Origin of the sequence: Klebsiella sp. HN106, from assembly GCF_051209435.1 — a bacterium.
In the GTDB taxonomy this organism is placed as follows: domain Bacteria; phylum Pseudomonadota; class Gammaproteobacteria; order Enterobacterales; family Enterobacteriaceae; genus Klebsiella; species Klebsiella oxytoca.
Window position 1 is genome coordinate 685,207 of sequence record NZ_JBLURD010000001.1, and the last position, 230,686, is coordinate 915,892.

Sequence of the window (230,686 nt, forward strand, 5' to 3'; positions counted from 1 at the left end):
ACGGTATTGTCGAAAGCCTGTATCGCCGCCGGAATGGCATTTGACGGGACTCAGGCCCACTCTGCGCTTTACGATACCGAACAAACGGCGCAGCTATTCTGCGAAATCGTCAACCGCTGGAAGCGTCTTGGCGGCTGGCCCTTACCTGTGGCCGAAGAATAAATGAAAAAAAAGCGACTTCACGGGAAGTCGCTTTTTTATTTAAAGCAAAATTACTCTGCTTTCGGCTCGTCAGTTTTGGACTTAGCGGCCGTTTCTTTGATCAGCTGCTGCAGTTCGCCGCGCTGATACATTTCAATCACGATGTCACAGCCGCCGACCAGCTCACCGTCTACCCACAGCTGCGGGAAGGTTGGCCAGTTAGCGTATTTAGGCAGCTCCGCGCGGATGTCCGGGTTTTGCAGGATATCGACGTAGGCAAAACGTTCGCCACAGGCAGAGAGCGCCTGAACGGCCTGAGCGGAGAAACCGCAGCTTGGCAGCTTCGGAGACCCTTTCATATACAGCAGGATCGGGTTTTCAGCGATTTGACGTTGGATTTTTTCTAAAGTCGTGCTCATTGTCGTGCTTCCTTAAACTTCTCTACGGCAGTAATTTGTCATTGTAGCGCCCTGAACGCAGGACCGATAATAACATTTTTTTCACTTGCTACATTTTATCTTCTGTAGGCAAAAGTTGCCTCAAAAATATCATTTTATTGCTATACGCAGCAACGCATTGCGCGTTTTTCATGCGGCGAGCCCGCCGGGAGACGCATTTTTTTGCAAATGTTAACCAAACGAGACTTTAGATACAAAAGAGTATTAACTTTCCACGATTTTATGCTTTAGAATCGATGCGTTTTGTCATTCATCGTCAGGCATAGGTATATGTCTGTAATTTAATCAGGGGATTGCTCAGTGGCGCGTCTTAACAAAATCGCGATTTCGCTCTGTGCATTACTTTTCACATCTATTTCACTTACGCCGCTGGCGCATGCTTCCGGGCATACGCACGCTTCGGCCACGCCCAAAGCGCATCCGGCTAAAGGCACTACCGCAGAGCGTAAGAAAAAAGCAGCCAGTTCCAAAAGCAAAACCACCGCCAAAACCTCCAGCAAAAAAACACCGACCGCCAGCCGCAGCAAAACAACCGCTTCACGCCAGACCGCCAGCGCCACCAAAAAATGCGTCCTGCGCAAGGGCTACAAAAAGCTGTGCGCCAGCTCGACAAGGTCGATTGCGGAAAGCAAGCTGGCCGCGGCGAGCCTGCAGAAAAAGTGCGTGGCGCGTAAAGGCTATAAAACCCGCTGCAAACCCATTGCCGACGAGCCGCAGCTGACTATCGCCGATGCGCATAAAGCGCGGGTACAAAAAGCGCAAAGCACCGCGATGTCAAAGTTGATGGATCAGATTGGCAAACCTTATCGCTGGGGCGGGACCTCTCCGCGCACCGGATTTGATTGCAGTGGTCTGGTCTATTACGCCTATAAAGACCTGGTTAAAATTCATATTCCGCGCACTGCCAATGAGATGTATCACCTGCGCGACGCTCGTCCAGTGGATCGCGGCGAGCTGCAAAGCGGGGATCTCGTCTTCTTCCGCACCCGCGGGCGCGGGACGGCAGATCACGTCGGGGTATACGTCGGCAACGGCAAGTTTATCCAGTCTCCGCGCACCGGTCGCGATATACAGATTACCTCTTTAAGCGACGATTACTGGGTACGCCACTACGTCGGCGCGCGTCGCGTTATGACGCCGAAAACCATTCGCTAAATGTGCCTTGTCGCTGCGGCGACAGGGTAACTCTCTCTTTTGCCACATCTTTTAATTTGCTACTATTACCTTGCGCAATACAGGGTTATTGCGCGCACCAGACCCAGAATAATTGCAGCAGCATCACAGAACGCCCTGCCGTTTTGAACCGCGCTTGCGCAGGCCTCAAAGGGGCGAGGCATAAGCCGAGTCTTGCGGCAGCTCAGCGCATCCCGGGAGCGAACAACAGTACATGACCGGGGTAAGTGCAGGCAGTTAATACAGATGCCGCTGGGATTATGAAGGGTATAACGATAAAAAGGAGAGTAGCAATGTCGTTCGAATTACCTGCATTACCATATGCAAAAGACGCCCTGGCGCCGCACATTTCAGCGGAAACCCTGGAATACCACTACGGTAAGCACCACCAGGCCTATGTGACTAACCTTAACAACCTGATCAAAGGCACCGCGTTTGAAGGCAAAACCCTGGAAGAGATCGTGCGTTCTTCCGATGGCGGCGTCTTCAACAACGCCGCGCAGGTCTGGAACCACACCTTCTACTGGAACTGCCTGGCACCAAACGCCGGTGGCGAACCGGAAGGCGAACTGGCGGCGGCTATCGCTAAATCCTTCGGCAGCTTCGCGGATTTCAAGGCCAAATTCACCGACGCGGCGGCAAAAAATTTCGGCGCAGGCTGGACCTGGCTGGTGAAAAATGCCGACGGTAGCCTGGCCATCGTCTCTACCAGCAACGCCGGTACGCCGCTGACCAGCGACGCTACCCCGCTGCTGACCGTGGATGTCTGGGAACATGCGTATTACATCGACTACCGTAACGCCCGTCCGAACTATCTGGAACACTTCTGGGCGCTGGTAAACTGGAAGTTTGTTGCCGCTAATCTGGCAGCATAAAAGCCAACCGCAGAAGCATTGCTGCTTCTGCGGTTATTATTTCACTTCACGTGAACTTAATGGTTAGCAAACGCCTCTTCCGGTTGCGCCCGCCCGCTGAACAGCACCAGCAGTAGCGCTACGCCCGCGATAATCGCTCCCATCACCGGTACGAACGCATATCCCAGGCCGCCGGATATAACCGCGCCGCCCGCCGCCGCGCCCAGCGCGTTACCAAGATTGAAGGCCCCGATATTAACCGATGAAGACAGCCCCGGCGCCTCATGAGCGACGCGCATCACGCGCATCTGCAAAGGCGGTACCACCGCAAACGTCGCCGCCCCCCAGACAACCATACTTATCGCCGCTCCCACCTGCGACTGAGCCAGCAGCGGGATCGCCAGCATAATGACCATCAGCAGCAGAAGAAAGCCCTTCAGCGTTGCGGTAACGGAACGGTCGGCAAACTTACCGCCGAGATAGTTACCCAGCGAGAAACCGACGCCAATCAGCACCAGCATGGCGGTCACAAACAGCGGTGAAGCGTGGGTGATGGTATGCAGAACCGGGGAGATATAGGTATAAAGCGTGAACATCGCCCCGGCGCCCAACACGGTGGTCAATAGCGCCGACAGCACCTGCGGACGCATCAGCACCGCAAGTTCCTGCTTCACGTCCGGACGTTCGCCGGCGCTGCCCTTCGGTAGCGACAGCCACAGGCCGATCATCGCTACAACGCCCAGCCCCGCCGTTGCCAGAAACGACATTCGCCAGCCGATAGTTTCGCCCAGCCAGGTTGCCGCAGGAACGCCGCCGATATTGGCGATCGTCAGCCCCATAAACATCGTTGCTACCGCGCTGGCCTGCTTATGTTTAGGCACCACGCTCGCCGCCACCACCGAGCCGAGACCGAAGAAGGCGCCGTGGTTGAGGCTGGTAATAATGCGCGACAGCAGCAGCGTAGTGTAATCCGGGGCAATTGAAGAGAGCACATTACCGAGGGTAAAAATGGCCATCAGAAAGATTAGCGCATTTCTGCGCGCGCGGTGGGAGAGCAGCAGGGTCATTAACGGCGCACCGACCATCACGCCGATGGCATAAGCGCTAATGAGCATTCCCGCCGCCGGAATGGACACATCCACGCCTTTAGCAATAACCGGTAATAGTCCCATCGGGGAGAACTCGGTCGTGCCGATACCAAAGGCGCCGATCGCCAGTGCGAGCAGGGGAAAGTTGATTTTCATGCAGGAACTCCATCAGGCCGCCTTCAGCGACGGCATCTTATTCAGAAGTCAAAAGCATGACATCAATCACAGAAAAACAAAAGTAAACGAAATGGCAAAAGATTTTTGCGAAATTGATAATAATAGGCGGGGGGGTAAAGGGAGAGCGGCCCCTCCCTCTCAGTAAAGAATTAGTGCAGTACTGCAGTCAAACCTGCGGCAACAATCAAACCCAGAACAATAATCGTTGTCGTCAGCGAAAACTTTAAATTTGTATCCATCAATTTTTCCCCCTGATTATCCCCACATGAAAAGTGAGCTTGCTCATTTTTACACAGAATAGCGTAAAAATCTTCCGAGATTTAGAGTGATGCACATTTTTGCTCTTCCCCTTTGCCCCAAGATCGGACAAAATCCCACGCTAATTTGAAAGCGTATCGGCCATTGACCCCTTCCTGTCGTTCTGTGTCGTTTTCCCGACGTGATGCCATGATCCATTTTGGCGCCAGGGTGTGTACAGGCAATCGTTTACGTACCGATAAACAGACGATCAGGTCAAGGTCTGGAGTGAGAAGTAATGGCAACTATTAAAGATGTAGCGAAACGCGCAAACGTTTCCACTACAACAGTATCACATGTAATTAACAAAACCCGATTCGTAGCGGAAGAGACGCGCAATGCGGTATGGGCGGCCATTAAGGAGCTGCATTACTCCCCCAGCGCCGTTGCTCGCAGCCTGAAGGTCAATCACACCAAGTCTATTGGTCTGCTGGCGACCAGCAGCGAAGCGGCTTATTTCGCCGAGATTATCGAAGCAGTCGAGAAAAACTGCTTCCAGAAGGGCTATACCCTTATCCTCGGCAACGCCTGGAACGACCCGGAGAAACAGCGCGCCTATCTGTCAATGATGGCGCAGAAGCGCGTTGATGGCCTGCTGGTGATGTGCTCCGAGTATCCGGAATCAGTTTTAAGCATGCTGGAAGAGTATCGCCACATCCCGATGGTGGTCATGGACTGGGGCGAGGCAAAAGCCGACTTTACTGATTCGGTCGTCGATAACGCCTTCGAAGGCGGCTATATTGCCGGACGCTACCTGGTTGAACGCGGCCACCGCGATATCGGCGTGATCCCAGGCCCACTGGAGCGTAACACCGGTGCGGGCCGGCTGGCAGGCTTTATGAAAGCCATGGAAGAAGCGCAGATCGGCGTTCCGGAAAACTGGATTGTCCAGGGCGATTTTGAACCGGAGTCCGGCTATCGCGCCATGCAGCAAATTCTCAACCAGCATCCTCGCCCGACGGCTATTTTCTGCGGCGGCGATATTATGGCCATGGGCGCCATCTGCGCGGCGGATGAAATGGGGCTGCGCGTGCCGCAGGATATTTCGCTGATCGGTTATGATAACGTGCGCAACGCCCGCTACTTCAGCCCGGCGCTGACCACCATCCATCAGCCTAAAGACTCTCTGGGCGAAGCGGCCTTTAATATGCTGCTGGATCGCATCGTCAATAAGCGCGAAGTCTCGCAGTCGATTGAAGTCCATCCGCGTCTGGTCGAGCGCCGCTCTGTGGCCGACGGCCCGTTTGTCGATTACCGCCGTTAACCTTTCCTGCGGCGTCGGTTATTCCGGCGCCCGCAGCCACTCCCGATTCAGCGTTTCGCTATCGCCAAGATAATCCAGCAGCCATAACAGGGCCGGAGAGGCATCGCTTTGCTGCCACGTCAGACAGCAGGCAGCATCCGGGAATGGGTTCTCCAGCTCCAGCGCCGTCCATTCACCGCTATCGAGCCACGGCTTTGCTAAATGCCCGGGCACCATCCCGACGCACAGCCCCGCGGAGAGACAGGTTTCAGAGGCATCCCAGTCCGGCACAACCACCCTCTTCTGGTTATCGAGCAGCCAGGTGGTCCGCTTCGGCAGCGAGCGTGAAGTATCCTCTCTGACCAGCGATGGCCAGTTGCGCAGGACGTCATCGCTTAAAGGTCCCGTCATTTTGGCCAGCGGATGGTGGCTTGCGACGACGCAGTCCCAGCTCAGCATTCCCATATCACGAAAGGCGTAGCGGCCCCCGACCGGAATTGAGCGCGTTGCGCCGATCGCCAGCTCCACGCGACCGTCGGCCAGCGCATCCCAGACGCCGTTGAACACCTCCTGAAAAACAATCAGCTCAACGTCATCAAAGTGACGATAGAAATCAACGATCATCTGCCGCATACGCGTTGGCTTAACGATATTATCCACCGCGATAGAGAGCTGTCCGCGCCAGCCGTTGGCTATCTGCTGACACTGCTGGCGGGTGATCTGCATTTTTTTGATAACAGATCGCCCTTCCTGCAAAAACCAAACGCCGGCAGGGGTTAGCTCGACATCCCGATGGCGGCGTTCAAATAGCGGCACCGCCAGCCACTCTTCCAGCTGACGCACGGTATAGCTGACGGCCGAAGGGACGCGGTGCAATTCCTGCGCAGCGGCGCTAAAGCTGCCGTTGCGGGCGACAGCATCGACAACTTCAAGCGAGTATTCAGACCACATTTTCTGCCTGCAAAATTTTTGAATTCACCTGACAAATATTAGCGTTTCACAAGCCTGAATGCACTCCCTACACTCTGCGCCATCGTACCTGCATCACTAAAAAGAGAATGATATGCAACAACCTGGGAAAGGATTTTTAGTCTGGCTGGCCGGACTCAGCGTTCTGGGCTTTCTGGCCACCGATATGTACCTGCCGGCTTTTGCGGCCATGCAGCAAGATCTGCATACCTCAGCGGCGTCGATCAGCGCCAGCCTGAGTCTGTTTCTCGCGGGCTTTGCGCTGGGCCAGCTTTTCTGGGGGCCCATCTCCGATCGTTACGGCCGTAAACCGGTGCTGTTGAGCGGACTGGCCATCTTTGCCATCGGCTGTCTGGGCATGCTTTGGGTCCGCGATGCTACGCTGATGCTGGCGCTGCGTTTTATCCAGGCTCTGGGGGTTTGCGCCGCCGCGGTGACCTGGCAGGCTATGGTGACCGATTATTATCCTGCTCAAAAAACCAACCGCATTTTCGCCGCCATTATGCCCCTGGTGGGATTATCGCCTGCGCTGGCGCCGCTGCTCGGCAGCTGGTTACTGGTTCATTTTGAATGGCAGGCTATTTTTGCCGTTCTGTTCGCCATTACCCTGCTGTTAATGCTGCCAGCCCTGCGCCTGAAGGCGGCGAAAAAAAGGATCGTCAGCGCCCAGCAGAAGCTTACGTTCCTCGCCCTGCTGCGTTCGCGGGAATATAGCGGCAACGTGCTGATCTATGCCGCCTGTTCCGCCAGCTTCTTTGCCTGGCTGACGGGGTCGCCGTTTATCCTTCACGAGATGGGCTACGGCCCGACCGTTATCGGCCTGAGCTATGTTCCGCAAACCATCGCGTTTCTGGTAGGTGGCTACGGCTGCCGGGCGGCGCTGCAAAAATGGCAGGGCCAGCAAATTCTGCCGTGGCTGCTGGCGATCTTCGCCGTCAGCGTGGCCGCCACCTGGCTGGTTGGCCTGCGGGAAAATGCAACCCTGGTGGGATTAATGATTCCGTTCTGCGCCATGGCAGTGGTGAATGGCGGTATCTATCCTATCGTCGTCGCCCAGGCATTGAAGCCCTTCCCTGAGGCGACAGGCCGCGCCGCGGCGTTGCAAAACACCCTGCAGCTTGGCCTCTGTTTTTTGACCAGCCTGCTGGTCTCCACGCTGATCGCCACTCCGCTGCTAACGACCACCAGCGTGATGCTGGTCTCCATCGTGCTGGCCGGAATCGGCTACCGCATGCAGCATAAGGCCGCGCATCTGGAAACAGAATCGTCACATGCTTAAGGTATTCTGCTGATAGTTGCCAGATCCAGTAGTTAGCTTGCTAAGATATTTTTGTTGAAAGCCTGTTTTTAGCGGCCTATACTGGATCCGGCATCACATAAATAGAAAGATTAGTTGATTTTTAACGGGAGCAGGATGCATCCCGTTTTACCATGGAAGGCCTTTCGGCAAGGGTTATCTCCCTTCCTCTGTTCTACGTCGGATAGCAGCCTTACGGATTATCCGTGAGATTTCTCACAAAGCCAAAAAAGCGTCTACGCTGTTTTAAGGTTCTGATCACTTGGGCGTGATGGAGAAGCTATGAGTTCATCGTGTATAGAAGAAGTAAGTGTACCAAATGATGACTGGTACCGAATCGCAGCTGAATTATTAAGCCGTGCGGGCATTGAAATTAATGGTCCTGCGCCCTCCGATTTGCGGATTAAAAACCCTCATTTTTTTAAACGCGTTTTGCAGGAAGGGTCGCTGGGTTTAGGCGAGAGCTATATGGACGGCTGGTGGGATTGCGAGCGGCTGGATATATTTTTCCATAAAGTATTACGCGCCGGTCTGGAAAATCAGCTTCCCCATCATTTCAAAGATACCCTGCGTATCGCCACTGCACGCTTATTCAATCTGCAAAGTAAAAAACGGTCCTGGATTGTCGGGAAAGAGCATTACGATTTAGGCAACGATCTGTTCAGCCGCATGCTCGATCCCTATATGCAGTATTCCTGCGCTTACTGGAAGGATGCGCATAATCTGGAAGACGCACAGCAGGCAAAATTAGATCTCATCTGCCGTAAACTTCAGCTTGAGCCGGGGATGCGGGTGCTGGATATCGGCTGCGGCTGGGGTGGACTGGCCTACTATATGGCCAAAAATTACCAGGTCAGCGTTGTCGGCGTCACGATTTCAGCTGAGCAGCAAAAAATGGCCCAGCAGCGCTGCGCAGGTCTTGACGTTACTATCCTGCTGCAGGATTACCGCGACCTGCAAGAGAGCTTTGACCGTATCGTCTCAGTCGGCATGTTTGAACATGTCGGGCCGAAAAATTACGCCACCTACTTCGACGTGGTCGACCGGAATTTGAAACCCGAAGGCCGCTTCCTGCTGCATACTATCGGCTCGAAAAAAACCGACCATAACGTCGACCCGTGGATCGATAAATATATCTTCCCTAACGGCTGTTTGCCCTCAGTACGCCAGATTGCCGAAGCCAGCGAGCCGCATTTTGTTATGGAAGACTGGCATAATTTCGGTGCCGACTACGACACCACGCTAATGGCCTGGTATGAGCGCTTTCTGAATAGCTGGCCGGAAATTGCCGACAATTATTCGGAGCGCTTCAAACGCATGTTTAGCTATTACCTGAATGCCTGCGCCGGCGCTTTCCGCGCGCGCGATATTCAGCTCTGGCAGGTGGTTTTTTCTCGCGGTGCCGAACACGGCCTGCGCGTAGCCCGCTAAAAATTCCCCCGCTTCGGCGGGGGAATTTATTATTCGGCCGCGTTTTTCAGGGCCACTGCTGCTTCTTTTGCCGCCAGAACGCGCTCAACGGTATCGATAACGGCCTGAGTCTGCGGATCGATCTCAATATTTACCCGGTCCCCCAGCTTTTTCACGCCAAGGGTGGTGCGCTGCAGCGTTTCCGGGATCAAATGCACGCAAAACCGGGTGGGCGTCACTTCCCCTACCGTGAGGCTAATACCATCGACGCCGATATAGCCTTTATAAAGGATATATTTCATCAGCGTCGGGTCCTGAACCTTAAACCAGATTTGGCGATTATTTTCCGACGTCAGAATTTTAACCACTTCCGCGGTGGTCATAATATGGCCTGACATCAGGTGGCCGCCAATTTCATCGCTGAATTTTGCCGCTCGTTCGACGTTAACGCTGTCGCCCTCGCGCAGCGCGCCCAGATTGGTGATGCGCAAGGTCTCTTTCATCAGGTCAAAACTCACTCGCGCGCCATCGATATCGGTGACGGTTAAACAGCAGCCGTTATGAGCTACCGAAGCCCCAGTTTCGAGCCCCGCAAGCATATGCTCAGGCAGCTCCACGACGTGGGTGCGAAAGTTGGGTTTTTCATCAATGGCCACCACTCTGGCGGTCCCCTGCACAATACCGGTAAACATATTTTGCTCCTGTATGAATTCGTAACGGTATCAAGACCGTTTTAGGCTATGACACGAACAATAACAGGTGGCAAAACAGGTTGCCAGCGCACAACGTGTTGTGCGATTTTTTCACTGGCTAAATGGCTAATCCTCGCTACAATAGTCTGGCAAATCCCTCTGCTTTTTCTTCTTGCTGCCCCTGATGGCGGCTTTTTTAGTCCTCCAATAACAACAATATAAAGGTGTTTACGTGCAGAAGTATTTTATTGAAGCGCGTCAGTTATTAGCACTGGCTATACCCGTTATACTCGCCCAGGTCGCCCAAACCGCCATGGGCTTCGTCGATACCGTGATGGCGGGCGGCTATAGCGCCACCGATATGGCGGCCGTCGCCATCGGTACCTCCATCTGGCTGCCGGCAATCCTCTTCGGCCACGGCCTGCTGCTGGCCCTGACGCCCGTTATTGCTCAACTGAATGGTTCCGGCCGTCGCGACCGCATCGCCCACCAGGTACGCCAGGGGTTCTGGCTGGCGGGCTTCGTCTCGATCCTGGTCATGGTGGTACTGTGGAACGCTGGCTACATCATCAGCTCCATGCATAACATCGACCCGGCGATGGCGGAGAAGGCGGTCGGCTACCTGCGGGCGCTGCTGTGGGGCGCGCCCGGCTATCTGTTCTTCCAGGTAGCGCGTAACCAGTGTGAAGGCCTGGCAAAAACCAAGCCGGGCATGGTAATGGGGTTTATCGGTCTGCTGGTCAACATTCCGGTGAACTACATCTTTATCTACGGTCACTTTGGCATGCCTGAGCTCGGCGGGATCGGCTGCGGCGTGGCGACGGCTTCGGTGTACTGGGTGATGTTTTTCTGCATGCTCTCCTGGGTTCGCCGCGCGCGTTCGATGCGCGATATTCATAACGCTGAGCGCTTCAGCAAACCGGATTTCGTCGTTATCCAGCGTCTGGTGCAGCTGGGCCTGCCGATTGCGCTGGCGCTGTTTTTCGAAGTGACCCTGTTTGCCGTAGTTGCGCTGCTGGTCTCACCGCTGGGCATTGTCGACGTGGCCGGGCACCAGATTGCCCTAAACTTCAGCTCGCTGATGTTCGTATTACCGCTCTCCCTGGCGGCGGCGGTGACCATTCGCGTCGGTTTCCGTCTCGGGCAAGGCTCGACGCTGGAGGCGCAAACGTCGGCCAGAACCGGCGTCGGGGTTGGAGTGTGTATGGCCGTGATTACGGCGGTTTTCACCATTCTGATGCGTGAGCAAATCGCCCTGTTGTATAACGATAATCCTGAGGTTGTCGCGCTGGCGTCCCAGCTGATGCTGCTCGCGGCGATCTACCAGATCTCTGACTCCATACAGGTGATCGGCAGCGGCATCCTGCGCGGTTATAAAGATACGCGTTCCATCTTCTTTATTACCTTTACCGCCTACTGGGTTCTGGGGCTGCCGAGCGGCTATCTGCTGGCTCTGACCGATATCGTGGTGCCGCGCATGGGTCCCGCTGGCTTCTGGTGCGGATTTATCATTGGCCTCACCTCCGCTGCCGTAATGATGATGCTGCGCATGCGTTTCCTGCAGCGTCAGCCTTCCAGCGTCATATTGCAGCGCGCCGCGCGCTAATCTCTGGCGGCAATTTATCGATACCTGACGGCGCTGATTCAGCGCCGTTTTCGTCTCTTGATGAGCAAATCCTCTTTCGCATCAGTAAAATATAACCAATATGGATAAAACTTCTGCGATCGCGAGAAATCTGGAAGAAAAGTGACGTTTGCCTCTTGCCACAACCCCTCCCTGCCGCTAATATGCGTCCCCGTTGCCACTGCAACAATGCGTTCATAGCTCAGTTGGTTAGAGCACCACCTTGACATGGTGGGGGTCGTTGGTTCGAGTCCAATTGAACGCACCATAATGCGTTTATAGCTCAGTTGGTTAGAGCACCACCTTGACATGGTGGGGGTCGTTGGTTCGAGTCCAATTAAACGCACCATAATGCGTCCGTAGCTCAGTTGGTTAGAGCACCACCTTGACATGGTGGGGGTCGGTGGTTCGAGTCCACTCGGACGCACCATTTCACAGCCTCGTGATCTGGTGCCTTATTTCTCTCCCGCATTGAATTATCCTAAAATGACCTTCAGCATTGGCAAAACGCTATTTTCTGATTTTTCCCGGTTGTGTTCTTAATATCTTTCACGATTCCGACAACTTATTTTTAGCGCTTATGTAAAGAGACGTAAAGCCCTGCGTCGCCCGTTTCCCCCCGTATTAACGCAGCGGTCATAAATATATCCTGCAGTAATATAAATGTTTTCGTTAGTTCCTAGCCTGTTATGCTCGCAGCCACTTTAAACAAGCGGAACGGTAGCCACGGCATAATTCAGATTATTTCAAAAAATATCACCGCAAACCGGTTTGACTGTTCAAAAATACCGACTAAATTTAATTGCTGAACGACAACGGATACGTAATTAAATCGTATCTACCTGACATAAACTCACAGAGGTATGAAAATATGGCAGAACATCGTGGTGGTTCCGGTAATTTCGCTGAAGACCGTGATAAAGCATCTGAAGCTGGACGTAAAGGCGGTCAGCACAGCGGTGGTAATTTTAAAAACGATCCGCAACGTGCATCTGAGGCCGGTAAAAAAGGCGGTCAAAATAGTCATGGTGGCGGACGCAAATCTGACAACTCCTGATTATTAATCGATTCATTCTCTTGTAATTAATAAGAGTATCCTGCGGGTCTGCGGACTCGCAGTTATTCTCTAGCATTAAGGATATTCCCAATGAATATGAAGAGCATAGAAGACGTTTTTATTCATCTGTTATCGGATACTTATAGCGCGGAAAAACAATTAACCCGCGGCCTGGCTAAACTAGCCCGGGCGGCGTCAAGCGAGCAGCTTAGCGCCGCATTCAAAGCGCATCTCGAGGAGACCCAGGGGCAAATTGAACGTATCGATCAAATTGTCGAACAAGAAGCCAATATCAAAATTAAGCGCATGAAATGCGTGGCGATGGAGGGGCTTATAGAAGAAGCTAACGAGGTTATTGAGAGTACTGAGAAAAATGAAGTGCGCGATGCCGCGTTAATTGCCGCTGCGCAAAAAGTTGAACATTATGAAATTGCCAGCTACGGCACTCTCGCCACTTTAGCCCAACAGCTGGGTTATAAAAAAGCGGTTAAGCTTTTAACAGAAACGTTAGAAGAAGAGAAGTCAACCGATCTGAAATTAACTGACCTGGCGGTCGGCAATATTAATAAAGAAGCACAAAATAAATAGCCAGAAAATAACCTGATATTAAGGAGTTCATTATGAATCACGTTGAACACTATCACGACTGGCTACGCGATGCGCATGCAATGGAAAAACAAGCAGAATCCATGCTGGAGTCGATGGCTGGCCGTATCGATAACTACCCCGATTTGCGCAGCAGAATTGAACAGCACGTCACCGAAACCAAGCGCCAAATTACGGTTCTGGAAGAGATTCTGGATCGTAATGATATATCGCGGTCGGTGCTGAAAGATTCAATGAGTAAAATGGCTGCGTTAGGTCAATCTATTGGCGGCATGTTCCCTTCCGATGAAATCGTTAAGGGTTCAATTAGCGGCTATGTTTTCGAACAGTTTGAAATCGCGTGTTATACCTCTCTGCTTGCCGCTGCGAAAAGAGCCGGTGACACCGCGTCTATTCCCGCCATCGAATCCATTCTGGCGGAAGAGCGGGCCATGGCCGACTGGCTGCTGAAACATATCCCGCAAACAACGGAAGAGTTCCTTCTGCGCTCTGACGCAAAAGGCGTTGAAGCTAAAAAATAAGCAATAAGGATAAGAGCCTATGTTCCGACACGTTAAGCAACTTCAGTATACCGTCAGGGTCGCGGAACCTAATCCGGGGCTGGCTAATCTCCTTCTGGAGCAATTCGGCGGCCCTCAGGGCGAACTCGCCGCCGCATGCCGATATTTCACACAGGGCCTGAGCGATGACGATCCGGGTCGCAAGGATATGCTGATGGACATTGCTACCGAAGAGCTGAGCCACCTTGAAATTATCGGCTCGCTGGTAGGTATGCTCAATAAAGGGGCGAAAGGCGCCCTGGCGGAAGGTACGGAAAACGAAGCCGATCTGTACCGCTCGCTTACCGCTAACGGCAACGACAGCCATATTACCTCTTTGTTATATGGCGGAGGCACGCCGCTGACCAATTCCGCCGGCGTGCCCTGGACCGCAGCATACATTGACACCATTGGTGAACCCACCGCGGATTTACGCTCCAACGTGGCCGCCGAGGCGCGCGCTAAAATCATCTATGAGCGCCTGATAAACGTCACCGATGACCCCGGCGTGAAGGATGCGCTGGCCTTTCTGATGACCCGAGAAGCCGCCCATCAGCTCTCTTTTGAGAAGGCGCTTCAATCCATCAGAAACAACTATCCGCCGGGCAAACTACCGCCAATCACTGACTACGCCAGCACCTACTACAATATGTCAGAGGGCGATGACATTCGCGGCAGCTGGAATAGCGATCTGCACTTCGAGTATATTGCGAATCCGCAGCCTGCAGTAGATGGCGGAGATGGCGGTGCCAGCGTTAAGCTAACGGCCGAACAAAAGGCCCTGGTGAAAACCATGGCGAAACGCACCCAATCCGACCCGGAAGGCGATCCTCTCACCGGCGCAGAACTTGGCGCGGGTAAGAAAAAGCCGTAATCAGCAACGATCGGTTGTTAATCACTTCCCCCTGCCTGGTTCGGGGGGTTGTTATGTGATGGGGTTCAGAACATGTTTGAACTCGATGCGTTTAATCTGGCAAGGCTACAGTTCGCATTTACCGTCTCTTTTCATATCCTGTTTCCGGCGATTACCATCGGACTGGCCAGCTATCTGGTGGTGCTGGAGGGGATGTGGCTGCGGACAAAAGATGACGTCTGGCGCTCGTTATATAATTTCTGGCTGAAGATTTTTGCCGTTAATTTCGGCATGGGCGTGGTATCAGGCCTGGTGATGGCCTATCAGTTCGGTACCAACTGGAGCGGTTTCTCTCAGTTTGCCGGGAGTATTACCGGTCCCCTGCTGCTGTATGAAGTCCTCACCGCGTTTTTCCTCGAAGCGGGCTTCCTGGGCGTCATGCTTTTTGGCTGGAACAAAGTCCCCCCAGGACTGCATTTTTTCACCACCTGCATGGTGGCGCTCGGCACGCTAATGTCCACCTTCTGGATCCTCGCCTCCAATAGCTGGATGCAGACGCCGCAGGGCTTTACCATTGAAAACGGTCACGTCATTCCCCAGGACTGGCTGGCGATTATTTTCAACCCATCTTTCCCGTATCGCCTGTTACACATGGCGATCGCCGCTTTTCTCAGCAGTGCGATGTTCGTGGGCGCCTCTGCCGCCTGGCACCTTCTGCGCGGGAACAATACCCCTGCCATACGTAAAATGTTCTCCATGGCGATGTGGATGGCCCTGCTGGTTGCGCCAATTCAGGCCTTCGTTGGCGATATGCACGGCCTCAATACCCTTGAGCATCAGCCGGCAAAAATCGCCGCCATAGAAGGCCACTGGGAGAATAAACACGGCGAGGCTACCCCGCTGCTGTTGTTTGGCATACCGGATATGGAGGAAGAGCGTACCAAATACGGGCTGGAAATTCCGGCGCTTGGCAGCCTGATCCTGACCCATAGCCTGGATAAGCAGGTCCCAGCGCTGAAAGATTTTCCGAAAGAGAATCGGCCAAACTCCCTCATCGTTTTCTGGTCGTTCCGCATCATGGTGGGTATGGGCGTGCTGATGATTGCCCTCGGCGTCTGGAGCCTGTGGCTTCGCTATCAGCAGCGTCTTTTCCACTCTCGCGCCTTCCAGTGGTGCGCCCTGGCGATGGGGCCGGCAGGACTGCTGGCGCTGTTGGCCGGCTGGATCACGACCGAAGCGGGACGTCAGCCCTGGGTCATTTATGGTTTTTTACGGACCCGGGATGCGGTATCGCTGCACAGCACGGCGCAAATGGTCGTCAGCCTGCTGGTCTTTATCGTGGTGTACTGTTCGGTCTTTGGCGTCGGTTATTACTACATTGTCCGGCTTATTAAGAAAGGGCCGCAGCCCGTCAGCGAATTGACATCGTCAACGTCCGGCACGCCGGCTCGCCCCCTTTCTGCCGCAGAAGCCGTGCCTGAAGAGGAGACTCGCTAATGGGCATCGATATTCCCGTCATCTGGTTTGTCATCATTGTATTCGCCACATTGATGTATATCGTTATGGACGGCTTCGATCTTGGCATCGGAATTTTATTCGGCTTTGTACCGAATGCTCATGAACGCGACGTGATGATGAATAGCGTCGCCCCGATGTGGGATGGCAATGAGACATGGCTGGTGCTGGGCGGCGCGGGGCTATTTGGCGCCTTTCCCCTGGCCTACGCCGTTATCACCGATGCGCTGGCTATCCCGCTCACCGCCATGCTCATTGGCCTGATCTTCCGCGGCGTCGCCTTTGAGTTCCGCTTCAAGGCCACCCCCTCGCATCAAAAGTTCTGGGACTACTCTTTTGTCAGCGGCTCCCTGCTGGCGACCTTTAGCCAGGGGATGGTGGTAGGCGCGGTCATCAACGGTTTTGAGGTCGCCGACCGCAGGTTTGCCGGCTCGGCGCTCGACTGGCTGACGCCCTTTAGCCTGTTCTGCGGCTTAGGGCTGGTCGTCGCGTATATGCTGCTTGGTACGACCTGGCTGATTATGAAAAGCGAAGGCGCCCTACAACAGCGCATGCGTGAGCTGACTCGCCACACGCTTCTGGCGCTGATGGCGGTCATCGCCGTTGTGAGCGTCTGGACGCCGCTGGGCTGGCCCTCCGTGGCTGAGCGCTGGTTTACCCTGCCTAATTTCTACTGGTTTGTACCCGTTCCTGTACTGGTCATTGCCTTAAGCCTGTGGATCTGGCGGTTAAGCGCCCATCCTGGTAGCCATGCCCGCCCTTTCCTGCTTACGCTTGGGCTCATTTTTCTTGGCTTTAGTGGTCTGGGTATCAGTCTCTGGCCCAACATCATCCCTCCGCATATTACGCTGTGGGAAGCCTCCGCGCCGCCCGCCAGCCAGCTCTTTATGCTGGTAGGGACCCTGCTTATCATTCCGGTGATTTTGGTTTACACCGCATGGAGCTACTACGTATTCCGCGGCAAAGTTTCCGGCACTGAAGGCTATCACTGAGGTGCGCTATGGCGGACTGGCATACGCGAGCCATCATTTATCAGATTGATTCAGCCCTGTTTTACGATCTCAACGGCGATGGCTGCGGCGATATCGCCGGAATGACGGCGAAGCTGCGCTATATTCGCCGAATGGGCGCGACGGTGATCTGGATAACGCCCTTCTACCTGACGCCTTTTCTGGATGAGGGTTACGATGTCAGCGATCATCTGCAGGTCGATCCGCGCTTTGGACAACTGGCGGATATCATTGCCTTTATCGAGCAGGCCCGTGAACTGGGGATGCAGGTCATTATTGAATTGCTGATTCAACATACCTCTGACGCGCACCCCTGGTTTCAACAAGCGCGCCGCAGTCGACGCTCGCCGTTTCGCGACTATTACCTGTGGTCAGACAACGATGATGATGATACGCCGCCGATGTTCCCCGGCGTCGAAGAGAGCATCTGGTCCTGGGATGCTGAGGCCGGGCAATATTATCGGCATATGTTTTATCGTCATGAACCGGATCTCAACCTGGCCTCGCCAGCGGTCATCAAAGAGGTCGAAAATATCGTCATTTTTTGGCTAAAGCTGGGGGTGTCCGGCTTTCGCCTCGATGCGGCCTCGCATCTGACTAAGCAGGCCGGACGCGGCGAGGAGAAACGCGGGCTGTGGCTTCTCGAACATCTACGCCGCCTGATTGAACGGCACAACCCGCAGGCCATACTGCTCGGCGAAGTCGACGTTGAGGTGGCGGAGTATCGCGACTATTTTGGCGATAATAATCGACTTAATATGGTGCTTAACTTCTGGTTGAACAAAAATTTTTACGTCAGTCTCGCGAGTAAGAACGCCCGTCCGCTGATCGACGCCATCACGAAAACCATCGTGCCGCCCGACGCCTGCTGCTTCGCCAACTGGCTACGTAATCACGATGAACTGGATCTTGAAGGGGTAGGCCGCAAGAAAAAGCAAACCGTGATGGATGCCTTCGCCCCGGATAAGGAGATGAACGTTTACCAGCGCGGTATCCGCCGTCGGCTGGCCCCCATGCTGAACGGCGATCGGCGGCGGCTGGCGCTCTGTCATGCCGTACTCTTTTCGCTCCCCGGCGTACCGATAATGCGCTACGGGGATGAAATTGGGATGGGTGACAATCTGGCCCTGGAAGAGCGCTACGCGGTGCGCACGCCGATGCAATGGGCCGGCTCAGCGGGCGGCGGTTTCTCCGCAGCCGATCCTGCTACTTTTGTCGCTCCATTGATCGATAAGGGGCCGTTTCGCTATCAGAAGGTCAACGTCGCTGATTCGCTGCTGCACCGTCATTCCCTTCTGCATCGCATTATAGATATCGCCAATACGCGGTGCGAGTTTCCGGAAATCGCCGTTGCGCCTTTTCGCATTATCGGCATCGATCGGCAGGCGATTCTGGGGATTTGCTACGATGCCGACCAACGCCGCGTCATCACCTTTCTTAATTTCAGCGACAAGCGCGTGCGCTTCACCGCGAAAGAGATTGCCGAGGGCGTCTGGACGCCCTGCCTGGCCGACAAAACCTATGCTGACGACCTTGTTGCGGGTAAGCGCGTTGAGCTGGAGATTGGCGCCTATGGCTACCGATGGTTCTGGACCAACAGTAGCGCGCTGCGTTAGCGTTTTTTACGCGAGATAAACCATTTTGCCAACAACCATCCCGCCGCTGCCGCGCCGCCGAGCAGCGCTTTTCCCGGCACGCCGGAGGTGATGGCGGCGGCGCGATACTTCGCCTCGGAGGAAAAACGCCCGTGGGTTTTATGCAGTCTGCTGACCGGCTGTTGTAGATAATCCTGCCGGTCAGCGACATTCCTGTGCCGGGTCATTTGCCCTTCCCATGCTTTATTAACCATCAGTCGATCGAGGAAGCCGGGGAAGAGAAATTGCCCAACGATAGACTGGATTGTGCTGCTCCCCACCCAGAGTTCACGCACGGGCCTGCGTGCAACGTTGAATATAGCCTCTGCGGCCACCTCCGGCTGATAGACGGGGGGCACCGGGCGCATCGCCCAGGCAAACTTATTGCGCGCCCACTCAAACTGCGGCGTATTCAGGCCAGGCATCTGTACCATTGAGATACTCACGCCGCTCTTTTCATGCATCAGTTCCGTGCGAACCGCATCGGTAAAGCCCCGAATCGCGGCCTTCGCCCCGCAGTAGGCGGACTGTAGCGGTTTGGAGCGATAGGCCAGCGCGGAACCGACCTGGATAATGATGCCGCGATCGCGGGGCGTCATTAGCTCCAGCGCGGCGCGGGTGCCGTTGACGTAACCAAGATAGGTGACTTCGGTGACCCGCGAAAATTCATCGTGGGTCATCGTCCTGAAAGGCGCCAGCACCGCGCACATGGCGTTATTGACCCACACCTCGATAGCCCCTAATTGCTTTTCGATCTCGCAGGCGGCAGTGTTAATCGCATCCGCATCAGCGACATCGGCCTGAACGACATGCACCCGAACGCCAAACTGCCGCAGCGCCTGCTGCGTCGCTTCAAGGCTTTGACGATCGCGGGCGATAATCCCCACGTCATAGCCTGCCCGCGCAAAGCGAACAGCCGTTGCTTTGCCGACGCCCGCAGTACCGCCGGTGATCGTCATGACCGCCATAGAACCTCCGCCATGAAAGTGTTATTCGCCCTGCCAGCCGGGCAGTTTCTCCATCAGCATCGCCAGCGAGTAGCGTACGGATTTCTCAACGACATCCTGGCAGCCGCCGGAAAACAGCACCTTCTGCGCGTCGATTGCGCCGCGAAAATTCCATGCGAACCAGACGGTTCCCGCAGGCGTCCCGTCCTCGCCGCCGTCCGGCCCAGCGTATCCGCTTATCGCGATGCTGATATCCGCTCCGGAACACTCCAGCGCGCCCGCCGACATCTCTTCCACGGCCTGTCGACTGACGGCGCTATACTTTTCCAGCGTCGAAGCCTTAACGCCGAGAAGTTTTTGCTTCGCACGGTCGCTAAAGGTGATTAAACCAATATCGTAAAACGCAGCCGTATCCTCCTCCGCGCACAGCGCTGCCGCCAGGCTTCCCCCGGTACACGACTCAGCGGTGGTTAAGCGTAAACGACGGTCGGTCAATGCGATGGCGACTTGTTTGGTCAGCTCACCGGTGGTTTTCGCCTGGTTATAAGGATTATTCGCCATAAAGATACCTTCTTAACTTTCAGCAGGAATAATAGAAATATGTCCGTTCCTTTCCAGTATGGCATATTTGATTTTACTTAATTCCGTAATACCCTGATTCTGCCGTGCGGCCACAAGAATATCATCGCAGGAGACATCCACTTTTTTGAGTTTATCAATTAACGGAACGCCGTTTTCGACTAAAATTACCGGGCAGCCATCAAGCGCTGACTCGGCGCCAGCCATATATTTTTTCATTAATCCAAAGAGCATATCCACCACCACCAGCGTGATAATCGTCAGCATGGCGCCGGTAACCGAAAAGTCGTTCCCCAGCAGCGCCTGTTGTGTCGCTTCGCTGATGATAAGTAATAAAATCAGATCAAAGCTGGTCATTTGTAATAGCGCCCGGCGTCCGGCGATTTTAAAAACCACCAGCAAAATTAAATAAATGGCCAGCGCCCGCAACACCATCTCCATCACGTTCTCCTAAGGATAAATAAATTGCCAGAAGCGAATTTCAGGTTCGCTATTAAGCTGTAAAGCGTGGTTCAGCTTGCCGGGAGCGGTGGGCGTAACGTAGAGCCATATGGAAAAATTTTCCATACTTTTCAAATTATTATAAACCAAAAAGAGTCGATCGTCCTTACTGTACATGCTATCTGGCTGGGGCCAGATAGTATTGGTTTCGAGCGATGAAGTAAAATCACCGCCAAGGCTAAAAACATATTTATTGGCGACGCGCGAATGGGCAGTAATTTTTAGTCGGAACTCAGTTTGCAAACGGCCAAAACGCTCATAAACCACGGTTAAATTTTGCTGGGCATTTGTTTTTTCAGCACGGCTCAAATAGCCGGTGGAAAAAATCCCGGCCAGCGCTGCGAAGATGATTAATAATAATATCCCGAGCCCGATCTTACGAGCAGCGCATTCAAAATTAAGAAAAAGTTCACTCTCTTTTATCCCGGGCAGCTTCTCTTTTTCACTGACCATTTTTCACCTCACCGTTGCGCTTATCATCGCGGCGCCAGCTTAAGGAATAGCAATCAGGTTTAATATGTCAAGTTCATCGCGGCAAACCAGGAATATTAGCAAAACAAAATACCGTGCATTATTCATTGCGCCGCTTCTCCCCTCCCCACGCTCAGACCCGAACGGTCTTGCCGACCCGGCGGTCCGCGTCGCGAACTCACCTTCAACGGATACGCAAACCGTAGCACGCGGATAGCGCAGGAAAAATTTATTGTGAGTCAGGTCATGTTTTATAACAAGGCGGTTGACCCGGCCGGTCAGCAAAAATATTTTATGCCCATGTGATATCGATTTCATAACCATCATGGCAACCATAAAAGACGTAGCAGAAAAAGCAGGTCTGTCGGTGACGACGGTCTCCCGCTTCCTGAACAATCATCCTTATATCGCTGAAGATAAAAAGGAAAAAATTCTCGCGGCGATGAAAGAGCTCGATTACGAGCCAAGCACCGTCGCGCAGCAGATGCGCGGCGTGAAAACCCACCGCATTGGCGTACTCATTTCGAGGATCACTAACCCCTTTTTCGCCAGCCTGGTGGACGCTCTCGAAGTCACCGCGCGTAAACACGGCTACTCAGTGCTGATCGTTCAGAACCACAATAGCGCGGGCGAAGAGGAGAACTGTCTCGATCTGCTGAAGAAAAAGATCATCGACGGCCTTATCTTGTGCGCTGTCGAAAGTGATAAGGACGTGATCGAGCAATATCAGAAATATGGTCCGATCCTGCTGTGCAACACCAGCATCGATAACACGACTCTGCCCGTGGTCAGAATGGACGATGAACTGGCGACCTATCGCGCCGTCAGTTGGCTGCTGCATAAAGGGTATAGAAGAATCGCCTACTCTACCGGCGGCGCATTCCAGCAAAAGGGCCACGGTAGCAGAAGGAACCGCGGCTTTATTGCCGCCATGCAGCAGGGGCAGCAGCCGATTGACGAGCGGCTGGTTTTCCGCCACGTACACACCTGGCGCGACGGACAGCGTCTGGCTGAGCAGATCCTACAGATGGCCAAAAGCGAACGTCCCGATGCAATTTTCGCCGGCAGCGATGAAGTCGCCTGCGGCTTAATTTCTGCGCTCTCGGCCAACGGCATCAGCGTTCCCGGCGAACTGGCGGTCATGGGCTTTGATAACCTTCCGGTGGCGGAGATGGTGCATATTCCGCTCACTACCGTTAGCCAACCCATTGAGCAACTGGGCCGCATCTCGGTAGAACGCCTGCTGGCCCTGATCAACAACACGCACTATCGCTATGACGAGGAAGACCTGAAATCGGAACTGGTCATCCGGGCCTCGGCGTAATTTTTTTAACTCAATATGGTATCGATTTCATACTCAGGAGAAACGATGAATCAGTCACAACAAGGGGCATGGTGGAAGGAAGCGGTCATTTATCAGGTGTACCCAAAAAGCTTCTATGACAGCAATAACGATGGCATTGGCGATATCCAGGGGATAATCGCGAAACTGCCGTATCTGAAAACGCTGGGCATCACCATGATTTGGGTCTCGCCGTTCTACCTCTCGCCGGGTGCGGACAACGGCTACGATATCGCCGACTACTATGCAGTGAACCCCGATTTAGGTCAGCTGCAGGATATTGACGACCTGATTAAGCAGGCAGGCGAACTGGGGATTGGGATCATGGTGGATCTGGTGGTTAATCATACCAGCGATGAACACCGCTGGTTCCAGGCCGCGCTGGCGGACCCTGCCTCAAAATACCGTGATTACTACATCTTTAAGCCCGCCGTTGCTGGTGCCGCGCCTAATAACTGGCGTTCGATTTTTGGCGGCAGCGCGTGGGAAAAAGTGGCTGGCGAAGAGTGCTACTATTTGCACGTTTTTCATAAAAAACAGCCCGACCTGAACTGGGAAAACCCGCAGCTGCGCCAGGAAATCTACGCCATGATTAACTGGTGGCTGGATAAAGGCATCGCCGGTTTTCGCATCGATGCAATTACGTTTATTAAAAAAGATCAGGATTACGCCTCCCTGCCCGCCGACGGCGTCGATGGTCTGGCCTCCATTAAAACGAAATCGCGCAACCGTCCGGGAATTGAATGTTTTCTGCACGAGCTGAAAGAACACACCTTCAACCGCCATCGCTGCGTAACGGTAGGCGAAGCGCCCGGTGTGCCTCTGCAGGAGTACGACAGCTATATCGGCCCGGACGGCTATTTCAATATGATCTTCGATTTTCACGCTGCCGATATCGATGTCGAGAACGGCTCGGAGTGGTTTAAGCAGCGCAACTGGCGCGTGGGCGAATTCAAAGAAGCGCTTTTTGCCAGCCAGCGCGCTTTTTGTCAGGCCGGCTGGGGGACGACGTTTATTGAAAACCACGACCAGCCCCGCGCGCTGTCCAAACTCATCCGCGACGCGGATTACCAAAATGACATCGGTGCCAAAGCGCTGGCCGCGATGTACTTCTTTATGGCCGGAACGCCGTTTATTTACCAGGGCCAGGAGCTGGGGATGAAAAATTTCTGCCGGCAGTCAATTGCGGAATTTGACGATATTTCCAGTCTGGATAACTATCACCGCTCCCTGGCGGAAGGTTTCTCTGAACAGCAGGCGTTAGGCTTTATTAATCAGCGCTCCCGGGACAACTCGCGAACGCCCTTCCCGTGGTCGAATAGCGTCAACGGCGGATTTAATCAGGGTGCGCAGCCCTGGCTGGCGTTTTCTTCAACCGACTTTAGCGTCAATGCGCAAAGCCAGATAAACGATGCGCATTCGGTGTTCGCGTTTTACCAGAAGATGATCGCCTTGCGGAATAAGCACTATCCGCAAGCGCTGATTTATGGGTCATTCGCCGCCGTGGAGGACGTTGACGAGCGTATCGTTGCCTACCAGCGCGCAACACACAACGAACGTTTTATCTCTATCACCAACTTAAGCGCGCAGCATCTGCCTTACACGCTCCCGGCAGGAGAGATTGTACTCAATAATTATGCCGACGCCGACGCCACCCTGAAACCTTATCAAACCATTCTCGTTAAGGAATGAGTTAAATATGAACAAATATAAAAATATCGCCGTTGAGATAGTGAATACCATCGGCAAGGAAAACATTGCTTCCGCCACCCACTGCGCCACCCGATTACGTTTGCAGGTAAAAGACCGGCAGAAAATCGATGATGATAAAGTCCGTAATATCAGCGAAGTTAAAGGCGTATTTTTCAATTCCGGTCAGTATCAGATAATCCTCGGTACCGGGATCGTCAATAAGGTTTATCAGGAGTTTGTTAACGAATATCAGGTTGCCGAAGTCAGTAAGGATGAAATGACGAAGCAGAGTTCGGGCCGATTACAGCGGGGAATACGCAACTTATCGGACGTTTTTGTGCCAATTGTCCCGGTTCTCGGGGCGACCGGTCTGTTTCTCGGTCTGAAAGGGGTCATTTTTAATGATACCGTGCAGGCGTGGTTTGGCAGCAGCGTCCATCAGGTTCCGGCGGCCCTGCAAACGCTGACCACGGTACTCTGCGATACCGCTTTCGCCTTCCTGGCGGCGTTTATCTGCTGGTCAGCCTTTAAGAAGTTTGGCGGTACGCCGATTATCGGTTTTTTAATCGGCCTGATGCTGGTTTCCCCGGCGCTGCCGAATGCCTATGACGTGGCGTACGGCAATAGCAGCCCGATTTATGTGTTTGGCGTTATTCCGCTGGTGGGCTATCAGGGGTCAATTTTGACCGCACTCATCACCGGTATTATCGGCGCAAAACTGGAAATCTTTTTCCGCCGGGTGATGCCCAACTCGATGGACCTGATTTTCACGCCGTTTATCGTCATTCTGATTGCTGTGGCCATCGCTTTACTGATTTTAGGTCCGCTGGTACATGGGTTTGAACACTACGCCGTGATGGCTATTCAGCAATTTTTGACGCTGCCTGCGGGTATTGGCGGCCTGTTAATCGGCTTTATCTATCCCATTGCCGTAATGACCGGAATGCATCACATGTTTATTATGATTGAAACCTCGCTGATTGCCGGCACCGGGTTTAATCCACTCATTACGGTTTGCGCGATGTACGGTTTTGCCAACGCCGCCGTATGTCTGGCTATTTCACTGAAGGCGAAAAATATCGCGTTTAAAACCGCCGGAATTTCCGCGACCATTACTCAGCTATTAGGCGTCTCGGAACCGGCTTTATTCGGTATCGTGATGCAATCCGGGCTTCGGGCGATAATGGTGATGCTCACCAGCTCGGCGCTGGGCGGCATGATTCTGTCGCTGCTGTCGATAAAAGCGAACTCATACGGTCTGGCGGTCCTGCTGTCGCCGCTAATGTATCTCTACGATCGCTATCAGTTTGTCACCTATATTACCGTGGGACTCGCGGTGTTTATTTTTGCTTTTATTATTACATTCCTTTTTGTCAAAACCGCTAACAACCGCAAAGAGAGCTGAAAATAATACAACCCGAATATTAATTTAGCCTGCGGATAACTATCCCGTTTATTAGCACAGTCATCTGTGCTCTGCACCCGCACGTCCAGAGCACAGCCACTCTTGTACAGGTATAAATGATGAAAGCCTATATGCTTACGCTCTGTGCGCTGGCTTTGCCAGCATCCGCCGCTGCGGCGGATACCACCCTGAATGAAATTAATGCCCGGCTTGAAAGACTTGAGGCCGAATTAAAGCAGTCGCGCATCCAGTTACAGGATGCGACGCGGAAAATAGATCGCGCGGAAAAAAGAGCGGCCAGCGCCGAACAAAACGAGGCGCGCGCGCAAGAAAGACTGCAGGCCGTTGAGCACAGAACCGACCAGGATCTGGCGTTAATAAAAAACCAGCCGGCGCAGAATGTCGTCGCGCAGGCGAAGCTTCAGGAAATCACCTTCGGCGGCTACGCGCGCAGCGGCATATTAACAAGCAAGGGCACAACCAGTACCGTCGGGCCTTCCCTGACGCCTGCAGGCAGCACCGGGGGGAGCGTCGGTCGCCTTGGCAATGAGTCGGATACCTATGTGACCGCCGATATTAACTACCGGCGAAAATATGATAACAATAGCCAGCTGCGTTATTACATGAAAATCGCCGAGTGGGATAAAACCTATAATACCGACAGTTCCTTTAACGGCCAGATGAACGTCCGTCAGGCTTTTGTCGAAATGAGCGATATGCCCGCGTTTAGCGGCGCGTTTAAACAGGCGACGCTGTGGGCCGGTAAGCGGGAAGATCGGGATAACTTCGATATTCACTGGCTTGATTCCGATATGATGAATTTAATCGGTACCGGCGCCGGTATTTATGATGTGAATTTCTGGGGAGATATCAAAACCAACCTCGCGGTATATGGGCGTAATTTCAACGATATCGATACGATGGACAACGTTGAATATAACAACATGACCGGCGCGGATAACACGTATATTCAAAACTATACCTTCTCGCTTAATCACCGTCTGGCGAACTGGCAGTGGATGCTCAACGGCCTCTACTCGCAGGACAACGACAAACGCATAAACGATGGTCTGGCGTCGGATAAAGCGGCCTCGCAAGGGTTTAACACCATGCTGGCGTACCACGGCGACAGCTTCTACGGCCTGCGCCCCGGCAGTACGAAAACCGCGCTGCTTTATGGCCGCGCGCTGGGAGCTGAAGTTCGCGGCCCGGGCTCCGACGGTTATTTGATTCAACCGGCATGGACCGTGAAGTTCGCCTCTTACGGTATCACATCACTCACCGACAGGCTGAGCTTCGCGCCGCTGATCGTCGCCCAGAGCAGCAATAATCGCTATATCGATTCTGACCATTACGACTGGGTCACCCTGAACGCAAGAATCATTCAGCAAATTAATCAGAATTTCGCCCTGCAATACGAAACCAGCTATCAGTATATGGATATCGCCCCGAAAGGTTTTAACGGCAACAGCGCCGCCAGCGGTAGCTACTACAAGCTGACGTTTGCTCCTACCTTCAAGCTGCAAAACGTCACGGACTTCTTTGAGCGTCCGGAAATCCGCTTTTTTGCCACCTGGATGCGCTGGGATAAATCGCTGGATAACTACTCCTCAACGGACACCTTCGGCAGCGCCGGATACCATAGCGCTGGTACGCTGTTCTTCGGCGCCCAGCTCGAAACCTGGTTCTGAAAACCGCGTCTCGTCGGCTCATCACAAGGGAGAGGCGCGCCAGCGATTGGCCCTCTTCCACATTTTGAACCACAATTATTGTGCCAGATTTCCGTTACCCGGAAATGAACTATCGTGGAGCTTTTCAACTGGCGGAAGGCCACCGATAACAAATGTGATAACAACAACGGCGGGTCAGTCATTATGAAGAAAATTGCCATTATCGGCGCAGGTCCTACCGGGATTTATACCCTGTTCTCATTGCTTAAACAGGGCGAGCCGCTGGACGTGTCAATTTACGAGCAGGCCGAGGAAGCGGGCGTGGGTATGCCCTATAACGATGAAGAGAATTCGCGCATGATGCTGGCCAATATCGCCAGTATTGAAATCCCTCCTGTACAAAGCACCTATCTTGACTGGCTAAAAGCCCAGAGCCCGTCGCGCCTGGCGCGCTATGGCGTAGAGTATGAAACATTGCACGATCGCCAGTTTTTGCCGCGCATCCTGTTGGGCGAATACTTTCGCGACCAGTTTCTTGCGCTGGTCGTAAAGGCCCGGGAACTGGGATTTAACGTCCAGGTCAATGAGTCCTGTCGGGTCAGCGACCTGCAGGCGACCGAAGAAGGAGTGAGGCTGTGGGTGGAGGAGCAGCCCGTCGCCGAAGTGTTTGACCTCGCGGTGCTTGCCACCGGTCATGTCTGGCCGGATGAAGAAGAGTCAACCCGCACCTGGTTTCCCAGTCCGTGGTCTGGGCTGATGGAAGCCACCATTCCGCCCTGCCGGGTGGGAATTATGGGCACCTCGCTAAGCGGAATTGATGCCGCAATGGCCGTCGCCGTCCAGCACGGTCAGTTTATCGGTTCCGACGATGAGGCGCTCACCTTCAGGCTTAACGAAACCAGTCAGGCGCTGCACATCGTGCTGATGTCGCGCTCCGGCATTCTTCCGGAAGCGGATTTTTACTGTCCTATTCCCTGGGAGCCGCTGGAAATCGTCACCGACAGCGCGATGGAAAATGCCATCGCCGCGGGAAGCGACGGCCTGCTTGACCGGGTCTTTGCTTTGCTGGCGCAGGAAATTGCCCTGGCCGACCCCCTGTGGAGCGAAAATATCGCCCTTCACAGCCTTAACGCCGATAGCTTCAGCGAAGCGTGGTTTGCTAAACGCCAGCAGCATAACCCTTTCCACTGGGCGATGGATAACCTTGAAGAAGTTGAGCGTAACAAGCGCGCGCGCTACACGGTCCCCTGGCGCTACGTTATTCTGCGGCTGCATGAAGCCGTTCAGGCGATGGTGCCCCACCTTAATGACCGCGACCGGGAGCGATTCAAAAACGGCCTTGCCCGGGTCTTTATTGACTGCTATGCCGCCATTCCTTCGGAGTCTATCCGCCGACTGCTGGCGCTGCGCGAAGCGGGCGCGATCGGCATTCTCGCCTTAGGGCATGATTATGATATGGCGGTGCAGCAGGAGAAGACGGTGATTACCAGCGGGCAAAATCGCTATACGTTTGACGTGTTTATTGATGCGAGGGGGCAAAAAGCGCTGAAAAATAAAGATCTCCCCTTTCCACATTTGAGGGACCAACTGATGGCGACGGGCGAAGAGATCCCGGAGGTTGGCGACGATTATACGTTAAGAGAGCCGCCCGTAGCGCGCGGGCGTATCGCCTTCGCCGCAATCCCCTGGCTGATGCACGACCAGCCTTTCGTTCAGGGGATTACCGCCTGCGCGGAAATCGGCGCAGCAATAGCCAGGGCGATATCGCAGCCGGCAAGTCGCTCACGCAGACGTTTAGCGCCATTCGATCTTTAAGAAAGAGAACTAGCCGCCCGTTAACGGCGGCTATTTTTAGCGTTTTTCAGGTTGGGGATGCCAGGGATCTTCTTTATGATCTTCGCTGTCGTCTCTTTTACGCGGAACTTCACCCTGCTCGCGCGGATCCTCTTTCGACGGATGACGACCGCGTTTATCCGGGTCGGCTGGATGCTGTACGGACATCAATTCCTCCTGTTTGCAAGGTTATTTCTGGATCCGGTCGACCCGCACCACTGGCGGCGTCATTTTCTTATCGAGACTGCCGTTGATGCTGATCATCTGATCGGGCTTCACTTCCCGGCCATCAAAAACAGCCGCGGGAATAATGACCCCTATGGTGTCGGTTTTATCGCGGAAGCTGTAGCGGTCATCACCCTGCTGCTCGATAAGATTGCCGCGTAATGAGATGGTGGCCCCATCATGCATTTCCATGGCCTGGCGCACGGTCATGATTCGCCCGTCCTCGGTCCCACGATAGCCATCATCAATCTTGTGCGGCGGCGGCGGCGCAGCGTCTTTTTTAAATCCGCCATCATCCGCGGCAAAAACGCCCTGAGCCATCAACGAACAAAAAATAACTGGCAGTAACTTTTTCATCAACAACACCTCCGGTGTATTTTCATCTTGTCTTAATAAGTCTGGGTGCTGATGTTCATTTTCACAAGCTAATGGCTAATGAATCGTCTGAGAAATATATTTCCTGGCTCGACAGGCGGAGAAAATATTACCGCCAGGCCGCAATAAAATGCGCTAAATATACCGTCAGGCTTGCGATAGAATAATCCTAAAATACTAAACGCCTCTACCGCCTCACATTTCGAAAAGTTTCCCGGCAATCAGTAAATTACCGTTCAGAGATGAACGTAAGCGCAAAAATTATAAAAACGAATCCGTTCGATTATTCGTCAATCATCCACGACAGGCTGACCTGGCAACTACGCTTAATCTTTTAACACGAGGAGGTCAGTATGAGCGAGAACGCTAACAATACCGCGAAGTATCCCCGTCCCCCCTTTGTTGACCAGCCGCAATCGCCGCCGGGTCTTGCCGAAGAGATGAAGCCGCAGCCGGATCACGGCGAACTGAGCTACGTCGGTTCCGGTCGGCTGGCAGGTAAGCGCGCGCTGATCACCGGCGGTGATTCCGGCATTGGGCGCGCGGTAGCGATCGCCTTCGCCCGCGAGGGCGCCGACGTGGCGATCAACTATCTGCCGGAAGAGGAGTCCGATGCTGAAACCGTGATTGCCCTGATTGAGGCCGAAGGGCGTAAAGCCGTAGCGATTCCGGGCGATGTGCGCGATGAAGCCTTCTGTGAATCCCTGGTCGAGCAGGCCGCCAGCCAACTCGGCGGACTGGATATTCTGGTCAATAACGCCGGACGCCAGCAATATTGCGAGTCGCTGGAAGAGTTAACCACCGCCGACTTTGACGCCACCTTTAAAACCAACGTTTATGCGGCCTTCTGGATCACCAAAGCCGCCCTGCGTCATCTTAAAGAACACAGCGTAATTATTAACACCTCATCCGTGCAGGCCTTTAAGCCGAGCCCCATCCTGCTGGACTACGCGCAAACCAAAGCCTGCCTGGTGGCATTCACGAAGTCGCTGGCTAAACAGCTGGGGCCGAAAGGTATCCGGGTGAACGCGGTCGCGCCCGGCCCTTACTGGACGGTGCTGCAGTCAAGCGGCGGCCAGCCGGATGAAAAAGTGCGTCAGTTCGGCGCCGATACGCCGCTGGGCCGTCCAGGGCAACCGGTGGAGATCGCGCCGCTGTACGTTACCCTTGCCTCTGATGCCTGCTCCTTCACCTCCGGCCAGGTGTGGTGCTCCGACGGCGGCGACGGCGTGCTGTAACCCGTTGCGGCGGCGGACCTCTCAGCGGCCCGCCGTCGTGCGCAGACAGTCGAGATACTTCTGCGCTGAATCCAGTACGATCTGACGGGCATTTTTGGTGATGTTCTGCCCTTCGAAGGCGCCGTACAGCGCACCGAAGGGCGCATCGCCCAAACGCTCAACGATATTCTCGACGCTGGGGGCCGCCAAAGGCAGCAGATTAGGATAGCTCCACATAAAAGAAACGGCGCGTGCGCCCGGCGTGACCTGGATAATATCTCCCGCCAGCATAATACCTCCCTCTTTTGCCCAGTGCAGAACGGTTCCCCCGGCGAAATGCCCACCCAGGCGCAGCAACCGTACCGACGGAAGGATCTCCAGCGCATCCCCTTCCCATAATGTGATGGCAGGGCTATCGCGCATGATCCATTCGCGATCGCTGGCATGAAGATAAATGCGCGCATCAAAGGCTGCTGCCCAGTCCTGCATCGTGGTGTAGTAGTGAGGATGAGAAATGGCGATCGCTTTTATCCCGCCAAGCGCGGTGATCAGCTTTTTGCTGGCGGCATCAAGATTAGCGATGCAGTCCCACAGAATATTCCCCTGCGGCGTGAGCAGCAGAAAAGCGCGCTGATCGATAGCAAATTTCGGTACCGTCCTGAAACTCAACAGCCGTTCATTATGCTGCTGCCATTTATTCATATGCGTCGCGATCAGATCGTCAGGTTTAATCCAGGCCTGTCCGCTGGCCGGGACGTACTGGCGTTCATCCTCACAGATACGACAATGGTTCAGGGTATTGCCGCGATCGTCGTAAGACGTACCGCAGGTTGCGCACAGCGTAATCATCACATCTCCTTTAGAATCATTCAGGAAGTCGTAATGAGTATGGCAGACGGGAAATTTATGGCAGGAAGGCGGGCTTCGCAGGGCTTCCGTGCCCTGAGAGGAATTTATTCGAAATAGACGTCAGGGTTTTCCGACAGCGAAACGAAGGTTTTGCTGTTTTTATCCAGCGCGCGAATGTCGCCGCTTTCAATATCGTAGAACCAGCCGTGCAGACGCAACGTGCTGTCGCGCAGGCCGACGGCAACGGAGGGGTGGGTTTTAATATTGTTCAGCTGGGCGATGACGTTTTCCTGCACCATACCGTTGACTTTATCGGTCTCGTTAGCCCAGGTTTTCTTCTCCACGACGGCCTTCGCCGCGTCGGAGTAGCGCAGCCAGTGGGACACCGCCGGCATCGGCTCCAGACACTGGCAGGTGGCGATGGCTTTCATCGCGCCGCAGTTAGAGTGGCCGCAGATGACGATATCGGTCACGCCCAGCGCGACGACGGCGTACTCGATTGTCGCGGAAACCCCGCCCGGTTCAGGGCCAAATGAGGGGACGATATTCCCGGCGTTACGGATCACAAACAGCTGACCCGGCTCCTGCTGAGTCACCAGCTCCGGGACCAGACGGCTATCGGAACAGGAGATAAACAGCGCTTTGGGATTCTGGCTGGATGCCAGGCTGCGAAAGAGCTCTTTACGTTGCGGGAAGATCTCTTTCTGGAAGTTGAGGAAGCCCTCAATGATATGTTGCATAGCAGTGTCTCTTTTCTCTGTTTTAATGACGATATGACAAAGATCACATTTAGCCAGTTTATCACTGACGCGCGAAATGGGAATCGTTATTCGAGGATGAGATAAAACATCGTCCCGCAAAGCCTGGTGACAGCGCGGTAAAGATTGTTTATTTTTTGACAGAGAAAACATTGATGAGCCGGAGCCCCATGCGACTTTAGCGCTCAACATCAACCAGGAGCGCTTATGTTCTTATCCAGCCTGATGGCCATTGCCGCGGTTCTCATTATGGGCGTTATCAGCCCCGGTCCAAGCTTTATTTACGTGGCCCGCAACGCCGTTGCGCGCTCGCGGGTGCACGGTCTGGTCACCGCGCTGGGAACCGGCGCGGGCGCGGCTATCTTTTCGATAATGGCCATGATGGGGCTGCAAAAAGTGCTGACGGCGGTGCCGGAAATGTTCATCGGCCTGAAGGTTGCGGGTGGCCTGTATCTGCTGTGGCTGGGTTATAAAATTTACCGCGGCGCGGCGCAGCCGATGGATTTTGCCGCAGGCGGCATGGCGGCGGAACATTCACTATTGAAAACCTTCCGCGATGGCCTTTATACCCAGCTCAGCAACCCGAAAACGGCGCTGGTATTCGCCTCTATCTTTACCGCCCTGCTGCCGGAACGCATCCCGTTGGCCTTTTACTATATCGTGCCGCTGATGAGCTTCCTGATCGACGTCAGCTGGTATTCGCTGGTGGCGCTGGTGCTCTCTTCCGCCCGCCCGCGCAGCGTCTATCTGCGCATGAAGCGTAAGATTGATATCGTCACCGCCACGGTACTGGGCGCGCTCGGCCTGCGCCTGATTGCCACTTCGCTGTCAAAGTAGGCCAACATACCGTTTAAACGGTATAAATACGGATGTCGTGCTCGCTGAACGCGTCGCGATATTCCCGGCTAATATTTTCCTCCACGACCAGTACGTCAATGGCGCTGCTCTCGACCACCACGAAGCGCGCCACCGCCGGGATCTTATCGGAGGTCAGGCCGACAATAATTTCGCTGCACTGTTTAATGACCGCTTTTTTAAATTCGCAGTCGGAATAGTCAAAGCCTGTCAGGCCCGACTCAGGCGCCATGGCGCAGCCGCCGATAAACCCCTGATCGAAAAGCATACCCTGAATCTGCGCCACGGCGGAGGCCCCCACGCAGCCGCCGGTGGCGCGTTGGATCTGCCCGCCAAGCATCACGACGTCATACAGCGGTTTTTTGAGCAATACGGCAGCGATCTCGGGGGAGTTGGTGACCACCGTTAGCGCCAGCTCCGCCGGTAGCGCCTCCGCCATCGCCAGATTGGTGGTGCCGGTATCAATGAATATGCAGCCGCCGGGCTTCACCAGCTTTGCGCATTTCTGCGCGATTCTGCTTTTTGTCGCCGTATTTTTCTCTTTGCGCGCGCTGTAGTCACCGGCCTCAGGCAGGGTCATCACCGCGCCGCCGTAGACCTTTTTGCAGTATCCCTCGCGGCTAAGCTCATGTAAATCACGGCGAATCGTATGCTCGGAGACGTTCAGACGGCTGGCCAGTTCGGCGCAAACCACTCTGCCGTTCTCCTGGAGGATCTGGCAAATAAGCGCTTGTCGTTGTTTAGGAAAAGCAGCATAATCGAGCAAAAAATAACTCCTGAAAAATTGTTCATCGAGCAATAAAGTGCATAATCGTGCATTCGTGCCCTGACTGTCAATACACCCTATACCGAGGTTTACCATGAAAATTGCCCATATCGCCCTTTGGACCCGTCAGCTTGAGCAACAGGCCCGCTTCTGGGTAGCCTTCTTCGACGGTGAGATAAATGAGAAGTACTGCAGTCAGACCAACCCGGGGTTTGAATCCTTTTTTGTCAGGATCGGCGATGATATTGCCATTGAGCTGATGACCAAGCCGGGATTGACTGCGCTGACGGCGGATAATAACCACACCGGCTGGGTGCACCTGGCGATAACCGTTGGCGGCGCGGAGAACGTCGACAGGCTGGCAAAACGCGCCGCTGAGCAGGATATTCTGGTTTCTGCGCCTCGGACCACCGGTGATGGCTATTATGAAGCGGTAATTAAAGACCCCGATGGCAACCTGATTGAAATCGTCGCATAGTGTCAGACATTGATTCAACAGGAGACGCCCGTGGCCAACTATCACGTCATAGACAAACAAAACTGGCCGCGAAAAGATCATTTTGATTTTTATCGCGGTTTTGCCAATCCCAGCTTTAATCTCTGCGTTCCTGTCGAGGCGCAGCGGCTATATGAGTGCGCGAAAGATCGCGGCGTCTCGTTTTTCCAGCTGGCCCTCTTCGCCCTTGTGCGCGCGGCGAACGAGGTGCCGCAGCTTAAACAGCGGCTGTTGGGCGACGATATTATCGAATATGACCAGCTGGCGGTGATGACGCCAGTGATGACCGCCCAGGAAGGTTTCCGCCAGGTCTGGTGCGAGAATGCCGCCGATTTTGCCGCCTTCAGCCAGGCCGCCACGCCAAATATCGAGGCGGCAAAACACACCGCGCCGGCGCCGCTTATCGTCAACGGCGAAAATTTCTTCTGCGCCAGCTGCCTGCCGTGGCTGCATTTCAGCGCCATGACTCACGCTGAGTATTACGTTGGCGCGTCGGTACCCGCCCTCACCTGGGGCAAGCTGAAAAACGGTATTATTCCGGTCGCGGGCAAATTCAATCACGCCTTTGTCGACGGCCTGCACGCCAGCCGTTTTTTTGCCCGCGTCGAAGAAAATTTTGCTCAACCGGAGATCCTCTGGCAGGCGCGATAATTCCCCGCCATCCCTCAACGACACTCGAGCCCCGGTAAGCCGGGGCCGAAACGCCTGCGTGACTCCCGGCCTGTTCACTCTGCCCACTGTTGCAAATCCAACACGCTGATTCATTCTGCGTTGCAATTGCAGCAGTACGAGCCCGTACCAAAAAACTAACTTACTGTTTAATAAACATTAAATAAGAAACGCGTTCTGGCATGTCCTTTGCTTTAACAGTTATATAACCCACTGGAATTATCAGGCATTTACTTAGCTATTTTTAGCATATGCCGTTTGTTAACCATGAGATGTGACTATGCCCGACGAAAAACAGACCCTTCACTATTGCCGCCAGACGCCAAAGGCATACGTTATCCGCAGCGATGACGAAGCCATCGCCATCGCCCATGAAATCGCGGCGGTACTGCAGCCCGGCGCGGCGCAACGCGATCGCAGCGGCAGCGTGCCGCCGGAGATTATCGATACCTACTCCAATAGCGGCCTGTGGGGTATCACCGTCCCGCGGCAATGGGGCGGAGCCGAGGTATCCGCCGCCACGCTGGCCCAGGTGATAGCGATTATTTCCGCCGCCGACCCGTCGCTGGGGCAAATTCCCCAGAACCATTACTGTCTTCTGGAGGATATCCGTCTGCAGGGCAGCGAAGAGCAGCAGGCATTTTTCTTCGCTCAGGTGCTGCAAGGCTATCGCTTTGCCAACGCGCTTTCTGAAACCGGCGGCAAGACGGTACTCGATATCCGCACTCGCCTGGAGGCCAGCGAACGCGGTCTGAGCATCACCGGCCGAAAAGGCTACTGCACCGGTTCGCTCTACGCCCACTGGATCGGCATTCTGGCGCTCGATGCAGAGAATAACGCGCAGCTGGCGTTTGTGCCGCGCGAATCGGCTGGGCTGACGGTCATCGACGACTGGGCCTGCCTCGGCCAGCGTACCACCGCCAGCGGAACGGTCCTGGCGGAGAATCTTGTCGTCGAGCCTTTCCACCTGTTCCCGACCTGGAAATCCTACGCGACGCCAACCCTTGCCGGGCCGTTTGCCCAGCTCACCACCGCCGCTATCGACCTGGGGATTGCCCGCGCGGCGCTTAACGACACGGTGAACTTTGTCAGCCAGTTTGCTCGCCCCTGGATCGATGCCGGCGTTGAGCGGGCCAGCGAAGACCCGCTGACTATCTACCATATTGGCCAGCTTGACAGCCGGCTGGCCGCCGCCGATGCGCTGCTGGAGCGGGCCGGCAAAGTGCTCGATCGCTATAAATACGCACTGAGCGAGGATAACGTTGCTCAGGCGTCTATCGCCGTGGCGCGCGCCAAGGTCTTTACCACCGAAGCGGCGCTGGAAGCCGCCAGCCGCCTGTTTGAGCTTAGCGGCACCCGCTCAACCAGCATCGCCCTCAATCTTGATCGCCACTGGCGCAACGGCCGCGTCCACACCCTGCACGATCCGGTGCGCTGGAAATATCAGCTGCTGGGCAACTGGGTGCTGAACGGCATTCCTCCACAACGCCATGACTGGAACTGAGATGAACGGCGCGCTGGCTTTTTTCGCTGATATCGACTGGGGCGACGTGGCGCAGGCCAGCCTCGATACCTTGACCATGCTGGGCTGGTCGCTGGGCTTTACCGTGCTGATTGGCCTACCGCTGGGAATTGTGCTCTATCTCAGCGGCCAGCCTCGCCTGCTCCATGCTCCGCGCCTCTATCGCCTGCTGTCGCTGGGGGTCAACGTTCTGCGCTCGCTACCCTTCATCATTTTATTGATTGTGATGATCCCGGTGACGACGCTGATTACCGGCACCTCGCTGGGCGTTGAAGGCACCATTCCGCCGCTGGTTGTCGGCTGCGCGCCTTTCTTTGCCCGGCTGGTTGAGACCGCGCTGCGCGAGGTGGAGCACGGTCTGGTGGAGGCCAGCTGGTCGATGGGCGGCAACACCTGGCAGCTAATCTGGCACACCCTGCTGCCGGAGTCGCGCGCCGGGCTTATTGCCGCCGTGACCGTGACCGCGATTTTACTGGTCGATTATACCTCCATGGCGGGGGTCATCGGCGGCGGCGGGCTGGGCGACCTGGCCATCCGCTTTGGCTATCAGCGCTTCCAGACGGACGTGATGGTGATAACCGTTCTGCTGCTGATTGCTCTGGTGCAGATAGTACAGATGAGCGGCGATCGTCTGGTGAAGGCGATGAGCCGCAAATAACAATAGCTTCAGGAATAAGACAATGAAAAAAACAACACTCGCAGCCGGGCTCCTGGCCCTCTTCGCTTTATCCGCCAGCGCCAACGAGACGCTGACCGTGGGCGCGACGCCGGTCCCCCATGCCGAAATTCTCGAGTTCGTGAAGCCCGAGCTGGCGAAACAGGGGGTCGATTTGAAAATTAAAGTCTTCAACGACTTTATCCAGCCCAACCAGCAGCTGGCGGAGAAAAATCTCGACGCCAACTACTACCAGTACCGCCCTTTCCTCGATAACTACAACCAGACCCGCCACACCCATCTGCTGCCGGTGGTCGGCGTGCATATTGAACCGTTTGGCGCTTATTCGAGCAAATATAAAACAATCAAAGAGGTACCGGATGGTGCTACCGTTGCCATCCCGAACGATCCGGTGAATACCGGTCGCGCGCTGGTGATGCTCAGCAATGCCGGGCTGATTACCCTGAAAAACCCGCAGGATCCGCAGTCGGCGACCAAAGATATCACCGCTAATCCGCATCGTTTTAAAATTCGCGAGCTGGAAGGCGCGATGCTGGCGCGGGCGGTGAATCAGGTCGATCTGGCGTTTATCTTCGCCAACTATGCGCTGGAGGCCGGAATTGATACCGACAAGGCGCTGCTGGTGGAAAAAGGCAGCGACCTGTACGTCGAGTATCTGGTGGCGCGTCCTGACAACATCAACGATCCCGGCATTCAGAAGCTGGCGAAAGCCCTGAACTCAGACCGCGTGCGTAGCTTTATTCTCACCCGCTATAAAGGCAAAATTTTGCCCGGTTTTTAATCGCCGGATGTTCATCGGCAGCCTGCGGGCTGCCGCTTAATTTCGTTAACAGAGCCGCTATCGTGACGCAAAAACCCAACGCCACAACGCATATTCAGTTGAGCCAGATAAGTAAAGCCTACCCCAACGGCGTGCAGGCGCTGCGGGATATTAATCTGCAGATCGCTCAGGGAGAAATCTTCGGCATTATTGGCCGCAGCGGCGCCGGAAAATCAACCCTGCTGCGCCTGTTCAACCGCCTGGAAAACGCCGACAGCGGTGAGATTACCATTCACGGCGAACATACTCGGCACTACTCCCGCAGCCAGCTGCGCGACCTGCGCCGGCGGGTCGCGATGATCTTTCAGCACTTTAATTTAATGGCGACCAAAACGGTGGCGCAGAACGTTGAGCTGCCGCTGAAAATGGCCGGGGTACCGCGGGCGGAAAGGCAGAAACGGGTTGCGGAGATCCTGGCGCTTGTCGGCCTCAGCGATCTGCGCGACAGCTGGCCGGCTAAGCTTTCCGGTGGCCAGAAGCAGCGCACCGGTATCGCCCGTGCGCTGGTCACGCAGCCGGAGATCCTGCTGTGTGACGAAGCCACCTCGGCCCTCGACCCGGAAAATACCCTTGCAGTACTAAAACTCCTTAAAGAGATCAACCAGCGCCTTGGTTTGACCATCGTGCTGATCACCCATGAGATGGACGTCATTCGCACCCTCTGCGACCGGGTCGCGGTGCTTGAGCACGGAGAAATTATCGAACAGGGCGAGGTGTGGCGAGTATTTGGTCATCCCGGACATGCTGTCACGCAAAGCCTGCTCGGCACGCTCCATCATGACCGTGCGGAAGAACGACTCTCGCTGAGCGAAAACCAGCAGCTGGTCACGCTGCATTTTGACGGCAGCAGCGGGCAGGAACCGGATTTACAGCGCATCGCCGCGCTGCTGGGCGCCGATGCCCGCCTGTTATACGGCAGCTGCGAGCAGATTCAGGGACGAGTGATTGGCCAGCTGCGGATACGCCTGGCGAAGCCGCTGGCCAATCCTCATTTACAGCAGCATGCCGGCTGGGTGGCTGACCGCTTAACCCTTTCCGGCGATACGGCAGCGGAGAATGCTGGCGTTTAGCGCAAAAGTGGCAGATTAATACTAAATTATTGCTAATGCTAAATTGCTATAAGCCATAGCCTTTCGGTGTTAGACAGGGCGCTAAGCGCCTCTTATCTTTCGTCATGATTTGTAAATACACTACGCAATTCTTTGATGAGGGAGCACTTTTGTCCAGACTACTGCACGGGTTAAAAACCAAACAGACGCGGTTCGCGCTTGCTCTGAAAATCGCGTTGCTCGGCGGCGCGGTGGCATTTTCTTCTGTCGCCATCGCCGACGAGATCTTAAAAGAAGGGATCACCCCGGCCAGCGATGCCAGCCAGATCCCCGCAGCGGCAAAGCTGCGTAAAGATACCGTCGTGGCCGGCATTTCCGAGCCGCAGGGCATTTTTAACCCCTACTTCTTCGTCAACGGCTGGGATGAAAACGTCACCAACGTGATCTTCTCCCGCCTGATCGACTGGGACAGCCACGGCAAACTGGTGCCGGGTCTCGCCGAAAGCTGGACGGTCAGTCCGGACAACAAGGTCTACACCATCAAGCTGCGCCCCAATCTGACCTTTAGCGACGGCTCGCCGCTGACGGCTGACGATGTCGCCTTTACCCTCACCGTGCTGCTGGACCCGAAATACGACGGCGATACCGATATTACGCTCGCCAATATCGCCGGCGGCGCGGAGTACAAAGCGGCGAAAGCCGATAGTGTCAGCGGTCTGAAAGTGCTGGATCCCTTGACGCTCCAGGTGACCACCACCCAGCCGGGCGCGACGACGTTGGCAAAAATTGGCGGTCCGGTACTCTCCAGAGCGTATTACGGCAAAGGCTACCAGCGCGGCAATCTCGATTATCTGCGCACCCTGCACGGCAAACCGCTGGGCAACGGTCCTTACGTTTACGACAAATACATCCCCGGCCAGGAGATTCGTTTCCACGCCAACAGCCATTTTTATCGCGGTACGCCCCCCACTCCGCGCTTTATCTATCGCGTGACCAACCCGGCGACCAACTTTCAGCTCTTCCAGACGGGCGAAACCGACTACGACGCCTTTACCTCGCGTCCTGACGATATCGAACAGCTGAAAATGCTCGGCTTTGCCAACATCAACCTTTACGGCTCCAGCGACTACAGCCAGGTGGAGTTTAACGTCCGCCGCCCGGCGCTGAAGGACGTCAAGGTACGCCAGGCGCTGATTTACGGCCTCGATCGCCAGAAGCTGATTGATGTGGTCTACCAGGGCTACGGTAAAGTAGCGATTGAGCCTATCGCGCCAATCTCCTGGGCCTGGAACGCCGACGGAGTGAACCCGTATCACTATGACCCGGCGCAGGCGAAGAAGCTGCTGGACGATGCCGGCTGGAAACCGGGACCGGACGGTATCCGCGTCAAAGAGGGCAAACGCCTGGAGTTAACCCTGCTGGTGAGTAAGAAAGTGCTTAACGATGCGCTGATCCCTATCGCCAAAGAGAACTGGCAGCAGATTGGCGTCCTGTTAAAACCGCAGGTCGTCGATTTCAACGCCCTGATGGCGCAGCGTAAGTCGGGTAATTACGATCTGGCGTCGTTCAGCACCAGCACCCTTAACGACCCGCATGATGGCGTCTGGGATTTTTACAGCGCGGAAGCGAAAGAGTCCGGCTATAACAATCCGCAGGTCGATAAGCTGATTACCGAAGGTAACTCGGTGCTCGACGTTGAGAAACGCAAGCCTATCTACCACCAGCTGTATCAGGTACTGGCGCAGGACCCGCCGGTTATCCTTCTCGGCTACCGCGAAATTCTCTCGGCGAGCAGCGCCCGGGTCACCGGCTTCAAACCGGATATCTACAACGGCCTGACCGGCAGCCTGCCGGATGTCAAAATCGTTAAGTAAATCCCCAGCCGCCGGGATGTCCGGCGGCTGACGTGAGAATGCCATGAGAAATTTCATCCTGAGACGGCTGCTGCAAACGCTGCCGATGCTGCTGCTGGCTTCATTCATTATCTTTATGCTGTTTGCCAAAACGCCGGGCGATTTTATCGACGGCAATATCACCCTCACCGCCGCCCGCGCCGCCGAACTGAAGGCGATTTACGGTCTGGACCAGCCGTTACTCACCCGCTATATCCATTGGCTTGGCCAGCTGCTGCGCGGCGATCTTGGGTTCTCGCTGCAGTACCAGATTCCGGTCAGCCAGCTGCTTAACCAGTACATCTGGAACTCCTTCCTGCTGGCCAGCGTGGCGCTGGTGTTCTACTGGGGGATTGGTCTGACGGTCGGCGCAATCTCGGCGCTGAAGCCCAACTCGCTGTTCGATCATCTGGTGAGCGTCGCGGTCTTCGCCGCCATGTCGTTCCCGACCTTTTTCCTCTGTCTGCTGCTGATCAAGTGGTTCGCCGTCGACCTGCACTGGCTGCCGGTTGGCGGGATGACCCGTACCGGCAGCGACGACAGCGGCTGGGGCTATGTGCTACAGGTTGCCGCCCATCTGGTGCTGCCGGTGCTGGCGCTGGTGATGCTCCAGGCAGGTAGCCTGACTCGCTATTTTCGCGCCAGCATGCTTGAGGTGGTGAAAATGGATTTTATCCGCACCGCCCGCGCTAAAGGGCTACGCGAACGCACGGTTATCCTGAAGCACGCCTTGCGGAACGCCCTGCTGCCGATCATTACCCTGCTCGGCTTCGAGCTGCCGGGGCTGTTTTCCGGGGCGATCATCACCGAAAAAGTATTTAACTGGCCCGGGGCTGGACATATTCATATTGATTCGCTGGCCGCCCGCGACTACCCGGTGTTAATGGGATTCACCCTGTTTCTGGCGGTGCTCACCATTCTTGGCAATCTGCTTGCCGATGTGCTTTACGCGTGGGTCGACCCGCGCATTCGCGTGAGGTCCTGATGCTCAGTTCCCTGTTCTCTTCCAACCGACGCCTGCGCGACGCGGAAATTCCGGCGCTGGCGCAGGTTACGCCGTCCCCCTGGCGTCAGGCCTGGCAGGCGCTGCGTCACAATCGTCTGGCGATGCTGTGCCTGCTGCTGCTGGTCATCATGGCCCTCTGGTGTACGCTGGGGCCGCAGTGGTCGCCGTGGAAGGACGATGCTACCGACGCGCTGATGATCAACAAGCCACCCGGCGCGCAGCACTGGCTGGGTACCGATTTTCTCGGTCGCGATATTTACACCCGCCTGCTACTGGCCGGACGCATTTCGCTGATCATCGGCCTGCTGACCATGCTGCTGTCGGTCACCCTTGGCTATTTGCTCGGCGCTCTGTCGGGCTACGCCGGCGGCCTGACCGATAAACTCATCATGCGTTTTGCCGATCTGGTGATGACCATCCCCGGCCTGCCGCTGCTGATTGTCGCGGGAGCGATGCTCTCCGAGCTCGATTTCTCGCCGAATTCACGCATCTATATGGTGGTAGTTATGCTGAGCCTGCTGGAGTGGCCGAAGCTTGCCCGGCTGGTACGAGGGCAGTGCCTCTCCCTGCGCGAGCGCGACTTTATGCTGGCGACCCAGGTGCTGGGCTTGTCGGCGCGGCGCCGTCTGTTTGGTCATCTGCTGCCGAATACGGTACCGATTCTGGTGGTGATGGCGACGATGGCGGTGGCTAACGCTATTCTCAGCGAGTCGGCGCTTAGCTACCTCGGGCTTGGCGTTGTGCCGCCGACGCCGTCGTGGGGCAATATGATGGACGCCGCTAACAGCCTGATCGATTTTCAGCGCCGCCCCTGGCTATGGATGCCGCCGGGGATCGCCATTTTTATCACCGTCATTGCCATCAACGTGCTGGGCGATGGTCTGCGCGACGCCATGGACCCCAAAATGAAACAGAGGCTGAAATGAGTCGCGCATTAATTACCTTTAATCAACTTTCGGTCTCTTTTGCCGCCGACAAAGGCCGGGTACGCGCGGTGCAGGAGGTGTCGTTCACTATCCGCGCCGGGCAGACCGTTGGCGTCGTCGGCGAATCCGGCTGCGGTAAGAGCGTTACCGCCATGTCATTAATGGGCCTGCTGCCGCCGCAGGCGGCGCGCATTGACGGTGGGGAGATACTTTTCGAGGATCAGGATCTGCTGCGGCTGAAAAATGCCCATATGGCCGATCTACGCGGCAATCAGCTGGCGATGATTTTTCAGGAACCGATGAGCGCCCTTAATCCGGTACTCACCGTCGGCGAGCAGCTGTGCGAGCCGCTTATTCGCCACCGCGGCGAGTCGCCGAAGCTCGCATGGCAGCACGCTATCCAGCTTCTGGCTGATGTTGGACTGGCGCGCGCGGATAGCCTGATGGCCAGCTATCCACACCAGCTTTCCGGCGGCATGCTGCAGCGGGTGATGATCGCCATGGCGCTGAGCTGCCAGCCGAAGCTGCTGATTGCCGATGAGCCGACGACCGCGCTGGACGTCACCGTGCAGGCGCAGATCCTGCGACTGCTGCGCGACCAGGCGCGAGCCAACCGGATGGCGATGATGCTGATTACTCACGATCTCGGAGTTATCGCGCAGATGGCCGAACACGTGGTGGTGATGTACGCCGGGCGTATCGTTGAGCAAGGTGCGACAGCGACTATTTTGCGTAACCCGCAGCATCCCTATACCCAGGGGCTGATCGCCTCGCGCCCTGTGCCGGGGGAGCGGCGGCGACGCCTCTACTCAATCCCCGGTCAGGTACCGGACCTCGCCGCCCTTCCCGCCGGATGCGCCTTCGCCGAGCGCTGCGCAAAAGCCACCGCGCGCTGCCGACAGAGCATTCCGCCGCTATCGGGGCATAACCGGCAGGCCGCCTGCTTTTACAGTGAACTTTCGGAGTCCGTGGCATGAGTCATGAATACGTGATTGAAGTGGATGGGCTAAAAAAACACTTCCCGCTACGCGATGGGCTATTCGGCCAGCAGACCGGCGTGCTGCGGGCCGTGGATGGCGTGAGCTTTAAGATTCGCCGGGGCACGATTTTTGGCCTGGTAGGCGAATCCGGCAGCGGGAAAACCACCGTTGGTCGCACGCTGCTGGGGCTATACGAGAAGACCGCCGGCAGCGTGAAGTTTCGCGGCCAGGAGCTTGCCGAACTGTCGCCGCAGGCGATGCGCGCGCTGCGGCCTAAAATCCAGCTGGTTTTTCAGGACCCCTACAGTTCATTAAACCCGCGCATACGCATTGGCGTCGCCATCGGCGAGGCGATGCTGGAACACAAGCTCTGTCGCCGGGCGGAGCTGTATGACAAAACCCTTGAGGTGATGCGCATCTGCGGGCTGTCTCCGCAGCATTACAACCGCTTCCCGCACGAATTTTCCGGCGGCCAGCGTCAGCGCATCGGCATTGCCCGTGCGCTGATCTTAAACCCGGATTTTATTATTGCCGATGAACCGATTTCAGCCCTCGATGTGTCGATTCAGGCGCAGATTATCAATCTGTTTTCCGACCTGCGCGACGACCATGGGGTGACGTTTTTGTTTATCTCCCACGATCTGGGGGTAGTAGAGCATCTGTGCGATGACGTAGCGGTAATGTATCTCGGTCAGCTGGTAGAGACCGCCAGCCGCGATGCGCTATTCAGCAGCCCCCTGCATCCCTACACCCGGGCGCTGCTGGCGGCGGTACCGACCCTCGATCCGGACAGCGAGCCGGTCGCGGCGCTACAAGGTGAAATTCCCGACCCGTCCCGGCCCCCTTCCGGCTGTCGTTTTTCCTCGCGCTGCCCGCAGGCCAGCGACCGCTGCCGCCGTGATATTCCGCTTCTAAGGGAGGTTGCCGACGGCCACCTCGTCGCCTGTCACGCGGTTTAGCGCCGGGTAATCTTCAGAGCATAAAAAAACCGCCCACACGCAGGGGCGGTTAGTTGCGTAAGAGCGAACCGGCTGCGGCTACTCTTCCAGCGCGAAGGCAATAATATCATCGCCCACGTCCGGCGAGTGGCTGGCGCCCCCGGCGGAGATCACCACGTACTCTTTACCGCTTTTCGGTGATTTATAGATCAGCGGAGCCGCCACTGCCCCTACCGGCAGACGAGCGCGCCATAGCTCTTTACCGGTAGCGGAATCCAGCGCGCGCAGGTAGTTATCCTGGGTGCCGGCGAAGAAGACCAGTCCGGAAGCCGTGGACGTTGGGCCGCCCAGCGTCGGCATACCCAGCGGGATATGCATGTGCGTTTTCAGCCCCAGCGGACCGGTATCCTCTACCGATCCCATCGGTACCTGCCACATCAGCTGGCGGGTATTGAGGTCGATGGCGCTCATGGTGCCAAACGGCGGCGTATTACAGGGAACGCCCAGCGCCGACTGCAAGATATCAATCCGCACGCCGCCGTATGGCCCGGCAATTTGCGGACGCACGGTCCCCATAAAGCCGGGCACCTCGTCGGTGGAGACTTTGTATTTCGCCATATCCTCTTTGCGCACCAGCGACATTCTCAGCGGCATCCGCATATCGTTGACGAACAGCGTTCCTGTACGCTCATCGATAGTGATACCGCCCCAGTTCATACCGCCCAGCAGGCTCGGCCATTCGATATACGGCTTCTCTGACGGCGGCGTGTACATACCCAGATAAGTCGACGCTTTGAAGTCGATACGGCACATCAGCTGATCGAACGGCGTCACGCCCCACATCGACTTCTCGGTGAGCGGCTCGACGCCCAATTGCGGCATGCCGGTGGAGAACGGCTGGGTGGCGGAGAGATGCTCGCCTTCCGCGCCGTCGTGGGCCACAGGTCGCTCTTCTACGCGAGTCACTGGCTTGCCGGTACGCCGGTCGAGCACGTAAATCTGCCCGGTTTTGGTGGTCTGGATCAGGACCGGAACCTCTTCACCCCGGTCGTTTTTCATATGGAACAGTACCGGCTGCGACGGCAGGTCATAGTCCCAGATATCATGATGCACGGTCTGGAAGACCCACTTCGTCTCCCCGGTGCTGGCATCCACCGCCACCACGGACGAGCCATATTTCTCTTTGGCCGCGTTGCGATCGCCGCCCCAGTAGTCCGGCGGACCGTTACCGGTCGGCAGATAAATCAGATTCAGCTCTTTGTCAAAGCCCGGCACCGTCCAGACGTTCGGCGTTTCGAGAGTGTAGACGCGCCCTTTTACCGGATCGGTCACGTTTTCCGGCTGGCCGACGTCCCACGCCCACACCACTTTGCCGGTACGGACGTCAAACGCGCGCACCACGCCGGAGGGTTCGCCGTGCACGATATCGCGCACCCAGCCGCCGAGCACCGCAATATGCCCCATAATCACCGGCGTTGAGGTCGGATGGTAGCGTTTGCTGTTTTCGGTATTGTCCATACCCTGTTTCAGATCAACGCTACCGTGGTCGCCGAAGTCATCGCACAGCTCGCCGGTTTTGGCGTTCAGGGCGATCAAGCGGGCGTCGACCGTTGACACCAGGATACGCTGCGGACACTGCTGCAGCGACGGGCTGGCCTTCTCCTCTGCGCTCAGAGAATCATCACTCTGCGCATCCCAATAGCCAACCCCGCGGCAGGTGACGTGCTCGGCGGTTTGCGCGTGCGGGTCAAAACGCCAGCGCGCTTTACCGGTATCCGCATCCAGCGCGGTGACCACGTTCAGCGGCGTACAGGAGTACAGCGTATCGCCAATTTGCAGCGGGGTATTTTCATCGACGCCAATTCCGGCGCCGGTAAGCCGCCGGCCGGTATGGTACGTCCAGGCGACTTTCAGGTTTTTGACGTTTTGCGGCGTAATGTCCTCGTACGGCGCAAAACGGGTGCCGGAGGCATCGCGACCGAAGAACGCCCAGTTATCGCTTCTGGCAGCCAGGGTCGGCGTTTTGTCGTCGCTCGCTTTCACCACGCCGTTATGAATACCGCCGTGCGGGTAAAAGGCCGAGACCAGCGTCGCCAGCAGCACGAGGAAAATCGCCGAAGCGCTCCAGTTGGCGTAGCGTACCCGCGTACGCGGCATCGGCAGCGTCGCCGACAGCCACAGCGCCAGCATCAGCATCAGCGCAGGCACCACCAGTCGTGGGATCAGTCCCCAATAGCTGAGCTGCACTTCATACAGCGCCCAGGCAAGGGTCAACAGAAAAGTCAGAATGGCAAAAGGCAGGACATATCGACTGCGGGCGAGATAGCCGACGGCGATAAGCAGATAAGCAATACCGGCGAGCAGATACCAGGCGCTGCCGCCCAGCGAGAGGAGTTTGCCCCCCCAGATGGTGAAAAAGAGCCCAATGCCAAGGCTCAGTAATACAAAGAGTAATCGGTAGGCGGTGAAGAAAATTCCCCTTCCGCTACCTTGTCGTTCGTCCATATTTCATCCCATACGACGTCAGTCGAAAAAACCAAAACATCTTATATAAACAGCGCCTTATCAGACCAATAAGGACACAGACCGCATATCATGTTGGTTGGACGCTCTCAGGCAGAGCGAAGAACGTAAGGAATTATATGTATTTGTAAAAATAATGTAAAACTATCACGCATGAAATGTTTAAAATTTTTTAATTTATAAAACTAATTTATCAGATGAAGCGGTTGTAAGGCTGAACGCGCGGAGTTGAGGCGAGGAAAGATGAAGGGCAAAACGATTGTCGACCCGCAGCCCCCTGCGGGTCGACAATCTTCACTTTATGCTTATCCGGCGTTACGGCAGAGGCAGATGTCGCCTAGCGCGGCGGCAAGATCCAACTGCGCCAGCTCCTTCAGACCTTCACGCTTGATAAACTGGCTACGGTGCTTACTTTTAACCTCTTCCAGGCTTTTCTTAATCTCGGTTGGCGGTAATTTATACCAGCCGCGTCGATGCTTCTCGCCGCCAATTTCCAGCCAAAGCTCAGAATAACGAGTTTTTACTCTGTCGCTTTTAACATGAAAATCACTATCGATAGCATAGATCTCCTTGATATTGAAAAAGGCTAAAAAACCGTACAGCAGAGTGATAATTAAGTTTTTAGGACGGGTGCCGTGAAGCTCTTTCGTCAGCGCCTTCACCTCTTCATTATCGATATCTTTCCCTCCCTGAATACCGCCAATCCAGGCGCGGCCATCGTCAGTGCAGGAAAAACAGATACTGTAGACGCGTTTATCACCAAGGAACATTAACAGCATGAGCTCCCCTTCCTCCTGAAAAGGCGATGCCAGGAGCTTCACATCAATACTGCTACCGTTTTTCAGCGGAATGGCGATAAGCGTACGGCCAAAGTTCGCCATATCATACAGCTGCGGCAAGGCCTCGGGACGAAAGCTTTTTTCTATAAAATTCAAAGCGCCATGAGCGATATCGAGTTTCGCTCTTTTTGACATCTTTTTATTTAAATAGGCTTTAAAGGGTTTATCTTCAAAGTTAACCAGCCCCTCGGTGGCTCCCGTTAATTTCGCGCAAGCATAGCTGGCGCATAATGTCTGATATTCTTTGTATTTCCCTCCGGTTAAAGATATTTCTCTGCATTTACGCAGTACCTTTTTATAGCTGAGTTTAACCTGACAAATAAATTTATTATGTTTCCGCCATTCTTTGACGGCGGCTACTGCGGTTGTCGATACCATTGACCATAATCCATAGATACATCCATAAGCACGGCAATATTAGCATAATCTTTACAAGTCAATGGCCAGTGTGGCGCTCGTTGTCGATTTGTTTAACAAATAGCGTGATAAACATTCAACAATTTGATGGCTAAAAATGAAATATTCGCTCAACTATTGTTTGTCGCCGCCCACGCCTTTTCTCGTCTCGCCTTGCGCAATAAAACATCCGCGCTTACCGCTATGTGCTACCGGGGCTCAGGCCGGGTGCATCCGCCTGCCGTTTTGCCTATACTTGCACACGGTCAACACTGAACTTAAATGGGTAACGCATGGAAATTGATCTCGATAACCTGGTTTTTAGCGGACTGGAAGAAGCGCAAGAGCGCAACGCTGAACGACTTGAAGATGCCGATAAAAAAGCGCAGGCCATTGTGGCCGATGATGACTGCGGCGACGCCTGTAAGATCTAACGACCAAACCGGCTACTCTGCCGGTTTTTTTATCCCGCCAGCGCAGCCCTCGCCATAAAGCCGTTTGCAACGCGCTTTTTAAAGAAAAATTTTCTCCCAAAGCGCTATTTTACAAATTGAACGTGCAACTTTTTTCTCTGCTGAGTGCGGTAATATTTTGATTATCGTTCCTGCGAGCCGCGCCGTTTTCTGGCCCGCAGGCGCAAATCAATGTCGAGGAGAAAGTCATCCCCTCGATGGCCATTTTTCTGCACCGCTCCAGAGGCTCAGTCATGTCACACCGGGAAAATCGTGCTAAATGGAACCTGTTTATTCAGGCATTAAAACAGGAAGTGAAACCCGCATTAGGCTGTACCGAACCGGTATCTGTCGCCCTCGCCTGCGCCGTGGCGGCGCAGCAGCTCTCTGGCGCGATTGTGCGGATCGAAGCTGCGGTCTCGCCGAATCTGATGAAAAATGGTATGGGCGTCACCATCCCGGGTACGGGGATGACCGGCTTGCCTATCGCCGCGGCTCTCGGCGCTATCGCCGGCGACCCGCAGGCGAATCTGGAAGTGCTTAACAAGGCCACCCGTCGGGAAATTGATGCCGCCAGGGCGCTACTTGAGGTTGGCGCCGTGCGCGTGGTGCTACAGGAACCCTGCGACGAGATTCTGTACGTTCGCGCCAAAGTCTACGCGGGCGATCAGCATGCGACGGTCACCATCACCGGCGACCACACCAACGTGGTGGCGATTGAGAAAATGGGTGAGCCTCTGTTTGTTAAGGACGCAAGCGCAAACGCCGCTCCCACCCGCGATCCGCTGGCGCAGGTCGCCCACAGTTCGCTGCGCGAGATCTATGATTTTGTTAGCGAAGCGCCTGCGCAGACGCTGGAATTTATGCTCGAGGCTGGCGCAATGAACAACGCCCTTTCAAAGAAAGGGCTGAGCAAAGAGTGGGGATTGCATATCGGCCCGACGCTAAAGCGCCAGGTCGACAAAGGACTGGTTTCCGATGATATGTTTAACGAGATCCTCTACCGCACCAGCGCCGCGTCGGATGCCCGCATGGGCGGCGCATCGCTGCCGGCGATGACCAACTCCGGCTCCGGCAACCAGGGCATCACCGCCACCATGCCGGTGGTCGTGGCCGCAGAGCGTCTTCACGCCAGCCAGCAGCAGCTGGCCCGCGCGCTGGCGCTATCACATCTGGTCGCCATTTATATTCACTGTCAACTTCCGCGGCTATCGGCCCTCTGCGCCACCACCACCGCCGGAATGGGTGCCGCGGCGGGGATTATCTGGCTGATGAACGGCAGCTTTGACACCATCGCCATGGCGGTTAATAACATGATTGGCGACGTCAGCGGCATCATATGCGATGGCGCTTCCGGTAGTTGCGCAATGAAAGTGTCCACCAGCATCTCTTCCGCCTGGAAAGCGGTTCTGCTGGCGCTGGATAATTCGGTTGTTTCCGGCAACGACGGTATCGTCGATCGCGATGTGGAAAACTCCATTCGTAATCTTTGCGCCATCGCCGGTCGGGCCATGCAGCATACCGACCGACAAATTATCGAAATCATGGCGCACAAGCGTTATTAGGTTTGACGCGGCGCTGGACGAATGGATGCCGGGCGTTGTCCGGCGGTAAAGCGTCCACTGCCCCTCCGCCGCAGCATGTAAAAAAACCACGCCGGCATGCACGCGCGGGCGTGGTTCGATTTTTGGTTAACGTCGTTGTTCAGACGCGAGGATAGTAAGCAAAGAGCGCCGGCGCGCCGCCGGTATGGACAAACATCACCGGCCCGCTGCCGGTGAAACGCGTTGTTTTCACGCCATCGTTCAGGCCCGCTATCGCCTTGCCGGTATAGACCGGATCAAGCATGATCCCCTCCAGACGCGCCAGCAACGCTACCGCCTCCATCCCTGCGGTATTCGGCATGCGTCCCCGCGCTGCCGGAGGACACCACCACGGACTGCACACATCTGCTCGCACTGCTCCGCTATCTCCAGCGCGCACTCAACGTAGCCCAGCGACCCCAGCGCGTTTGAGCCGCCGACGGGAACAATATAGGGTTTAGCCCCTTCTGCCGAAAGCCGCTCGCTGAACTGCTGCAGCTGCGCATCCGAATCGTAAAGCTCTGCAACCATTTCTGACTCGCAGCCCATCAGGCTAAACAGCAGATGGTTGCCGTTGCAGAGATAGTTAGGCTCTGCGGTTTGAATGGGATTCTCCAGCAGCGCTGCGCACTTCAGACCCAAATGCGCGGCTGCCGCCGGCGGTCACCAGCGTATCGCTGGCCTTTACTGATGGCATCTGCCGCCAGAAACTCAAGCTTTCTGAACTTATTACCGCCCATGCCAGGATGCGAAATATCGTCACGTTTTATAGAGATATCGCGCTGCAAATATTCCGACAGCCGCTGCAGATGCTGAACGGGAGTGACGCCACCAACCAGCGCGACGCGCGCTAAGCTGTTGAGATAATGTTTTACCGACATAGCCCTCTCCTTGATATAAAAACGGCGGCTAATAAGCCGCCGTTGAGCCGTCTTTCGCGTGAGTTATCCCTGCCAGGCGATAGCTTCAATTTCTACTTTAACGTCCTTTGGCAGCCGGGCGACCTCTACGCAAGAGCGCGCCGGGAAAGAAGCGTTACGCTGGGTGAAGAACGCCGCGTAGGCATCATTAATGGCAGCGAACTCGTTCAGATCCTTGACGAAGATAGTCATCTTACAAATATTGGCGACCGTCAGGCCGCCGGCCTCAATGATTGCCTGAATATTCTCGAGGCTCTGTCGGGTCTGGCCTTCGGCGCACTCGGGAATAGTGCCCGTTTGCGGATCGATGGGTAGCTGACCAGATGTAAAAATAAAATTTCCGCTGCGCACGCCCTGGATATAGGGGCCAATTGCCTGCGGCGCATTTTCTGTCGCGATAGCCTTAGTCATAGCAAATCCTTTAAGAATATTGGGTTAAAGAGTGAAGCCGACAATTAAATAAACAATGAGCGCCAGCCCGCCCGTCACCAGCGCATAAGGCAGCTGGGTGCGAATATGTTCAATATGGTCACAGTTGGTCGCCATCGATGCCACGATGGCATCACTGGAGATAGGCGAAGTCATATCACCAAAGATTGAGCCGGAAATCGCCGCGCCGATCATAAAGTGCGGATCGATGCCTAAGGACACGCCGAGCTGGACGCCAATTGGAATCATGATGGCGAAGGTTCCCCAGGAGGTACCGGTGGCCAGCGACATCACCGCGGCAATCAGGAAGATAAAGCCGATCGAAAAGCCGGATGGAATAACGCCGGAGGTTATCGAAGCAATATACTGTCCGGTATTCAGTTCCGCCGAAATATGCCCCATCAGGAAGGCCAGAATCATGATTGAGCTGATTTTCACCATACTGGCGTAGCCGATATACAGCTCTTTAAAAAAGTTTTCTACGTTCAGAATACCGCGCAGGCGAAACCAGATAAAAGAGACGACGGTGCCAAACATGACGCCGGAGTAGACCGACATGGAGCCGCTGCCTTTGGAGAATTGTCCCTCGCCGGTGATATATAGCACTACCGGCACCATAAGTACGGTGGAAAGGATTGGAATAAAGAAGTTGAGCAATGAGTTGCAGGCCGGATGATCAATCACCGGGTCCGCTTCCTCTTCGCCATGCTCTTGTTCTATTTCCGTCTGGACCGTTTCAAACTTAACCTCCGCCTTTTTCATCGGCCCCCAGCTACAGCCGGAGAGGATATAAAAAAGCACTGAGGCTAATGAAAACCAGGCCATCGTATTCCAGACCATCGAGCTTGCCAGCACTTCAAATGGCTCGCCGGTCAGGTAGCCTTGCGCAATCTGGACGCCGATAACCCCCATCATCGCCGCTCCCCAGCCGTTGATCATCACCGACGAACAAACGGACACGCAGGAAGTCTGGATAATATAGGACATCTTTTCCGGCGAGACTTTATAGCGCCGGGCAAGGTTTTTCGTTGATGCGCCGGCAATCAGCTGGTTTATCGAACTCTCGATAAAGATTAACGATGTCACCACCATCGCCAGTAGCTGGACCGACTTTTTATTGGTGACGAAATCATTTTTCTCCGAAAGAAACTGCACCAGCTTTCGCACGCCGCCGGTGACCACAATCAGCCGCATAATGCCGCCGATCATCACCATAAAAATAATCGTTCGCGCATTACCGGCGGAGGCAAAGGTTTCAATAATTCCGTTCAGCGTGCCGCCAACGCCCTGGATAATGCTGTGGTGAATCACCGCATAGCCGACAAAAATACCGGTAAGCAGAGAGAGGATCACCTGGCGGGTCAGAATCGCCAGAATAATGGTGACCAGCGGAGTAATTATCGTCCAGATGCCATAATCATGCATGATGGTTATCCTGTTTGAGGTCCATAGCGGCGAAGGCAATATCCAGGTCCTGGAGTAAGTCATCGATATGTTCAATGCCGACGGAGAAGCGCAGCGTCGTGTCATAAACGCCGATCGCTTCCCGCTCCTCTTTTGACATCGAACCGTGGGACATTGAGGCCGAATGGTTAATCATGCTCTCTACCCCGCCCAGCGATTCCGCCAGCACAAAATAGTGCAGACCGCCGATAAAGCGTTTCAGGCTCTGCATGTCTCCCTTCAGGGTCGCGGTCACTACCGCGCCGCCCGAACGCATTTGCTTCTTGCATAGCTGATGCTGAGGGTGCGACGGCAGCCCCGGATAATAGACGCTGGCAATCGCCGGATGGTTTTCCAGATATTCCGCCACGCGCAGGGCATTACTGCACTGACGCTCCATGCGCAAATCCAGCGTTTTCATACCGCGCAGGGCAAGGTAGGCATCAAAGGGCGAGGCAATAGAGCCGATCGTTGTTTTAATAAAATCGAGCCTCGAGGCGAGCGCTTCATTATTGGTAATAACCGCGCCGCCTATTAAATCAGAATGTCCGCCAACATATTTACTGGTGGAGAGCATGACCATGTCCGCCCCCATTTCAAGCGGTTTATGGTTCCAGGCGCTGGCAAAGGTATTATCAACGCAGGTGGTAATGGCGTGTTCTTTAGCAATACGACACACTTTCGCGATATCGACCAGTTCAAGTAATGGATTGGTCGGCGTTTCAATCCAGATTAAGGCGGTGTTTTCCTGAATATTCGCCATCAGGCTCTGCTCATCGTTCAGATCGATATAGGAAATTGTGGCGCCGGTGGTGTGCGTTTTTAATTTCTCAAACAGCCGCCAGGTTCCGCCGTAGACGCCCTTCATCGCAATAATATGTGCGTCTTTGGGCAATAGTTCCATCACGATATTGGTGGCCGCCATTCCCGATGCGGTAGCGGTGGCATATATCCCCCCCTCCAGCTCGGCAAGTGCGGATTCATAAGCTTTACGCGTTGGATTGGAAACCCGGGAATAACAAAAATCGCCGCCTTCATAAAGGTTAGGCTGGATAAAAGAGCTGGCTGTGACAATCGGGGTAAATATAGCGTTGGTTACCGGATCGGATTGGCTTCCAGCATGAACGGCCAGGGTAGCAATATCTTTAGTTCTGGTTTTCATAGGATATACTCAAACTATTATTAGTCATAAATATCGTGAGTTCTTATTTACGTGGTCAGCGAAGTTGGCACGTAAGACTTCCGCCAAAACTCCGTTTAATAGCCAAAAAATAAACGGTCATATAATCATCAACATCGTGATTTGCGTTCTTCGACCACCATTAAAATGTATATTAGGCGCGGAAGAAAATCTTACCTATTTTCCCTCTAATCCGCGAATAATGGAGAAAATTGTTCTCTGCGCGAAAAAATCATCTACCATTAACTTATTGATAAATAAAACATTGATTTTAAATGGTGATGTTAATCACAAAAATATGGGGGAAAACTTACTCTTTAACCGCCTGCGGCCACGAAACGATTTTTCTCATACTGGTGCCAGCGATAGGGCTCCTGAGTTCCCTCATATACGCGCTATGCAGAATGAGTTAGAGCTATTTGCGGCGCAATGCTGTATGGTTGTAAGCCCTTAACTCAGGAAATATCATATGTCAGAACGCAAAGACGCTAAAACTCGCCGTAATTATCTCGTAAAATGTTCCTGCCCTAACTGCTCTCAGGACTCAGAACACAGCTTCAGCCGAGTACAAAAAGGTGCTCAACTCATCTGCCCCTACTGCCATAAATTTTTCCAGTCCTCTGCAAAAACCGCTGCTTAATTATCCCTTGTCAGAAGCCGATTATTGCGCATGATTGCACAATAATCAGCCAGCGCTGATGGCGTTTTTTTGGCAAAGTAAAAGCCCGCAAGCGCGGGTTTTATTTCGATTTGCATAGACTTCCCACTCACTTACTGTATAGTCGTGCCGGTTTTCATATTTAAAAGGTATTTATTTGTTCCAAAAAATGACAGGTATTGTCAAAACATTTGATAATAAAACAGGCAAAGGCCTGATCATCCCCTCCGATGGTCGCAAAGACGTACAGGTTCATATTTCCGCACTATCGCCCGGCGAGCCAACCACAATCAGCCCCGGCATCCGCGTCGAATTTCGTCGAGTCAACGGACTGCGTGGCCCGACCGCCGCCAATGTTTATCTTTCTTAAAACACAGTATAAAACGTCAATAGCTGCTGAATAAGTCACCTCGCCGGTTAAAACATGGCCAGGAAATGCTTCACCGTGCGCGAACGCTCGTAGCGTCGCCAGGCGATAGCAATATCGGTTTTTAGCGGCGCGCCCGCCAAAGGGTGGTAGCTGACGCCAGGTAGCGTGATGCAGGTCATCGACTGCGGCACCAGCGCAAAGCCGAATCCGGCTTCCACCATGCTGAGCGACGACGATATTTGCGATGACTGATAGGCTCGCTGCACGTCAATACCGGCGCGCAGATAGCTGTTGAACACCAGCTCATACAGGCCAGGGGCCACTTCGCGCGGAAAAAGAATCGGCGCCACGTCGGTAAGCTGCTCGAGCGCGAGTTCGTCGCATGACGACAGCGGATGCGAACGCGCCAGCGCGATCACCATCGGCTCCTGATCGATAATACGCAGATTGAAGGCTTTACTGCTTTCACAAGGCAGGCGTACAAAAGCAATATCCAGCTCCGCTTCGCCAAGCGCCCCCATCAGCGTCGCCATATTGCCCTCGATTTGATGCAGCGTTACCGCCGGGTAACGTTGTTGGAACTGCTGCAGCAGGCTAAAGATCTGCGGATGGAAGGCATCAGAACTGGTAATGCCCAGCGCCAGCCGACCGTTCAGTCCGCGGGCGATCCCTTTCGTCTTTTCGAGCGCCGCATCGCTCAGGGCGAGGATCTGGCAGGCATCCTCATAGAACGACTCCCCCGCTTCCGTCAGCTCAACGCCGCGCGTTAAACGGCGGAAAAGCGGCGTGCCAATTTCCCGTTCAAGCCGTTGAATTTGTTGGCTTAAAGGCGGCTGTGAGATACCAAGTTCTTTTGCCGCTTTAGTGAAATGTCGCGCCTCGGCGACGGCGACAAAGTAGCGCAGATAACGAAGTTCCATATCGAAAACGTCTCAAACAAGCATAGATTCTATATTGGAACTGTGAGCTGAATCGCGTCAACATTTATTTAACCTTTCTGATATTCGTTGAACGAGGAAGCGGGTAATGAACCATTCTGCTGAATGCTCTTGTGAAGAGAGCCTGTGTGAAACTCTACGAGGGTTTTCCGCGCAACATCCCGATAGCGTCATCTACCAGACCTCTCTGATGAGCGCGCTGTTGAGCGGCGTTTATGAAGGCAATACCACCATCGCTGATTTACTCACCCACGGCGATTTTGGCCTGGGAACCTTTAATGAACTGGACGGCGAGCTGATCGCGTTTAGCAGCGAGGTATACCAGCTGCGCGCCGACGGCAGCGCCCGTAAAGCCCGAATGGAACAGCGCACGCCGTTTGCGGTGATGACCTGGTTTCAGCCGCAGTATCGTAAAACGTTCGATAAACCGGTGAGCCGCCAGCAGCTGCACGACATTATCGACCAGCAAATACCCTCCGATAATCTCTTCTGCGCCCTGCGCATTAACGGTCATTTTCGTCATGCGCATACCCGCACCGTACCGCGCCAGACCCCGCCCTACCGGGCGATGACCGACGTGCTCGACGACCAGCCGGTGTTCCGCTTCAACCAGCGCGAAGGGGTACTGGTCGGCTTCCGTACCCCGCAGCATATGCAGGGCATTAACGTTGCCGGCTACCACGAACATTTCATCACCGATGACCGTCAGGGCGGCGGTCATCTGCTCGATTATCAGCTCGACCACGGCGTGCTGACCTTTGGCGAAATCCACAAATTGATGATTGACCTTCCTGCCGATAGCGCCTTCCTGCAGGCGGATCTGCACCCGGACAATCTAGATGCCGCCATTCGCTCAGTCGAAAACTAAGGAGATTCTCGTGGATAATCAACATCAACCTCGCCAGTGGGCGCATGGCGCCGACCTGATCGTCAGCCAGCTGGAGGCCCAGGGCATTCGCCAGGTCTTCGGCATTCCGGGGGCAAAAATCGATAAGGTCTTTGATTCGCTACTGGACTCCTCAATTCGCATTATCCCGGTACGCCACGAGGCCAACGCCGCCTTTATGGCCGCTGCGGTTGGCCGCATCACCGGGAAAGCGGGCGTCGCGCTGGTCACTTCCGGCCCCGGCTGCTCCAATCTGATTACCGGTATGGCCACCGCTAACAGCGAAGGCGATCCGGTGGTGGCGCTGGGCGGTGCGGTAAAACGCGCCGACAAGGCCAAACAAGTGCACCAGAGTATGGATACGGTGGCAATGTTCAGCCCGGTAACCAAATACTCGGTGGAAGTCACCGCATCCGATGCGCTGGCGGAGGTCGTGTCTAACGCATTTCGCGCCGCCGAGCAGGGACGGCCGGGAAGCGCCTTCGTCAGTCTGCCGCAGGACGTCGTCGATGAGCCAGTCCACGCCAGGGTGCTGCCCGCCAGCGAAGCCCCGCAGACCGGCGCGGCCCCGGACGACGCCATTGAGCGAGTGGCGAAGATGATTGCCGGGGCAAAAAATCCGGTATTCCTGCTCGGTCTGATGGCCAGCCAGACGGAAAACAGCGCGGCGCTCCGCGAATTGCTGAAAAAAAGCCATATCCCGGTCACCAGTACCTATCAGGCCGCCGGCGCGGTAAATCAGGACCACTTTACGCGCTTTGCCGGACGGGTTGGGCTGTTCAATAACCAGGCCGGGGATCGGCTATTGCATCTCGCCGACCTGGTCATCTGCATTGGCTATAGCCCGGTGGAGTATGAACCGGCGATGTGGAATAACGGTAACGCCACGCTGGTGCATATCGACGTGCTGCCCGCTTACGAAGAACGCAACTATACCCCGGATATCGAGCTGGTCGGCGATATCGCTGCCACGCTGCACAAACTCTCCGGGCGTATTGACCACCAGCTGGTTCTGTCGCCGCAGGCCGCGGAGATTCTTGTTGACCGCCAGCACCAGCGGGAACTGCTCGATCGCCGCGGCGCGCAGCTAAACCAGTTTGCGCTTCATCCGCTGCGCATCGTTCGCGCCATGCAGGATATCGTCAACAGCGACGTAACGCTGACCGTCGATATGGGGAGCTTTCATATCTGGATCGCCCGCTATCTCTACAGCTTCCGCGCTCGTCAGGTCATGATTTCCAACGGTCAACAGACCATGGGGGTGGCGCTGCCGTGGGCGATTGGCGCCTGGCTGGTGAACCCGCAGCGCAAAGTGGTTTCGGTTTCCGGCGACGGCGGTTTCCTGCAATCCAGTATGGAGCTGGAGACCGCCGTACGGCTAAAAGCTAACGTCCTGCATATCATCTGGGTCGATAACGGCTACAACATGGTGGCAATTCAGGAAGAGAAAAAATATCAGCGGCTATCCGGCGTTGAGTTCGGCCCGGTGGATTTTAAAGCCTATGCCGAAGCCTTCGGCGCCAGAGGGTTCGCGGTCGAGAGCGCCGCCGCCCTTGAGCCGACGCTGCGGGCGGCGATGGACGTCGATGGCCCCGCCGTGGTCGCCATCCCCGTCGATTACAGCGACAACCCGCTGCTGATGGGCCAGCTTCATCTCAGTCAACTACTTTGAGTCACTACAGAAGGAATCCAGCAATGAAAAAAGTCGCACTCGTGACCGGCGCAGGCCAGGGTATCGGTAAAGCTATCGCCCTTCGCCTGGTTCAAGATGGCTTTGCCGTGGCCATCGCCGATTATAACGATGCCACCGCACAGGCGGTTGCTGACGAAATTAACCAGCACGGCGGCCAGGCGCTGGCGGTGAAGGTCGATGTCTCGAAACGCGATCAGGTTTTTGCCGCCGTTGAGCAGGCGCGTAAGGGCCTTGGCGGTTTTGACGTGATCGTTAACAACGCCGGGGTCGCGCCCTCTACGCCTATCGAAGAGATTCGCGAGGACGTCATCGATAAAGTCTACAATATCAACGTTAAGGGCGTTATCTGGGGCATTCAGGCCGCGGTAGATGCGTTTAAAAAAGAGGGCCACGGCGGCAAGATCATCAACGCCTGCTCCCAGGCGGGCCACGTGGGTAACCCGGAACTGGCGGTCTACAGTTCAAGCAAGTTTGCCGTGCGCGGCCTGACGCAAACCGCCGCCCGCGATCTGGCGCATCTGGGAATTACCGTTAACGGCTACTGCCCGGGGATCGTCAAAACCCCCATGTGGGCGGAAATTGACCGTCAGGTTTCCGAAGCGGCGGGCAAACCGCTGGGCTACGGAACCCAGGAATTTGCGAAACGCATTACCCTCGGTCGTCTTTCCGAACCGGAAGACGTCGCGGCCTGCGTCTCTTATCTGGCCGGTCCGGACTCCAACTATATGACCGGTCAGTCGCTGCTGATCGATGGCGGTATGGTATTCAGTTAATAATAAATAAGCTCTGACATGGTTTGCCCCGGCCTCAGCGCCGGGGCTTTTTTTCAGCCTTTCGGGAAGATCCACAGATCGTTGACGGGCAAGGTAAGATGGCAACGTTCGGCATCGCGCAGTGCGCTACCGTAGGCGCGAATAGCGAAATCATCGCCTTCGGTGCGAAACAGATACTCCCAGCGGTCGCCGAGATACATACTGGTCAGCAGCGCTAATTCCAGCATGTTCTCTTCAGGCGAGGAGGCTATGCGCAGGCGTTCAACACGAATGACCGCCGTTGCTTCCGCCCCCACGCTGACCCCTTCCCCGGCCATTCCCCACAGTGCCCAGCTGGCGCCCTCAATGCGCGCCCGACCGTTATCCAGATCGGTGACGGTGCCGTGCAGCCGATTATTGCTGCCCATAAACTCGGCGGCAAACAGCGTTCTCGGGCTGCCGTACATCTCCTGCGGCGTTCCCTGCTGCTCGATGACGCCGTTATTGAGCAGCAAAATGCGATCGGAAATCGCCATCGCCTCATTCTGATCGTGGGTCACCATCAGCGCCGACAGACCCAGCTTGACGATCAGTTCGCGCAAAAAGACCCGCGCCTCTTCCCGCAGCTTAGCGTCGAGGTTCGACAGGGGTTCATCCAGCAGAATGACCGGCGGGTTATATACCAGCGCCCGGCCGATGGCCACGCGCTGCTGTTGTCCTCCGGAGAGCTGATGCGGGTGGCGATTGCCAAGATGCCCCAGGCCCAGCTGATCGAGCACGCTCTGCACCCGCTGTTTGATCTCCGCGGCGGCGACCTTACGTAGCCTGAGGGGGTAAGCCACGTTCTCAAATACCGTTTTATGCGGCCACAGGGCGTAGGACTGGAACACCAGACCCAGGTTACGCTCCTCCGCCGGAATTTCACTACGCGGGTTGCCGTCATAAACGCGGGTTTTACCGATAGCGATCGTGCCGCTGGTGGGCTTCTCCAGCCCGGCGACCGCCCGCAGCAGCGTGGTTTTTCCGCTCCCCGATGGGCCGAGCAGCGAGACGACTTCCCCCCGCCTCAGCTCCATAGATACGCCCTTCAGTACCGGGTTATCGCCGTAGGTCAGGTGCAGGTTTTCTACCGATAATTCAATCATGTAATTTCACTCCAAAGCGCAGGGCGATGCCCAGACCCACGACCACCAGCAGGATATTAATAAACGAGAGCGCGGCGACGATATCGATAGCCCCCGCCGCCCACAGCGACACCAGCATCGAACCGATAGTTTCCGTTCCCGGAGAGAGCAGATAAACCCCGGTCGAATATTCGCGCTCGAAGATAAGAAACATCAGCAGCCAGGAGCCAATCAGGCCATAGCGCGACAGCGGCACCGTGACGTGGCGGGTGATCTGCCCGCGCGATGCGCCGGTACTGCGCGCCGCCTCCTCCAGCTCAGGCGCCACCTGCAGCAGCGTCGAGGAGATGAGCCGCAGGCCGTAGGCCATCCAGACCACGGTATAGGCCAGCCAGACGCTGAAAATGGTATTACGCAGCGCGCGCAGCTGAACAATCAGATGGTCGCGCAGCCACTCAGCCACCGGCAGCGCCGAGAGCCAGCCGTTTTTCAGCGACTGATCCAGCCACATCGGCAGAAACAGAAACACCCACAAAAACGCCAGCCCGGCCAGCAGCCCCGGCACCGCACGCGGCACCAGCACGCTGTAGTCGAGAAAGCGCGTGACGTTATCCGGTTTGCGGTGCATCGCGATGCCTACGAACAGATAGCAGACCACCGCCAGCGCGCCGCCGATGACCCCAATCGCCATAGAGTTAACGATGGCGCGCAGCAAATTCGGCTGCTGCCAGATGTTGCGAAACGTCGCCAGCGAGAGTTCATCCCACAGCGGGACGCCAACCCCCCAGTTCGAAATAAAGGCCCGCAGCGCAACGCCGATCAGCGGTACGCCGATGGTAACCGTTAACCAGGCCACCACGACGATACCGGCGACCCAGCGCCATTTCCCCAGCGGCAGCGCCCGGGCCTGCGATGCTTTCCCCTTCATGGTGACAAAGCGGTTGGCGGTACGCATCAGGCGGCGCTGGAGCATCACCAGCGGAATGGTGATGCAGATCAGCACCACCGCCACCGCTGCCATCAGATGATAGGAAGGCGTGCCGAGCTTGTTGGTCAGTTTATAAAGATAGGTGGCCAGCACCATATTGCCTTCCGGGTCCCCCAGCACCAGCATCAGGCCGAAGACTTCCAGGCCGAGAAAAAACAGCAGTACGCAGGCATAGAGTATGGACGGCCGTACCATCGGCAGGCTCACCGAGGTCATGACCTGCAGCGGCGATGCGCCAACCGTTCGCGCCGCTTCTTCCACATCCGAACCGACGCTGCGCAGCGCGGAAGAGATATAGAGATAGGCGTGTGGAACGTGCGTCAGTCCGGCGATCGCCACGATGCTGAACATCGAATAGATATTCCAGGGCACAAAACCGATCAGCTGCTCCGCCCATTGCGAAAAGAAGCCTACCGGTCCCACCGCCACCACGTAACCAAAGGCCAGCACCATCGGCGATACGAAAATCGGCACCAGAATCAGCGGCTCAATAATCCGTCTGCCGGGTAAATCGGTGCGCACCATTAAAAAGGCGAGGATCCCGCCGAGAGGAATGGCGATCGCCACCAGGCCGAAGGCGAGAATAAAGCCAGATTTTAGCGCCAGATAAAAATCCGGATCGGTAAAGATAAATTCGAAGGCCTCAAGGCTAAATGCCTTCGAGCGGGCAAAAAAGGGTGCCGAGAGAAAGCTCTGCACCACGATAAATAGCAGCGGGACATAAATGGCCAGCGCCGTTATCAGGACAACAATTCCGCGCGGCAACCCCTGCCACTTTCGGCGTAAAATATTCATAAGCGATCCCTTTAAACCTGGCGGGTATCATGTGGGCTGCGCATCCTGAAAAGATGCGCAGCGCCGGAGGGTTATTTCGCCGCGGCGGTGCGCCACTGTTTGATAAATTCCAGGCGTTGTTTCGGCTCAAGATACGCCAGCAGCGTTTCATCGACCGGAATGGGCTTCAGCGCGCTGCCGAGCATTTTGGTCATACCGTCGATATCATTTTTACCTTCGATATCATTGCGCAGGGAGGGAATATCGGCCTGGTTCGCCAGGATGCTTTGCCCCTTTTCCGAGAGCACGTAATCAAACCACAGCTTCGCCGCATTCAGATGCTCGGCTTCTGCGGTAATAAACGAGACCCGCGAGAGCACCAGCACATAATCTTTCGGGTACGAGATACCCAGCGAAGGGTCGTTTTTCGCCCGCGCCTCCGCGTATGAACCGAGGATGTTGTAGCCAATCAGGTTTTCCCCGGAGGAGACGCGCTCCATCATCGTCCCGGTGGACGATTGCACGGTCAGCCCGCCTTTCGCCATTCCCGCCAGGTCGTCAAAGTAGTGAGCATCGGCTTTACTGTCCTGAACCGCCAGCATAAAACCCAGGCCCGATTTTTCAATATCGTAGGTAGTGACCTTGCCCTTGAACTTATCAGCCTGACTGGCGATCAGCTTCGCCAGCGCGGTGTGCGAATCAGGAACATCCCCTTGCGGGATCAGGCGCTTATTATAGATAAAGACCACCGGTTCATAGGTGGTGCCGTAGGCTTTTTGCTGCCAGACCGCCCATTTCGGCAGCTTATCTTGTTCCGGGGAGGCATACTGTTCCGCATAATCGGTGGCAAGCTTCAGCGCCGTATCCATTGAAGAGCTCCAGACCACATCGCCGCTTCCGCCGCCCGCTGCCTGCTCGCTGATATAACGGTTGTACAATTCGGTACTGTTCATATCGTTATATTCAACTTTAATGCCGGGATATTGCGCTTCAAAACCTTTAATTAACGGACCTGCGGCCTTAGTATCCGTGGTTGAGTAAATCACCACCTTGCCTTCTTTAATCCCCGCATCCACGACCTTTTGATAATCCGCCGGATAGCCCTGAGGGAGCGCAGCAAAGGCCTGACCGGAGAATATGGCCGTCAGTGAAATCACTAAGCCACTAATTTTCATATACATAAAATCAACCTTTAAGCATCATTTATTAAATGTAAATTTAACATATAGCGTGACGTAAGAACCTTGCAACGCCTGGGAATGTTTTTTTACGGCTTTTGTGACGCTGACGTAATTTAAATGATGGTGATTGAGATTTGGCAAAAGCCTAAAACGTTGAGGTGATGAAATATTAAGAAAAGATTAAGTTTTTCTGTTTTTAAACCTGCCGAATAAGGCATTCTTAAATAAACGAATAAAACTTGTTGGCGCAGGACGCGGTAAATCGCTGACTTCCATATCATGAATGGCAGCGGCTAATAGCCGACGCTACGGAGTCAGTATGTATAAGCGAAAACTCCCGGGTCGCGGCTGACGCCTTATCCGGGCTACGGGACCGCTGACGGTGTGAATCCGTAGCCTGGCTAAGCGCAGCGCGGGCCGGGTGAACGCTAAGCCGGTGCATTTGGCTTCACACCTGTCCCGGAGGCGGTGCTGACGCACCTGTCCGGGCTACCGGCCCGAGAACCTGTAGCCCGGCTAAGCGCAGCACGAGCTGGGGAATTTACCGTTGCGCCAGCTGGCGCAAAACCGTTCGTAGTTCATCGGGCTTACGCATCCCCTGATGCCAGTCCAGCACCCTACCGTCGCCATCAATTAATATTGATGTTGGCGTACCGATAACCTGATAGCGCTCCTGAGTTATTTTCAGCCGATCGCGCAGCACCGGATAGCTAATCCCATGCTTCGCCAGCAGCGGCGCGATATCCACGGTATCCGGATCGGTATTCACCCCCACCACCACCAGCTTATCCGGCCAGCGCTGGCTGAGCGCCTGCAGGGTATCCATCTCCGCCAGACAGCCGCCGCAGCCTGCGGACCAGAAATTAAGATAGACCGCCTTCCCTCGCCAACGATCGAGGCTGACCGGCGACTCCTGTAAATCGAATGCCGCCAGCGCAGGCGCCGTTTCGCCGCGAGCCAGCTTCTCTTCTTTGCAGCCGCTAAGCAGCGCCAGCGTCAGAAACAGCATCACTTCAGGCATGCGCATGATGATTCACCTCCTCGCCGAGATACTTTCCGTGCTGCAAACGCACGATGCGGTCAGCGAATTGACCCAGCGCCGGATTGTGGGTCACCATCACAATGGTTCGCCCCTGGCGGTGTAAATCTGTCAGCAGATCCAGCACCCGCTGCTCGTTCTCTTCGTCAAGGTTACCGGTCGGCTCATCGGCAAAAATAACCGGCGGCTCGTTAACCAGCGCCCGGGCAATGCAGACGCGCTGCTGTTCCCCGCCCGACAGCTGGCTCGGTAAATGGGTCACGCGATGCTCAAGTCCCACCTGAGCCAGCACCGCTCTGGCGGCGCTCTCATCCACCACGCTGTGGTAATGCTGCGCCAGCATGATGTTTTCCAGCGCCGTCAGAAACGGGATGAGATGGAACTGCTGGAAGACGAGGCCAATTTTCTGCGCGCGAAAGCGACGGCGCCCCTCTTCATCCAACGCCGCGGCGTCGGTGCCATCCAGGATCACCTGTCCTTCACTGGCGGTATCCAGACAGGTAAGAATGTTCATCAGGGTCGTTTTGCCGGAACCGGAGGCGCCCATGATGGCAACAAACTCGCCGCGTGCGATGCGCAAATTAATATCCTCCAGCGCCGTAACTTCCCCGAACCGCTTATATAAATGACGCGTTTCAATCGCCATTTGACGCAAAGACGTGACGGTCATGGCGTTACTCTCCTTTCAGCACTTTCGCCGGTTCGACGCTCACCGCGCGCCGCACCGGAACAATGGCCGCCAGCAGGGCGACCAGTAAAGACAGAACCAGGGTCAGCGGCAGCACCGGCAGACGCAGCGAGATGCTGGCGTTAAACACCGTTAGTCCCAGCAGCTGCGCCAGCAGATAGCCCAGCCCCCAGCCGCAGACCACCGCCGCGAGGGTAATAATGCTGGTCTCCAGCAGCATCTGGCGGGTAATATCGCCGTTGCTGGCGCCCAGCGCTTTTTGCAGCGCAAACTCTTTCGCCCGCTCACCGACAATCGCCATCAGGGTGGTGTTAACGCACAGGGACGACAGCGCGAGGATCACCATCGACACCAGCCCCATCAGCCCCTTAATTTTATCCAGCACCTGCCCCTCGGAAGCCGACACTTTGCGCACCGGACGAATCTCAAGGTTCGGGTACTGATGCTGCAGCTGGCTGGCATAGCGCTCCACCTGGCCCAGGTCATTGCTGACGCTAAGCAGCCCGTGACTGATCGCGCCGGGCTTTTGCAGCCAGGACTGCGCCACATCGAGGCTGACGATCAGCATATTGTCGGTCGCGTCCCCCGCCTCTACGATGCCTTTAATCAGCAGCGTCTTACGCCGGCTATGGTCTACCAGCGTCACGCTATCGCCAACATTCAGTGCCAGGCGCTGCGCCAGTTTGACGCCAATCATCGCGTTGCGATCGTCAAAGCTGACGACGATCCAGCTGCCGTTGACCTGCCAGTAAGGCACCAGCTTTTGCAGCGACTCAAACCACACCCCGACCATCACCACTTTCTCCAGCTCAGTACGCGCCGTACCGTACAGCCACGGACTGGCGCCGTGAATCAGGCCCGCCGGCGCGCCATCAAGAATGGCCTGAAGCTCCGGCTGCGGCATGCTGGCGCCGTGGCCCGGACCAATATAAAAATTGGCGCCGAAGGTGCGCAGCTCTTCGCTCATTTTGCTATTGATATCGAACCACACGGCGGAGAGTGCGGTCACGATGGTCGCCCCTACCGCCAGCGCGGCAAACACCACGCTGACCCGCTGCATTCTCAGCCGCAGCGCTCGCCACACCAGCAGCCACAGCATGTCGCGCTTAGCGGCCATATAGCACCTCCACAGGGTAAAGACGAGCGATCCGGCGGGCCGGGAACCAGGTACCGATTAAAGCAATCAGCACCGCTATCACCAGCACGCAGGGCACCACCACCCAGGCAAAATTCAGCGGCGTAGCAAACAGCATCAGGCCAATAGCCTTTGCCAGCCCCCAACCGGCGATACAGCCCAATGCGCCGCCGACCAGGCCGCCCAGCGCCGCCTCAAGGTAAAACAGCAGCAAAATTTGCCACTGGCGGGCGCCCAGCGCTTTCATGAGACCAATCTCTTTGGCGCGCTCCATAATCGTGCTGGTCATCAACGAGGCGATGCCCATCGCCGCCGCAGCCAGCGCGGCCAGAGTCACCACCCCCATCAGCAGCTGAATTTTGTCGATAACCACACCTTCCGAAGCAGCAACCTGCCAGACCGGACGCACCTCGGCGCCGGAAATGGCCTCTTCCAGCTGGTGGGCGATGGACGATACGTAGGCGGTGCAGTACCAGAGATCGTACTCTTCGGCATTCAGCGCCTCGAGATCCTCACGGGCACGGCGCGACAGCTCGTTCTCCGGTACCGTCAGCGCCGAGACGCGGATCGCCTGCACTTTTCCCGGTAGACCGAGCAGCTGCTGCACGACGCTAAGCGGCATCACCAGTTGGTTATCCTCATCGCCGCCGCTGGACAAAATACCGCTCACCTGGACGTTCAGCACCCTATCCGCAACGTTGAGGGCCAGGCGATCGCCGGGCTGCCAGCCGTAGTTTCGCGCCAGCGCGTGACCGACCAGCGTTTGCGGCGTCTCGCCGACCGGCTCCTGCGGCCATGCGCCGGTCACCTGCCAGAAGGGGCTGACCGTCCGCTGTCCGGTCTCGTACCCCTCTTCATCCGGGATACTGACCGGCTGGCTAAAAAAAGTGCCCAGCACGCGAATATCCTGTCCTGCAACGTTTACCTCGCCGCCGAGCATCGGGGCAAAGCCAACGATGTTATTGCGCCAGAAAATATCTTTGATGTTCGGCAGCTCGGATTCATCAAGAAAGTCGTCGCTGGCCAGCGGGTTGCTTTGCTCGCTGAACAGCGCGGGCAGCGCCGCCTGCCCGGCGGGCTCAATTAAAATATTGGCGCCGTAGGATTTCAGCTCGCGGGACATCTTGTCGCCGATATCGATAGAGACCGCCAGCAGCGCCGAGATCAGGCTGGTCGCCAGAAACACGGTCAATACCGCCAGCGCTTTGCGCCGCAGGTTGCGCCCCCACGACTGGTAGATCATTCGCCACAGCATGGTTACTCCTCCTTCACCGCGTCGGGCACAAACTGCTCTGGCGCATTGCGGAAACGGTCATAGTTGGCTTCAGAGGAGAAGAACCAGGTTTTACCGCCATAGCTGTATTTGTAGTCGGCGCGGGTGTTGGTCAGGGTGGAGCCATCCACCGGGTCGGTGACGTTAATCGTCAGGACGGTAGAGAAATAGTTACCTCCGCCGGCCAGCGCCGCGCCGGGTATCGTCAGCTGTTTGTCATCGTTGCGCCAGCCGTCGATCGGCACCGGGTTACAGCCGCCGGGCTTGCCAATCGAGGGGATAAAAATGTGCACACCGCAGGCGACACAAATCACCTGATTGCCTTCCATAACGTAGCCCTGATCGCCGCACAGCAGGCAGGCGTCAAACACCACGCCAAAGCGCAGCTTATCGGGATAGCGGTTAATGATAAAAAAGCGAATCGCTTTGCCGTCGTCCGCCACCCAGACGAAGCGATGCAGTTTGCCATCTCGAACCTGCTCGACCGGAATATGCACCTGGCCGTCGGCGGCCAGCGTAACCGCCTGCGCCTCGGACAAGCGCGGCGGCTGCGAAGCCACCAGATTCCACCATAGCTGGCCGCCGATAATCGCCAGCGCGCAGCAAACGGTGGTCAACCACAAACGGCTGGCTTTACGGCGTTCGGCCAGCGCAAGGCGGCGGGAGATGGGGGCCTCCGCGGCTTTAACCGCCCGATAATAGCGGCGTAGCGCCGGGATCCAGCACAGACACAGCAGCAGCAGTATCGCGGCGGCGGCCCAGTTATACATCGCCGCGTTGTTGGTCACCCTGGCGACAAAGCTCAGCAGCGGTTTCAGCAGCGGTAGCACCTGTAGCTTCATCAACAGCAGCAGCAGGTTACCGCCGAGCGGTAGCCACAGCAGGACCAACAGCAGCAGGGCCAGCGGCCAGTAGAAGCCGCGCATTCTGCGCAGCAGCATGGCGCAGAGCGCGCAGGCAAGGCACAGCAGCGCGAACGCCGCAGCCAGCGCGGTGATATTCAGCAGCAGATCGGTGTTCAGAACGTGCGTGGAGGTCAATCCGCCCAGGTTCGGGTCCAGCGCCCAGTGCCGGGCTGCGCCGAAAGTGAGGAGCCATTGCCACAGATAGCGAACGCGCGGCGAAGACCAGCTGAAGCTCAGTAAAAACAGCAGCGATACGAGGATTTCAGCGCCGACCAGCAGAAGCTCCAGCGTCTGGCTCGGGCGAATATACAACCCGGTCAGTAGTCCGCAGCCCAGCGCGGTAAGCAGCGTCCAGACCAGCGGACGCAGGACGGGAGGCGCGCCGCGCCCCCAGAGTACGGCGGAAAGCAGCGCAATGCAGGAAAAGGCCTGTAGCGTCGTGACGAAAAAATAGCTCATGACTTTAACTCAGTACGGCGGATGAATAACACGCCGCAGGATGACCGCCCGGCCATCCTGCGTGAAAACACTCGCATCTGAGGATGCTGAGACTGATGACAACCCTGCTTTAACGATGGCGTCGCATTTCTGGCGGCTAACGCCTCACTCTGCTTACAAAAAAGTAATATCAGCAAGTTATGCGTTACCACAGGATCGCGAATGCGAAACGGAGATTTGCAGCAGAGCGCGCTTTGTCAACAATCTGAGCCTCCGGAGACGCTTAGTTCAGACCGACATATTTAAACTCATAGCTCACATCAAACGGCTTCCACCAGCGGCCGACGCCGGTTTCGCTATCGGTATGGCGGTGCATCCCGGCTTTCGACGGCGGATCAATGTGGTAGGTGACTTTATAGTTACCCACGCCCATCATCTTGATGTTCGCGCCGTAGTGCGGGCCGTCGCTCGCCACCATCGGCATAAAGGTGCCTTCCTGTTTTTCGCCGGTATCGCTATTGACCAGGGTGTAGGAGATCGTCAGATAAGGGATCCATTCACCTGCGCCAAAACCATTTTTACCGCCTTCTACCGCGTGAATATCCGCTTCCAGATGGATATCCGACTTCGCTGCCGGCAGCCCCATGCCGCGCGGCTCCATATCAATAGGCTGCAGGTAAACCGCGGCGATCTCCATTTCATTCATGGTGACCGGCTCGCCGGCCGGATACTCTTTAAAGGCCAGCGCCGCGGGCGCGGTGAAGATACTGGCCAGGGTGGCGCTGATCATCAGGGTCTTCTTCATGGTCATCTGACTCATCCTCTCGTCTTAAAATGGTTAGCAATGCGTTTTTATGGTTTCAGCGGGTGCCTGACGACGGCGCATGATCCATAGCGCCGCCAGCGCCGCGAGCAGCAATATGCCCTGCGGCAATAGCGTTTCCACATAGGGGTAAATTCCCAGCCAGCTGATTTCCGGTATTCCGGCGATCAGCGTTGGCTGAAATAGTTTGCCCTCCACCAGTTCCAGTACCCCTTTTCCGGCGAAGACAAACGCCATCAGGTACATAAAACCGCCGGTGAACAGGAAGAAGGGTTTGAGCGGTAGCCGGACCACCGAGTAGCGCATGACGAGCCAGGCGATCAGCAGAACGACACAGCCGATAACAAACCCGGCGCCGATGGCAAGATGGCCCGGCAGCCCCTGGGCATCGCCAATCAGGGCGTAATAGAACAGCACCGTTTCGGCCCCCTCGCGGTAGACCGCAAGGAAGCTGGTTAACCACAGTCCCACCAGCGAACCGCGCGACAGCGAATGGGAGAGTTTGCCCTCAAGCCAGGCCTTCCAGTGGCGGGCTTCAACTTTGGACAGTAGCCAGTAGCTCATAAGGAACAGCATCACTACCGCAATCAGCATAGTGATCCCCTCCAGCAGCTCGCGGCTGGCGCCGGATTGAGTAAACAGCAGCTGGAAGATAAACGCCGTCGCCACGCTGGCGACCAGCGCCACCATCACCGACTGGCGGATCAGCGGCAGTTTGTCGTGATGGTTGTTTTTAACCAGATACGCGACGATAGCCGCCACAATCAGCAGCGCTTCCAGCCCTTCGCGCACGATGATCATCAGGCTATAGAGCAGCAGGCTCCACTGGGTCTCTTCGCCTTCGCCAAGCATGGTGACCGCTTTTTGCAGATCCGCCTCAAGGGCGGCGGCTTCCGCGGCCAGCCTCTCCTGCGGCTGTCCGGCCTTCATCAGGCTGACCATACGGGTAAAATGGGCCTCCAGAGAAGTTTTAAAGGCCGCATCGCGAGAACCGATTTTGTTCTCCATCCCGGTGGCTTCAAAGCGGTCGAAATAGATGTCCTGTACGTCGAGGATCGCCTCCTGCCCTTCCCCATTTTGATAGCGCGTTAGCGCGGCGTTGATGCTCTGGTTAATCCCCTGGGCGACGCTTGCCCAGTCCGCGCGGGCGGTCGTTTCATCAGCCAGCGCGGCGTTATCGGCGCCAGAGGGAGCGCCCATCGGCCGATCGTCGCGGGTGGTTGGCAGACCCGGCAGAATGTCTTCCAGATCCTGTAATAGCGTGGTGACCTGATACGACACCTCGTTCAGGCGGTCAGGCTGGGCGGCCAGAGTCAGCAGCGCGCTAAACTGTTGGTTAATGGCGGCCGCTTCCTTCGCCGAGCGATTTTGCCGCACCGAGGTTTCCATTCCGGAGTTTTTAAATCCCTGATACTGCGCCTGCTGCACCTGCTGGCTGGCCTGCGCGTAGTTGCCGGCCTGATACTCCGTTACCGCCTGCGCCAGCCTGTCGTCAAGGGTGCGGAAGCTCTCCTGCCAGTGCTGCGCAATGTCATCGCGCGTAAGCGCGGTATGCTGCTCTTCCGCCACCAGCCGATGCCCGCCGTCCAGCACCGGCTCAACTTCACGCAGCGCCTGCTTCAGCCCGTCGATACGTGCCTGCACCTCGCCGATCGGTTTGCCTTCACCGATCATGCGGCGGATCTCGCCGAAAGTGCTCTCCATCTCGTAGCTCTTACGCGCCGAGATATTGATCCGAATTGGCCCTTCAAGGTTTTCAAACACTTCAAAGTAGGCCATTTGCACTTCGCGCCGCGCGTCGGTATTTTTTTGCTGCTGATAAAGTTCTGCCGTTTTATCAAGACGTTGCTCGATATCTTCGATATAAGGCGCATACTGGGTCTGCGCCATCGCGCACGCGCTGCCAAACAACAGGCTCAACAGCATCAGCAGCAGGAAGGAACGAGGGCCGGTCATGACAAATCCCTTGCGAGTTAATGATAATGATTATCGTTGTCATTTTTACTCGCAATGTACATGACCTGGATCATGAAAATGTCAACCTGTGACAATTTATGTAAAATGTTGCAAAGAAATAATTATTAATAACTATCCGTTATTAGCGCGTGAGTGACGCCTGGCTTGCGCGAAATAGCTGTCGTGAGCGCATAAAAAAACCGGCGCGATCTTCGCGCCGGTTATGGTGCATATTTTGGCTTGTGCGATATTAACGGCGTAATATCTCAGGGTTATGCTGTAGCTGCCGGAGAAAATTACCGTAGCCCTGCTCACCCACCCAATAATTAATACTCTTCTCGACGCCGACGGAGGTTAACGTCGCGCCGCTGATACCATCCACGGTGTAATCATCGTGCTGGCCAGGAGTATTTTGTACGACCTTCAGCGCCGGCTGGCCGTTATTATCGCGTATTTTTTTGCCCGGCCATTGGCGACGCCATTCGGGATCTGTCACGCGCGCGCCCAGCAGCGGCGTCTCATTTTGCTGATAATACAGCAGGTCTTTTACCGTGCGACCATCGGTAGCCAGCGCGATCAAGCCATACATCATCGATTTTGCCCCTTTACCGTAAAAGGGCAGTATAACCTGCTGAATTTCATTATCATTATTGCGAATAAGATAAACCACTGCCCGCGGGCAGCGCTGGCGAATGGGCGTCGGGTTCTGCGCTACTGCCGGTTCACCGCAGCCTTTTTGCCCAGCGGTATCCTCTCCCGGCGCAACAAACTGGCCGCTATCCAGATTAACCTGACGGACGATCACCCGTTTTGCATAGAGCGATTTCAGCGCCTGCGGATCGCGAGGTTCGTTGCCGGTTAAACCCGCCACCTGCAGTACCGCATTTTCTGTCGCCGCATTTTCCGGTACGGCATAATTGTCTTTGGACAGTAAAAACCAGGCGACAACAATTGCAAAAATAAGAATACAAAACACCATCAAAATTAAAACAATAATTTTACCTTTACGCATGCGCTTCATTTTCCCATCGGTTGGCATCCTTAATACAGAGTGCAATCATTTGCCTCTGGCTGTCCAGAGCTGATGATAATTATTATCGTTATCATTAATTCTGCGGAGCGCCAAAGCCGGCGGGATAAATATCCCCGACTGCAGAGAAAAATATCTCCCCCCTATTTTTTATTTCTCCCCTGTTCTCTGGAGATGATCGCCCAGCGTAACGACAGCCGCGCGCAAACCTTGATCTTCGCCGTTGCTCAGCGCAGCATGGAACGGCAAACACACTAAAACAATAATCCGCAACCCACTCACAGGAGAGAATCAGTGCAAACAGGACATCGCTTCCAGGCCACGGATCTGCATCATTTTGTTAAAACCCTTTTCGCCCATATGGGAAGCTCCCCCACCGAAGCGTCGCTTATCGCCGACCATCTGGTTGCCGCCAACCTGGCCGGGCATGACTCCCACGGCGTAGGCATGATCCCGAGCTACGTACGATCCCACGCGCAGGGCTATCTGCAGCTCAACCGCCACGCCAGCGTGATGAAGGACGCGGGTGCGGTTGTCACGCTGGACGGCAACGGCGGCTTCGGCCAGGTCGTGGCCCATGAAGCCATGCAGATCGGTATTGAGAAGGCGAAACAGCACGGTATGGCCGCCGTGGCGCTGCGCAATGCGCATCATATTGGCCGCATCGGCTACTGGGCGGAACAGTGCGCCGCCGCCGGAATGATCTCTATCCATTTCGTAAACGTGGTTGGCAACGTGATGGTCGCCCCGTTCCGCGGCAAAGATAGCCGCTTCGGCACGAACCCGCTGTGCGTGGTTTTTCCGCGCGCCGGCCATCCGCCGCTGCTGCTGGATTACGCCACCAGCGCCATCGCTTTTGGTAAAACCCGCGTTGCCTGGCATAAAGGCGTGCCGGTCCCCGCGGGGTCGCTGATCGACGCTCGCGGCGCCCCCACGACCGACCCGGCGGTGATGCAGACGTCGCCGCTGGGGGCGCTGCTGACCTTTGCCGAACACAAAGGCTACGCGCTGGCGACGCTGTGCGAAATTATCGGCGGCGCGGTATCCGGCGGTAAAACCTCGCATCAGGAGACCCTGCAGGGCAGCGTGGACGCTATCTTCAACTGCATGACCACCATTATTCTCAGCCCGGAAGCGTTCGATGCGCCGGATATGCAGCGCGAGACCGAAGCGTTTATCGACTGGTGTAAACAGTCGCCGCACGAGCCGGACGCGCCGATTCTGGCCCCGGGCGAGTGGGAAGAGGCTAACCGCCAGCAGCGCCTGGCGGAGGGCATTCCGCTGGACGCCGGAAGCTGGCAGGCGATTTGCGCCGCCGCCGAAGAAGTTGGTTTACCCGCCGACACCCTCGCGCGGCTGCGGCAGAAGCTGGCCTGATTTTCCCGCCATGACGCCCGCCCGGGCGTCATGTCATCGTCATTAGTGTCGACATCACTGCCGCCATCTCTTTTTCGAACAAATATTATCTTTATATTCAATGTATTAATTATTGGCACGCGCTGTGCATAACGCTTGCGTCATTTGCCGGTACGCTGGCTTATGGCGCCCTGACACCGGCGGGCCGGGCCCGGTCTGTCCGTTGTTGTTTATTCACTGTTAACAGGTCTGTTACTGATGAAAAAAATCACGAGCGTTTGCCCTTATTGCGGGGCCGGTTGCAAACTTAAGCTGGTCGTCGAAAACAATAAAATTATCCGAGCCGAAGCCGCTGATGGCGTCACCAACCAAAATCAGCTGTGCCTTAAAGGCTATTACGGCTGGGATTTTCTCAACGATACCCAGCTGCTGACGCCGCGTCTGCAGCAGCCGATGATTCGCTATCAAAAAGGCGGCAAATTCACCCCGGTAAGCTGGGATGAAGCTATCCGCTATACGGCGAAAAAACTGCGTGAAATAAAGGAGAAGCATGGCTCGCGCGCCATTATGACGACCGGTTCATCCCGCGGTACCGGCAATGAAACCAACTATGTGATGCAGAAGTTCGCCCGCGGCGTGCTCCACACCAATAACGTCGACTGCTGCGCCCGCGTCTGCCACGGCCCGTCGGTAGCCGGACTTCAGCTGGCGCTGGGTAACGGCGCGATGAGCAACTCGATCAGCGATATCGAAAACTCAAAATGCCTGCTGGTCTTCGGCTATAACTGCGCCGACTCTCACCCTATCGTCGCCCGCCGGGTGATTAAAGCCCGGGAAAACGGCGCGAAAATCATCGTCTGCGACCCGCGCCGTATCGAAACCGCGCGCATCGCCGATCGCCATCTGCAGCTCAACAACGGCAGCAATATGGCGCTGGTCAACGCCTTCGCCCACGTCCTGCTGGAAGAGGATCTCTATAACCACGATTACGTCGACCGTTTTACCGAGGGGCTGGACGCCTATCGCGAAACGGTAAAAGACTATTCACCTGAAGCCGTTGAGGAGATAGTCGGCGTGCCGGCCGCTGAAATTCGCCAGGCGATGCGCATGTTTGCCGCCGCCCCCTCCGCGACCATCATGTGGGGCATGGGCGTCACCCAGTTCGGCCAGGCGGTGGACGTCGTCAGAGGGCTGGCCAGCCTCGCGCTGTTAACCGGTAACCTCGGACGCGCCAACGTCGGCGTAGGCCCGGTGCGCGGGCAAAACAACGTTCAGGGCGCCTGCGATATGGGCGTATTGCCAAATATGTTCCCCGGATACCAGGACGTCACCGACGCCAGCGTTCGCGATAAGTTTGCTAAAGCATGGGGCGTTAACCCGGCGGTCATGGACGACCAGGTCGGCACCCGAATCACCGAAGTGCCGCACAAAGCGCTGGCCGGCGAAATCAAAGCCTACTACATCATGGGGGAAGATCCGCTGCAAACGGAAGCCGATTTGGGCCTGGTGCGCAAAGGGATTGAGGCGCTCGATTTCGTGGTGGTGCAGGATATCTTTATGACCAAAACCGCAGAGATCGCCGATGTGCTGCTGCCCGCCACCTCCTGGGGCGAACACGGCGGCGTCTTCACCTGCGCCGATCGCGGTTTCCAGCGCTTCGAGCAGGCGGTTATCGCCACCGGCAACGTTAAGCGCGACTGGGAAATCATTTGCCTGCTGGCCAGCGAAATGGGCTACCCGATGCATTACGACAATAACCAGCAAATCTGGGACGAAATGCGCGAGCTTTGCCCCCTGTTCTACGGCGTCACTTATGAAAAAATGGGCGATATGAACCACGTTCAGTGGCCGTGTCCGACGCTGGATCACCCCGGTACGCCGTGGCTGTATAAAGATAATCTCTTCGACACGCCGACCGGCAAAGGCCAGCTGTTTGCCGCCCCGTGGCGAGCGCCGGCCGAAACCCCGGATGAAGCCTACCCGCTGGTGCTCTGTACCGTGCGCGAAGTGGGCCACTACTCGTGCCGTTCGATGACCGGTAACTGCGCGGCCCTGCAGTCGCTTGCCGATGAGCCGGGCCGGGTGCAAATCAATCGCGCCGACGCGCAGCGTCTCGGCATCGCCGATCAGCAGCTGGTGTGGGTGAGCTCGCGACGCGGTAAGGTGATTACCCGCGCCGACATTAGCGATCGCATTAACCAGGGCGCGGTGTATATGACCTACCAGTGGTGGGTGGGTGCCTGTAACGAGCTGACGCAGGATAATCTCGATCCGATCTCGAAAACGCCGGAAACCAAATATTGTGCGGTGAAGGTAGAGGCTATTGCGGATCAGCGCTGGGCCGAGCAGTATGCATGGAACAGCTACAGCGAGATGAAAGCCCGCCTGAAAGCGGCCGTGAACGTGTAAAACACCGGAGGGAGAGACGCGCTTCTCCCTCCATATCAAGTTTTGCTCCCGGGGGCGGCGCGCAACGCGCCTTGCCCGGGCTACGGGTTCAGTGCCGTCTGCGGATCGGTAGCCCGGACAGATGCGCAGCATCGCCTCCGGGAAACTCTGCCACTCTGCGCGCGGCTCCCGGGGGCGGCGCGCAACGCGCCTTGCCCGGGCTACGGGTTCAGTGCCGTCTGCGGGCCGGTAGCCCGGACAGATGCGCAGCATCGCCTCCGGGATCGGTCTCTTACGCCAGCAGCGTCTCCACCAGCGTCGTCCACAGCGCCACGCCGTGCGGAATCAGTTCATCGTTAAAATCATAGCCGGCATTATGCAGCGGCTTTGACGCCGTCTCGCCATCGGTGCCGATCCAGAAATAAGCGCCCGGGCAGGCCTCCAGCATGCAGGCAAAATCTTCCGATGCCATGGACGGATTACCGTTCCAGATCACCGCCGACTCGCCCAGAAGCGCACTCGCCACCTCACGAACTTTCTGCGCTTCAGCAGGATGGTTGGTGGTCACCGGATAGCCGGGATACCAGGCGATTTTGCCTTCCACGTCTGATACCTGCGGCTGGGCGGCGACATAGCTCTCGATCAGCCCCCTGACCCGCTCGCGCACCTGGTTGTTCAGGCAGCGAAAGGTGCCGCGCAGCACGACTTTATCCGGCAGCACGTTAATCGCCTCCCCGCCGGAAATCTGGGTAATGCTTACCACCGTGGATTCCTGCGGCGACAGGCGGCGCGACGGAATGGTTTGCAGCGCCATAATCAGCTGCGCCGCGGCGACAATCGGGTCCGCCCCGCGCTCCGGCATCGCCGCATGGCAGCTCTTGCCGGTCAGGGTGATTTCAAACGCATCGAGAGAGGCCATCATCGCTCCGCTGCCGATCGCCACCTGGCCCAGCGGCATACCCGGCCAGTTGTGCAGCGCGTAAATGGCATCCATCGGGAAGCGCGCAAACAGCCCCTCTTCCACCATTTTACGCGCGCCGCCCAGGTTCTCTTCAGCAGGCTGAAAAACAAAGTGCACGGTGCCGCGAAAGCGGCGGGTTTGTGCCAGATGCGCCGCCGTCGCCAGCAGCATCGCGCTGTGACCATCGTGGCCGCAGGCGTGCATCACGCCCGGATTTCGCGATTTATAGCCGACGCCGCTCAGCTCGTTTATCGGCAGCGCATCCATATCGGCCCGCAGGCCAATTACCGGACCCGGGCCGTTCTCCAGCGTCGCGACCACGCCCGTACCCGCCAGCCCGCGATGCACCTGAAGGCCAAATGAAGCGAGCAGTTCAGCCACCCGGCGCGACGTTTCCTGTTCCTGATACCCCAGCTCAGGGCAAGCATGAAAATCACGTCGCCAGCGAATGGCCTCGGCGATCAGTGAAGGGGACACAGCCATGACATACTCCTTTCCTGCACAGCTTCAGCGCTGAACGAGTGTTTTATGCGATTTTTTAGGGCTACGGGTAACCCGCTAGCCTATTGGTTATATCCTTTCGCCCGCTCGCTGACAACTTCCGCCAAACCCAGCGCCAACGCGCCCCTGCGCGGCATCGGCCTGCACTGCGTTTTTTTGTAGTCATATCAACGGTGACATAAGGCGTGCGATTAATTATTATGCAGCTATACTGGCGTTTTGCCGAATAATTCACTCTACAGACCTCCTTAACCGAAAATAAAATGTTCAACCCAGAGCAGAATCGTCTTGCCCCCACGCTGGCGATGATCATGGCGGCTTCATTAGTGGGATTTATCACCGGATACACGGTGCCCTTAATCAGTCTGGAGCTGGCGCAGCAGCAGATTGATACCGTTTACGTCGGCCTGCTGGCCGCGCTTCCGCCAGCGGGGATGATGATCTCCTCCTTCCTCTCACCCGCGCTGTGCCGGCGTTTCGAGATGGGGCTTCTGCTCTCCGTCAGCCTGGTGGCGCTGGCGGCAGCTACGATCGCCTCCTGCCTGTCGTTTGATATGCTTCATCTCCTGCTGCCGCGTCTGGTGACCGGCCTGGCGTCAGGGGTAATTATCGTCATTGGCGAAAGCTGGATCACCGGCGGCGCGGCGGGGAAAAATCGGGCCACCCTGACCGGCATTTATGCCTCCGCCTTTACCGGCTGTCAGCTGGCGGGGCCGCTGCTGATCTCCGCCGGAGAGGCCTGGCAATCCTGGACGCTGCTGCTGGTCGGCGTGGTGACCCTCGCCTGCCTGCTGATGCTGCGCCACCTGCCAACCGGCAGCCGCGAACGGCTGGCGGAACGGGCCAGCTGGCGCAGCCTCGGCGCTTTTTTACCGGTGCTGGCTTCCGGCGTTTTCTGCTTTGCCTTTTTTGATGCCAGCATACTGGCGCTGCTGCCGCTTTACGGTATGGATAAAGGGCTGAATGAAGTGACGGCGGTATTGCTGGTTACGGTAGTACTTACCGGCGATGCCGTATTTCAGGCGCCGCTGGGCTGGATTGCCGACCGCTTCGGCATCCGCCGCGTACATCTGACCTGCGCAATGGTCTTCTGCCTCGCCCTGCTGGCCCTGCCGTTCCTGCTGGCATCGTACATCCAGCTGATTGTCGGCTGCCTGATTCTCGGCGCCGCGGCGGGGGCACTCTATACCCTATCGCTGGTCCGCGCCGGGAAAACCTTCTCCGGGCAGAAGCTGATTATGATCAACGCCCTGCTGGGCTTCTTTTGGTCTGCAGGCAGCGTGGCCGGCCCGGTGGTCAGCGGCTTGTTGATTAGCGTCTCGGGCTATGACGGCCTGCTTATCACGCTGTTTGTCAGCGGCGCGCTGTTCCTGCTGATTCAATGCCTGGGTAAAAACGAAAAAGCGCTACTGGCGGACGAACGTGAGCGCGAAGAAGAGAGGGATGATATTCGCGAGGCGGCGCAGTAACGCTTAAGGGCAGTCACGGTTTGACAGAACGAAAGCGCCCTCATCGCCCGCGTAAGGTCTTCTCCCCGGCAGCGCCGTCGCGCGCCGGGGCCGGGAGTCGTTACAGCACTTTACTTAAAAACGCGGCGGTGCGCGGGTTAGTCGGCGCGCCAAAGATCTGCGCCGGTTTACCCTCTTCCTGAATGATGCCCTGGTCGATAAAGATAACCCGGTCGGCCACTTCACGGGCAAAGCCCATCTCGTGGGTTACGATCACCATGGTCATCCCTTCGCTGGCGAGATTTTTCATCACCTCCAGCACGTCGCCCACCAGCTCAGGATCGAGCGCCGAAGTGGGCTCATCAAACAGCATAATCGATGGCTTCATCGCCAGCGCGCGCGCGATGGCCACGCGCTGCTGCTGGCCGCCGGAAAGGCTGGAGGGCCAGGCGTCGCGCTTATCGCTCAGTCCGACTTTCGCCAACAGCTCTTCCGCCAGATGCGTTGCCTCCGCACGCGCCATGCCGCGCAGGCTCATCGGGGCCATAATCAGGTTTTCCAGCACCGTTTTGTGCGGGAACAGATTGAAGCGCTGAAAAACCATACCAACGCTTTCCCGCATCTTATTCAGGTCGGTCGCGCGATCGTGAGCGGCATAGCCGTTCACCTCGACTTCGCCTTCGCTAACGGTTTCCAGCGCGTTCATGCAGCGCAGGAAGGTGCTTTTCCCGGAACCGGACGGCCCAATGATACAGACTACTTCCTGTGGCTTAATATCGCAGCTGATGCCGCGCAGAACGTGGCTGTCGCCGAAGCGCTTGTGTAAATTATGAATGTGAATCACTTTTGCCAAACCTCTTTTCCAGACGGTTAACCAGCTGCGCCAGCAGGAAAGTAATAACCCAGTACACCAGAGAGATGGTCAGGTAGGGTTCCCAGTAGGTGGCGTAAGCGCCGGAAACGGTGCGCGCGGCGTAGGCCAGGTCCGCCAGACCAATAGCCGACGCCAGCGAGGAGTCCTTGACGATGGCGATGGCGTTGTTGCCCAGCGGCGGCAGTATGCGGCGAAACGCCTGCGGCAGAATCACCTGACGCATGGTTTTCCACCACGGCATTCCCAGCGCGCGGGAAGCTTCCATTTGCCCCTTATCGATCGACTGGATCCCGGCGCGGAAGATCTCCGACACGTAAGCCCCGGCGTTCAGCGTAATCGCCACGATACAGGAGAGAAACGCGCCATAGTTTGAGCGCAGCTCGCGGGCAAAATCGGCGCTCATCATGCCGCTGGTCACCAGCAAACCGTCGCGGGGATTGATAAACAGCGGCACCAGCGCAAAGTGCACCACCATAATTTGCACGAACAGCGGCGTGCCGCGAAACGCGCTGACGTAAAAGCGCACCGGAAACTGCACCAGGTAACGCAGAACGTACTTCCATACCCCATGTTCGGCTTTCGCCATGCGCCCCAGCCCGAGGGTCAGCCCCCACAGGGTGCCGAGGATCACGCAGATAATGGTACATTTAATGGTCATCAGGGCACCGTCCATAAACAGCGGACCGTACTCCTCAATGATCTCCCAACGGAATCCCGTCATAGCCCTTCCCTAAAAAATACGGCTATCGCCAGTGTCGATAGCCGTGATGAAAACAAAAATCGAATTATTGCTGCGCTGGCAGTGTCGGAACGTTCTCGTCGAACCAGGTTTTATAGATTTTGGCGTAAGTGCCGTCAGCGACGATCTTCTGTAAACCGGCGTTTATTTTCGCCTGCAGCTCGCTGTTGCCTTTGGCCACCGCGATGCCGAAATACTGGCGCTCAAATTTGGCATCCGGCACCAGCTTGAACTGCTTCTCGGGGTGCTGCTTAATGTAATATTTCACCACGCCGACGTCGCCGACCGCGGCGCTTACGCCGTCTTCAAACAGCTCCTGCAGCATCAGCGGGGTATTATCAAAACGCTTGATTGACGTGCTGTTCTTACCCAGTACCTCGGAAACCACAATATCGCCGGTGCTGGAGTTCACCACGCCGACTTTCTCATTTTTCAGCGCCTCAAGGGAGGTGACTTTCGAATCCGCCGGCACGACGATGGACTGCTCAGCCGGGAAATAAGGGGCGGAGAAATCCACCATTTGCTTACGCTTATCGGTGATGGTGATCCCGGAAATAATAATGTCGCGATCGCCGGTACTGAGGGTGGCGAAGATCCCTTCCCACGGCGTATTGACCAGTTTGATATCAAAGCCTTCCGCTTTGGCGATCGCTTTAATGATATCGATATCAAAACCTTCCAGCTGTTTTTGGCTGTTCTCAAATTCAAACGGGCGATAGGTGCCGCCGGAGCCCACCACATACGTTTGCTGAGCCGCCTGAGCGGTGCCGATCATTGCTGCCACCAGGCAACATGCTTTCATCCAGTTCTTAACCATGACAACTCCGTTTTATGCATTAATTTTGCATAAAAATACACACAGTCAGCATGGCATGCAACCGGAAACCTTCCCGACGGTAAATTATCTGTCGTTTAGCTTCGTTTACCGCCGGATTTACCAATAGCCCGATGCAATTCATTGATCCGCTTCATCGATTTCACCGTTTTTTGCGGCGCGGTGGAGGCGACCGACAGCACAATCATCTCCAGGCATACCAGCACCGTACCGTGCAGCGGCACCCGACCGTTATCGCCGCCGCGCGGCACCTCAATCACCACCTGCGCCTCCTGGCTAAAGCGGGAATCCACCGCCTGGGTCAGCAAAATCGTCGGTATTCCCAGTCGCCGGGCCTCGCGCAGGGTCGTCATCCCCTCCCGGTGCGGCGACTTTTGCCCCATCATAATCAGCACGTCGCCGCGCTGCAGGCCTATCAGCTGCTCGGCGAGGCTAAACCCGGTGCGGTTCATCACGTACGAAGGCAGACCGATGCGGCTCAGCAGCCGGGCGGTATATTCCGCCAGAATGCCCGAGGCGCCGATCCCGAAAATCCCCACCTGGCGGGCGTCGGTCAGCAGCGCCACCGCCTGGGCCACCGCCGCACGGTTGGCGGGGCGCGACAGCACTTCGCAGGCCCGCTGATGCCCGTCCAGCACGAAATCGATGCTCGAATTGACGTCGCTGGACAAGGCGCTCACCGTGGAGATCATTTTTTCCGACGAGGTCGCCGACGGGCCGAACCAGCGCTCCATGGTCTGCTTCAGCTCCCGCAGGCCGGCGAAGCCGAGCGCCTGGATGGCGCGCACCACCGTGGCGTCCGAGGTATTCGTCGCGGCGGCGATTTCCATAGCCGTGCGCTCCAGCACCGCTTCCCGGTTTTCGTTGATATAGCTCACCACCGCCAGCAAACGCGGCGACAGTTGATGCGCGCGAGCGCGAAAACGCTCACCGAACAGGTCCACCCGTCCCTTCTCTCTTTTAACCACCGTTTTCATTGCAATCCCTCGGGCAAAGGACGACCGGCAATGTGCGACTGCACCTGGGCGACCATCAGCGACAGCGCAGCGTAGGAGTTAGAGATAACCTCCTCGCGCGGCAGCAGAATATAGCGCCCGGTGCGGCAGGCGCGCATAAAGTCGCACCAGCCGGGCATCACGCTCTCCATCGCCTGCAGCTCATCCTGCGGCCTGCCGCCGGTATCGGAACGCCAGGTGGCAAATACGAAATCGGCGTCCAGCGCCGGTAGCTGCTCGGCGCTGACGTCAATACGCTGGCCATCGGGGATGTTGTCGATCAGCGGCGGAAAGCGAAATCCGGCATCGCGCAGCACGCGTCCCAGCGCATGATAGGCGTGATGCACGGTAACCTTGCCGTTGTTGGCCTGAATCACCGAAACCACGATTTTTTGCGTGTCCACAATCGACTTCAGCTGGGCAATCTGCGCCTGATAGCGGCGTTCGAGAATCAATAACCGCGGCTGGGTGCCGGTGAGCTGCGCCAGCTTGCTATAGATGCGCGGCGCGCTGCCCTGCAGGTGGTCGATGCTGACCGTCGGCGCAATCTTCTCCAGCTGCTCCACCGAAACGTGGCGGCTGGGCTCGGTAATAATCAGGTCCGGTTTCGCGGCGGCTACCGCCTCGAGATCGATATCCGCCGTGCCGATAAACCGAATCGCGCTGTTATCAAAATCAACGCCGGTCAGCTGAGCGCTGGCGCGTAAAAAGTGGCTGCCGTCCGGACGCGTCCGGCCATGGCTGGCCACCGGCGGGACGCCAAGCTCAATCAGCGGGATGGTGATATCCAGATCGTGCATCGACACAATGCGCTGCGGATGTCGTGGAACGGTGACCGTGCGACCTAAGTCGTCGGTAAAGGTTTGCGTATCGGCGGCCGAGGCGACGCCCGCCAGCAGCACCAGCAGAGAAACGAACCAACGCATAGCGATCCTTTTTGATTTACAGGGCATCACGACGACGCCAGAGCAGAACGATAAAAAACGGGCAACCGACCAGAGCGATGACGATCCCTGCGGGGATCTGCAGCGGCGCGAACGCCAGTCGGCCAATGGTATCGGTGACTAACACCAGCAGCGCGCCAATTAACGCGCTGCCGCAGAGCAGCGCCACCTGGCCGCCGCGCAGCAGAAAACGCGCCATATGCGGCGCCATCAGGCCAACAAAGCCAAGGCTACCGACGCAGGAGACGCTGGCGGAGGTGAGCAGCACCGGCGCGAAAAAGCGCAACAGGGTGAGCTGCTGCAGACGTACGCCGAGGCCGATGGCCGTGCGGTCGCCGAGCAGCGCCACATCGGCGGCCCTGGCGGTCAAAAAAAGGATCATCGCCCCGGGCAGCGCCCAGCAGAAGGCAACGACCAACAGCGGCCAGGTCGCCGCGTGCAAACTCCCCGCCAGCCAGATCATCGCCGTTTGTACATCGCGCACGTCGGCGGTGGTCATAAAAATACCGACCGCCGCCGCCAGCGTCCACGACACGCCGATGCCAATGAGAATAAAGCGCGGGCGCGAACAATCGCGGGCCAGCGCCAGAACCAGCAGCGCCACCAGCACGCCGCCGAGCATTCCCGCCAGCGGCCGCCAGACCAGGCCCACCGCCGGGAAGAACAGCACCAGCGCCAGGACGACAATGCTGGCCCCCTCCTTCACCCCGATAAGCCCGGGATCCGCCAGACCGTTGCGGGTAATGCTCTGCATCGCCGCGCCGGCCAGACCGAGCATCGCCCCGCACAGCAGCGCCATAAACAGCCTCGGCAGGCGGATATCAAACAGAATAAATCGCTGCTGTTCGCCCACGTTTTCCCCACCCAGCAGCGCATGGAACAGGGTACCGGAGGGCATCGGGAAACTGCCGCGGGTCAGGCCAAACAGCGCCAGCAGCAGGATGACGAGCAGCGCAACAGCGGCGATGTTTAATGCCGCGGGCCGTAGCAGAATGTGCCAGCGGCCGCAGGTCAGCGGCCGAAAGCCGGCGCGACGGACGGCATTTTTCATTTAAAAAACCTCGCGGCGATAACAATAAACACCGGCGCCCCCACCAGCGCGGTCATTGCGCCGGTCGCCAGCTCCTGGGGGGCCGCCAGCGTGCGGGCGGCGATATCCGCCAGCAGCAGCACCAGGGCGCCAACCGGAGCGGCCAGCGGCAGCGCCAGGCGAATATCTTCGCTAATCAGCCGGCGCACCGCGTGGGGGACCACCAGCCCGACAAAGCCGATCGGCCCGGCCACCGCCACCGCGGAGCCGCACAATAGCGCAATGGCGGCCAGCCCCAGCAGGCGGGTCTGAACGATTTTCACCCCCAGCCCCAGCGCGACCTTATCGCCCAGCGCCAGCACGTTCAGACGCGGGGCAATGATCAGCGCGATCGTCAGCCCCGCCAGCGCCGGAAGTAGCGCAGCGCACAGCGTTTGCCAGTTCAGCCCGGCAAGATCGCCCGCCAGCCAGGTACGCATCGCCAGTAGCGTTTGTTCATCGAGGATCAGAATCGCCGCCGTCACCGCCGAGGCAAAGGCCGACAGCGCCACCCCGCACAGGGTAATGCGTAGCGGCGTGACGCCACCGCGACCGGACGACGACAGCAGCATCACGCCGCCAAACAGCAGCGCCGCGCCGCAGGCGGCGGTCAGCGGCCTGGCTAACGCGACGCCGCCGAGGCTGATCCCCAGCGCCGATGTCGCCACCACCGCCAGCGAAGCGCCGGCGTTAAGACCGAGAATATGCGGCTCACCCAGCGGGTTGCGGATCACGGTTTGCAGCAGCAGGCCCGCCACGCCGAGCGCCGCGCCGGTAAGCAGCGCCGCCGCGAGACGTACCAGACGTAAATCAACGATAATTCGGTGGTCAAAATTGCGCGGATCGTAATGGAACAGCGCCTGCAACACCGTTTGCGGGGCAATCCAGCGCGCGCCGAGCCCGAGATGCACCAGCGAGCCGCCCAGCAGCAGCAGGCTCAGCAATACCAGCGCCAGCCGGGGCCGGGATTGTCGGCGCTGAAGCAGCAGCGCGGAGGCGCTCATAAAGCTTTCTCCTCACGAGCGCGGAACGGCATAAAAAAGGGCTTGCCGGTCTGCGGGTTGAGCGACATCTGAACGTCCACGTCAAAGACGTTTTTGATCAGCTCCGGCGTGCAGATTTCCTGTTCATTAATCACCCCGGCGATCTGCCCTTTTTTGAGAAATACCAGCAGGTCGGCGTAGTTCACCGCAAAGTTCAGGTCGTGCAGGACGGTCACCACGGTGCGGCCGTGTTCGCGGGTTAAAGTTTGCAGCAGTTCGAGGATATCGACCTGATAGCGCAGATCGAGCCAGGTAGTGGGTTCATCCAGCAGAATCGTCGCCGTTTGCTGAGCGAGGGCCATTGCGATCCAGCAGCGCTGGCGCTGGCCGCCGGAGAGGCTATCCACCGGTAAATGAGCGAATTCTGCGGTGCCGGTGAGCCGTAGCGCCTCTTCCACCGCCCGTTCATCGGCTTGCGACCATTGCCGCATCAGCCCCTGCCACGGATAGCGCCCGCGCGAAACCAGTTCAAAAACCGTCAGCCCCTCCGGGGTCAGCGGCGATTGCGGCAGAATGCCCAGCCGACGGGAAACTTCCCGGGTCGGCATCTGGTGAATCACCTCGCCGTCCAGACGTACGCAGCCCCCCAGCGGCTTGAGCATCCGGGCGATAGTCGACAGCAGCGTCGATTTACCCGAACCGTTGGCACCGGCCAGAACGGTCATTTTCCCGTGAGGAATGGTGAGATGAATATTGTCGATAATTAACGTCTGGCCATATCCGGCCGACAGGGAATCAAGGACGATTCCCTGCTCTGCAGGCAACACCCGCTGTGGCATAACTCGCTCCCGCGCCGCAACGGCGTGGCGTCGGGCCCGCGCGTTCCGCACTCAAACATAAATAAATCTCATTCTCTTTTGATCATGCGGTGGATGAATGTAGTAGTCAATACCCCATTACCGCGTCTGACTTCACGCTTTATCACCTCCGCGTCAATGACCAGGTAAAAAATTTATTATCAATAAAAACAAGAAAATAAACGCTTACCCTCTCGTCAGTTCGCCGCTAAATGATTGATTATTCATTTCGCCGATTTTTTATCTTACATAACGTTTACTACTACATTTCTTCGTGTTTGAATGATTCTCAATTACATATCTGGCGCGCGGTACGGCGTAAAAAACAGCCAGGTTTATTTTCCAGGGCAATGATTTTATTGGCTTTACCTCACCGCAAAGGCGAGGTTCGTTCACGAGAAACAACAATGACTCCATTAAATGTCCCTTCTTCGGCATTAAAAGGGCGTGCGCTTTTTTCACTGATTTTTTTCACCTCACCGGGATTATTGGCAGCGGTTAATGGCGCCGATACAACAAAAAAAACCGCCGACGAGACCATGACGGTCGTGGCCGACGGCAGCAGGCAAAGCGCCACTAACGGTTATCAGCCGGTCAATACGTCAACCGCTACCCTGACCTCCATGCCGATGCTGGATATTCCTCAGGTCGTCAATACTGTCAGCGAACAGGTGCTGCAGGATCAGCACGCGACGAACCTCGATGAAGCGCTGTATAACGTCGCCAACGTGGTGCAAACCAATACCCTCGGCGGAACCCAGGATGCCTTTACCCGCCGCGGCTTCGGCGCTAACCGCGATGGTTCAATCATGACCAACGGCTTGCGCACCGTACTGCCGCGCAGTTTTACCGCCGCCACCGAACGCGTCGAAGTGCTTAAAGGCCCGGCCTCAACGCTGTACGGTATTCTCGACCCCGGCGGATTAATCAACGTGGTGACCAAACGCCCGGAGCGCACTTTTGGCGGCTCTGTTTCCGCCACCTCCACCAGCTTTGGCGGCGGTACCGGCCGATTTGACGTCACCGGCCCCATTGACGGGACGCCGCTGGCGTATCGGGTGATTGGCGAATATCAGCATGAAGATTACTGGCGTAATTTCGGCAAAGAGAAGAGCAGCTTTATTAACCCCTCTCTGACCTGGTTCGGCGAGCGGGCGACGGTGAACGTGTCATATTCGCACCGTAACTACAGTACTCCCTTCGATCGCGGCACCATCTTCGATCTGAACACCGGTCATGCGGTGAACGTCGACCGTAAAACCCGTTTTGATGAACCGTTTAATATTACCGACGGTTATTCCGATCTCGCGCAGCTGAATGCCGAATACCGTCTCAGCGACGCCTGGACCGCCCGCTTCGACTACAGCTACAGCCAGGATCATTACAACGACGATCAGGCCCGGGTAATGGCCTACGACTCGGCGACCGGCAACCTGACCCGCCGCGTCGATGCCACACACGGTTCAACCCAGAAAATGCACTCTTCGCGAGCGGATTTACAGGGTAACGTGGTTATTGGCGGCTTTTACAACGAGATCCTCACTGGTCTGGCCTATGAGAATTACGATCTGCTGCGCACCGATATGATCCGCTGTAAGAACGTCAAGGGTTTCAATATCTATAATCCGGTCTACGGTACTGTTGGCAAATGCTCCAGCGCTTCGGCATCCGACAGCGACCAGCGCATTCAGCAGGAGAGCTACGCGGGCTACGTTCAGGACGCGCTCTATCTTACCGATAAATGGATTGCCGTTGCCGGAGTGCGCTATCAGTATTACACCCAGTACGCCGGTAAGGGCCGCCCGTTTAACGTCAATACCGACAGCAGCGACCAAAAATGGACGCCGAAAGCGGGCCTGGTTTATAAGCTGACGCCGTCCGTTTCGTTGTTCGGTAACGTAGCGCAGTCGTTTATGCCGCAGTCCTCTATCGCCAGCTATATCGGCAACCTGCCGCCGGAAGAGTCCACGGCGTACGAGCTGGGCGCAAAGTTTGAGCTGTTCAACGGCGTCACCGCCAATATTGCGCTGTTTGATATTGATAAGCGCAACGTTCTCTACACGGAATCCGTGGGTGATGAAACCGTGGCGAAAACCGCCGGTAAGGTGCGCTCTCGCGGCGTCGAAGTCGACGTGGCCGGATCCTTGACCGATAACCTGAGCGTCATCGCCAGCTACGGCTATACCGATGCGAAGGTCACCGACGATCCGGATTACAAAGGCAAACCGCTGCCGAACGTGCCGAAACACACCGGTTCGCTGTTCCTGAGCTATGACATTCATAACGTCTACGACAGCAATACGCTGACGGTGGGCGGCGGCGGTCGCGCGGTGAGCAAACGTTCCGGGACCAACGGCGCGGATTATTATCTGCAGGGCTATGCGGTGGCGGATGTGTTTGCCGCCTATAAGATGAAGCTACAATATCCGGTCACCCTGCAGGTTAACGTGAAGAACCTGTTCGATAAGACCTATTACACCTCCTCCATCGGCACCAATAACCTCGGTAACCAGATCGGCGATCCGCGGGAAGTGCAGTTTACGGTGAAGATGGATTTTTAAGCCTCATCCCTGTCCCGGATCGCGGCGCGCGGCGCCTTATCCGGGCTACCACACCATAGCCCGGGCAAGGCGCGGCCCTACCGCGCCGCTCCCGGGACTACCCGCCGAACGGTCAGAATGAGCACGCCCCCGGTTAGCACGTTGCCTTACCAATCCTCTCCCTGGCCAAGAATACGCAGAATATCCTGACGATGCTGCAGCAGCAGCGGATTGTCGCGATGGCGAGGATACGCCAGCGGCAGCGCAAACTCGGCGATAATCCGCCCCGGCCGAGGCGACATGATTAACACCCGATCGCACAGTAGCAGCGCCTCTTCGATATCGTGAGTGACCAGCAGGCTGGTATAGCCCTGCTGCTGCCACAGGGCGATCAGCTCCCGCTGCATGCTGATGCGGGTAAGCGAATCCAGTTTGCCCAACGGTTCGTCGAGCAGCAGCAGACGCGGTTCATTCAGCAGCGCGCGCGCCAGCGCCGCACGCTGCGCCATCCCGCCGGAAAGCTGGCGCGGCAACGCCTCACTAAACGCCTGCAGACCCATTCGCGCAATCAGCGCGTCGGCCTTTGGCTCAAGCCCCTTTTTCCCCTGCGCCTGCGGCCCCAGCAGCACGTTTTGCCGCACCGTCAGCCACGGATAAAGGGTCGGGTCCTGAAACACCAGTATTCGCTCGGGCCCCGGCCCGCCCATCGCCGCCTCATCAATCTGAATTTGCCCGGCCTGCTGCGGCTCCAGTCCCGCCAGCAGCCGCAGCAGAGTGGATTTACCGCAGCCTGAAGGGCCGAGCAGCGCGACGCTTTCTCCGGGCCGCAACTGCAGGCTGATATTCTCCAGCACCGGCACCGTCCGTTTGCCGAGGGTAAAAGCATGATGCAGATGGCTTATCGACACCGCCGCGCCGGTCGATGCCGCCTGAGAAGTGGCGTTCGCGGTTACCATTGCATCCCTCCCCGCTGCCAGCTCAGCAGCCGGTCGCGCACCATAAACAGCCCGCTAATCAGGCCGGAGCAAAGCAGCGCCATCACCAGCAGCGCCGCGTACATATTGGGATAGGCCGCCCAGCCCTGCGCCCACTGCAGATAAAAGCCGATCCCGGATTTCACGCCGACCATTTCGGCGACAATCAGCACCGAAAACGACGCGCCCAGCCCCATAAACAGGCCGACAAAAACGTTCGGCAAGGCGGCGGGGATCGCCACGCGCAGGATCAGGAAACGCTGGCTGGCGCCCAGGGTACGCGCCACGTCATACCACGCCTTATCGATGCCGATAACCCCGGACCAGGTCAGCACGGTCACCGGGAACCAGGTGCTGAGCGCGATCAGAAACACGCTGGCGCCAAAGCTGGAAGGGAAGATAAACAGGCACAGCGGCAGCAGCGCGGTGGACGGCACCGGCCCCAGCAGACGTAACACCGGATGCACCCAGTAGCCGATCCGCTGGGACCAGCCGATCGCCAGCCCGCTGATAAAACCGCAACTGGTGCCCAGCAGCACCCCGAGCCCGAGCAGCCCCAGCGAATGCAGAAGGCTATCGAGCAGGCGCGGCCAGTCATCGTGCAGCACCTCAATCAGCGCCTGCGGCGGCGCGAAAAACGGCACCGGCAAAAATGCCGTCTTTGCCGTCAGCCCTTCCCACAGCGCAAAGAGCAGCGGCAGCAGCGCCAGCCACTTTCCGGCATGCTGCAGACGCGTCCCCCGCTGCCGCCAGTAGCGGTAGCTCAGCGCCAGCACCAGCAGCCCGCCGCCGAGGGTGAACTGCGCCAGCGCCCACCCTTCGCTAAACGGCCAGCGCCGCCCGGCATCGGGCCAGGCCAGCGTATACAAGCCGCCCAGCAGCCACAGCGCGGCGGCCAGCCAGCCTTCCGTCCACCGCGGCCTGCCGCTTGCCGGGCGCGCCAGCGCCCGTTCAGGCGAAAACGTTGACATAAATGCTCTCCGCAAACTGATGGGGATCGGTTCCCGGTTTAATGACCTGCACCCGCTGAAGATCCACCGCGTACTGGGTCAGCTCTTTAACAAACGCTTCGCCCACCGCGTGATGACCGTGCCCCTGGCCGTGGAGAATGCCGCTGACCTCCGCCTCATTGGTATTCAGCGCATGGGCGAGGAAGGATTGCGCCACGCTCTCCGGGTGCGCGGCGGCATAGCTGTGCGCCTCAAGAATCGCCTGGGTGAGCGCGGCAGCGGCCGGTTTATGATCGCGCGCCAGGCTACCGCTGACCCCCAGTACGCAGCAGCTCAGCCTGGCATAATCGCCGGTCATATTGCTGGCGATAAGCTGATATTTACCGGTTGCCAGCAGACGATAGCTAAAGGGTTCGCTGCCGCTGATGGCGGCGATTTCGCGTTTATCCAGCGCCACGCTGAGCAAATCCGCCGGATAGACTTTCCACTGCACATCGCTTATCGGATCGATACCGTGGCGCTTAAGCAAGATGGCGAAAAAGTTTTTATCCGGCCCGGCCATATCGGTGACGCCGATGGTTTGCCCCTTCAGGCTCTCCAGGCCGCCGAACGGCGAGTTTTTCGCCGTCAGCAGGTTCAGGCAGCCGCCGTGGGTTCCGGCGGTGAGCTTCACGTCGAAGCCCTGCTCCAGCGCCTTCAGCCAGCGCAGCGCCATCCCGACGCCAGCGTCGGCCTTGCCGGTGGCAATCGCCTCCAGCAGCACGTCCGTCGAGTTGCCGAAGTTAACGAACTCCACGTCGAGATTGTATTTACTGAAGATCTTCTGCTGCTCGGCGACGGCGACTGGCGCCAGGCACACCGCGCTTTTGTTAATCGCCAGCTTGATTTTGTACGGCTGCGCCAGGCGCAGGGCCGGGTGTTCCTCACCGCTCGCCATGGCCGCCATATCGTGAGCCCAAAGCGGCAGGGATGCGCCGGCCAGCGCAAGGCTGCCGGTCAAGCGTAAGAAACGACGGCGGGAAAAAGCAGAGGTTATCATGGCGTCGCCTCCGCATGGGCCTGCGCGGCAGGCACGCTAAAGCCGTTATCAAACGTCGGCGTCACGTCCAGCTTCGCGCGGATCAGCCCGTTGGCGAGATAAAAATCCGCCGTCGACTGCTGCTGAGCGACCGTCTTCGCGTTCAGAGGCTGCCACTGCGACTGGCGATTGGCAAACTGCGCGCGGGCGATATCCGCCGGGAAGCGAATAATCTCCCCCAGGGTTTTACCGTAGCTATCGAGATTGACATACGCCCAGCGCTCGGCGCCGGCCAGGCGATTGAGGTAATCCTGCAGCGCCGCGCGCTTCTGCGGGTCCTTCAGGGCATCATCGGTTGCCGCCAGGAAGGTGTTGCCCGGCAGCAACCCTTTGCCGCTGACCAGGATCTGCCCCTCGGCGGTCTTCACCAGCTGCGTGGTGTACGGCTCCCAGGTCGCCCAGGCATCAACCGAACCGTTGAGCAGCGCCACTTTGGCGTCCACCGGACCGAGAAACACCCACTGCACATCCTTTGGCGAAATTCCCGCCTGCTCCAGCGCTTTCAGCGCCACAAAGTGGCCAATCGATCCTTTACCGGTAGCGATGCGTTTGCCTTTTAAATCCGCGGCGCTTTTCAACGCGCTGCCGGGCGAGACCAGCACCGCGGTGCCGGCCGGGTTGCTTTTATCGACGGCGATGGCTTTAACCGGCGCGCCGTTAGCCAGCGCGAACAGCAGCGGCGCATCGCCGATTATCCCCGCATCCACCGCCCCGGCGTTAAGCGCTTCCGCCAGCGGCGCGGCGGCCGGAAACTCGGCCCATTTAATCTCATATGGGAGATTCTGCAGGGCGTTGGCGGCCTCCAGCTGCGAACGCATGCCGCCTTTTTGATCGGCAATTCGCAGGGTGATTCGCTCCTGAGCCGCCGCATAGCCGCTGAGGACCAGCAGTATGATCGCGCCGCCTAAAGCGGTAACATTAAATCTGCGCATGAGAATTATCCTTATTTTTGAAAAGCGTGTTTGCCGGCCGCCAGCCACGCGCTGTCGCTCTGCGGGGTGTGTACCCGTCCGCACAGCACGTTACGATAGTGGCGTTCCAGAGGATTTTGCCGACTCAGGCCATGGTTGCCGGTGAGCTCCAGCGCCAGGTTTACCGCCTGAATGGCGTTGTCGGTAATCGTGACTTTCGCGAGATTCGCCTCAAAGGCGGAAAAGCCCAGCTGCGCGGCCTTTTCCAGCAGACTGCGATTGACCAGTAGCCAGCCGTCAATCTGGCCGACTTTTTCCTGCACCCGCGGCAGGCTGGAAAGCGGTTGCCCAAGGCTCCCCGGGATACGCGTACCCAGCCAGGACACCAGCCAGTCGCGGGCCGCCCGCGCGATGCTGTCGTAAATTGCCGCCAGTAGCGCCGTGTGGCGGTTGGCAAACAGGCGAAACTGTTCAGCATCCGGCGCGGGAGGCGCATCGGCAGCCCATACATCCACCGCGTGATCGGCGGCCACCTGCACGTTGTTGAGCACCACTTCATGGCTGCCGGTTGCCCGCATTCCGCCGTGGTCCCAGCTTTTGACGACGCTAATACCGTCACTTTCGCGCGGCACCAGCCAGGTGCCGACCAGCGGCGGAGCGTCGTCGCTGCGGCCCCAGATGGCCAGCCAGCTCAGCCCCTCAATACCGGTGGTATAAATTTTATGGCCATTAATCTGCCACCCTTCCGCTTCCGCGCGGCGGGTCGCCACGGTTTGCGGCAGGCCGCCGCGCGCCGGGGAGCCCAGTTCCGGCTCCACGCGCAGGCTGTTGATCAATCCTCCCCGCTCGACGGCATCGTGAAAAACCCGTTGGCGCAGCGGCTCGGACCAGTTCTCGTTTTCCGCCAGCCGCAGATGATGCAGGTACTGCATGCAGACGATCAGCGCCGTCGCCGGTTCGCCCCAGGCAATAGCGGCAATCGCCTGCTGGAGCCTGGGAAGATCGGCACCTGCCCCGCCGTACTGCAGCGGTACGGCGAGGCTTAAAAAGCCGCGCTGGCGCAGACGGTCGATATTGTCGCGGGGAAAGTCGCCGCTGGCGTCGAGGCTGGCCGCCTGCTCCGCCATCAGGTGGCGAATCTCCGCGAGCCGTCGCGCCCACTCATCGGTAGCCGGATGTTTCACGATGCGCGCTCCGCCGCGGCGCGCAGGGCCGCTTTTTCGCGGGCGATCGGCAGCAGCGCTTTACCGTACTCCTGGGCATCGTTGAGCGGATCGAATCCGCGGATCAGGAAGTTGCGCACGCCGAGGTCGTAATAATCGAGCAGCGCGTCAGCAACCTGTTCCGGAGTCCCTACCAGCGCGGTAGAGTTGTGGCCGCCGCCCACCAGCTGCGCAATTCCGGTCCACAGACGTTTATCTACCACCTTGCCCTGCGCTGCGGTGGCCCGTAGACGCTGCGCCCCGACGCTGTCAGGCTTGGCTTTGAAGCCGTCCCCGCTCTGCGCCGCCCGTTCGGTGGCGACGTGCAGAATATGCTCGGCTTTTTCCCAGGCCTCAGCTTCGGTCGCGGCGATAATCGGCCGGAACGAGACGCTGAAGTCGATTTCTCGCTGATGTTTCGCCGCCTCGGCCCGCACGCGCTGGATGGTTTCCTCAGTTTGCGCCAGCGACTCGCCCCACAGAGCGAAAACACTGGCGTGCTTGCCGGCCACGGCGATAGCGGCTTCCGACGAGCCGCCGAAGTAGAGAGGGATATGCGGTTTTTGCAGCGGGCGTATCGCCGACCACGCCTGTTCCGCCTGATAAAAATCATTGGCGATATCCACCGGCTGTTCGGCGGTCCATACCTTGCGGACGGTCTCAAGGAAGGCATCGGTACGCGCATAGCGCTGGTCGTGATCGAGATAATCGCCGTCGCGGCGTTGTTCGGCGTCATTGCCGCCGCTGATGATATGCACCGCTAGCCGTCCGCCCAGCAGATGTTCAAGGGTAGCGAACTTACGCGCGGCGAGGGTCGGCGAGACAAAACCGGGACGATGAGCCAACAGGAAGCCGATCTTTTGCGTCGACAGGCCCGCCAGCGCGGTCACCAGGAATCCGTCGGGTTGATCGGACCAGTGGCCTACCAGCAGGCGGTCAAACCCGGCGGCCTCGTGGGTTTGCGCGAAACGCACGATGTAATCGCGGTCAAAAATGGGGCCGACCGGGGCGATGGTTTCCGACGACAGGCGGTGGCCGATCATGCCGAGAAATTGAATGCTCATGCAGAACTCCTTGTAGCAGGATAATGAGTGGGCCGCCGCGGCGGCGCGTTTTCATTACCCTATACACGGGCTCTTAATGAACAAAATGCATTTTTATCATATCTTAATATGCAAGATAAGCATTTATAAAAATTATATATACGTTTCAGCCAGATACGTTTAGCTGCTGAACGACTTTGCCGGCGAAAAAAGTCAGCGGCTGGCTCAGATTAGCCAGATTCTGCGCGTGAACCAGCCACAGATGCACCTCGGGCTGGAAATCCGCCAGCGTCAATATTGTCACCTCATCGCGCCACGGGCTGGCGGCCAGCGCGGCGCGCGGGACCAGGCCAAGCCCCAGCCCTTGCGCCACGAGGCTGATTTGCAGCTGAGCGCCGGCGGTCTCAACATTCAGCGCCAGACGCAGCCCCTGGGACTGCAGCTCGCGAATCAGCCCGGCCCGCAGGCCGCAGCCGTCGGGATTAAGCACCCAGCCTTTTTCCGCGCAGTCGCGCAGCGCCCCGGCGTGAAGACGCCAGCTTTTGGCCGCAATCACCGCAATATCCAGCGGGCACAGCAAGCGCCCGCCGTAGCCCTCAGCAAAGCGTTGCTGTTCCGGCCCCATCGCCAGCACGCCGTCCAGCTCGACGCTTTCAAGGCGCTTTTGCAGCAGCCCGCTCCAGCCGCAGGTCACCTGCGGTCTCAGGGCGGGAAACTGCTGGCGCAGCGCGGTCAGCGCCGGCTGCAGCGCAATTTCCGCCACGCTCTGCGGAACCCCGAGACGCAGGATGCCGTGCGGCTCGGCCTCGGGGTCGAGCAGGCCGTACAGCTTTTTGGTCTCCCGCTTGATGCTCAGGCACTGCTCGTAAACCCGGTGCCCGGCGGCGGTCAGGGTGAGCGGCCGGGTCTGACGCTCCAGCAGCGTCACGTTGAGGGTTTGCTCCAGTCGCTGAAGTCGGCGGGTTATCGCCGATTGGGTAATACCGAGATATTCCGCGGCCTGATTAAGCGAGGAGAACTGCACGGTGGCCAGCAGTGCGTCAATGTCATCGATGCGCATAGCGTCCTTAATGTGATTTTTGCATATTAATATATGCGGAAATTGCATTTTAATTATATTAACGCCTTTGCTAGCGTAAAGACCAGTCCCGACAACAGGAAGCAACCATGACCGCACCGCGAGTGGAAAAATTACGCCAGTTTATTCAGGACCTTGATGCCCTGCATCGCGAATTTGCCGATGAGCCAGCCCTGCTTGACGCTGTGGCTCAGCGCCTGGCCACGCTGGTAAAAAAAGATGACTGGCTGCCGGAAGAGTACACCCTGCCACACCCTCACCACTATCAGCAGTATCTACTGCATGCCGATTCCGGACAGCGATTTTCCATCGTCAGCTTCGTCTGGGGGCCTGGACAATCGACGCCGATTCACGATCATCGGGTGTGGGGCGCCATCGGCATGCTGCGCGGCGCGGAGGAGAATCAGCGCTACCGCCTGGACGAGCGCGGCCAGCCGGTGGTCAGCGGCGTTGCCGAACGCCTCTCCCCTGGTGAAGTAGAAAAAGTCTCTTCCCGCGATGGCGATATTCACCGGGTGAGCAACGCCCTCGCGGATAGCGTCTCGATCAGTATTCACGTTTACGGCGGCAATATCGGCGGCGTCAGGCGCGCGGTTTATACCCCGGAAGGCCTCGTCAAACCTTTTGTCTCCGGTTACTCCAATCGCCACTTGCCCAATATCTGGAATCTCTCAAAGGATAATTAATATGCCCATCTGTTCTTATCGCCCGACCGCTCAGCTGCGCCAGGCGCTGCTTGACGGCGCGGAGCTGGCGCTGATCGATGTTCGCGAAGAGGCCGACTTTGCCCGCAGCCATCCGCTGTTTGCCGCTAATCTGCCGCTCAGCAAACTGGAGCTGGATGTTTTTCGACGCGTGCCGCGCCTGACGACGCCGATTACCGTCTATGACGGCGGCGAAGGTCTGGCGGAGCGGGCCGTCGAGCGTCTGCAGAGCTGGGGTTATCAGGATGTCGCGCTGCTGGAAGGCGGCCTCTCGGGGTGGCAACGCAGCGGCGGGGAGCTGTTTCAGGACGTGAATTCGCCGAGTAAAGCGTTCGGCGAGCTGGTAGAGAGCGAGCGGCATACCCCCTCGCTGAGCGCCGGGGAAGTGAAGGCGCTGCTCGAGGGTCAACAGGAGGTGGTGGTCGTCGACGCGCGCCATTTCGATGAGTATCACACCATGAATATTCCCGGCAGCATCAGCGTGCCCGGCGGGGAGCTGGCGCTGCGCATCGAGGGCCTGATTCCGTCACCGCAGGCGACGGTGATCGTCAACTGCGCGGGGCGCACGCGCAGTATTATCGGCACGCAGTCGCTGCGCAACGCCGGTTTGCCCAATCCGGTCTACGCGCTGCGCAACGGCACCATCGGCTGGACCTTAGCCGGGCTTGACCTTGAGCGCGGCCAGCAGCGCCGCTACGATGCCGATTTTCGCGCCTCAGTCGAACGCGCGACGGCGGTGAGACAGCTGGCGGAGCGCGCCGGCGTCGCCTTTATAGACACCGCAACCCTTCAGCGCTGGCTGCGGCAGCCCGCGCGTACGACTTACCTGTTTGACGTTCGCAGCCCGGAGGAGTACGCCGCAGGCCATCTGCCGCTGAGCGTTAGCGCGCCCGGCGGGCAGCTGGTGCAGGAAACCGACCATTTCGCCAGCGTGCGCGGAGCGCGGATTGTGCTGATTGCCGATGACGCGATACGCGCACCGATAACGGCGTCCTGGCTGGCGCAGATGGGGTGGGAAGTGGCGGTGTTAAATGATGCGCGCCCTGAAGACTTTAGCGAGCGCGGTACCCCCGCGGCCAAAGTACCGCCGGGGCCGCAGGCGGAGGAGATTTCGCCACAGCAGTTAGCGGAACAGCTGCGGGTACCCGGCACCGTGGTGCTGGACTTCACCACCAGCGCCAACTATGTCGCCCGGCATATCCCGGGCGCTTACTGGCTGGTTCGTTCGCAGCTGCGCCAGGCGCTGGAGGTGATACCGCAAGGAGAACGTTACGTTGTCACCTGCGGCAGCAGCCTGCTGGCCCGCTACGCGGTGCCGGAGGTAGCGGCTTTAACCGGTAAACAGGTGCAGCTGCTGAGCGGCGGCACCCTGGCGTGGATTGATGCCGGACTGGCGTTGGAGCATGGCGAGACGCATCTGGCGACGCCGCGCAGCGATCGCTATCAGCGCCCATATGAAGGTACCGATAACTCCCCGGCTGCAATGCAGGCCTACCTCGACTGGGAGTTCGGCCTGGTTGAACAGCTGGCGCGCGATGGTACGCACGGGTTTAAGGTATTGTGATTTCCCCCGCTCGCGCTGCGCTTAGCGGGGCTACGGGCCCCTGTACTCAGCTCCCGGTGGCGGCGCTAAGCGCCTGCCCGGGCTACAGGTTTACCGCCATCTGCCATCCCGTAGCCCGGACAGATGCGCAGCATCGCCTCCGGGAAATTATGCCGCACTGCACTCTGCTCCCGGGGGCGGCGCAAAGCGCCTGCCCGGGCTACGGGTTTACTGCCATCTGCCATCCCGTAGCCCGGACAGATGCGCAGCATCGCCTCCGGGAGATTATGCCGCGCTATATTCTGCTCCCGGGGCGGCGCAAAGCGCCTGCCCGGGCTACAGGTTCACCGCCATCTGCCAGCCCGTAGCCCGGACAGATGCGCAGCATCGCCTCCGGGAAATTATGCCGCGCTGTTCTCTGCTCCCGGGGGCGGCGCAAAGCGCCCGCCCGGGCTACAGGTTCACCGCCATCTGCCATCCCGTAGCCGGGACATAGGCGCAGCATCGCCTCCGGGAAATTATGCCGCGCTGTACTCTGCTCCCGGGGTATAGCTGCGATCAGATCTCCGGCGTATTTTTAAAGCCCATCAGCATCAGCATCGGCTCCTGCTGCGACCCCGCGGGATCGAAATGATAGCGGTTGCCCTGACGGTCTCCGCCGATATACCACGAGATCTCGGTTTTGCCCTCAGCCAGCGCCTTGCGCACCGCTTTATCAACATCGATCGTCCGGTATTCACGCTTTGAATTAAGATACAAAACCCCATCAGAGCTGTAGTTGCAGGACGGACGATGATTCCAGGTCACACTGTTTGCGCTCCAGTCGTTGCTCGCCGGATAGAGGAAAATCTGATCCGCGCCGTTGGTTTCCACTTTTCCACCGTAGATCCGCAACTGATATTTAAACAGCGAAGCGTCCTGACCCTGCGGCAGCGGCGGGATTGGGAATTTCACCAGCGTCATGGTTTCCGGGTTATGCGTGCGCCCGCCGTTTTTCCAGTTATCGCTGACCACCAGATTTTCCGGAGCGGCATGGGTCACCGTCGGCTCGGTGCTGTCCACCAGCGCGTTCTCCTCTACCGTGGAGAAGCCATAAGGCACCGCGCTACCGCAGTCGATCCCCTTATTCATGCAGCGCTCGGTCATATAGTGCGCTGCCTCAACCGTCCAGCCGTTCATGAAATCCGCGTGCGCCGTATAGATGCTGCCCCAGCGCTCTTGACGCTTGTCGCCGTCCATGACCGGATCCATTGAAAGCTGAATTTTTGCCGTATCCAGCGTTTTTATCTGCGGCAGAACGTATGCCACGTTCATGTTTACGGTCGGAATTTTCACCGGGTAATCGCCTGGACAGGCGCCATTGACGTCGTATGTCGCGTTACTGTGGCCGTGCGTCGGTTTCAGGTTGACGCCATCCCAGCAGTTGGGGAACTGGATACCGATATTAAACTGTACCGCATCCCCCGCTTTGCGCAGCCCGCAAATCTGATCGGCCTTATTGGTATAGCCATTGCCGTTGGCGCAGAGAAAGGTAATGCGCGAACTGGGAGCAGAACCGTGATGATCGCCCGCCAGCAGTTCGAGACCGGCCGGGAACGGATGCAGCGGATGCTGTTCGACTTTGCTGGTCTGGTAGTAGGTTTTTTGATAAGCCGGCGCGACCACCTGACCGTCAGGCAGCTTCAGCGATGGCGCCCAGTAGGCGGAGCTGTCGGCTTTGTTATCGCAGGTGGTTTCCGGCTGGTCGCGCAGCGTCTGATAGGTCGACACTGCGTCAGTATGGGTGTTGCCAAAAAAATCATGCCACATAGCCTGATTCGGTTTGCCGAACATCATAATGGCGTCATCGCCCAACGTATGGTGATAAGCGCAGACCACGTGGGCCTGCGGGCCGGCATGAGCAGAAAACGCGCCGGCGGCCAGCAGCGGCGCAAGAGTTAAAGCGAACGGGTTCAATTTCATTTTGCAATCCTCCTTGTTTGAAGGAGTGCAGAGATAGCAAACGCCCGCCGATGTTACACATCATCAAATATCATTTCGCCTCATCGGCCCGCACTATCAGGTTCGCGCATGATCCATGAGTACTGAAATGACTTCGGCGCCGGGAAATGCGTGCGCCGACGAAACGACCCCAGCAGCTGCGGCGTGCAGTAGGTACAGCTCCCCAGCCACTCCATGTTTTCCTCCGGCACCCCCGCGCTGCGCAGCAGGAGATGGGCAAAGGCCCGCAGATCGAACCAGACATTGTCGTCAGCGGTCGCTTGCGCCTGCTCCCCCACTGACGCCGCCTGATAGGGCAGGAAGAGCTGCTCCCGATGGCGCTTTGCCAGCTCGCCTGCGGGCATTGCCAGCAGAGCCTGATAGAAGTCGGCGGTGACTTCGTAGCAGCAGGCGTGAATATGCGGCCCGCTCACCACCACCAGATCTTGCGGGGCGACGTGATAACGCTGAAACAACGCCAGGCTATTTTCAATAATTCCGCTGGCCGCGCCGCGCCAGCCTGCGTGGACGCTACAAATATAGCGCCCATCGCGCGACGCCATCAGCAGCGGCAGACAGTCGGCGGTCACTACCCCTATCTTTTGCCCGCTGACGGCGGTAAACATCGCATCGGCATGGGGTCGCTCCGCCTGCGGCGCCAGATACTCATGCACGATGTTGCTGTGAACCAGTTTAACTGGCGCCATTTCGCTATAGGGAAAGGCGGCGGTTTCATGGACGTCGAGAAAGGCATAGCGGATGCCGGGGATAGTGCTCAGTAAGCGGGAGGTAAAAGACATGATGCCCGGAAGAATCAATGGATGATGATTTAACCTATGCCAAAGTAGAGAGATGCGCAAGGCGAAGGACAGCGCCCCGGCTCGCGCTGCGCTTAGCCGGGCTACAAGCAACAAACTTCTGCGGGCCGGTAGCCCGGACAAGGCGCGGGTTTACCGCGCCGTCCCCGGGAATAAACGGAAATGCTCAGGCCAGCGCGGCGCGCTTTTGTCGGCTCATCAGCCAGAACACCGCCACGCCCGCCAGCAGAATGCCGGGGGCGGACGCCGCCATCACCCCGACGGTGCCGGTGCCCAGCGCCAGCATTTTGCCAGCCAGCAGCGGACCGCTCATCGCGCCGAGACGGCCAATCGCCACCGCCGTTCCCACGCCCGTGGCGCGGATTTCGGTGCGATAGAACAGCGGAGCCAGCGCATACAGCACGCTCTGGCCGCCGGTGGCAAACAGGCCGGCGACAAAGCCGGAGAAGAGCATTGCGGTCAGCGAGGACGCGGTTCCCAGGGCCAGCAGCGACGCCAGCATGCCGATATAAATTAGCAGCGACATCCATAGCGGACTGAGCTTATCCATCAGCGCCCCCAGCAGCAGCGTCCCGCAGGCGGCGCCGAACTGCAGGACAAACATCACCCCCGCCGCCTCGCTGGGGCTGAATCCCTGGCCAACTAACAGCATCGGCAACCAGTTGATCAACATATAGACCACCAGCAGCGTAAAGAAATAGCACAACCACAGGAGCAGAGAAGCGGCGGCGTTGCCCGGCGCAAGGAGCGTGCGTAGCGGCACGCCCTGTGCGCTGCGCCGAAACGCCTGCGATTCCGGCAGCCAGCGCATCAATAACGGCACCATCAGCAGCGGAACGATACCGCCGACCCAGAACACCGTTTGCCAGGCCGCGGCAAGGCCGAAAAAGCCCAACGCCGCCGCCAGCGCCGCGCCGATGGGCACGCCGCAGTACATCAGGCTGACCGCCCTGCCGCGAAAACGAGGACCCGCGGCCTCGGAGGTTAAAGCAATCAGATTCGGCAGCGCCGCGCCAAGCCCGACGCCGGTTAACAGGCGCGCCAGCAGCAGCGTCGGATAATTCCATGCCAGCGCGGTGGCGATTGAGAACAGGCCGAAGAGCAGCACCGAGCCGAGCAGAATTCGCTTGCGGCCGTAGCGATCCGCCAGCATGCCGCCCACCAGCGCGCCGGGCAGCAGGCCGAGGATCCCGGCGCTGAAAATCCAGCCCATCTGCATTTTATCCAGCGCGAACGCCTGCGCCATGCCGACGGCGGCGATGCCCGCCGCCTGGAGATCCAGCCCTTCCATCAGGGCCACCATAAAACAGAGCCCGACGGTTAACATCAGGCGCGAATTGCTTGCAGTCGTTGTTTGGGTCATAGGGTACCTTTGCGATATCCGGACAAGCGGAGCAGGTAAATGGCGGCTGATACGTTGCCAGCCGCGCGTTGCTTTTATTGATGACGATTGAGCAGGTCCAGCGCGACGTCGACGATCATATCCTCCTGACCGCCCACCATCCGCCGTTTGCCCAGTTCGACGAGGATATCCACCGCGCTCAGGCCGTAGCGCTCGGCGGCCACTTCGCTGTGGCGCAGAAAGCTGGAGTAAACCCCGGCATAGCCCAGCGCCAGCGTTTCGCGGTCAACCCGCACCGGGCGATCCTGCAGCGGGCGCACCAGCTCATCGGCGGCGTTCATCAGGGCATACAGATCGGTGCCATGATTCCAGCCGAGCTTATCGGCGGCGGCGATAAACACCTCCAGCGGCGCGTTGCCCGCACCGGCGCCCATCCCCGCCAGGCTGGCGTCGATGCGGTCGCAGCCCTCTTCCACCGCGGCGATGGAGTTGGCGACGCCGAGACTCAGGTTATGGTGCGCGTGCATCCCGGTGGCGGTTTCCGGCTTCAGCACCGATTTGAGGGCGCGGAAACGATCGCGAATATCGCGCATATTCATCGCCCCGCCGGAATCGACAACGTAGATACAGGTCGCGCCGTAGGATTCCATTTTCAGCGCCTGCTGCGCCAACTGCTCCGGAGTGGTCATATGGCTCATCATCAGGAAGCCGACGGTGTCCATGCCCAGCTCGCGGGCGAAGGCGATATGCTGCGCGGAAACATCCGCCTCGGTGCAGTGGGTGGCCACGCGCACCACCCGCGCGCCTGCCTGATACGCATTTTTCAGGTCATGCAGGGTACCGATGCCGGGAAGCAGTAAAGTCGCGATCTTCGCCTGGCTGACCGACTCCGCCGCCGCTTCAATCCACTGCAGGTCGCTGTGCGCGCCGAAGCCGTAGTTAAAGCTGGAACCCTGCAGGCCGTCGCCGTGGGCGACTTCGATTGAATCCACTCCCGCGCTATCCAGCGCCCGGGCAATCTGGCGTACATTGTCGAGTGAGTATTGATGGCGAATCGCGTGCATCCCGTCGCGCAGAGTCACGTCGGAGATATAGAGTTTTTTGCCGTTCATGCTGCTTCTCCCGTCGCGTCATTCATCGCCTGGGCCATTTTTTCCGCCGTCGCCAGCGCCGCCGACGTCATAATATCGAGGTTACCCGCGTAAGCGGGCAGATAGTGCGCCGCCCCTTCGACCTCGAGGTAAACCGCCGTTTTCAGGCCGGAGAAGCGGCCGACGCCCGGCAGATTCACCGGTTTATCTTCCGGGATGACCTCAAACTGCACCTGCTGCTTCAGGCGATATCCCGGCACATAGGCCTGCACCGCCGCCGCCATCTCGGCGATCGACGCGGCAACCGCCTGCTGCGATGCCGCTTCGCTCAGGACATAAACGGTATCGCGCATCATCAGCGGCGGCTCCGCCGGATTCAGCACGATAATCGCTTTGCCTTTCGCCGCGCCGCCCACTTTCTCAATGGCCTGCGAGGTGGTTTCGGTAAATTCATCAATGTTAGCGCGCGTCCCCGGTCCGGCAGATTTGCTGGCAATCGAGGCGACGATCTCCGCATAGTGCACTTTTGCCACTCTGGATACCGCCGCCACCATCGGGATAGTGGCCTGGCCGCCGCAGGTCACCATATTGACGTTACCCTCGGCAAGATTGGCCTCGAGATTGACCACCGGCACGCAGTACGGGCCGATGGCCGCTGGAGTCAGGTCGATCACGCGGATCCCCGGTTTGGCTTCCCGCAACGCGGCGTCGTTTTTCACGTGCGCCCCGGCGCTGGTGGCGTCAAAAACCACATCGATATCGGCGAATTCCGCCATCTGCATCAGCCCGCCAACGCCCTCGTGGGTGGTGGCGACGCCCATACGCCGGGCGCGGGCCAGGCCGTCAGACTCAGGGTCGATGCCGACCATCACCGCCATCTCCAGGTGCTGCCCGTGGCGCAGAATTTTGATCATTAAATCGGTGCCGATATTGCCGGAGCCGATAATGGCGACTTTACGTTTACTCATCACGCTGTTCCTCTTCGGCGACAAAGGTCGCCGCCACTGAACCTAAACCGTCGATATGGGCGATAAAACGATCGCCGGCGGTAATCGCCACCATCGGGCCTAACGCTCCGGTGAGCACGATATCGCCCGCCCGCAGCGGCTCGCCGAGGCTGGCCATTTTGCACGCCAGCCACACCGCCGCGTTCAGCGGATGGCCAAGGCATTCGCTGCCGCGCCCGCTGGAGACCTCTTCCTCGTTACGGGTCATGCGCATCACGCAATGTTTCAGATCCAGCCCATCCGGGCGCCGCGCCGGACTGCCCAAAACGTAAACGCCGCAGGAGGCGTTATCGGCGACCGTATCGACAAAGCCAATCGACCAGTCGCGGATACGGCTGCCGACCACTTCCAGCGCCGGCAGCACCCAGTCGATGGCGGCATACAGCTCATCAAAAGTGGTATCGGCATGCGGCAGATCCTGTTTCAGCACCAGGGCGATTTCGGCTTCCACCTTCGGCTGCAGCACCCGGGAGAACGGCACATCGGCGTTATCGCCGTAGCACATGTCGGCAAACAGGGTGCCGAAGTCCGGCTGGTCAACGCCCAGCTGCTGCTGCACTTTAGGATGGGTCAATCCCACCTTGCGTCCCACCACCCGGCGGCCGTTCGCCACGTGGTGCTGCACGTTCATCCGCTGGATAGCATAGGCCGCTTCGGCGTTGTCGACGCCGAGGAGAGCTCGCAGCGGTTCAATCGCCCGGCCGCGACTTTCCGCCTCACGCAACCGTTGCGCCAGGTGTTCAAGAGATAAAGTTGTCATTCGGCTTCCTCAGGCACGTGCCAGAAAATCGAGCACCAGTTGGTTAAAACTCTCCGCGTGCTCCCACTGCGCCCAGTGGCCGCAGTCGCGATAGATATGCAGTTCGGAACCGTTAATGCCCGCCAGCAGGCGCAGCCCGGCGTCCATCGGCACGAAGCGATCGTTACGCCCCCAGACGATCAGGGTCTGCGCGCGGATTTCGCCGAGACGCGGGCTAAAGTCCGGGAACTGCTTCGGGTTGGCTTCGAGACTTTTGACGAAATTATCCAGATGCTCCCGGCGCGATAGCATGTTGTTGAGACGCGCGTCGAACAGGGCGTCAGTCAGATCGCGGGGATCGAAAACAAAGATGTTCATCATCTTTTTCAGGTTTTCGATGGTCGGTTCGCGATACAGGCCGTTCAGCAGCTTGATGCCTTCCGTCGGCATCGGCGTAAACAGGCTCATGCCGCCGGTTCCGCCGCCCATCAGCACCAGTTTGCCGACGCGCTCCGGCCAGCTGAGGGTAAAGGCCACCGCGCTGTGTCCGCCCATCGAGTTGCCCAGCAAATGCACATTGCTGATATCCAGCTGATCAATGACGCTTTTCAGCACCCGGGCGTTCAGGTCGGAGCGGGAGCCGCGATTGACGATAGCATCGCTTTTCCCCCAACCGGGGCAGTCCAGCAGAATGACCCGATAGCCCGCCTCCACCAGCGGGTCGATATTGCGGCTAAAGTTGGCCCAGCCGGTAGCTCCGGGGCCGGAGCCGTGCAGCATCACCACGGTTTCGTCACCCTGGCCGCAGTCATTAAAATGGATGCGTAATGTTTCTCCGCCCTCTTCCACGTTGAGAAAGCGGCTGGTGGCGGCTTCGGTTTGCGGTTGGTAGCTCATCATATTCTCCCGTTAATTCAGTTCTGCACTGTGGCGCTCAGCGAGCCAAACCCGGCAATCCACTCGGGGATTGGTCGGTAATAGCGACCTTCGCAGCGCCAGCGGCCAAATGCGGATAGCGCGGCAAAGGCGGCCACCCAGGTTTTAATTTCGTGCGTTGATTTCCCGGCCATTGCCGAAAGCTCTTCGTTACTGACGGCGTCCAGCTCCGCCAGCCGCCCCTGCTCCAGCAGGCTCATGAAGCGGGTATCCCAGACCGGATTGAGCGGATAGAGCGAGTGCTGATCCTCGATAAACTGCTTCGCCGCGCTAATCACGCGCTGCTGGCGCAGTTCCCGTTCGTCCGGCGGCAGCTGCCTGCCGCTGCCCAGCAGCCGGTCGCGCATATGGGCATCGGCCTTCGCCAGCTCCGGTACCGGCGGCTGATGCGACAGGCCGCCGGAGCCGAGGATTAATACCCGTTTATTGAGGGTGGTCAGAAAGCGGCCGATGGCTTCGCCCAGCATGCGGGTACGCTGAAAGCCCGGCAGCGGCGACGCCACGCCGTTGATAAACACCGGCAGAACCGGCAACGTATCCAGCCCGCCGAGCAGGAACTCCAGCGGTTGCGCGAAGCCGTGATCCACCTGCATGCAGTAGGAGACCGCCAGATCGATGCCCTCCTTCATCACAGCGTGGGCGCAGGCCTCCGCCAGCGCCGTCGGCACCGGCAGAACGCCGCTGGCGCTGCTGAAATCGCCGATAGAAGTTGCGCCGATGCCTAAACAGAACGGCGGCATCACATCGTAGAAAAAGCCGTTGTAGTGATCGGGGGCAAACAGCACCACCAGCTCCGGATCGAAAGCGGCAATACGCGCCCGCGCGTCGGCAATGGTGCCGTTAACTTCGTCCAGCACCGCCTGTTCCGGGTCAACGTAACCCACCAGCGGCGTATGCGAGAGGCAATGAAGATAAGCGTTCATATCAGGCCACCTGTTCAATCACGGTTGGCGCTTGCGCGGAGGCCACCTGCATCTTGCTCGCCAGCGCGTTGAGCTTTTTGCCGAGGGTTTGCGGGATAGCCACGGTCGCGACGAAGCGATCCGGACGCACCACGGCGATGGCGGTATCGTGCTGCGCGAACCAGTTTTTCAGGCGGTTTTGCGTATCGCCCACGCGGATAACGCCGGGCACGTTGTCCTGATCGCAATGAATCTGTACTTCCGGCACGACCTGAATGAACTGCACCCCGACCGCGCGCCAGCGCGCAATCTGCTCGTCGGTGAGCCCCCACCGGGGATTGCAGCCCCAGGCGATAATGGCGAACCTGGCGCCAATCACCTCATCGAGCAGCGTCACCTGCCCCGTTTCCAGCGTGACCTTCGGCTGGATAAACATTTTGCCAACCGGAGACGTTTTGCCTTCGCCTTCCGCCAGCAGCGCGCCGTCGCGGTACTGCGGCATCGGCTTGAAACGCATTTCAAGGAAGTAGCGTTTGACCGGCGGCAGATAATTCAGCAGCCACGAAATTCCGTCGCGCACCGCGCCGTGCCAGCGTTTCGGCGGCGCCAGGACGTTGCCGGCGGTGACCGACAGGTCGATCATCGCTTTGGCGTGATCGCGCCGCTCCTGCTGGTAGCTGTCCAGCAGCGCCTCTCCGGCTTTGCCGTTCACCACCAGCGCCAGTTTCCAGGCCAGGTTAAAAGCATCGCGCATACCGCTGTTGTAACCCTGTCCCTGCCAGACCGGCATGATGTGCGCCGCGTCGCCCGCCAGCAGCACGCGATCGACGCGAAAGCGTTCGGCGATGCGTGCGTTATGGGTATAGACGCGCTGGCGAATCAGTTCGACGTTATCCGGGTCCGGCAGCACTTTGCTCAATAGCTGGCGCATCTTGTGCGGCTCGCTGAGCTGGGCTTCGGTTTCGCCGGGCATGACCATAAATTCGAAACGCCTGACGCCGTGCGGAAGCGCGGCGGAGACGTACGGGCGCACCGGGTCGCAGCACAGATAGACATGCGGCGTCGCCAGCGGATCGTTGGCAATATCGATAACAATCCATTGATTCGGCGCGGTTTTCCCTTCAAAAGGAATATTCAGCGTGCGGCGAATAAAGCTGGCTCCGCCGTCGCAGGCCACCAGCCAGTCGGCGCGAACGGTTTCCCGCTCGCCGCCGCTGCCTTTAACATTTAACGTGACACCGTCACTATTCTGGCTAAAGGCTTCAACTTCGCGGGAAAACAGGCAGCGCACGTGGGGAAAGCGGCTGAGTCCGTCGTACAGCACGGCATCGACCTGCGGTTGAATAAACGCGTTACGGCGCGACCAGCCAAACTCGTCGGTCATCGGCTGAATATCGGCAAAGCAGCGCCCCTTGGGGGTGAGAAAGCGCATCGCGTGCCACGGCGTGGTATGCGGCAGCACGTTATCTACCAGCCCCACGGCCTGCATCGCCCGCAGCGCCTCATCGTCGATACCGATGGCGCGGGGATAATCGATCAGCGACTCGAGCTTCTCGATCAGCACCACGCTGACGCCCATCTGCCCGAGGTAGTTGGCGATCGTCAGGCCAACCGGGCCGGCGCCGGCAATCGCGACCTGCGCGCTGTGCTGTACGGCGGGCTGGATATCAGGATTGGATGTTGTCATTTTCAAAACCTCACGCTTCGGACAAATTGCCGCCACTGCACTAATGTCAGCGAGGCAATTTGTTAACTAAATGTGAATTTATTTTTATTGTGAGGTCAGTATAGGGTTGGCGATTTACGCTACAATCAAAACATCACCTGATGTGCACCTGGTGCACAAGCTTGTTTAAACTGATTTTTATTGAGGATGCATGAACGAGAATTCGTCGGCGGAATACAAAACGGTACGCGGATTGAGCCGCGGATTATTGTTATTAAATTTGTTAAATAAATTCGACGGAGGCGCGACGGTCAGCACCCTGGCCGAGTTTAGCGGTCTGCATCGTACGACCGTCAGGCGGCTGCTGGAAACGCTGCAGGATGAGGGTTACGTGCGCCGCAGCCGCTCCGATGACAGCTTTCGCCTGACGATTAAAGTGCGTCAGTTAAGTGAGGGATTTCGTGACGAACATTGGATTTCTGCCCTCGCCACGCCGCTGCTTGGCGAGCTGCTGCGCGAGGTTTTATGGCCGACCGATATCACCACCCTGGACGTCGATGCGATGGTGGTGCGCGAAACCACCCACCGCTTCAGCCGCCTCTCCTTCCACCGGGCAATGGTCGGCCGCCGCCTGCCGCTGCTGCTGACCGCCTCCGGGTTAACCTGGCTGGCTTTCGCGCCGGAACACGAACGACGCCCGATCATCGATATGCTGGCTGCCCGCCCGGAAGCGGAGTATCAGCTGGCGCGCGAGCCGGAAAAACTGGCCGCCATTCTCGAACGCACCCGGCAAAACGGCTACGGTGAAAACTTTCGCGGCTGGCAGCAGGAGGAGAAAATCGCCTCCATTGCCGTTCCCGTTCGCCGTCGGCAGCGGGTTATCGGCTGCCTGAACCTGGTCTATATGGCCAAAGCTATGACCATCGACCAGGCGGCGCAAAAGCATCTCGCCTCGCTGCAAAAGGTCGCAAGGCAGATAGAGGAACGGATGTCCGATGAAGAGGTTTTCTATCAGTAGCCCTGTCCATAAGGGGTAAATAGCCCGTTAGCCATTGCGCCCGGCTACGTTGTATATTCTAATATATAACGATTATTCATTTGCTGCCGAGCCTGTTATGTTCAGATACCCGCACGTTTTATTTCTCCTGACGCTGTCAGGCGCCAGCCTGTTCGCCGGTCAGGCCTTTGCCGAGCGCACCCTCACCGACCAGCTGGGCCGTGAAGTCACCCTCCCCGACCGCGTCACCCGCGCCGTGGTGCTCCAGCATCAAACCTTAAACCTGCTGGTGCAACTTAATGCTGCTGATGACGTCGTCGGCGTCTTGAGCAGCTGGAAAAAACAGCTTGGCCCGCAGTTTGCGCGCTTTATGCCGAACATTGAAAAACTGCCGATGCCAGGCGATCTCACCCAGGTCAATATCGAGAGCCTGCTGGCGCTGCATCCGCAGGTAGTCTTCGTTGCCAACTATGCGCCGCAGGCGATGATCCAGCAGATCCAGAGCGCCGGGATCCCGGTGGTGGCGATCTCTCTGCGCCAGGATGCCGCAGGGGAGAAAAACAAAATGAACCCGACAATGGCCAATGAAGAGCAGGCCTACAATGAGGGGCTGAAACAGGGGATCCGCCTGATTGGCGAAGTGGTCGGTCGCCAGGATCAGGCCGAACAGCTGATTGATTACACCTTCAGCGCGCGCAGTCTGGCCAATGCGCCGGTTGCCGATATCCCGGAAAATGAGCGGGTGCGGGTGTATATGGCCAATCCGGATCTCAACACCTACGGTTCGGGCAAATATACCGGCCTGATGATGAAGCACGCCGGAGCGCTGAACGTAGCCGCCGCCAGCGTGAAGGGGGCGCGCCAGGTCTCGCTGGAGCAGGTACTACAGTGGGATCCGCAGGTAATTTTCGTTCAGGACCGCTACCCGGAGGTGGTCAAACAGATACAAAACGACCCGCAGTGGCAGAGCATTGACGCGGTCAAAAACCATCGCGTGTGGCTGATGCCGGAGTACGCCAAGGCCTGGGGCTATCCGATGCCGGAGGCGCTGGCGATTGGCGAGCTGTGGATGGCGAAAAAGCTCTATCCATCACGCTATAACACCATTGATGTCGATGCGAAGGCGCAGGAGTACTATCAGCGTTTCTACCGCGTGAAGTGGTCGCCGGATGCTTAGTCATCGTCATCCGGCTCTGCTGCACTGTACCCTCGCGCTGGTGACGCTCATGATTGCACTCGCCTCTATCTGCCTCGGGCAGTATCCGTTAAGCCTGGCGGAGGTTTTTCGCCAGCTGGCGCATCTTTCCCCCCTCGACGGCGTCGCCGGTCAGGTGGTGTGGTCGGTCAGACTGCCGAGGATCGTGATGGCGCTGCTGGCTGGCGGCGCGCTGGGGCTGTGCGGGGCCACCTTACAAGGGGTGTTCCAGAACCCGCTGGTCGACCCGCATATCATCGGCGTCACCTCCGGCTCCGCTTTCGGCGGGACGCTGGCGATTCTGCTGGGACTCAATGCCGCGCTGATGATGACCTCGACCTTTCTCTTCGGCCTTGCCGCGCTGATGCTGGTCTATCTAATCGCCGCGCTGCAGGGGCGCGAAAGTACCCTGGTACTGATCCTCTCAGGAATTATCCTCAGCGGCTTTTTTGCCGCCCTGGTGAGCCTGATGCAGTATCTTGCCGATACCGAAGAAACGCTGCCGAATATCGTCTTCTGGCTGCTCGGCAGCTTTGCCACCGCCAGTTGGCATAAAGTCCTGCTGATGGCGCTACCGGTAGCCTGCGCCGCGATGGTGCTGTTCAGGCTCCGCTGGCGGATTAACCTGCTGGCGCTGGAGGAAAAAGATGCCCGCGGGCTGGGCGTTTCGGTGACCGCGCTGCGTCGCGGGGTGCTGGTATGCTGCGCGGTGCTGGTCGCCGCTCAGGTGGCGGTCAGCGGCAGCATCGCATGGGTCGGGCTGGTGATCCCGCATCTGGCGCGGCTGCTGACCGGCGCCGATCACCGGCGTCTTCTCCCTATCGCCTTCTGGCTCGGCGGCGGTTTTATGATCGTCGTCGATGACCTTGCCCGCACGCTAACCCAGGCCGAAATTCCCATTGGTATTATCACCGCGCTGCTTGGCGCGCCGCTGTTCACCTGGCTGCTGGTGCAGTCGCGACGCACGGGCGCGCGCTGATGACCCTTTCCCTGAATTTAAGCAACCTGCTCTACGGTTATAGCCGACCGCTATTCGCACCGCTGAACCTGCAGTGCCGCTCCGGTGATATCTGGGCGGTACTTGGCGCCAACGGCCGCGGCAAAAGCTCCCTGCTCGATACCCTGACCGGCGTCCTGGCGCCGCTCGGCGGCCAGTTTACCGGCACCGGCGGTATCGCCATCGTGCCGCAGCATTTTCGTCCAGCCTTTAGCTGGCTGGTACGTGACGTGGTGCTGATGGGGCGGGCGCGCCACGTTAACCTGTTCGCTCAGCCATCGGCGGACGACGAGCGCCAGGTCCAGGAGGCGCTGGCGCAGCTGGGGATCGCGACGCTCGCCGACAAGGTGTTCCGTGCGCTGTCCGGCGGCCAGCAGCAGCTGGTGCTCATCGCCAGGGCGCTGGTGGGAGCCAGCCAGAATATCCTGCTGGATGAACCCTGCTCGGCGCTGGATCTGGCCAATCAGCAGCTGGTGCTGCAGCTGATTAGCGACCTGGCATATCGCCAGAAGCGGACGGTGCTGTTTACCACGCACGATCCCACCCACGCCCTGCAGGTAGCGAACCAGACTTTGCTACTGCTCCCCGACGGTGAATGGCTGGCGGGAGAATCCACCACCGTACTGACGGAAGAGAATCTTCAGCGCGCGTATGGTTTGGCGGTACGCAAAATCTGTCACCCGGGCTCGGCGCTGCCGCTGCTGGCCCCGCAGTTTACGATTCGCCGTTGATGGCTAAAAAGCCGGCGTTTTTCAGAAAACGCTGGCCCTCTCCGCCGAGGATAAAGCGGCACAGACGCTGCGCCCCGGCGCTCTGTTCAATCTGCGTCAGTTGATAATCGCAGCGAACATTCCACGCCGGCGGAATAACCAGCGTGCGCAGATCGCTGCACGCCGCCATCTGCGCGGCGTAATGCGCATAGCCGATGAACAGATCGGTTAAATTTTGCCGAATGAGCCACGCCCCGGCGGTTTCTCCCGCAGGCACCGGCAGCGAGTCTCGGCCGCCTACCAGCGGACGCGCGCGCGCCATGATGGCGGCACCGACGCCGGGACAGCGCTCTTCAATGCGGGAGAAAAGCTGCCAGGTGTAGTCGCCTGAAGGGTCGCAGCCCGGCGTTGAGGTTGCCAGACGCAAGCCCGGGTCGCTGAGCAGCGTCAGCCACTCCCGCGCCTCGGTTTTCGCGTCGCGCCGGACGGTCAGCATCAGCTGATTTCGGGCGAACCAATAGCACTCTCCGGCCAGCCCCGCCTGACGCAGCGCCTGCGGATGATGGCTATTGGCCGAGGCGAACACGGAGCACGGCTCTCCGGCCTCAATGCGCTCGCGCAGCAGACCAGCCGGACCGAAATGGACGTCGACCGGGATGCCGGTCTGTTGCTGAAAGCGCGCCAGCAGCGGAATGAAAGCGCTTTTCAGGCTTCCCGCTGCCAGCAGCTTTAGGGAGGAAGTCATAAGAACCATCGCTATATAGTCATAAATACAGCGCTATAATAACGCAGGTTCAGATCATTTCAGTAGCCAATTTCCGCCAGTTCGCGCAGCTGTTCCGGCGTTGCCACCGGCAGGTTAAAGAAGCGCAGATAGGCCGGGATCATTTCAAACAGCATGTCGGTGCCGCGCTGAATGGGGCAGCCCGCCGCCCGCGCGGCCTGCAGTAGCGGAGTAAATTCCTGGGCCATAACCACTTCGCCAACAAAAGTGCCCGGCGCCAGGCGCTGCGGGTCCAGCGGCAGCGGATCGCCCTCTTTCATCCCCAGCGGCGTAGCGTTGACCACCAGATCGTGCCCCTGCGGGTCGCGCTGCATCAGAGTGATATCCAGCCGAGGATAGTGCTCGAGCAGACGTCCGGCCAGCGCTTCCGCCGTCTGCGGGCGGACGTCGTACAGCGTCAGGGCGCTGACGCCCGCTGCCGCCAACGATGCGGCAATGGCCGAGCCGACGCCGCCGCTGCCCACCACCAGCGCCCGCGCCCCTTGCGTCGCGAACCCTTTGCGCCGGATACCGAGAACAAAGCCTTCTCCGTCAAACATATCACCGCTGAGCGTGCCGTCGGCTTCGGGGCGAATCGCGTTACAGGCGCCCGCAATTGCCGCCGTCGGGCTAAGATGCTGCACCAGCCCGCAGGTGGCGATTTTGTGCGGCATGGTGACCAGCGCGCCAATAATATTGGTCATTTTAAATAGCATCGGGACAAAGGCGGCGTAGTCCTCAGGCTTCACGCCAATCGGCACTACTTTGGCGTCGACCTGTCGATCGGCAAACCACGGGTTATAAATCATCGGCGCTTTAAACTTCGCGGTCGGATAGCCAAGATGCGCTATCAGCCGCGTATTTCCACTAATCACCATTCCTTGCTCCTTTAACAACGACTGCATCACGTTACTGCGAAAGTTCGATACGCTTGACGTCACCCAAAATAAACACATATGCCGCTACGCCCAGCAGCGCAGCACCACCGATATAAACAAGCGCGTAGAAGAAGTTGCCGGAGGCCGCGACGATGAAACCGATGATCAGCGGCGTCAGGATCCCGGCAAGATTAGCGCAGAAGTTAAACAAGCCGCCGGTCAGACCGCCAAGGCCTTTCGGCGCGATATCGGAAATTAACGTCCAGCCCAGGCCCACCATCCCCTGGCCAAAAAAGGCGAACGACATCACCAGAATCACCGCCAGATCGCTGGTCAGCCAGTTGGCGGAGATAATCGTGCTCGCCATCAGCAGACCGGCAATGATCGGCAGTTTACGCCCGAGATTCGCCGAACCGGTGGCCTTCAGCAGCTTATCCGAGACCCAGCCGCCGAACATCACGCCGCCCGCCGCCGCCAGGAACGGCATGATGGCAAAGAAGCCGACCTTAATCCACGGCATATGGCGTTCGGTGGCCAGATAAGTTGGAAACCAGGTCAGGAAGAAGACCAGCACCGTATTACCGGCAAACTGCCCGATGCTGGCGCCGAGAATCTGTCTTTTCGCCAGCAGTTGGCGAATCAACGGCCAGCTAAAGGCGGTATGCTGCTCTGCGCCGGTGGACATTCCGCCGCCGTTGACGATGTGCTCGCGCTCCTGCTGATTGAGGTGTTTATCTTCATGCGGCTCGCGATAGCAGCGCCACCACACCAGCGCGAACATCACGCCGACCGCGCCGACGCTAATAAACAGCGCGCGCCAGCCGAAGCTGCCCATTATCCAGAACAGCAGCGGCGAAAAGCAGGCCAGCCCGAGATATTCGCCGACGGTATAGACCGCCGTCGCCTTCGCCCGCTCCTGCTGCGGGAACCAGGCGCTCACCACCCGACTGTTCACCGGGAAACAGGGCGCTTCGCTGACGCCGAGGCCAAAGCGGCACAACAGCAGACTTTTCAGGCCAACCGCCAGGCCGTGGAACATGGTGAATAGCGACCACAGGGTCAGCGCCAGAAAATAGGTCACTTTGTTGCCGAAGCGGTCAAGGAAGATGCCGCCAGGGATCTGCGCCAGCGCGTAGGTCCAGGCAAAGGCGGAGAACACGATGCCCATCATTGCGGCATCAATACCCAGCTCAGCGGTCAGCTGCGGCGCGGCGATACCCAGCACCGTACGGTCGAGATAGTTGATCATGGTGCCGACGGCCAGCAGCGCAAGAATACCGATACGCCGCCGGGAGGGCCTCACGCCGGACGCGGCCGCCGCCGTCGGGTGATTGTGGCTATAAGAGTTCATAGTCGTTTCCTGTCATAGGGTACAGCCGGATATTGTTATTGTGTTTGCAACGTTGAGTGGTGAACCATCTGCTACATTACTCGGTGTACTGCATTGCTGACAAGCGTACAGCTGCATTTACAGCACCATAAAGTGCGTAACCGTTGCGCCGTTCGGTCAGTTCAAAGAAAAAGCGTCCCACCGCAATCGGTCGGGTGTAGAGGTGAAAGAATTCGCCGCCGCTGCCATCGCGATCGTAAAGAATTTGATGATTCTTCAACAGGTTAACAGGAATACCCTTCCCATAACGGGCCAGCAAATCTTCATAGTAATTCGCCGGAATCGGCAGCGCATTGACGGCAACCTCGGGCACGCTTGCAAGCGTGGAGGATAAATCGCGGCAGGCAAAAGCCGCGTGCTGTAAACCAGCTCCCTGATAACAGGCCACTGAACGGGCAATTTGCGTGGCGCGGCTTTGCGAAATATTCAGCGCAAAGCGGATGTCGCCCTGCGGACTGCGTACCGCCAGGCTGCGCACCAGCCCGTACGGATCGGGTAGCGTTTGTTCATGCTCAAGGATAAAACCGAATACGGTGCGGAAAAAAATGATCCAGTTATCGCGGCTATCCGACTCCATGCCAAGTGCCAGGTGATCGATACCACAATAATCGTCGCGCGGCGTGACGTCCGTGCGCAGATGGAAATCGCGCGTGTAGATGTCGTCGCCCACTTCAATCAGATAAATCAGGCTACCGTCCGGGGCGCAAACCGCCGGGATTGGGCTTTCGTTGGGACCGGCATCGCCCTGCCAGGTGGCATAGCCCAAGGCGCGGGCGCGCTCGACGATTGCCGCACTCTGGCTGACGCGTAGCGCCATAGCGCAGAGAGAGACTCCGTGACGCTGATGAAAATGGTCGGCCCAGCTATGCGGTTGGGCGTTAACCACCACCCGCGCCCCACCGTTGCGCCAGAGGGAGACGCGTTTTGAGCGATGCGTCCCCTCTTCGGCAAAGCCGAGCTGCGCCAGCCTGTCTCCGAGTACTCCCGCCTGCGATGGCGTGGCGGCAAACTCGATAAACTCGAGCCCGGCATAGACCGGTAGTTCAGCCGGTGCAAACAGCGGCGCGCGGCTTTCCGGCAGCCGGTGGCGGACCTGCTCTTCCAGCCACAGCAGCGAGCGATAGCCATCTTTCGCCGTCGCACCGTTGGGAGAAGCCCGGAAGCTGTCGTTAAAAATCTCCAGCGACCAGGGGCCACGATAGCCGCAGCGGATAATCTCGCAGGCAAAATCCACCAGCGGCAGCTGTCCCTGACCGGGGAAGCAGCGGAAGTGGCGGCTCCATTCGAGGATATCCATTTTCATCAGTGGCGCGTCAGCCATCTGTACAAAGGTGATTTTCTCCAGCGGCACGTCCGCCAGCTGCGCCAGCGTGTCACCGCGCGCCAGCACGTGGAAACTGTCGAGCACAATACCCAGCGCCGGGCTATCGACGCGTTTGACCCGCGCCCATGCCTGATGCCAGCGGTTAACGTGGGTGCCCCAGGCCAGCGCCTCGTAGCCGATGGTGATGCCTTCCTGCTCCGCCAGCTCAGCCAGAGCGCGTAAATCGGCCACCTGCAGTTCGACGTCGGCGGAACAGTCCGGCTGAACGTTACTGCACAGCAGCATGGTATCGCAGCCCAGCTCATGCATGAGCGCAAATTTGCGTCTGGCGCGTTCCATATTAGCGGTGAACTGGGCGCGGCTGGCGCCTTCAAAATCACGAAACGGTTGAAAAAGCGTGATTTTTAGCCCTAAATCAGCCGCCAGGTGGCGGATATCGGCCGGCGTACCGGTATAATAGAGCAGATCGTTTTCAAAAATTTCGACGCCCTGATAGCCCGCCGCTGCGATGGCATGGAGCTTTTCGGGTAAGGTACCGGAAATCGAGACGGTGGCGATGGAGCGCAACATAGTGTCCTCGGGTCATGAGCTGACTTAATGACCTGAATATGAATCATTTGGTTCAATTGCGCCATGGCTGGTTGCAAAATTGTGATCAATATGTGTATTTTTTGCATCTCAAGAAAAGGAGCCGTTATGTCTGCCGTTGCTCATGATGAAGCACAATCGCTTAAGGAGCGGATCTTCGCCGCCGCTATTACCGTTTTCGCCGAGCACGGTTTGTCGGGCGCGCGAATGGAGCAAATCGCCACCGAAGCGCAGACCACTAAACGCATGGTGGTCTACTACTTCAAGACCAAAGAGCAGCTTTATCAGGCCGTGCTCCAGCACGTCTACGCGAGGATCCGCGAAACCGAGCAGCAGCTTGGGCTGGAAAACGTGCCGCCGGTTGAGGCGCTGGTGCAGCTGGTAAAGTGGAGCGTGCGCTATCACGCCACGCACGCCGACTATATGCGGGTTATCTGTATGGAAAACATGCAGCGCGGCAAGTGGCTGAAAAGCTCCGGACAGCTGAAACCGCTAAACCGTACCGCTCTGTCGATTCTGGAAGATATTCTGCAGCGCGGCCAGCAGCAAGGCGTGTTTCAGGCGGGTCTGGAGGCGCGCGATGTGCATCGATTGATCAGCAGCTTTAGCTTCTATCAGGTGTCGAACTTTTATACCTTTAGCAGCCTCTATCTGGACGACCCGATGCCGGCCATTGATGATGAAGCGATGGTCGCCCACCACTGCGATATTGCCGTCAAAGCGGTGATACGCTTTGTGATTTCATGAAGCTCAGGGAAACGCGCAGGTCCGGCTAGCTGCCGGAAAGCGCATGGACCACCTTCTCCATCGCTTCCTGCGTCAGCGCTGAGCGCTTGACCTTCGGGTTTGCCAGGGCGGTACGCAGCACGCCGGCGATAACGATATGCTTTGGCTCTTGACCCAGGTCGCGCATCTCAAGCACGACTTTACCGACAACGCGGCACATTTCCTGATACAGCGCCTCATCTTTGGCTGTGTTTCCCATGCTATTTGGCTCTCAAATTTTCATTATCAATCAAATCATTATTGATATATTTCCCGCTTAAATCAAACCAGCGCGATGATTTCGCCTCAGCGACGTATTTTTGCTGGCAAAGTTGTGAATAAATCCGCATTTCCGCCCGCTTTATCTTGTCAGCTGATGAAAAAATGTGTTGCGCATAAGCGTAGGTTTAGTTTGCATTTTGTTAAGTATATAACTATAGAAATGAAACATGGTTTTCATTTTCTTTTTTGGATTGGGCAACGTATAATGCCCGGCAAATTCTTATTGAATGGTTTCAGCGCATTGGATTGCATGACTAAACGCATAACACGTTGCCTCTTTTCATGGGCTGAACCGCCAGCACACATTCTTCTGCACGCTCTTTTGTTGTCACCTATCCTTAGAGCGTGGCATAGCAACTTTCGTAATACAGGTTTAACTCTGCGGCAGTACGCCCACGGAGTCAGATTCCCCATCCCTATCCTTCACAACTTAAAGATTAAACTGTCATGAAAAAGACCAAAATTGTTTGCACCATCGGTCCGAAAACCGAATCCGAAGAGATGTTGACCAAAATGCTGGACGCCGGTATGAACGTTATGCGTCTGAACTTCTCTCACGGTGACTATGCGGAACACGGCCAGCGCATCCAGAACCTGCGCAATGTGATGAGCAAAACGGGCAAGAAAGCAGCAATCCTTCTGGATACCAAAGGTCCGGAAATCCGTACTATTAAGCTGGAAGGCGGTAACGACGTCTCCCTGAAAGCGGGCCAGACTTTCACCTTCACCACCGACAAATCGGTAGTAGGTAATAACGAAATCGTCGCGGTGACCTATGAAGGCTTCACCAGCGACCTGAGCGTCGGCAACACCGTACTGGTCGACGATGGTCTGATCGGTATGGAAGTCACCGCGATCGAAGGTAACAAAGTTGTTTGTAAAGTGCTGAACAACGGCGACCTCGGCGAGAACAAAGGCGTTAACCTGCCGGGCGTATCTATCGCTCTGCCGGCGCTGGCTGAGAAAGACAAACAGGACCTGATCTTCGGTTGCGAGCAGGGCGTGGACTTTGTTGCGGCCTCCTTTATCCGTAAGCGTTCCGACGTCGTGGAAATCCGCGAGCACCTGAAAGCTCACGGCGGCGAGAAGATCCAGATCATCTCTAAAATTGAAAACCAGGAAGGCCTGAACAACTTCGATGAAATCCTCGAAGCTTCTGACGGCATCATGGTTGCGCGTGGCGACCTGGGCGTTGAAATCCCGGTTGAAGAAGTTATCTTCGCGCAGAAAATGATGATCGAAAAATGTATCCGCGCGCGTAAAGTCGTTATTACCGCGACCCAAATGCTGGATTCCATGATCAAAAACCCGCGTCCGACCCGTGCGGAAGCGGGCGACGTGGCCAACGCCATCCTCGACGGCACCGATGCTGTCATGCTCTCAGGCGAATCCGCAAAAGGTAAATATCCGCTGGAAGCGGTCACCATCATGGCGACCATCTGCGAACGTACCGACCGCGTGATGACCAGCCGTCTTGAGTACAACAACGATAACCGTAAGCTGCGCATCACCGAAGCGGTCTGCCGCGGTGCGGTTGAAACGGCAGAAAAACTGGAAGCGCCGCTGATCGTCGTCGCGACCCAGGGCGGTAAATCCGCGCGCGCCGTACGTAAATACTTCCCGGATGCAACCATCCTGGCGCTGACCACCAACGAAACCACCGCGCGTCAGCTGGTGCTGAGCAAAGGCGTGGTAGCGCAGCTGGTTGAAGAGATCGCCTCTACCGACGCTTTCTATCACCTCGGTAAAGAGCTGGCGCTGCAGAGCGGCCTGGCGCGCAAAGGCGACGTGGTTGTTATGGTTTCCGGCGCATTAGTCCCGAGCGGAACCACCAATACCGCTTCCGTGCACGTGCTGTAATAATTTACAGGTTAATTAGTATTTCCTTTAAAAGCGCCTCATTGAGGCGCTTTTTTTTATTCCAGCACTAGCTGCTATTAATAAAAATGCAAATCGGAATTTACTATTTAACGCGAGATTATCTAAGATGAATCCGATGGAAGCGCGCTGTTTTCTCTCGCCTTTTTAAGGTTACCTGATGATTTCGATGCTTCTTTGAGCGAACGATCAAAAATAAGCGTATTAAAGTAAAAAAATATTCTCATCACAAAAAAGTTTGTGTAATACTTGTAACGCTACATGGAGATTAACTCAATCTAGAGGGTATTAATAATGAATCGTACTAAACTGGTACTGGGCGCGGTAATCCTGGGTTCTACTCTGCTGGCTGGTTGCTCCAGCAATGCTAAAATCGATCAGCTGTCTTCTGACGTTCAGACTCTGAACGCTAAAGTTGACCAGCTGAGCAACGACGTGAACGCAATGCGTTCCGACGTTCAGGCTGCTAAAGATGACGCAGCTCGCGCTAACCAGCGTCTGGACAACGCAGCTACTAAATACCGTAAGTAATAGTATCTGTGTAATAAAAATGGCGCACATTGTGCGCCATTTTTTTTGCCTCTCGTTCCCCCGCCTACTGCACCCTTTTTGCTTCGTCTACCGGCGCACTCTGTACGGACAGGCCCGACGTTGAGCTGCTGCCCGCGGATACCACCACCGGATATCCTGCTCGCCGGGTCAGCGCGCGTTTAAGCATGGCCTCATCCACCGCTTTATCGCCGGAGAATTGATGGAACTCCGCAGGAAGCGTATAGGCCATCGTCTGCGGGTTGCTGGTCTCATCCGGCGTCAACGGTCGATGAACTTCAACATAGCGCTTACCGTCCGGCTCCACGGCGAACTTGACCGGCTGATTGATAATCCGCACCGGCGTCCCGCTTTTCACCTGATTGAATAACGCCTGAATATCCGCCGCATTCATGCGCATACAGCCGGAGCTGACGCGTAGTCCGACGCTATCTGGCGCACTGGTGCCATGAATAAGATATTCCCCGTTGCCGTATGCCAGGCGCAGCGCATAACGCCCCAGCGGGTTATTCGGTCCTGCGGGCACGACCGGCGGCAGCTTAATTCCTTTTTCCAGCGAGCGAGCGCGAATGCCTGCCGTCGGCGTCCAGGTCGGGTTCGGAATTTTCTGCCCTATTCGCGTGGTCATCTCCGGGGTCTCCAGCCCCTGCTGACCAATCCCGAGGGGATAAACCTGCACCTGGTTCATTCCCGGCGGGAAGTAGTACAGGCGCAGCTCGGCCAGGTTGACGACGATCCCTTCCCGCGGCACGTCCGGCAGCAGCATCCGGGAGGGAATCAGCACCTGGGTACCCGGTTTAGGCTGCACCGGGGCAATCGTATCGTTCGCTTCGAGGATCAGCATCGCTGCGGTATCGAAACGACGGGCAATCGCCTGCAGGTTGCGGTCATCCTCCTGTACCGTCCAGGACTGGTTCTCACCAATCAAACGACTGTTGGCAGGGGGAAGAGGGTAATCGACGGCCCAGGCTGCATGTGACGCGCTGAGGGCGCTCAGAACGGCTATGGTGATGAGAGAAGCGCGTTTCATACTGAGATTCCTTCTTTCGCTGATAAAACGCCAGGCCTGTTATGCACAACGGGAGGTTCCCCTCCCGTCGCGCATAACAGAATGAAATCTACTGTTTAATTCTAGCTAAGATTTGCCGCCTTCGCGCGGATTGCGCGGATCATCGCTTCCAGTCCTTGCGACCGTGAAGGCGTCAAGTGCTGCGTGAGGGCCATTTTTTCAAACCACGGGCGCACATCAAAAGCGAGGATATCCTTCGCCGTCATCCGATCGTAAAGAATAAACACCACCGCGATAAGCCCTTTCACAATAGCGGCATCGCTATCGCCGCGAAGCGCAATTGCGCCGCTCTGCTCCTGCGTCATCACGATCCATACCTGGCTCTGGCAGCCCTGAATGATGTTCTGCGCGCTATGCTCTTCCGGGCTCAGCGGCGCAAGGCGCTGCCCCAGTTCGATGATATAGAGATATTTCTCTTCCCAGTTCGCGCAACGGCTAAAGTTGCGCAGCAGTTTGTCTTTATCAGGTAACGCCGCCATAGTTGCTTCCTTTAGCTTAACAATTTGTGGATCCGCTGCAGGCCCGCTACCAGCCGGTCCACCTCTTCCGTGGTATTGTACATCGCCAGCGACGCCCGGCACATAGCAGGGACGCCGTAGAACTCCATGAGCGGCATGGCGCAATGGTGCCCGGTACGTACCGCAATGCCGTAGTTATCCAGGAAGCTGCCGACATCGTAGGCATGATGCTTGCCGAGATTAAAGGCAATCACCCCGAGCCGATTTTGCGGACCATAAAGGGTTAAATCCGCCACGCTCTCCAGCGCCTGCAGCGCGTAGCGCATCAGGGTTTGTTCATATTCCGCGATCTGCGTCAGACCCAGCGCGCTGACGTAATCCAGCGCCGCCCCCAGCCCGATGATACCGCCAGTGTTCGGCGTTCCCGCCTCGAAGCGCCACGGCGCTTTTGTCCAGGTCGTGCCTTGCGTCAGGCTGACCGTGGCGATCATCGACCCGCCCCCTTCCCAAGGCGCCATATCCTGCAGGATATCCTGCTTAACGTAGAGCATGCCGATACCGGTGGGGCCGTAAAGCTTATGCGCGGAAAATGCGTAGAAATCACAGTCCAGAGCCTGCACGTCCACCGGATGGTGCATCACCGCCTGCGCGCCGTCCACCAGCACTTTGGCGCCGTGCTGATGGGCTAAAGCCACCAGGGCGGCGACCGGGTTTTCGGTTCCCAGCACGTTAGACACCTGGGTAATAGCCAGCAGCCGGGTGCGCTCATCAAACAGGCCGGGGATGGCATCGAGCTGCAGCGTACCGTCCTGATTCAGCGGGATGACCCGCAGTTCGGCGCCCACCCTGGCGCACAGCATCTGCCACGGCACGATATTGGCGTGATGCTCCATCGCGCTGACGATGATATTGTCCCCTGCGCCGACGTTAGCATTGCCCCAACTGTTCGCTACCAGATTAATGCCTTCCGTGGTACCGCGAACAAACACCAGCTCTTCTGCCGATCGGGCATTCAGGAACGTCGCCCCCTGCTGACGCACCTGCTCCATCCGCGCCGTGGCTTCCGCGCTAAGGGTATGAATGCCGCGGTGTACCGCCGCATAGCCGTGGCGGTAAAACTCCGCCTCAGCGTTGATCACCGCTTCCGGCTTCTGCGCGCTGGCGGCGCTATCAAGGTAGGCCAGCGGCTGACCGTTCACCTCGCGATTAAGCACGGGAAAATCCGCGCGCACGCGTTCCACAGAAAATGTCATGCTTTACCTCCCGGCAAACGCTGGCCAATACGCGCCAGTATCTGCTGCCTGAGCGCCTCATCATCGATCGCTTCCGTGAGCTCCGCGGCAAAGGCGTAAAGAATCATCTGCTGCGCCGCCTGCTGCGTAATGCCGCGCGAACGCAGATAAAACAGCTGTTCATCATCAATGCGCCCGATGGTCGCGCCGTGGCTGCACTTCACGTCATCAGCGTAGATTTCCAGCTGCGGCTTGGTATCCACTTCGGACAGGCGGCCAAGCAGCAAATTATTGTTGGTCATCTGGCCATCGGTTTTAATCGCATGCTGGGCGACGTTGATCAGTCCATTAAACACCGCGCGCCCTTTATCGTTGACGATGGTTTTGTGCAGCTGACGGCTGTTACAGTATCCGACCTTATGATCGAGCCAGGTGCGGCTGTCGCACACTTCGTTGTTAACCGGCATCGCCAGCGAGTTAATCCGCAGGTTGCTGTTTTCACCGTTCAACTGCGTGCTGGTGTGGTGGCGCAGTACCGAGGCGCCGAGCAGAAAACTGCTGCTGAAGGCGGAGGCGTCGCGTCCGAGGGCCAAATCGTTATGGGCAAAGTGGTAGCTTTGCGCATTTTCAAACGCCAGCTTGATATGCTGCAGGTGGGCGTTATCCGCCACGGACATCGTCAGCCTTGCGCCGGTAAAATGGGCAGCGTCGTTGAGGCTCAGATAGTGTTCGATAATAGTCGCCTGCGCGCCGCTCTCCAGCTCCAGATGGTGGCGATAGTGGGCGGTGTTCATTTCATCGCCCGCCAGCCCGCGCGTCATGTGCACGATCAGCAGCGGCTTTTCCGGTCGCTGGTGGCGCCCGACCCGGATATGGGTGACGCTGGTCGCCAGGCTTTCGGTCAAATGCAGAAAAACTTCGGGCTGAACGGCTTCAGGCAGCGGCTGACGGTCGTTATCTACCCGCACCTCAAAGCCGCTGGCGGTCAGGTCGTCGCTCAGGCGTTCGTTAAACTGGCCGTCGACAAAAACCAGACGCCATGCGTCCACCGCCAGCCCCAGCGCGTCGCGTTGGGCCGCCGTCAGCGTCTGCGGTTCCGCAGCGACAAAAGTATGGTTCAGTAACGCATCCAGCGGCGTATATTTCCAGTTTTCATGTTTACGCGTCGGCAGCCCCAGCCGCAGAAGCTGTTGCAAATGCTGATGCGCCTGCGGGCTGCGCTGCTCGCTTTGCGCTTCAAACAGATGGTGCCACTGCTGCAGCGCGTTACTGCTGTTCGGTAAGCCAGCCATAGCCCTGCTCCTCCAGTTGTTTGACCAGAGTAAAATCGCCGGATTTAACAATCCGCCCCTGGTACAGCACGTGGACGTAATCCGGCTTGATATAGTCGAGAATGCGCTGATAGTGGGTGACGATAATAAACGAGCGCTTGCCGTCGCGCAGCGAGTTGACGCCGTCGGAAACAATCTTCAGGGCGTCGATATCCAGCCCGGAGTCCGACTCGTCCAGGATGCACAGCTCCGGTTCCAGCACCGCCATCTGCAGGATATCGTTGCGCTTTTTCTCGCCGCCGGAGAAGCCGACGTTAACCGAGCGGGTCAGCAGATCCTCCGGCATTTTCAGCAGCTTAATTTTGTCCTCCATCAGGTCCTGAAAGTCAAAACGGTCAAGCTGCTCCTGGCCGCGGTAGCTGCGCACGGCGTTCAGCGCGGTTTGCAGGAAAAACTGATTGCTGACGCCGGGAATTTCAACCGGATACTGAAAGGCCATGAAGATGCCCTCGCCGGCGCGATCTTCAGGGGAGAGTTCCAGCAGATCTTTGCCTTTAAACTCCACGCTGCCGCCGGTCACCTCATAGTCTTCACGTCCGGCAAGCGTGGCGGAGAGCGTACTTTTACCGGAACCGTTCGGGCCCATAATGGCATGCACTTCGCCGGGGCGAACGTCCAGATTCAGTCCGCGCAGGATCTCTTTGTCTTCAACGGCGACCTGCAAATTTTTTATACTTAACATCTTATTTCCTTTGTTATCAGCCGACGCTGTGTTCAAGGCTAATCGCCAGTAATTTTTGCGCTTCTACGGCAAACTCCAGCGGCAGCTCTGAGAAGACATCCTTACAGAAACCGTTAACGATCATCGAGATGGCATCATCTTCGCTGATTCCGCGCTGCAGACAGTAGAACAGCTGATCTTCGCCGATACGGGAGGTGGTCGCTTCGTGCTCAAGCTGCGCGCTGTTATTACGGCATTCTACATACGGGAAGGTATGCGCCCCGCTGTCCGGGCCAATCAGCATGGAGTCGCACTGGGTGAAGTTGCGCGCGTTGGTCGCGGTGGGCATGATTTTGACCAGGCCGCGATAGCTGTTCTGGCTGTGGCCGGCTGAAATCCCCTTCGAGATAATCGTCGAACGGGTGTTTTTGCCGATATGGATCATCTTGGTGCCGGTGTCCGCCTGCTGGTGGCCGCTGGTCAGCGCTACCGAGAAGAACTCGCCAATGGAGTTATCGCCGCGCAGAATACAGCTCGGATACTTCCAGGTGATCGCCGAGCCGGTTTCCGACTGGGTCCACGACATTTTGCTGTTCTCGCCTTCGCACAGGGCGCGCTTGGTCACGAAATTAAGGATCCCGCCGGTATTATTGTCGCCGGGGAACCAGTTTTGCACCGTGGAGTACTTCACCTCGGCATCTTTATGAATAATCACCTCCACCACCGCCGCGTGCAGCTGGTAGCTATCGCGTACCGGCGCCGAACAGCCTTCGATATAGCTCACGTAGCTGCCTTCGTCGGCGACCAGTATGGTGCGTTCGAACTGGCCGGTTTTCTCGGCGTTGATGCGGAAATAGGTCGACAGCTCCATCGGGCAGCGCACGCCTTTGGGCACATAGATAAAGGTGCCGTCGGAGGCTACCGCCGCGTTAAGGGCGGCAAAGAAGTTGTCGTTGCCCGGTACTACGGTGCCGAGGTATTTCCTGACCAGTTCAGGGTGATCGTGAATCGCTTCGCCGAAGGAGCAGAAAATAATCCCCTGCTCCGCCAGCTTTTCGCGATAGGTGGTCGCCACGGAAACCGAGTCAAAAATGGCGTCGACGGCCACCTCCCGCCCTTCGCGAACCGGTACGCCGAGAAGGTTAAACGCCTCTTCGACTTCGCTGGTCAGAAACGCACTGGACCCCGTTTGCTGTAGAGCTCCGGGCTCAGAAGCGCAGGCGTCATCGCAGTTGCCGCAGGAGGGCGCTGAGTAATAGCTGTAATCCTGATAATTCAGCTTGTCGTAGTGCGCTTTCAGCCAGTGCGGCTCTTCCATTGCCTGCCAGGCCTTGAAGGCGTTCAGACGAAACTCCAGCATCCATTCTGGTTCATTGCGGCGTGCCGAAATCGCCCGAACCACCTCTTCATTTATGCCTTTCGCCAGCTCATCGGTCTGTAGCTGGGTAAAAAAGCCCTCTTTATAGTTGAGTGGCCCGCCGCTCCAGGTTTTGACATCGTCAGTTGCTTCAGTATTACGAGACATAGTTACTCCGCCTGAACGCCAAAACTTTCGCCGCAGCCGCATTCGTGCTGCGCTTTGGGGTTATGAAATTTAAAAATCTGGTTTAAACCTTCGCGGACGTAGTCGAGCTCGGTGCCATCGATAAACGGCATGGCCTGCAGCGGCGCCCACAGTTTCGCGCCATCGCGCTCAAAAAGCAGATCGTCCTGCTCCGGTTCAGCGATGAGTTCGAGAACGTAGCCAAAGCCGGCGCAGCCGCTGGTTTTAACGCCCAGGCGTAGCCCCTGCTTGTCGGGTTGTTTGCTGACCAGTTCGCGAATATGGGCGGCGGCGGCTGGGGTCATCGCCAGGCCGCGCCAGCTGAAATCTTCGGGATTAAAAGTTCCTGCATGTGAATCCATCGCTCTACCTCATAGGTTGACGCCATCAGGGCATACCCACTATGTTAGTGATAATGATTATCACTTCAACCCATCCGGAGAAGGGGTATTGTCCCCGCTGGCTCATTTCTTGCGCTTTTTATAAGCATAGACCCTGTGCTCGGCGTTTTCAGCCTGCGAATTTCTGTTTTAATATATTGAAAAATAATAAGATATTGACGTTTGGCGCACTTAATTGCAGGCAATGGCAAAGATGTATCGAAAATACCGATTTATAAAATAGGCGCGGGAAAAAGCACTTTTCATCTACTTGCTGGACATTCAATGAGTTACACGCTTCAGGCCGCAACAAGCCAGCGTGCCGGCAGCAAAATCATCTGACAGCACATTGAGATAAAGCCATAGCGACGGATCGCCTGCAACCGATAATGAAAATACCCCACTACCACTGATGATATATTTTCTGGCATATTTATCTTCAATGGATATTTCGCTGATCCTGCAACGAATATAACCAGCGTGATCTTCGGCGTTTAACTCATTGATTTAAGGATTATCATGAATAATGTCATTCTCAGCATCATCGCGAAAATTTCAGCGATGGATGCAGAAAACAAGCAGCTTGCTGCGCAGGTTGAGGCCCAGTCGCTGCTGATAAGCGCATTGATGCTTGCCATTGGCGAGGAAGGAGGGGTCGCGGAGCTGGTTGGGAATGTGACCAAAGCAATTAACTCGGTGCTTGAATCATCGGAAGATATTCTTAAATCCGACGCTGAGCTTCTGCTGACTAAATTTCAGGAGCAAATAGCGCTCACGCAATTGATTAATACCCACGAAGATAAAATTAATCAAGACGCACTCGGCGGCGGAGAGGCAGCCAAAGGCAAACGCGTGGACTAAGCGGAGCCCTGCTCCAGCGAAGTCCTGCCGCCTGTTCGCCGCGTCGGCGTCCACCGTGGCATCGATTGATGCCGCGCTGCGCATAACGAGGCGCGGCGGCCAATAAACGGTATTAATATTTTCTTCACGTGCGTATCCGGCGGGACGATGGCATTTGCCTCCCATTGCCCCTCTGGCTCCCGCGCCGCCTGACGCGCCACCCGACCAATATGCCAAATTGAGACGCTGTTTGCCCCCTCACTAACGCGAATCCATTCATGCAACGAAACCTATTCGTTTTCATTATAAGTGCTGTCATTTCACAGAAATAAAGATTTATTCAGTACCGGCTGGCTCCTGTAGAATGCGCTGCTAAATTTCCTTCATCTTTTCACGCAATGTCGCAACGGCGACCGATCGGGAACCTGTGTTGTACTGAACTATGGATATAGAAACAGATGTCATGTCGATGTGTATGGTCGTCCTGTTAATTATTAGCGTTTTGCTCGATTAACCCCATTTCCCCCTTAAATTTCGTAAGCCTCACCGTCGCGGACAGGCTTTCACATTCGTGAAGAAATAAGGAGATTCATAGGATTCGCCCGCCGTGGGATTGTTTGCCAAAAGCGTTGCCTCTAAGCTTTTATCGACATACTTATGAGGTAACAAAAATGAAAAAAACTATCATTGCGCTCTTCGCCGTCGTTTCGATTACCGTCACCAGCGCGTTCGCCGCCGATGCAGAGAAAGCCGAAACGCCCTCACCGGCGGCTGAGGCGCATAATGCTGGCCATCCCCCCTTCGAGCTGACTCAGGGTTATGGCCCAATGCCTTTCCCTGTGCCGCCGAAAAAACCGGTTATTTTCTCCGCCACCGTAGCCACCGATAATCCGGTCGAAACGATCAATAAACTCACGCCGCTGATTCCAGCCAGCAAAGCTAAACATTATGAAGTGCGCGTTGAAGTCGTGCCGGTCCCCGATATGCCCGCGCTGTAAGCGCGTATCGTGGTAATAGAATGAAAGAGGGGAAATTAAACACTCGGACATTTTAGAGATATTAAAAAGGCTGCCGACAATGGCGGCAGCCTCTGCACTTTATGGCGTTGCTGGTGCGGTTAGCTTCTGATCTTACGGTAGATGAAGAGTACGACCAGCGCACCAATCACCGCGACGACAAAGCTGCCGAAATTAAAACCGTCGACCCGGCCAAAGCCGAAGAAAGTACTAATCCAACCCCCGACAACTGCACCGATGACACCGAGAATTACGGTAACGATAAACCCGCCGCCGTCTTTCCCCGGCATAATCCACTTGGCTAAAATACCGGCAATAAGCCCAAAAATGATCCATGAAATGATACCCATAGCTAACTCCGTCCTCTTGTTACCTTGTAAATTCTGGTATTAAAAATATTAGCATAAATATTAACGATGTTTGATAAATTTATATTTAACATGGATGGGCTTGTCATATCAAACATAATGGTCTACGCGCTAAAGATGTCGCACAAATAAGCGACCAAAGAATATAAAAGGTAGAAGGCTAATAATCCCTGGTGAGCAGCAAAGTTAAGCCAGGACTTTTCTTATAAAGCGTTAACATTGGGCCTGGTTGAATCTCAATACAAATAACAGTGCAAACCGGCAGCTAGCGGATATAGCGTAGGTACGTTCAGCGGTGATGAAGGATGGCAGGTAATAAGTATTAAGGGGGAAATCTTCCCCCTTAATTGACTTAAATTACGGCTGTGGTCAACCGCGACGAACAGCAAAGACGCCCCTGCTCATCAGTAATGTCGATCTGCCACACCTGGTGACGGGAGCCGACGTGCAGCGCCCGGCACACGCCGCGAACCCTCCCGCTGCGCACCGAACGAATATGGTTGGCATTGACCTCCAGACCGACCACCTTCTGTTCGCCTTCGCTGCACAGGTAGCCCGCCACCGAACCTAACGTTTCCGCTAATACTACCGATGCGCCGCCGTGCAGCAGGCCAAACGGCTGATGGGTACGGCTGTCTACCGGCATGGTCGCGGCGATGGTCTCGTCGGTCATGGCCTCGAAGCGTATATCCAGCAGGCCGACCATGTTCCCGTCGCCCATCGCGTTCAACTGCTCCAGCGTGCTGTGACGTTTCCAAATCATCCCATAATCTCCAGTAGCGCCTGCAGCGGATGGCGTACGCCGCTGCCTTCAATACGCTTCACCTGGCTACGGCAGGAGTAGCCGGTGACCAGACAGCGGTTGCGCGGCAGGCGCTGCATCGCCTGCTGCCAGGAGAGCGCGTAGATGGCCAGCGAATTGGCGTGATTCTTCACTTCATGACCGTAGGTCCCGGCCATACCGCAGCAGCCCACGTTAACGTTTTCCAGCTTCGCGCCAAAGCGTGCGAAGATATCCGCCCACTGCCGGGTAGAAGCGGGAAGCGCCGTCACCTCAGTACAGTGACCAAACAGATACCACGACTCGCCGCCTTGATCCTGCGCTGCGGTTTCCGTCAACGCCTGCGGCAACCATTCATGCACCAGCATCACGCGAAAATCGCCGCGCTTGTCGCCCAGCACCTGGTTGTATTCATCGCGATAGCAGAGCACCAGCGCCGGATCGACACCCACCATCGGCATGCCGAGCTGGGCCACGCGGTTAAGGAAGTCGGCAGTTTTCTGCGCGGTGCGCGCGAATCGCGTCAGAAAGCCCTTAATATGCTGCGCCTTGCCGTTGGGAGAGAACGGCAGCAGCACCGGCTGGTATCCCACTTTCTCGATCAGGCGAACAAAGTCGGCAACCACCTGCGCATCGTAATAGCTGGTGAAGGGATCCTGAACCACCAGCACCCTCTTCGCCCTCTGCTCAGGGCTCAGCGCTTCCAGCTGTTCCAGGGTGGTATTCGCCGAACGGTGGCCGACCATCTGCTGCTTCAACGATGGGACGGAAAGCAGCGGAAGATCAACCATACCAATATGCTTTTCCGATAGCTTGCGCATCCACGGCTGATTGATAAAGAAGTTGAAGGTCTTTGGCGCATGCGCCATCAGCGGCGCGTAGGATTCAACCGTCGCCACCAGATGGTCGCGAACCGGGCGCAAATAGCGGCTATGGTAAAGCTGCAGGAAACGCGAACGGAACTCCGGAACGTCGATTTTAATCGGACACTGGGTCGAGCAGGCTTTACAGGCCAGACAGCCGGACATCGCCTCTTTAACCTCATGGGAGAAATCGTACTCGCCTTTACGTGCGTGCCAGCTATTGCGGGTACGCTCCACCAGAGTACGCAGGCTGGCGCGTTTTTCCGGCAGATCTTTTTCCAGCTGATTGGGGTCGATGCCGCGGTCCGCCAGCAGGCGCAGCCATTCACGCACCAGCGTTGCCCGCCCTTTCGGCGAGTGAATACGGTGGTTGCTGACCTTCATCGACGGGCACATCGGGCTTTTGGCATCAAAGTTGAAGCACAGGCCATTGCCGTTACACTCCATCGCGCCGCGCCACGAGCTGCGCACGGCGATGGGGATCTGCCGATCGAATGTCCCGCGCTTGACCGCATCCACCTTCATCATCGGCGCATCAACGCCTTCCGGAGGACAGATTTTACCCGGGTTCAGACGGTTATCCGGGTCAAACGCGGCTTTAATTTTGCGCAGTTCGCCGAACAGCTCTTCGCCGAAGAATGCCGGACTGTATTCAGCGCGAAAACCCTTGCCGTGTTCCCCCCACAGCAGACCGCCGTACTTAGCGGTTAACGCGACCACGTCATCGGAGATCCGCTTCATCAGCATCTCTTGCTGCGGGTCACACATATCCAGCGCCGGCCGCACGTGCAGCACGCCGGCATCGACATGACCAAACATACCGTAGCTCAGCCCGTGGCCGTCGAGCAGCTCACGGAATTCAGCAATATAATCGGCCAGGTGTTCCGGCGGCACGCAGGTATCTTCGGCGAAAGGTATCGGTTTGGCGGCCCCTTTGGCATTCCCCAGCAGCCCAACCGCTTTTTTCCGCATCGCGTAGATGCGCTCGACGCCGTCCAGCTCGTGACAAACCTGCCAGCCGATTACGCCCGCCTCGTTGCGTGCTATCAGTTCATCCAGGCGCTGACACAGGGTCGTCACCTGGCCATCAATCAGTTCGGCGTCATCACCGGCGAACTCGACGATATTCAGCCCCAGCATCTCCTTATCCGCAACGTCGGTAATGAGCTCGCTAACCGAATGCCAGACAATATCCTCCCGCGCCAGATTGAGCACCTTCGAGTCGACCGTTTCGACCGAAAGCGCCTTCGCTTCCACCATAAACGGCGCGTTGCGCAGCGCAGAGTTAAAGGAATCGTACTTAACGTTGACCAGCCGGCGCACTTTCGGCAAACGGGTGATATCCAGCCGCGCTTCGGTAATAAACGCCAGCGTGCCTTCGGAACCGGTCAGGATTCGGGTCAGATCAAATTCGCTCATGTCGTCGTTGAACACGTGGCGCAGATCGTAACCTGTGAGGAAACGGTTAAGTTTCGGGAATTTATCGATAACCAGCTGCCGCTGCGCTTTGCAGCGTTGATATACCGTGCGATAGATTCGCCCGATCGCCGACTGTTCTGCGCCCAGGGTTTCCGCCAGCGCCGCCGGGATTGGCTGAGTGTCAAGAATATCGCCGCCGATCAGCACCGAGCGCACCCCGAGTACGTGATCGGAGGTTTTACCGTAGACCAGCGACCCCTGCCCGGAGGCGTCGGTGTTGATCATCCCGCCAAGCGTGGCGCGGTTGCTGGTCGACAGCTCCGGCGCAAAAAAGTAGCCGTACGGTTTAAGAAACTGATTAAGCTGGTCCTTAATGACCCCCGCCTCCACCCGCACCCACCCTTCTTCGGGGTTGATTTCAATAATGCGGTTCATATAGCGGGACATATCGACAATGATCCCGGCGTTCAGCGCCTGGCCATTCGTACCGGTGCCGCCTCCGCGCGGGGTAAAGATCAGCGTTTTAAAACGCTCTTCCGCCGCCAGTCTTGCCAGCAGAGCCACGTCTGCCGTGGAACGGGGGAATAAAATCGCATCCGGCAACAGCTGATATACACTGTTATCAGTTGCCATCGTTAGCCTGTCGGCGTAGCTGGTGGCGGTATCGCCGGTAAAACCCTGTTGCTCCAGTACCTGCAAAAAATTCAGCACCAGTTGAACGACACCTGGCGCTTGAGAAATCTGTGGGATCATGACGCTCGACCCTGCCTGACTATGTTGTGTTGTAAGTGATTAATCGTTTGCGTGACGCACCCAACTTTTTATCACATTTTTTTCATATGCGCCCGCCAGAATTAAGGGCAAAATCAGGCGCGCGAACTTATTGATATTATTATCAGTACATGGAATTACGCTGCGTCAGCCTTTTGACGCGACTGCAAAGGTAAAATTTCACTATGATTAACCCCAATCAGCCCCGGGATATACCGCAAGTTCTGCTGTCGGTGCTGTTTTTGTCCCTGATTATTATTTCCTGTCTGTGGGTCGTTCAGCCATTTATTCTGTCATTTGCGTGGGCCGGTACGGTGGTCATCGCGACCTGGCCGGTACTTTTGCGCCTGCAGAGCCTGCTTTTCGGCAAACGCTCTCTGGCCGTACTGGTAATGACCCTGCTGCTTTTTTTACTCTTCGTTATTCCTATTGCGCTACTGGTCAATAGTCTGGTGGACAACAGCGTGCCATTAATAAAAGTGGTGACCAGCGGCAACTTTACCCCGCCGGATCTGGCGTGGCTGAATACGGTTCCGCTGATCGGCGATAAGCTGTACACCGGCTGGCATAATTTGCTGGAGATGGGGGGCACGGCGATTATGACTAAAATTCGCCCTTATCTCGGCACCACCACCACCTGGTTTGTTGGTCAGGCGGCGCATATCGGCAAGCTGCTGGTCTACTGCGGTCTTATGCTACTGTTTAGCGCGCTGCTGTACTGGCGTGGTGAACAGGTCGCCTATGGTTTCCGCCACTTCGCTACCCGTCTGGCCGCCAAACGCGGCGACGCGGCGGTGATCCTCGCCGGTCAGGCAATTCGCGCCGTGGCGCTGGGAGTGGTCGTGACGGCCCTGGCCCAGGCGGTGCTCGGCGGTATTGGTCTCGCGGTCAGCGGCGTTCCCTACGCGGCGCTGCTCACCGTGGTGATGATTTTTACCTGTCTTGTCCAGCTGGGGCCTTTACTGGTTCTGGTGCCGTCAATTATCTGGCTCTACTGGAGCGGCGATACCACCTGGGGTACCGTACTGCTGGTGTGGAGCTGCGTAGTGGGCACCATGGACAATTTTATCCGCCCGCTATTGATTCGTATGGGCGCCGACCTGCCGATGATTCTGATCCTTTCCGGCGTTATCGGCGGTCTGGTGGCTTTCGGCATGATTGGCCTGTTTATCGGGCCGGTTCTGCTGGCGGTCTCCTGGCGACTATACGACGCGTGGGTTAACGAAGCGCCGCCGCCGCCGAAAGATCCCGATCTGGTGCTTGAGGAGCTTAGCGAGCTCAATACCCGAGCCTCGCAGGATAAATAAGTCAACGGGCGGGGGAACCCGCCTTTTGCCATTGCGCCTCGACCGCTGTCGGGCACACCGCCCTCAAATATTAAGAAACACTAATATATTCCTCACAACAGTCCGCATTCCTCTGCCCACTAACCACATTTGCTTCGCAGATTCTTTACCTTAATTTAACTATTGAGAGGAATCCGATCGACGCAAAAAGCCTCAGTGCCTAGTATTAGCTCACGGTTATAAATCAATGCCTTGATTTATAAGCATGGAAATCCCCTGAGTGAAACAACGAATTGCTGTGTGTAGTCTTTGCCCATCTCCCACGATGGGCTTTTTTTTGCCCGTACGCTGACGGCTGAAACAAAAAATCCCCGCCATTGCTGACGGGGATTGCGCATTTTGTTTAGCGAAAAACTTACTTATTCAGCTCCGCCAGGCCAAGCCAGGTTTGCACCACGGTATCCGGATTGAGGGAAAGGCTATCGATTCCCTCTTCCATCAGCCAGGCGGCAAAATCTTCATGGTCTGACGGACCCTGCCCGCAGATACCGACGTATTTACCCTGTTTCTTCGCCGCGCGGATAGCCATCGACAGCAGCGCTTTCACCGCGTCGTTACGCTCATCGAACAGCTCGGAGACCACGCCGGAGTCGCGATCCAGACCCAGCGCCAGCTGCGTCATATCGTTGGAACCAATGGAGAAACCGTCGAAGTATTCGAGGAACTGCTCAGCCAGCAGCGCATTCGATGGGATTTCACACATCATAATCAGCTTGAGGCCGTTCTCGCCGCGCTTGAGGCCCTGGCGCGCCAGCTCTTCAACCACCGCTTTTGCCTGCGCGACGGTACGAACAAACGGCACCATGATTTCGACGTTAGTCAGGCCCATATCGTTACGCACGCGTTTTACTGCTTCACACTCCAGCGCGAAGCAGTCACGGAAGCTTTCGGAGACATAGCGGCCAGCCCCGCGGAAGCCCAGCATCGGATTTTCTTCTTCCGGCTCATAACGCTCGCCGCCGACCAGGTTGGCGTATTCGTTAGATTTGAAGTCGGAAAGGCGCACGATGACCCGTTTCGGGAAAAATGCCGCGCCAAGCGTCGAAATACCCTCGGTCAGGCGACCGACGTAAAACTCTCTCGGCGAGTCGTAACCTTTCATCAGCTCGCGGATTTCGTTCTGCAGACCCGGTTCCTGATCGTCAAACTCCAGCAGCGCGCGCGGGTGAACGCCGATCATCCGGTTGATAATAAACTCCAGACGCGCCAGGCCCACGCCTTCGTTCGGCAGGCAGGCAAAGTCGAAAGCCCGGTCCGGGTTACCGACGTTCATCATAATTTTCAGCGGCAGATCCGGCATATCGCCGACGGTGGAACTCTTGACGCTGAAGTCGAGAATTTCGGCATAGACGTAGCCGGTATCGCCCTCGGCGCAGGAGACGGTTACATTCTGGTTTTCCTGGATGCGATCGGTGGCGTTGCCGCAGCCCACTACCGCCGGAATCCCCAGCTCACGCGCGATAATCGCCGCATGACAGGTCCGCCCGCCGCGGTTGGTGACGATCGCCGCCGCTTTTTTCATGATCGGTTCCCAGTCCGGGTCGGTCATGTCGGTCACGAGAACGTCGCCGGGCTCGATACGGTTCATTTCGCTGATATCATGAATGACTTTCACCGGACCCGCGCCGATGCGGTGGCCGATCGCGCGCCCTTCCGAAATAATCTGCCCTTGCGCATGGAGGGTATAACGCTCCATCACCTGGCCGCGCGAACGGACGGTTTCCGGACGCGCCTGGACGATAAACAGCTTACCGGTATGGCCATCTTTCGCCCATTCGATATCCATCGGGCGGTTGTAGTGCTTCTCGATTTGCACTGCCTGCTGGGCCAGCTCCTGCACTTCCGCGTCGGTCAACGAGAAAACGTCGCGCTGCGCCTGCGGCACGTCTTCGATACGCACCTGCTTGCCGTGCTCCTGAGTTGGAGCATAAACCATGCGGATCTTTTTCGACCCCATGGTGCGGCGAACAATCGCCGGCCGTCCCGCTTCCAGCGTCGGTTTATGGACGTAGAACTCATCGGGGTTCACCGCCCCCTGCACCACCATCTCGCCAAGCCCCCAGGCGGAGGTGATAAACACCACCTGATCGAATCCGGATTCGGTATCGATGGAGAACATTACGCCGGATGATGCCAGATCGGAGCGCACCATCCGCTGTACCCCGGCGGATAGAGCCACGCCGCGGTGATCGTAACCCTGATGCACGCGATAGGAAATGGCGCGATCGTTAAACAGCGAAGCAAACACGTGCTTCACCGCGACGAGCACGGCGTCAAAGCCCTGCACGTTAAGGAATGTCTCTTGCTGACCGGCGAAGGAGGCATCCGGCATATCTTCCGCCGTTGCGGAGGAGCGCACGGCAAAGGAGGCCTCAGCGTCATCGGCGGACAGCTGGGTATACGCGTCGCGAATCGCATTTTCCAGTTCGCTCTGGAACGGCGTATCAATGATCCACTGACGGATCTGCGCGCCCGCTTTCGCTAATGCGGAAACGTCGTCAATGTCGGTTTCATCCAGCAGTTCATAGATGCGCTGGTTCACGCCGCTTTGGTCCAAAAACTGATTAAAAGCATCAGCGGTGGTGGCAAACCCGTTCGGTACGGACACACCCATACCTGACAGATTTGTAATCATTTCACCAAGGGAGGCATTTTTGCCCCCAACCCTGTCTACATCATTCATGCCGAGTTGGTTATACCAAAGCACCAGCGGTGACGAGCCATTGTTGGACATCGAGACAATCCTTTTGTGATTTAATACCAGTGATAAATAATTCACGATCGACTACGGGATTTATCCTGACATAATTATGCCGTTGAAAAAAACGGTGAATCGTTCAAGCAAATTATTTTTTCGTTTTTAGGATTCTTTTCCGGATATAGCTAAGCCAATGATTCTTCTAAAATCTGATGAAATTTGATACAAAAGATACGCAGTTGCGAAAAATGAACCAACCTTTTCATTAAAAATAAAAATAGCGTTTCACTTTTTAAATTTGAGACAAAGCCTGGAGTGATATGCTTAAATTTAATATCTGCTTTCAGCTAATTAAACTCTTTATACCGGATGGTCAAAATGGAAAGTGCTGTAGATCGCCACGTATTTTATATTTCCGACGGTACCGCTATTACGGCGGAAGTTCTGGGTCATGCGGTCATGTCGCAATTCCCGGTAGCCACCAGCAGCGTAACCCTGCCGTTTGTCGAAAATATCAGCCGCGCGCGCGCCGTGAAGGAACAAATTGACGCCATCTTCCAGCAGACCGGTATTCGACCGCTGGTGTTCTATTCCATCGTGCTGCCGGAGATCCGCGATATCATCGTGCAAAGCGAAGGCTTTTGTCAGGATATTGTTCAGGCGCTGGTGGCCCCCCTTCAGCAGGAGCTACGCCTGGACCCGACGCCAATCGCTCACCGCACCCACGGCCTGACCCCGGGTAATCTGAACAAATACGACGCGCGTATCGCCGCTATCGACTACACCCTTGCTCATGATGACGGGATTTCGCTGCGCAACCTCGATCAGGCCCAGGTGATCCTCCTCGGCGTTTCGCGCTGCGGGAAAACGCCTACCAGCCTGTACCTGGCGATGCAGTACGGTATCCGCGCCGCCAACTACCCGTTTATCGCCGATGATATGGACAATCTGATTCTGCCGGCATCGCTTAAGCCGCTCCAGCACAAACTATTCGGCTTAACTATCAATCCGGAGCGGCTGGCGGCCATCCGCGAAGAGCGACGGGAAAACAGCCGCTATGCTTCTATGCGCCAGTGCCGGATGGAAGTCACCGAAGTTGAAGCGCTGTATCGCAAAAATAAAATCCCTTGCCTGAACAGTACCAATTACTCCGTTGAAGAGATCGCCACCAAAATCATGGATATTATGGGGCTAAGCCGCAGAATGTACTAACACACTAGTACGATATCAAAAATTTGTTTATGCTATCACCCGTGGCCTATACAGGATCATGCCCTGCTCTTGCAATAAGCAGGGATTGGTTTATCGTGATGCGCATCACTTCCCGGCATTTTCGCCGCGGAAGAAACAGATTTTTGAGACCCCAATGAATAAAACAGACGAATTGCGTACCGCGCGCATTGAAAGCCTGGTAACGCCCGCGGAACTGGCGCAACGGCATCCCGTGTCCCCCGATGTTGCCGCCCACGTTTCTGCTTCGCGCCGCCGAATCGAAAAAATTCTCAACGGTGAAGATCGCCGCCTGCTGGTAGTGATCGGTCCCTGTTCCATTCACGATACTGATGCGGCGATGGAGTATGCGCGCAGACTGCAGGGTATGCGCGAACGCTATCAGCCGCAGCTGGAAATCGTGATGCGCACCTATTTTGAGAAGCCCCGTACGGTGGTTGGCTGGAAGGGGCTGATCTCCGACCCCGACCTGAACGGCAGCTACCGGGTGAATCACGGCCTTGAACTGGCGCGTAGCCTGCTGCTGCAGGTGAACGAGCTCGGCGTCCCCACCGCTACCGAGTTTCTCGATATGGTGACCGGACAGTTTATTGCCGATTTGATTAGCTGGGGCGCTATCGGCGCGCGTACAACCGAGAGCCAAATCCATCGCGAAATGGCCTCTGCGCTCTCATGCCCGGTGGGCTTTAAAAACGGTACCGATGGTAATACCCGTATCGCCGTTGATGCCATCCGCGCTTCCCGCGCCAGCCATATGTTCCTGTCGCCGGATAAGCAGGGCCAGATGACCATCTATCAGACCAGCGGGAATCCGTACGGCCATATTATTATGCGCGGTGGTAAAAAACCGAATTACCACGCTGCCGACATCGCCGCCGCCGGAGAAGCGCTGGCAGAGTTCGACCTGCCGGAACAACTGGTGGTGGATTTTAGCCACGGTAATTGCCAGAAACAGCATCGCCGTCAGCTGGAAGTTTGCGCCGATATATGTCAGCAGATCCGCGCGGGCTCGAACGCAATCGCCGGGATCATGGCCGAAAGCTTCCTTAAGGAAGGTACGCAAAAGGTCGTTGCCGGCCAGCCGCTGACCTGGGGACAATCGATTACCGATCCCTGCTTGAGTTGGGAAGACAGCGAACGGCTGCTGGATGAATTAGCCGCCGCAACCGCCACCCGCCTCTAGTCCCCTTCCCCGTCGCGATCGCGGCGGGGAGATTTTTCTCGCCAATGTCCGGCCGGATACCTGCTAAATCTGGTAAAGCGTTAAATAAAGCTTGCCGTCAAAAACAACATTATTGATAATGATTATCATTGTTGCCTTGATTTTTATTTTTAGTGCTATGACGCGTATGGATAACACTGCCACAGCAGAAAAAACAAAAGACAATGCCCCGTATCCCGTTCCGACGGACAAAGAGATAAGCAGCCGGACATTATTAGGCAGCGAAGGACGGGTAGTGATTGAACATGGCGGTCAGCGCTATCTGCTGCGTCAGACTCATTCGGGCAAGCTGATCCTGACCAAATAATGCTCCCCGCCGGAAGAGGCAGGGAGAATGGTGATTAGCTCGAGCAGCTCACTTCAAGGCGCTTTCCCCAGTCCGGAGGACGCTGGCTATACTCATCCGTGCGATCGACAAAGGGCTGAGAAAGTGCGCTATGCAGACGTTCCAGTTCACGCATATCCCCCTGCTCTGCCTGCTCAATGGCTCGTTGAGCCAGCCAGTTGCGCAGCACGATAGCCGGATTCACGCTGCGCATTTGCGCCTGCCTTTGCGCATCGTCAATCTGTTCATCGCGCAGGCGCGCGCGATAAGCGGCAAACCAGCTATCGAACCTCTCACGATCAATAAATTCGTCGCGCAGCGGCGTGGCGGCGCTCTCCTGCTCGCTAAGGCTTAGCATCCGGAAGGTCCGCGTATAGTCGCTGCCCTCGCGCTCCATCAGAGAAAACAGGCCGTCCAGCAGCTCGTTATCCCCTTTTTGCTGGGTCAATAATCCCAGCTTGTCGCGCATACGCCGGCCATATGCCGTCAGCAGCGCGTGCTGGTAGTCATCCAGCGCGCCGTTCAGCGCTTCCGCGCTGATAAACGGCGAGAGCGCTTGCGCCAGGCGCTGCAGATTCCATAGTCCTACCGCCGGCTGATGATCAAAGCTATAGCGCCCCTGATAGTCGGAATGATTGCAGATAAAGCCAGGCTGAAAATCATCAAGGAAGCCGTACGGGCCGTAATCCATCGTCAGTCCGAGGATCGACATATTATCGGTATTCATCACCCCGTGGGCGAAGCCGACCGTTTGCCAGCTGGCAATCATCTCCGCGGTTCGGGTGACAACATCCCTGAACCACACAATGTATTTATCCGCTTCATTTTGCAGATGAGGCCAGTGGTGGCGAATCACATAATCCGCCAGCAGCTGCACTTTTTGCGGCTCGCGGCGATAGTAAAAGTGCTCAAAATGGCCAAAACGCACGTGGCTTTCCGCCAGGCGCATCAGCATTGCCCCTTGCTCGACGGTTTCGCGGTACACCGGCGTATCGCTGGCGACCATTGCCAGAGCGCGGGTGGTGGGAATGCCCAGCGCATGCATCGCTTCCGAGGCCAGGCCTTCGCGGATCGTTGAGCGCAGCACCGCCCGCCCGTCTCCCATGCGCGAATAGGGTGTCAGCCCGGCGCCCTTCAGGTGCCAGTCAACGCGGCGGCCATCGGCCAACTGCTGTTCGCCGAGCAGAATACCGCGCCCGTCGCCGAGCTGTCCGGCCCACGAGCCGAACTGGTGGCCGCTGTAGACCTGCGCCAGCGGCGACATCCCCGGCAGCAGCGCTTCGCCGCCCCATACGCCAGCGCCCTTGTCCAGGTTAAACAACGACTCGGGAATGCCCAGCTCTTGCGCCAGCGGCGCGTTATGCCAGACAAGGCGCGCGTTCTCCAGCGGCGTGGGGGATAATGCAGTGTAAAAATCCGGCAGTTCATCACGCCAGTGGGTAGTAAAAGACAGGGTCATGTTTCCTCCTGCCTTCAGTGTAGTGCCTTCAACAAATTATTAACACGGGGCGAGTGCGGGGTTATTGCAATAATAAGCCGCACGGGGATTTAGCACGCTTCTGCCATTGCCCGGTAGCGTACCGGGAAGAGACGCGGATCGGCTGGTCTAATTTGGGGGGGATAGCTGAATCGGCAAGCATGGAGCGCTATCTCTCAGCCGCTTTGCCATGATGAGCAGGGAGACAGGGGCTCCCTGCTCATTAGCTAACGTTAGATCCTGCGCGCCTGCCAGAAATTTTTATGCCAGTAGACATTATCCAGCGATGAACGCGTGACGCCCTGGCTGGTGGAAGCATGAATAAACTGGTTATCCGTGTCGTAAATACCGACGTGCAGACCGCTCTCGCCGGATCCGGTTTTAAAGAAGACCAGATCGCCGGGCAGCAGTTCGCTTTTATCGATTTTAGTGCCGATTTCCGCCTGTTCGCGGGTTTCGCGCGGCAGCTGTAACGCAAATTTATCGCGAAACGTCATCAGCACGAACCCCGAGCAATCAACGCCGCGCGGCGACATTCCGCCGTAGCGATACGGCGCTCCCCGCCAGTTCCTTAACTGCTCATTCAGGTTGGCAACGACGGTAATCGAATCAGCCAGCCGCGGATTTGGCGGCGGTGCACGGTGACTGCTACAACCCGCGAGAAATAACGCAACGCACAAAACGAGCCAGAAACGCATCTCAGACGAATCCTCTGTTCCCTATCCGGTTATCGGAATAATTTACCTTGTTTATCAATTCGCTGGCAAGCTGACTGCGTGCTACTGTGACGCAACGAGCATAAGATGACCCGCCACCTCAACCCGCTGAAACTCCATGGCATAGGCAGCGGTTAAATTCTCCTCGCTTAACACCTCCGCGGTGCTGCCGCAGGCGATAGTTTGCCCCTGACAGATAAGCCAGGAGCTGTGGGCGTGCCGGAGAGTATGATTAAGATCGTGGCTGCTCATGACGATGGCAATGCCTGATGCGCAGAGATCGCTAAGCAGTCGATCGAGCGCGGCCTGCTGCGCCACGTCCAGGCTGTTCATCGGTTCATCCAGCAGTAGCAGTTGACCGGACGCGTTAGCCTGACGATGAATCTGCAGTATCACCGCCGCCAGGCGCACGCGCTGCCACTCCCCACCGGAGATGTGATTCACCTGACGTCCAAGCTTATCGCCTAAGCCCAGCTTCTGCGCAATGGCCGTCAGGAGTCCGTTTTGCGCCTCGTTCTGCAGATGCAGCGATAGGTAATGCCAGACCGGCATGGCGAAAGGCGGCATCTGGTGCTGGCTTAAGTAGGCGCGATGACGCGCCAGCTCCTGCGCCGGCCAGTCATTCAGAAGACGTTCATTCAGTCTTACCTGCCCCGGGCCGGTAGAGAGCCCCGCCATACGTGCCAGCAATGTGCTTTTCCCCGCCCCGTTTGGCCCCACCAGATGAATAATCTCTCCCGGTCTGATATCGGCTGAAAACGGCGCCAGCCGTCCAGGCTCTTCGACATCCTGTAGCTGCATCAAAAACGGCATTATTTCGCTAATGCTCCTTTAATAGCGGCCACCAGCTGCGGGTCATCCGGCGTCATATCCGGAGAGAAACGACCGATAACCTGGCCGTCGCGGCCAATCAGGAATTTTTCAAAGTTCCACAGAATGTCGTCGACATACAGCGGCGCGCGGCCTTTACTGGCCATGCGTTCATAGAAACCGCTGCCTGCTGGAGCAACGGCCTGAGGCGCCGCCGCAATCAGCTTTTGATACAACGGCGCGCGATGTTCGCCGTTGACGTCAATTTTGCTGAACATCGGGAAGGTCACGCCGTAAGTCGTACTGCAGAACGTTTTAATCTCCTCTTCGCTGCCCGGCTCCTGCCCCAAAAACTGGTTGCAGGGAAAGCCCAGCACGCTGAAACCTTCGCTTTCTAAATCCTTTTGCAGCGCTTCCAGTTGCTCATACTGCGGCGTCAGGCCGCATTTTGACGCAACGTTAACGATCAACAGCACTTTGCCTGCCCACGGAGCAAGCGTTGTTTTCTCACCATCGATAGTGGTGACATCAGTATTAAGAATATCGTGTTGCATAGCCTTCCCTCAGTGAATAAAACCGGTGACTGCTTCAGGTGATCTCTATCTACTGTAGCGGATTCAGACCAGGGCATTCTACCTGGAATCGCCCTGGAGTGTCTCTTGATGTAACAGGCTGCGCAACATGAATTCATCTCAACACCGGTACAGAGCAATTCAGTGTACAGTGGTGAATGGATGTAATAGCATTTCGTTAATTGTTAATTTGAGAGAGTTTTATTGATGAAAAAGATGTTTAGCACCGTGTTAATTGCGGCCTCCGTCGCGCTGTTATCGGCCTGCTCGCCGGATGAAGATAATAAAGTTAAAGTCGCGATCAATACCGGGCCGGATGAGGCTATCTGGAAAGTCGTAGAACAGGTGGCTAAAGAGAAATACAACCTCGACGTGGAGGTCATCTCTTTTAATGATTACGTCCTGCCGAACGAAGCGTTAAACAATAAAGACGTTGCTGCTAACGCCTTCCAGACGCTGCCTTACCTTGAAGCGCAATCAAAAGAACGCGGCTATAAGTTTGCGATTGTCGGTAAAACCTTCGTCTTCCCGATCGCCGCTTACTCGAAGAAAATCAAAAATATTAGCGAACTGCCTGACGGCGCGACGATCTCCATTTCTAACGAAACCACCACCCTGGGCCGCAGTTTGCTGTTGCTACAGGCGCAGGGCTTGATCAAGCTGAAAGACGGGACAGGCTACCTGCCGACGACGCTGGATATTATTGATAATCCTAAACAGCTGAAGATTGTGGAAGTCGACACGCCGCAGCTGACCCGTACGCTTGACGACCCGAACGTCGCCCTGTCGATTATTAATACCAATTTCTCCGCGCAGGCTGGTCTGTCCGCCGCTCGCGATGGGTTATTTATGGAGGGGCCGGACTCTCCGTACGTCAACGCCATTGTTGCGCGCGAAGATAATAAAGACAGTAAAAAAGTTCAGGAACTGAAAGAGGCCTTCCAGACGCAAGCCGTTGCCGACAAGGCAGCGGAAGTCTATAAAGGCGATGCGATTAAGGGCTGGTAATGGATCGGCCGCATACAGAGGCGGCAACAAGCCAGCCCCTGTCTGTATGGCCGCCCGTTAATGCGGGCGGCCTGATTTAAGCAATAACCAGATAAACACCGGCGCCCCCAGGGTGGCGGTCACTACGCCAATAGGCAGCTCCGCCGCAGATAGCGCCAGCCGCGCGACGATATCCGCCCCCAGCAGCGCGCTGGCGCCCGCCAGCAGACAAGCCGGAAGCAGTACGCGGTGATCGCTCAAACCACATAAACGCAGAATATGCGGGATAACCAGACCGATAAAGCCAATCGCTCCAGCCAGCGCCACGCTGACGCCCACCAGCCAACCGGTCGCGACCACCAGTACCTTTCGCCATAACCACAGCGGAAGCCCCAGTTGACGCGCTGAAACCTCCCCCAGCGCGAGCAAATTAAGCGGCTGCGATTGCAGGCATCCCCAGGCCAGTACCGGCAGCAGCGCCAGCATCAACCACAGCTGCTGCCAGTCTACGCCGCCAAATCCGCCCATCATCCAGTACATCAGCTGGCGGAGATCGAAAGAGGTAGAGAAATAGACTGCCCAGGTCATCAGCGCGCTACAAATAATACCGAGCGCCACACCCGCCAGCAGCAGACGGCTGGTAGACAGATGCCGCCGGGCGAAACGTAGCAAAATAAAGGTTATGACCAGCGCGCCCGCGATTGCACACAGCCCCAGCGCCCAACCAGGAAGCAGTCCTTTTCCCAGCAATACGGCAGCAATCAGGCCGACTCCAGCGCCGTTTGAGACCCCCAGCAGGCCGGGCTCCGCCAGCGGGTTTTCAAACAGCGCCTGCATAATCGCCCCGGAAAGCGCCAGCGCGGCGCCCACCAGCAGAACGGCCAGGGTGCGCGGCAGACGTATCTGCCAGATAAACAGCTCACCTTTGGCGCTAAACCATTCGCCGGGGCCAATCCACTGGTCGCCCGCGCACAGGCTAATGGTCGACGTAGCCAGCAGCAGCAAGGTTAATACGGCAAGCCAGCGCCGGCTGCGGCGCCGTTGAATTTGAGCAAAGGTCAGCATAGATTTCTGCATCGGGGAAAAGGATGTGATTGATTTTACGGTATTCGGCGAAGAAAAGAAAAAAGGCCGCATCGCGGCCTTTTTAGTTAGTTCAGATTATTTGTCTCTGGGTGACGCATTTTCGACGCGGCTTTTTAGCTTCTGGCCAGGTCTGAAAGTCACCACTCGCCGGGCTGTAATAGGGATATCCTCTCCCGTTTTCGGGTTACGGCCCGGGCGTTGGTTTTTATCACGCAAATCGAAGTTGCCGAACCCGGAGAGCTTTACCTGCTCCCCGTTTTCCAGAGCGCGACGGACCTCTTCGAAAAACAACTCTACCAGCTCTTTGGCATCCCGCTTGCTAAGCCCAAGCTTATCAAACAGATATTCTGACATTTCAGCTTTTGTAAGCGCCATAGGTTCAATCCCTCAATGATGCCTGGAATCGCTCTTTCAATGCCTCTACACATTTGGCGACGGTAGCGGCAATCTCCTCTTCTTCGAGTGTACGGCTGGTATCCTGGAGGATAAGGCTGATAGCGAGGCTCTTGAAACCTTCCGCTACGCCCTTGCCGCGGTACACGTCAAATAAGTTTACGCCAACTACCTGATTTACGCCAACTTTCTTACACTCGGCTAAAACATCGGCAGCGGGAACGTTTTCTGCCACAACGACGGCGATGTCGCGACGGTTCGCCGGGAAGCGAGAAACTTCACGCGCCTGAGGCACCACGCGGTCTGCAAGCTTGTTCCACTCCAGTTCAAATACCAGAGTGCGACCGTTCAGATCCAGTTTACGTTCCAGCTCGGGATGAACAACCCCAATAAAACCAATACGTTCACCTTTCAGATAAATCGCTGCCGACTGGCCCGGATGAAGCGCATTATTAGCTTCGATACGGAATTCGATGTCGGACAGCTTACCGGTCAGGTCGAGTACAGACTCAAGATCGCCTTTTACATCATAGAAATCGACGGTCTCTTTTGCCAGGTTCCAGTGTTCTTCATAGCGGTTGCCGCAGATAACGCCAGCCAGCATCAGATCCTGACGAATACCCAGCGGAGCCTGGGTATCAGGCACAAAGCGTAAACCGCTCTCAAAGATGCGTACGCGGTTCTGCTGACGATTCTGGTTGTAGACCACCGTTGCTAACAGACCGGTCCACAAGGAGAGGCGCATCGCCGACATTTCGCTGGAGATCGGGCTCGGCAGAATCAGCGCTTCCTCGCCGGCGTGGATCCACTGCTGTACTTTCGGATCGACAAAGCTATAGGTAATCACTTCCTGGTAGCCTTTGTCATTAAGCAACGTTTTCACGCGCTTAAGCGACAGATCCGCTTCGCGGTGGGTGCCCATAATCAGGCCCGCTTGTACCGGTTCATCAGGAATATTGTTATAGCCATAGACGCGGGCAACCTCTTCGACCAGGTCTTCTTCGATCTCCATGTCGAAACGCCAGCTCGGCGCCACGGCATGCCACTCATCCTGTCCTTCGGTAACTTCACAGCCCAGACGACGCAGAATGTCGCTAACCTGCGTATCTTCAATGTGATGGCCAATCAGACGATCCAGTTTGCTGCGGCGCAGACGGATGGTCGCAGGCTTCGGCAGAGTCGCTTCATTGGTAACGTCAATAATCGGGCCCGCTTCACCGCCGCAAATATCCATCAGCAGGCGGGTAGCACGCTCCATTGCCTGATACTGCAACGCGGAGTCCACGCCGCGCTCGTAGCGGTGCGAAGCGTCGGTATGCAGGCCATGGCGGCGGGCGCGGCCGGTAATGGATAGCGGACTAAAGAACGCGCATTCCAGCAGAACGTTTTGCGTTTCATCGTTTACGCCGGAGTGCTCGCCGCCGAAAATACCGCCCATGGCGAGGGCTTTCTGGTGGTCAGCGATAACCAGAGTATCGCTATCCAGCTTCGCCTCGGAGCCGTCAAGCAGAACCAGCGTTTCACCTTCATGCGCCATACGTACGATGATTCCGCCTTCAATGCGGTCTTTATCGAATGCGTGCATCGGTTGACCGAGCTCAAGCAGAACGTAGTTGGTCACGTCAACCACGGCATCGATGGAGCGAATACCGCAGCGGCGCAGCTTCTCTTTCATCCATAGCGGCGTCGGCGCTTTGACATTGATGCCTTTTACCACACGCCCCAGATAGCGAGGACACGCTTCCGGCGCGTCAACCTGGATTGGCAGAACATCGTCGATGGTGGCGGCAACCGGAGCCATTTCCGGGACATTCAAAGGCGCCTTGTTGAGCACGGCAACATCGCGGGCCACGCCGATAATTCCCAGGCAGTCGGCACGGTTTGGCGTGACGCTGATTTCGATAGTGTTATCGTCAAGCTTCAGGTATTCACGAATATCGGTACCCAGCGGCGCGTCGGCAGGCAGTTCGATAATACCGCTGTGATCGTCGGAAATTCCCAGTTCGGAGAAGGAGCACAGCATGCCTTCCGACGGTTCGCCGCGCAGCTTTGCCGCTTTAATTTTAAAATCGCCCGGCAGAACGGCGCCGATGGTAGCAACAGCAACCTTCAGGCCCTGACGGCAGTTTGGCGCGCCGCAGACGATGTCCAGCAGACGTTCTCCGCCGACGTTAATTTTTGTGACGCGCAGTTTATCGGCATTCGGGTGCTGAGCGCACTCAACCACTTCGCCAACGACAACGCCGTTAAAGCTGCCCGCCACCGGCTCTACGCCGTCAACCTCAAGGCCGGCCATCGTTATCTGATCCGACAGCGCTTCGCTATCGATGGCCGGGTTAACCCACTCGCGTAACCACAGTTCACTGAATTTCATTGTTCTGTCCTGCCCTTATTTAAACTGTTTGAGGAAACGCAGATCGTTTTCGAAGAACGCGCGTAAGTCGGTCACGCCATAGCGCAGCATGGTCAGGCGCTCCATACCCATGCCGAAGGCAAAGCCGGAATAGATTTCCGGATCGATGCCCACGTTACGCAGCACGTTTGGATGCACCATACCGCAGCCGAGCACTTCCAGCCATTTACCGTTTTTACCCATCACGTCAACTTCTGCAGACGGCTCAGTGAACGGGAAATAGGACGGACGAAAACGAATCTGCAGGTCTTCTTCAAAGAAGTTACGCAGGAAATCGTGCAGCGTTCCCTTCAGGTTGGTGAAGCTGATGTTAGTGTCAACGATCAGACCTTCCATCTGATGGAACATCGGGGTATGCGTCTGATCGTAGTCGTTACGATACACGCGGCCGGGGGCAATAATGCGGATTGGCGGCTGCTGATTAGCCATGGTGCGGATCTGTACGCCTGATGTTTGCGTGCGCAGCAGGCGCGTGGCATCAAACCAGAAAGTGTCGTGGTCAGCGCGTGCCGGGTGGTGGCCTGGAATATTCAGCGCATCGAAGTTGTGATAATCATCTTCGATCTCCGGGCCAGTCGCGACGGTAAAACCGAGCTCACCGAAGAAACTTTCAATACGGTCGATGGTACGGGTCACCGGATGCAGGCCACCGTTCTCGATACGACGCCCCGGCAGAGAGACATCAATGGTTTCCGAGGCCAGACGCGCGTTGAGCGCTGCGCTTTCGAGCGCTGACTTGCGCGCGTTAAGCGCCTGCTGGACCTGCTCTTTCGCTTCGTTGATAACCGCACCGGCTGCCGGACGCTCTTCAGCAGGCAGCTCACGCAGGGTCGTCATCTGAAGGGTCAGGAGACCTTTTTTACCCAGGTATTCCACGCGGACGTTGTCCAGCGCAGCAACATCTGATGCCTCGTTAATGGCTGCCTTCGCACTGGCAACCAGCTCTGCGAGATGTGACATGGTTTTCCTCATTATGTCGGTGCAGACACCGGTTATGGTTATTATTTTGCTCTCACTATTTCGAGCCGCAGACGGCGGGCAATCCGCCCGTTGTCAGAATGACCAGGGCCAGCCACTCGTCTGGGGCTTGAAATAGAACAAGCCAGTTCAGATACAAAAAAAGCCTCCACAGTGGGAGGCTTTTTGGCGCTGTTTTCCGTTTCTTCTTTCACGCGCTAGCCTCCTGAGTTCAGGTGCTAAAGTAAAAAAAGAAGCGGAAAATAGCAGCATTCATGCTTGCATTACCTTGTCTGGTAAAAACGTAAGATCGATATTGAAAAGCTTACGCGAATAAAAGTCAATGTATTGATAGTCTTGAAACGAAAAGAGGGAGACAAGCTCCCTCTTTCAACTGGCTTATGCCAGAGCTGCTTTCGCTTTTTCGACCAGCGCGGTGAACGCTAATTTGTCGAATACTGCGATGTCAGCCAGGATCTTACGGTCGATTTCAACAGAGGCTTTTTTCAGGCCGTTGATGAATTTGCTGTAAGAAATACCGTTCTGACGTGCTGCTGCGTTGATACGCGCAATCCACAGTTGACGGAACTGACGCTTTTTCTGACGACGGTCACGATAAGCGTACTGACCAGCTTTGATAACAGCCTGGAAGGCAACGCGGTATACGCGAGAACGCGCACCGTAGTAGCCTTTAGCTTGTTTCAAAATTTTCTTGTGACGTGCACGGGCAACTACACCACGTTTTACGCGAGCCATATGTGCTCTCCTGTATCTATTCTAATTAAAAAGTTAAAAGGGTTAACGACTTATGCGTACGGCAGGCACGCGATGACCAGGCCCAGATCGCCTTTGGAAACCATGGCTTTCGGACGCAGGTGACGTTTACGCTTGGTAGCTTTTTTGGTCAGAATGTGACGCAGGTTAGCGTGCTTGTGCTTAAAACCACCTTTACCGGTTTTTTTGAAGCGCTTAGCAGCACCGCGTACGGTCTTAATTTTTGGCATTTTAATAACTTCCACTTCGCATTGTTAATAAACGAAACATAGGCGAACAACGGCTGTGGAACCCGCAGGCTCCACAGACATTGCTACTTGAAGGCCTTACTGTTTCTTCTTAGGAGCGAGCACCATGATCATCTGGCGGCCTTCGATCTTCGTTGGGAAGGATTCGACTACTGCCAGTTCACTCAGATCGTCACGGACGCGGGTAAGCACTTCCATACCGATCTGTTGGTGGGCCATCTCACGGCCGCGAAAACGCAGCGTGATCTTGGCCTTATCGCCATCTTCCAGAAAGCGAATCAGGCTGCGGAGTTTTACCTGATAATCGCCATCGTCGGTGCCAGGACGGAACTTAATTTCCTTAACCTGGATAACTTTTTGCTTTTTCTTCTGTTCCTTAGAAGACTTGCTCTTTTCATAAAGGAACTTGCCGTAGTCCATGATACGACAAACTGGCGGTTCGGCGTTAGGGCTGATTTCAACTAAATCTACTCCAGCTTCTTCAGCTTTTTCGATTGCTTCTCTCAGACTCACAATACCCAAAGCTTCGCCTTCCAGACCAGTTAAGCGAACTTCCAGGGCGCGAATCTCGCCATTAATACGATTCGGACGTGCCGTTTGAACTCGTTTTCCGCCTTTAATACCTTATTCCTCCAGTTGTTTTAGACTGCGGCTGCGAATCTCTTGTTGCAGCTTCTCGATAACTTCATTTACGTCCAGGCTGCCCAAGTCTTTGCCACGACGGGTACGCACGGCGACTTTGCCGGCTTCTACCTCTTTGTCGCCACAGACCAACATGTAAGGGACACGACGTAAAGTGTGCTCGCGGATTTTAAAGCCTATCTTCTCATTTCTCAAGTCTGCTTTTACGCGAATGCCCGCATTTTGTAGTTTACGCGTCAATTCGTTAACGTATTCAGCCTGAGAATCAGTAATATTCATGACCACAACCTGCACCGGCGCAAGCCAGCTTGGGAAGAAGCCCGCAAACTCTTCGGTCAGGATGCCGATGAAGCGCTCCAGCGAACCAAGAATTGCGCGGTGAATCATTACCGGAACCTGTCGTTCGTTATTTTCACCCACATAAGAGGCGCTTAAACGCTGCGGCAGGGAGAAGTCCAGCTGTACAGTACCGCACTGCCATGCACGATCGAGGCAGTCATACAGGGTAAATTCAATTTTCGGACCGTAGAACGCGCCTTCACCCAGCTGATACTCAAACGGGATGTTGTTCTCTTCCAGCGCAACGGCCAGATCCGCTTCAGCACGATCCCAGGTCTCATCGCTACCGATGCGTTTTTCCGGGCGAGTCGACAGTTTGACGACGATTTTCTCGAAGCCAAAGGTGCTGTACATATCGTAGACCATACGAATACAGGCGTTCACTTCATCGCGAACCTGATCTTCAGTACAGAAGATATGGGCGTCGTCCTGAGTAAAGCCACGTACGCGCATCAGGCCATGCAGCGCGCCTGACGGTTCGTTACGATGGCAGCTACCGAATTCAGCCATACGTAACGGCAGATCGCGGTAGGATTTCAGACCCTGGTTGAAGATCTGTACGTGACCCGGGCAGTTCATCGGCTTGATGCAGTATTCACGGTTCTCAGAAGACGTGGTGAACATCGCATCTTTATAGTTGTCCCAGTGGCCGGTTTTTTCCCACAGCACACGGTCCATCATAAACGGACCTTTAACTTCCTGATACTGGTACTCTTTCAGCTTAGAACGCACAAAAGTTTCCAGTTCGCGGAAGATAGTCCAGCCATCGTTATGCCAGAATACCATACCCGGCGCCTCTTCCTGCATATGATACAGGTCGAGCTGCTTGCCGATTTTACGGTGATCGCGCTTAGCGGCTTCTTCCAGACGCTGCAGATAGGCATTTAAGGCTTTTTTATCTGCCCATGCGGTCCCGTAGATGCGCTGCAGCATTTTATTGTTGCTATCGCCGCGCCAGTAGGCGCCAGCGGTCTTCATCAGTTTGAAGTGATGGCAGAAACGCATATTCGGCACATGCGGTCCACGGCACATATCGACATATTCTTCATGATGATACAAACCGGGTTTGTCATCATGAGCAATGTTTTCATCAAGAATGGAGACTTTATAGCTCTCGCCGCGCTTCACGAAGGTTTCACGCGCTTCGTGCCAGCTGACTTTCTTCTTAATGACGTCGTAGTTTTTCTCGGCGAGCTCGTGCATACGCTTTTCGAGCGCGTCGATATCTTCCTGGGTCAGGGTATGGTCCAGATCGACATCATAGTAAAAACCATTGTCGACAACCGGGCCGATCGCCATTTTGGTATTTGGCCACAGCTGTTTAATTGCGTGCCCTAAAAGGTGCGCACAGGAGTGACGAATAATCTCAAGACCATCTTCATCTTTCGCGGTGATGATAGAGAGCGTCGCGTCGTTTTCAATTAAGTCACAGGCGTCGACCAGCTCGCCGTTGACACGACCCGCAATGGTGGCTTTCGCCAGACCGGGGCCAATATCCAAAGCGACGTCCATCGGGCTCACAGCATGATCAAAATGGCGTTGGCTGCCATCAGGAAGCGTAATTACAGGCATTTCATGTCCTTATTTGCAGTGGTGCCCCACACGAAAGAGCACATACAAAACAATATAATCATAATTATCAACATGTTCCGGCTCAGTTCCCGCTTCACTCTGCGAAAATATGTGCACGCTCGTTCACCGACGCGTACCCACCTGCAGCCGCCTGTTGATAACACCGACGGTTAGTTTACACATCATTACTGCGTGATTAAAGTCACATGAGACTAAATGGTTATTGTTGATGGGAAAAAAAAGGGGGGCGCGACTAACGCAGCGTAATTCTTTCGCAACAAGATGCACAACGCAGGACGGGATGACCCATAAAGGATATTTATGATTTCACATAAATAGTGAATGTTTAACCGAAAACGCGCAAAGCAAAACCGGTACAACATTACCCGGTTTGCTGCTTCACGAAATAATTAAAGGGGGATGTTAAATGGTGATGAAATATCAGGACCATTCCCCGGCAACAAGTTTATGAACATCAAAAGCATCGTTCATTGACTGCCCGGTTGATTGTGAACCCGGCGCAATGTTGGAACCCGCTTCGACATCGGTGGCTTTAGCAATGCCAACTTGCGTATGATCGTTATTACCCGGCTGCGGTGCGGGAGCGGCGGCAAATGCGCCAAAAGACAGCGTGCACAGCATCACGGCCGCGAGTGCGATTTTGCTATTTCTCATGATAGTCATTCTCTTATTTGTTTCAGGTAATAGAACGGAATCGTTATCTCCGCCTGTGTTCCACAGTATAGATCCAGATCACATTTTTGTCCGACCCAATATTTATCTTTTCGTGTCAAATTAACTGCATATTTGTCAGCAAAAAGACAATTATGAGGAAATTATGAAGGCCGGTTCTTTTTATAAAAAACAAAACAAGAGACCAAAAATAATAATGCCACTTTATGCCAAATTTAAAACAAACAGGCCGGAATATCCGGCCTGAAAATATTACATTTTATATCCGAGCGATAGCGTTGTACGACGATCGGTGTGTTCCGGTGCCGAGGATGGCGGTTCCGAGTTCCACGTCAGGTTATAGGCCACTTTGAGCGCAAAATGCGCATTGATCGCCACATTCAATGCACTTTCCGAGTTCAGCGTCGTATCTTCAGCGCCGAATACCGAAACGCCCTGGGTAAATCGGGCGTTATCGGTCATCTGCCAGGCATAAGTGCCGGAAGCGTAGCCCAGCGGCTGGGTATCGTTATCTCCATCGGTATACTCGTCGTAACGCACGCCGGGACCGAATTCGAAACGCAGGCTGTGTACCGGACCGTTCATGATCTGCCGACCATAACCCGCGGTGAACACATCACGCTGCTGATAGCCATTGTAACGATCGGTCAGCCAGCTGGCCTGGCCAAAGATATAGTTCTGATCGGTCAGGTTATACCGGCTACGTCCACCCAACGCGTACTTTTCCGAAGAGCGCTGATCGTTTGACGATGTATTGCTGGCATTTCCCCACAGCGACCATGCGGTCGTATTGCCATACCAGGTCAACGTGGAGTCTGCGGTCATTGAGGAACTTTTCGTATTGCCGGACTGCGCCAGATAGCCGGCGTTAACAGTTCCTTCGAAAGGTTTTTTGGCAGAAGAAGGGTCATCCATGACAGTAAAAACGGAATCATCGGCCATTGCGTATGCAGACGCAAAGAGCCCCCCCGCCAGCATTGCCGCTGCGGGTACTGTCTTCAAAAGCTTCATTTAATTTTAAGTCCGTACAACCTATAAGGAGACCAGGAGGGTCCCGGAAACTTTCGCGAGGATCGCAGATTGCCGCTCCAGGAAAGGGAGTAAATTATAAAAAAGCACGATTAACTTAGCAATCAATTACTCTTTCGTTTTTTGTATAAGACCCTTCTTAAAACAATTTTTATTTCATAAAGATAAAAGCCAGGCCCGGCGAAAATCACTTGCGGCTTTCCCTCACCTCCTTTAAGTGCCATGCTTAAAATCAGAGCAGCTAAATTCGTATTATGGAGGAAACCGGATGACCAAAATCTATACGCTCACGTTAGCCCCCTCGCTCGACAGCGCCACGCAAACCCCGCAAATTTACCCTGAAGGCAAGCTACGCTGTAGCGCCCCCGTATTTGAACCCGGAGGCGGCGGTATTAACGTGGCGCGAGCCATCACGTTTCTTGGCGGCAGCGCCACCGCTATCTTTCCCGTCGGCGGCGCAACGGGTGAACATCTGACCGCGCTGCTGACGGATGAGCATGTTCCCGTCGATACGGTAGAAACCCATGACTGGACGCGACAGAATCTTCACGTTCACGTGAACGCCAGCGGCGAACAGTATCGTTTCGTGATGCCGGGCGCGGCGTTAACCAAAGAAGAGCTTCATCTTCTGGAGCAAAAAGTTCTCGCCATTGCTCCAGGCTCGTTGCTGGTGATTAGCGGAAGCCTGCCGCCGGGCATCAGCGTCGAAAACCTGACGCAGCTGGTCAAAAACGCTCAGCAGCATGGCCTGCGCTGTATTGTTGATAGTTCCGGCGATGCGCTTGCCGCCGCGCTTAATGTCGGCAATATCGAGCTGGTTAAGCCGAACCAGAAAGAGCTCAGCGCGCTGGTACAGCGGGACCTGAGCCAACCGGATGATGTGCGTCTTGCCGCGCAGGAGCTTATTCGGTCAGGCAAAGTCCAGCGCGTTGTCGTCTCTTTGGGCGCACAGGGGGCGCTGGGTGTTGATATAAATGGAAGTGTCCAGGTCGTACCGCCGCCGATGAAAAGCCAGAGCACCGTCGGCGCCGGCGATAGCATGGTCGGCGCCATGACGTTAAGGCTGGCGGAAAATGCCTCACTTGAAGATATGGTTCGCTTTGGGGTGGCGGCGGGTAGCGCGGCAACGATAAATCAGGGCACCCGCCTTTGCTCGCTGGAAAATACGCAAAAAATCTACGACTACCTGCGCGGTTGATTACGCCTCACTCCCTCTGTCTTTACAGGGGGAGTCGCCAAATCAACATGATGGTCTATGCTAAAAAAGCCATGGATAACAATGGGGTGAAAAATGAGTAGCGAAATTACTGCCTGGGTGGTCACGGTTCGTTTTCACGAAGAGACGTTAACGGAAATTAATGAGCTTAGTAATCACCTGACTCGCGCCGGATTTACCCTGGTTTTAAACGATGATGAAGGCAACCCCCACGAGCTGGGAACCAACGTTTTTGGTCTGCTTTCCATGCAGAATGCCGAAGAGGTCAAAGCCTTGAGCGCGGGTTTAGCCGAAACTGCGCTGGGAAGAACCGTCGACGTTACCGTTGCCACATTCAGCGAGTGGTTAAAAGCTCAATAAGTGCGATTGACGCGACAGAAAACGTTCAGTTGTGCGTCAGTTCGAATTTTGCGCCTGGGTTATGCGCTAACCTTATGAAAAGTTGGCAAACATGGGGAGAGACGGCATGTGGCAAGCGATCGGCAAATTATTAAGCGATTTGCATACCGAAGCAGCTGAAATCGAACTGCGCAACGAACTACCCGGCGGCGAGATCCACGCGGCCTGGCATTTACGCTTTGGCGGCCGGGATTACTTCGTAAAGTGCGACGAACGTGAGCTTTTACCCATCTTCACGGCCGAGGCAGACCAGCTTGAGCTACTGTCACGCAGCAAAACCGTGAACGTACCGCAGGTTTTTGCCGTAGGCAGCGACCGGGATTACAGCTTTCTGGTGATGGAATACCTCCCTCCTCGCCCGCTGGATGCGCACAGCGCTTTCCTGTTAGGCCAGCAAATCGCCCATTTACACCAATGGAGCGACCAACCGCAGTTTGGTCTGGATTTTGACAACGATCTTTCCACAACGCCTCAGCCGAACGCCTGGCAACGTCGCTGGTCTACGTTCTTCGCCGAACAACGCATAGGCTGGCAGCTGGAGCTGGCCGCCGAGAAAGGTCTGCATTTTGGCGATATCGATAGTCTTGTCGATACCGTCCAGCAGCGGTTGAGCAATCATCAACCGCAGCCGTCGCTGCTCCACGGCGATTTATGGTCCGGTAACTGCGCGCTCGGGCCTGACGGGCCATACATTTTCGACCCGGCCTGCTACTGGGGCGATCGCGAGTGCGATCTGGCGATGCTGCCGCTGCATCCGGAACAGCCGCCGCAAATCTACGATGGCTATCAATCCGTTTCGCCGCTGCCGTCCGGTTTTCTCGAGCGGCAGCCAATTTACCAGCTCTATACGCTGCTGAATCGGGCTATCCTGTTTGGCGGCCAGCACCTGGTGACGGCGCAAAAAGCGCTTGATGACGTGTTAATGGAAAAGGCCCCGTAAGGGGCCTTGTTTCTGCAGGTTAGTTAATTTGAACGCCTTTCATGCGGAACTGAATAGTCATGGTAATATCGCTCCCCGGTTTACCCGGCTCATAGCGCCATTTGCGTAAGGCGCTTTTCACTTCACGTTCAAACATATTGGCTGGCTGGGCCGAAAGGATCTGCACGTTATCCACGCGCCCATCCGCTGTCACGTCAAACTTAACCCGTACGCTTCCTTCAATCCGCAGCGCCTGGGCACGTGCCGGATAGGTCGGCTCTCCGCGGCTTAACGCCCGCGGTCCCGAAGGCGCCGTGACGGTTGGTTTAGCGGTAGCGGTTGAAGTGCTCGGCGCGGTACGCGCTGGCGCCGTATTTGCATTTTCAAACGGCGAGGCCGGGCGCGTCTCCGCCGGTTTTACATCCCGCTTCGGTTGCTCAACTTTTTTTTCCGGCTTTGGTTTAGGCTTTGGCTTCGGTTTAGGCTTCGGTTTATGGATAACCACCGGCGCCTCTTTTGGCGGTTCCGGAAGCGCTTCCGGCTCAGGCTCGGGTTCCGGTTCAACAACGGGTTCTACGACCGGCTGCGCCGCCTGAGGCGGTTCCAGATCTGCCGGGGCTACCATAGTGATCTCAATGGGTTGCGATGGCGAAGGCCGTTCAATAACCTGATGTACCGAAGTATAGAGCAACGCCGCGACAACACCGCCGTGGATAACCACGGACAGTAGCGTAGGCCACGGAAAGCGGCGAGGTAAATCAAAGGTCATTGCGCTCATAGTCGTTTCTGTTGAAAAATGATGCCCCGATTTTAAATGCAAATAGCAATCATATTCAACTAGGGTTGTTGGCTTGTATCAAAATTTGCCCTGTTTTCTGACAAAAAGCCTCCGGAGCATGGCATTCTGAGGATCGTCAGCATCTTTGCATTGCAGTCAACGACGGTTTCACTTAACGTGATTCGCCAATTTATTGATAAGGAGCCATGCCGTGCTTTACGTTATCTACGCTGAAGATATCGCCGACTCTCTGGAAAAACGGACGTCGGTACGTCCCGCCCACCTGGCGCGTTTGCAATTATTACATGATGAAGGTCGTTTACTGACCGCAGGCCCAATGCCTGCCGTAGACAGTAATGAACCCGGCGCGGCGGGCTTTACCGGCTCAACGGTCATTGCGGAATTTGAATCACTGGAAGCGGCGCAATCATGGGCCAATGACGATCCCTATATTGCCGCAGGGGTTTATCAGAAAGTGTCGGTCAAACCGTATAAGAAAGTCTTTTAGAATCTAAAATTTTTAAGCAATAAGAGTGCGTTAAAAGTTTTATCTATGGCGATCGTTCATGAGAGGACGCTTCCGTGTCAGCGAGTACGCAATGGTCGCCATCCTTATTTCCCTTCACCTTCTCGATTCCAGCAGTCGCTGTAAGCAACGTCATGATGATAACCGTTGCCGGCGGCGCATCAGCACCGCCGACTTGCTGTTGTTGATTAGCTATTGGAGTGCAGCGTGCCTTTGAGACCATGTGGTTCCGAGCGAAGATATTGTGGCGGAACGCTCACATGGGCTCCCAGAGCGGCAGCTGCCTGCCAGGGCCAGTGCGGATTGTAGAGCGCCGCGCGGGCAATGGCGATGAGATCGGCGTCGCCATGGCTTAACGCATCTTCCGCCTGCTGGGGTTCCGTCACTAAGCCCACCCCAATCACCGGGATATTCACCCTCTCCCGGATTTCACGGGCGAACGGCAGCTGATAGCCCGGGCCAACCTGAATCGCCTGATGAGGCGACAATCCACCGCTGGAAACATGAATATAGTCGCAGCCGAGAGCCTCAAGCTTCTGGCTGAAGAGAATTGATTGTGCATTATCCCAGCCGCCATCAACCCAATCGGTCGCAGAAAGTCGCACTCCCACCGCGATGTCCTGACCGACAGCCTCGCGAATGGCCTGAAAGACTTCGAGCGGGAAACGCAAGCGGTTCTCCAGAGACCCACCATACTCGTCGGTGCGCTGGTTACTGAGCGGAGAAAGGAACTGATGAAGCAGGTAACCATGAGCAGCATGCATTTCAATCAACTCGATACCCATCCGCTCAGCGCGTCTGGCGCTGTCTGCGAATGCCTGCTTGATGCGTTTCATCTGGTCCTGAGTAAGCTCAACCGGAGGACGATCGCCTTCGCCATAGGCCAGCGCTGATGGCGCAACCGCGTCCCATCCGCCAGCATCATGTGCCAGCTGTTGTCCCCCCAGCCAGGGGGCTGCGGAAGACGCTTTTCTTCCGGCATGGCCCAGTTGGATGCCGATGGGGATTGAAGAGTACTGGCGTATATCTTTCAGTACGGCGTGTAATGCGGCTTCCGTTTCGTCATCCCATAAGCCCATATCAGCCGGGGTGATTCGCCCTGCTGGCTCGACAGCGCTGGCTTCGATAATCAGTAAACCTGCGCCGGAAAAAGCCAGTTGTCCAAGATGGATACGATGCCATGCCGTCGCCTTGCCATTGTCGGCGGAATACTGACACATTGGAGCAATGACAATGCGATTCTCAAGTTCCAGCTTACCGATTCGCACCGGACTAAAAAGTTGACTCATAGATACCTCTCAATAATAGAAGCCTTACGGACATTATAAGTAGCATGTGTTGACGCATGGTACTTCCCGTTTTTTGCGTTTATACGCGTTGAGCCAGCCTTATGAGCCGGGAAAAGGTGTTGTGGCGATGAGCCTTCCTGTCAGCATTCGGCTAATGCAAACAATAACCCAGGATCCGGTGCGAAAAAGGGTTTCGCTGGCTAAAGAAAGAGGGTGTCAATATAAGAGTATGCTCACAACGAAACGCGGATAAAACAGAGGCACCGCGAACGGTGCCTTTTGTTTCGACTCTCAAAACTCAGAGAAGGTGAACAGCAGAGAGTGACGTTGCCGTTTAACCAGCTCCTTTCTGATGGAGAGGATGCGCATATTGCGACGCGATTGGCCTTCCAGCCAGCGTGCTTTACGGCGACTCACCTGTCTAAGCATGCGCCAGCGCCCTACTTCCGTTCTACTACGCTTCATTGCAACTACTCTACGAGTGAAAACAGCCTGCATTATAGACCGATGAATCGGGCTAACCAACGCTTTCGCTGCGTTTTTATTTGCCAGATGGATGCTGATGCGTAAACTCATGTCATCAAGTCATTCAAAAGGATTTTTCATCTATGACAACCTTTTACACGGTGGTGAACTGGCTGGTTATACTCGGTTACTGGCTACTTATCGCCGGTGTAACATTACGGATATTAATGAAAAGACGCGCGGTACCGTCAGCGATGGCGTGGCTGCTGATCATTTATATCCTTCCGCTGGTAGGGATTATCGCCTATCTCTCATTTGGCGAACTGCACCTGGGTAAACGTCGCGCCGAGCGCGCGCGGGCCATGTGGCCATCGACGGCTAAGTGGTTGAAGGATCTTAAGGCCTGCAAGCATATCTTTGCCGAAGATAATAGCCCGGTCGCGGAATCCTTGTTCAAGCTCTGCGAACGTCGTCAGGGAATTGGTGGCGTTAAAGGCAACCAGCTACAGCTGCTTACCGAATCCGATGACGTCATGCAGGCGCTGATTCGCGATATTCAGCTCGCTCGTCATAATATCGAGATGGTGTTCTATATCTGGCAGCCCGGTGGCATGGCCGATAAAGTCGCAGAGTCATTAATGGCGGCAGCGCGGCGCGGCGTGCACTGCCGGCTGATGCTGGACTCCGCGGGGAGCGTGGCTTTCTTCCGCAGCCCCTGGGCCGCCATGATGCGTAATGCCGGCATTGAAGTCGTCGAAGCGCTGAAGGTAAACCTGATGCGCGTCTTCCTGCGCCGCATGGACCTGCGTCAGCACCGCAAAATGGTCATGATCGATAACTATATTGCCTATACCGGCAGTATGAATCTGGTCGATCCGCGTTTCTTTAAGCAGGACTCCGGCGTAGGCCAGTGGATCGATCTGATGGCGCGAATGGAAGGTCCGGTCGCGACAGCCATGGGCATTGTCTACTCCTGCGACTGGGAGATTGAAACCGGAAAACGTATTTTGCCCCCGCCGCCGGACGCGAACATTATGCCGTTTGAAGAGGCCAGCGGGCATACGATTCACACCATTGCCTCGGGCCCGGGATTCCCGGAAGACCTGATCCATCAGGCTCTGCTGACTGCCGCCTATGCAGCCAAAGAGCATTTGATCATGACGACACCTTATTTTGTGCCCAGCGACGATCTACTGCACGCCATCTGCACTGCCGCCCAGCGCGGCGTTGACGTCAGCATTATTTTGCCGCGCAAGAACGACTCGCTGCTGGTCGGCTGGGCCAGCCGCGCTTTCTTTACCGAGCTGCTGGCTGCCGGGGTGAAAATCTATCAGTTTGAAGGCGGTCTGCTGCATACCAAGAGCGTGCTGGTTGATGGCGAACTTAGCCTCGTGGGTACCGTTAACCTCGATATGCGTAGCCTGTGGCTTAACTTCGAGATCACGCTGGTGATTGACGATGCCGGTTTCGGCAGCGATCTGGCCGCGGTGCAGGATGATTATATTTCCCGCTCGCGCCTGCTGGACGCCAGGCTGTGGTTAAAACGTCCGCTGTGGCAACGGATCGCCGAGCGACTGTTTTACTTCTTCAGTCCGTTGCTGTAAAACGTGCCAATCAGATGTTTAATGGGTAGCAATCATGGATATGGATTTAAACAACCGCCTGACCGAAGACGAAACGCTTGAACAGGCCTACGACATTTTCCTTGAACTGGCCGTCGATAACCTCGACCCGGCGGATGTCATTCTGTTCAACCTGCAGTTTGAAGAGCGCGGCGGCGCCGAGCTGTTTGACCCGGCACCGGACTGGGAAGAGCACGTGGATTTCGACCTCAATCCTGACTTCTTCGCTGAAGTGGTGATTGGCCTGGCCGATGAAGATGGCGGCGAAATTAACGACATTTTTGCACGCGTGCTGCTTTGCCGCGAGAAAGACCACAAGCTCTGCCATATCCTGTGGCGCGAATAAGCTCTTTCTTAAGCAAATAGCTAATAAAAGAAGAAGCCTGCCTGAGTGAATCAGCGCAGGCTTTTTTATTTATTCCGGCAGTTCGCTGCCGCAAGCATTGCAGTAGCGAGCACCTTTTTCATGAGCGTGATGCTGACAGTGCGGACACTGGCGCTGCGTGCGGCGATTCTGAAAGGCGGCGGTCATATGGCTGGTAATTAAGCCGGTAGGGATCGCAATAATCGAGTAGCCAATTAAGATAAGTATGGATGCCAAAATGCGCCCCAGCGGCGTATGCGGCGTAATATCGCCATACCCTACCGTAGTTATCGTCACTATCGCCCAGTAAACCGACGCATTTAGCGTAGTAAAACCGTATCGCGGCCCCTCAACCAGATACATCAGGGAGCCAAAGATCACCATCACAATGGCAATAAAAGAATAGAACAGGATCAGCTGGTGGCGTGCGCTGACGATTGCGGACCAGAAAATATTCAGCGACGGCATAAAGCGCAGTAGCTTAAGGATGCGCAATGCCCGGATGGCGCGCATCGCCCGCCAGGCAAACACGTACTCAATACTGATCTCGGGCCATAGCCACATAACATAAAGCGGTAAAATGGTGGCCAGGTCAATAATTCCCCAGAAGCTGAAAATATACTTTAGCGGATTCGGCCAGCTGATAATGCGCAGAAAATACTCAAAAGTAAAAACCGCCGTGACGATAAGTTCGAGCCAGACGAAAATATGCCATTCGTCTAATGTCAGATGATATTGCGTACCGAGCCCGGACTCGATAAATATCACCAGCACGCTGAGCAGGGCAAATATGCCGCAAAGTCCCTCAAAATGACGACCGGAACGGCGATTTTGATCGAAGAGTAAATGATACAGCCGCAGACGAGCGGCATGAATATGAAAAGCCACGTAAACCTCGCTAATAAAAGGGCTGACTTACGTCAGCCCCAGAGATTATAACGGGTCTACCTTCAGGCAGGAAACCGCATGGCGGAAACTGCCCTCCAGCACCGGTCGCGTTTTTGCGCACTCCGGCCCGGCGATGGGGCATCTGGTACGGAATACGCATCCCGACGGCGGATTAATCGGCGATGGCAGCTCCCCTTCCAGCAGCTGGATCGTTTTATTCTTTTCCTTATCGGGGTCCGGCACCGGCACCGCCGACATCAACGCTTTGGTATAGGGGTGCAGCGGATTATGGTACACCTCATCGTAGGTGCCCAGCTCCACGGCATGACCAAGATACATCACCAGCACGCGGTCGGAAATATGCTTTACGACCGCCAAATCGTGGGCGATGAAAATCAGCGACAGCCCCATTTCCCGCTGCAGCTGCTGCAGCAGGTTAACCACCTGTGCCTGAATCGACACGTCCAGCGCGGAGACCGGCTCATCGCAGATAATGAGCTTCGGTTCAAGAATTAGCGCGCGCGCAATACCGATACGCTGACACTGGCCGCCGGAGAATTCATGCGGATAGCGGTTAATCAGGTTCGGCAGCAGGCCCACTTTCATCATCATCGCCTTCACGCGGTCGCGAACTTCCTGGCGCGGCATTTTTGGATGATAGGTGCGCAGCGGCTCGGCAATAATTTCCCCGATCGTCATGCGCGGATTGAGCGACGCCAGCGGATCCTGAAAGATCATCTGAATATCGCTACGCACGTCGCGCCACTCTTCGGCCTTCATGCCAAGTAAATCTTTGCCCAACCAGGCGACTTTACCGTCGGTGGCTTTCACCAGACCAATGATCGCGCGCGCGAACGTCGACTTTCCGCAGCCTGACTCCCCGACCACGCCCAGGGTTTCCCCTTCATACAGACGCAGCGTCACGCCATCTACCGCTTTCAGCGTTTTTGACGGCTGCCAGAACCACTGTTTACCGTCTTTAATATCAAAGTGCACCTTCAAATCGGCGATTTCGAGCAGGACTTTTCTTTGTTCCGTTACGGCGTTCATAGCAAATCCCCCACCGGTTGAAAGCAGGCGCGCAGGCGGCCAGGTGCAAACTCCTCCAGAGGCGGAGCGCTATTGCAAATCTCCATCGCATGCGGGCAACGCGGCTGGAATGGACAGCCCTTAGGCAGACGCAGCAGGTTCGGCGGGTTACCGGGAATCGTCAGCAGGGCATCGCCTTCCGCATCCAGCCTCGGTACTGCATTGAGCAGACCGATGGAATACGGATGCGAGGGTTGGTAAAAAACGTCGCGCGCCTCGCCATACTCCATGGTACGCCCGGCATACATCACCAGCACCTTGTCGCAGATGCCGGCGACAACGCCCAGGTCGTGGGTAATCATGATGATTGCGGTATTAAATTCGCGCTTAAGCTCATTGAGAAGCGTCATGATTTGCGCCTGTACGGTCACGTCCAGCGCCGTGGTCGGTTCATCGGCGATCAGCAGCTTAGGCCGGCACAGCAGCGCCATCGCAATCATCACGCGCTGGCGCATCCCGCCGGAAAACTCGTGTGGGTACATTTTCATCCGCTTGCGCGCTTCCGGCATTTTGACCGCATCCAGCATTTTCACCGACTCTTCAAACGCTTCGGCTTTACTCAGCGCTTTGTGCAGCATCAGAACTTCCATCAGCTGCTCGCCTACCCGCATATAGGGATTGAGCGAGGTCATCGGGTCCTGAAAAATCATGGAGATCTGCTCGGCGCGCAGCTTATTCAGTTCGCGCTCCGGGAGGTTAAGGATCTCCTTACCGTTAAAGGTCGCTGAACCCCCGATGCGACCGTTTGCCGCCAGCAGGCCCATCAGCGCAAAAGCGGTCTGCGACTTACCGGAACCGGACTCGCCCACGATGCCTAAGGTTTCCCCGGCCCGCAGATTGAAATTGAGATCGTTGACCGCGGTCACATCGCCATCGGGGGTACCAAAGGTGACGCGGAGATCTTTCACATCCAGAAGCAATCCGGATTGTTGGGCAGTCTGCGGCGTTTTCGCCGTTTCAATCGTACTCATGACGGCGCTCCTTAGCGGTCTTTCGGGTCGAGGGCATCACGCAGGCCATCGCCGATAAAGTTAAAACAAAACAGCGTAACTACCAGGAAACCGGCAGGAAACAGTAGCAGCCACGGCGACACTTCCATCGAGTTGGCGCCATCGCTGAGCAGCGCGCCCCAGCTGCTTAACGGCTCCTGGGTCCCCAGACCGAGGAAACTTAAGAAGGATTCAAACAGAATCATGCTTGGGACCAGCAGTGAGGCATACACCACAACCACTCCAAGCACGTTAGGCACGATATGGCGGATAACGATATTGCGCGTTGAAACGCCGCCGACCTGCGCAGCCTCAATGAATTCTTTCCGCTTCAGGCTCAAGGTCTGACCGCGAACGATACGCGCCATATCCAGCCAGGAGACCATGCCTATAGCCACGAAAATCAGCAGGATATTCTGGCCAAAGAAGGTCACCAGCAGAATGACGAAGAACATAAACGGGAAGGAGTTGAGGATTTCCAGCAGGCGCATCATCACCGAATCCACTTTGCCGCCCAGATAGCCAGAAAGCGAACCGTAAAGCGTTCCCAGAATCACCGCCACCAGCGCAGCAGCAACGCCAACCATCAATGAGATACGCCCGCCGATAGCCACGCGCACCAGCAGATCGCGGCCGGAAGAGTCGGTACCAAAGTAGTGGCCGGACTCCATATCGGGCGCGCTGGACATCATGCCCCAGTCAGTATCGTAATAGGAGAACTGCGTTACCATCGGCGCGATGGTAACGAACAGCGCAATAATCACCAGCACAATCAGGCTGGCAACCGCGGCGCGGTTATGCATAAAGCGGCGGCGGGCATCCTGCCAGAGGCTACGCCCCTCGACTTCCAGTTTTTCACTGAAGTTTTCCAGCGCCTCGTTGTTTTTCTTACTTAACATCATGGCGAACCCCAGCGTCAGTAACGAATTTTCGGATCGATAACGGCATACAGCACGTCAACAATCGCGTTAAACAGAATGGTCAATGCGCCCACCAGAATGGTCAGGCTGAGCACCAGCGAGTAGTCGCGGTTCAGCGCGCCGTTGACGAACAGCTGACCGATTCCCGGCAGACCATAAATCGTTTCGATAACCATTGAGCCGGTGATAATACCGACGAAGGCGGGCCCCATATAGGAAAGTACCGGCAGCAGCGCAGGCTTTAAGGCATGGCGCAGAATAATACGGCGCATCGGCAAGCCTTTTGCCCTGGCGGTGCGGATGAAGTTAGAGTGCAAAACCTCGATCATCGAACCGCGGGTAATACGCGCGATACTGGCGATATAGGCTAACGACAGAGCGACCATCGGCAAAATCATATATTGCAGCGCCCCGCCGTTCCATCCCCCGCCCGGCAACCAGTGCAGCGTAATGGCGAATATCATGACCAGCAGTGGCGCCACCACGAAACTCGGTATCACGACCCCGGTCATTGCTATCCCCATCACGGCAAAATCCCATTTCGTATTTTGCTTCAATGCTGCAATAACCCCGGCCGTCACGCCGATCACCACCGCCAGGAAAAACGCGGCGAAGCCTAATTTGGCTGACACCGGGAAGCTGGAGGCCACCAGATCGTTGACAGAATAATCTTTATATTTAAAAGAAGGACCGAAATCACCGTGCGCCAGCTGCTTCAGGTAGTTGAAGTACTGGGTCATGATGGGGTCGTTTAAATGGTATTTTGCTTCAATATTCGCCATGACTTCCGGCGGCAGCGTGCGTTCACCGGTAAAAGGGCTTCCCGGCGCAAGACGCATCATGAAGAAAGAGATAGTAATAAGAATAAATAGCGTCGGAATCGCTTCCAGACAGCGACGTAAGATAAATTTTAACATTGCCCGTACCTTCTGGCGTGTGCCTTCAATAGTGCGATGAAATAAGACACCGTGAGGCAGGCAATGATGCCTGCCTCACGTATTGCCATTAGTGCTTCACAATGTACATATTTCTTGTGTAAGTATTATCCAGCGGATCTTTACCGGTATACCCACCTACCCACGGCTTAACCAAACGGGCGTTAACATAATAGAAGACCGGTACAATGACGGAGTCTTTATCCAGCTGCTGCTCGGATTGTGCATAGAGATCCGCGCGCTTTGCTTCATCGCTGGTTTTCAGCGCTTCGGCAATAATCTTGTCGAAAGCCGGGCTCTTATAATGCGAAGTGTTGTTTGAGCTGTCGCTCAGCATGGTATTCAGGAAGGAAGTGGGTTCGTTGTAGTCCGCGCACCAGCCGGCGCGTGCGACATCGAAGGTACCCTGATGGCGATTATCGAGGAAGGTTTTCCATTCCTGATTTTCCAGCTTCACGTTGACACCGAGATTTTTCTTCCAGATCGAAGCCACGGCGATAGCCAGTTTTTTGTGCAGATCGGAAGTGTTATAGAGCAGATTGAAAGTCAGCGGCTTGTCAGCAGAATAGCCGGCTTCGGTCAGCAGTTTTTTCGCTTCTTCATTACGTTTTTCCTGTGACCACTTGAACCACTCAGGTTCGATGAGCTTCATGCCATCGGTATACGGCGGCGTATAGCTATAGGCTGGCAGGTCGCCCTGGTTTTTCACTTTATTGACAATAATGTCGCGGTCCAGCGCCATCTTCAGCGCGGTACGCACGCGAACATCGGTAAACGGCGCTTTCTGGTTATTGATTTCGTAGTAATAAGTACACAGATACGGATCGACGTGAACTTCTTGCGGGATCTCTTTTTTCAGTTTCTGGAACAGTTCGATCGGCATATTGTTATAGGTCATATCGATTTCGCCGCTGCGGTAGCGGTTGACGTCGGTGACTTCAGAAGCGATCGGCAAAAAGGTAACCTGATTAATAACGGTTTTGCCGTTATCCCAGTAGTTAGCATTACGTTCCAGTACAATACGTTCGTTCACTACCCAGTCTTTTAATTTATACGCGCCGTTGCTGACGATATTGGCCGGCTGGGTCCATTTGTCACCAAATTTCTCAATAGCGGCTTTAGGAACTGGAGAAACCGATGGGTGCACGAGAAGTTTGTAGAAATAAGGTACCGGTTCGCTAAGGGTCACTTCGAAGGTATGATCGTCCAGCGCTTTGACGCCCAGATCGGTTGCTGGCTTTTTCCCGGCGATGATGTCGTCAACGTTGGCCAGGTGACCGTACTGTAAATAACTTGCATAAGGCGAGGCTGTTTTCGGATCCGCCAGACGCTGCCAGCTATAAACAAAATCTTGCGCGGTAACCGGCGAACCGTCGGACCACTTAGCATCTTTACGCAGATGGAAGGTCCAGACTTTAAAATCTTTGTTGTCCCATTTTTCCGCCACACCCGCCACCGGATGGCCATCAAGGTCGCTTACCAACAGCCCTTCAAACAAATCGCGGCTAATATTGGACTCCGGCACGCCTTCAATTTTGTGCGGATCGAGAGACTGAACTTCGGAGCCGTTGTTACGTACCAGCGTTTGTTTATCCGCCAGCTGTACCCCTGCCGGTACATCTGCCGCCACCGCGGCGTTGATTGTCATTAATGCAGAGAGTACGCCTGCGGCTACCAGGCTTTTTTTCGTGATGATGGTCATGTGTTTGTTACTCCACTCATTATAATTACTGGCTATTTAACCAGCCTGTTTTCTCTTTTCTGGATTCTGAACAGTGCAGGAGTTTATGCAGCTGCCAGCGAGTACTGCTTGCTATCACCGACTTATTTATTACGACCGCTCAAACGGCAGCCTTGACGTCGATTCTTACCCCCCTGTCCGGGGGCGATTTTAAGTCGCAATGAGCTATTTAATAAGAATTCTCATTTGCGCATGAATTCACTAAAGATCACGCCGGAAAGTACCAAAACGCTTTATTGTCCGCCAATGCAATTTGCAAATATGTTACCGGATTCTCTTTTGTCGCCAGATCATTGCGTTAGCCGAGTCAGCATCAGGCAGGGCAATGTTTAAAAAATTTTTATTTATCATGACGTTAAAATAAAATACTCGCATTGAATGCCAAATCTCAGTGAATCGATGAAATTTTGTACGAAAATTTAACATTCGCTTATTATTTAGCACATTCATCTGCTTCACGAGATAAATTACTAATATCATTTCGATTATCAGACGGCAAGCGCCAGAGAATGATGTGAAGAAAATAACAGTAGCGACTGTGGGTAAAACGGCAGGAAAGACGTAAATTACAGGGGTAATTAACTGAAAATAAATAACATTATCAGGCATTAAAAAAACGTATACCAGCCAGATAAATCACCTTTTTTGATATGTTTTACTGGTATTTAGCAAACGCGGGACAATGAGCCCCGCGCACAAAGCGATGCAGGTTAATTCACCAGCCCTGGAAACAGCGCCTTTATACCGGTCACGATAAACTCAATCCCGAGAGCCATCAGCAACAGTCCCATAATACGGGTAATTACGTTGATACCGGTTTGACCAAGTAAACGAACCAGCCAGGGGGCCATACGGAAAATGCCCCAGCAGCACAGCGCAAAAAGCGCGATAGCGACGGAAAAGCCAACAAAGTGGGCGACACTGTGATAGCGCGTTCCCCAGACAATAGTCGAACTGATGGCCCCGGGACCGGCCATCAGGGGCAGCGCCAGCGGCACCACGCCAATACTCTCGCGAATGGCCGTTTCTGATTTTTCTTGCTTGTTCTGTTTATCCTCGCCCAGCTTGCCGCTAATCATCGACATGGCAATGGTGACGACCAGAATCCCGCCGGCAATGCGGAAAGAATCAATGGAAATGCCGAAGACCTGCAGAATTGCATCGCCCAAAAACAGCGACGTGAGCAGGATAATGGCGACGGACAGGTTGGCGGTCAGGTTGGTTTTGTTGCGTACGGCCGCCGTCTGGTAGCTGGTCATACTAATGAACACCGGGATAATGCCAACCGGGTTTACCAGCGCAAATAACCCAATAAAAAATTTAAAGTAGGCTGAAAAATCGAACAACGACTGAATCACAGGGCGCTCCGCAGCATCATAAAAATGGCTGTTGACAGTTACCAGCATAAAATATCCGCGAGAAGATACGCTGTTTGATAGCATAATTCATCTCTATTCATCTGGAAGTACATAATAAGGCTGGAATGTTATTTATTTGTTTATGCAATGCTATTTAGTCATTTAATTAGCATACCGTATCATTACACTTGAGCAAATTGGTCAAAAAATGACCTGCTGAAAGGTATCAGCTTTGCCGATTATTGATTTAGATCACATAATTTGTACTCAGAAGTGAGTAACCTTGTTTACACACAGAGAGGAGGCACAACAGCGGTACCTGAAAGAAAAAACAAAAGCTTTTTTAGTCAATCGGTGAAGTCAGAAGCACAAAATTCTTTACGTTAACATTTAAATGCAAGCAGTTAACACACTGTCTATACTGTCGAATCGAGCTACTGATTCACTAAAAAAGTTTAACATTATCAGGAGAGCATTATGGCTGTTACTAATGTCGCTGAACTTAACGCACTCGTAGAGCGCGTAAAAAAAGCCCAGCGTGAATATGCCAGTTTCACTCAAGAACAAGTAGACAAAATCTTCCGCGCCGCCGCTCTGGCCGCTGCAGATGCTCGAATCCCTCTCGCTAAGATGGCCGTTGCCGAATCCGGCATGGGCATCGTCGAAGATAAAGTGATCAAAAACCACTTTGCTTCCGAATACATCTATAACGCCTATAAAGATGAAAAGACCTGCGGCGTCCTGTCTGAAGATGACACCTTTGGTACTATTACAATCGCTGAACCGATTGGTATCATCTGCGGTATCGTCCCGACTACTAACCCGACTTCAACCGCTATCTTTAAATCTCTGATTAGCCTGAAGACTCGTAACGCCATCATCTTCTCCCCGCATCCGCGTGCTAAAGATGCAACCAATAAAGCAGCTGATATCGTACTGCAGGCGGCTATCGCTGCCGGCGCGCCGAAAGATCTGATTGGTTGGATTGACCAGCCTTCCGTAGAACTGTCCAATGCGCTGATGCATCACCCGGATATCAACCTAATCCTCGCCACCGGCGGTCCGGGCATGGTTAAAGCAGCGTACAGCTCTGGTAAACCGGCAATCGGCGTAGGCGCGGGTAACACTCCCGTTGTTATCGACGAAACGGCTGATATCAAACGCGCCGTCGCATCCGTACTGATGTCTAAAACCTTCGATAACGGCGTTATTTGTGCTTCCGAGCAGTCCGTAGTCGTTGTAGATTCCGTATACGACGCCGTTCGCGAACGTTTCTCCAGCCACGGCGGCTACCTGCTGCAGGGCCAGGAGCTGAAAGCGGTTCAGAATATCATTCTGAAAAATGGCGCGCTGAACGCCGCTATCGTTGGTCAACCTGCGTATAAAATCGCTGAGCTGGCAGGCTTCACCGTTCCTGTGTCCACCAAGATTCTGATTGGTGAAGTCACCGACGTTGATGAAAGCGAGCCGTTTGCCCACGAAAAACTGTCCCCGACACTGGCGATGTATCGTGCGAAGAACTTCGAAGACGCGGTTGATAAAGCTGAAAAACTGGTTGCTATGGGCGGTATCGGCCACACCTCCTGCCTGTATACCGACCAGGATAACCAGCCAGAACGCGTTGCTTACTTCGGTCAGTTGATGAAAACCGCACGTATCCTGATCAACACCCCTGCTTCTCAGGGTGGTATCGGTGACCTGTATAACTTCAAACTCGCACCTTCCCTGACTCTGGGTTGTGGTTCATGGGGTGGTAACTCCATCTCGGAAAACGTTGGTCCTAAGCACCTGATCAACAAGAAAACCGTTGCTAAGCGAGCTGAAAACATGTTGTGGCACAAACTTCCGAAATCTATCTACTTCCGTCGTGGCTCACTGCCAATCGCGCTGGATGAAGTGATTACTGATGGTCACAAACGCGCGCTGATCGTCACCGACCGTTTCCTGTTTAACAACGGCTACGCAGACCAGATCACTTCCGTACTGAAAGCGGCCGGCGTTGAAACAGAAGTTTTCTTTGAAGTGGAAGCTGACCCGACTCTGACCATCGTCCGTAAAGGCGCTGAGCTGGCGAACTCTTTCAAACCGGACGTGATTATCGCCCTGGGCGGCGGTTCCCCGATGGACGCGGCGAAAATCATGTGGGTCATGTACGAACATCCGGAAACCCACTTCGAAGAGCTGGCGCTGCGCTTTATGGATATCCGTAAGCGTATCTACAAGTTCCCGAAAATGGGCGTTAAAGCCAAAATGGTGGCGATCACCACCACGTCTGGTACCGGCTCTGAAGTCACGCCGTTCGCCGTTGTTACCGATGATGCAACCGGGCAGAAATACCCGCTGGCTGACTATGCCCTGACCCCGGATATGGCGATTGTTGATGCCAACCTGGTCATGGAAATGCCGAAATCCCTGTGTGCTTTCGGTGGTCTGGATGCGGTGACCCATGCGCTGGAAGCTTACGTTTCCGTACTGGCCTCCGAGTTCTCCGACGGTCAGGCTCTGCAGGCGCTGAAGCTGCTGAAAGAAAACCTGCCGGCGTCTTACCATGAAGGTTCTAAGAACCCGGTAGCGCGTGAGCGCGTACACAGTGCTGCAACGATCGCCGGTATTGCGTTTGCTAACGCCTTCCTGGGTGTATGTCACTCCATGGCGCACAAGCTTGGTTCTCAGTTCCACATTCCTCACGGTCTGGCGAACGCCCTGTTGATCAGTAACGTTATCCGCTATAACGCCAACGACAACCCGACCAAACAGACGGCATTCAGCCAGTACGACCGTCCGCAGGCCCGTCGTCGCTATGCGGAAATCGCTGACCACCTGGGTCTGACTGCACCGGGTGACCGCACCGCAGCGAAAATCGAAAAACTGCTTGGCTGGCTGGAAGAAATTAAAGCTGAACTGGGTATTCCTAAGTCTATCCGCGAAGCTGGCGTGCAGGAAGCTGACTTCCTGGCCCACGTTGATAAGCTGTCTGAAGACGCATTCGATGACCAGTGCACCGGCGCCAACCCGCGCTATCCGCTGATTGCCGAGCTGAAACAGATTCTGCTGGATACCTACTACGGTCGCGATTACGTCGAAGGCGGCGTGGAAGAGAAGAAAGAAGCCGCGCCGGGTAAAGCTGAGAAAAAAGCGAAGAAATCCGCTTAATCTCACCGTAGTCAAGAACGTTAATACCAGCCCCATCTTATGATGGGGCTTTTTTTATCTCCCCCGTTCAGCGGCCCACATAAGGTCTCAGACGGCCGAAATGTATGATCAAGGGTTCAGGGTTGAGGAATAAAAAAAGGCGCTATATAAGCGCCTGAGAGGGTCTCACGGGAAGGTATTAGTAGGTGTGCTGCCTGTTCTGCACAAAGCTTAAAGAACCGACGCTCAACGCCTCCTTATAATGCTTGCGGCAGACGGACACATAGCGTTCATTACCGCCAATCACTACCTGTTCCCCTTCATTGTACGGCCGCCCCTCCTGGTCGAGGCGCAAAACCATGCTCGCTTTACGACCGCAGAAACAGATAGTTTTTAATTCAACCAGCTTATCTGACCACGCCAGCAAATATTGACTGCCGGTAAAAAGTTCACCGCGAAAATCAGTACGCAGTCCATAGCACAGCACGGGAATATCCAGCTGGTCTACGACTTCAGACAGCTCATGCACCTGTTCGCGCGTCAAAAACTGGCTCTCATCAACTAATACGCAGTGAATCGGCTGACGTCTATGTTCGTCGGCAATGTCGGTAAATAACGCTGTCTGCGTATTATACAACCGCGCCGGCGAGGAGAGGCCAATCCTTGAACTCACTTTCCCTGAACCAAAGCGATCGTCAATCTCTGCGGTATAAACCAGAGTACGCATCCCTCGCTCCTGGTAATTGTATGAAGACTGCAACAGAGCGGTAGACTTGCCTGCATTCATTGCTGAATAGTAGAAATAAAGTTGTGCCATCGGCCGCGTAACCCCAATCAATGTGTTTTTTCGCAGCAAAATTGTATCATATATTCACTCACTATCAGCCCTCACCGTGTGGGTATTGCCGGGAATGTCCGGTCAACGAATGCCTGATAGATTAAGCATCTTAATTGAAGGGGAATGCCTGCTATTCGTGCGCCAACAGCGCTCCGTTCTCACATCGCTATTGCGCTTTTGTGCTTACCAGGCATTTTTCTGATAGCTATAACCGCGCTGGACAAGTGTTTTATATTAAACATCATCGCCGCTGCTGCGCTAATACTGACAATGATATTTATCCATGCAAAGTATAATTTTTCTCATCGCGCAACAGAAAAAGCATACTATCTCAGGGTTTTAGCTTATGTTTTCCACCGCGCTATAAGCAGGAAAGATGTGAACCCGCACATAAAATTTAAGTTAAATGAATTAATTCCCGAGACAAATAACAAGTTATTTTGACTTCCTTACATTCTCCCCTATTGCACATCTGAATTTATCGCTCTATTATTAGACCAACAAACCACCCCACAATATAAGTTTGAGATTACTACAATGAGCGAAGCACTTAAAATTCTGAACAACATCCGTACTCTTCGTGCACAGGCAAGAGAATGCACCCTTGAAACGCTCGAAGAAATGCTGGAAAAATTAGAAGTTGTCGTTAACGAACGTCGTGAAGAAGAAAGCGCTGCGGCTGCGGAAATTGAAGAACGTACTCGTAAACTGCAGCAATACCGTGAAATGCTGATTGCTGACGGTATTGATCCTAATGAACTGCTGAGCACTATGGCTGCAGTTAAAGCGGGAACTAAAACCAAGCGCGCTGCACGTCCGGCTAAATACAGCTACGTTGACGAAAATGGCGAAACTAAAACCTGGACTGGTCAGGGTCGTACTCCGGCAGTGATCAAGAAAGCGATGGATGAGCAAGGTAAAACGCTGGACGATTTCCTGCTGTAATATCCCCGCGCATCCGTTTAAAAATCCCGCTTCGGCGGGATTTTTTTTATCCGCTAATCGGACCTGTGCCCTGCGGACATAAAAAAACCGGGAAACGAATCTCGCTCCCGGTCCTGCATTGTGTGGCGATCAATTACTTCGCGATGGCTTTTTCCAGCCAGGATTTAAATTCAGCGCCCAGCGACTTATGGCGCACGCCATATTCAACGAAGGCCTGCATATAGCCCAGCTTATTACCGCAGTCGTGGCTTTTGCCTTTCATATGATAGGCTTCAACGGTCTCTTTTTCGATCAGCATATCGATGGCATCGGTCAGCTGAATTTCGTCACCGGCTCCCGGAGGCGTTTTTGCCAGCAGCGGCCAGATATCGGCGCTCAGCACATAGCGACCTACAACTGCCAGGTTAGACGGTGCTACGTCCGCTTTCGGTTTCTCAACAACGCCGACCATCGGTACGCTCTCACCCGGCTGCAGGGACTGGCCCTTGCAATCGACAACGCCGTACGCGGTCACGTCAGCAACCGGCTCAACCATAATCTGGCTGGCTCCGGTCTCGTCAAAACGAGCGATCATTTCCGCCAGGTTATCGCGGGACAGATCGGATTCATATTCGTCAAGAATAACGTCCGGTAGAATAACCGCGACCGGCTCATTGCCGACAACCGGATGCGCACACAGCACAGCATGGCCCAGACCTTTAGCCAGCCCCTGACGCACCTGCATAATAGTCACGTGCGGCGGACAAATAGATTGCACTTCTTCCAGCAGCTGGCGTTTTACACGTTTTTCCAGCATGGCTTCCAGTTCAAAACTGGTATCGAAATGGTTTTCGATGGAGTTTTTAGAAGAGTGCGTCACCAGAACAATTTCTGTAATCCCGGCGGCGATACATTCGTTAACAACATATTGAATTAATGGCTTATCTACCAGCGGCAGCATTTCTTTCGGAATAGCCTTAGTAGCGGGCAACATCCTGGTGCCTAATCCCGCAACCGGGATGACAGCTTTTCTTACTTTTGAATTAAGCGCAGCCATTGAAATCTCCTGGACTGTTCGTTTTTTAAACTTCTCGTTAATAATATGGTATCGAGTATATCAGCCTGTTCAGTTGAACCTGTTCCGAAAAGGATTAGATATCTCCGAATTAGGAATTTTACGCATTAAACCCGGCGATAGTACCACCACAAAAGATCGCGTGGTAATCCCACTTGGGTAAAAATAAGCGCAATTGTTCACTCCGCAGACAACATAAGGCGTAAACGTCCCCCGGCCCCCCAAATTTGGCACTGCCATGATGCGCAGCGTTGACTAATTTGGTTGAGATAGGCATTACCCAGGGTACCTAACGGAACGCCATTGCTAATCTGAATTTGGTGTTCCCCCGTATTCAACGTGCCATTCAAACCCGCGGAAACCAAAATTAAATTTTTCAAGCCGCTATGGTAATACCCTACCAATAATGGAAATTGCCCCGGCAGGTTAGCCTGACGCAGTAATTGATTGACCTGTTTAAGCAGGCTCCCCATCTCCGGTAAACGCTGTCCCTGATGAGCAAGCTGCTCCTGCAGCAGGCCATTGAAAAGGGCGCGCAGTAATAAAGCAGCAAGAACCCCATTATCACCCGCTCGCGTGACGTCCAGACAATAAAACGCCAGATCGTTTTCTGATAGCGGCGCAATGTCGAGCACGAGACCGGGCTTATCGACGGAGACAAGCTGCCGATAGTGAATACGGCAGTTCGACATCTCCTGCTGGACCGGGGGCTGAAGCTCCTGTAGCAGCCTTGACGCCGCGGAGGGATCGCTGACCAGCGCGTCCCAATCCTCAAACAGGCGTTCCTCCTCTTCGACACGAGAATTAAACATGTTGGGGTAGAGGCAGGCGTACACGGTTTCTCGCAGGCGATCGAAATCTTTTACCGGTTTAAGAAGAATGTCCTGCACGCCAAGGCGCAGCGCTTTGGCGATATCCGCCATATTTTCCGTCGCTGAAATCATCAGAATCGGCAGCTGCTCGCCCTGATTGCGCACATGCTCCACCAGCTGCAGGCCGTTCATTCGCGGCATGGAAATATCGCATATCATCAAATCGGGTTTTGACTCGGCCATTTTTTGAAGTGCATCCACGCCATCTTCCGCCTGGACGATGGTCGCGCCCAGCGAAGCTAACCAGGTGTGCATAAGTGAGCGGAAAACGGGTTCGTCTTCAACTATCAGAATCTGTTTTCCCGCCAATGGCTGCGTCATGATCTCTCCCCTGACTGACGATAAGTTAATAGTGGCACGCGATTCACGCTACCGCCTGTCAGAATTTACTTAAGTATGCATCAAATGCGCTACACGGAGGTACGCACTAAAGGTAATAGTTCATCCATTCTCTTTTCCACTGCCAGATGTCCGGCAGCGATAGCTTCGCCGGCACGGTGGAAATCCAGCGTGGAGATTTGCGGGCAAAAGGGCTGAATCAGGATATCCGGCGGGTCGCCCGCCATACGGTTTCGCTTAAGACGATTTTCCAGAACCTGAATGGAAGTCGACATGATCTCCATTGCCGTCGGCGCTACCGTCGCCCGACGTGAGGTCATACGCGCCAGGCGGGAGCGCAGCCGTGAATGCCACGAAAAATCTTCTTCGGCCTCCGGACGCGGCACCTCCATGGATAATAAATCCTGCTGCATCAGATGCGCGTCGTGCTGCAAATCAACGGCAATAACGATATCCGCGCCCATTGCCCGAGCCAGGGATACCGGCACGGGATTAACCACCGCGCCATCCACTAGCCAGTAACCATTATGCATGACCGGCGACATCAGACCAGGCATACTGCACGAGGCACGAATCGCCAGATGCAGATCCCCTTCCGTAAACCACAGTTCGCGACCGGTACTTAAATTGGTGGTAACGGCCGCAAAACGACGCTCGCAGCGTTCAATCTCGGTGACCGGTAGCAGTTTACGATATTGGCTAAATACCCGTTCGCCCCGCAGCAAGCCCCCTCGCTGCCAGGAGAGATCCATTAATTTCAGGACGTCCCAGTTGCTAAAAGAGCATACCCATTTCTCCAGCGCCGGAAGGCGGTTGCAGGCGTAAGCCGCCCCCACCAGCGAGCCAATAGAGCACCCTGCGATGACATCAACGTCAATGCCCGCACGCTGTAATGCATTAATCACACCGATATGCGACCACCCGCGGGCGGCTCCTGCCCCTAGCGCCAGACCGATCTTGAGCTTTCTCATTCTTACCGAAACATATCCTTCCACTCCGGGCATGGCATCATCGCCATACCTCAGTTAACATATTGCGCTTTGGCGGCGTAGCGCCGTCTTTCTTTATCCCATGGAGGCCGTTTTGTCGCCATTATGCCCCTGCGGCAGCGCTCTGGAGTATAGCGCATGTTGTCAGCGTTATCTGACTGGCACGCAGCTTGCGCCAGATCCGTCACAGCTGATGCGTTCCCGCTATAGCGCATTTGTTATGCAGGACGCCGACTATCTGATTAAAACCTGGCACCCCTCCTGTCAGGCGCAACAGTTTCGCGCGGACCTGGAGAACGGGTTTAAGCAAACTCAATGGCTGGGTCTCACCGTCTTTGCTGCCGATGAAGGCAGAAGTCCCGATGAAGGCTACGTCAGCTTTATCGCGCGTTTCACTGACAATAACCGCTCCGGCGCCATTATTGAACGATCCAGATTCTTAAAAGAAAACGGACAGTGGTACTATATTGACGGAATGCGACCGCTGATCGGTCGTAACGACCCCTGCCCTTGCGGTTCAGGTAAAAAATTTAAAAAATGCTGCGGCCAGTAAGCCAGCAGCAGGAATAGCAAACACTACAGGATTTTCCCCGCGATGCATTCACTACAACGTAAAGTACTACGCACCATTTGCCCTGATCAGAAAGGCCTCATCGCGCGTATCACGAATATCTGCTATAAGCACGAGCTGAACATCGTGCAAAACAATGAGTTCGTTGACCACCGGACCGGCCGCTTCTTTATGCGTACCGAGCTCGAGGGTATTTTCAATGACTCCGTTCTGCTGGCTGACCTCGACAGCGCGCTGCCGGAAGGCTCGATTCGTGAGCTCAACCCAGCAGGCCGCCGCCGAGTCGTCATTCTGGTGACTAAAGAGGCGCACTGCCTCGGCGATCTGCTGATGAAAGCCAACTATGGCGGACTGGACGTAGAAATCGCCGCCGTCATCGGCAATCACGAAACCCTGCGCTCGCTGGTTGAACGCTTTGATATTCCCTTCCAGCTGGTGAGCCATGAGGGGCTAACCCGCGAAGAGCACGATAAGCAGATGGGTGATGCTATCGCCGCCCATGAACCGGATTACGTCGTGCTGGCGAAATACATGCGGGTGTTGACCCCCGAGTTTGTCTCCCGCTTCCCGAATAAGATTATCAATATTCACCACTCATTCCTGCCGGCGTTTATCGGCGCGCGTCCGTATCATCAGGCCTATGACCGCGGGGTGAAGATTATTGGCGCAACCGCCCACTACGTGAACGATAATCTGGATGAAGGCCCCATCATCATGCAGGACGTTATTCACGTCGATCACACCTACACCGCAGAAGATATGATGCGCGCTGGCCGCGACGTTGAGAAAAACGTTCTGAGCCGCGCATTGTACCAGGTGCTTGCACAGCGGGTGTTTGTTTACGGCAACCGAACGATTATTCTTTAATCGATAATGAAATTAACTGGTTAGCTTTACGGCTTTACGCGTAAAAATCAGGCAACCAGTTTATTTTTAGCAAACGAATACTTTACAGTGGCGCGTCATTTGATATGATGCGCCCCGCTTCCCGATAAGGAAGCAGGCCAGTATTAAGCATTACCCCGTGGTGGGGTTCCCGAGCGGCCAAAGGGAGCAGACTGTAAATCTGCCGTCATCGACTTCGAAGGTTCGAATCCTTCCCCCACCACCATTTCAAGCTTTACCTCGACAATATGAATTACCCCTGGTGGGGTTCCCGAGCGGCCAAAGGGAGCAGACTGTAAATCTGCCGTCATCGACTTCGAAGGTTCGAATCCTTCCCCCACCACCATCACTTCTCTGTTACACCGCTACCTGCTCAAAGCACATTGCCATATATTCTCCCGATGCAGGGAAGGATGAGAAGCTTCGATTAAGGTTCGAGTCGAGCGTCAGCGAGACAACGTTGCCGCAGGCAACGGCCCGAAGGGTGAGGAGCGAAGCGACGAATAATCCTTCCCCACCACCATCACTTCCCTGCAGTACCTCAGCAAAATCAAATAATCAAACCGTCTTAGTTAGCTCTTTTATTGCTCCAGAACTGATTCTGTATTTCTGCCATATGTGCCCCGGCGGCGCTACAAGGGCATGCTGTCTGTAGCCCGGCCAGGCGTAGCGCCGCCTGGAGCAGACCGCACCAATGAAAAACCCTGCCGCAGCAGGGTTGAGCTTTACACGAAATAGAATCAGCGACGGGCGCGAACAATCTGGTATTTGCGCGTCAGGTACTCGACCGGCGCGCTCCAGATATGCACCAGACGGGAGAACGGGAACAGCACAAACAGCGTCATCCCCAGCACCAGATGCACGCGGAAAATAAACGCCACGCCGTCCAGATGCTGCGAAGCCCCGCCGTGGAAGGTCACCACCGACTGCGCCCAGCCCACCAGCTTCATCATTTCGCTACCGTCCATATGCTGAGCGGAGAACGGAATAGTCAGCAGACCCAGAGCGCACTGCACCATCAGCAGGGAGAGGATCAGAATATCCGCTCCGGTGGTGGTGGCGCGCACGCGGGGGCTCAGCAGACGGCGTTTCAGCAACAGTAGCCCGCCCACCAGCGTCATGACGCCGCAGGCGCCGCCCGCGATCATCGCCATCTTCTGCTTCACGTCAACCGGCAGGAATGACTCGTACATCCAGTGCGGCGTCAGCATGCCGAGAAAATGACCGGCAAAAATTCCCAGAATACCGATATGGAACAGGTTCGAGGCCAGATTCATCCCTTTACGGTCCAGCATCTGGCTGGAGGCCGCACGCCAGGTGTACTGCCCATAGTCGTAACGTAGCCAGCTGCCGACCAGAAATACCGTCCCGGCGATATACGGATAGATGTCAAAGAAGAACATATTCAGGAAGTGCATTAGTGCTGTCCTCCGTTAGAGATATTCAAATATTGCGGGGCAACGGCTCCGGCAAAACGACGCTGGTGAGCGGAGATCTCCGACTCGCCGCAGCCCTGATCGGCAAAGAATTTCACCTGTTCTTCTTCCCAGACGGCGTCCAGCGCCTGCGGCGTATCGTCGCGGGCCTCATCGGCGATTTTTTCCGCCACTTTCTGGCTATCTACCTGGGCGTGTGCCAGCTTGAGCAGCAGCTCAAACAGTACCGCGTAGCGGCTATCGCGCTGCTGCAGGCGAGCGCTCAGTAGACCGAGAATCGGCGCAACGTCCTGCAATCCGCCGCGCGCTTCCGCCTCCGGCAGCTGCGCCAGATACTCAAGATACAGCGGGAGATGATCCGGCAATTCGCGGCTATCCAGCTGCAGACCGTGGCGTTCATACTGCGCCATCAGGTCGACCATTGCCTGGCCGCGATCGCGGGATTCGCCGTGCACGTGCTCAAACAGCAGCAGCGAGGTCGCACGGCCGCGATCGAACAGCTCACTGTAGCGAGACTGCGCGTCCAGCACATCCTGGGCGGTCAGGTCGCGCAGGAAAACGCTCAGCTTATGGGCATCCTCCGGCGCGAGCTTTTCCGAAGAGGCAATAGCGTCGAACAGCTCCTGCTGATGCTGCCATAAGGCAGCGTCAGGGTACTCAAGAAGGCGCGACACAATGACGAGTTCAATCATGGGTGCGGCTCCGTTTTGCTGGTGACGTCGATAGCATCGATACGGCGGCTGTTGAACAGATTAAACTGGCTGTCAGAACCGTGGCAGCCGTCACCGAAGGTGAAGCCGCAACCGTTTTTCTCCGGGAAAGCATCGCGGGCCTGCTCGCGATGGCTGCTCGGCACCACGAAACGGTCTTCGTAGTTGGCGATAGCCAGATAGCGATACATCTCCTGCGCCTGGGCTTCAGTGAGGCCAACCTCTTCCAGCGCCCGGGTATCCAGTACGCCGTCTACGGTTTCCGCGCGTTTGAAGTGGCGCATCGCCAGCATGCGTTTCAGCGCCAGCAGCACCGGCTGGGTATCGCCCGCGGTTAGCAGGTTTGCCAGATACTGAACCGGGATACGCAGGCTTTCGACGTCCGGCAGAATACCGTTGCTGCCCAGTTCACCCGCATCGGCGGCTGACTGAATCGGCGACAGAGGCGGCACGTACCAGACCATAGGCAGGGTGCGATATTCCGGATGCAGCGGCAGCGCCAGCTTCCAGTCCATCGCCATTTTGTACACCGGCGACTGCTGGGCGGCTTCGATAACCCCCTGCGGCACGCCGTCCTTCAGCGCCTGCTCAATCACTTTCGGGTCGTTCGGGTTGAGGAACACGTCCAGCTGACGCTGATACAGGTCTTTCTCATTCTCCGTGCTGGCGGCATTTTCAATCGCGTCCGCGTCATACAGCAGCACGCCGAGGTAGCGAATACGCCCCACGCAGGTTTCCGAACAGACGGTCGGCATCCCGGATTCGATACGCGGGTAGCAGAAAATGCACTTCTCTGATTTGCCGCTCTTCCAGTTGAAATAGATTTTCTTGTACGGGCAACCGGTGATGCACATGCGCCAGCCGCGGCACTTGTCCTGGTCGATCAGCACGATGCCGTCTTCTTCACGTTTATAGATCGCGCCGCTCGGGCAGGTCGCGACGCACGCCGGGTTCAGACAGTGTTCGCACAGGCGCGGGAGATACATCATAAAGGTGTTTTCGAACTGGCCGTACATCGCCTTCTGCATGTTTTCGAAGTTCTGGTCTTTGGCGCGTTTTTCAAATTCGCCGCCCAGAATCTCTTCCCAGTTCGGACCGCTGGTGATTTTATCCATCCGCTGGCCGGTGATCAGCGAGCGCGGGCGAGCGATCGGCTGATGTTTGCTTTCCGGCGCGTTGTGCAGATTCTGGTAGTCGTAATCAAAGGGCTCGTAATAGTCGTCGATGCCCGGCAAATGCGGGTTAGCAAAGATTTTACCCAGCAGCATCGCGCGGTTGCCCATGCGCGGCTGCAGCTTGCCGTTGATCTTACGGATCCAGCCGCCCTTCCACTTTTCCTGATTCTCCCAGTCGTTCGGGAAACCAACGCCCGGCTTACTTTCAACGTTGTTGAACCACGCGTACTCCATACCCTCGCGGCTGGTCCAGACGTTTTTACAGGTGACTGAACAGGTATGACAGCCGATGCACTTATCGAGATTCAGCACCATGCCGACTTGTGAACGAATTTTCATTTTACGCTCTCCTGTACCTGGTCGTTACCTTCGCCATCTAACCAGTTAATATTCTTCATCTTACGTACTACCACGAACTCGTCGCGGTTAGACCCTACCGTGCCGTAGTAGTTAAAGCCGTAGGCCAGCTGCGCATAGCCGCCGATCATATGGGTCGGCTTTGGCGTAATACGAGTCACGGAGTTGTGAATCCCCCCGCGCTGTTCAGTGATCTCGGAACCCGGCAGGTTTACGATACGTTCCTGCGCGTGGTACATCATGGTCATCCCGGCCGGTACGCGCTGGCTTACCACCGCGCGGGCGGTCAGCGCGCCGTTGCTGTTAAACACTTCGATCCAGTCGTTATCTTCGATCCCCAGATCTTTGGCGTCCGCTTCGCTCATCCAGACAATCGGCCCGCCGCGCGACAGCGTCAGCATCAGCAGGTTGTCGCTGTAGGTGGAGTGGATCCCCCACTTCTGGTGCGGCGTCAGGAAGTTCAATGCCTTCTCCGGGTTGCCGTTGGATTTCGCGCCCATCACCGTTTTCACGGAGCGGGTGTCGATTGGCGGACGATAAACCAGCAGGCTTTCGCCAAAATCACGCATCCACTGGTGATCCTGATACAGCTGCTGGCGGCCGGAAAGCGTGCGCCACGGGATCAGTTCGTGAACGTTGGTGTAGCCGGCGTTATAAGAAACGTGCTCATCTTCGAGTCCGGACCAGGTCGGGCTGGAGATAATTTTGCGCGGCTGGGCCTGAATATCGCGGAAGCGGATTTTTTCCTCTTCTTTATTCGTCGCCAGGTGCGTATGGTCGCGACCGGTAAATTCGCTGAGCGCCGCCCAGGCTTTAACCGCCACGTGGCCGTTGGTTTCCGGCGCCAGGGTCAGGATCATTTCCGCCGCGTCAATGGCGGTATTAAGCATCGGCTGACCTTTGGCCGGTCCATCCGCTTTGGTGTAGTTGAGCTTGCGCAGCAGATCCATCTCGCTCTGGGTATTCCAGGCGATGCCTTTACCGCCGTTGCCGATTTTCTCCATCAGCGGGCCGATAGAGGTAAAGCGTTCGTATGTCGCCGGATAATCGCGCTCGACGGTCAGAATATGCGGCGCGGTTTTCCCTGGAATCAGGTCGCATTCGCCTTTTTTCCAGTCCTTAACGTCCAGCGGCTGCGCCAGTTCGGCGGCGGAGTCGTGCTGGATAGGCAGCGTTACCACGTCGGTTTCCTGACCCAAATGACCCACGCACACTTCGGAGAACTTTTTCGCGATATCTTTGTAGATATCCCAGTCGCTTTTCGATTCCCAGGCCGGGTCGACGGCGGCAGACAGCGGATGAATAAACGGATGCATATCCGAGGTATTCATGTCGTCTTTTTCATACCAGGTAGCGGTCGGCAGCACGATGTCGGAGTAGAGGCAGGTACTCGACAGACGGAAGTCGAGGGTCACCACCAGATCCAGCTTGCCGTCGAGACCGTTATCTTTCCACTCCACTTCTTCCGGCTTCACGCCGCCCTGCTTGCCGAGATCTTTGCCCTGAATACCGTTTTCCGTACCCAGCAGGTACTTCAGCATGTACTCGTGGCCTTTACCCGAGGAGCCCAGCAGGTTGGAACGCCAGATAAACAGGTTGCGCGGATGGTTTTTACCGTTTTCCGGCTGCTCTGCGGCAAAGCGAATGGAACCCTCTTTCAGCGATTTGACGGTGTAATCGACCGGCGTCATGCCCGCTTTTTTTGCCGCATGCGCAATACGCAGCGGGTTGGTGCCCAGCTGCGGCGCCGACGGAAGCCAGCCCATACGCTCGGCGCGCACGTTGAAATCAATCAGGTGGCCGCTGTAGCGGGATTTATCCGCTAACGGCGACAGCAGTTCCTGCGCGGTTACGGTTTCATAGCGCCACTGGCTGGAGTGGTTATAGAAGTACGATGTGCTGTTCATATGGCGCGCCGGACGCTGCCAGTCAAGGGCAAACGCCAGCGGCTGCCAGCCGGTCTGCGGACGCAGTTTTTCCTGGCCGACATAGTGCGCCCAGCCGCCGCCGCTCTGACCAACGCAGCCGCAGAAGATCAGCATATTGATAAGACCGCGATAGTTCATATCGAGGTGGAACCAGTGGTTCAGACCGGCGCCGACGATGATCATCGAACGGCCGTGGGTCTTATCGGCGTTATCGGCAAACTCCCGCGCGGTGCGGATAATATGCGCCCGGGAAACGCCGGTGATTTTCTCCGCCCATGCCGGGGTATACGCTTTGAGGTCATCGTAGCTGCTGGCGCAGTTTTCATCGCCGAGTCCGCGATCCAGGCCGTAGTTCGCCATGGTCAGGTCGTAGACGGTGGTGACCAGCACGGTAGAACCGTCGGCCTTCTGCAGGCGTTTTACCGGCAGTTTGTGCAGCAGCACGTTTTCCAGCTCGACTTTATTAAAGTGCTCGGTACCTTCGCCGCCAAAATAGGGGAAGCCGACGTTAGCGATATCGTCGTGGCCGCCCAGCAGGCTCAGGCGCAGCTCGACATCTTCGCCGGTTTTACCATCGCGCTGTTCAAGATTCCATTTACCTTTGTCGCCCCAGCGGAAACCGATAGACCCGTTCGGTACGGTGATTTCGCCCTTCTCATCAAAGGCGACGGTTTTCCATTCCGGATTCGTTTCCTGACCTAATGCATCCACCAGGTCAGCCGCGCGCAGCATGCGGCCCGCCGCGTAATAGCCGTCGCGCTCTTCAAGCATCACCAGCATCGGCATGTCGGTGTAGCGGCGCACGTAATCGGTAAAGTACTGGCTTGGTTTGTCGAGGTGGAACTCGCGCAGCATGACGTGGCCCATCGCCAGCGCCATCGCCGCATCGGTACCCTGCTTCGGCGCCAGCCAAAGATCGCAAAGCTTGGCGATTTCGGCGTAGTCAGGGGTGATAGCAACGGTTTTAGTGCCCTTATAGCGAACTTCGGTGAAGAAGTGGGCATCCGGGGTACGGGTCTGCGGTACGTTGGATCCCCAGGCAATGATATAGCTGGAGTTGTACCAGTCGGCAGATTCCGGTACGTCGGTCTGCTCGCCCCAGGTCTGCGGTGATGCAGGCGGCAGGTCGCAGTACCAGTCGTAGAAGCTCAGGCAGGTCCCGCCGATCAGCGACAGATAGCGCGCGCCGGAGGCATAGGAGACCATCGACATCGCCGGGATGGGCGAGAAGCCGGCTACGCGGTCCGGGCCGTAGGTTTTGACGGTATAGACGTTAGAGGCGGCAATCAGCTCGTTCACCTCTTGCCAGGATGAACGCACGAAACCGCCGCGGCCGCGCGCCTGCTTAAAGCTTTTCGCTTTGTCGGCATCTTCAATAATCGAGGCCCATGCGTCAACCGGATCGCTGTGCTGTACTTTCGCTTCACGCCACATTTTCATCAGGCGTTTGCGCATCAGCGGGTACTTCAGGCGATTAGCGCTGTAAAGATACCAGGAGTAGCTGGCGCCGCGCGGGCAGCCGCGAGGCTCGTGGTTTGGCATATCCGGACGGGTGCGCGGATAGTCGGTCTGCTGGGTTTCCCAGGTGACAAGACCATTTTTGACATAAATCTTCCAGCTGCATGAGCCGGTGCAGTTGACACCGTGGGTGGAGCGCACAATTTTGTCATGCTGCCAACGTTGACGGTATCCATCCTCCCAGTCCCGGTTGGTTTTTAGAAGCTGGCCGTGCCCATCGGCAAAGGTTTCACCCTTCTGTTTGAAGTAGCGAAACCGGTCCAGGAATTTACTCATCGGGTTTCTCCTGTGTGGAGCCTGACGGCTCTCTGATAAATCGACATTGCTGGATTTGCAGCGAAGGTAACGCTATGAAAGAGGGAGAGAATTGATAACGATCAAGACGATAGGGCTTATAAAAGCCGCTCCGGAAGCCTGATACCACCAAAGTAGTATTTATTTCTATTTTATATCTATATGATTTACATATAAATTCATCTAAAAAACCTGCAAAGGCCAGGGTTTTGCCATTCGCCATGGTATTAAGGGGTAGATGCTTATGCCGCTATTTTATTTGTGACTCCGGACTGCTTTTAAAATAACCCTCAACGATTAGCATGTTGTAACTAAATAATAAATAAAAAAAGGGCGCAACGATATTTGCGCCCTTTGCAGAAACTCACCAGAAAATATTATTTCTGCTTGCGTCCGTAGATTGCCCAGGTAATCACCACGCAGGCGATATAGAACACCAGGAATACCTTCATTGCTCCGGCCGGCGAGCCGGTCAAATCCAGCGAGATACCAAACGCTTTTGGAATAAAGAAGCCGCCAATGGCGCCAATCGCTGAAATAAAGCCCAGCGCCGCCGCCGTATCGGTCGCCGCTTCACGCATGGCCTGCGCTTCGCTGCCGCCCTGCGCCTTGACGCGATCCATCGTCATTTTACGGAAGATAACCGAGATCATCTGGAAAGTAGACGCGCTCCCCAGACCAGCGGTCAGGAACAGCACCATAAATACCGCGAAGAAGGCAATAAAGTTACCGCCCTCGCCGTGGGTCGGCAGCGTCAGGAACAACAGGCCGCAGAAGATAGCCATGACCACAAAGTTCACCAGCGTCACGCGAGTCCCGCCGAGTCGGTCGGAGATCGCCCCGCCGGTCGAGCGCGCCAGTGCGCCGATAAACGGCCCGAAGAACGCATAGTGCAGAATCTGCACATCCGGGAACTGGGTCTTGGACAGCATGGCGAAGCCCGCCGAGAAGCCGATAAACGAGCCGAAGGTGGCAAGATAGAGCAGCGCCATAATCCACAGATGCGCGCGCTTCAGTACCGGCAGCTGCTCGCTCAGCGACGCCTTCGATGCCGACAGGTCGTTCATGAAGAACCACGCCGCCAGGGTGAAGATAATCAGGAACGGCACCCAGATCCACGCGGCGTTTTCCAGATATAGCATGGAACCATCCGGCTGTTCGCTGCCGGTACCGCCAAAGACGGCGAAAATAGACAGGGATACCACCAGAGGAGCAACCAGCTGCATCACGCTGACGCCCATATTACCGAGGCCGCCGTTGATACCCAGCGCGCCGCCCTGCTTCTGTTTCGGGAAGAAGAAGCTGATGTTAGCCATACTGGAAGCAAAGTTCGCCCCCGCAAAGCCGCACAGCAGAGAGATGATCACGAAAACGCTGAAAGGCGTAGAGGTATCCTGCACCGCGAAGCCTAACCATACGCAGGGTACGATCATGATCCCGGTACTGAACGCAGTCCAGCGACGACCGCCGAACAACGGCACCATAAACGCGTAAGGCACGCGCAGCAGCGCGCCGGACAGCGCCGGGAGCGCGGTCAGCATAAACAACTGGTCGGTAGTAAACTGAAAGCCGACTTTATTGAGGTTGACGGCAACGGCGCTGAACAACATCCAGACGCAGAATGCCAGTAAAAGACACGGAACGGAGATCCACAGATTGCGGCTGGCGATGCGATGACCGCGCTGCTGCCAGAATTCAGGATCTTCAGGACGCCAGTCGCTAATGACTGAGCTGTTAGTCTTCTCCGGGATTGAAGAGTGACTCATAGACACCTCTGATGATTCATATTAACCCTGGCTACCTTATGGGTTACAGGCGGCGGTAAGTTGATATAAATCAAAGGAAAAGTTGGCGCTAATTTGGCTAAAAAAAATTCATCACCCGAAGTGAGTAGCTATTTCTGCGCAAAAAAGTGTGGTTTTTCACGCCAGTGCCGGGATTACCTCAACGCCTGCCACCAGCCCATCGTAGGCTGACAATTAAGGGGTAATCCTTTGGGGGTATGGGTATACTCCAGGGGATGTCCGAGAATAAGCGCCACTCCCGGATAATTTGCCGGTCAGGAGCCCCATATCCCATGTTGAAACGACTTTTTACGCCGCTGACGCTGGTTAATCAACTCGCGCTGATCGTTCTGTTGGCCACGATCATCGGCGTCGCCGGAATGGCGATCTCTTCCCGCCTGGTGCATGGCGTTCAGGGCAGCGCGCATGCCATCAATAAAGCCGGTTCGCTGCGCATGCAGAGCTATCGCCTGCTGGCGGCGATACCGCTGACCGACAGCGATCAAAAGCTGCTGGATGAAATGACGGCAACCGTCTTTAGCCCGGAACTGCAGTACGCCGCTCGCCATGACGATCAGCAGCGGCAGCTCCAGGCGCTGCAGCACTACTGGCAGCTGGAGCTGGCGCCGGGAATGCGCAAAGCGCAAAATCAGGCCTCGGTCGCGACGGATGTCGCCGGCTTTGTCGACCGCATTGACCAGTTGGTTACCGCTTTCGATCACACCACCGAGGAGCGGATTAAACACGTTGTCTGGATCCAGCGCATCATGGCCGTTGGGATGGCGCTGCTGCTGGTATTTACCATCGTCTGGCTGCGCGCCCGCCTGTTACGTCCGTGGAAACAGCTGCTCGGTATGGCCCGAGCGGTGAGCCGACGTGATTTCACCCAGCGGGCGCAGATTAACGGGCGCAACGAGATGGCGACGCTCGGCATGGCGCTGAACAACATGTCCAAAGAGCTGGCGGAGAGCTATTCGGTGCTTGAACGCCGGGTGCAGGAAAAAACCGCCGGCCTGGAGCAAAAAAACGAGATCCTCGCCTTTCTGTGGCAGGCCAACCGCCGCCTGCACTCTAACGCGCCGCTCTGTGAACGCATTTCGCCCGTTCTTAACGGTTTACAGGGGCTGACCCTGCTGCGCGATATTGAAGTTCGCGTCTACGACCTTGAAGACGAAGACAACCATCAGGAGTTTTCCTGCCACTCCGATATTCAGTGCGACGACAGGGGCTGTTATCTCTGTCCCCGCGACCTGCCGCCGCTGCCTGATACCGGCACCACTTTAAAATGGCGGCTGTCGGATGCCCATAATCAGTACGGTATTTTACTGGCCACCCTGCCCGCCGGGCGTCATCTGAGCCACGATCAGCAGCAGCTGGTTGACACGCTGGTGGAACAACTTACCGGCACCCTCGCTCTCGATCGTCATCAGGAGCGCCAGCAGCAGCTAATCGTCATGGAGGAGCGCGCCACTATCGCCCGCGAGCTCCACGACTCCATCGCCCAGTCGCTCTCCTGTATGAAAATGCAGGTTAGCTGCCTGCAAATGCAGGGCGATGACCTGCCGGAAGCGAGCCGCCAGCTGCTGGGGCAAATCCGTAATGAACTGAATACCTCCTGGGCTCAGCTGCGCGAACTGCTGACGACCTTCCGGCTACAGCTCACCGAGCCGGGACTACGTCCGGCGCTGGAGGCCAGCTGCCAGGAATACAGCGCCCACTTCGGTTTTACGGTACGCCTGGACTATCAGCTGCCGCCGCGTTTTGTGCCGTCGCATCAGGCCATCCATCTGCTGCAAATCGCCCGGGAAGCGCTCAGCAACGCGCTGAAGCACGCCAATGCCACCGATGTCAGCGTTACCGTGGCGTTGCGGGACAATCAGGTCCGTCTGACGGTGGCCGATAACGGTCGCGGCGTACCGGACCATGCGGAGCGCAGCAACCACTACGGCCTGATTATTATGCGCGATCGCGCTCAGAGCCTGCGCGGGGACTGCCAGGTTCGGCGCCGGGAAACCGGCGGTACCGAAGTGGTGGTCACTTTTATCCCTGAAAAATCGTTTTCAATCCAATAAGGAGAACTCCATGAGTCAACAGGAACGGGCAACCATCCTTCTCATCGACGATCACCCGATGCTGCGCACCGGCGTCAAACAGCTGATCAGCATGGCCCCGGATATCCAGGTTATCGGCGAAGCCAGCAACGGCGAGCAAGGTATTGCGATGGCGGAATCATTGGATCCTGATTTGATTCTGCTGGATCTCAATATGCCGGGCATGAACGGTCTGGAAACGCTCGACAAGCTGCGCGAGAAGTCGCTGTCCGGCCGCGTGGTGGTGTTTAGCGTCTCCAATCATGAAGAAGACGTGGTGACCGCGCTGAAACGCGGCGCCGACGGCTACCTGCTGAAGGATATGGAGCCGGAAGATTTGCTGAAAGCGCTACAGCAGGCGGCGGCAGGCGAAATGGTGCTCAGCGAAGCGTTAACCCCGGTGCTGGCTGCCAGCCTGCGCGCTAATCGCGCTACCTCAGACCGCGACATCAGCCAGCTAACCCCGCGCGAGCGCGATATTCTCAAGCTGATTGCCCAGGGCCTGCCAAACAAAATGATCGCCCGCCGTCTGGATATCACCGAAAGTACCGTTAAAGTGCACGTCAAACATATGTTGAAGAAAATGAAGCTGAAATCGCGCGTGGAAGCTGCGGTTTGGGTCCATCAGGAGCGCGTATTCTAGGGCAGATGCTGCCACGAAACGCCATCGGCCGGTACGCGTACCAACGGCTCAGTCAGCGCCAGTGCGATCTCATTGGATGAGACGCGCTGACCCGTTTTATCCTCCACCACCAGCGAAAGATGCCAGCGGTTGCTTGCCCCGGCTTCGCTGTTCCAGCGCGGCATAATCACGGTCCAGCCGTCCGTACTGTTGGCCTCTATCGGCGAGGTCAGGCTCAGCGCCTGGGTATCGCCCTGCCAGCTTAGCGACTTAATTCCGTGCAGGCTACGAATCTGTAGTTTCAGCTGCACCGTCTCCCCGGGCTGAAGATCCCAGGGCGGCGTCGCCAGATAAACCGACAGCGTTTTGCGCTGGCGATATTCAACCACCGGCAGATTATCGCGTTCCGGGCTATCGTAGCGGCTGCCGCGAAGCGATCGGCTAACGGCGACTTCATCGGCCGCCAGCTGCTGTTTCAGAGGAACGCCAAAACGATAGTTCAGCTTTAACCCAATATCGTTTTGGCTGACGCCGCTCTCGCCCTGCTTATGTTTGGCGGTCACCGTGACCAGCGGAACGGGGGTGTAATTCAGCCCCACCGACACCGCGACCGGATTGTGATAGCCGGTGCCCGAATGGAACAGGTCAACGCTATCGCCGAAGTACTGCTCCACGCTCACGCTGGTATTAATGTGCTGATAAAACGGCAGCCGCGCCTGAGCGGTCACATCGTAGCCGCTCGCCATACGCTGCTGCTGAGTCAGGCTACTCCCCTGCTGCCAGCCGCCGAGCGGCTGGTAGTAGTTAGCCGACAGGCGCAGCGATTCACCCCAGGCTTCGGCCCCGACGCTGCCGCGCGCCATGCGCTCATCGAGCACTTTATCGTAGAAGGAGTTGTAGCCCAGCAGCCAGGAGCCCATCCGCCAGCGCTGGCCGAGGCCGACGTTGCCGACCAGACCGTTATCCCGCTGGGTGACCGAGTACTGGTTCCAGGTGAGATAGTCGCCGTTATCCTGAAGAGGAACAAACCAGCTCCCCTTGCTGCCGGTAAAATTGCCCTCTCTATCGACCAGCAAATCGACGTTGGCGTTGCCCCACGGCGAAAGCCAGCTTTCCAGCTGGTGGCTGACTTCGTTGCCCAGCCGGCTCATAGCAAATACACGCGCCTGTTCGCCGGTTGTCAGCCCATTATCGCTCATGCTGGCTTCGCCAAATTTTTTCGCCATCTCGGCAAAATGTTTTGCGTCGTCATCGACCTGCGGCGCCAGGCCAAGGTCGGGTAAGCTTTCAGGGCCTCTGGAAAAGGCCTGAGTATCCTGCAGCGCGCGGGCGGGAGCGCCTGTCAGCAGCAGGAGAAGCGGTAAATAAGGGGTTATACGGAACGACAAGGAGCTCAAATCGGTTACGTCTACTCATAAAGTGATGGCGGCAAAAGTTAAGTTTATCGTTTTTTACCCGCCCTGGCAGCCTCCCGCACGATTCCAGGAATATACCGAATATCAGGCCTGCGCCAGCTTCGCCGCCAGCAGCGCCTTAAGTTCCGGGATACAAGAGCCACAGTTGGTGCCGCATTTGAGCTTTGCTCCCAGTGCGGCGGGCGTACGGCAGCCAGTGGCAATCGCTTCGTCTATCGCCCGTTCGCCCACGCTAAAGCAGCTACAGATAATGCGTCCGCGCGGTACCTCATCGCTACCCTTTCTGCCGCTCAATAATGCGTGACGCTGGGTAGCATTCGGCGGAGGGCTGCGAAACGCGGCGCTAATCCACTCGGCATCCACGCGCGGTTCGTTGACATCGCTCCACCAGCCGAGCATCAGCTCTTCCCCCTGCCACGCCAGCAGGTTCCAGATGCTACCGCCTTTGGCTGTCTGTAGTTGCCACCCTTTTCGCTGGCACCACTCAATAAGCCACTCGCGGGAGGCGATATCCCCCGCCAGCGAAAGATGAATGATTCCCTGCGCTGCCCGCCGCCGCCAGTGTAGTGAAGCGGGTAGCGGCACCGACAAGCGAGAAAAAAGCTCGCCTTTCCACGCTGGTAGCCAGGCAGCTATCGCCACTGCCGCCTGTTTACTTTCCGGCTGCCCGGAGTGCGGGTCAGTGACTGCAGACAGCAGGTTATTCACCCGTCCCTGGCGAGCAAACTGATCATTCCAGTGCATCGGCACAAACAGCGACCCGGGACGCTGGCCATTGCTGACAATCACTTTTGCTACCATCACCCCATTCGGTGAGCGCACCCGCGCCAGTTCGCCTTCCAGCAGCTGATAGCGCGTCGCGTCCGCTGGCGCGACTTCCACCACCGGCTCGTTAATATGCTGCATCAGACGCGGCACCGCGCCGGTGCGGGTCATGGTGTGCCACTGATCGCGGATCCGCCCGCTGTTGAGGATCAGCGGATAGAACGCATCGGTGACCGCCCGAGTGGGCTGCGGGGTCACCGGGATCATGCGCAATTTGCCGCTGCGGTGCCACCCCTTGAGCAAATCCCAGCTTGCCTGACTGCGGCTCACCGGCCAGCGCACCGGTTCCAGCGCCTCCCACGCTTCGCGGCTGAGATCCGCCAGTCCGCCGATATCAAATGCCCGCTGGCCATCATTTTCATATCCTGAAAGCGCGGCGTGTTCGCTGAACACCTCGTGCGGGTGCTGCCAGGCAAAAGCGGAGCCGAAGCCCAGCGCCTGGGCCACGCGGGCGACGATCCACCAGTCGGCTCTGGCCTCCCCCGGTGGCGCCATGAAAGCGCGCTGGCGTGAGATCCTTCGTTCGGAGTTGGTTACCGTGCCGCTCTTCTCTCCCCACGCCAGCGCGGGAAAGCGGATATGGGCAAAGCGTCCGGTATCGGTAGCGGCGGCGACGTCGGACACGATGACCAGCGGACAGGCCGCCAGCGCTTTGCTTACCGCATGGCTGTCCGGCAGCGACACTACCGGGTTGGTGCCCATAATCCACACCGCTTTCACCTCGCCGCGGCCAATGGCGGCGAACAGATCCACCGCCGCCAGCCCCGGCGTTTGCGCCAGACGTTCGGTCCCCCAGAAGCGCGCCAGACGCCGTAAATCGTCGGTTTCAAAGTTCATATGCGACGCCAGCATGGTCGCCAGTCCGCCCACCTCGCGCCCGCCCATGGCGTTAGGTTGTCCGGTCAGCGAAAAAGGCCCGCAGCCCGGACGCCCATATTTACCGCTCGCCAGGTGAACGTTAATGATAGCGTTACATTTATCGCTGCCGCTGGCGGACTGGTTAATCCCCATGGTATAGAGCGTGATGGCGCGGGGAGCGGCGATAAACTCGCTGTAGAAATCGGCGATCTGCTGTCGCGGCAGGCCGCAGAACTGCGCGACGTGGTTGATATCCCAGTCCTGCGCGATGGCCAGCGCCTGCGGCGCATCGCTAAAATCGCCGCAGATGTCGTCGCGGGCGGCAATGGCGTTCAACAGGCCGACAAACAGTCCGCCGTCGCTGCCGGGAGCCAGCGCCAGATGCATGTCCGCAATATCGCAGGTGGCGGTCCGACGCGGATCAATGACCACCACCCGCATCTGCGGATTGTCGCGCTTCGCCTGCGCCAGCCGCTGATAGAGTACCGGATGCGCCCAGGCGGCGTTCGACCCGACCAGCACCACCAGATCGCTGTTTTCCACGTCCTCATAGCTGCACGGCACCACATCAGCGCCCAGCGCCCGTTTGTAGCCGGTGACCGCTGAAGACATGCACAGCCGTGAATTAGTATCGATATTTGCCGCGCCGATAAACCCCTTCATCAGCTTATTGGCCACGTAGTAATCCTCGGTCAGCAGCTGGCCGGAGGCATAAAACGCCACCGCTTGCGGCCCGTGCTCGTCGATAATCTCCCGCAGACGCGAACCCGCCGCTGCCAGCGCCTGGGCCCAGGTCGCGCGACCGCCATCGACTTCCGGGAAGAGCAATCTTCCCGTCAGCCCGACGGTTTCGCCCAGCGCCGCCCCCTTCACGCACAGGCGGCCAAAGTTTGCCGGATGTTGTTCATCCCCGCGTACGGTAACCTGGCCGTCGGCATTCAGGCTGGCGATAATGCCGCAGCCGACCCCGCAATAGGGGCAAGTGGTCCTGGTTTCATTCATCACGAGGCCTCCGCGCGCGCCAGCAGCTGCTGGTTGCCAACCCATACTTTACCGTTCTCCACTTTTACCGGCCATGCGCGTACCGCCAGTTCGCCGTCGTCGCACTGGCGGCCATCGCGCAGGCGAATACGCTGCTTATACAGAGGTGAAATCACGATCGGTTCACCGCCCGCATCGCCCAGCAGGCCGCGCGAAAGAACGTTGGCCTCGCTGCCCGGTTCAAGATTATCGAGGGCATATACCTGATCGCCAAAGCGGAACAGCGCAATCTGCCGCTCGCCGAGCCGCGCGCCAATCCCCGCCTGCTGCGGGATGGCGTCGAGATCGCAAATGGCCTGCCACGGGCGGGACGGCAGCGCCGGTTCGGCCTGCGCCGCGAACGGGGCCAACTGCGGCTGGCCGCGCAGGGTTTGCCGCTGCACCGCTTCGTCCGGCTCATCGCTGTTCACGTAGGAGCGGAACAGCGCCAGCCGCTGCGGATCGTTAAGGGTGGTTTGCCATTCGCACTGGTAGCTCTCGACCACCCGCGCCATCTCCTGCTCCAGCTCTTCGCCGATGCCAAGGCTGTCTTCGAGGATAACCGCGCGCAGATAGTCGACGCCTCCCTCAAGATTATCCATCCAGGTACTGGTACGCTGCAGACGGTCGGCGGTACGAATATAGAACATCAGCAGCCGGTCGATACTGCGGATAAGGGTGGCTTCATCCAGATCGCTGGCGAACAGGTCGGCATGGCGCGGCTTCATACCGCCGTTGCCGCAAACGTACAGATTCCAGCCCTTCTCCGTAGCGATGACGCCAATATCCTTGCTCTGGGCCTCCGCGCATTCGCGGGTACAGCCGGAGACCGCCATTTTAATTTTGTGCGGCGCGCGCAGCCCCTTATAGCGATGTTCGAGGGTTACCGCCAGGCCGGTGGAATCCTGGACGCCATAGCGGCACCAGGTTGAACCCACGCAGGATTTCACCGTCCGCAGGGATTTGCCGTAGGCGTGGCCGGTTTCAAATCCCGCCTCGGCCAGCTCGCGCCAGATTGCCGGGAGCTGCTCCAGGCGCGCGCCGAACAGATCGATACGCTGGCCGCCGGTCACTTTACTGTACAGCTGATAGCGTTTGGCGATCTGGCCGATCGCAATCAGCCCGTCCGGCGTCACCTCTCCCGCCGCCATACGCGGCACCACCGAATAGGTGCCATCTTTCTGAATATTGGCGAAGTAGCGGTCGTTAGTGTCCTGAAGAGGCAAATGCGCTGGCTTCAGCAGATATTCATTCCAGCAGGAGGCCAGCACCGAGGCCGCCAGAGGTTTACAGATCTCACAGCCGTGACCGCGTCCATAGCGGGTAATAAGCTGTTCGAAGGTGCGAATATGGTTGACGCGTACCAGGTGATAGATCTCCTGCCGCGACCACGCAAAATGCTCGCAGATATCCTTTTTGACTTCAACGCCCTGCTCGGCAAGCTGATACTCCATCACCTGTTTTACCAGCGCGCTACAGCCGCCGCAGCCGGTCGCCGCTTTGGTGCAGCTTTTTATCGCCGCCATATCGCCCGCGCCGCCGTTCACCGCCTGGCAGATATCGCCTTTGCTGACGTTGTGACAGGAGCAAATCTGCGCGCTGTCCGGCAACGCCGCCACGCCGAGCGCTTTTGGCGCGCTGCCCTCCAGCGCCGGAAGGATCAGGCTTTCCGGGTGATTGGGTAAAGCCATACCGTTAAGCATCATCTGTAGCAGCGTGGCATAGTCGCTGGCATCCCCGACCAGCACCCCGCCGAGCAGTTTGTTGCCCTCCGCGCTGACTATAATTTTTTTGTAGATCTGCTGCGGCCCATCGGTCCACTGATAGCTCTGACAGCCCGGGGTGCGCCCCTGGGCGTCGCCGAACGAGGCGACATCAACGCCCAGCAGCTTCAGCTTAGTGCTCATATCCGCGCCGCTAAAGCAGCCTTCCTCGCCCGCCAGGGTAGCCGCTGCGGCGCGCGCCATCTGATAGCCAGGCGCCACCAGACCATAAATTTTGTTCTCCCACAGGGCACATTCGCCGATTGCCAGCACGTCCGGGTCGGAGGTACGACACTGGTTGTCGATACAAATCCCGCCGCGTTCGCCCACTTCCAGCCCGCCGCTGCGCGCCAGCCCGTCCTGCGGGCGAATACCGGCGGAGAACACCAGCATATCGGCCGCCAGCGAGCTACCGTCGGCAAAGTTCAGCTGTAGCCCCTGTTCGTTGCGAACAATCTCCGTCGTCGCCTTGCTGGTATGCACCCCGACGCCCAGTTGACTGATTTTTTCTCGCAGCATTGCCGCGCCGCCGTTGTCCAGCTGCACCGCCATCAGGTTCGGCGCAAACTCGACAACGTGAGTTTCCAGCCCCAACTGCTTCAGCGCGTTGGCCGCTTCCAGCCCGAGCAGCCCGCCGCCGATAACTACACCCCGTCGGGCGGTTGCGGCGCGGGCGGCAATCTGGTCGAGGTCGTCAAGCGTACGATAAACAAAACAGCCCTCGAGATGATGACCCGGCACCGGCGGAACAAACGGGTAAGACCCCGTCGCCAGCACCAGCTTATCCCAGTGGGTTTCGTGGCCGAAGGCATCGCGCACCACCCGCGCTTCGCGGTCGATGCTGGCGACCGATTCGCTCAGGCGCAGCTCAATACCGTGCTGAGCGAAAAAATCGCCCTCAACCAGCGACAGCGATTCTGCGCTGCGTCCGGTGAAATATTCAGTCAGATGAACCCGGTCGTAGGCGGCATAGCGTTCCTCGCAGAACACCACAATCCGATACCGTTGATGAAGGCGACGGTCGACGCATTGCTCAAGAAAATGGTGGCCGACCATACCGTGTCCGACCAGCACTAAAACAGGTTTTGTCATCATAATTTTTCCCGCAGCGCGCGGCTGCATCGTTGAAGAGGGATCGAAGAGCCACTCTGCCGGCGCCGGGGCATCCGCCCCCAGCAGAGCGGTGAGGGGCGCAGCGCTGCTGCAATCGCCCAGCAGCAGTACGCCGCGCAGCTTACCGTCGCGCAGCAGCAGGCGCCGGTAGTGGCGGTCCAGCGGGTCCCAGCTGATACAGCTTTCATCCTGTTCTGCGGCCCGCAGCTCGCCCGCGCTGAACAACTCGATACCGCTGACCTTCAGACGAGTGCCGCTATCCTGCCAGCAAAAATCTTCGCCTGGGGTAGCGCACAGGCGGGCAGCCAGCACCTCCGCCTGGCGCAGGCATGGCGCCACCAGCCCCCAGGTCCGACCGTCGATTTCACAGCACTCCCCGATGGCGCTGACGCCCGGCTGCACGGTTGCCAGCTGGCGGTCAACGAGGATTCCGCGGGCGCAGGCCAGCCCGCTGCGCTCGGCCAGCCGTTTGTTCGGCTGCACGCCGGTCGCCAGCACCACCCGCGAGGCGGCAAACGCGCGGCCGTCCTCCAGCCGCACCTGATGTGCATCAATAGCGGCGATACGGCTCTCCATCACGCAGCGAATCCCGCGATCGGCAAGCAGCATTTGCAGCTGCTCGCCGGCAAAAGCATCGATTTGCTGCTCCATCAGCCCGCTTCCGCGATGAAGTAAAGTGACACTGTCACCATAACGCCGCAGCGCCGCGGCGGCCTCTACGCCGAGTACGCCCCCGCCGATAACCACCGCCGGGCCGTCGATGGCCAGGATGCCCTCGACGTCCGCCAGAGTGCGGAAAGCAAAAACGTGCGGCTGCGTAATGCCCGGTAACGGCGGCACAAACGGTAGCGAGCCTGTGGCGAACACCAGTTCATCCCAGCTAACTACCCCTGCGGTGGTTTGCAGCGTACGGGCATGAATATCCACCGCCGTAACCGTCTCGCCGGCGCGTACCTTAACGTTATGCCGTTGATACCACGTCTCGGGCAGCAGTCTCGTCTCGCCTGCTGTTTTCTCTGCGCCCAGCACAGGCGACAGCTGAATGCGGTTATAGGCCTGGCCGGGTTCATCGCCGATAATGGTGATGCTAAACCGCTGCGCATCCCGTTCTACCAATGCCTGCGCCAGGCGCGTGGCCGCCATACCGTTACCAATAATCACCAGTTGCCGCGTCATCGCCGCCCCCTATGCCGCTTTCGGCTGTTTTTCATAGAGGAAGTGCAGGATCTGCTGACGCAGATGGTGATAACGGCTATCGTCCGCCAGCTGCACGCGATTGCGCGGGCGCGGCAGGTTAACATCGAGGATCTCCCCGACCGTCGCCGCCGGACCATTGGTCATCATCAGCACCCGGTCGGAAAGCAGCACCGCTTCATCAACATCATGGGTAATCATCACGATGGTAGTATTCAGCGACTGCTGAATCTGCATCACCGCGTCCTGTAAATGCGCCCGCGTCAGGGCATCAAGGGCGCCAAAGGGTTCATCCAGCAGCAGCACTTTCGGCTTCATCGCCAGCGCCCGGGCAATGCCAACGCGCTGCTTCATACCGCCGGATATTTCTCCCGGGCGCTTGTGCAGGGCGTGCCCCATCTGGACCCGTTCGAGGTTGTGCTCAATCCACTCTTTGCGCTCGCCTTTGCTCATGCTGCGGCGGAAGACCTGATCCACCGCCAGCGCAACGTTATCGAAGCAGGTCAGCCACGGCAGCAGAGAGTGGTTCTGAAACACCACCGCGCGTTCCGGGCCCGGCCCGGCGATTTCACGGTTATCACACAGCAGGCCGCCCTCCGTCGGCAAGGTAATCCCGGCAATCAGATTCAGCAGAGTTGACTTACCGCACCCTGAGTGACCAATCAGGCTGATGGTCTCCCCCTCGTAAATATCGAATGAGACATTCTGCAGTGCGAGGAATTCGCCGCTGGTGGTATTGAAACGCTGGCTGACGCCCTGGACCTGAATGAGTGGTTTCATCTGCGACTCCTTATTTATCCTGCCAGCTAAAACGACGGGCGAGCAGCATCAGCCCCTGTTCCAGCAGCAACCCGACCACGCCGATAATGACGATGGCAATGATGATGTTTTCAACGTTGAGGTTGTTCCACTCGTTCCAGATCCAGAAGCCGATCCCTAAGCCGCCGGTGAGCATTTCGGCGGCGACGATCACCAGCCAGGCGATACCAATCGAGAGACGAACCCCGGTCAGCACCGCGGGTAAGACCGCCGGAAAGAGGATCTTGCGCATCACCGTCCACTCGGAAAGCTGCAGCACGCGGGCCACGTTGAGGTAGTCCTCAGGAATACGCCGCACGCCCTCGGCGGTGTTAATAACCATCGGCCAGATCGAGCAGATAAAAATGGTCCAGCTCGAGGCCGGTTCCGCCTTCTGGAACAGCAGCAGGCCAATAGGCAGCCAGGCCAGCGGGCTGACCGGGCGCAGCAGCGCAATCAACGGGTTAAACATCCGGGCGAAGAATGGCGAACGACCGATCAGAAAGCCCAGAGGAATGCCCGCCAGCGCGGCAAGGCCAAACCCCACCGCCACGCGCTGCAGCGACGCCAGCACGTTCCAGCCGATCCCCATATCGTTCGGCCCGTCCTGATAAAACGGATCGGCAAAAAGGGTCAACGCGGAATCCAGCGTGCTGAGCGGCGTCGGGAAACCTTTGCTGTTTATTGCTGCCAGCTGCCAGCCCAACAGCAGCAATCCCAGCCCGAGCAGCGGCGGCAGCAGACGTTGGGTAGCATCGCGCAGCCAGCGGCTGAACGGAGGCGTGGTTTTGCGAACCTGCAGCGGAGCCAGGGTGATCACTTCGCCGGGCGCCTTTCCAGCGCTGGCCTGCGGTTGAGTTTTATATGCGTGTTTCATCTCATGCCCCTTTACGTTGAATCGCGAAACTGCTGGCATAGCCTTCCGGGTCGGCCCCATTCCAGACCTTGCCGTCGAGCAATGTGCTGCTGCGCATCGGCTGCTTCGGCGCGCCGATCCCGCCGACAGCCAGCGCCGCCTCTTTCCAGACGTCAATGCGATTAATGCGCTGCGCCACCGCCTGATAATCCGGCGACGCCTTCAACAATCCCCAGCGGCGGAACTGGGTCAAAAACCACATGCCGTCCGAGAGCCATGGAAAGCTCACCTCCCCCTGTTCGTAGAAGCGCATCGGGTGCGCATCCTGCCAGCGGCGACCGATACCATTGTCGTATGCGCCGAGCATGCGCCCGGTGAGGTACTGCTCTTTCGTGTTCAGCCACGCGCGTCTGGTGAGTATCCGCGCCGTTTCGCGAGTATTCTCCACGGAAGCATCAATCCAGCGTTGGGCCTCCATCAGCGCCGCCACCAACGCCCGAGCCGTATTCGGGTTACGCTCAACCCATTCGCTGCGGGTGCCGAGAATTTTTTCCGGATGTTCCGGCCAGATATCCTGAGAAGTGGCGACGGTGAAGCCGATGCGATCGTTAATGGCGCGCGCGTTCCACGGCTCGCCGACACAAAAACCGCTCATATTGCCGATACGCATGTTCATCACCATCTGCGGCGGCGGCACAACGACGGTGCGGATATCGTCGAAAGGGTTAATTCCACCGCTCGCCAGCCAGTAATAGAGCCACATCGCGTGGGTGCCGGTTGGAAAGGTATGGGCGAAGGTGTAGCTGCCCGGCGCCTGCTGGTCGATCCGTTTTTTCAGTCCGCCCAGGTCGGTGACGCCCTTCTCCTGCAGCTCGCTGGAGAGCGTAATCGCCTGCCCGTTGCGGTTAAGAGTCATCAGATTGGCCATCGCCTGGGGTTTACTGGCGATCCCCAGCTCAAGGCCGTAGAGCATGCCGTACAGAATGTGCGCGGCGTCCAGCTCTCCGGCAACCAGCTTGTCGCGCACTGCCGCCCAGCTGGCCTCCTTGCTCGGGACGAGGGTGATGCCGTACTTTTTATCGAATCCCTTTAGGGAAGCGATGGCTAAGGGGGCACAGTCGGTCAGCGGAATAAAACCCACCCGCACGGTGGTCTGTTCCGGCTTATCCGTCCCCGCCGCCCATGCCGCCTGCATCATGCCGGGCAGCAGCATCGCGCCGCCTAGCGCCGCCCCCGTCTGTAATAAACGCCGTCGTGAAATTGAAAACGTATCGCCCATATCTGCTCCAGAAACGCGCAAAAAAAAGCGCCCGGCGGTGCTTACGCACCGCAGGACGCCTTTATCCATGGACATACGCACCGCCATTGGCCCGCTGCCCAAAACCTTATTCACTCATTTTTTCTAATGCAAAGCAGATGCCAGATTTGCAGAAGGCCATATTGTGCGCTTTTGCTTAGCCAGCGGCCTTGCTATACGCAAAACGCTGCACCGTCGGCTGGCAATAAATGCTCGCTAATCGTGCAACTACTCCTTTGGGGTTGTCTGCCAGAGTGATTTTACCGTTAGCAGCGCACGGGCTATCTCCACCATCCGCTGGTTCTTATCCATCGCCATTTTTCGCAGCGTCTGCCAGGCCTGTTCCTCCGGCATCCCCTGATGGGTCATCAGCACGCTTTTCGCCTTCTCAATCAGTTTGCGCTCTTCAAGGGCTTCCTTTAACGATGCAAGCTGGCAGGAGAGTTGCTGAAGCTCAAGGGCCTGCTGGCGTACCAGCGGCAGCAGCTGTTTGTACAGCCGCAGGGCGATACTGTCCTCAGCCTCATCCCAGTTTGCGGGCGGCAACTGCATGCTCTGCTCTTCGCCTTCCAGCAGGGCGGCGGTGGCGTTGAGCAGGTCGACGATTAGCCGCTCTTCCACGCCACGGAGCTGCTCAAGGCGCTGGGTCTGTGCGCAAAACCAGCGGAGCGCCGTTTCTCCCTCGTCTACTGGAGGCTGGCGGGTACAGGCAACCCGCCGCAGCTGTTCAATCTCCAGGCTGGCCAGGCACTGGCTGGCAAACAGAGTGGTGAGGGGCGGATAGCTTAAGGCCTGAAAACTATCGAAACAGGGCTGCTGACCATCAATGCGGTCCACCAGTTGCTGACGCAGTTCATCGCTGAACTGCCCGCGGGCAAAGCCTAGCGCGCCCAGCGCACGTTCCTGTCCGGCCAGCTCTTTTCCCTGCATAAAGCTATAGAGCGCTACCATACGTCCAGCGATTTGCGGGTCGTCGATACTGTCATTGAGCTGCGGAACAATATTCAACAGATGGCGAATAATACGACTAAACTGCCCGGTCGCCTCTTCGGCAGGAATGTTCCGGGCGCGCACGCGTTGGCGCAGCGCCGCAAGCTGCGTCAAATACCACGCCGCGCAGGCAATGCGCCAGCAGAGCGCGCTGCTGGCGGCATCACGGGCGGGTTCCAGCGCGGCGTTGAAACGTGTGAATTGCTCATCGACCAGCGCCGCTGCCGCCCGGCACTCCGCCGAGTACAGTCTGCCGCCCGAGCACAGCCAGATATTCGACGCGCCGCGTTCGCACTGCAGCATATGCACCAGCGAACTTATCTCTCCTGCCAGCGACCCCAGCTGCGACAGCTGACGTAGCTGCTGTTTCTGGCGTCGCCGCGCGCGCACAAACCAGTCGACCACCTCAGGCCTATTGCCAGCCGTATTATTCATACCCCTCTCCCGGGTTAACGCTTTATACTTCAGCCAAGCAATAACCGTGCCTTATAGAAGGAGTCCTTATGCAACGTATTGTGATTATCGCTAACGGTGCCGCCTACGGCAGCGAATCTCTGTTCAACAGCCTGCGTCTGGCGATCGCCCTGCGCGAGCAGCAGTCCGACCTTGAACTCAAACTGTTTTTAATGTCCGATGCGGTCACCGCCGGCCTGCGCGGGCAGAAGCCAGCGGAAGGCTACAATATTCAGCAGATGCTGGAGATCCTCACCGCGCAAAATGTGCCGGTGAAGCTGTGTAAAACCTGTACCGATGGCCGGGGGATCAGCGCGCTGCCGCTGATTGATGGCGTGGAGATTGGCACCCTCGTTGAGCTGGCGCAGTGGACGCTGGCGGCGGATAAAGTCCTGACCTTCTAAAAATCCCCGCGCTCACGGGATTAAATATTAAGCTGGCGGCGTTTACTAATCGAAAACAATGCCAGCTGAAAGCTTTCAGGCACAACGTCATTTTTGTTTAATCTTTATTCTTTTTTTTGATCAAAATCAGCATCCGCATCCCTCCCCTTTGGTGTTATGCACAGAGCAAAGTGTGAACAATATCACGCGGGTTAATGGGCTGGCAGGATGCTGTAGACAGAAACGGGGTTAAGATTAAATGGCAATGGTAAAAGCAAGTTTGACGTTGTTTGGCGGTGACACATTGGTGGTGCGTTGTTCTGAACGCTGCCATATTCACCTGATGAGTGCCAAAGTGCCTGGCGATAGTCACGCTGATGTTCTGAGCGTACAGGACAGAGATAGCGCGTATCTGACCGTGCCTTACAGCGGCACCTGGAACGTTCTCATCGACAGCCACAGCCAGTCGCTGGAACACTCTATCAGCTACGTTCCCGCCTGATAGCAAACGCCCGGGTCTCCCCGGGCGATTCATTCTTACGCCAGCCCCGGCTGGCTATTCTCCCCAAGCAGATGACGTACCTTACCGACTAAATCGTCGAGGCAAGCGTCGTGCATGCCGAGTTTGCGCAACTCCTGATCGAGCGCGAACAGATACTGAGCGTTGGTACCAAGCGGCCCGCTGGCGCGCGCTATCAGCGGCGCAATCACCTGCGCGCTGGTGTCCGCCTCAAACAGCGGATGTCGCGGGTCCATAATAAAGACCAGCGCATTGACGGTGCGACCATCGTCAAGCTCCAGCTTACACCAGGTCGGCAGGTAGCAGCCGGTGATCATCTCCCGCTTCCACAGCAGCGTCAGCTCTTCTTCCAGCGATTCATCGGGCAGGCGGTAGGCGACGCCGGTCGTGCGCCCACCTTCTTTCAGCGCCAGCATGCGGCCCGGCTGCATGGCGCTACCGCGCCCGGCGGTGAGCCGCAAACAGAACGCGCGGTGCCAGCCCGGTAGCGTACCGGTACAGGATTCGCGATATTCCAGCGCCGGATTCCACATTAGCGAACCGTAACCAAAGATCCACACCGAGCCGTCATCCGGACGACAGGCCAGGGTCGCCGCCAAAGAGGCGGCCCGTTGTTCTGCCGACCAGAGAAGCGATTCCTCAATAGCGCCAAACGCCGTTTTACAATCTGCATTCAGTAAGAAATCACGAGTTAACACTGTCTACTACCTCCGCCACTGCCCGCTTCCGGCGATTATCTGGTGCCATCCGTGAAGTATTGCCGAATTATTATCCAGCTTTATTCGACAATAAGCAATGAACGGGCCGCGGGCAAGCGGACAGTCAGCGGAGGCCGCGGCAAAAGGTATTATTTCTTCTTATGCCACTTATCATCCTCACCTTTTTGATATTCATTTTTCACCGCTGCCCAGGCCACTTTATGCGCCGTCTCTTCGCGGCTGGCGTCATCACGCCGGTCCTCTTTATGTTTATACTGCTCCCAGGCGCTATTAAAGGCTTCTTTGTAAATCTCCTGGGCGTGGGCGGGCAGTACGTGCTGAACGCTGTCGGGCAATTCACTTTTGTTGCTATAGGGCATGGCAACCTCCGGTTTAAGGGTGAATAGTGAGTCTGGTAGAGGATCAACCGGCTGGCAAGGCGACAGATAAATGAGAAAGATGTTTTAGTAATTATCTGAATAATAAATACAAAAAAATAGTAACCGCAGTTTATGGCAATCTATCACTTTTACAGGACTATAGTGGTAAATTTAAGTAAAAAAACAAATTAGTTTAATCAATGTCTGTTATTTTATTAACTTACGATATCTATAATTATAACACCTGCATAGCTGGAGATAATTCATGACCGATGCACATGAGGCGGTAAAAACCCGCCACAAGGAGACCTCCCTCGCCTTTCCGGTTCTGGCGCTGGCGGTGCTGTTCTTCTGGGGAAGCAGCCAGTCACTGCCAGTGGTCGTTGCGATTAATATTCTGGCGCTGGTCGGCATACTAAGCAGCGCCTTTAGCGTCGTCCGCCACGCCGACGTGCTGGCCCACCGCCTTGGCGAACCTTACGGATCGTTAATTTTAAGCCTCTCAGTGGTGATTCTTGAAGTCAGCCTGATTTCCGCATTAATGGCTACCGGCGACGCAGCGCCGACTCTGATGCGCGATACGCTTTATTCGATCATTATGATTGTTACCGGCGGGCTTGTCGGTTTCTCTTTACTGCTGGGCGGGCGCAAATTCGCCACCCAGTATATGAATCTGTTCGGGATTAAACAGTACCTTATCGCCCTCTTTCCGCTGGCGATAATCGTTCTGGTCTTCCCGATGGCGCTGCCCGGGGCCAACTTTACCACCGGCCAGGCGCTGCTGGTGGCGCTGATCTCCGCCGCTATGTACGGCGTCTTCTTGCTGATTCAAACGAAAACGCACCAGAGCCTGTTTGTTTACGAACATGAGGATGACGGCGACGACGATGACCCGCATCACGGCAAACCGTCGGCGCACAGCAGCAAGTGGCACACCGCCTGGCTGCTGATACATCTGGTTGCGGTTATTGCGGTCACTAAAATGAATGCCAATCCGCTGGAGACGCTGTTGACCAGCATGAACGCTCCCGTTGCCTTTACCGGCTTCCTGGTGGCGCTGCTGATCCTCTCCCCGGAGGGCCTTGGCGCGCTGAAGGCCGTATTAAACAATCAGGTCCAGCGGGCGATGAACCTGTTTTTCGGTTCCGTGCTGGCCACCATTTCCCTGACCGTACCAGTAGTGACGCTTATCGCCTTCCTCACCGGTAACGAACTGCGTTTTGGCCTTGGCGCCCCGGAGATGGTCGTGATGGTCGCCTCGCTGCTGCTGTGCCAGATATCGTTCTCTACCGGACGCACCAATGTGCTGAACGGTGCGGCGCATCTGGCGCTGTTCGCTGCCTACCTGATGACCATTTTTGCCTGAGCCTCCCCCGGCGGCGTCATGCCGTTCGGGGAGATCAAAAAAGCCTGCCGGTTGTAAAACCGGCAGGCTTTTGTCGTTTCAGCGGCGATTACTTGCTGGTATCGAGCTCATCAAAGCTTTTAACGAGATCGTCGATGGCTTTCATCTGCTTGAGGAACGGCTCCAGTTTATCCAGCGGCAGCGCGGAAGGACCGTCGCATTTCGCGTGCTCCGGATCCGGATGCGCTTCAATAAACAGGCCCGCGATCCCAACCGCCATCCCGGCGCGCGCCAGTTCGGCAACCTGAGCGCGACGGCCGCCGGAGGCCGCGCCAAACGGGTCGCGGCACTGCAGGGCGTGGGTAACGTCGAAGATAACCGGTGAGTTATTGGAGGCTTTTTTCATCACCCCAAAGCCCAGCATATCGACGACCAGGTTGTCGTAGCCGAAGTTTGCGCCGCGATCGCAAAGGATCACTTTGTCGTTGCCGCCTTCGATAAACTTATCGACGATATTGCCCATCTGGCCCGGACTCACGAACTGCGGTTTTTTCACGTTGATAACCGCGCCGGTTTTCGCCATCGCTTCAACCAGATCGGTCTGACGGGCGAGGAACGCTGGCAGCTGAATAACATCCACCACGTCAGCGACCGGCTGCGCCTGGCTGGCTTCGTGAACGTCGGTGATTATTTTCACGCCGAAAGTCTGTTTCAACTCCTGGAAAATCTTCATCCCTTCTTCCAGACCCGGCCCGCGATAGGAGTGGATGGAAGAACGGTTAGCTTTATCAAAAGAGGCTTTGAACACGTAAGGAATGCCCAGCTTCTGCGTAACGGTCACGTAGTGTTCGCAGATACGCATCGCAAGATCGCGGGACTCCAGCACGTTCATGCCGCCAAACAGCACGAATGGCAGGTCGTTTGCTACGTTGATATCACCAATGCTAACCACTTTTTGTTTCATAAGTTCGCCTTATCAGGGTGTAACCGGAATGGTTTCAGACTAAAGCCTATCCAATCAGGACTATTTTACTTGCCATTTTGGACCTGGGCAGTGCTCGACAAAATACGAAAGTATTTTGAACGCCCTTCAGGGCGGCCCGGAGGGCGAGCGTCGCGAGTCAATCCTCACGTACTACGTGTACGCTCCGGTTTCTGCGCGCTGTCCGTGTCCAAACTGGCTGCGCCAGGAACGCCTGCTGGGATTGGCTTTAATGCAATGTAATTTGTTTGTGCGAAATGGTGTTGATCTGCGCGCGGATCATCTCGCTGATGGGATCCTCCGGGCACTGTTCAACGAAGTAATTAAGGTCCTGCAGCGCCACGTGATCGCAATCCAGCTGGGCGTATATCAGCCCCCGGTCGCGAATTTCGTACGGGTCTTCCGGATTGAACTGCAGCAGCGCTTCGCTGGTCCGTAGCGCCAGCTCCATCTGCCGCTCTTCCATCAGCGCCGATTTAAGGGTATCGAGCAGCTTGCGGATCACCTCCGCGTTATCCGCTTCATCAAGGTCTTCGTTAAACAGCTCGGCAACCGGGCTAATATTGCCCTTCAGCCACACTTCCAGCGTATGCTCGTTGAGCGTTTCGCCGTTAAACGGATTAATGAGCCACATCTCCTCGCTCTCTTCAGGGTCGGCGCGAAGCAGCATCTGGGTCGGGAAAATCACCGGCACCACCGGTAGCGCCAGACGCTGAGCAATCCACAGCAGGATCGCGCCTAACGACACCGCGCTACCCTGGCGATTATTCAACACTTTATCAAGCCATAGCACGTCGGACAGACGGTATACGCCGCGCGAATCGCTAAAGCCCCAGTCATTGTAGAAAAGCTCCAGCAAACGCTCTATCTGGCGCTCCTGGTCCCACGAGGAGGCAATCTCCTCACGCGCCAGGGCCAGCAGCCGCTCCAGCTCATCCTGCACATAGTGCGTCGGAAAATCGTCGCGGATTAATTCAGAAATGAGGACCATGCCGTCACATAACGGCGCTTTATTAAATTCGAAATCAGCTAACGACCTCATGCCTTACCCCAGTAACGGTGTTCTTGTGATGGCGAGTTGAATAATGATAAACAACACCACCAGGGCCAGCAGAAAGGCGACAAACCGGCTCTGCTGACTGCGCGGACGACGACGGCCCAGCGCGATAAATCCCAATGCGATATAAATGATAACGCCAAACAGCTTCTCAGTCAGCCATGTACCCTCTTCGGTAAACGGCAGATAGTGCGTTATTGCCATTAATCCGGCGCCGCTGAGAAACAGCAGCGTATCGCTGCAGTGCGGCGCGATGCGAACCCAGCGCTGGTCGAGCCGGCGATTGCCGCTCCAGTGCCACCAGTAGCGCAGGACAAACAGGCTGACCGAGACCACCACGCAGGCGATATGCAGATACAGGACAGCGTTAAACAGATTCATACGCCTCCTGATATTGCCCGAGCGTCAGACGCTCGTTGTCGCCGTAGTCGCGGCAGGTAGCAATATTGCCATAACCCGCCTCGCGAAAGATTGCGCGCACCGCTTCCCCCTGCTTCCAGCCGTGTTCCAGCAGCATCAAACCGCCGGGAGTCAGGAAGCGGCGGCCTTCGCGAATGATGTAAGCCAGATCGGCGAGGCCGCCATCGGCGGCGACCAGCGCCGTTTTTGGCTCAAAGCGCACATCGCCCTGTGCAAGATGCGGGTCGGTTTCATCAATATAGGGTGGATTACTGACGATGATGTCGAACGGCTGTGCGCCGAGCGCGCTATACCAGTGGCTTTGCAGCACGGTAACGTTCTTGATGGCGAGGTGCTCAACGTTACGCGCCGCCAGCGCAACCGCATCGGGCATAAAGTCAACGGCGGTGACGTGGCAATCGGGGCGTTCGCTGGCCAGCGCCAGAGCGATAGCGCCGGTGCCGGTACCGAGATCGAGAATGCGGCACGGCTTGCCGGGTAACCGCATCAGCGTCTGCTCAACAAGGCATTCGGTATCCGGACGGGGGATCAGCGTGGCCGGAGAAACGAACAGCGGCAGCGACCAGAATTCGCGCTGGCCCACCAGGTGAGCCACCGGCTCGCCCCGTGCGCGACGGCTCAGCAGCGTTTCCAGCTCGACGGCCTGCTCCGCCGTCAGCGCCGTTTCGCCAAAGGCGAGAATATAGGTCCGCGCTTTGCCGGTCACGTGACCCAGCAGGATTTCGGCATCCCGGCGCGGGCTTTCACTTTGGCTCAGACGAGCGATGGCCTGCGTCAGCCACTGCTGAAAAGTCATCATTCCTGCTCGGAAAGGGCTGCCAGCTGATCGGCCTGATACTCCTGAACGATCGGCTCAATCAGCATATCCAGCTTGCCTTCCATCGCTTCATCCAGACGGTAAAGCGTCAGGTTGATGCGGTGATCGGTCACGCGGCCCTGCGGATAGTTATAGGTACGGTTACGATCGCTGCGATCGCCGCTGCCCAGCAGGTTACGGCGCTCGGAGGCTTCCGCCTGCTGGCGTCTGGAGACTTCCGCGGCGCGGATACGCGCGCCAAGTACCGATAGCGCTTTGGCTTTGTTTTTATGCTGGGAACGCTCATCCTGGCATTCGACGACAATGCCGGTCGGCAGGTGGGTAATACGAATTGCCGAGTCGGTGGTGTTAACGTGCTGACCGCCCGCGCCGGAGGAGCGGAAGGTATCGATGCGCAGGTCGCTCGGGTTGATATCCGGCATTTCGGCTTCCGGGAGCTCCGGCATCACCGCCACGGTGCAGGCGGAGGTGTGGATACGCCCCTGGGATTCGGTGGCCGGGACGCGCTGAACGCGATGGCCGCCGGATTCGAACTTCAGTCGTCCATAGACGCCGTCGCCGCTGATTTTGGCAATCACCTCTTTGAAGCCGCCGTGCTCGCCTTCGTTGGCGCTCATGATTTCCACGCGCCAGCGGCGTGATTCCGCGTAACGGCTATACATACGGAACAGATCGCCCGCGAACAGCGCCGCTTCATCACCGCCGGTGCCGGCACGAACTTCAACAAACGCGTTACGCTCGTCGTCCGGATCTTTTGGCAACAGCAGAACCTGCAGCTGCTGCTCCATCTGCTCACCCTTTTCTTTCGCTTCGCGCAGCTCTTCCTGCGCCATTTCGCGCATCTCCGGATCGTCGAGCATCATCTGCGCGGCTTCAATATCATCCTGCAGCTGACGCCAGTCGGTATAGCAGCGCGCGACGTCGCTCAGCTGCGCGTATTCGCGCGACAACGCGCGAAATTTATCCTGATCGGCGATGGTTGCGGCATCGCCGAGGAGCGCCTGAACTTCCTCATGGCGTTCATAGAGGGCTTCCAGTTTGGCAACAATAGAAGGCTTCATAGGCGTAAATTCACCCTGTCCTAAAAAAGAGATAAAGGTGCGCTATTCCAGCCCGAGGCTGTTGCGCAGAATATGCAGGCGTTCATCATCCCCGTCACGGGCGGCCTGCTGAAGAGATTTGGTTGGCGAGTGGATCAGGCGGTTAGTGAGCTTGCGCGCCAGATCCTGCATGATTTCCTGCGCATCGCCGCCCTGATTGAGCGCTGCCAGCGCTTTCGCCGTCAGCTCCTCGCGGACCTGCTCGGCCTGGGAACGATATTCGCGGATGGTCTCGCTGGCGCTCTGGGCGCGTAGCCAGGCCATAAACTCGCTGGCTTCCTGCTCAACAATGGTTTCCGCCTGCACCGCCGCGGCTTTACGCTGCGCCAGATTGTGCTGAATGATGTTTTGCAGATCGTCCACGCTGTAAAGATAGGCGTTCGCCAGCTTGCCAACCTCCGGTTCGACATCGCGCGGAACGGCGATATCCACCAGCAGCATCGGCTGATTGCGGCGCGCCTTCAGCGCGCGCTCCACCATCCCCTTGCCGATAATCGGCAGCGGGCTGGCGGTAGAACTGATGATGATATCGGCCTCTTTCAGCCGCTCGTCGATATCGCTCAGCGCGATCACCTCCGCGCCGACTTCATCGGCCAGCGCCTGAGCGCGCTCGCGGGTGCGGTTGGCAATCACCATCTTGCGGACTTTATGTTCGCGCAGATGGCGAGCCACCAGTTCGATAGTCTCACCGGCGCCGACCAGCAGCACGGTCACGCTGGAGAGTGATTCGAAGATTTGCCGCGCCAGAGTACAGGCAGCGAACGCCACGGAGACCGCGCTGGCGCCGATATCGGTTTCGGTGCGCACCCGTTTGGCCACTGAGAACGACTTCTGGAACATGCGCTCCAGTTCACTGACGTTCAGGTGCCCACGGCTGGAATCCGCAAAGGCTTTTTTCACCTGCCCGAGGATCTGCGGTTCGCCCAGCACCAGCGAATCAAGACCGCTGGCGACGCGCATCAGGTGGCTGACCGCCTCGTTGTCCTGATGCCAGTAAAGGCTTTTACGCAGGTCCTCTTCATTTAAACCGTGGTAGTCGCACAGCCAGCGAATAAGAGCTTCCTGGAGGTTATCCTGCTCTTCGACGCTGAGATAAAGTTCCGTGCGGTTACAGGTCGACAGCACCACTCCGCCCTGCACCATTGGCTGGGCCAGCAAGCTCTCCAGCGCCTGATCGAGCGTATCCGGCGAAAACGTTACGCGTTCTCGCAGCGCTACAGGAGCTGTTTTGTGGTTAATGCCAAGAGCTAAAAGGGTCATTGTGAGGGAGTAGTACCAGCGTTGCTAAGGTTAGTCTGCAGGCATCATACAGGATGCGCGTAATCAATAAAAGAGAGGCTCCCCTTTTGGAGTAATAGCTAATCTGTAATAGCCATTAACGGTAATTTTTTGATTTCAGACAACTTGAACGTAGACGCTACCGCCCGGCAACGCTAGCATTAATGGTTATAATTGTAACCCGCTACACAAATCGGCCACCTGTTTCTCTCATCCGCCGCATTTCACTGTAGACATCAAGGATTTGTCATCATTATGAATCGACTGTTCCGCCTGTTGCCGCTGGCAAGCCTCGTTCTGACCGCCTGTGCGATTAATGCTCCGAAAGGGCCGGGTAAAAGCCCGGATTCTCCACAGTGGCGTCAGCACCAGCAAGATGTCCGCAATCTTAATCAGTTCCAGACGCGCGGCGCTTTTGCTTATCTTTCTGATGAGCAAAAAGTCTATGCCCGCTTCTTCTGGCAGCAGACGGGCCAGGACCGCTACCGCCTGCTGCTGACTAACCCGCTCGGCAGCACCGAACTGTCGTTAACCGCCCAGCCGGGCAACGTGCAGCTGATTGACAATAAAGGCCAGACTTACACGGCGACCGACGCCGAAGAGATGATTGGCCGCCTGACCGGCATGCCGATTCCGCTCAATAGCCTCCGGCAGTGGATCATTGGCCTGCCGGGCGAGGCCACCGACTACTCGCTTGATGACCAGTATCGCCTGCGCGAACTGAACTACACGCAAAACGGCAAAACCTGGCACGTCACCTGGGGCGGCTACACCTCAGACACCAAACCTTCGCTACCGGCCAATATGGAACTTAACGACGGCAGTCAGCGCATCAAGCTGAAAATGGATAACTGGATTGTGAAATGATGACCCGCTGGCCCTCTCCCGCAAAACTGAATCTGTTTTTATACATTACCGGGCAGCGCGCCGACGGTTACCACACGCTGCAGACGCTTTTTCAGTTTCTGGATTATGGCGACACGCTGACGATTGAACCGCGCGACGATGGCCAACTGCGTCTGCTAACGCCGGTTGACGGCGTACCGGATGAAGAGAATCTGATTATTCGCGCGGCCAGGCTGTTAATGCAGGCCGCAGCGCAGGACGGGAAGCTTCCTGCAGGCAGCGGCGCCGATATCAGCATTGATAAGGTGCTGCCGATGGGCGGCGGCCTCGGCGGCGGCTCGTCCAACGCGGCCACCGTACTGGTGGCGCTGAATCACTTGTGGGGCTGTAATCTTCCGGAAGATGAGCTGGCGGCGTTGGGTCTGCAGCTCGGCGCCGACGTGCCGGTGTTCGTTCGCGGCCATGCGGCCTTTGCTGAAGGCATCGGGGAAATTCTCACCCCGGCCGAACCGGAGGAAAAATGGTATCTGGTGGCGCATCCGGGGGTCAGCATTCCAACGCCGATCATTTTTCGCGATCCGGAACTTCCGCGCAATACCCCGGCCAGGTCAATTAATACGTTATTAAAATGTAAATTCGGCAATGATTGCGAGGTTATCGCAAGAAAACGTTTTCGTGAGGTTGATGCGGCGCTTTCCTGGCTGTTAGAATATGCGCCGTCGCGCCTGACTGGCACCGGTGCATGTGTATTTGCTGAATTTGACACTGAATCCGCCGCTCGTCAGGTGCTTGAAAAAGCCCCGGCATGGCTGCATGGCTTCGTGGCGCGAGGTGTTAACATCTCTCCGCTCAAGCAGGCGCTGCGCTAAGTTCTGCTTATTATAGCAAATCTGGCGAAAACGCCGGGGAAACTGAGTTACGGTGACAACGTCACCCTGTTCCAGACGTTGCATCGGGCTCTTTAAATACACCGCCTGGATGAAATCGTGCCCACCCGCACAGTTTTTGGCCCATTTCATCCACCACTGGACGCATGCCTGAGGTTCTTCTCGTGCCTGATATGAAGCTTTTTGCTGGTAACGCCACCCCGGAACTAGCACAACGTATTGCCAACCGCCTGTACACTTCTCTTGGCGACGCCGCTGTAGGTCGTTTTAGCGACGGCGAAGTCAGCGTACAAATCAATGAAAACGTACGCGGTGGTGATATTTTCATCATCCAGTCCACTTGTGCTCCCACCAACGACAACCTGATGGAACTGGTTGTTATGGTTGATGCTCTGCGTCGTGCTTCGGCAGGTCGTATCACCGCTGTTATCCCCTACTTCGGTTATGCTCGCCAGGACCGTCGTGTTCGTTCTGCTCGTGTTCCTATCACCGCGAAAGTGGTTGCTGATTTCCTGTCAAGCGTCGGCGTTGACCGCGTTCTGACCGTTGACCTGCACGCAGAACAAATTCAGGGCTTCTTTGACGTTCCGGTGGATAACGTATTCGGCAGCCCGATCCTGCTGGAAGATATGCTGCAGCTGAACCTGGATAACCCTATCGTGGTTTCTCCGGACATCGGCGGCGTGGTTCGCGCTCGCGCTATCGCCAAGCTGCTGAACGATACCGATATGGCTATCATCGACAAACGCCGTCCGCGCGCTAACGTTTCTCAGGTGATGCACATCATCGGTGACGTCGCTGGTCGTGACTGCGTGATGGTTGACGATATGATCGATACCGGCGGCACCCTGTGTAAGGCCGCAGAAGCGCTGAAAGAGCGCGGTGCTAAACGCGTATTCGCCTACGCAACGCACCCGATCTTCTCCGGCAACGCCATCCAGAACATCAAAAACTCTGTGATTGACGAATTCGTCGTCTGCGATACCATTCCGCTGACGCCGGAAATCAAAGCGCTGGAAAAGGTACGTACTCTGACGCTGTCTGGTATGCTGGCCGAAGCGATTCGTCGTATCAGCAACGAAGAATCTATCTCTGCTATGTTCGAACATTAATCGAGCCCGGCACAAAAACCCGCTGCGGCGGGTTTTTTTGTCTCTGAACCTTTTATTCTTCCACAATATCATTCGGCATGCGTCAAGGCGGCAAGTGAATGAATCCCCGGGAGCGTACCGGCAGTACGTGATCGAGGTAAATGAACGCAGCCAGCAGAGAGGCATCCGAAGGATGGCGTGGATATGACCAATGCCTCCTTCACCTGCCATTTAGTTGACAGATGATGCGCTCATGGATGAAACATTATTGTGAACAGATTATTTTCCTCACATGTGATGCCTTTCCGCGCCCTCATCGACGCTTGTTGGAAAGAAAAATATACCGCTTCGCGGTTTACCCGTGATGCGATCGCCGGGATTACCGTCGGGATTATCGCTATCCCGCTGGCGATGGCGCTGGCAATTGGCAGCGGCGTGGCGCCGCAGTACGGTCTCTACACTTCTGCTGTGGCGGGGATCGTGATTGCGTTAACCGGCGGCTCGCGCTTCAGCGTTTCCGGGCCAACCGCCGCTTTTGTGGTCATTCTCTACCCGGTCTCGCAGCAGTTCGGCCTTGCGGGACTGCTGGTTGCAACTTTGATGTCTGGGATCTTCCTGATTCTTTTCGGCCTGGCACGCTTTGGCCGGCTGATTGAATATATCCCGCTATCGGTTACCCTCGGCTTCACCTCCGGGATCGGTATCACCATTGGTACCATGCAGATTAAAGATTTTCTCGGTCTGCAGATGGCGCATGTGCCTGAACATTATCTGCAGAAAGTCGGCGCGCTGGTTATGGCGCTGCCGACGATTAATCCCGGCGATGCCGCCATCGGTATTGTCACGCTGGGCACGCTGATTATCTGGCCTCGCCTGGGTATTCGTCTGCCGGGCCACCTGCCGGCGCTGCTGGCAGGCTGCGCGGTCATGGGCGTGGTTAATCTGCTCGGCGGCAGCGTCGCCACCATCGGCTCTCAGTTCCACTATATTCTCGCCGACGGCAGTCAGGGCAACGGTATTCCGCAGCTGCTGCCGCAGCTGGTGCTGCCGTGGGATATGCCCGGTTCGGAGTTCACGCTTAGCTGGTCCTCGCTGCGGGCGCTGCTGCCGGCGGCGTTTTCCATGGCCATGCTCGGGGCGATTGAGTCCCTGCTGTGCGCCGTAGTGCTGGACGGCATGACCGGCACCAAACATAAGGCCAATAGCGAGCTCATTGGCCAGGGGCTGGGCAATATCGTCGCTCCGTTCTTCGGCGGCATTACCGCCACCGCCGCCATCGCCCGCTCGGCGGCCAACGTCCGCGCAGGGGCGACTTCGCCGATTTCCGCCGTGATCCACGCGCTGCTGGTCATTATGGCGCTGCTGATCCTCGCTCCCCTGCTCTCCTGGCTGCCGCTTTCCGCTATGGCGGCACTGCTGCTTATGGTGGCATGGAATATGAGCGAAGCGCACAAGGTTGTTAACCTGCTGCGCTATGCGCCAAAAGACGACATTATCGTCATGCTGATGTGCATGTCGCTGACCGTACTGTTTGATATGGTCATCGCGATCAGCGTCGGTATTGTGCTGGCCTCCCTGCTGTTTATGCGCCGGATCGCGCGTATGACCCGCCTCGCTCCGGTGAACGTCGAAGTTCCTGACGACGTTCTGGTGCTGCGCGTGATTGGCCCGCTATTTTTCGCCGCTGCGGAAGGGCTATTTACCGACCTCGAAACCAGAGTGGAAGGTAAGCGTATCGTGGTGCTGAAATGGGATGCGGTGCCGGTGCTGGATGCCGGCGGGCTGGATGCCTTCCAGCGCTTCGTGAATAAGCTGCCGGAAGGCTGTGAACTGCGCGTGTCGAATCTGGAGTTTCAGCCGCTGCGCACGCTGGCGCGCGCCGGCGTTAAACCCATTCCGGGCCGTCTGAGCTTCTACCCGGACCGCAACGCCGCGCTGGCGGATATTTAATTATTCGGCGGCAGGCCCCTGCGCCTGCCGCATCATCACGCCAATCGCCTGCTGAAGCCAGCTGAGCACCTCCGAAGTCATCCACGTTCCCTTCATCAAATGCGGCTCCTGCTCCATGGCATAGCGAAACTTCTGCTGCGTCTGCGCATCCTTACCCGCGTAAGACTGGAACAGCGCCAGCCAGCGCTGCGCCAGCTGCTGACCTTCCGGGGAGGCCGGGTCTCGCTTCTCACGACAGGCCCGATGCAGGTCGGCCACCAGCGCCGGCCACTCCATCAGGCGATCGAAATAGTGCTGCCGGGTAAAGGCCAGCTCTTCGGCGTTCAGATAGCGCGCCCAGATGGCCAGCTTGCTTTCGGCAAAAGCACGGGTAATGAAATCAATCATCTCCGGCGTCACCCCGGTTTGTTCACGCATCTGCGGTTCGGCGGCGTGCATCTCATTCAGGCGAGTCAGAAACTCCGGCCTGCCGGCGGTATCCTGCTCCAGCTGCTCCATCCAGCGGGTTGCCAGCGCAATCGCCCGCGGCTCATCTGCCGGGCAGCGTTCGCCCATGAGCTGCTGCGCTTCCCCCACCAACTCCAGCCATGTCTGGTTACGCTGCTCATCCTGCTCCGCAAACGGCAGCACCTGTAATTCCTGTTGACTAAACCAGCGATCGTACATTTTCATCAGCTCCAGCGTTTGTACCCAGGACTCAAGATCGGGCTCGCCTCCGCTGTCCAGCTCTTCGCGCAGCAGCGCCAGGCGCTGGCGCAGCGTTGAGAGAGTTTGCAGCTGTCGGTCGAGGGTGGCGATCTGCTTGACCAGCAGATCGGACAGCGAGAAGGCGTCCCGGTCGAGATAGTCCTTAATTGTGGCGAGTTCCAGCCCGGCCTGCGCCAGCGCTTTAATCATATGCAGCCGCTGCACGGCCGCCAGATTATATAACCGGTAACCCGCCGCGCTTCTGGCCGAAGGCGTCAGCAATCCCGTTTGTTCATAGTGATGTAACGTGCGGACGGTCATTCCGGCGCGCTTCGCCAGTTCTCCCACCTGAATTAACATGGCTGCTCCTTTCGTATACCAGTGGCACGACTCTGCTGCCTGACGTGACGTCAGGGTCAAGCGCTAAATACGGGGAGGGTATTAAGCAGACTATGCCGAAGAAGCACAATGAGAGAAATAAGGAATTGAGACGACAGCAGAAAGACAGCCTGACTACGCTGCATGAAAACGCACCAGCCGTTGACAACGGCTGGTGGAAAAGAATTCACTCAGCTGTGGCGATGCTGATCGCGGCGGCAGCGTTTATCGTAGTGGCGAACCCACCAGTATCTGTCGCTGACCTGTTCATGACCGCCGATACGCGCGCCCGCCAGCCACAGTACCGCGCCGACAAAGATACTTAATATCGCGCCGTGTGCGAAAAACTGCGGCAGGTCAAGCTGCGGAAGCTGGTTTAAAATGGAATAACCAACGCCGACAACCATGACGACCAACCCCAACCCCATCAGCACATTACCGAGTAACGAAGCGTTTCTGCGTTTCATATGTCACCTCCGGAACCTTGGGTTGCATGGGAATATCCCCAAATCTTATAGGTGTAGTATAGACAATAGCCAATATAGCGATTGCGTGGACGATCACATAAGCGAACATCTTGCCAACAAAAGTTTACAAATAACCTACTGAACAACATCAAATTCTAATTGTTCAAAGCCGTGATTATCCGTTCCGGCCGCGCTTCGCTGGCAGAATTTTGTCAACCGCGCGCGCAGACAGTACACTACGCGCCAGAGAACGATCCAAGCAGGATAAAAAAGTGAGCATAAAACTGATTGTCGGCCTGGCGAACCCCGGCGCTGAATACGCAGCGACCCGACATAACGCCGGCGCCTGGTACGTGGATTTATTGGCAGAACGCTACCGCGCGCCGCTGCGCGAAGAGAGCAAATTCTTCGGCTATACCTCGCGGATTAACCTTGCGGGCGAGGATGTTCGCCTGCTGGTCCCAACGACCTTTATGAACCTGAGTGGTAAAGCCGTCGGCGCGATGGCGACCTTTTTTCGCATTAATCCGGATGAAATCCTGGTCGCCCACGATGAGCTCGACTTACCGCCTGGCGTCGCTAAGTTCAAGCTGGGCGGCGGTCACGGCGGCCATAATGGCCTGAAAGACATCATTAGCAAGCTGGGCAATAACCCGAACTTTCACCGCTTACGCGTGGGAATCGGCCATCCGGGCGATAAAAATAAAGTTGTCGGTTTTGTGCTGGGCAAGCCGCCCGCCAGCGAGCAGAAGCTGATTGATGAGGCCGTTGACGAAGCGGTACGCTGCACCGAAGTGTGGATGAAGGATGGCCTGACCAAAGCGACCAACCGTTTACACGCTTTTAAAGCGCAATAACCGGTCGGCGTGCGGAATTTTTGTCACGCACCGTGTATAATAGGCGAAGTTATTTACTTTTCTACAATCTGTTCACTGTAACAGGTTGATTATCCAAAGATTAAGGTGATTTAAATCATGGGATTCAAATGCGGTATCGTCGGTTTGCCCAACGTCGGCAAATCCACCCTGTTCAATGCGCTCACCAAAGCGGGTATTGAAGCGGCCAACTTCCCCTTCTGTACCATTGAGCCGAACACCGGTGTCGTGCCGATGCCCGATCCGCGTCTGGACAAACTGGCTGAAATCGTTAAACCGCAGCGTATCCTGCCGACCACGATGGAATTCGTTGATATCGCGGGCCTGGTCAAAGGCGCCTCCAAAGGCGAAGGCCTGGGCAACCAGTTTCTGACCAACATCCGCGAAACCGAAGCTATCGGTCACGTGGTGCGCTGTTTCGAAAACGACAACATTATCCACGTTAACAATAAAGTGGACCCGGCTGACGATATTGAAGTGATCAATACCGAACTGGCGCTCTCCGACCTGGATACCTGCGAACGCGCCATCCATCGCGTGCAGAAGAAAGCCAAAGGCGGCGATAAAGACGCGAAAGCCGAGCTGGCGGCGCTGGAAAAATGCCTGCCGCACCTTGAGAATGCCGGTATGCTGCGTTCGTTGAAAAATCTGACCGACGAAGACAAAGCGGCGATTAAATACCTGAGCTTCCTGACCCTGAAGCCGACCATGTATATCGCCAACGTCAACGAAGACGGCTTTGAGAACAACCCTTATCTCGATAAAGTCCGCGAAATCGCCGCTGCCGAAGGTTCGGTGGTCGTCGCCGTTTGCGCCGCCGTTGAGTCCGATATCGCCGAGCTGGACGATGCCGACCGCGATGAGTTTATGGCCGAACTGGGTCTTGAAGAGCCTGGCCTGAACCGCGTTATCCGCGCCGGTTACGAACTGCTGAACCTGCAGACCTACTTCACCGCAGGCGTGAAGGAAGTTCGCGCGTGGACTATCCCGGTCGGCGCAACGGCTCCGCAGGCCGCAGGTAAAATCCACACCGATTTCGAAAAGGGCTTTATCCGCGCGCAGACCATTGCCTATGAAGACTTTATTACCTACAAAGGCGAACAGGGTGCCAAAGAAGCCGGGAAAATGCGCGCTGAAGGTAAAGACTACATCGTAAAAGATGGCGATGTGATGAACTTCCTGTTCAACGTTTAAGCCTTTCTGCGCTCTGAGACCAGTCATAAAATCCACGCTCTCGCGTGGATTTTTTATTGACGCCGTTCCCGTCAGTTCTGACCCGCCGCCAGCGAATATTTCTTTATTTTGCGATACAGCGTGGCGATGCCGATACCCAGCTCGTCCGCTGCCTGCTTTTTATTACTGTAGCGAGAGAGGGCGTCACGGATCATCTGCCGCTCCATCTCTTCCAGCGCCGTTACGTTTTCCTCCTGGGCGATGGTCGCTGCCGCTGAAACAGGCGCTGTCGGCTGGCTCGCCAGTTCACCGCTGCTCAACAGATTGGGCGGCAGGAGGGACATATCGATAATCTCGCCCGAGGGCACCACGTTGACCAGGTACTCCATCAAATTGCTGAGTTCGCGAATATTGCCCGGCCAGCGGTAGCGTTTGAGGAAATCGATCACATCCTGCGCGACGCCGGGGTAAACCAGGTTGAGCCGACCGGTATGCAAATGCAGAAAATAGTGAATCAGTAGCTCAATGTCGTCCTGGCGTTCGCGTAGCGGCGGCAGACGCAGCGGGATAACGTTCAGGCGATAGTAGAGATCTTCGCGGAACTTCCCTTCCGCAATGTACTGGTCAAGGTTTTGATTGGTTGCGGAAATAATGCGGATATCGACCTGAACCGGATGGCTGGCGCCTACCGGCTGAATCTCTCGTGATTCGATGGCCCGCAGCAGCTTGGCCTGCAGGGTGAGCGGCATATCGCCAATTTCATCCAGGAATAGCGTTCCGCTGTTGGCCGCCTGAATCAGGCCGGTCTTACCGTTAGCCGATGCGCCGGTAAACGCCCCCTTCACGTAGCCGAACAGTTCACTCTCCAGTAGCTGCTCGGGGATGGCGGCGCAGTTAATGGCGATAAAGGGCTTCGTGTGGCGGTCGCTGAGCTTGTGGATAGCGCGGGCAACAACCTCTTTCCCGGTCCCGCTCTCGCCGGCTATCATCACGCTGGATGGGCTCGGCGCCACGCGGCTGATGAGCTTTTTCAACTGCCGCATAGGCCGACACTCGCCAACCATCGCTTCAATTTGCGGCCCTTCCTGCCCGCAGCTGAAATCGCCAGAAGAGTGCGACTGGTGAAAGGCCATTAAAAACAGCCATTGATCCTGCACCGCGTGCAGCTGGCCGATAATGAGCTCCTTGCGATCGTCAAAGGAGATAATGTGCTGCATATGGCCGTGCTTGAAATTATCTTCGAAGGTCAAAGGCTGAAACTGGATGGACTTGCCAATAACGTGGCCCTGCGTCACGCTCATTATTTTCAGCGCGGCCTGGTTGGCAAATTTAACTTTTTGATCGTTGCCTACCACCAGCACGCCCTGGTCCATATTTTCAATCATGGTTAAAAATATTTTGTGGATATTATCGCCAACCGCCCGTTCCTGTAAAAAGCGGGAAACGAATATGCTGGAGACGTGGCGAACATAATCTGAAAATTCCTGAATGTTCTCATTAATACGTTCCTGCTGCTCGCGGGTTAGCGCCACCAGGCTAATAACGCCAACGCAGCGGTCGTGATACATCACCGGAGTGCCGAGGAACGCTTTCTCTTCGCACTTGTCCTTATTGTTACAATCTTTGCAGAGAGGATCGAAGCGGGAATGGGTGACGACCTTTTCGCTCTGTGTTTCAATAATGTAACGAAGAAGCCGTGAATTTGAATTTAATTTATAGCCAATCTGCTTACTATAAGCCCCGGTTCCCGCAACGCGGTATAATTCGTTATCGACAATCTCAACCTCCAACTGTAGTACGCTGGACAACATCCTTGCAAACTTCTGAATTGTAGGCTGAATCTGCATTAAAATGGAAGGTGCTTTGGACGGTATCATGTATATCGGCCTTCTATTATTGCTCACCTGATCGGCATCGAGCGAGGCGGTTTTATTTATCTCTGAAGAATGATACCACTCCCTTTAGCGGCGAGCATTGATATAGATAGGGCCGATCCCCCCACCTTATCTTAAATATGCAATAGCTATCACAGTTCCTTATCAATATGATAAATTCACAGCGGATTTTATCATATTGGCGCAGTGTGAAGATGATAATCGTATTATTCACTGCGCCCTCCCTTGCCTGTAGTGCTGGAATTGACGCCAGTGGCACAAATGTCAGCGTTTCCCTGCCGGAGAAACACGCCTGAATTCGTGACCGAGTTAGCATAATCTCAACCATTCAATTTTGACCGTCGCCTCCTGCGGAGGATTTGGCACGCTTATTGTTAGTGATTATACAGCGCTGGCAGTCGCTAATTCGGCAACTCTGCATATCCGACCGCACAGCAATCATTAAGCCGTCATTCACGACCAGGATTGAAACATGAAAACTGTTAACGAACTGATTAAGGATATCAATAAACTTAACTCTCATCTCAGTGAGAAAGACTTTTTGCTGACCTGGGAGCAATCGCCGGATGAGCTGAAGCAGGTGCTGGATGTCGCCGCCGCGCTGAAAACCCTGCGCGATGAAAATATCGCCACCAAAGTGTTTAACAGCGGATTAGGTATTTCCGTATTCCGCGATAACTCAACCCGCACCCGCTTCTCCTATGCCTCCGCGCTCAACCTGTTAGGTCTGGCCCAGCAGGATCTGGATGAGGGAAAATCGCAAATTGCCCACGGCGAAACGGTCCGTGAAACCGCCAACATGATCTCCTTCTGCGCCGATGCCATCGGCATCCGCGATGACATGTTCCTTGGCGCGGGCAATGCCTACATGCGTGAGGTAGGCGAAGCGCTGGATGACGGCCACAAGCAGGGCGTCCTGCCGCAGCGTCCGGCGCTGATCAATCTGCAGTGCGATATCGACCACCCGACGCAATCCATGGCCGATCTCGCCTGGCTGCGCGAGCACTTCGGTTCGCTGGAGAACCTGAAGGGCAAGAAAATCGCTATGACCTGGGCCTATTCGCCGAGCTATGGCAAACCGCTCTCGGTACCGCAGGGCATTATCGGCCTGATGACCCGCTTCGGAATGGACGTTACCCTCGCCCACCCGGAAGGTTACGACCTGATCCCGGACGTTATTGAAGTGGCAAAAAACAACGCCAAAGCTTCCGGCGGCAGCTTCCGCCAGGTAAACAGCATGGAAGAAGCGTTTAAAGACGCCGATATCGTCTACCCGAAATCCTGGGCGCCGTACAAGGTGATGGAAAAACGCACCGAGCTGCTGCGCGCGAATGACCATGAAGGTCTGAAGGCGCTGGAAAAAGCCTGCCTTGAACAGAACGCCGGACATAAAGACTGGCACTGTACGGAAGAGATGATGAAACACACCCGCGACGGCGACGCGCTGTACATGCACTGCCTGCCGGCGGATATCACCGGCGTCTCCTGCGACGCGGGCGAAGTCACCGAGGGCGTCTTCGAGAAGTACCGTATCCCGACCTACAAAGAGGCCAGCTGGAAGCCGTATATCATCGCCGCGATGATCGTGTGCCGCAAATACGCCAATCCGGGCAAGGTGCTGGAGCAGCTGCTCAAGGAAGCGCAGAAACGCATCAAATAATCCCCAGGCTGGCCTGCGGGCCAGCCTCATGACTTCGCCCATAAAAGGATAAGGATCGAGTATGTCTGCTTTCTCACTGAAAATGGATATTGCTGAAAACCGTTTTTTCAACGGGGAGACTTCGCCGCTGTTTTCACGCCAGCAGGCGCAGCAGGCTCGCCGCTTTCATCAAAAAATTACCGGCTATAAGCCTACGCCGCTGGTGGCGCTGAACGAGCTTTCCGCCCTGTTTGGCGTGCAAAAAATACTCGTCAAAGACGAGTCCCGGCGCTTTGGCCTCAATGCCTTCAAAATGCTCGGTGGCTCTTACGCTATTGCCAGGCTGCTCTGTGAAAAATACCATTTAGATATCAACGACCTATCATTCGAAACGCTCAAATCCAGCATTAAAGAGAAGATGACGTTCGCCACCACCACCGATGGCAACCACGGCCGCGGAGTGGCGTGGGCGGCCCGCCAGTTAGGCCAGAACGCCGTTATCTATATGCCTAAAGGTTCCGCACAGGAGCGGGTTGATGCCATTCTGCGCCTCGGCGCCGAGTGTATCGTCACCGACATGAACTACGACGACACCGTCCGCTTTACCATGCAGACCGCGCAGAAAAACGGCTGGGAGGTGGTGCAGGACACCGCCTGGGAAGGCTACACAAAAATTCCGACCTGGATTATGCAGGGCTACGCCACCCTCGCTGATGAAGCGGTAGAACAGCTCTCCTCGATGGGTATCGCCCGTCCGACGCACGTGCTCCTGCAGGGCGGCGTGGGGGCGATGGCGGGCGGCGTGCTGGGCTACCTGGCCGATGTCTACGGCGCGAAGCATCTCCATTCCATTATCGTCGAACCGGAGCTGGCCGACTGTCTCTACCGCTCTGCCCTGAAGGGCCAGATCGTTAACGTCAGCGGCGATATGGCCACCATTATGGCCGGCCTCGCCTGCGGTGAGCCTAACCCGCTGGGCTGGGAAGTGCTGCGCAACTGCGCCACGCAGTTTGTCTCCTGTCAGGATGCCGTCGCCGCCCTCGGCATGCGGGTGCTGGGAAACCCGACGGGCCAGGATCCTCGCATCATCTCCGGCGAATCCGGTGCCGTCGGTCTCGGCCTGCTGGCGGCGATTCATTTCCATCCGCAGCGCGAAGCGCTGATGCACAAGCTCAAGCTGGATAGCGATTCCGTGGTGCTGGTGATTAGCACCGAGGGCGACACCGACGTTAAGCACTATCGCGAAGTCGTCTGGGAAGGCAAACATCCGGCCGCGCAGTAGCCGACTTATCAAATTCCTCCCGCCCGGCGGGAAACCTGTATTCAGAACTGGAGAACATCCTTATGGCTAAGCAAATTCCGTTCAACGCGATCCTGGAAAAATCAAAACAGTATGAAAAAGAGATGACCCGCTTCCTGCGCGATATGATCGCCATCCCCAGCGAAAGCAGTGATGAGAAGCGCGTGGTGCACCGCATCAAAGAGGAGATGGAGAAAGTCGGGTTCGACAAAGTGGAAATCGATCCGATGGGTAACGTACTGGGCTACATCGGCCACGGCCCGCGTCTGGTCGCCATGGACGCGCACATTGATACCGTCGGCATTGGTAACATCAAAAACTGGAACTTCGACCCGTACGAAGGTATGGAGACCGATGAGCTGATCGGCGGACGCGGCGCGTCTGACCAGGAGGGCGGAATGGCCTCCATGGTTTATGCCGGTAAAATTATTAAAGATCTGGGTCTGGAAGATGAGTATACCCTGCTGGTGACCGGTACCGTTCAGGAGGAGGATTGCGACGGCCTGTGCTGGCAGTATATTATTGAACAATCCGGCATTCGTCCTGAATTTGTCGTCAGCACCGAACCCACCGACTGCCAGATTTACCGCGGCCAGCGCGGGCGTATGGAGATCCGCGTGGAAGTTCAGGGCGTCAGCTGCCACGGCTCCGCTCCGGAGCGCGGCGATAACGCCATCTTCAAAATGGCCCCCATTCTCACCGAGCTGGAACAACTTTCGCAGAAGCTGGGCTACGACGAGTTCCTCGGCAAAGGCACCCTGACCGTGTCAGAGATTTTCTTCACCTCGCCGAGCCGCTGCGCGGTGGCGGATAGCTGCGCCGTCTCCATTGACCGCCGTCTGACCTGGGGCGAAACCTGGGAAGGCGCGCTGGAAGAGATCCGCGCGCTGCCGGCGGTGAAAAAAGCCGCCGCGGTGGTCTCAATGTACAACTACGAACGCCCCTCCTGGACCGGGCTGGTCTACCCGACCGAATGCTACTTCCCGACCTGGAAAGTGGAAGAGAACCACTTCACCGTCCGCGCCCTGAGTAACGCCTACGAAGGTCTGTTCGGCAAAGCGCCGGTGGTGGATAAGTGGACCTTCTCCACCAACGGCGTGTCAATTATGGGCCGCCACGGCATTCCGGTTATCGGTTTTGGGCCAGGGAAAGAGCCGGAAGCGCACGCGCCAAATGAGAAAACCTGGAAATCGCATCTGGTGACCTGCGCCGCAATGTATGCCGCCATCCCGCTGAGCTGGCTGGCTACGGAGTAATTGTTCGTCCTGTCTGCCGCCGCGCTCTGCGGCGGTATGTTGAGGTTTCTATGCGCGTACTGATTAAAAATGGCCTCGTCGTCAACGCCGACGGACAGGTAAAGCAGGACCTGCTCATTGAAGATGGCCTCGTCAAGCGCCTTGCCGATTCTATTGAGGCAGAACAACCCTGCGAAGTGATTGACGCCGAGGGCTGCTACGTGATGCCCGGCGGCGTCGACGTTCATACTCATTTCAATATTGACGTGGGGCTCGCCCGCAGCTGCGATGATTTTTTTACCGGAACCCGGGCCGCGGCCTGCGGCGGCACCACCACCATTGTTGATCATATGGGCTTTGGCCCCGTCGGCTGCCACCTGCGCCACCAGTTCGAAGTCTATCGCGGCTACGCCGCCTATAAAGCCGTTATCGACTACAGTTTTCACGGCGTTATCCAGCACGTTAACCACGGCATTCTCGACGAGATCCCGATGATGGTGGATAGCGGCATCAGCAGCTTTAAGCTCTATCTGACCTACCAGTACAAACTTAACGATGACGAGTTGCTGCAGGCAATGCGCCACCTGCAGCGCGCCGGCGCGCTGACGACGGTCCATCCGGAAAACGATGCCGCCATCGCCCAGCGCCGGGCGGAATTTATCAACGCCGGTAAAACCGCGCCGCGCTATCACGCCCTGAGCCGCCCGCTGGAGTGCGAGGCGGAAGCCATCGCCCGAACGATCAACCTCGCCAGGCTGGCGGGAAACGCGCCGCTCTATATTGTTCATCTTTCCAACGCCCTGGGCCTGGAGTATCTACGTCTTGCCAGAAGACGCCACCAGCCGGTGTGGGTAGAGACCTGCCCGCAGTATCTGCTGCTCGACGAGCGCTGCTATGAGCGTGAAGATGCGCTTAACTACCTGCTCAGCCCTCCTCTGCGCAACGCCAGTAATAACGATGCGCTATGGCGCGGCATCCATGATGGGGATATTGACACGGTCGCCACCGACCACTGCGCGTTCTCTGCGCAGCAGCGCAGGCAGATCTCCGGCGGCGACTTTAGCCGCTGCCCGAACGGCCTGCCTGGGGTGGAAAACCGGCTGCTGCTGCTGTTCTCGCAC

General features: G+C 56.5%; 211 protein-coding genes, 5 tRNA genes, 2 other RNA genes, 3 pseudogenes and 1 other annotated feature (2 of these 222 running past the window's edge). Of the genes and pseudogenes, 94 read left to right on the forward strand and 127 right to left on the reverse strand.

Annotated elements, in window-relative coordinates; all coding sequences use genetic code 11:
• Positions 1-162: the final stretch of a ribonuclease T gene (gene rnt, locus ACSIPU_RS03230; RefSeq protein ID WP_004102691.1), read on the forward strand. The gene continues 483 nt to the left of window position 1, outside the view; 162 of the gene's 645 nt are visible here — the last part of the coding sequence; the start codon falls outside the window, past its left edge; it ends in the stop codon at positions 160-162.
• Between the two features lie 50 nt (positions 163-212).
• On the opposite strand, the gene grxD is transcribed toward rnt, so the two are convergent.
• Entirely contained in the window at positions 213-560 is a 348-nt protein-coding gene (gene grxD, locus ACSIPU_RS03235) for a monothiol glutaredoxin 4 (RefSeq protein WP_032728362.1), read from the reverse strand.
• A 339-nt stretch (positions 561-899) separates the two neighbouring features.
• Between grxD and ACSIPU_RS03240 the strand changes: the two genes are divergently transcribed.
• Both ACSIPU_RS03240 and sodB read left to right on the forward strand, forming a co-directional pair.
• On the forward strand, positions 900-1,754 hold the full coding sequence (locus tag ACSIPU_RS03240) for a C40 family peptidase (RefSeq protein WP_004102694.1): 855 nt from the start codon (positions 900-902) through the stop codon (positions 1,752-1,754).
• Positions 1,755-2,065: 311 nt separating this feature from the next.
• Positions 2,066-2,647: a superoxide dismutase [Fe] gene (sodB, locus tag ACSIPU_RS03245; protein WP_004102696.1), complete on the forward strand. Its 582-nt coding sequence runs from the start codon at positions 2,066-2,068 to the stop codon at positions 2,645-2,647.
• Between the two features lie 56 nt (positions 2,648-2,703).
• Here the strand turns inward: sodB and ACSIPU_RS03250 are convergent, their stop codons facing one another.
• Both ACSIPU_RS03250 and ACSIPU_RS03255 read right to left on the reverse strand, forming a co-directional pair.
• Positions 2,704-3,870 (reverse strand): MFS transporter, encoded by a 1,167-nt coding sequence (locus ACSIPU_RS03250; RefSeq protein WP_016810093.1) that lies wholly within the window; start codon positions 3,868-3,870, stop codon positions 2,704-2,706.
• A gap of 170 nt (positions 3,871-4,040) precedes the next feature.
• Complete coding sequence (locus ACSIPU_RS03255; RefSeq protein ID WP_049082851.1) at positions 4,041-4,130, reverse strand: cytochrome bd-I oxidase subunit CydH; 90 nt, start codon at positions 4,128-4,130, stop codon at positions 4,041-4,043.
• Between the two features lie 296 nt (positions 4,131-4,426).
• On the opposite strand from ACSIPU_RS03255, the gene purR reads away from it, so the two are divergent.
• Positions 4,427-5,452 (forward strand): HTH-type transcriptional repressor PurR, encoded by a 1,026-nt coding sequence (gene purR, locus ACSIPU_RS03260; RefSeq protein WP_004102700.1) that lies wholly within the window; start codon positions 4,427-4,429, stop codon positions 5,450-5,452.
• Between the two features lie 18 nt (positions 5,453-5,470).
• Here the strand turns inward: purR and punR are convergent, their stop codons facing one another.
• Positions 5,471-6,382 (reverse strand): DNA-binding transcriptional activator PunR, encoded by a 912-nt coding sequence (gene punR / locus ACSIPU_RS03265; RefSeq protein ID WP_004102702.1) that lies wholly within the window; start codon positions 6,380-6,382, stop codon positions 5,471-5,473.
• Between the two features lie 112 nt (positions 6,383-6,494).
• On the opposite strand from punR, the gene punC reads away from it, so the two are divergent.
• Both punC and cfa read left to right on the forward strand, forming a co-directional pair.
• On the forward strand, positions 6,495-7,679 hold the full coding sequence (punC, locus tag ACSIPU_RS03270) for a purine nucleoside transporter PunC (RefSeq protein WP_004102704.1): 1,185 nt from the start codon (positions 6,495-6,497) through the stop codon (positions 7,677-7,679).
• Between the two features lie 300 nt (positions 7,680-7,979).
• A complete protein-coding gene (cfa, locus tag ACSIPU_RS03275; protein ID WP_004102706.1) occupies positions 7,980-9,128 on the forward strand; it encodes a cyclopropane fatty acyl phospholipid synthase in 1,149 nt (382 codons plus the stop codon).
• A 29-nt stretch (positions 9,129-9,157) separates the two neighbouring features.
• Here the strand turns inward: cfa and ACSIPU_RS03280 are convergent, their stop codons facing one another.
• Positions 9,158-9,799 (reverse strand): riboflavin synthase, encoded by a 642-nt coding sequence (locus ACSIPU_RS03280; protein WP_004102708.1) that lies wholly within the window; start codon positions 9,797-9,799, stop codon positions 9,158-9,160.
• Between the two features lie 232 nt (positions 9,800-10,031).
• On the opposite strand from ACSIPU_RS03280, the gene mdtK reads away from it, so the two are divergent.
• The 11 genes from mdtK (at position 10,032) to ACSIPU_RS03335 (ending at position 18,619) form a co-directional block, all read left to right on the forward strand.
• Positions 10,032-11,405 carry an MdtK family multidrug efflux MATE transporter gene (gene mdtK / locus ACSIPU_RS03285; protein WP_017145742.1) on the forward strand — a complete coding sequence of 458 codons (1,374 nt, stop codon included), beginning with the start codon at positions 10,032-10,034 and terminating at the stop codon, positions 11,403-11,405.
• A gap of 209 nt (positions 11,406-11,614) precedes the next feature.
• Positions 11,615-11,691: transfer RNA gene (locus ACSIPU_RS03290), tRNA-Val, on the forward strand.
• Between the two features lie 4 nt (positions 11,692-11,695).
• Positions 11,696-11,772 (forward strand) — tRNA-Val (locus ACSIPU_RS03295).
• 4 nt (positions 11,773-11,776) lie between these two features.
• Positions 11,777-11,853: transfer RNA gene (locus tag ACSIPU_RS03300), tRNA-Val, on the forward strand.
• A 441-nt stretch (positions 11,854-12,294) separates the two neighbouring features.
• Positions 12,295-12,480, forward strand: a complete 186-nt coding sequence (locus tag ACSIPU_RS03305) for a general stress protein (protein ID WP_004136767.1) — start codon at positions 12,295-12,297, stop codon at positions 12,478-12,480.
• A 90-nt stretch (positions 12,481-12,570) separates the two neighbouring features.
• Positions 12,571-13,068 carry a YciE/YciF ferroxidase family protein gene (locus ACSIPU_RS03310; protein WP_004102712.1) on the forward strand — a complete coding sequence of 166 codons (498 nt, stop codon included), beginning with the start codon at positions 12,571-12,573 and terminating at the stop codon, positions 13,066-13,068.
• Between the two features lie 32 nt (positions 13,069-13,100).
• The gene (locus tag ACSIPU_RS03315) at positions 13,101-13,607 is read left to right on the forward strand and encodes a ferritin-like domain-containing protein (RefSeq protein WP_004102713.1); all 507 of its coding nucleotides are present in this window, start codon (positions 13,101-13,103) and stop codon (positions 13,605-13,607) included.
• Positions 13,608-13,626: 19 nt separating this feature from the next.
• Entirely contained in the window at positions 13,627-14,499 is an 873-nt protein-coding gene (locus ACSIPU_RS03320; protein ID WP_004102714.1) for a manganese catalase family protein, read from the forward strand.
• Positions 14,500-14,571: 72 nt separating this feature from the next.
• The gene (locus tag ACSIPU_RS03325) at positions 14,572-15,975 is read left to right on the forward strand and encodes a cytochrome ubiquinol oxidase subunit I (protein ID WP_032728363.1); all 1,404 of its coding nucleotides are present in this window, start codon (positions 14,572-14,574) and stop codon (positions 15,973-15,975) included.
• Positions 15,975-16,985, forward strand: a complete 1,011-nt coding sequence (cydB, locus tag ACSIPU_RS03330) for a cytochrome d ubiquinol oxidase subunit II (RefSeq protein ID WP_435321593.1) — start codon at positions 15,975-15,977, stop codon at positions 16,983-16,985. Before ACSIPU_RS03325 ends, cydB begins: the two co-directional genes overlap by 1 nt.
• 8 nt (positions 16,986-16,993) lie before the next feature.
• The gene (locus ACSIPU_RS03335; RefSeq protein WP_004102717.1) at positions 16,994-18,619 is read left to right on the forward strand and encodes an alpha-amylase family protein; all 1,626 of its coding nucleotides are present in this window, start codon (positions 16,994-16,996) and stop codon (positions 18,617-18,619) included.
• Here ACSIPU_RS03335 and ACSIPU_RS03340 read toward each other — a convergent pair.
• Genes ACSIPU_RS03340 through ACSIPU_RS03355 form a run of 4 tightly spaced genes read right to left on the reverse strand, consistent with a single transcriptional unit; the run spans position 18,616 to position 21,117 of the window.
• The gene (locus tag ACSIPU_RS03340; protein ID WP_196557521.1) at positions 18,616-19,605 is read right to left on the reverse strand and encodes an SDR family oxidoreductase; all 990 of its coding nucleotides are present in this window, start codon (positions 19,603-19,605) and stop codon (positions 18,616-18,618) included. The genes ACSIPU_RS03335 and ACSIPU_RS03340 overlap by 4 nt on opposite strands.
• Before the next feature lie 21 nt (positions 19,606-19,626).
• Positions 19,627-20,145, reverse strand: coding sequence for a 2-oxo-tetronate isomerase (locus ACSIPU_RS03345; protein ID WP_004102720.1), 519 nt, complete (start codon positions 20,143-20,145; stop codon positions 19,627-19,629).
• Positions 20,146-20,157: 12 nt separating this feature from the next.
• Positions 20,158-20,604, reverse strand: coding sequence for a DUF421 domain-containing protein (locus tag ACSIPU_RS03350; protein WP_004102722.1), 447 nt, complete (start codon positions 20,602-20,604; stop codon positions 20,158-20,160).
• Between the two features lie 9 nt (positions 20,605-20,613).
• Complete coding sequence (locus ACSIPU_RS03355; protein ID WP_004102724.1) at positions 20,614-21,117, reverse strand: hypothetical protein; 504 nt, start codon at positions 21,115-21,117, stop codon at positions 20,614-20,616.
• Positions 21,118-21,460: 343 nt separating this feature from the next.
• Between ACSIPU_RS03355 and ACSIPU_RS03360 the strand changes: the two genes are divergently transcribed.
• From ACSIPU_RS03360 to ACSIPU_RS03380, 5 genes are all read left to right on the forward strand, one after another.
• Entirely contained in the window at positions 21,461-22,459 is a 999-nt protein-coding gene (locus ACSIPU_RS03360) for a LacI family DNA-binding transcriptional regulator (protein WP_032728703.1), read from the forward strand.
• Positions 22,460-22,504: 45 nt separating this feature from the next.
• Complete coding sequence (locus ACSIPU_RS03365) at positions 22,505-24,169, forward strand: alpha-glucosidase (protein WP_049121649.1); 1,665 nt, start codon at positions 22,505-22,507, stop codon at positions 24,167-24,169.
• A gap of 7 nt (positions 24,170-24,176) precedes the next feature.
• Positions 24,177-25,574 (forward strand): PTS transporter subunit EIIC, encoded by a 1,398-nt coding sequence (locus ACSIPU_RS03370; RefSeq protein ID WP_142447511.1) that lies wholly within the window; start codon positions 24,177-24,179, stop codon positions 25,572-25,574.
• Between the two features lie 116 nt (positions 25,575-25,690).
• A complete protein-coding gene (locus tag ACSIPU_RS03375; protein ID WP_196557520.1) occupies positions 25,691-27,265 on the forward strand; it encodes a carbohydrate porin in 1,575 nt (524 codons plus the stop codon).
• A gap of 183 nt (positions 27,266-27,448) precedes the next feature.
• The gene (locus ACSIPU_RS03380; RefSeq protein WP_196557519.1) at positions 27,449-29,059 is read left to right on the forward strand and encodes an FAD-NAD(P)-binding protein; all 1,611 of its coding nucleotides are present in this window, start codon (positions 27,449-27,451) and stop codon (positions 29,057-29,059) included.
• Positions 29,060-29,095: 36 nt separating this feature from the next.
• Here the strand turns inward: ACSIPU_RS03380 and ACSIPU_RS03385 are convergent, their stop codons facing one another.
• Together ACSIPU_RS03385 and ACSIPU_RS03390 are read right to left on the reverse strand one after the other, a co-directional pair.
• Positions 29,096-29,245, reverse strand: a complete 150-nt coding sequence (locus ACSIPU_RS03385; protein WP_004102735.1) for a hypothetical protein — start codon at positions 29,243-29,245, stop codon at positions 29,096-29,098.
• Positions 29,246-29,266: 21 nt separating this feature from the next.
• Entirely contained in the window at positions 29,267-29,659 is a 393-nt protein-coding gene (locus ACSIPU_RS03390; protein WP_004102737.1) for a YdeI family stress tolerance OB fold protein, read from the reverse strand.
• A gap of 371 nt (positions 29,660-30,030) precedes the next feature.
• On the opposite strand from ACSIPU_RS03390, the gene ACSIPU_RS03395 reads away from it, so the two are divergent.
• Positions 30,031-30,915 (forward strand): SDR family oxidoreductase, encoded by an 885-nt coding sequence (locus ACSIPU_RS03395; RefSeq protein WP_004113469.1) that lies wholly within the window; start codon positions 30,031-30,033, stop codon positions 30,913-30,915.
• A gap of 21 nt (positions 30,916-30,936) precedes the next feature.
• Here the strand turns inward: ACSIPU_RS03395 and ACSIPU_RS03400 are convergent, their stop codons facing one another.
• Complete coding sequence (locus tag ACSIPU_RS03400; RefSeq protein WP_196557518.1) at positions 30,937-31,743, reverse strand: MBL fold metallo-hydrolase; 807 nt, start codon at positions 31,741-31,743, stop codon at positions 30,937-30,939.
• A 104-nt stretch (positions 31,744-31,847) separates the two neighbouring features.
• The gene (locus ACSIPU_RS03405) at positions 31,848-32,483 is read right to left on the reverse strand and encodes a carbonic anhydrase (protein ID WP_004102756.1); all 636 of its coding nucleotides are present in this window, start codon (positions 32,481-32,483) and stop codon (positions 31,848-31,850) included.
• A gap of 225 nt (positions 32,484-32,708) precedes the next feature.
• Here ACSIPU_RS03405 and ACSIPU_RS03410 point away from each other — a divergent pair, with 225 nt between their 5' ends.
• The gene (locus tag ACSIPU_RS03410; RefSeq protein WP_004102757.1) at positions 32,709-33,338 is read left to right on the forward strand and encodes a LysE family translocator; all 630 of its coding nucleotides are present in this window, start codon (positions 32,709-32,711) and stop codon (positions 33,336-33,338) included.
• Positions 33,339-33,351: 13 nt separating this feature from the next.
• Here ACSIPU_RS03410 and ACSIPU_RS03415 read toward each other — a convergent pair whose 3' ends face one another.
• Positions 33,352-34,122, reverse strand: a complete 771-nt coding sequence (locus ACSIPU_RS03415; RefSeq protein WP_004113471.1) for a DeoR/GlpR family DNA-binding transcription regulator — start codon at positions 34,120-34,122, stop codon at positions 33,352-33,354.
• A 94-nt stretch (positions 34,123-34,216) separates the two neighbouring features.
• Here ACSIPU_RS03415 and ACSIPU_RS03420 point away from each other — a divergent pair, with 94 nt between their 5' ends.
• The 11 genes from ACSIPU_RS03420 to ACSIPU_RS03470 all read left to right on the forward strand — a co-directional run bounded on the left by ACSIPU_RS03420 (position 34,217) and on the right by ACSIPU_RS03470 (position 45,117).
• The gene (locus tag ACSIPU_RS03420) at positions 34,217-34,600 is read left to right on the forward strand and encodes a VOC family protein (protein WP_004102759.1); all 384 of its coding nucleotides are present in this window, start codon (positions 34,217-34,219) and stop codon (positions 34,598-34,600) included.
• A 30-nt stretch (positions 34,601-34,630) separates the two neighbouring features.
• Positions 34,631-35,269, forward strand: a complete 639-nt coding sequence (locus ACSIPU_RS03425) for a CatA-like O-acetyltransferase, family 1 (RefSeq protein ID WP_032728366.1) — start codon at positions 34,631-34,633, stop codon at positions 35,267-35,269.
• 298 nt (positions 35,270-35,567) lie between these two features.
• Positions 35,568-36,791 carry an SfnB family sulfur acquisition oxidoreductase gene (locus tag ACSIPU_RS03430; RefSeq protein ID WP_032728367.1) on the forward strand — a complete coding sequence of 408 codons (1,224 nt, stop codon included), beginning with the start codon at positions 35,568-35,570 and terminating at the stop codon, positions 36,789-36,791.
• A gap of 1 nt (position 36,792) precedes the next feature.
• Positions 36,793-37,467 carry a methionine ABC transporter permease gene (locus ACSIPU_RS03435; protein ID WP_004102765.1) on the forward strand — a complete coding sequence of 225 codons (675 nt, stop codon included), beginning with the start codon at positions 36,793-36,795 and terminating at the stop codon, positions 37,465-37,467.
• 22 nt (positions 37,468-37,489) lie between these two features.
• Entirely contained in the window at positions 37,490-38,266 is a 777-nt protein-coding gene (locus ACSIPU_RS03440; protein ID WP_032728368.1) for a MetQ/NlpA family ABC transporter substrate-binding protein, read from the forward strand.
• 62 nt (positions 38,267-38,328) lie between these two features.
• On the forward strand, positions 38,329-39,375 hold the full coding sequence (locus tag ACSIPU_RS03445; RefSeq protein WP_004102769.1) for a methionine ABC transporter ATP-binding protein: 1,047 nt from the start codon (positions 38,329-38,331) through the stop codon (positions 39,373-39,375).
• Between the two features lie 149 nt (positions 39,376-39,524).
• Entirely contained in the window at positions 39,525-41,228 is a 1,704-nt protein-coding gene (locus tag ACSIPU_RS03450) for an ABC transporter substrate-binding protein (RefSeq protein WP_004102771.1), read from the forward strand.
• A 43-nt stretch (positions 41,229-41,271) separates the two neighbouring features.
• Positions 41,272-42,231 carry an ABC transporter permease gene (locus tag ACSIPU_RS03455; protein WP_004102780.1) on the forward strand — a complete coding sequence of 320 codons (960 nt, stop codon included), beginning with the start codon at positions 41,272-41,274 and terminating at the stop codon, positions 42,229-42,231.
• The gene (gene opp4C / locus ACSIPU_RS03460) at positions 42,231-43,178 is read left to right on the forward strand and encodes an oligopeptide ABC transporter permease (RefSeq protein WP_016810070.1); all 948 of its coding nucleotides are present in this window, start codon (positions 42,231-42,233) and stop codon (positions 43,176-43,178) included. The genes ACSIPU_RS03455 and opp4C overlap by 1 nt, the downstream gene beginning before the upstream one ends.
• A complete protein-coding gene (locus ACSIPU_RS03465; RefSeq protein WP_049593043.1) occupies positions 43,175-44,155 on the forward strand; it encodes an ABC transporter ATP-binding protein in 981 nt (326 codons plus the stop codon). The genes opp4C and ACSIPU_RS03465 overlap by 4 nt, the downstream gene beginning before the upstream one ends.
• Complete coding sequence (locus ACSIPU_RS03470) at positions 44,152-45,117, forward strand: ABC transporter ATP-binding protein (RefSeq protein ID WP_024274290.1); 966 nt, start codon at positions 44,152-44,154, stop codon at positions 45,115-45,117. Before ACSIPU_RS03465 ends, ACSIPU_RS03470 begins: the two co-directional genes overlap by 4 nt.
• A gap of 78 nt (positions 45,118-45,195) precedes the next feature.
• Here the strand turns inward: ACSIPU_RS03470 and ACSIPU_RS03475 are convergent, their stop codons facing one another.
• Together ACSIPU_RS03475 and ACSIPU_RS03480 are read right to left on the reverse strand one after the other, a co-directional pair.
• Complete coding sequence (locus ACSIPU_RS03475; protein WP_196557517.1) at positions 45,196-47,601, reverse strand: membrane-bound PQQ-dependent dehydrogenase, glucose/quinate/shikimate family; 2,406 nt, start codon at positions 47,599-47,601, stop codon at positions 45,196-45,198.
• A 323-nt stretch (positions 47,602-47,924) separates the two neighbouring features.
• Positions 47,925-48,836, reverse strand: a complete 912-nt coding sequence (locus tag ACSIPU_RS03480) for a DUF535 family protein (RefSeq protein ID WP_023321141.1) — start codon at positions 48,834-48,836, stop codon at positions 47,925-47,927.
• A gap of 311 nt (positions 48,837-49,147) precedes the next feature.
• On the opposite strand from ACSIPU_RS03480, the gene ACSIPU_RS03485 reads away from it, so the two are divergent.
• Both ACSIPU_RS03485 and ACSIPU_RS03490 read left to right on the forward strand, forming a co-directional pair.
• The gene (locus tag ACSIPU_RS03485; RefSeq protein WP_004102786.1) at positions 49,148-49,288 is read left to right on the forward strand and encodes a hypothetical protein; all 141 of its coding nucleotides are present in this window, start codon (positions 49,148-49,150) and stop codon (positions 49,286-49,288) included.
• Positions 49,289-49,560: 272 nt separating this feature from the next.
• On the forward strand, positions 49,561-50,871 hold the full coding sequence (locus tag ACSIPU_RS03490) for an L-cysteine desulfidase family protein (protein ID WP_134882777.1): 1,311 nt from the start codon (positions 49,561-49,563) through the stop codon (positions 50,869-50,871).
• Between the two features lie 139 nt (positions 50,872-51,010).
• Here the strand turns inward: ACSIPU_RS03490 and ACSIPU_RS03495 are convergent.
• The 4 genes and pseudogenes from ACSIPU_RS03495 to ACSIPU_RS03510 all read right to left on the reverse strand — a co-directional run bounded on the left by ACSIPU_RS03495 (position 51,011) and on the right by ACSIPU_RS03510 (position 54,843).
• A pseudogene (locus tag ACSIPU_RS03495) lies at positions 51,011-51,770 on the reverse strand (pyridoxal-phosphate dependent enzyme).
• 63 nt (positions 51,771-51,833) lie between these two features.
• On the reverse strand, positions 51,834-52,220 hold the full coding sequence (locus ACSIPU_RS03500; RefSeq protein ID WP_004102792.1) for a RidA family protein: 387 nt from the start codon (positions 52,218-52,220) through the stop codon (positions 51,834-51,836).
• 24 nt (positions 52,221-52,244) lie between these two features.
• Entirely contained in the window at positions 52,245-53,663 is a 1,419-nt protein-coding gene (locus tag ACSIPU_RS03505) for a Na+/H+ antiporter NhaC family protein (RefSeq protein ID WP_004102794.1), read from the reverse strand.
• The gene (locus ACSIPU_RS03510) at positions 53,656-54,843 is read right to left on the reverse strand and encodes a trans-sulfuration enzyme family protein (RefSeq protein ID WP_023321146.1); all 1,188 of its coding nucleotides are present in this window, start codon (positions 54,841-54,843) and stop codon (positions 53,656-53,658) included. Before ACSIPU_RS03510 ends, ACSIPU_RS03505 begins: the two co-directional genes overlap by 8 nt.
• 64 nt (positions 54,844-54,907) lie before the next feature.
• Between ACSIPU_RS03510 and ACSIPU_RS03515 the strand changes: the two genes are divergently transcribed.
• From ACSIPU_RS03515 to cspF, 3 genes are all read left to right on the forward strand, one after another.
• Positions 54,908-55,315 (forward strand): hypothetical protein, encoded by a 408-nt coding sequence (locus ACSIPU_RS03515; protein WP_435321599.1) that lies wholly within the window; start codon positions 54,908-54,910, stop codon positions 55,313-55,315.
• Positions 55,316-55,330: 15 nt separating this feature from the next.
• Positions 55,331-55,501, forward strand: coding sequence for a YnfU family zinc-binding protein (locus tag ACSIPU_RS03520; RefSeq protein ID WP_213799282.1), 171 nt, complete (start codon positions 55,331-55,333; stop codon positions 55,499-55,501).
• Positions 55,502-55,676: 175 nt separating this feature from the next.
• Positions 55,677-55,889 carry a cold shock-like protein CspF gene (gene cspF, locus ACSIPU_RS03525; protein ID WP_017145721.1) on the forward strand — a complete coding sequence of 71 codons (213 nt, stop codon included), beginning with the start codon at positions 55,677-55,679 and terminating at the stop codon, positions 55,887-55,889.
• Positions 55,890-55,936: 47 nt separating this feature from the next.
• On the opposite strand, the gene ACSIPU_RS03530 is transcribed toward cspF, so the two are convergent.
• Positions 55,937-56,809, reverse strand: coding sequence for a LysR substrate-binding domain-containing protein (locus ACSIPU_RS03530; RefSeq protein WP_004102798.1), 873 nt, complete (start codon positions 56,807-56,809; stop codon positions 55,937-55,939).
• Between the two features lie 106 nt (positions 56,810-56,915).
• On the opposite strand from ACSIPU_RS03530, the gene budA reads away from it, so the two are divergent.
• From budA to ACSIPU_RS03545, 3 genes are read left to right on the forward strand one after another with little or no spacing between them, the layout of a single operon-like run.
• On the forward strand, positions 56,916-57,695 hold the full coding sequence (budA, locus tag ACSIPU_RS03535; protein ID WP_004102800.1) for an acetolactate decarboxylase: 780 nt from the start codon (positions 56,916-56,918) through the stop codon (positions 57,693-57,695).
• On the forward strand, positions 57,667-59,385 hold the full coding sequence (gene alsS / locus ACSIPU_RS03540) for an acetolactate synthase AlsS (protein WP_227628657.1): 1,719 nt from the start codon (positions 57,667-57,669) through the stop codon (positions 59,383-59,385). Before budA ends, alsS begins: the two co-directional genes overlap by 29 nt.
• A gap of 23 nt (positions 59,386-59,408) precedes the next feature.
• Positions 59,409-60,179 (forward strand): (S)-acetoin forming diacetyl reductase, encoded by a 771-nt coding sequence (locus ACSIPU_RS03545; RefSeq protein WP_004102805.1) that lies wholly within the window; start codon positions 59,409-59,411, stop codon positions 60,177-60,179.
• A gap of 53 nt (positions 60,180-60,232) precedes the next feature.
• Here ACSIPU_RS03545 and ACSIPU_RS03550 read toward each other — a convergent pair whose 3' ends face one another.
• The 11 genes from ACSIPU_RS03550 to nqrC form a co-directional block, all read right to left on the reverse strand.
• Positions 60,233-61,303: an ABC transporter ATP-binding protein gene (locus tag ACSIPU_RS03550; protein ID WP_004102806.1), complete on the reverse strand. Its 1,071-nt coding sequence runs from the start codon at positions 61,301-61,303 to the stop codon at positions 60,233-60,235.
• Positions 61,296-63,065 carry an ABC transporter permease gene (locus tag ACSIPU_RS03555; protein WP_004102807.1) on the reverse strand — a complete coding sequence of 590 codons (1,770 nt, stop codon included), beginning with the start codon at positions 63,063-63,065 and terminating at the stop codon, positions 61,296-61,298. Before ACSIPU_RS03555 ends, ACSIPU_RS03550 begins: the two co-directional genes overlap by 8 nt.
• Positions 63,066-63,136: 71 nt before the next feature.
• Positions 63,137-64,225 (reverse strand): ABC transporter substrate-binding protein, encoded by a 1,089-nt coding sequence (locus ACSIPU_RS03560; RefSeq protein WP_024274300.1) that lies wholly within the window; start codon positions 64,223-64,225, stop codon positions 63,137-63,139.
• A gap of 541 nt (positions 64,226-64,766) precedes the next feature.
• Complete coding sequence (locus ACSIPU_RS03565; RefSeq protein WP_004102810.1) at positions 64,767-65,252, reverse strand: TlpA family protein disulfide reductase; 486 nt, start codon at positions 65,250-65,252, stop codon at positions 64,767-64,769.
• The gene (locus ACSIPU_RS03570; RefSeq protein WP_004102812.1) at positions 65,239-65,934 is read right to left on the reverse strand and encodes an ABC transporter ATP-binding protein; all 696 of its coding nucleotides are present in this window, start codon (positions 65,932-65,934) and stop codon (positions 65,239-65,241) included. The genes ACSIPU_RS03565 and ACSIPU_RS03570 overlap by 14 nt, the downstream gene beginning before the upstream one ends.
• 4 nt (positions 65,935-65,938) lie before the next feature.
• Positions 65,939-67,069: an ABC transporter permease gene (locus ACSIPU_RS03575; protein ID WP_435321602.1), complete on the reverse strand. Its 1,131-nt coding sequence runs from the start codon at positions 67,067-67,069 to the stop codon at positions 65,939-65,941.
• Positions 67,059-68,342 carry an ABC transporter permease gene (locus tag ACSIPU_RS03580; RefSeq protein WP_004113521.1) on the reverse strand — a complete coding sequence of 428 codons (1,284 nt, stop codon included), beginning with the start codon at positions 68,340-68,342 and terminating at the stop codon, positions 67,059-67,061. The genes ACSIPU_RS03575 and ACSIPU_RS03580 overlap by 11 nt, the downstream gene beginning before the upstream one ends.
• Before the next feature lie 2 nt (positions 68,343-68,344).
• Positions 68,345-69,724 (reverse strand): Fe-S-containing protein, encoded by a 1,380-nt coding sequence (locus ACSIPU_RS03585; RefSeq protein ID WP_196557513.1) that lies wholly within the window; start codon positions 69,722-69,724, stop codon positions 68,345-68,347.
• 262 nt (positions 69,725-69,986) lie between these two features.
• Positions 69,987-70,514, reverse strand: coding sequence for an iron transporter (locus ACSIPU_RS03590; RefSeq protein WP_004102822.1), 528 nt, complete (start codon positions 70,512-70,514; stop codon positions 69,987-69,989).
• Positions 70,515-70,541: 27 nt separating this feature from the next.
• The gene (locus ACSIPU_RS03595) at positions 70,542-72,482 is read right to left on the reverse strand and encodes an FTR1 family iron permease (protein ID WP_017145719.1); all 1,941 of its coding nucleotides are present in this window, start codon (positions 72,480-72,482) and stop codon (positions 70,542-70,544) included.
• A gap of 250 nt (positions 72,483-72,732) precedes the next feature.
• A complete protein-coding gene (nqrC, locus tag ACSIPU_RS03600; RefSeq protein ID WP_017145718.1) occupies positions 72,733-73,503 on the reverse strand; it encodes an NADH:ubiquinone reductase (Na(+)-transporting) subunit C in 771 nt (256 codons plus the stop codon).
• A gap of 303 nt (positions 73,504-73,806) precedes the next feature.
• Here nqrC and ACSIPU_RS03605 point away from each other — a divergent pair, with 303 nt between their 5' ends.
• Positions 73,807-74,889, forward strand: coding sequence for a malate/lactate/ureidoglycolate dehydrogenase (locus tag ACSIPU_RS03605; RefSeq protein ID WP_024274303.1), 1,083 nt, complete (start codon positions 73,807-73,809; stop codon positions 74,887-74,889).
• 237 nt (positions 74,890-75,126) lie between these two features.
• A complete protein-coding gene (fdhF, locus tag ACSIPU_RS03610) occupies positions 75,127-77,277 on the forward strand; it encodes a formate dehydrogenase subunit alpha (RefSeq protein WP_435321604.1) in 2,151 nt (716 codons plus the stop codon).
• A gap of 271 nt (positions 77,278-77,548) precedes the next feature.
• Here the strand turns inward: fdhF and ACSIPU_RS03615 are convergent, their stop codons facing one another.
• The gene (locus ACSIPU_RS03615) at positions 77,549-78,700 is read right to left on the reverse strand and encodes a M20 aminoacylase family protein (protein ID WP_017145717.1); all 1,152 of its coding nucleotides are present in this window, start codon (positions 78,698-78,700) and stop codon (positions 77,549-77,551) included.
• 281 nt (positions 78,701-78,981) lie between these two features.
• On the opposite strand from ACSIPU_RS03615, the gene ACSIPU_RS03620 reads away from it, so the two are divergent.
• Complete coding sequence (locus ACSIPU_RS03620) at positions 78,982-80,187, forward strand: MFS transporter (RefSeq protein ID WP_004102828.1); 1,206 nt, start codon at positions 78,982-78,984, stop codon at positions 80,185-80,187.
• 100 nt (positions 80,188-80,287) lie between these two features.
• Here the strand turns inward: ACSIPU_RS03620 and ACSIPU_RS03625 are convergent, their stop codons facing one another.
• The 8 genes and pseudogenes from ACSIPU_RS03625 to ACSIPU_RS03660 form a co-directional block, all read right to left on the reverse strand.
• On the reverse strand, positions 80,288-81,010 hold the full coding sequence (locus ACSIPU_RS03625; protein WP_004102830.1) for an amino acid ABC transporter ATP-binding protein: 723 nt from the start codon (positions 81,008-81,010) through the stop codon (positions 80,288-80,290).
• The gene (locus tag ACSIPU_RS03630) at positions 80,994-81,761 is read right to left on the reverse strand and encodes an amino acid ABC transporter permease (protein WP_004102832.1); all 768 of its coding nucleotides are present in this window, start codon (positions 81,759-81,761) and stop codon (positions 80,994-80,996) included. Before ACSIPU_RS03630 ends, ACSIPU_RS03625 begins: the two co-directional genes overlap by 17 nt.
• A 64-nt stretch (positions 81,762-81,825) precedes the next feature.
• Positions 81,826-82,596, reverse strand: coding sequence for a basic amino acid ABC transporter substrate-binding protein (locus ACSIPU_RS03635; protein ID WP_004102835.1), 771 nt, complete (start codon positions 82,594-82,596; stop codon positions 81,826-81,828).
• Between the two features lie 95 nt (positions 82,597-82,691).
• Positions 82,692-83,591 (reverse strand): MurR/RpiR family transcriptional regulator, encoded by a 900-nt coding sequence (locus ACSIPU_RS03640; protein ID WP_004102837.1) that lies wholly within the window; start codon positions 83,589-83,591, stop codon positions 82,692-82,694.
• Positions 83,588-84,561, reverse strand: a pseudogene (locus ACSIPU_RS03645) (ABC transporter substrate-binding protein); the annotation flags it as partial. The gene ACSIPU_RS03640 and the pseudogene ACSIPU_RS03645, both read right to left, overlap by 4 nt.
• The gene (locus ACSIPU_RS03650) at positions 84,552-85,604 is read right to left on the reverse strand and encodes a FecCD family ABC transporter permease (RefSeq protein ID WP_004102840.1); all 1,053 of its coding nucleotides are present in this window, start codon (positions 85,602-85,604) and stop codon (positions 84,552-84,554) included. The pseudogene ACSIPU_RS03645 and the gene ACSIPU_RS03650, both read right to left, overlap by 10 nt.
• Positions 85,601-86,626 carry a FecCD family ABC transporter permease gene (locus ACSIPU_RS03655; RefSeq protein WP_017145715.1) on the reverse strand — a complete coding sequence of 342 codons (1,026 nt, stop codon included), beginning with the start codon at positions 86,624-86,626 and terminating at the stop codon, positions 85,601-85,603. Before ACSIPU_RS03655 ends, ACSIPU_RS03650 begins: the two co-directional genes overlap by 4 nt.
• A complete protein-coding gene (locus ACSIPU_RS03660) occupies positions 86,623-87,444 on the reverse strand; it encodes an ABC transporter ATP-binding protein (protein WP_004102842.1) in 822 nt (273 codons plus the stop codon). Before ACSIPU_RS03660 ends, ACSIPU_RS03655 begins: the two co-directional genes overlap by 4 nt.
• 557 nt (positions 87,445-88,001) lie before the next feature.
• On the opposite strand from ACSIPU_RS03660, the gene ACSIPU_RS03665 reads away from it, so the two are divergent.
• On the forward strand, positions 88,002-90,023 hold the full coding sequence (locus ACSIPU_RS03665; protein ID WP_097365455.1) for a TonB-dependent siderophore receptor: 2,022 nt from the start codon (positions 88,002-88,004) through the stop codon (positions 90,021-90,023).
• A gap of 146 nt (positions 90,024-90,169) precedes the next feature.
• Here the strand turns inward: ACSIPU_RS03665 and ACSIPU_RS03670 are convergent, their stop codons facing one another.
• From ACSIPU_RS03670 to ACSIPU_RS03700, 7 genes and pseudogenes are all read right to left on the reverse strand, one after another.
• Positions 90,170-90,958 (reverse strand): ABC transporter ATP-binding protein, encoded by a 789-nt coding sequence (locus ACSIPU_RS03670; RefSeq protein ID WP_004102846.1) that lies wholly within the window; start codon positions 90,956-90,958, stop codon positions 90,170-90,172.
• Positions 90,952-91,947 (reverse strand): ABC transporter permease, encoded by a 996-nt coding sequence (locus tag ACSIPU_RS03675; protein ID WP_004113547.1) that lies wholly within the window; start codon positions 91,945-91,947, stop codon positions 90,952-90,954. Before ACSIPU_RS03675 ends, ACSIPU_RS03670 begins: the two co-directional genes overlap by 7 nt.
• Positions 91,928-92,965, reverse strand: a complete 1,038-nt coding sequence (locus ACSIPU_RS03680; protein ID WP_032728373.1) for an ABC transporter substrate-binding protein — start codon at positions 92,963-92,965, stop codon at positions 91,928-91,930. Before ACSIPU_RS03680 ends, ACSIPU_RS03675 begins: the two co-directional genes overlap by 20 nt.
• A complete protein-coding gene (locus ACSIPU_RS03685; protein WP_032728374.1) occupies positions 92,962-93,936 on the reverse strand; it encodes an ABC transporter substrate-binding protein in 975 nt (324 codons plus the stop codon). The genes ACSIPU_RS03680 and ACSIPU_RS03685 overlap by 4 nt, the downstream gene beginning before the upstream one ends.
• Before the next feature lie 11 nt (positions 93,937-93,947).
• Complete coding sequence (locus tag ACSIPU_RS03690) at positions 93,948-95,099, reverse strand: acyl-CoA dehydrogenase family protein (protein WP_032728375.1); 1,152 nt, start codon at positions 95,097-95,099, stop codon at positions 93,948-93,950.
• Positions 95,077-96,181, reverse strand: a pseudogene (locus tag ACSIPU_RS03695) (LLM class flavin-dependent oxidoreductase). Before ACSIPU_RS03695 ends, ACSIPU_RS03690 begins: the two are co-directional and overlap by 23 nt.
• Positions 96,182-96,326: 145 nt before the next feature.
• Positions 96,327-97,220 carry a LysR family transcriptional regulator gene (locus ACSIPU_RS03700; RefSeq protein ID WP_004102856.1) on the reverse strand — a complete coding sequence of 298 codons (894 nt, stop codon included), beginning with the start codon at positions 97,218-97,220 and terminating at the stop codon, positions 96,327-96,329.
• A gap of 107 nt (positions 97,221-97,327) precedes the next feature.
• Between ACSIPU_RS03700 and ACSIPU_RS03705 the strand changes: the two genes are divergently transcribed.
• Positions 97,328-97,924, forward strand: a complete 597-nt coding sequence (locus ACSIPU_RS03705; protein ID WP_196557512.1) for a cysteine dioxygenase family protein — start codon at positions 97,328-97,330, stop codon at positions 97,922-97,924.
• Between the two features lies 1 nt (position 97,925).
• Positions 97,926-99,506: a rhodanese homology domain-containing protein gene (locus ACSIPU_RS03710; RefSeq protein ID WP_196557511.1), complete on the forward strand. Its 1,581-nt coding sequence runs from the start codon at positions 97,926-97,928 to the stop codon at positions 99,504-99,506.
• Positions 99,507-99,571: 65 nt separating this feature from the next.
• On the opposite strand, the gene ACSIPU_RS03715 is transcribed toward ACSIPU_RS03710, so the two are convergent.
• From ACSIPU_RS03715 to ACSIPU_RS03760, 10 genes are all read right to left on the reverse strand, one after another.
• Positions 99,572-99,757, reverse strand: coding sequence for a hypothetical protein (locus ACSIPU_RS03715; RefSeq protein ID WP_108704952.1), 186 nt, complete (start codon positions 99,755-99,757; stop codon positions 99,572-99,574).
• A gap of 286 nt (positions 99,758-100,043) precedes the next feature.
• Positions 100,044-101,447, reverse strand: a complete 1,404-nt coding sequence (locus tag ACSIPU_RS03720; protein WP_004102864.1) for a CBM96 family carbohydrate-binding protein — start codon at positions 101,445-101,447, stop codon at positions 100,044-100,046.
• A gap of 80 nt (positions 101,448-101,527) precedes the next feature.
• Positions 101,528-102,265, reverse strand: coding sequence for a polyphenol oxidase family protein (locus tag ACSIPU_RS03725; protein WP_108704949.1), 738 nt, complete (start codon positions 102,263-102,265; stop codon positions 101,528-101,530).
• A gap of 184 nt (positions 102,266-102,449) precedes the next feature.
• Positions 102,450-103,646, reverse strand: a complete 1,197-nt coding sequence (mhpT, locus tag ACSIPU_RS03730; RefSeq protein ID WP_435321610.1) for a 3-(3-hydroxy-phenyl)propionate transporter MhpT — start codon at positions 103,644-103,646, stop codon at positions 102,450-102,452.
• 74 nt (positions 103,647-103,720) lie between these two features.
• Positions 103,721-104,737: a 4-hydroxy-2-oxovalerate aldolase gene (gene mhpE / locus ACSIPU_RS03735; protein WP_004102867.1), complete on the reverse strand. Its 1,017-nt coding sequence runs from the start codon at positions 104,735-104,737 to the stop codon at positions 103,721-103,723.
• Positions 104,734-105,684, reverse strand: a complete 951-nt coding sequence (gene mhpF / locus ACSIPU_RS03740; protein WP_023329808.1) for an acetaldehyde dehydrogenase — start codon at positions 105,682-105,684, stop codon at positions 104,734-104,736. The genes mhpE and mhpF overlap by 4 nt, the downstream gene beginning before the upstream one ends.
• A complete protein-coding gene (mhpD, locus tag ACSIPU_RS03745) occupies positions 105,677-106,483 on the reverse strand; it encodes a 2-keto-4-pentenoate hydratase (protein WP_142472131.1) in 807 nt (268 codons plus the stop codon). The genes mhpF and mhpD overlap by 8 nt, the downstream gene beginning before the upstream one ends.
• A gap of 9 nt (positions 106,484-106,492) precedes the next feature.
• Entirely contained in the window at positions 106,493-107,359 is an 867-nt protein-coding gene (gene mhpC, locus ACSIPU_RS03750; RefSeq protein ID WP_004102874.1) for a 2-hydroxy-6-oxonona-2,4-dienedioate hydrolase, read from the reverse strand.
• A 17-nt stretch (positions 107,360-107,376) separates the two neighbouring features.
• The gene (gene mhpB / locus ACSIPU_RS03755; protein WP_004102884.1) at positions 107,377-108,321 is read right to left on the reverse strand and encodes a 2,3-dihydroxyphenylpropionate/2,3-dihydroxicinnamic acid 1,2-dioxygenase; all 945 of its coding nucleotides are present in this window, start codon (positions 108,319-108,321) and stop codon (positions 107,377-107,379) included.
• A 1-nt stretch (position 108,322) separates the two neighbouring features.
• Positions 108,323-109,987 (reverse strand): bifunctional 3-(3-hydroxy-phenyl)propionate/3-hydroxycinnamic acid hydroxylase, encoded by a 1,665-nt coding sequence (locus ACSIPU_RS03760; RefSeq protein ID WP_004102885.1) that lies wholly within the window; start codon positions 109,985-109,987, stop codon positions 108,323-108,325.
• 190 nt (positions 109,988-110,177) lie between these two features.
• On the opposite strand from ACSIPU_RS03760, the gene ACSIPU_RS03765 reads away from it, so the two are divergent.
• The 4 genes from ACSIPU_RS03765 (at position 110,178) to ACSIPU_RS03780 (ending at position 113,886) form a co-directional block, all read left to right on the forward strand.
• Complete coding sequence (locus ACSIPU_RS03765; RefSeq protein ID WP_016807781.1) at positions 110,178-110,984, forward strand: DNA-binding transcriptional regulator; 807 nt, start codon at positions 110,178-110,180, stop codon at positions 110,982-110,984.
• A 97-nt stretch (positions 110,985-111,081) separates the two neighbouring features.
• The gene (locus tag ACSIPU_RS03770) at positions 111,082-112,140 is read left to right on the forward strand and encodes an ABC transporter substrate-binding protein (RefSeq protein ID WP_123829727.1); all 1,059 of its coding nucleotides are present in this window, start codon (positions 111,082-111,084) and stop codon (positions 112,138-112,140) included.
• Positions 112,133-113,137: a FecCD family ABC transporter permease gene (locus ACSIPU_RS03775; RefSeq protein ID WP_023321168.1), complete on the forward strand. Its 1,005-nt coding sequence runs from the start codon at positions 112,133-112,135 to the stop codon at positions 113,135-113,137. The genes ACSIPU_RS03770 and ACSIPU_RS03775 overlap by 8 nt, the downstream gene beginning before the upstream one ends.
• Positions 113,137-113,886, forward strand: a complete 750-nt coding sequence (locus ACSIPU_RS03780) for an ABC transporter ATP-binding protein (RefSeq protein ID WP_064397638.1) — start codon at positions 113,137-113,139, stop codon at positions 113,884-113,886. The genes ACSIPU_RS03775 and ACSIPU_RS03780 overlap by 1 nt, the downstream gene beginning before the upstream one ends.
• Here ACSIPU_RS03780 and ACSIPU_RS03785 read toward each other — a convergent pair.
• The 4 genes from ACSIPU_RS03785 to ACSIPU_RS03800 form a co-directional block, all read right to left on the reverse strand.
• A complete protein-coding gene (locus tag ACSIPU_RS03785; protein WP_196557509.1) occupies positions 113,870-114,610 on the reverse strand; it encodes a substrate-binding domain-containing protein in 741 nt (246 codons plus the stop codon). The two genes, ACSIPU_RS03780 and ACSIPU_RS03785, sit on opposite strands and share 17 nt — an antisense overlap.
• Positions 114,611-114,669: 59 nt before the next feature.
• On the reverse strand, positions 114,670-115,506 hold the full coding sequence (locus ACSIPU_RS03790) for a shikimate dehydrogenase family protein (protein ID WP_123829729.1): 837 nt from the start codon (positions 115,504-115,506) through the stop codon (positions 114,670-114,672).
• Positions 115,507-115,537: 31 nt separating this feature from the next.
• Complete coding sequence (locus ACSIPU_RS03795) at positions 115,538-116,857, reverse strand: MFS transporter (RefSeq protein WP_004102899.1); 1,320 nt, start codon at positions 116,855-116,857, stop codon at positions 115,538-115,540.
• Between the two features lie 76 nt (positions 116,858-116,933).
• Positions 116,934-118,790 carry a bifunctional sugar phosphate isomerase/epimerase/4-hydroxyphenylpyruvate dioxygenase family protein gene (locus ACSIPU_RS03800; RefSeq protein WP_123829730.1) on the reverse strand — a complete coding sequence of 619 codons (1,857 nt, stop codon included), beginning with the start codon at positions 118,788-118,790 and terminating at the stop codon, positions 116,934-116,936.
• Between the two features lie 126 nt (positions 118,791-118,916).
• Here ACSIPU_RS03800 and ACSIPU_RS03805 point away from each other — a divergent pair, with 126 nt between their 5' ends.
• The gene (locus tag ACSIPU_RS03805; protein WP_004102904.1) at positions 118,917-119,555 is read left to right on the forward strand and encodes a TetR/AcrR family transcriptional regulator; all 639 of its coding nucleotides are present in this window, start codon (positions 118,917-118,919) and stop codon (positions 119,553-119,555) included.
• 25 nt (positions 119,556-119,580) lie between these two features.
• On the opposite strand, the gene fumD is transcribed toward ACSIPU_RS03805, so the two are convergent.
• The gene (gene fumD / locus ACSIPU_RS03810) at positions 119,581-119,793 is read right to left on the reverse strand and encodes a fumarate hydratase FumD (protein WP_004102907.1); all 213 of its coding nucleotides are present in this window, start codon (positions 119,791-119,793) and stop codon (positions 119,581-119,583) included.
• 312 nt (positions 119,794-120,105) lie between these two features.
• Between fumD and ynhH the strand changes: the two genes are divergently transcribed.
• The 3 genes from ynhH (at position 120,106) to lpp (ending at position 122,264) form a co-directional block, all read left to right on the forward strand.
• Positions 120,106-120,306 (forward strand): protein YnhH, encoded by a 201-nt coding sequence (gene ynhH / locus ACSIPU_RS03815; protein WP_418278710.1) that lies wholly within the window; start codon positions 120,106-120,108, stop codon positions 120,304-120,306.
• Positions 120,303-121,715: a pyruvate kinase PykF gene (pykF, locus tag ACSIPU_RS03820; protein ID WP_004102909.1), complete on the forward strand. Its 1,413-nt coding sequence runs from the start codon at positions 120,303-120,305 to the stop codon at positions 121,713-121,715. The genes ynhH and pykF overlap by 4 nt, the downstream gene beginning before the upstream one ends.
• Before the next feature lie 312 nt (positions 121,716-122,027).
• Entirely contained in the window at positions 122,028-122,264 is a 237-nt protein-coding gene (gene lpp / locus ACSIPU_RS03825) for a murein lipoprotein Lpp (RefSeq protein ID WP_003029373.1), read from the forward strand.
• Positions 122,265-122,328: 64 nt separating this feature from the next.
• Here the strand turns inward: lpp and ldtE are convergent, their stop codons facing one another.
• The 7 genes from ldtE to sufA form a co-directional block, all read right to left on the reverse strand.
• Positions 122,329-123,312, reverse strand: coding sequence for a L,D-transpeptidase LdtE (gene ldtE / locus ACSIPU_RS03830; RefSeq protein ID WP_017145696.1), 984 nt, complete (start codon positions 123,310-123,312; stop codon positions 122,329-122,331).
• 101 nt (positions 123,313-123,413) lie between these two features.
• On the reverse strand, positions 123,414-123,830 hold the full coding sequence (gene sufE, locus ACSIPU_RS03835; RefSeq protein WP_004102913.1) for a cysteine desulfuration protein SufE: 417 nt from the start codon (positions 123,828-123,830) through the stop codon (positions 123,414-123,416).
• Positions 123,831-123,841: 11 nt separating this feature from the next.
• The gene (gene sufS / locus ACSIPU_RS03840; protein WP_016807788.1) at positions 123,842-125,062 is read right to left on the reverse strand and encodes a cysteine desulfurase SufS; all 1,221 of its coding nucleotides are present in this window, start codon (positions 125,060-125,062) and stop codon (positions 123,842-123,844) included.
• Positions 125,059-126,333: a Fe-S cluster assembly protein SufD gene (sufD, locus tag ACSIPU_RS03845; protein WP_004102915.1), complete on the reverse strand. Its 1,275-nt coding sequence runs from the start codon at positions 126,331-126,333 to the stop codon at positions 125,059-125,061. Before sufD ends, sufS begins: the two co-directional genes overlap by 4 nt.
• On the reverse strand, positions 126,308-127,054 hold the full coding sequence (gene sufC / locus ACSIPU_RS03850; protein ID WP_004102917.1) for a Fe-S cluster assembly ATPase SufC: 747 nt from the start codon (positions 127,052-127,054) through the stop codon (positions 126,308-126,310). Before sufC ends, sufD begins: the two co-directional genes overlap by 26 nt.
• A gap of 16 nt (positions 127,055-127,070) precedes the next feature.
• The gene (gene sufB / locus ACSIPU_RS03855; protein WP_004102919.1) at positions 127,071-128,558 is read right to left on the reverse strand and encodes a Fe-S cluster assembly protein SufB; all 1,488 of its coding nucleotides are present in this window, start codon (positions 128,556-128,558) and stop codon (positions 127,071-127,073) included.
• A 2-nt stretch (positions 128,559-128,560) separates the two neighbouring features.
• On the reverse strand, positions 128,561-128,938 hold the full coding sequence (gene sufA, locus ACSIPU_RS03860; protein WP_017145695.1) for a Fe-S cluster assembly scaffold SufA: 378 nt from the start codon (positions 128,936-128,938) through the stop codon (positions 128,561-128,563).
• A gap of 537 nt (positions 128,939-129,475) precedes the next feature.
• On the opposite strand from sufA, the gene iraP reads away from it, so the two are divergent.
• Together iraP and ACSIPU_RS03870 are read left to right on the forward strand one after the other, a co-directional pair.
• The gene (iraP, locus tag ACSIPU_RS03865; protein ID WP_017145694.1) at positions 129,476-129,817 is read left to right on the forward strand and encodes an anti-adapter protein IraP; all 342 of its coding nucleotides are present in this window, start codon (positions 129,476-129,478) and stop codon (positions 129,815-129,817) included.
• Positions 129,818-130,467: 650 nt separating this feature from the next.
• The gene (locus ACSIPU_RS03870; RefSeq protein WP_017145693.1) at positions 130,468-130,794 is read left to right on the forward strand and encodes a hypothetical protein; all 327 of its coding nucleotides are present in this window, start codon (positions 130,468-130,470) and stop codon (positions 130,792-130,794) included.
• Between the two features lie 119 nt (positions 130,795-130,913).
• Here ACSIPU_RS03870 and ACSIPU_RS03875 read toward each other — a convergent pair whose 3' ends face one another.
• From ACSIPU_RS03875 to ydiJ, 3 genes are all read right to left on the reverse strand, one after another.
• Positions 130,914-131,162, reverse strand: a complete 249-nt coding sequence (locus ACSIPU_RS03875) for a GlsB/YeaQ/YmgE family stress response membrane protein (protein WP_004102935.1) — start codon at positions 131,160-131,162, stop codon at positions 130,914-130,916.
• 370 nt (positions 131,163-131,532) lie between these two features.
• Positions 131,533-131,943 carry a 1,4-dihydroxy-2-naphthoyl-CoA hydrolase gene (menI, locus tag ACSIPU_RS03880; protein ID WP_004102937.1) on the reverse strand — a complete coding sequence of 137 codons (411 nt, stop codon included), beginning with the start codon at positions 131,941-131,943 and terminating at the stop codon, positions 131,533-131,535.
• Positions 131,940-134,996, reverse strand: coding sequence for a D-2-hydroxyglutarate dehydrogenase YdiJ (ydiJ, locus tag ACSIPU_RS03885; RefSeq protein ID WP_004102939.1), 3,057 nt, complete (start codon positions 134,994-134,996; stop codon positions 131,940-131,942). Before ydiJ ends, menI begins: the two co-directional genes overlap by 4 nt.
• Positions 134,997-135,199: 203 nt before the next feature.
• Here ydiJ and ydiK point away from each other — a divergent pair, with 203 nt between their 5' ends.
• The gene (gene ydiK, locus ACSIPU_RS03890) at positions 135,200-136,321 is read left to right on the forward strand and encodes an AI-2E family transporter YdiK (RefSeq protein ID WP_004113594.1); all 1,122 of its coding nucleotides are present in this window, start codon (positions 135,200-135,202) and stop codon (positions 136,319-136,321) included.
• A 212-nt stretch (positions 136,322-136,533) separates the two neighbouring features.
• Positions 136,534-136,641: antisense sRNA RprA (gene rprA, locus ACSIPU_RS03895), an RNA gene on the forward strand.
• A 74-nt stretch (positions 136,642-136,715) separates the two neighbouring features.
• On the opposite strand, the gene ppsA is transcribed toward rprA, so the two are convergent.
• Positions 136,716-139,094, reverse strand: a complete 2,379-nt coding sequence (gene ppsA / locus ACSIPU_RS03900) for a phosphoenolpyruvate synthase (RefSeq protein WP_004113595.1) — start codon at positions 139,092-139,094, stop codon at positions 136,716-136,718.
• 342 nt (positions 139,095-139,436) lie between these two features.
• Here ppsA and ppsR point away from each other — a divergent pair, with 342 nt between their 5' ends.
• The 3 genes from ppsR to hemP all read left to right on the forward strand — a co-directional run bounded on the left by ppsR (position 139,437) and on the right by hemP (position 141,817).
• On the forward strand, positions 139,437-140,270 hold the full coding sequence (ppsR, locus tag ACSIPU_RS03905; RefSeq protein ID WP_004102943.1) for a posphoenolpyruvate synthetase regulatory kinase/phosphorylase PpsR: 834 nt from the start codon (positions 139,437-139,439) through the stop codon (positions 140,268-140,270).
• Between the two features lie 154 nt (positions 140,271-140,424).
• A complete protein-coding gene (gene aroH / locus ACSIPU_RS03910) occupies positions 140,425-141,471 on the forward strand; it encodes a 3-deoxy-7-phosphoheptulonate synthase AroH (RefSeq protein ID WP_023321177.1) in 1,047 nt (348 codons plus the stop codon).
• A gap of 166 nt (positions 141,472-141,637) precedes the next feature.
• Positions 141,638-141,817, forward strand: a complete 180-nt coding sequence (gene hemP, locus ACSIPU_RS03915; RefSeq protein WP_160886036.1) for a hemin uptake protein HemP — start codon at positions 141,638-141,640, stop codon at positions 141,815-141,817.
• A gap of 34 nt (positions 141,818-141,851) precedes the next feature.
• On the opposite strand, the gene selO is transcribed toward hemP, so the two are convergent.
• From selO to ACSIPU_RS03935, 4 genes are all read right to left on the reverse strand, one after another.
• Positions 141,852-143,294 carry a protein adenylyltransferase SelO gene (selO, locus tag ACSIPU_RS03920; RefSeq protein ID WP_004113601.1) on the reverse strand — a complete coding sequence of 481 codons (1,443 nt, stop codon included), beginning with the start codon at positions 143,292-143,294 and terminating at the stop codon, positions 141,852-141,854.
• 251 nt (positions 143,295-143,545) lie between these two features.
• Positions 143,546-144,010, reverse strand: a complete 465-nt coding sequence (locus tag ACSIPU_RS03925) for an NlpC/P60 family protein (RefSeq protein WP_004102948.1) — start codon at positions 144,008-144,010, stop codon at positions 143,546-143,548.
• 81 nt (positions 144,011-144,091) lie between these two features.
• A complete protein-coding gene (gene btuD, locus ACSIPU_RS03930) occupies positions 144,092-144,841 on the reverse strand; it encodes a vitamin B12 ABC transporter ATP-binding protein BtuD (protein WP_004113605.1) in 750 nt (249 codons plus the stop codon).
• The gene (locus ACSIPU_RS03935; RefSeq protein WP_004102953.1) at positions 144,841-145,392 is read right to left on the reverse strand and encodes a glutathione peroxidase; all 552 of its coding nucleotides are present in this window, start codon (positions 145,390-145,392) and stop codon (positions 144,841-144,843) included. Before ACSIPU_RS03935 ends, btuD begins: the two co-directional genes overlap by 1 nt.
• Before the next feature lie 225 nt (positions 145,393-145,617).
• On the opposite strand from ACSIPU_RS03935, the gene ACSIPU_RS03940 reads away from it, so the two are divergent.
• On the forward strand, positions 145,618-146,418 hold the full coding sequence (locus ACSIPU_RS03940) for a MetQ/NlpA family ABC transporter substrate-binding protein (RefSeq protein ID WP_017145687.1): 801 nt from the start codon (positions 145,618-145,620) through the stop codon (positions 146,416-146,418).
• Positions 146,419-146,475: 57 nt separating this feature from the next.
• On the opposite strand, the gene btuC is transcribed toward ACSIPU_RS03940, so the two are convergent.
• The 12 genes from btuC to ACSIPU_RS04000 form a co-directional block, all read right to left on the reverse strand.
• A complete protein-coding gene (btuC, locus tag ACSIPU_RS03945) occupies positions 146,476-147,462 on the reverse strand; it encodes a vitamin B12 ABC transporter permease BtuC (protein ID WP_029496803.1) in 987 nt (328 codons plus the stop codon).
• Positions 147,463-147,558: 96 nt separating this feature from the next.
• Positions 147,559-147,858, reverse strand: a complete 300-nt coding sequence (gene ihfA, locus ACSIPU_RS03950; RefSeq protein WP_004102960.1) for an integration host factor subunit alpha — start codon at positions 147,856-147,858, stop codon at positions 147,559-147,561.
• Positions 147,859-147,862: 4 nt separating this feature from the next.
• Positions 147,863-150,250 carry a phenylalanine--tRNA ligase subunit beta gene (gene pheT, locus ACSIPU_RS03955; RefSeq protein WP_004102961.1) on the reverse strand — a complete coding sequence of 796 codons (2,388 nt, stop codon included), beginning with the start codon at positions 150,248-150,250 and terminating at the stop codon, positions 147,863-147,865.
• Positions 150,251-150,265: 15 nt separating this feature from the next.
• A complete protein-coding gene (gene pheS, locus ACSIPU_RS03960) occupies positions 150,266-151,249 on the reverse strand; it encodes a phenylalanine--tRNA ligase subunit alpha (RefSeq protein WP_004102962.1) in 984 nt (327 codons plus the stop codon).
• A 41-nt stretch (positions 151,250-151,290) separates the two neighbouring features.
• Entirely contained in the window at positions 151,291-151,461 is a 171-nt protein-coding gene (locus ACSIPU_RS03965) for a hypothetical protein (RefSeq protein ID WP_153675267.1), read from the reverse strand.
• Positions 151,403-151,528 (reverse strand) — a sequence feature (Phe leader region). It overlaps the preceding gene by 59 nt.
• On the reverse strand, positions 151,479-151,523 hold the full coding sequence (pheM, locus tag ACSIPU_RS03970; protein ID WP_001386830.1) for a pheST operon leader peptide PheM: 45 nt from the start codon (positions 151,521-151,523) through the stop codon (positions 151,479-151,481). Its footprint overlaps the feature before it by 45 nt.
• 117 nt (positions 151,529-151,645) lie before the next feature.
• Positions 151,646-152,002, reverse strand: coding sequence for a 50S ribosomal protein L20 (rplT, locus tag ACSIPU_RS03975; RefSeq protein WP_004102963.1), 357 nt, complete (start codon positions 152,000-152,002; stop codon positions 151,646-151,648).
• A 50-nt stretch (positions 152,003-152,052) separates the two neighbouring features.
• Positions 152,053-152,250, reverse strand: coding sequence for a 50S ribosomal protein L35 (gene rpmI, locus ACSIPU_RS03980; RefSeq protein ID WP_001124225.1), 198 nt, complete (start codon positions 152,248-152,250; stop codon positions 152,053-152,055).
• A 96-nt stretch (positions 152,251-152,346) separates the two neighbouring features.
• Positions 152,347-152,889, reverse strand: coding sequence for a translation initiation factor IF-3 (gene infC / locus ACSIPU_RS03985; protein WP_052746887.1), 543 nt, complete (start codon positions 152,887-152,889; stop codon positions 152,347-152,349).
• A 3-nt stretch (positions 152,890-152,892) separates the two neighbouring features.
• Positions 152,893-154,821, reverse strand: a complete 1,929-nt coding sequence (thrS, locus tag ACSIPU_RS03990) for a threonine--tRNA ligase (protein ID WP_004102966.1) — start codon at positions 154,819-154,821, stop codon at positions 152,893-152,895.
• A gap of 441 nt (positions 154,822-155,262) precedes the next feature.
• The gene (locus tag ACSIPU_RS03995) at positions 155,263-155,496 is read right to left on the reverse strand and encodes a hypothetical protein (protein ID WP_004103077.1); all 234 of its coding nucleotides are present in this window, start codon (positions 155,494-155,496) and stop codon (positions 155,263-155,265) included.
• Between the two features lie 270 nt (positions 155,497-155,766).
• Positions 155,767-156,525 (reverse strand): DUF481 domain-containing protein, encoded by a 759-nt coding sequence (locus ACSIPU_RS04000; RefSeq protein WP_024274361.1) that lies wholly within the window; start codon positions 156,523-156,525, stop codon positions 155,767-155,769.
• Positions 156,526-156,811: 286 nt separating this feature from the next.
• Between ACSIPU_RS04000 and pfkB the strand changes: the two genes are divergently transcribed.
• From pfkB to ACSIPU_RS04015, 3 genes are all read left to right on the forward strand, one after another.
• On the forward strand, positions 156,812-157,741 hold the full coding sequence (pfkB, locus tag ACSIPU_RS04005; RefSeq protein WP_053064978.1) for a 6-phosphofructokinase II: 930 nt from the start codon (positions 156,812-156,814) through the stop codon (positions 157,739-157,741).
• Between the two features lie 93 nt (positions 157,742-157,834).
• Positions 157,835-158,119, forward strand: coding sequence for a type V toxin-antitoxin system endoribonuclease antitoxin GhoS (ghoS, locus tag ACSIPU_RS04010; protein WP_004103083.1), 285 nt, complete (start codon positions 157,835-157,837; stop codon positions 158,117-158,119).
• A 106-nt stretch (positions 158,120-158,225) separates the two neighbouring features.
• Positions 158,226-159,098: a fructosamine kinase family protein gene (locus ACSIPU_RS04015; protein WP_004103085.1), complete on the forward strand. Its 873-nt coding sequence runs from the start codon at positions 158,226-158,228 to the stop codon at positions 159,096-159,098.
• Between the two features lie 19 nt (positions 159,099-159,117).
• Here ACSIPU_RS04015 and tonB read toward each other — a convergent pair whose 3' ends face one another.
• A complete protein-coding gene (gene tonB, locus ACSIPU_RS04020) occupies positions 159,118-159,855 on the reverse strand; it encodes a TonB system transport protein TonB (protein ID WP_435321623.1) in 738 nt (245 codons plus the stop codon).
• A 211-nt stretch (positions 159,856-160,066) separates the two neighbouring features.
• Between tonB and ACSIPU_RS04025 the strand changes: the two genes are divergently transcribed.
• Positions 160,067-160,363 (forward strand): YciI family protein, encoded by a 297-nt coding sequence (locus ACSIPU_RS04025; protein ID WP_004103089.1) that lies wholly within the window; start codon positions 160,067-160,069, stop codon positions 160,361-160,363.
• 206 nt (positions 160,364-160,569) lie between these two features.
• Here the strand turns inward: ACSIPU_RS04025 and ACSIPU_RS04030 are convergent, their stop codons facing one another.
• On the reverse strand, positions 160,570-161,670 hold the full coding sequence (locus tag ACSIPU_RS04030) for an NADH:flavin oxidoreductase/NADH oxidase (protein ID WP_004103091.1): 1,101 nt from the start codon (positions 161,668-161,670) through the stop codon (positions 160,570-160,572).
• Between the two features lie 291 nt (positions 161,671-161,961).
• Positions 161,962-162,135, reverse strand: coding sequence for a YciY family protein (locus ACSIPU_RS04035; RefSeq protein ID WP_004103093.1), 174 nt, complete (start codon positions 162,133-162,135; stop codon positions 161,962-161,964).
• 143 nt (positions 162,136-162,278) lie between these two features.
• Between ACSIPU_RS04035 and cls the strand changes: the two genes are divergently transcribed.
• Both cls and ACSIPU_RS04045 read left to right on the forward strand, forming a co-directional pair.
• Positions 162,279-163,739, forward strand: a complete 1,461-nt coding sequence (cls, locus tag ACSIPU_RS04040) for a cardiolipin synthase (protein WP_004103095.1) — start codon at positions 162,279-162,281, stop codon at positions 163,737-163,739.
• A 34-nt stretch (positions 163,740-163,773) separates the two neighbouring features.
• A complete protein-coding gene (locus ACSIPU_RS04045) occupies positions 163,774-164,103 on the forward strand; it encodes an HI1450 family dsDNA-mimic protein (protein ID WP_004103097.1) in 330 nt (109 codons plus the stop codon).
• A 69-nt stretch (positions 164,104-164,172) separates the two neighbouring features.
• On the opposite strand, the gene ACSIPU_RS04050 is transcribed toward ACSIPU_RS04045, so the two are convergent.
• The 7 genes from ACSIPU_RS04050 to ACSIPU_RS04080 form a co-directional block, all read right to left on the reverse strand.
• Complete coding sequence (locus ACSIPU_RS04050) at positions 164,173-165,009, reverse strand: ion transporter (protein ID WP_004103099.1); 837 nt, start codon at positions 165,007-165,009, stop codon at positions 164,173-164,175.
• A gap of 45 nt (positions 165,010-165,054) precedes the next feature.
• Positions 165,055-166,059: a murein tripeptide/oligopeptide ABC transporter ATP-binding protein OppF gene (gene oppF / locus ACSIPU_RS04055; RefSeq protein ID WP_004103101.1), complete on the reverse strand. Its 1,005-nt coding sequence runs from the start codon at positions 166,057-166,059 to the stop codon at positions 165,055-165,057.
• Positions 166,056-167,069, reverse strand: a complete 1,014-nt coding sequence (locus tag ACSIPU_RS04060; RefSeq protein WP_004103103.1) for an ABC transporter ATP-binding protein — start codon at positions 167,067-167,069, stop codon at positions 166,056-166,058. Before ACSIPU_RS04060 ends, oppF begins: the two co-directional genes overlap by 4 nt.
• A gap of 11 nt (positions 167,070-167,080) precedes the next feature.
• Positions 167,081-167,989, reverse strand: a complete 909-nt coding sequence (gene oppC, locus ACSIPU_RS04065; protein ID WP_004103105.1) for an oligopeptide ABC transporter permease OppC — start codon at positions 167,987-167,989, stop codon at positions 167,081-167,083.
• Positions 167,990-168,003: 14 nt separating this feature from the next.
• A complete protein-coding gene (gene oppB, locus ACSIPU_RS04070) occupies positions 168,004-168,924 on the reverse strand; it encodes an oligopeptide ABC transporter permease OppB (protein ID WP_032728383.1) in 921 nt (306 codons plus the stop codon).
• Between the two features lie 88 nt (positions 168,925-169,012).
• Positions 169,013-170,644, reverse strand: a complete 1,632-nt coding sequence (gene oppA, locus ACSIPU_RS04075; RefSeq protein WP_004103108.1) for an oligopeptide ABC transporter substrate-binding protein OppA — start codon at positions 170,642-170,644, stop codon at positions 169,013-169,015.
• 749 nt (positions 170,645-171,393) lie between these two features.
• Positions 171,394-172,041 carry a YchE family NAAT transporter gene (locus tag ACSIPU_RS04080; RefSeq protein ID WP_024274364.1) on the reverse strand — a complete coding sequence of 216 codons (648 nt, stop codon included), beginning with the start codon at positions 172,039-172,041 and terminating at the stop codon, positions 171,394-171,396.
• A 477-nt stretch (positions 172,042-172,518) separates the two neighbouring features.
• On the opposite strand from ACSIPU_RS04080, the gene adhE reads away from it, so the two are divergent.
• Complete coding sequence (gene adhE, locus ACSIPU_RS04085; protein ID WP_196557507.1) at positions 172,519-175,194, forward strand: bifunctional acetaldehyde-CoA/alcohol dehydrogenase; 2,676 nt, start codon at positions 172,519-172,521, stop codon at positions 175,192-175,194.
• Positions 175,195-175,372: 178 nt separating this feature from the next.
• Here the strand turns inward: adhE and tdk are convergent, their stop codons facing one another.
• Entirely contained in the window at positions 175,373-175,990 is a 618-nt protein-coding gene (tdk, locus tag ACSIPU_RS04090; protein WP_032744760.1) for a thymidine kinase, read from the reverse strand.
• 144 nt (positions 175,991-176,134) lie between these two features.
• Here tdk and ACSIPU_RS04095 point away from each other — a divergent pair, with 144 nt between their 5' ends.
• Complete coding sequence (locus ACSIPU_RS04095) at positions 176,135-176,455, forward strand: hypothetical protein (RefSeq protein WP_016808827.1); 321 nt, start codon at positions 176,135-176,137, stop codon at positions 176,453-176,455.
• Positions 176,456-176,548: 93 nt separating this feature from the next.
• Positions 176,549-176,956: a histone-like nucleoid-structuring protein H-NS gene (gene hns, locus ACSIPU_RS04100; protein WP_004103116.1), complete on the forward strand. Its 408-nt coding sequence runs from the start codon at positions 176,549-176,551 to the stop codon at positions 176,954-176,956.
• Positions 176,957-177,089: 133 nt separating this feature from the next.
• Here the strand turns inward: hns and galU are convergent, their stop codons facing one another.
• The 3 genes from galU to rssA form a co-directional block, all read right to left on the reverse strand.
• Positions 177,090-177,992 (reverse strand): UTP--glucose-1-phosphate uridylyltransferase GalU, encoded by a 903-nt coding sequence (gene galU / locus ACSIPU_RS04105; RefSeq protein WP_004103117.1) that lies wholly within the window; start codon positions 177,990-177,992, stop codon positions 177,090-177,092.
• Between the two features lie 197 nt (positions 177,993-178,189).
• On the reverse strand, positions 178,190-179,203 hold the full coding sequence (gene rssB, locus ACSIPU_RS04110; RefSeq protein ID WP_004103118.1) for a two-component system response regulator RssB: 1,014 nt from the start codon (positions 179,201-179,203) through the stop codon (positions 178,190-178,192).
• Positions 179,204-179,292: 89 nt separating this feature from the next.
• The gene (gene rssA / locus ACSIPU_RS04115) at positions 179,293-180,192 is read right to left on the reverse strand and encodes a patatin-like phospholipase RssA (RefSeq protein WP_004103119.1); all 900 of its coding nucleotides are present in this window, start codon (positions 180,190-180,192) and stop codon (positions 179,293-179,295) included.
• Positions 180,193-180,304: 112 nt separating this feature from the next.
• Between rssA and ACSIPU_RS04120 the strand changes: the two genes are divergently transcribed.
• The 5 genes from ACSIPU_RS04120 to ACSIPU_RS04140 all read left to right on the forward strand — a co-directional run bounded on the left by ACSIPU_RS04120 (position 180,305) and on the right by ACSIPU_RS04140 (position 182,189).
• Positions 180,305-180,763, forward strand: a complete 459-nt coding sequence (locus tag ACSIPU_RS04120; RefSeq protein WP_047719759.1) for a YchJ family protein — start codon at positions 180,305-180,307, stop codon at positions 180,761-180,763.
• Positions 180,764-180,805: 42 nt separating this feature from the next.
• On the forward strand, positions 180,806-181,648 hold the full coding sequence (gene purU / locus ACSIPU_RS04125) for a formyltetrahydrofolate deformylase (protein WP_004103121.1): 843 nt from the start codon (positions 180,806-180,808) through the stop codon (positions 181,646-181,648).
• A 159-nt stretch (positions 181,649-181,807) separates the two neighbouring features.
• A tRNA-Tyr gene (locus ACSIPU_RS04130) sits at positions 181,808-181,892 on the forward strand.
• Between the two features lie 35 nt (positions 181,893-181,927).
• Positions 181,928-182,012 (forward strand) — tRNA-Tyr (locus ACSIPU_RS04135).
• Positions 182,013-182,058: 46 nt separating this feature from the next.
• Positions 182,059-182,189, forward strand: a non-coding RNA gene (locus ACSIPU_RS04140) — RtT sRNA.
• Positions 182,190-182,406: 217 nt separating this feature from the next.
• On the opposite strand, the gene narI is transcribed toward ACSIPU_RS04140, so the two are convergent.
• From narI to ACSIPU_RS04165, 5 genes are all read right to left on the reverse strand, one after another.
• Positions 182,407-183,084 carry a respiratory nitrate reductase subunit gamma gene (gene narI / locus ACSIPU_RS04145; RefSeq protein WP_004103123.1) on the reverse strand — a complete coding sequence of 226 codons (678 nt, stop codon included), beginning with the start codon at positions 183,082-183,084 and terminating at the stop codon, positions 182,407-182,409.
• Positions 183,084-183,794 carry a nitrate reductase molybdenum cofactor assembly chaperone gene (narJ, locus tag ACSIPU_RS04150; protein ID WP_004113646.1) on the reverse strand — a complete coding sequence of 237 codons (711 nt, stop codon included), beginning with the start codon at positions 183,792-183,794 and terminating at the stop codon, positions 183,084-183,086. Before narJ ends, narI begins: the two co-directional genes overlap by 1 nt.
• Positions 183,791-185,326, reverse strand: a complete 1,536-nt coding sequence (gene narH / locus ACSIPU_RS04155; RefSeq protein ID WP_004103125.1) for a nitrate reductase subunit beta — start codon at positions 185,324-185,326, stop codon at positions 183,791-183,793. The genes narJ and narH overlap by 4 nt, the downstream gene beginning before the upstream one ends.
• The gene (locus tag ACSIPU_RS04160) at positions 185,323-189,066 is read right to left on the reverse strand and encodes a nitrate reductase subunit alpha (RefSeq protein WP_023321185.1); all 3,744 of its coding nucleotides are present in this window, start codon (positions 189,064-189,066) and stop codon (positions 185,323-185,325) included. The genes narH and ACSIPU_RS04160 overlap by 4 nt, the downstream gene beginning before the upstream one ends.
• 395 nt (positions 189,067-189,461) lie before the next feature.
• Positions 189,462-190,850 carry a NarK family nitrate/nitrite MFS transporter gene (locus ACSIPU_RS04165; RefSeq protein WP_017145678.1) on the reverse strand — a complete coding sequence of 463 codons (1,389 nt, stop codon included), beginning with the start codon at positions 190,848-190,850 and terminating at the stop codon, positions 189,462-189,464.
• Between the two features lie 311 nt (positions 190,851-191,161).
• On the opposite strand from ACSIPU_RS04165, the gene narX reads away from it, so the two are divergent.
• The gene (gene narX / locus ACSIPU_RS04170; protein ID WP_004103128.1) at positions 191,162-192,940 is read left to right on the forward strand and encodes a nitrate/nitrite two-component system sensor histidine kinase NarX; all 1,779 of its coding nucleotides are present in this window, start codon (positions 191,162-191,164) and stop codon (positions 192,938-192,940) included.
• Positions 192,941-192,950: 10 nt separating this feature from the next.
• Complete coding sequence (gene narL / locus ACSIPU_RS04175; RefSeq protein WP_004103129.1) at positions 192,951-193,601, forward strand: two-component system response regulator NarL; 651 nt, start codon at positions 192,951-192,953, stop codon at positions 193,599-193,601.
• On the opposite strand, the gene ACSIPU_RS04180 is transcribed toward narL, so the two are convergent.
• The 7 genes from ACSIPU_RS04180 to nasR all read right to left on the reverse strand — a co-directional run bounded on the left by ACSIPU_RS04180 (position 193,598) and on the right by nasR (position 206,144).
• Complete coding sequence (locus ACSIPU_RS04180) at positions 193,598-194,977, reverse strand: YchO/YchP family invasin (protein WP_163524890.1); 1,380 nt, start codon at positions 194,975-194,977, stop codon at positions 193,598-193,600. The two genes, narL and ACSIPU_RS04180, sit on opposite strands and share 4 nt — an antisense overlap.
• Before the next feature lie 102 nt (positions 194,978-195,079).
• Complete coding sequence (locus ACSIPU_RS04185) at positions 195,080-197,680, reverse strand: nitrate reductase (protein ID WP_032745168.1); 2,601 nt, start codon at positions 197,678-197,680, stop codon at positions 195,080-195,082.
• Positions 197,680-201,750, reverse strand: a complete 4,071-nt coding sequence (gene nirB, locus ACSIPU_RS04190; RefSeq protein ID WP_196557506.1) for a nitrite reductase large subunit NirB — start codon at positions 201,748-201,750, stop codon at positions 197,680-197,682. Before nirB ends, ACSIPU_RS04185 begins: the two co-directional genes overlap by 1 nt.
• A 9-nt stretch (positions 201,751-201,759) precedes the next feature.
• On the reverse strand, positions 201,760-202,548 hold the full coding sequence (locus ACSIPU_RS04195) for an ABC transporter ATP-binding protein (protein ID WP_016808835.1): 789 nt from the start codon (positions 202,546-202,548) through the stop codon (positions 201,760-201,762).
• A 10-nt stretch (positions 202,549-202,558) separates the two neighbouring features.
• Positions 202,559-203,443: a nitrate ABC transporter permease gene (ntrB, locus tag ACSIPU_RS04200; protein ID WP_024274369.1), complete on the reverse strand. Its 885-nt coding sequence runs from the start codon at positions 203,441-203,443 to the stop codon at positions 202,559-202,561.
• 1 nt (position 203,444) lies between these two features.
• A complete protein-coding gene (locus ACSIPU_RS04205; RefSeq protein ID WP_024274370.1) occupies positions 203,445-204,701 on the reverse strand; it encodes a CmpA/NrtA family ABC transporter substrate-binding protein in 1,257 nt (418 codons plus the stop codon).
• A 246-nt stretch (positions 204,702-204,947) separates the two neighbouring features.
• A complete protein-coding gene (gene nasR, locus ACSIPU_RS04210) occupies positions 204,948-206,144 on the reverse strand; it encodes a nitrate regulatory protein NasR (protein ID WP_024274371.1) in 1,197 nt (398 codons plus the stop codon).
• A 68-nt stretch (positions 206,145-206,212) separates the two neighbouring features.
• Between nasR and ACSIPU_RS04215 the strand changes: the two genes are divergently transcribed.
• Together ACSIPU_RS04215 and ACSIPU_RS04220 are read left to right on the forward strand one after the other, a co-directional pair.
• A complete protein-coding gene (locus ACSIPU_RS04215; protein WP_004103141.1) occupies positions 206,213-206,566 on the forward strand; it encodes a DsrE/DsrF/TusD sulfur relay family protein in 354 nt (117 codons plus the stop codon).
• 238 nt (positions 206,567-206,804) lie between these two features.
• Positions 206,805-207,047, forward strand: coding sequence for a DUF1883 domain-containing protein (locus ACSIPU_RS04220; protein ID WP_004103142.1), 243 nt, complete (start codon positions 206,805-206,807; stop codon positions 207,045-207,047).
• 35 nt (positions 207,048-207,082) lie between these two features.
• Here ACSIPU_RS04220 and ACSIPU_RS04225 read toward each other — a convergent pair whose 3' ends face one another.
• Complete coding sequence (locus tag ACSIPU_RS04225) at positions 207,083-207,763, reverse strand: gamma-glutamylcyclotransferase (RefSeq protein WP_004103143.1); 681 nt, start codon at positions 207,761-207,763, stop codon at positions 207,083-207,085.
• Between the two features lie 149 nt (positions 207,764-207,912).
• Positions 207,913-208,143, reverse strand: a complete 231-nt coding sequence (gene chaB, locus ACSIPU_RS04230) for a putative cation transport regulator ChaB (protein ID WP_004103144.1) — start codon at positions 208,141-208,143, stop codon at positions 207,913-207,915.
• Positions 208,144-208,408: 265 nt separating this feature from the next.
• Here chaB and chaA point away from each other — a divergent pair, with 265 nt between their 5' ends.
• Positions 208,409-209,509: a sodium-potassium/proton antiporter ChaA gene (gene chaA, locus ACSIPU_RS04235; RefSeq protein WP_004113666.1), complete on the forward strand. Its 1,101-nt coding sequence runs from the start codon at positions 208,409-208,411 to the stop codon at positions 209,507-209,509.
• A gap of 88 nt (positions 209,510-209,597) precedes the next feature.
• Here chaA and kdsA read toward each other — a convergent pair whose 3' ends face one another.
• The 6 genes from kdsA to hemA all read right to left on the reverse strand — a co-directional run bounded on the left by kdsA (position 209,598) and on the right by hemA (position 215,124).
• Positions 209,598-210,452, reverse strand: coding sequence for a 3-deoxy-8-phosphooctulonate synthase (kdsA, locus tag ACSIPU_RS04240; protein ID WP_004103146.1), 855 nt, complete (start codon positions 210,450-210,452; stop codon positions 209,598-209,600).
• 247 nt (positions 210,453-210,699) lie between these two features.
• Positions 210,700-211,512 (reverse strand): invasion regulator SirB1, encoded by an 813-nt coding sequence (gene sirB1, locus ACSIPU_RS04245; RefSeq protein ID WP_004103147.1) that lies wholly within the window; start codon positions 211,510-211,512, stop codon positions 210,700-210,702.
• A 3-nt stretch (positions 211,513-211,515) separates the two neighbouring features.
• Positions 211,516-211,908: an invasion regulator SirB2 gene (gene sirB2 / locus ACSIPU_RS04250; RefSeq protein ID WP_004103148.1), complete on the reverse strand. Its 393-nt coding sequence runs from the start codon at positions 211,906-211,908 to the stop codon at positions 211,516-211,518.
• A complete protein-coding gene (prmC, locus tag ACSIPU_RS04255) occupies positions 211,895-212,743 on the reverse strand; it encodes a peptide chain release factor N(5)-glutamine methyltransferase (protein WP_024274372.1) in 849 nt (282 codons plus the stop codon). The genes sirB2 and prmC overlap by 14 nt, the downstream gene beginning before the upstream one ends.
• Complete coding sequence (gene prfA, locus ACSIPU_RS04260) at positions 212,743-213,825, reverse strand: peptide chain release factor 1 (RefSeq protein WP_004103150.1); 1,083 nt, start codon at positions 213,823-213,825, stop codon at positions 212,743-212,745. Before prfA ends, prmC begins: the two co-directional genes overlap by 1 nt.
• A gap of 42 nt (positions 213,826-213,867) precedes the next feature.
• Entirely contained in the window at positions 213,868-215,124 is a 1,257-nt protein-coding gene (hemA, locus tag ACSIPU_RS04265) for a glutamyl-tRNA reductase (protein WP_004103152.1), read from the reverse strand.
• A 273-nt stretch (positions 215,125-215,397) separates the two neighbouring features.
• Between hemA and lolB the strand changes: the two genes are divergently transcribed.
• The 4 genes from lolB to dauA all read left to right on the forward strand — a co-directional run bounded on the left by lolB (position 215,398) and on the right by dauA (position 219,916).
• Positions 215,398-216,009 (forward strand): lipoprotein insertase outer membrane protein LolB, encoded by a 612-nt coding sequence (gene lolB / locus ACSIPU_RS04270; protein ID WP_004103154.1) that lies wholly within the window; start codon positions 215,398-215,400, stop codon positions 216,007-216,009.
• Positions 216,009-216,857, forward strand: coding sequence for a 4-(cytidine 5'-diphospho)-2-C-methyl-D-erythritol kinase (ispE, locus tag ACSIPU_RS04275; RefSeq protein WP_024274374.1), 849 nt, complete (start codon positions 216,009-216,011; stop codon positions 216,855-216,857). Before lolB ends, ispE begins: the two co-directional genes overlap by 1 nt.
• A gap of 182 nt (positions 216,858-217,039) precedes the next feature.
• On the forward strand, positions 217,040-217,987 hold the full coding sequence (gene prs / locus ACSIPU_RS04280) for a ribose-phosphate diphosphokinase (RefSeq protein WP_004103157.1): 948 nt from the start codon (positions 217,040-217,042) through the stop codon (positions 217,985-217,987).
• A gap of 249 nt (positions 217,988-218,236) precedes the next feature.
• Positions 218,237-219,916: a C4-dicarboxylic acid transporter DauA gene (gene dauA / locus ACSIPU_RS04285; protein ID WP_026055944.1), complete on the forward strand. Its 1,680-nt coding sequence runs from the start codon at positions 218,237-218,239 to the stop codon at positions 219,914-219,916.
• On the opposite strand, the gene ACSIPU_RS04290 is transcribed toward dauA, so the two are convergent.
• Together ACSIPU_RS04290 and ychH are read right to left on the reverse strand one after the other, a co-directional pair.
• Positions 219,917-220,963, reverse strand: a complete 1,047-nt coding sequence (locus ACSIPU_RS04290) for a MerR family transcriptional regulator (RefSeq protein ID WP_016808841.1) — start codon at positions 220,961-220,963, stop codon at positions 219,917-219,919. It lies immediately after the preceding gene.
• A 209-nt stretch (positions 220,964-221,172) separates the two neighbouring features.
• Positions 221,173-221,448 (reverse strand): stress-induced protein YchH, encoded by a 276-nt coding sequence (ychH, locus tag ACSIPU_RS04295; RefSeq protein ID WP_004103160.1) that lies wholly within the window; start codon positions 221,446-221,448, stop codon positions 221,173-221,175.
• A gap of 272 nt (positions 221,449-221,720) precedes the next feature.
• Here ychH and pth point away from each other — a divergent pair, with 272 nt between their 5' ends.
• Positions 221,721-222,305 carry an aminoacyl-tRNA hydrolase gene (gene pth, locus ACSIPU_RS04300; RefSeq protein ID WP_004103161.1) on the forward strand — a complete coding sequence of 195 codons (585 nt, stop codon included), beginning with the start codon at positions 221,721-221,723 and terminating at the stop codon, positions 222,303-222,305.
• A 117-nt stretch (positions 222,306-222,422) separates the two neighbouring features.
• Positions 222,423-223,517, forward strand: coding sequence for a redox-regulated ATPase YchF (gene ychF, locus ACSIPU_RS04305; protein WP_004103162.1), 1,095 nt, complete (start codon positions 222,423-222,425; stop codon positions 223,515-223,517).
• Positions 223,518-223,588: 71 nt separating this feature from the next.
• Here the strand turns inward: ychF and ACSIPU_RS04310 are convergent, their stop codons facing one another.
• Positions 223,589-225,373, reverse strand: a complete 1,785-nt coding sequence (locus tag ACSIPU_RS04310; protein ID WP_004103163.1) for a sigma-54 interaction domain-containing protein — start codon at positions 225,371-225,373, stop codon at positions 223,589-223,591.
• A gap of 490 nt (positions 225,374-225,863) precedes the next feature.
• Between ACSIPU_RS04310 and ygeW the strand changes: the two genes are divergently transcribed.
• The 4 genes from ygeW to hydA form a co-directional block, all read left to right on the forward strand.
• Positions 225,864-227,051: a knotted carbamoyltransferase YgeW gene (gene ygeW, locus ACSIPU_RS04315; RefSeq protein ID WP_004103164.1), complete on the forward strand. Its 1,188-nt coding sequence runs from the start codon at positions 225,864-225,866 to the stop codon at positions 227,049-227,051.
• 61 nt (positions 227,052-227,112) lie between these two features.
• Positions 227,113-228,312: a diaminopropionate ammonia-lyase gene (gene dpaL / locus ACSIPU_RS04320; protein ID WP_017145668.1), complete on the forward strand. Its 1,200-nt coding sequence runs from the start codon at positions 227,113-227,115 to the stop codon at positions 228,310-228,312.
• 62 nt (positions 228,313-228,374) lie between these two features.
• Complete coding sequence (locus tag ACSIPU_RS04325; protein WP_004113674.1) at positions 228,375-229,586, forward strand: YgeY family selenium metabolism-linked hydrolase; 1,212 nt, start codon at positions 228,375-228,377, stop codon at positions 229,584-229,586.
• 50 nt (positions 229,587-229,636) lie between these two features.
• Positions 229,637-230,686 carry the 5' portion of a dihydropyrimidinase gene (gene hydA, locus ACSIPU_RS04330; RefSeq protein ID WP_004103167.1) on the forward strand. It continues 357 nt past the right edge of the window, so only the first 1,050 of its 1,407 coding nucleotides appear in the window; its start codon is at positions 229,637-229,639; its stop codon lies off the right edge, out of view.

Coding starts and splice junctions, on each gene's coding strand:
- iraP (WP_017145694.1), top strand. CDS start 129,476: ATGAATAATGTCATTCTCAGCATCATCGCGAAAATTTCAGCGATGGAT.
- ACSIPU_RS03335 (WP_004102717.1), top strand. CDS start 16,994: ATGGCGGACTGGCATACGCGAGCCATCATTTATCAGATTGATTCAGCC.
- mhpD (WP_142472131.1), bottom strand. CDS start 106,483: ATGACAACTTTATCTCTTGAACACCTGGCGCAACGGTTGCGTGAGGCG.
- ACSIPU_RS03315 (WP_004102713.1), top strand. CDS start 13,101: ATGAATCACGTTGAACACTATCACGACTGGCTACGCGATGCGCATGCA.
- narL (WP_004103129.1), top strand. CDS start 192,951: ATGAGTCAACAGGAACGGGCAACCATCCTTCTCATCGACGATCACCCG.
- sufD (WP_004102915.1), bottom strand. CDS start 126,333: ATGGCTGGCTTACCGAACAGCAGTAACGCGCTGCAGCAGTGGCACCAT.
- ACSIPU_RS04325 (WP_004113674.1), top strand. CDS start 228,375: ATGGCTAAGCAAATTCCGTTCAACGCGATCCTGGAAAAATCAAAACAG.
- grxD (WP_032728362.1), bottom strand. CDS start 560: ATGAGCACGACTTTAGAAAAAATCCAACGTCAAATCGCTGAAAACCCG.
- thrS (WP_004102966.1), bottom strand. CDS start 154,821: ATGCCTGTAATTACGCTTCCTGATGGCAGCCAACGCCATTTTGATCAT.
- ACSIPU_RS03510 (WP_023321146.1), bottom strand. CDS start 54,843: ATGAAAACCAGAACTAAAGATATTGCTACCCTGGCCGTTCATGCTGGA.
- ACSIPU_RS03280 (WP_004102708.1), bottom strand. CDS start 9,799: ATGTTTACCGGTATTGTGCAGGGGACCGCCAGAGTGGTGGCCATTGAT.
- nirB (WP_196557506.1), bottom strand. CDS start 201,750: ATGACGCGGCAACTGGTGATTATTGGTAACGGTATGGCGGCCACGCGC.
- ACSIPU_RS03875 (WP_004102935.1), bottom strand. CDS start 131,162: ATGGGTATCATTTCATGGATCATTTTTGGGCTTATTGCCGGTATTTTA.
- ACSIPU_RS03505 (WP_004102794.1), bottom strand. CDS start 53,663: ATGCATGATTATGGCATCTGGACGATAATTACTCCGCTGGTCACCATT.
- ACSIPU_RS04030 (WP_004103091.1), bottom strand. CDS start 161,670: ATGAGTCAACTTTTTAGTCCGGTGCGAATCGGTAAGCTGGAACTTGAG.
- dpaL (WP_017145668.1), top strand. CDS start 227,113: ATGTCTGCTTTCTCACTGAAAATGGATATTGCTGAAAACCGTTTTTTC.
- ACSIPU_RS03375 (WP_196557520.1), top strand. CDS start 25,691: ATGATGAAAGCCTATATGCTTACGCTCTGTGCGCTGGCTTTGCCAGCA.
- ACSIPU_RS03365 (WP_049121649.1), top strand. CDS start 22,505: ATGAATCAGTCACAACAAGGGGCATGGTGGAAGGAAGCGGTCATTTAT.
- ACSIPU_RS03430 (WP_032728367.1), top strand. CDS start 35,568: ATGCCCGACGAAAAACAGACCCTTCACTATTGCCGCCAGACGCCAAAG.
- ACSIPU_RS03790 (WP_123829729.1), bottom strand. CDS start 115,506: ATGGTGATTAGTGGAAATACGCGGCTGATAGCGCATCTTGGCTATCCG.
- ntrB (WP_024274369.1), bottom strand. CDS start 203,443: ATGAAACACGCATATAAAACTCAACCGCAGGCCAGCGCTGGAAAGGCG.
- ACSIPU_RS03770 (WP_123829727.1), top strand. CDS start 111,082: ATGTTCAGATACCCGCACGTTTTATTTCTCCTGACGCTGTCAGGCGCC.
- ACSIPU_RS03560 (WP_024274300.1), bottom strand. CDS start 64,225: ATGTATATGAAAATTAGTGGCTTAGTGATTTCACTGACGGCCATATTC.
- ACSIPU_RS03620 (WP_004102828.1), top strand. CDS start 78,982: ATGTTCAACCCAGAGCAGAATCGTCTTGCCCCCACGCTGGCGATGATC.
- ACSIPU_RS03940 (WP_017145687.1), top strand. CDS start 145,618: ATGAAAAAGATGTTTAGCACCGTGTTAATTGCGGCCTCCGTCGCGCTG.
- sufS (WP_016807788.1), bottom strand. CDS start 125,062: ATGACATTTTCTGTGGAACGCGTGCGCGCGGATTTTCCCGTGCTTAAT.
- ACSIPU_RS03485 (WP_004102786.1), top strand. CDS start 49,148: ATGGAAATTGATCTCGATAACCTGGTTTTTAGCGGACTGGAAGAAGCG.
- oppF (WP_004103101.1), bottom strand. CDS start 166,059: ATGAACGCCGTAACGGAACAAAGAAAAGTCCTGCTCGAAATCGCCGAT.
- narX (WP_004103128.1), top strand. CDS start 191,162: ATGTTGAAACGACTTTTTACGCCGCTGACGCTGGTTAATCAACTCGCG.
- ACSIPU_RS03550 (WP_004102806.1), bottom strand. CDS start 61,303: ATGATTGAATTATCGGTAGAAAACCTGCACCTGACCTACGGCGATAAC.
- ACSIPU_RS03465 (WP_049593043.1), top strand. CDS start 43,175: ATGAGTCGCGCATTAATTACCTTTAATCAACTTTCGGTCTCTTTTGCC.
- ACSIPU_RS04205 (WP_024274370.1), bottom strand. CDS start 204,701: ATGGGCGATACGTTTTCAATTTCACGACGGCGTTTATTACAGACGGGG.
- ACSIPU_RS03345 (WP_004102720.1), bottom strand. CDS start 20,145: ATGGCGAATAATCCTTATAACCAGGCGAAAACCACCGGTGAGCTGACC.
- ACSIPU_RS03370 (WP_142447511.1), top strand. CDS start 24,177: ATGAACAAATATAAAAATATCGCCGTTGAGATAGTGAATACCATCGGC.
- ACSIPU_RS03355 (WP_004102724.1), bottom strand. CDS start 21,117: ATGGTCAGTGAAAAAGAGAAGCTGCCCGGGATAAAAGAGAGTGAACTT.
- pykF (WP_004102909.1), top strand. CDS start 120,303: ATGAAAAAGACCAAAATTGTTTGCACCATCGGTCCGAAAACCGAATCC.
- selO (WP_004113601.1), bottom strand. CDS start 143,294: ATGACCCTGTCTTTTACTACCCACTGGCGTGATGAACTGCCGGATTTT.
- ACSIPU_RS03775 (WP_023321168.1), top strand. CDS start 112,133: ATGCTTAGTCATCGTCATCCGGCTCTGCTGCACTGTACCCTCGCGCTG.
- ACSIPU_RS03340 (WP_196557521.1), bottom strand. CDS start 19,605: ATGGCGGTCATGACGATCACCGGCGGTACTGCGGGCGTCGGCAAAGCA.
- ACSIPU_RS03680 (WP_032728373.1), bottom strand. CDS start 92,965: ATGATAACCTCTGCTTTTTCCCGCCGTCGTTTCTTACGCTTGACCGGC.
- ACSIPU_RS03440 (WP_032728368.1), top strand. CDS start 37,490: ATGAAAAAAACAACACTCGCAGCCGGGCTCCTGGCCCTCTTCGCTTTA.
- tonB (WP_435321623.1), bottom strand. CDS start 159,855: ATGAGCGCAATGACCTTTGATTTACCTCGCCGCTTTCCGTGGCCTACG.
- sufA (WP_017145695.1), bottom strand. CDS start 128,938: ATGGATTCACATGCAGGAACTTTTAATCCCGAAGATTTCAGCTGGCGC.
- sufE (WP_004102913.1), bottom strand. CDS start 123,830: ATGGCGGCGTTACCTGATAAAGACAAACTGCTGCGCAACTTTAGCCGT.
- ACSIPU_RS03705 (WP_196557512.1), top strand. CDS start 97,328: ATGACCGCACCGCGAGTGGAAAAATTACGCCAGTTTATTCAGGACCTT.
- ACSIPU_RS03795 (WP_004102899.1), bottom strand. CDS start 116,857: ATGAACTCTTATAGCCACAATCACCCGACGGCGGCGGCCGCGTCCGGC.
- ACSIPU_RS03670 (WP_004102846.1), bottom strand. CDS start 90,958: ATGGTAACCGCGAACGCCACTTCTCAGGCGGCATCGACCGGCGCGGCG.
- ACSIPU_RS04035 (WP_004103093.1), bottom strand. CDS start 162,135: ATGAAGCGTAGTAGAACGGAAGTAGGGCGCTGGCGCATGCTTAGACAG.
- ACSIPU_RS03565 (WP_004102810.1), bottom strand. CDS start 65,252: ATGCGCATGCCTGAAGTGATGCTGTTTCTGACGCTGGCGCTGCTTAGC.
- ACSIPU_RS03350 (WP_004102722.1), bottom strand. CDS start 20,604: ATGGAGATGGTGTTGCGGGCGCTGGCCATTTATTTAATTTTGCTGGTG.
- ACSIPU_RS03660 (WP_004102842.1), bottom strand. CDS start 87,444: ATGCCACAGCGGGTGTTGCCTGCAGAGCAGGGAATCGTCCTTGATTCC.
- mhpT (WP_435321610.1), bottom strand. CDS start 103,646: ATGACCCAAACAACGACTGCAAGCAATTCGCGCCTGATGTTAACCGTC.
- ynhH (WP_418278710.1), top strand. CDS start 120,106: ATGACTAAACGCATAACACGTTGCCTCTTTTCATGGGCTGAACCGCCA.
- sodB (WP_004102696.1), top strand. CDS start 2,066: ATGTCGTTCGAATTACCTGCATTACCATATGCAAAAGACGCCCTGGCG.
- galU (WP_004103117.1), bottom strand. CDS start 177,992: ATGGCTGCGCTTAATTCAAAAGTAAGAAAAGCTGTCATCCCGGTTGCG.
- rssB (WP_004103118.1), bottom strand. CDS start 179,203: ATGACGCAGCCATTGGCGGGAAAACAGATTCTGATAGTTGAAGACGAA.
- oppB (WP_032728383.1), bottom strand. CDS start 168,924: ATGTTAAAATTTATCTTACGTCGCTGTCTGGAAGCGATTCCGACGCTA.
- ACSIPU_RS03720 (WP_004102864.1), bottom strand. CDS start 101,447: ATGAAATTGAACCCGTTCGCTTTAACTCTTGCGCCGCTGCTGGCCGCC.
- ychF (WP_004103162.1), top strand. CDS start 222,423: ATGGGATTCAAATGCGGTATCGTCGGTTTGCCCAACGTCGGCAAATCC.
- ACSIPU_RS03325 (WP_032728363.1), top strand. CDS start 14,572: ATGTTTGAACTCGATGCGTTTAATCTGGCAAGGCTACAGTTCGCATTT.
- ACSIPU_RS04160 (WP_023321185.1), bottom strand. CDS start 189,066: ATGAGTAAATTCCTGGACCGGTTTCGCTACTTCAAACAGAAGGGTGAA.
- ACSIPU_RS03590 (WP_004102822.1), bottom strand. CDS start 70,514: ATGACCATGAAGAAGACCCTGATGATCAGCGCCACCCTGGCCAGTATC.
- ACSIPU_RS03700 (WP_004102856.1), bottom strand. CDS start 97,220: ATGCGCATCGATGACATTGACGCACTGCTGGCCACCGTGCAGTTCTCC.
- narJ (WP_004113646.1), bottom strand. CDS start 183,794: ATGATTGAACTCGTCATTGTGTCGCGCCTTCTTGAGTACCCTGACGCT.
- narH (WP_004103125.1), bottom strand. CDS start 185,326: ATGAAAATTCGTTCACAAGTCGGCATGGTGCTGAATCTCGATAAGTGC.
- ACSIPU_RS04195 (WP_016808835.1), bottom strand. CDS start 202,548: ATGAAACCACTCATTCAGGTCCAGGGCGTCAGCCAGCGTTTCAATACC.
- ACSIPU_RS03405 (WP_004102756.1), bottom strand. CDS start 32,483: ATGCAACATATCATTGAGGGCTTCCTCAACTTCCAGAAAGAGATCTTC.
- ACSIPU_RS03475 (WP_196557517.1), bottom strand. CDS start 47,601: ATGGACGAACGACAAGGTAGCGGAAGGGGAATTTTCTTCACCGCCTAC.
- ACSIPU_RS03360 (WP_032728703.1), top strand. CDS start 21,461: ATGGCAACCATAAAAGACGTAGCAGAAAAAGCAGGTCTGTCGGTGACG.
- sirB1 (WP_004103147.1), bottom strand. CDS start 211,512: ATGAGGTCGTTAGCTGATTTCGAATTTAATAAAGCGCCGTTATGTGAC.
- ACSIPU_RS03585 (WP_196557513.1), bottom strand. CDS start 69,724: ATGAGCTATTTTTTCGTCACGACGCTACAGGCCTTTTCCTGCATTGCG.
- ACSIPU_RS04215 (WP_004103141.1), top strand. CDS start 206,213: ATGCAACGTATTGTGATTATCGCTAACGGTGCCGCCTACGGCAGCGAA.
- ACSIPU_RS03520 (WP_213799282.1), top strand. CDS start 55,331: ATGTCAGAACGCAAAGACGCTAAAACTCGCCGTAATTATCTCGTAAAA.
- ACSIPU_RS03640 (WP_004102837.1), bottom strand. CDS start 83,591: ATGAAAACGGTGGTTAAAAGAGAGAAGGGACGGGTGGACCTGTTCGGT.
- ACSIPU_RS03655 (WP_017145715.1), bottom strand. CDS start 86,626: ATGAGCGCCTCCGCGCTGCTGCTTCAGCGCCGACAATCCCGGCCCCGG.
- ACSIPU_RS03675 (WP_004113547.1), bottom strand. CDS start 91,947: ATGTCAACGTTTTCGCCTGAACGGGCGCTGGCGCGCCCGGCAAGCGGC.
- punR (WP_004102702.1), bottom strand. CDS start 6,382: ATGTGGTCTGAATACTCGCTTGAAGTTGTCGATGCTGTCGCCCGCAAC.
- ACSIPU_RS04165 (WP_017145678.1), bottom strand. CDS start 190,850: ATGAGTCACTCTTCAATCCCGGAGAAGACTAACAGCTCAGTCATTAGC.
- ACSIPU_RS03455 (WP_004102780.1), top strand. CDS start 41,272: ATGAGAAATTTCATCCTGAGACGGCTGCTGCAAACGCTGCCGATGCTG.
- ygeW (WP_004103164.1), top strand. CDS start 225,864: ATGAAAACTGTTAACGAACTGATTAAGGATATCAATAAACTTAACTCT.
- ACSIPU_RS04310 (WP_004103163.1), bottom strand. CDS start 225,373: ATGATACCGTCCAAAGCACCTTCCATTTTAATGCAGATTCAGCCTACA.
- ldtE (WP_017145696.1), bottom strand. CDS start 123,312: ATGAAACGCGCTTCTCTCATCACCATAGCCGTTCTGAGCGCCCTCAGC.
- kdsA (WP_004103146.1), bottom strand. CDS start 210,452: ATGAAACAAAAAGTGGTTAGCATTGGTGATATCAACGTAGCAAACGAC.
- ispE (WP_024274374.1), top strand. CDS start 216,009: ATGACCCGCTGGCCCTCTCCCGCAAAACTGAATCTGTTTTTATACATT.
- ychH (WP_004103160.1), bottom strand. CDS start 221,448: ATGAAACGCAGAAACGCTTCGTTACTCGGTAATGTGCTGATGGGGTTG.
- ACSIPU_RS03760 (WP_004102885.1), bottom strand. CDS start 109,987: ATGACAACATCCAATCCTGATATCCAGCCCGCCGTACAGCACAGCGCG.
- ppsA (WP_004113595.1), bottom strand. CDS start 139,094: ATGTCCAACAATGGCTCGTCACCGCTGGTGCTTTGGTATAACCAACTC.
- ghoS (WP_004103083.1), top strand. CDS start 157,835: ATGAGTAGCGAAATTACTGCCTGGGTGGTCACGGTTCGTTTTCACGAA.
- ACSIPU_RS04045 (WP_004103097.1), top strand. CDS start 163,774: ATGGATATGGATTTAAACAACCGCCTGACCGAAGACGAAACGCTTGAA.
- prfA (WP_004103150.1), bottom strand. CDS start 213,825: ATGAAGCCTTCTATTGTTGCCAAACTGGAAGCCCTCTATGAACGCCAT.
- ACSIPU_RS03410 (WP_004102757.1), top strand. CDS start 32,709: ATGTTCTTATCCAGCCTGATGGCCATTGCCGCGGTTCTCATTATGGGC.
- ACSIPU_RS03255 (WP_049082851.1), bottom strand. CDS start 4,130: ATGGATACAAATTTAAAGTTTTCGCTGACGACAACGATTATTGTTCTG.
- adhE (WP_196557507.1), top strand. CDS start 172,519: ATGGCTGTTACTAATGTCGCTGAACTTAACGCACTCGTAGAGCGCGTA.
- purU (WP_004103121.1), top strand. CDS start 180,806: ATGCATTCACTACAACGTAAAGTACTACGCACCATTTGCCCTGATCAG.
- ACSIPU_RS04290 (WP_016808841.1), bottom strand. CDS start 220,963: ATGTTAATTCAGGTGGGAGAACTGGCGAAGCGCGCCGGAATGACCGTC.
- ACSIPU_RS03320 (WP_004102714.1), top strand. CDS start 13,627: ATGTTCCGACACGTTAAGCAACTTCAGTATACCGTCAGGGTCGCGGAA.
- lpp (WP_003029373.1), top strand. CDS start 122,028: ATGAATCGTACTAAACTGGTACTGGGCGCGGTAATCCTGGGTTCTACT.
- purR (WP_004102700.1), top strand. CDS start 4,427: ATGGCAACTATTAAAGATGTAGCGAAACGCGCAAACGTTTCCACTACA.
- ACSIPU_RS03995 (WP_004103077.1), bottom strand. CDS start 155,496: ATGAGAAATAGCAAAATCGCACTCGCGGCCGTGATGCTGTGCACGCTG.
- ACSIPU_RS04095 (WP_016808827.1), top strand. CDS start 176,135: ATGCCTGCTATTCGTGCGCCAACAGCGCTCCGTTCTCACATCGCTATT.
- ACSIPU_RS03385 (WP_004102735.1), bottom strand. CDS start 29,245: ATGTCCGTACAGCATCCAGCCGACCCGGATAAACGCGGTCGTCATCCG.
- ACSIPU_RS03555 (WP_004102807.1), bottom strand. CDS start 63,065: ATGAATATTTTACGCCGAAAGTGGCAGGGGTTGCCGCGCGGAATTGTT.
- pheT (WP_004102961.1), bottom strand. CDS start 150,250: ATGAAATTCAGTGAACTGTGGTTACGCGAGTGGGTTAACCCGGCCATC.
- mhpC (WP_004102874.1), bottom strand. CDS start 107,359: ATGAGCTACCAACCGCAAACCGAAGCCGCCACCAGCCGCTTTCTCAAC.
- btuD (WP_004113605.1), bottom strand. CDS start 144,841: ATGCCGTTTTTGATGCAGCTACAGGATGTCGAAGAGCCTGGACGGCTG.
- ACSIPU_RS03635 (WP_004102835.1), bottom strand. CDS start 82,596: ATGGTTAAGAACTGGATGAAAGCATGTTGCCTGGTGGCAGCAATGATC.
- mhpF (WP_023329808.1), bottom strand. CDS start 105,684: ATGAGTAAACGTAAAGTCGCCATTATCGGCTCCGGCAATATCGGCACC.
- mhpB (WP_004102884.1), bottom strand. CDS start 108,321: ATGAACGCTTATCTTCATTGCCTCTCGCATACGCCGCTGGTGGGTTAC.
- budA (WP_004102800.1), top strand. CDS start 56,916: ATGAACCATTCTGCTGAATGCTCTTGTGAAGAGAGCCTGTGTGAAACT.
- alsS (WP_227628657.1), top strand. CDS start 57,667: ATGCCGCCATTCGCTCAGTCGAAAACTAAGGAGATTCTCGTGGATAAT.
- ACSIPU_RS03595 (WP_017145719.1), bottom strand. CDS start 72,482: ATGACCGGCCCTCGTTCCTTCCTGCTGCTGATGCTGTTGAGCCTGTTG.
- opp4C (WP_016810070.1), top strand. CDS start 42,231: ATGCTCAGTTCCCTGTTCTCTTCCAACCGACGCCTGCGCGACGCGGAA.
- ACSIPU_RS03390 (WP_004102737.1), bottom strand. CDS start 29,659: ATGAAAAAGTTACTGCCAGTTATTTTTTGTTCGTTGATGGCTCAGGGC.
- ACSIPU_RS03715 (WP_108704952.1), bottom strand. CDS start 99,757: ATGCTGCGCATCTGTCCGGGCTACGGGATGGCAGATGGCAGTAAACCC.
- ACSIPU_RS03805 (WP_004102904.1), top strand. CDS start 118,917: ATGTCTGCCGTTGCTCATGATGAAGCACAATCGCTTAAGGAGCGGATC.
- narI (WP_004103123.1), bottom strand. CDS start 183,084: ATGCACTTCCTGAATATGTTCTTCTTTGACATCTATCCGTATATCGCC.
- ACSIPU_RS03380 (WP_196557519.1), top strand. CDS start 27,449: ATGAAGAAAATTGCCATTATCGGCGCAGGTCCTACCGGGATTTATACC.
- ACSIPU_RS03490 (WP_134882777.1), top strand. CDS start 49,561: ATGTCACACCGGGAAAATCGTGCTAAATGGAACCTGTTTATTCAGGCA.
- chaA (WP_004113666.1), top strand. CDS start 208,409: ATGACCGATGCACATGAGGCGGTAAAAACCCGCCACAAGGAGACCTCC.
- cydB (WP_435321593.1), top strand. CDS start 15,975: ATGGGCATCGATATTCCCGTCATCTGGTTTGTCATCATTGTATTCGCC.
- nqrC (WP_017145718.1), bottom strand. CDS start 73,503: ATGAAGCGCATGCGTAAAGGTAAAATTATTGTTTTAATTTTGATGGTG.
- ydiK (WP_004113594.1), top strand. CDS start 135,200: ATGATTAACCCCAATCAGCCCCGGGATATACCGCAAGTTCTGCTGTCG.
- ydiJ (WP_004102939.1), bottom strand. CDS start 134,996: ATGATCCCACAGATTTCTCAAGCGCCAGGTGTCGTTCAACTGGTGCTG.
- ACSIPU_RS03305 (WP_004136767.1), top strand. CDS start 12,295: ATGGCAGAACATCGTGGTGGTTCCGGTAATTTCGCTGAAGACCGTGAT.
- hns (WP_004103116.1), top strand. CDS start 176,549: ATGAGCGAAGCACTTAAAATTCTGAACAACATCCGTACTCTTCGTGCA.
- sufC (WP_004102917.1), bottom strand. CDS start 127,054: ATGTTAAGTATAAAAAATTTGCAGGTCGCCGTTGAAGACAAAGAGATC.
- ACSIPU_RS03395 (WP_004113469.1), top strand. CDS start 30,031: ATGAGCGAGAACGCTAACAATACCGCGAAGTATCCCCGTCCCCCCTTT.
- cfa (WP_004102706.1), top strand. CDS start 7,980: ATGAGTTCATCGTGTATAGAAGAAGTAAGTGTACCAAATGATGACTGG.
- ACSIPU_RS03780 (WP_064397638.1), top strand. CDS start 113,137: ATGACCCTTTCCCTGAATTTAAGCAACCTGCTCTACGGTTATAGCCGA.
- rplT (WP_004102963.1), bottom strand. CDS start 152,002: ATGGCTCGCGTAAAACGTGGTGTAGTTGCCCGTGCACGTCACAAGAAA.
- ACSIPU_RS03935 (WP_004102953.1), bottom strand. CDS start 145,392: ATGCAACACGATATTCTTAATACTGATGTCACCACTATCGATGGTGAG.
- lolB (WP_004103154.1), top strand. CDS start 215,398: ATGAATCGACTGTTCCGCCTGTTGCCGCTGGCAAGCCTCGTTCTGACC.
- ACSIPU_RS03800 (WP_123829730.1), bottom strand. CDS start 118,790: ATGTTGCGCTCCATCGCCACCGTCTCGATTTCCGGTACCTTACCCGAA.
- ACSIPU_RS04220 (WP_004103142.1), top strand. CDS start 206,805: ATGGCAATGGTAAAAGCAAGTTTGACGTTGTTTGGCGGTGACACATTG.
- ACSIPU_RS03615 (WP_017145717.1), bottom strand. CDS start 78,700: ATGGCTGTGTCCCCTTCACTGATCGCCGAGGCCATTCGCTGGCGACGT.
- ihfA (WP_004102960.1), bottom strand. CDS start 147,858: ATGGCGCTTACAAAAGCTGAAATGTCAGAATATCTGTTTGATAAGCTT.
- ACSIPU_RS03545 (WP_004102805.1), top strand. CDS start 59,409: ATGAAAAAAGTCGCACTCGTGACCGGCGCAGGCCAGGGTATCGGTAAA.
- ACSIPU_RS03630 (WP_004102832.1), bottom strand. CDS start 81,761: ATGACGGGATTCCGTTGGGAGATCATTGAGGAGTACGGTCCGCTGTTT.
- prmC (WP_024274372.1), bottom strand. CDS start 212,743: ATGACTTTTCAGCAGTGGCTGACGCAGGCCATCGCTCGTCTGAGCCAA.
- sufB (WP_004102919.1), bottom strand. CDS start 128,558: ATGTCTCGTAATACTGAAGCAACTGACGATGTCAAAACCTGGAGCGGC.
- ACSIPU_RS03665 (WP_097365455.1), top strand. CDS start 88,002: ATGACGGTCGTGGCCGACGGCAGCAGGCAAAGCGCCACTAACGGTTAT.
- ACSIPU_RS04060 (WP_004103103.1), bottom strand. CDS start 167,069: ATGAGTACGATTGAAACGGCGAAAACGCCGCAGACTGCCCAACAATCC.
- ppsR (WP_004102943.1), top strand. CDS start 139,437: ATGGAAAGTGCTGTAGATCGCCACGTATTTTATATTTCCGACGGTACC.
- aroH (WP_023321177.1), top strand. CDS start 140,425: ATGAATAAAACAGACGAATTGCGTACCGCGCGCATTGAAAGCCTGGTA.
- ACSIPU_RS03710 (WP_196557511.1), top strand. CDS start 97,926: ATGCCCATCTGTTCTTATCGCCCGACCGCTCAGCTGCGCCAGGCGCTG.
- menI (WP_004102937.1), bottom strand. CDS start 131,943: ATGATTTGGAAACGTCACAGCACGCTGGAGCAGTTGAACGCGATGGGC.
- rssA (WP_004103119.1), bottom strand. CDS start 180,192: ATGAGAAAGCTCAAGATCGGTCTGGCGCTAGGGGCAGGAGCCGCCCGC.
- ACSIPU_RS03500 (WP_004102792.1), bottom strand. CDS start 52,220: ATGACTAAGGCTATCGCGACAGAAAATGCGCCGCAGGCAATTGGCCCC.
- ACSIPU_RS03250 (WP_016810093.1), bottom strand. CDS start 3,870: ATGAAAATCAACTTTCCCCTGCTCGCACTGGCGATCGGCGCCTTTGGT.
- ACSIPU_RS03580 (WP_004113521.1), bottom strand. CDS start 68,342: ATGCTGTGGCGAATGATCTACCAGTCGTGGGGGCGCAACCTGCGGCGC.
- ACSIPU_RS03310 (WP_004102712.1), top strand. CDS start 12,571: ATGAATATGAAGAGCATAGAAGACGTTTTTATTCATCTGTTATCGGAT.
- ACSIPU_RS03480 (WP_023321141.1), bottom strand. CDS start 48,836: ATGGTATCGACAACCGCAGTAGCCGCCGTCAAAGAATGGCGGAAACAT.
- oppA (WP_004103108.1), bottom strand. CDS start 170,644: ATGACCATCATCACGAAAAAAAGCCTGGTAGCCGCAGGCGTACTCTCT.
- fdhF (WP_435321604.1), top strand. CDS start 75,127: ATGAAAAAAATCACGAGCGTTTGCCCTTATTGCGGGGCCGGTTGCAAA.
- punC (WP_004102704.1), top strand. CDS start 6,495: ATGCAACAACCTGGGAAAGGATTTTTAGTCTGGCTGGCCGGACTCAGC.
- hemP (WP_160886036.1), top strand. CDS start 141,638: ATGGATAACACTGCCACAGCAGAAAAAACAAAAGACAATGCCCCGTAT.
- fumD (WP_004102907.1), bottom strand. CDS start 119,793: ATGGGAAACACAGCCAAAGATGAGGCGCTGTATCAGGAAATGTGCCGC.
- ACSIPU_RS03400 (WP_196557518.1), bottom strand. CDS start 31,743: ATGATTACGCTGTGCGCAACCTGCGGTACGTCTTACGACGATCGCGGC.
- ACSIPU_RS04185 (WP_032745168.1), bottom strand. CDS start 197,680: ATGAATGAAACCAGGACCACTTGCCCCTATTGCGGGGTCGGCTGCGGC.
- btuC (WP_029496803.1), bottom strand. CDS start 147,462: ATGCTGACCTTTGCTCAAATTCAACGGCGCCGCAGCCGGCGCTGGCTT.
- ACSIPU_RS04015 (WP_004103085.1), top strand. CDS start 158,226: ATGTGGCAAGCGATCGGCAAATTATTAAGCGATTTGCATACCGAAGCA.
- ACSIPU_RS03420 (WP_004102759.1), top strand. CDS start 34,217: ATGAAAATTGCCCATATCGCCCTTTGGACCCGTCAGCTTGAGCAACAG.
- ACSIPU_RS03685 (WP_032728374.1), bottom strand. CDS start 93,936: ATGCGCAGATTTAATGTTACCGCTTTAGGCGGCGCGATCATACTGCTG.
- sirB2 (WP_004103148.1), bottom strand. CDS start 211,908: ATGAATCTGTTTAACGCTGTCCTGTATCTGCATATCGCCTGCGTGGTG.
- hemA (WP_004103152.1), bottom strand. CDS start 215,124: ATGACCCTTTTAGCTCTTGGCATTAACCACAAAACAGCTCCTGTAGCG.
- rpmI (WP_001124225.1), bottom strand. CDS start 152,250: ATGCCAAAAATTAAGACCGTACGCGGTGCTGCTAAGCGCTTCAAAAAA.
- ACSIPU_RS03570 (WP_004102812.1), bottom strand. CDS start 65,934: ATGACCGTCACGTCTTTGCGTCAAATGGCGATTGAAACGCGTCATTTA.
- cls (WP_004103095.1), top strand. CDS start 162,279: ATGACAACCTTTTACACGGTGGTGAACTGGCTGGTTATACTCGGTTAC.
- mhpE (WP_004102867.1), bottom strand. CDS start 104,737: ATGAACGGCAAAAAACTCTATATCTCCGACGTGACTCTGCGCGACGGG.
- ACSIPU_RS03650 (WP_004102840.1), bottom strand. CDS start 85,604: ATGAAAAATGCCGTCCGTCGCGCCGGCTTTCGGCCGCTGACCTGCGGC.
- ACSIPU_RS03870 (WP_017145693.1), top strand. CDS start 130,468: ATGAAAAAAACTATCATTGCGCTCTTCGCCGTCGTTTCGATTACCGTC.
- ACSIPU_RS03575 (WP_435321602.1), bottom strand. CDS start 67,069: ATGGCCGCTAAGCGCGACATGCTGTGGCTGCTGGTGTGGCGAGCGCTG.
- pfkB (WP_053064978.1), top strand. CDS start 156,812: ATGACCAAAATCTATACGCTCACGTTAGCCCCCTCGCTCGACAGCGCC.
- ACSIPU_RS03785 (WP_196557509.1), bottom strand. CDS start 114,610: ATGACTTCCTCCCTAAAGCTGCTGGCAGCGGGAAGCCTGAAAAGCGCT.
- tdk (WP_032744760.1), bottom strand. CDS start 175,990: ATGGCACAACTTTATTTCTACTATTCAGCAATGAATGCAGGCAAGTCT.
- ACSIPU_RS04000 (WP_024274361.1), bottom strand. CDS start 156,525: ATGAAGCTTTTGAAGACAGTACCCGCAGCGGCAATGCTGGCGGGGGGG.
- ACSIPU_RS03765 (WP_016807781.1), top strand. CDS start 110,178: ATGAACGAGAATTCGTCGGCGGAATACAAAACGGTACGCGGATTGAGC.
- oppC (WP_004103105.1), bottom strand. CDS start 167,989: ATGATGTTAAGTAAGAAAAACAACGAGGCGCTGGAAAACTTCAGTGAA.
- ACSIPU_RS03925 (WP_004102948.1), bottom strand. CDS start 144,010: ATGCGTTTCTGGCTCGTTTTGTGCGTTGCGTTATTTCTCGCGGGTTGT.
- ACSIPU_RS03725 (WP_108704949.1), bottom strand. CDS start 102,265: ATGTCTTTTACCTCCCGCTTACTGAGCACTATCCCCGGCATCCGCTAT.
- chaB (WP_004103144.1), bottom strand. CDS start 208,143: ATGCCCTATAGCAACAAAAGTGAATTGCCCGACAGCGTTCAGCACGTA.
- nasR (WP_024274371.1), bottom strand. CDS start 206,144: ATGAATAATACGGCTGGCAATAGGCCTGAGGTGGTCGACTGGTTTGTG.
- ACSIPU_RS03470 (WP_024274290.1), top strand. CDS start 44,152: ATGAGTCATGAATACGTGATTGAAGTGGATGGGCTAAAAAAACACTTC.
- ACSIPU_RS03435 (WP_004102765.1), top strand. CDS start 36,793: ATGAACGGCGCGCTGGCTTTTTTCGCTGATATCGACTGGGGCGACGTG.
- ACSIPU_RS03530 (WP_004102798.1), bottom strand. CDS start 56,809: ATGGAACTTCGTTATCTGCGCTACTTTGTCGCCGTCGCCGAGGCGCGA.
- pheS (WP_004102962.1), bottom strand. CDS start 151,249: ATGTCACATCTCGCAGAGCTGGTTGCCAGTGCGAAGGCAGCCATTAAC.